At 58.5% G+C, this 164,057-nt stretch carries 135 protein-coding genes, 1 tRNA gene and 2 pseudogenes (1 of these 138 only partly in view); 72 read left to right on the top strand and 66 right to left on the bottom strand.

Annotation, left to right across the window (positions count from 1 at the left end; translation table 11 throughout):
* Positions 1–203: 203 nt before the first annotated feature.
* The 4 genes from EI290_RS15575 to polA form a co-directional block, all read right to left on the bottom strand.
* Complete coding sequence (locus EI290_RS15575; protein WP_125432265.1) at positions 204–1,220, bottom strand: YpdA family putative bacillithiol disulfide reductase; 1,017 nt, start codon at positions 1,218–1,220, stop codon at positions 204–206.
* 70 nt (positions 1,221–1,290) lie between these two features.
* Complete coding sequence (locus EI290_RS15570) at positions 1,291–1,710, bottom strand: DoxX family protein (RefSeq protein ID WP_125432263.1); 420 nt, start codon at positions 1,708–1,710, stop codon at positions 1,291–1,293.
* Between the two features lie 133 nt (positions 1,711–1,843).
* The gene (locus tag EI290_RS15565) at positions 1,844–2,326 is read right to left on the bottom strand and encodes a DinB family protein (protein WP_125432261.1); all 483 of its coding nucleotides are present in this window, start codon (positions 2,324–2,326) and stop codon (positions 1,844–1,846) included.
* 117 nt (positions 2,327–2,443) lie between these two features.
* The gene (polA, locus tag EI290_RS15560) at positions 2,444–5,332 is read right to left on the bottom strand and encodes a DNA polymerase I (RefSeq protein WP_125432259.1); all 2,889 of its coding nucleotides are present in this window, start codon (positions 5,330–5,332) and stop codon (positions 2,444–2,446) included.
* Between the two features lie 105 nt (positions 5,333–5,437).
* Between polA and EI290_RS15555 the strand changes: the two genes are divergently transcribed.
* Positions 5,438–6,073: a DUF1684 domain-containing protein gene (locus tag EI290_RS15555; protein ID WP_185817021.1), complete on the top strand. Its 636-nt coding sequence runs from the start codon at positions 5,438–5,440 to the stop codon at positions 6,071–6,073.
* 78 nt (positions 6,074–6,151) lie between these two features.
* Here EI290_RS15555 and EI290_RS15550 read toward each other — a convergent pair whose 3' ends face one another.
* From EI290_RS15550 to EI290_RS15530, 5 genes are all read right to left on the bottom strand, one after another.
* Positions 6,152–8,572: an MG2 domain-containing protein gene (locus tag EI290_RS15550; RefSeq protein WP_125432255.1), complete on the bottom strand. Its 2,421-nt coding sequence runs from the start codon at positions 8,570–8,572 to the stop codon at positions 6,152–6,154.
* A 46-nt stretch (positions 8,573–8,618) separates the two neighbouring features.
* On the bottom strand, positions 8,619–9,764 hold the full coding sequence (locus EI290_RS15545) for a DUF4249 domain-containing protein (protein WP_185817020.1): 1,146 nt from the start codon (positions 9,762–9,764) through the stop codon (positions 8,619–8,621).
* Between the two features lie 48 nt (positions 9,765–9,812).
* A complete protein-coding gene (locus EI290_RS15540) occupies positions 9,813–10,961 on the bottom strand; it encodes a DUF4249 domain-containing protein (RefSeq protein WP_185817019.1) in 1,149 nt (382 codons plus the stop codon).
* Between the two features lie 124 nt (positions 10,962–11,085).
* Entirely contained in the window at positions 11,086–13,854 is a 2,769-nt protein-coding gene (locus EI290_RS15535) for a TonB-dependent receptor (RefSeq protein ID WP_125432249.1), read from the bottom strand.
* A 14-nt stretch (positions 13,855–13,868) separates the two neighbouring features.
* Positions 13,869–14,645: a hypothetical protein gene (locus tag EI290_RS15530; RefSeq protein ID WP_125432247.1), complete on the bottom strand. Its 777-nt coding sequence runs from the start codon at positions 14,643–14,645 to the stop codon at positions 13,869–13,871.
* A gap of 209 nt (positions 14,646–14,854) precedes the next feature.
* Here EI290_RS15530 and EI290_RS15525 point away from each other — a divergent pair, with 209 nt between their 5' ends.
* A complete protein-coding gene (locus EI290_RS15525; protein WP_185817018.1) occupies positions 14,855–15,451 on the top strand; it encodes a 3'-5' exonuclease in 597 nt (198 codons plus the stop codon).
* Positions 15,452–15,674: 223 nt separating this feature from the next.
* On the opposite strand, the gene EI290_RS15520 is transcribed toward EI290_RS15525, so the two are convergent.
* The 3 genes from EI290_RS15520 to EI290_RS15510 all read right to left on the bottom strand — a co-directional run bounded on the left by EI290_RS15520 (position 15,675) and on the right by EI290_RS15510 (position 17,617).
* Positions 15,675–16,505, bottom strand: a complete 831-nt coding sequence (locus EI290_RS15520) for a TPM domain-containing protein (RefSeq protein ID WP_125432243.1) — start codon at positions 16,503–16,505, stop codon at positions 15,675–15,677.
* A complete protein-coding gene (locus EI290_RS15515) occupies positions 16,502–16,954 on the bottom strand; it encodes a TPM domain-containing protein (RefSeq protein WP_125432241.1) in 453 nt (150 codons plus the stop codon). Before EI290_RS15515 ends, EI290_RS15520 begins: the two co-directional genes overlap by 4 nt.
* An 84-nt stretch (positions 16,955–17,038) precedes the next feature.
* Complete coding sequence (locus tag EI290_RS15510) at positions 17,039–17,617, bottom strand: LemA family protein (protein WP_125432239.1); 579 nt, start codon at positions 17,615–17,617, stop codon at positions 17,039–17,041.
* A gap of 224 nt (positions 17,618–17,841) precedes the next feature.
* Between EI290_RS15510 and EI290_RS15505 the strand changes: the two genes are divergently transcribed.
* The 8 genes from EI290_RS15505 to EI290_RS15455 all read left to right on the top strand — a co-directional run bounded on the left by EI290_RS15505 (position 17,842) and on the right by EI290_RS15455 (position 30,759).
* Complete coding sequence (locus EI290_RS15505) at positions 17,842–18,843, top strand: sugar phosphate nucleotidyltransferase (protein WP_125432237.1); 1,002 nt, start codon at positions 17,842–17,844, stop codon at positions 18,841–18,843.
* A 138-nt stretch (positions 18,844–18,981) separates the two neighbouring features.
* Positions 18,982–20,355, top strand: coding sequence for a hypothetical protein (locus EI290_RS15500; protein WP_125432235.1), 1,374 nt, complete (start codon positions 18,982–18,984; stop codon positions 20,353–20,355).
* Between the two features lie 167 nt (positions 20,356–20,522).
* A complete protein-coding gene (locus tag EI290_RS15495; protein ID WP_125432233.1) occupies positions 20,523–20,915 on the top strand; it encodes a hypothetical protein in 393 nt (130 codons plus the stop codon).
* A gap of 192 nt (positions 20,916–21,107) precedes the next feature.
* Positions 21,108–22,556: a hypothetical protein gene (locus EI290_RS15490; RefSeq protein WP_125432231.1), complete on the top strand. Its 1,449-nt coding sequence runs from the start codon at positions 21,108–21,110 to the stop codon at positions 22,554–22,556.
* A 260-nt stretch (positions 22,557–22,816) separates the two neighbouring features.
* The gene (locus EI290_RS15485) at positions 22,817–26,284 is read left to right on the top strand and encodes an acetate and sugar kinases/Hsc70/actin family protein (protein ID WP_125432229.1); all 3,468 of its coding nucleotides are present in this window, start codon (positions 22,817–22,819) and stop codon (positions 26,282–26,284) included.
* Positions 26,285–26,737: 453 nt separating this feature from the next.
* Positions 26,738–28,168 carry a hypothetical protein gene (locus EI290_RS22475; protein ID WP_185817017.1) on the top strand — a complete coding sequence of 477 codons (1,431 nt, stop codon included), beginning with the start codon at positions 26,738–26,740 and terminating at the stop codon, positions 28,166–28,168.
* 178 nt (positions 28,169–28,346) lie between these two features.
* Positions 28,347–29,807 carry a hypothetical protein gene (locus EI290_RS15460; protein ID WP_125432222.1) on the top strand — a complete coding sequence of 487 codons (1,461 nt, stop codon included), beginning with the start codon at positions 28,347–28,349 and terminating at the stop codon, positions 29,805–29,807.
* A 268-nt stretch (positions 29,808–30,075) separates the two neighbouring features.
* Positions 30,076–30,759: a hypothetical protein gene (locus EI290_RS15455; protein ID WP_125432220.1), complete on the top strand. Its 684-nt coding sequence runs from the start codon at positions 30,076–30,078 to the stop codon at positions 30,757–30,759.
* Between the two features lie 156 nt (positions 30,760–30,915).
* Here the strand turns inward: EI290_RS15455 and EI290_RS15450 are convergent, their stop codons facing one another.
* Positions 30,916–32,055 (bottom strand): PepSY-associated TM helix domain-containing protein, encoded by a 1,140-nt coding sequence (locus EI290_RS15450; protein WP_185817016.1) that lies wholly within the window; start codon positions 32,053–32,055, stop codon positions 30,916–30,918.
* A gap of 135 nt (positions 32,056–32,190) precedes the next feature.
* Positions 32,191–34,605, bottom strand: coding sequence for a TonB-dependent receptor (locus tag EI290_RS15445; protein ID WP_125432216.1), 2,415 nt, complete (start codon positions 34,603–34,605; stop codon positions 32,191–32,193).
* 195 nt (positions 34,606–34,800) lie between these two features.
* Here EI290_RS15445 and EI290_RS15440 point away from each other — a divergent pair, with 195 nt between their 5' ends.
* The 3 genes from EI290_RS15440 to EI290_RS15430 all read left to right on the top strand — a co-directional run bounded on the left by EI290_RS15440 (position 34,801) and on the right by EI290_RS15430 (position 38,079).
* Complete coding sequence (locus tag EI290_RS15440; protein ID WP_125432214.1) at positions 34,801–36,978, top strand: prolyl oligopeptidase family serine peptidase; 2,178 nt, start codon at positions 34,801–34,803, stop codon at positions 36,976–36,978.
* Positions 36,979–37,138: 160 nt separating this feature from the next.
* Entirely contained in the window at positions 37,139–37,369 is a 231-nt protein-coding gene (locus tag EI290_RS15435; RefSeq protein ID WP_125432212.1) for a hypothetical protein, read from the top strand.
* Positions 37,370–37,578: 209 nt separating this feature from the next.
* Positions 37,579–38,079 (top strand): GNAT family N-acetyltransferase, encoded by a 501-nt coding sequence (locus tag EI290_RS15430; protein WP_125432279.1) that lies wholly within the window; start codon positions 37,579–37,581, stop codon positions 38,077–38,079.
* A gap of 120 nt (positions 38,080–38,199) precedes the next feature.
* On the opposite strand, the gene EI290_RS15425 is transcribed toward EI290_RS15430, so the two are convergent.
* From EI290_RS15425 to EI290_RS15380, 10 genes are all read right to left on the bottom strand, one after another.
* Positions 38,200–38,502, bottom strand: coding sequence for a DUF4286 family protein (locus tag EI290_RS15425; RefSeq protein WP_125432210.1), 303 nt, complete (start codon positions 38,500–38,502; stop codon positions 38,200–38,202).
* Between the two features lie 113 nt (positions 38,503–38,615).
* A complete protein-coding gene (locus EI290_RS15420; RefSeq protein WP_125432208.1) occupies positions 38,616–39,065 on the bottom strand; it encodes a DUF6526 family protein in 450 nt (149 codons plus the stop codon).
* Positions 39,066–39,165: 100 nt separating this feature from the next.
* Positions 39,166–39,543, bottom strand: coding sequence for a hypothetical protein (locus tag EI290_RS15415; RefSeq protein WP_125432206.1), 378 nt, complete (start codon positions 39,541–39,543; stop codon positions 39,166–39,168).
* Positions 39,544–39,617: 74 nt separating this feature from the next.
* The gene (locus EI290_RS15410; protein ID WP_125432204.1) at positions 39,618–40,883 is read right to left on the bottom strand and encodes an MFS transporter; all 1,266 of its coding nucleotides are present in this window, start codon (positions 40,881–40,883) and stop codon (positions 39,618–39,620) included.
* Between the two features lie 48 nt (positions 40,884–40,931).
* Complete coding sequence (locus EI290_RS15405; protein ID WP_125432202.1) at positions 40,932–41,249, bottom strand: hypothetical protein; 318 nt, start codon at positions 41,247–41,249, stop codon at positions 40,932–40,934.
* Positions 41,246–42,172: a cation diffusion facilitator family transporter gene (locus EI290_RS15400; protein ID WP_125432200.1), complete on the bottom strand. Its 927-nt coding sequence runs from the start codon at positions 42,170–42,172 to the stop codon at positions 41,246–41,248. The genes EI290_RS15405 and EI290_RS15400 overlap by 4 nt, the downstream gene beginning before the upstream one ends.
* A gap of 148 nt (positions 42,173–42,320) precedes the next feature.
* On the bottom strand, positions 42,321–44,780 hold the full coding sequence (locus tag EI290_RS15395) for a TonB-dependent receptor (protein ID WP_125432198.1): 2,460 nt from the start codon (positions 44,778–44,780) through the stop codon (positions 42,321–42,323).
* 275 nt (positions 44,781–45,055) lie between these two features.
* Positions 45,056–45,613: a hypothetical protein gene (locus EI290_RS15390; protein WP_125432196.1), complete on the bottom strand. Its 558-nt coding sequence runs from the start codon at positions 45,611–45,613 to the stop codon at positions 45,056–45,058.
* Between the two features lie 105 nt (positions 45,614–45,718).
* Positions 45,719–48,160: a TonB-dependent receptor gene (locus tag EI290_RS15385; RefSeq protein ID WP_125432194.1), complete on the bottom strand. Its 2,442-nt coding sequence runs from the start codon at positions 48,158–48,160 to the stop codon at positions 45,719–45,721.
* Between the two features lie 162 nt (positions 48,161–48,322).
* Positions 48,323–48,667: a hypothetical protein gene (locus EI290_RS15380; RefSeq protein WP_125432192.1), complete on the bottom strand. Its 345-nt coding sequence runs from the start codon at positions 48,665–48,667 to the stop codon at positions 48,323–48,325.
* Between the two features lie 584 nt (positions 48,668–49,251).
* On the opposite strand from EI290_RS15380, the gene EI290_RS15375 reads away from it, so the two are divergent.
* The 3 genes from EI290_RS15375 to EI290_RS15365 all read left to right on the top strand — a co-directional run bounded on the left by EI290_RS15375 (position 49,252) and on the right by EI290_RS15365 (position 52,892).
* Positions 49,252–49,674 (top strand): STAS/SEC14 domain-containing protein, encoded by a 423-nt coding sequence (locus EI290_RS15375; RefSeq protein WP_125432190.1) that lies wholly within the window; start codon positions 49,252–49,254, stop codon positions 49,672–49,674.
* 137 nt (positions 49,675–49,811) lie between these two features.
* Complete coding sequence (gene htpG, locus EI290_RS15370; RefSeq protein WP_125432188.1) at positions 49,812–51,644, top strand: molecular chaperone HtpG; 1,833 nt, start codon at positions 49,812–49,814, stop codon at positions 51,642–51,644.
* Positions 51,645–51,953: 309 nt separating this feature from the next.
* Entirely contained in the window at positions 51,954–52,892 is a 939-nt protein-coding gene (locus EI290_RS15365; protein ID WP_148103647.1) for a toxin-antitoxin system YwqK family antitoxin, read from the top strand.
* Positions 52,893–52,925: 33 nt separating this feature from the next.
* Here the strand turns inward: EI290_RS15365 and EI290_RS15360 are convergent, their stop codons facing one another.
* The gene (locus EI290_RS15360) at positions 52,926–53,285 is read right to left on the bottom strand and encodes a YraN family protein (RefSeq protein WP_125432184.1); all 360 of its coding nucleotides are present in this window, start codon (positions 53,283–53,285) and stop codon (positions 52,926–52,928) included.
* Positions 53,286–53,551: 266 nt separating this feature from the next.
* Here EI290_RS15360 and lipB point away from each other — a divergent pair, with 266 nt between their 5' ends.
* The 10 genes from lipB to porN all read left to right on the top strand — a co-directional run bounded on the left by lipB (position 53,552) and on the right by porN (position 63,891).
* A complete protein-coding gene (gene lipB, locus EI290_RS15355) occupies positions 53,552–54,358 on the top strand; it encodes a lipoyl(octanoyl) transferase LipB (protein ID WP_125432182.1) in 807 nt (268 codons plus the stop codon).
* Entirely contained in the window at positions 54,355–54,768 is a 414-nt protein-coding gene (locus EI290_RS15350; RefSeq protein WP_125432180.1) for a hypothetical protein, read from the top strand. Before lipB ends, EI290_RS15350 begins: the two co-directional genes overlap by 4 nt.
* Before the next feature lie 66 nt (positions 54,769–54,834).
* A complete protein-coding gene (locus EI290_RS15345; protein WP_246008969.1) occupies positions 54,835–55,902 on the top strand; it encodes an MraY family glycosyltransferase in 1,068 nt (355 codons plus the stop codon).
* Between the two features lie 17 nt (positions 55,903–55,919).
* Positions 55,920–57,098 (top strand): DUF4271 domain-containing protein, encoded by a 1,179-nt coding sequence (locus tag EI290_RS15340; RefSeq protein WP_185817015.1) that lies wholly within the window; start codon positions 55,920–55,922, stop codon positions 57,096–57,098.
* Positions 57,099–57,173: 75 nt separating this feature from the next.
* Positions 57,174–57,992 (top strand): uroporphyrinogen-III synthase, encoded by an 819-nt coding sequence (locus EI290_RS15335; RefSeq protein WP_125432176.1) that lies wholly within the window; start codon positions 57,174–57,176, stop codon positions 57,990–57,992.
* 147 nt (positions 57,993–58,139) lie between these two features.
* Positions 58,140–59,132 (top strand): PorP/SprF family type IX secretion system membrane protein, encoded by a 993-nt coding sequence (locus EI290_RS15330; RefSeq protein WP_125432174.1) that lies wholly within the window; start codon positions 58,140–58,142, stop codon positions 59,130–59,132.
* 234 nt (positions 59,133–59,366) lie between these two features.
* Positions 59,367–60,386 (top strand): T9SS ring complex lipoprotein PorK/GldK, encoded by a 1,020-nt coding sequence (gene porK, locus EI290_RS15325; protein WP_125432172.1) that lies wholly within the window; start codon positions 59,367–59,369, stop codon positions 60,384–60,386.
* Between the two features lie 110 nt (positions 60,387–60,496).
* On the top strand, positions 60,497–61,303 hold the full coding sequence (porL, locus tag EI290_RS15320; protein ID WP_125432170.1) for a type IX secretion system motor protein PorL/GldL: 807 nt from the start codon (positions 60,497–60,499) through the stop codon (positions 61,301–61,303).
* A 62-nt stretch (positions 61,304–61,365) separates the two neighbouring features.
* Positions 61,366–62,955: a type IX secretion system motor protein PorM/GldM gene (gene porM, locus EI290_RS15315; RefSeq protein WP_125432168.1), complete on the top strand. Its 1,590-nt coding sequence runs from the start codon at positions 61,366–61,368 to the stop codon at positions 62,953–62,955.
* Positions 62,956–63,003: 48 nt separating this feature from the next.
* Positions 63,004–63,891 (top strand): type IX secretion system ring subunit PorN/GldN, encoded by an 888-nt coding sequence (gene porN, locus EI290_RS15310; RefSeq protein WP_125432166.1) that lies wholly within the window; start codon positions 63,004–63,006, stop codon positions 63,889–63,891.
* Positions 63,892–64,060: 169 nt separating this feature from the next.
* Here the strand turns inward: porN and uvrC are convergent, their stop codons facing one another.
* The 3 genes from uvrC to porW form a co-directional block, all read right to left on the bottom strand.
* A complete protein-coding gene (gene uvrC, locus EI290_RS15305; RefSeq protein WP_125432164.1) occupies positions 64,061–65,878 on the bottom strand; it encodes an excinuclease ABC subunit UvrC in 1,818 nt (605 codons plus the stop codon).
* 315 nt (positions 65,879–66,193) lie between these two features.
* Positions 66,194–68,533, bottom strand: a complete 2,340-nt coding sequence (locus tag EI290_RS15300; protein WP_125432162.1) for a transglycosylase domain-containing protein — start codon at positions 68,531–68,533, stop codon at positions 66,194–66,196.
* 128 nt (positions 68,534–68,661) lie between these two features.
* Positions 68,662–71,802, bottom strand: coding sequence for a type IX secretion system periplasmic lipoprotein PorW/SprE (porW, locus tag EI290_RS15295; RefSeq protein ID WP_125432161.1), 3,141 nt, complete (start codon positions 71,800–71,802; stop codon positions 68,662–68,664).
* A 236-nt stretch (positions 71,803–72,038) separates the two neighbouring features.
* On the opposite strand from porW, the gene EI290_RS15290 reads away from it, so the two are divergent.
* From EI290_RS15290 to atpG, 8 genes are all read left to right on the top strand, one after another.
* Positions 72,039–72,290, top strand: coding sequence for an AtpZ/AtpI family protein (locus EI290_RS15290; protein WP_246008968.1), 252 nt, complete (start codon positions 72,039–72,041; stop codon positions 72,288–72,290).
* A gap of 103 nt (positions 72,291–72,393) precedes the next feature.
* Entirely contained in the window at positions 72,394–72,798 is a 405-nt protein-coding gene (locus tag EI290_RS15285; RefSeq protein ID WP_125432159.1) for a hypothetical protein, read from the top strand.
* Between the two features lie 37 nt (positions 72,799–72,835).
* Positions 72,836–73,900: a F0F1 ATP synthase subunit A gene (gene atpB / locus EI290_RS15280; RefSeq protein ID WP_125432157.1), complete on the top strand. Its 1,065-nt coding sequence runs from the start codon at positions 72,836–72,838 to the stop codon at positions 73,898–73,900.
* A gap of 53 nt (positions 73,901–73,953) precedes the next feature.
* A complete protein-coding gene (atpE, locus tag EI290_RS15275) occupies positions 73,954–74,211 on the top strand; it encodes an ATP synthase F0 subunit C (RefSeq protein WP_125432155.1) in 258 nt (85 codons plus the stop codon).
* Between the two features lie 170 nt (positions 74,212–74,381).
* The gene (locus tag EI290_RS15270; protein WP_125432153.1) at positions 74,382–74,876 is read left to right on the top strand and encodes a F0F1 ATP synthase subunit B; all 495 of its coding nucleotides are present in this window, start codon (positions 74,382–74,384) and stop codon (positions 74,874–74,876) included.
* 102 nt (positions 74,877–74,978) lie between these two features.
* Positions 74,979–75,539: an ATP synthase F1 subunit delta gene (gene atpH / locus EI290_RS15265; RefSeq protein WP_125432151.1), complete on the top strand. Its 561-nt coding sequence runs from the start codon at positions 74,979–74,981 to the stop codon at positions 75,537–75,539.
* Between the two features lie 6 nt (positions 75,540–75,545).
* Positions 75,546–77,129: a F0F1 ATP synthase subunit alpha gene (atpA, locus tag EI290_RS15260; protein ID WP_125432149.1), complete on the top strand. Its 1,584-nt coding sequence runs from the start codon at positions 75,546–75,548 to the stop codon at positions 77,127–77,129.
* Positions 77,130–77,228: 99 nt separating this feature from the next.
* Positions 77,229–78,119 carry an ATP synthase F1 subunit gamma gene (atpG, locus tag EI290_RS15255; RefSeq protein WP_125432147.1) on the top strand — a complete coding sequence of 297 codons (891 nt, stop codon included), beginning with the start codon at positions 77,229–77,231 and terminating at the stop codon, positions 78,117–78,119.
* 70 nt (positions 78,120–78,189) lie between these two features.
* Here atpG and EI290_RS15250 read toward each other — a convergent pair whose 3' ends face one another.
* Positions 78,190–78,915 carry an HAD family hydrolase gene (locus tag EI290_RS15250; RefSeq protein WP_125432145.1) on the bottom strand — a complete coding sequence of 242 codons (726 nt, stop codon included), beginning with the start codon at positions 78,913–78,915 and terminating at the stop codon, positions 78,190–78,192.
* 123 nt (positions 78,916–79,038) lie between these two features.
* Between EI290_RS15250 and pafA the strand changes: the two genes are divergently transcribed.
* The 4 genes and pseudogenes from pafA (at position 79,039) to EI290_RS15230 (ending at position 84,872) form a co-directional block, all read left to right on the top strand.
* Complete coding sequence (pafA, locus tag EI290_RS15245; RefSeq protein ID WP_125432143.1) at positions 79,039–80,751, top strand: alkaline phosphatase PafA; 1,713 nt, start codon at positions 79,039–79,041, stop codon at positions 80,749–80,751.
* 147 nt (positions 80,752–80,898) lie between these two features.
* Positions 80,899–81,480 (top strand): inorganic diphosphatase, encoded by a 582-nt coding sequence (locus EI290_RS15240; protein WP_125432141.1) that lies wholly within the window; start codon positions 80,899–80,901, stop codon positions 81,478–81,480.
* 142 nt (positions 81,481–81,622) lie between these two features.
* Entirely contained in the window at positions 81,623–82,510 is an 888-nt protein-coding gene (locus tag EI290_RS15235; RefSeq protein ID WP_125432139.1) for a UbiA prenyltransferase family protein, read from the top strand.
* A 119-nt stretch (positions 82,511–82,629) separates the two neighbouring features.
* Positions 82,630–84,872 (top strand): annotated as a pseudogene (locus tag EI290_RS15230) (GH92 family glycosyl hydrolase).
* Here EI290_RS15230 and EI290_RS15225 read toward each other — a convergent pair.
* Positions 84,855–86,378 (bottom strand): NAD(P)H-hydrate dehydratase, encoded by a 1,524-nt coding sequence (locus EI290_RS15225; protein ID WP_125432137.1) that lies wholly within the window; start codon positions 86,376–86,378, stop codon positions 84,855–84,857. The pseudogene EI290_RS15230 and the gene EI290_RS15225 overlap by 18 nt on opposite strands.
* 39 nt (positions 86,379–86,417) lie before the next feature.
* On the opposite strand from EI290_RS15225, the gene EI290_RS15220 reads away from it, so the two are divergent.
* The 3 genes from EI290_RS15220 to sdaAA all read left to right on the top strand — a co-directional run bounded on the left by EI290_RS15220 (position 86,418) and on the right by sdaAA (position 88,862).
* Positions 86,418–87,230, top strand: coding sequence for a M949_RS01915 family surface polysaccharide biosynthesis protein (locus EI290_RS15220; protein ID WP_125432135.1), 813 nt, complete (start codon positions 86,418–86,420; stop codon positions 87,228–87,230).
* A gap of 86 nt (positions 87,231–87,316) precedes the next feature.
* A complete protein-coding gene (msrB, locus tag EI290_RS15215; RefSeq protein WP_125432133.1) occupies positions 87,317–87,775 on the top strand; it encodes a peptide-methionine (R)-S-oxide reductase MsrB in 459 nt (152 codons plus the stop codon).
* A gap of 178 nt (positions 87,776–87,953) precedes the next feature.
* Complete coding sequence (gene sdaAA / locus EI290_RS15210) at positions 87,954–88,862, top strand: L-serine ammonia-lyase, iron-sulfur-dependent, subunit alpha (RefSeq protein WP_125432131.1); 909 nt, start codon at positions 87,954–87,956, stop codon at positions 88,860–88,862.
* A 90-nt stretch (positions 88,863–88,952) separates the two neighbouring features.
* On the opposite strand, the gene EI290_RS15205 is transcribed toward sdaAA, so the two are convergent.
* The 6 genes from EI290_RS15205 to ispF form a co-directional block, all read right to left on the bottom strand.
* Positions 88,953–95,396, bottom strand: coding sequence for an Ig-like domain-containing protein (locus tag EI290_RS15205; RefSeq protein WP_125432129.1), 6,444 nt, complete (start codon positions 95,394–95,396; stop codon positions 88,953–88,955).
* Positions 95,397–95,966: 570 nt separating this feature from the next.
* On the bottom strand, positions 95,967–97,010 hold the full coding sequence (locus EI290_RS15200; protein WP_125432127.1) for a hypothetical protein: 1,044 nt from the start codon (positions 97,008–97,010) through the stop codon (positions 95,967–95,969).
* 54 nt (positions 97,011–97,064) lie between these two features.
* Positions 97,065–97,514 (bottom strand): HipA domain-containing protein, encoded by a 450-nt coding sequence (locus EI290_RS15195; RefSeq protein ID WP_262706460.1) that lies wholly within the window; start codon positions 97,512–97,514, stop codon positions 97,065–97,067.
* A gap of 37 nt (positions 97,515–97,551) precedes the next feature.
* Positions 97,552–98,952 (bottom strand): LutB/LldF family L-lactate oxidation iron-sulfur protein, encoded by a 1,401-nt coding sequence (locus EI290_RS15190; RefSeq protein ID WP_125432123.1) that lies wholly within the window; start codon positions 98,950–98,952, stop codon positions 97,552–97,554.
* 210 nt (positions 98,953–99,162) lie between these two features.
* A complete protein-coding gene (locus EI290_RS15185; RefSeq protein ID WP_125432121.1) occupies positions 99,163–100,851 on the bottom strand; it encodes a M28 family peptidase in 1,689 nt (562 codons plus the stop codon).
* Positions 100,852–100,943: 92 nt separating this feature from the next.
* On the bottom strand, positions 100,944–101,420 hold the full coding sequence (ispF, locus tag EI290_RS15180; RefSeq protein ID WP_125432119.1) for a 2-C-methyl-D-erythritol 2,4-cyclodiphosphate synthase: 477 nt from the start codon (positions 101,418–101,420) through the stop codon (positions 100,944–100,946).
* 214 nt (positions 101,421–101,634) lie between these two features.
* Between ispF and EI290_RS15175 the strand changes: the two genes are divergently transcribed.
* The 5 genes from EI290_RS15175 to EI290_RS15155 all read left to right on the top strand — a co-directional run bounded on the left by EI290_RS15175 (position 101,635) and on the right by EI290_RS15155 (position 109,210).
* Complete coding sequence (locus tag EI290_RS15175; RefSeq protein WP_125432117.1) at positions 101,635–102,249, top strand: TetR/AcrR family transcriptional regulator; 615 nt, start codon at positions 101,635–101,637, stop codon at positions 102,247–102,249.
* Positions 102,250–102,273: 24 nt separating this feature from the next.
* On the top strand, positions 102,274–103,965 hold the full coding sequence (locus EI290_RS15170) for a TolC family protein (protein ID WP_125432115.1): 1,692 nt from the start codon (positions 102,274–102,276) through the stop codon (positions 103,963–103,965).
* A gap of 84 nt (positions 103,966–104,049) precedes the next feature.
* Positions 104,050–105,174: an efflux RND transporter periplasmic adaptor subunit gene (locus EI290_RS15165; protein ID WP_125432113.1), complete on the top strand. Its 1,125-nt coding sequence runs from the start codon at positions 104,050–104,052 to the stop codon at positions 105,172–105,174.
* Between the two features lie 121 nt (positions 105,175–105,295).
* Positions 105,296–108,769: an efflux RND transporter permease subunit gene (locus EI290_RS15160; RefSeq protein WP_125432111.1), complete on the top strand. Its 3,474-nt coding sequence runs from the start codon at positions 105,296–105,298 to the stop codon at positions 108,767–108,769.
* Positions 108,770–108,937: 168 nt separating this feature from the next.
* Positions 108,938–109,210 (top strand): acyl carrier protein, encoded by a 273-nt coding sequence (locus EI290_RS15155; RefSeq protein ID WP_125432109.1) that lies wholly within the window; start codon positions 108,938–108,940, stop codon positions 109,208–109,210.
* Positions 109,211–109,612: 402 nt separating this feature from the next.
* Here the strand turns inward: EI290_RS15155 and EI290_RS23095 are convergent.
* A pseudogene (locus EI290_RS23095) lies at positions 109,613–109,774 on the bottom strand (YkvA family protein); the annotation flags it as partial.
* 349 nt (positions 109,775–110,123) lie between these two features.
* Complete coding sequence (locus EI290_RS15145; RefSeq protein ID WP_125432107.1) at positions 110,124–110,723, bottom strand: C40 family peptidase; 600 nt, start codon at positions 110,721–110,723, stop codon at positions 110,124–110,126.
* On the opposite strand from EI290_RS15145, the gene EI290_RS22605 reads away from it, so the two are divergent.
* Positions 110,710–110,958 (top strand): hypothetical protein, encoded by a 249-nt coding sequence (locus EI290_RS22605; RefSeq protein WP_125432105.1) that lies wholly within the window; start codon positions 110,710–110,712, stop codon positions 110,956–110,958. The genes EI290_RS15145 and EI290_RS22605 overlap by 14 nt on opposite strands.
* Positions 110,959–111,036: 78 nt before the next feature.
* Complete coding sequence (locus tag EI290_RS15135; protein ID WP_125432103.1) at positions 111,037–111,399, top strand: hypothetical protein; 363 nt, start codon at positions 111,037–111,039, stop codon at positions 111,397–111,399.
* 234 nt (positions 111,400–111,633) lie between these two features.
* Here the strand turns inward: EI290_RS15135 and EI290_RS15130 are convergent, their stop codons facing one another.
* Positions 111,634–112,392, bottom strand: coding sequence for an SDR family NAD(P)-dependent oxidoreductase (locus EI290_RS15130; protein WP_125432101.1), 759 nt, complete (start codon positions 112,390–112,392; stop codon positions 111,634–111,636).
* Positions 112,393–112,615: 223 nt separating this feature from the next.
* Here EI290_RS15130 and EI290_RS15125 point away from each other — a divergent pair, with 223 nt between their 5' ends.
* Positions 112,616–113,095: a hypothetical protein gene (locus tag EI290_RS15125; protein WP_125432099.1), complete on the top strand. Its 480-nt coding sequence runs from the start codon at positions 112,616–112,618 to the stop codon at positions 113,093–113,095.
* Positions 113,096–113,222: 127 nt separating this feature from the next.
* On the opposite strand, the gene EI290_RS15120 is transcribed toward EI290_RS15125, so the two are convergent.
* Positions 113,223–113,295 (bottom strand) — tRNA-Thr (locus EI290_RS15120).
* A 273-nt stretch (positions 113,296–113,568) separates the two neighbouring features.
* Here EI290_RS15120 and EI290_RS15115 point away from each other — a divergent pair.
* Both EI290_RS15115 and EI290_RS15110 read left to right on the top strand, forming a co-directional pair.
* Complete coding sequence (locus EI290_RS15115) at positions 113,569–114,321, top strand: FkbM family methyltransferase (RefSeq protein WP_125432097.1); 753 nt, start codon at positions 113,569–113,571, stop codon at positions 114,319–114,321.
* A 23-nt stretch (positions 114,322–114,344) separates the two neighbouring features.
* Positions 114,345–114,620, top strand: coding sequence for a DUF4834 family protein (locus EI290_RS15110; protein ID WP_125432095.1), 276 nt, complete (start codon positions 114,345–114,347; stop codon positions 114,618–114,620).
* A 231-nt stretch (positions 114,621–114,851) separates the two neighbouring features.
* Here the strand turns inward: EI290_RS15110 and EI290_RS15105 are convergent, their stop codons facing one another.
* Positions 114,852–117,482, bottom strand: a complete 2,631-nt coding sequence (locus EI290_RS15105) for a DUF5686 and carboxypeptidase regulatory-like domain-containing protein (RefSeq protein ID WP_185817014.1) — start codon at positions 117,480–117,482, stop codon at positions 114,852–114,854.
* Positions 117,483–117,689: 207 nt separating this feature from the next.
* Here EI290_RS15105 and EI290_RS15100 point away from each other — a divergent pair, with 207 nt between their 5' ends.
* Entirely contained in the window at positions 117,690–118,187 is a 498-nt protein-coding gene (locus EI290_RS15100; protein ID WP_125432091.1) for a regulatory protein RecX, read from the top strand.
* Positions 118,188–118,336: 149 nt separating this feature from the next.
* Here the strand turns inward: EI290_RS15100 and EI290_RS15095 are convergent, their stop codons facing one another.
* Positions 118,337–118,966 (bottom strand): DUF4230 domain-containing protein, encoded by a 630-nt coding sequence (locus EI290_RS15095; protein WP_125432089.1) that lies wholly within the window; start codon positions 118,964–118,966, stop codon positions 118,337–118,339.
* A gap of 174 nt (positions 118,967–119,140) precedes the next feature.
* Between EI290_RS15095 and EI290_RS15090 the strand changes: the two genes are divergently transcribed.
* A complete protein-coding gene (locus EI290_RS15090) occupies positions 119,141–120,340 on the top strand; it encodes a hypothetical protein (protein WP_125432087.1) in 1,200 nt (399 codons plus the stop codon).
* A 28-nt stretch (positions 120,341–120,368) separates the two neighbouring features.
* Here EI290_RS15090 and EI290_RS15085 read toward each other — a convergent pair whose 3' ends face one another.
* From EI290_RS15085 to EI290_RS15075, 3 genes are all read right to left on the bottom strand, one after another.
* Positions 120,369–121,262, bottom strand: a complete 894-nt coding sequence (locus EI290_RS15085) for a 1-aminocyclopropane-1-carboxylate deaminase/D-cysteine desulfhydrase (protein WP_125432085.1) — start codon at positions 121,260–121,262, stop codon at positions 120,369–120,371.
* 181 nt (positions 121,263–121,443) lie between these two features.
* Complete coding sequence (locus EI290_RS15080; protein WP_125432083.1) at positions 121,444–124,005, bottom strand: YfhO family protein; 2,562 nt, start codon at positions 124,003–124,005, stop codon at positions 121,444–121,446.
* 142 nt (positions 124,006–124,147) lie between these two features.
* Positions 124,148–125,044, bottom strand: a complete 897-nt coding sequence (locus tag EI290_RS15075) for an EamA family transporter (protein WP_125432081.1) — start codon at positions 125,042–125,044, stop codon at positions 124,148–124,150.
* A 119-nt stretch (positions 125,045–125,163) separates the two neighbouring features.
* On the opposite strand from EI290_RS15075, the gene EI290_RS15070 reads away from it, so the two are divergent.
* Positions 125,164–127,665, top strand: a complete 2,502-nt coding sequence (locus EI290_RS15070; protein WP_125432079.1) for a bifunctional UDP-N-acetylmuramoyl-tripeptide:D-alanyl-D-alanine ligase/alanine racemase — start codon at positions 125,164–125,166, stop codon at positions 127,663–127,665.
* A gap of 79 nt (positions 127,666–127,744) precedes the next feature.
* Positions 127,745–128,395, top strand: coding sequence for an OmpA family protein (locus EI290_RS15065; protein WP_125432077.1), 651 nt, complete (start codon positions 127,745–127,747; stop codon positions 128,393–128,395).
* A 104-nt stretch (positions 128,396–128,499) separates the two neighbouring features.
* On the opposite strand, the gene EI290_RS15060 is transcribed toward EI290_RS15065, so the two are convergent.
* The 4 genes from EI290_RS15060 to EI290_RS15045 all read right to left on the bottom strand — a co-directional run bounded on the left by EI290_RS15060 (position 128,500) and on the right by EI290_RS15045 (position 130,382).
* A complete protein-coding gene (locus tag EI290_RS15060) occupies positions 128,500–128,658 on the bottom strand; it encodes a GxxExxY protein (RefSeq protein ID WP_125432075.1) in 159 nt (52 codons plus the stop codon).
* Between the two features lie 103 nt (positions 128,659–128,761).
* A complete protein-coding gene (locus EI290_RS15055; RefSeq protein ID WP_125432073.1) occupies positions 128,762–129,106 on the bottom strand; it encodes a hypothetical protein in 345 nt (114 codons plus the stop codon).
* An 80-nt stretch (positions 129,107–129,186) separates the two neighbouring features.
* Positions 129,187–129,318 (bottom strand): GxxExxY protein, encoded by a 132-nt coding sequence (locus EI290_RS23040; RefSeq protein WP_185817013.1) that lies wholly within the window; start codon positions 129,316–129,318, stop codon positions 129,187–129,189.
* A gap of 164 nt (positions 129,319–129,482) precedes the next feature.
* Positions 129,483–130,382 (bottom strand): carboxypeptidase-like regulatory domain-containing protein, encoded by a 900-nt coding sequence (locus EI290_RS15045; protein WP_185817012.1) that lies wholly within the window; start codon positions 130,380–130,382, stop codon positions 129,483–129,485.
* Between the two features lie 266 nt (positions 130,383–130,648).
* On the opposite strand from EI290_RS15045, the gene EI290_RS15040 reads away from it, so the two are divergent.
* Together EI290_RS15040 and feoB are read left to right on the top strand one after the other, a co-directional pair.
* Positions 130,649–130,867 (top strand): FeoA family protein, encoded by a 219-nt coding sequence (locus EI290_RS15040; protein ID WP_246008967.1) that lies wholly within the window; start codon positions 130,649–130,651, stop codon positions 130,865–130,867.
* A gap of 11 nt (positions 130,868–130,878) precedes the next feature.
* On the top strand, positions 130,879–133,062 hold the full coding sequence (gene feoB, locus EI290_RS15035; protein WP_125432065.1) for a ferrous iron transport protein B: 2,184 nt from the start codon (positions 130,879–130,881) through the stop codon (positions 133,060–133,062).
* Between the two features lie 94 nt (positions 133,063–133,156).
* Here the strand turns inward: feoB and EI290_RS15030 are convergent, their stop codons facing one another.
* The 8 genes from EI290_RS15030 to EI290_RS14995 form a co-directional block, all read right to left on the bottom strand.
* On the bottom strand, positions 133,157–133,864 hold the full coding sequence (locus tag EI290_RS15030) for an SAM-dependent methyltransferase (RefSeq protein WP_125432063.1): 708 nt from the start codon (positions 133,862–133,864) through the stop codon (positions 133,157–133,159).
* 192 nt (positions 133,865–134,056) lie between these two features.
* The gene (locus EI290_RS15025) at positions 134,057–134,833 is read right to left on the bottom strand and encodes an alpha/beta fold hydrolase (RefSeq protein ID WP_125432061.1); all 777 of its coding nucleotides are present in this window, start codon (positions 134,831–134,833) and stop codon (positions 134,057–134,059) included.
* A 95-nt stretch (positions 134,834–134,928) separates the two neighbouring features.
* A complete protein-coding gene (locus EI290_RS15020) occupies positions 134,929–136,836 on the bottom strand; it encodes a sensor histidine kinase (RefSeq protein ID WP_125432059.1) in 1,908 nt (635 codons plus the stop codon).
* Between the two features lie 168 nt (positions 136,837–137,004).
* The gene (locus tag EI290_RS15015; protein WP_125432057.1) at positions 137,005–137,598 is read right to left on the bottom strand and encodes a hypothetical protein; all 594 of its coding nucleotides are present in this window, start codon (positions 137,596–137,598) and stop codon (positions 137,005–137,007) included.
* A 72-nt stretch (positions 137,599–137,670) separates the two neighbouring features.
* Positions 137,671–138,729 carry a selenide, water dikinase SelD gene (selD, locus tag EI290_RS15010; RefSeq protein WP_125432055.1) on the bottom strand — a complete coding sequence of 353 codons (1,059 nt, stop codon included), beginning with the start codon at positions 138,727–138,729 and terminating at the stop codon, positions 137,671–137,673.
* A gap of 41 nt (positions 138,730–138,770) precedes the next feature.
* The gene (locus EI290_RS15005) at positions 138,771–139,163 is read right to left on the bottom strand and encodes a VOC family protein (protein WP_125432053.1); all 393 of its coding nucleotides are present in this window, start codon (positions 139,161–139,163) and stop codon (positions 138,771–138,773) included.
* An 11-nt stretch (positions 139,164–139,174) separates the two neighbouring features.
* Positions 139,175–140,191 (bottom strand): tRNA 2-selenouridine(34) synthase MnmH, encoded by a 1,017-nt coding sequence (gene mnmH, locus EI290_RS15000; RefSeq protein ID WP_125432051.1) that lies wholly within the window; start codon positions 140,189–140,191, stop codon positions 139,175–139,177.
* Between the two features lie 120 nt (positions 140,192–140,311).
* Positions 140,312–141,034: a pyridoxine 5'-phosphate synthase gene (locus EI290_RS14995; protein WP_125432049.1), complete on the bottom strand. Its 723-nt coding sequence runs from the start codon at positions 141,032–141,034 to the stop codon at positions 140,312–140,314.
* A 173-nt stretch (positions 141,035–141,207) separates the two neighbouring features.
* On the opposite strand from EI290_RS14995, the gene EI290_RS14990 reads away from it, so the two are divergent.
* The 14 genes from EI290_RS14990 (at position 141,208) to EI290_RS14925 (ending at position 154,939) form a co-directional block, all read left to right on the top strand.
* Positions 141,208–141,672 carry a GatB/YqeY domain-containing protein gene (locus EI290_RS14990; RefSeq protein WP_125432047.1) on the top strand — a complete coding sequence of 155 codons (465 nt, stop codon included), beginning with the start codon at positions 141,208–141,210 and terminating at the stop codon, positions 141,670–141,672.
* 145 nt (positions 141,673–141,817) lie between these two features.
* Positions 141,818–142,339, top strand: coding sequence for a CvpA family protein (locus tag EI290_RS14985; protein WP_125432045.1), 522 nt, complete (start codon positions 141,818–141,820; stop codon positions 142,337–142,339).
* Between the two features lie 83 nt (positions 142,340–142,422).
* Complete coding sequence (locus EI290_RS14980) at positions 142,423–143,040, top strand: anthranilate synthase component II (RefSeq protein ID WP_125432043.1); 618 nt, start codon at positions 142,423–142,425, stop codon at positions 143,038–143,040.
* A 5-nt stretch (positions 143,041–143,045) separates the two neighbouring features.
* A complete protein-coding gene (locus EI290_RS14975) occupies positions 143,046–143,822 on the top strand; it encodes an alpha/beta fold hydrolase (protein ID WP_125432041.1) in 777 nt (258 codons plus the stop codon).
* Between the two features lie 160 nt (positions 143,823–143,982).
* The gene (locus EI290_RS14970; protein ID WP_125432039.1) at positions 143,983–144,660 is read left to right on the top strand and encodes a CBS domain-containing protein; all 678 of its coding nucleotides are present in this window, start codon (positions 143,983–143,985) and stop codon (positions 144,658–144,660) included.
* Positions 144,661–144,736: 76 nt separating this feature from the next.
* On the top strand, positions 144,737–146,134 hold the full coding sequence (locus EI290_RS14965) for a BamA/TamA family outer membrane protein (RefSeq protein WP_185817010.1): 1,398 nt from the start codon (positions 144,737–144,739) through the stop codon (positions 146,132–146,134).
* 40 nt (positions 146,135–146,174) lie between these two features.
* Complete coding sequence (locus EI290_RS14960; protein WP_125432035.1) at positions 146,175–147,068, top strand: NAD kinase; 894 nt, start codon at positions 146,175–146,177, stop codon at positions 147,066–147,068.
* Between the two features lie 125 nt (positions 147,069–147,193).
* Positions 147,194–148,075 carry a DUF6089 family protein gene (locus tag EI290_RS14955; protein ID WP_125432033.1) on the top strand — a complete coding sequence of 294 codons (882 nt, stop codon included), beginning with the start codon at positions 147,194–147,196 and terminating at the stop codon, positions 148,073–148,075.
* A gap of 42 nt (positions 148,076–148,117) precedes the next feature.
* Positions 148,118–148,879: a type IX secretion system protein PorG gene (gene porG / locus EI290_RS14950; RefSeq protein ID WP_125432031.1), complete on the top strand. Its 762-nt coding sequence runs from the start codon at positions 148,118–148,120 to the stop codon at positions 148,877–148,879.
* A gap of 143 nt (positions 148,880–149,022) precedes the next feature.
* Complete coding sequence (locus tag EI290_RS14945; protein ID WP_125432029.1) at positions 149,023–149,769, top strand: isoprenyl transferase; 747 nt, start codon at positions 149,023–149,025, stop codon at positions 149,767–149,769.
* 9 nt (positions 149,770–149,778) lie between these two features.
* Positions 149,779–152,307, top strand: a complete 2,529-nt coding sequence (gene bamA / locus EI290_RS14940; RefSeq protein WP_125432027.1) for an outer membrane protein assembly factor BamA — start codon at positions 149,779–149,781, stop codon at positions 152,305–152,307.
* A gap of 43 nt (positions 152,308–152,350) precedes the next feature.
* Positions 152,351–153,031 (top strand): OmpH family outer membrane protein, encoded by a 681-nt coding sequence (locus EI290_RS14935; RefSeq protein ID WP_125432025.1) that lies wholly within the window; start codon positions 152,351–152,353, stop codon positions 153,029–153,031.
* 45 nt (positions 153,032–153,076) lie between these two features.
* Positions 153,077–153,709 (top strand): OmpH family outer membrane protein, encoded by a 633-nt coding sequence (locus tag EI290_RS14930; RefSeq protein WP_246008966.1) that lies wholly within the window; start codon positions 153,077–153,079, stop codon positions 153,707–153,709.
* Between the two features lie 111 nt (positions 153,710–153,820).
* The gene (locus tag EI290_RS14925) at positions 153,821–154,939 is read left to right on the top strand and encodes an RluA family pseudouridine synthase (RefSeq protein WP_246008965.1); all 1,119 of its coding nucleotides are present in this window, start codon (positions 153,821–153,823) and stop codon (positions 154,937–154,939) included.
* 77 nt (positions 154,940–155,016) lie between these two features.
* Here EI290_RS14925 and EI290_RS14920 read toward each other — a convergent pair whose 3' ends face one another.
* The 9 genes from EI290_RS14920 to mazG all read right to left on the bottom strand — a co-directional run bounded on the left by EI290_RS14920 (position 155,017) and on the right by mazG (position 163,205).
* Positions 155,017–156,648, bottom strand: coding sequence for a tetratricopeptide repeat protein (locus tag EI290_RS14920; protein ID WP_125432021.1), 1,632 nt, complete (start codon positions 156,646–156,648; stop codon positions 155,017–155,019).
* A 47-nt stretch (positions 156,649–156,695) separates the two neighbouring features.
* Positions 156,696–157,658, bottom strand: a complete 963-nt coding sequence (locus tag EI290_RS14915) for a PstS family phosphate ABC transporter substrate-binding protein (protein WP_125432019.1) — start codon at positions 157,656–157,658, stop codon at positions 156,696–156,698.
* Positions 157,645–157,899: a hypothetical protein gene (locus EI290_RS14910; RefSeq protein ID WP_125432017.1), complete on the bottom strand. Its 255-nt coding sequence runs from the start codon at positions 157,897–157,899 to the stop codon at positions 157,645–157,647. Before EI290_RS14910 ends, EI290_RS14915 begins: the two co-directional genes overlap by 14 nt.
* A gap of 197 nt (positions 157,900–158,096) precedes the next feature.
* A complete protein-coding gene (locus EI290_RS14905) occupies positions 158,097–158,921 on the bottom strand; it encodes an energy transducer TonB (RefSeq protein WP_125432015.1) in 825 nt (274 codons plus the stop codon).
* 240 nt (positions 158,922–159,161) lie between these two features.
* Entirely contained in the window at positions 159,162–159,992 is an 831-nt protein-coding gene (locus EI290_RS14900; RefSeq protein WP_240635422.1) for an energy transducer TonB, read from the bottom strand.
* Positions 159,989–160,507 (bottom strand): ExbD/TolR family protein, encoded by a 519-nt coding sequence (locus tag EI290_RS14895; protein WP_125432013.1) that lies wholly within the window; start codon positions 160,505–160,507, stop codon positions 159,989–159,991. The genes EI290_RS14900 and EI290_RS14895 overlap by 4 nt, the downstream gene beginning before the upstream one ends.
* An 11-nt stretch (positions 160,508–160,518) precedes the next feature.
* Positions 160,519–161,148: an ExbD/TolR family protein gene (locus EI290_RS14890; RefSeq protein ID WP_125432011.1), complete on the bottom strand. Its 630-nt coding sequence runs from the start codon at positions 161,146–161,148 to the stop codon at positions 160,519–160,521.
* A 71-nt stretch (positions 161,149–161,219) separates the two neighbouring features.
* Positions 161,220–162,083, bottom strand: a complete 864-nt coding sequence (locus EI290_RS14885; RefSeq protein WP_185817022.1) for a MotA/TolQ/ExbB proton channel family protein — start codon at positions 162,081–162,083, stop codon at positions 161,220–161,222.
* Positions 162,084–162,365: 282 nt separating this feature from the next.
* The gene (mazG, locus tag EI290_RS14880) at positions 162,366–163,205 is read right to left on the bottom strand and encodes a nucleoside triphosphate pyrophosphohydrolase (protein WP_125432007.1); all 840 of its coding nucleotides are present in this window, start codon (positions 163,203–163,205) and stop codon (positions 162,366–162,368) included.
* A 167-nt stretch (positions 163,206–163,372) separates the two neighbouring features.
* Between mazG and glmM the strand changes: the two genes are divergently transcribed.
* Positions 163,373–164,057: the 5' end (the start) of a phosphoglucosamine mutase gene (gene glmM / locus EI290_RS14875; RefSeq protein ID WP_125432005.1), read on the top strand. Its footprint extends 704 nt past the window's final position; the window shows 685 of its 1,389 coding nt (coding positions 1–685); it begins with the start codon at positions 163,373–163,375; its stop codon lies off the right edge, out of view.

The following is a 164,057-nucleotide window of genomic DNA, read 5'->3' as shown; positions in this document are numbered from 1 at the left end:
ACCGCTGCAAGCACTACTGGCTCACCCCGGACGACTATCGCACCGAGCAAACCCTACGCGACAAGCTCGACTACCTCATGCCCAGAGTCGGAACTGAGTATACGGTTACTTTTAGCTGACCACTTAATAGCTTGCAGAAATACTATCAAAAAAGCCCTTCTACCGCGGTAGAAGGGCTTTTTTGATGTGGTTTTGTATGATCATCAGGAGAGCTGCACGGGTTGAAGCACCTCCGGCAGCTGCGGGGCCGCCTCGCCGGCCAGGCGGGCGGCAATCAGCTGGGCATGGTAGCGGCCGTTTTCAATAAACCAGCGGCTGGTATTCAGGCCTCCGCACACGGTACCGGCCAGGTAGAGGCCGGGGCGGTTGGTTTCCAGGGTCTCGGCGTGGTGGGTGGGCGTTTGAGCGGCATCGGCCTCGCAGGTGATGCCCAGGGTAGCCAGGAACGTGAAGTCGGGGTGGTAGCCGGTGAGGGCGTAGACGTGCTGGGCGGGCAGGGTGTGCGGGCCGTCGGGCGTGTTCAGCTCCACGGTGGTTTCGGTGATGCGGGCCACAGTGCTGTTGAAGTGGCACCCGATGCGGCCTTCCTTGATGCGGTTTATTAGGTCGGGCCGAATCCAGTATTTCACCGACTGACTGATTTCATCGCCGCGCACGACCATGGTGGGCCGGGCCCCGGCCCGCAGCAGTTGCAGGGCTGCTTTGGCCGCCGAGTTCTTGCCCCCGATTATCACCACGTCCTGGTCGGCGTGGGCGTAGGGCTCTTTGTAGTAGTGCGTCACGTGGGGCTGGTTTTCGCCGGGTACGCGCAGGTAGTTGGGCACATCGTAGAAGCCGGTGGCCACAATAACATAGCGGGTCCGGATGCGGCCCTTGTCGGTGAGAAGTGTGTAGTTTTCCTGTTCACCTTCCAGCCCGGTTACCCGCTCAAACAGGCGAAGCGGCAGCTTTTCGGTAAAGGCCACGCGGCGGTAGTAGTCGAGGGCATCTTCACGCAGAGGCTTGTAGTGCAGGGTGGTCATGGGATACCCTCCGATTTCGAGCAGCTCGGGAGTGGAGAAGAATTCCATGTTGGTGGGGTAGCCAATGATGGAGTTTACCAGAGCGCCCTTATCTACCACACACACCGAGAGGCCCCGCCGCTGCACTTCCAGTCCGCAGGCCAGCCCCACCGGCCCGGCTCCTACCACTACTACATCAAAAGAAACGTCGGTTGTCATATGCTGTAATACCAACTCAGCGGGCCGGGAGTTTACAACTGGCCTGATTAGACCAGGGCCGGCAGCCATGCTACTTGCGTTTCAATGTAGCCAGCGCGCCCGTGCTCCACAGGGCCCAGCCCATGAGTACGGGCTGGAAAAACAGCCGTCCGAACCGTTTGGCATCGGTATTGAGGCCAAACGCGGAAATATGATGAGTGTACTGGTGAACGTTGCCGGGAAAAACGGCCGCGTAAAATACTGCCAGCCCAATACCTATCCGTACCCGGTTACTTCCTTTCAACGCCAATAGCGCCAGTCCCAGCCCGATTTCAACTACCCCCGAAGCTAGTACAGTAGTGTCTTTGCTGAACGGCACAAAATCGGGTACCTGAGCCTGAAACTCCTGGCGCTGAAACGTGAGGTGGCCGGTGCCGGCCGCCACCATAAAGGTGCCCAGCAGGCCGCGGGCTACGTTTTGCAGGGTGGTGGTATGCACGTTCTGTTGCATAAAGGGTATGCCAGGATTAGCCTGGCTGCTCCTGCTATACGCGCCCCAGCCTCCTGGGGTGTTCTATTGCCGCCACCTGCTCAGGCAATACGCCAGCCCGGAGAGCCCGCCCCTTGCTCACCAGCCCCATGCGCTACTTCCAGGCCCGCAGTAGCCGCCGAAGAAGCACGATTTCGCCAGTGTGGTAAGCATTATGGTCTGCAATGAGCATGGCCTCGCGCAACATGGTTTGGCCGTCGCCGTGCGGAATAGGAGCCAGCAGGTCGGTAGCGGGGTGATGCAGCAGGCCGATGAACCGTTGGCGGTCGGCCTGAATCTGGTGGTGCGTGTGCTGCCAGGTTGCTTCGTTGGCGGTGGCGGTAGTAGCAGGCCAGTAGCCGGAGGGCCAATCCGGGGAAACGTGCCCGACACCACGGGAAAACTCCAGAATATCCCACTGCGCAATACGCAGGTGTTCTACCACCTGCCAGATGGTGTGAGACGCTTCTGGTACGGGCTGGTTCCACTGTGCCGGCGTAAGGCCCGCGCAGGCTTCCTCAAACGTGACGTGGGCATTGCCCTGAGTAAGTAGGCTAATTAGCTCATTAATAACGCCTTGCTTGGTGGTTTGGTCCATGCGGAATATCGGGAAAGTAGAAGAGGGTAGTGTAAACTTTGTAGCTCGCGTAGGCCAGAATTCGTTGGGCCGGATCGGGAAGACGGGAACCACAAAGTTTGCGCTACAGCGTGCTGTTTAATGGGCCTGCAGCCAGTTGCGGCCGGTGCCGACTTCCACCTCCAGCGGCACGCCGTGGGGCAGCAGCAGGGCCGTGGCCATCAGCTCCTTGATTTTGGGGGTGATGTACTCAACCTCTTCCTGCACGGCATCGAACACCAGCTCGTCGTGCACCTGCAGAATCATCTTGGTGCCGAGCTTTTCCTGAATCAGCCACTCATGGATGTTGATCATGGCCTTTTTGATGATGTCGGCGGCGGTGCCCTGGATGGGGGCATTAATGGCGTTGCGCTCCGTGTAGCCGCGCAGGGTGGCGTTGCGGGAGTTGATGTCGCGCAGGTAGCGGCGGCGGCCTAGCAGGGTAGTGGCGTACTCCAGCTCCCGGGCCCGGTTGATGCTTTCGTCCATGAACTGCTTCACCGAGGCAAACTCTTCAAAGTAAGTCTCAATGATTTCGGTGGCTTCTTTGCGGCTTATGCCAATGCGCTGGGCCAGCCCGAAGGCCGAAATGCCGTAGATGATACCAAAATTGACGGTTTTGGCCTTGCGGCGCATTTCCCCATCCACTTGGTCGAGGGGCACATGGAACACCTTGCTGGCGGTGCTGGTATGAATATCCAGTCCCTGGCGGAAGGCTTCAATCATGGTTTTGTCGCCCGAGAAGTCAGCCATGATGCGCAGCTCCACCTGAGAGTAGTCGGCGGCCAGCAGCAGGTGGTCGGCGTCGCGGGGCACGAAGGCCTTGCGGATTTCGCGGCCTTTCTCAGTGCGGATGGGAATGTTCTGGAGGTTGGGGTTGGTACTGCTGAGGCGGCCGGTAGCCGTTACGGCCTGGTTGAAGGAAGTGTGTACGCGGCCGTCCAGCTCGCACACCAGCTGGGGCAGGGCCTCTACGTAGGTACTGCGCAGCTTGGTAAGCTGGCGGTGCTCCAGAATGAGGCCGGCAATGGGGGCATCGGCGGCCAGCTGGCTGAGCACTTCCTCGCCGGTAGCGTACTGGCCGGTTTTGGTTTTCTTGATTTTGCCCCGGCCCAGGTCCATCTTGTCGAACAGCACTTCGCCCAGCTGCTTGGGCGAGCCAATGTTGAATTCCTGGCCGGCCTCCGAGAAAATCTGCTTCTCAATATCCACAATGTAGCCCTGCAGCTCGGCCGAGTACTCGCCCATGGCGGAGGAGTCGATTTTTACACCTTCGTACTCAATATCAGCCAGCACCGGCACCAGCGGGTTTTCCACCTCGTTCAGCAAATCCAGCAGGCCCACCTCCTTCAGCATGGGCTCGAATACGTGCTTGAGCTGCAGGGTCACGTCGGCGTCCTCACAGGCGTAGTCCTTTACCTCGGCCGGGGGCAAGTCGGCCATGGTTTTCTGGTTTTTGCCCTTGGGGCCGATGAGGTCAGTGATGGGCACCGGGGTATAGTGCAGGTAGGTTTCGGCCAGCACGTCCATATTGTGGCGCATGTCGGGTTCCAGCAGGTAGTGAGCCAGCATGGTATCAAATAGCGGCCCGCTTACCTGCACCTTGTAATGCTTGAGAATGGTGAGGTCGTACTTGATGTTCTGGCCTACTTTGGTGATGTGCGCAGCTGCAAAAAACGGTTGGAACTCGTCGATGAGCGCCTGGGCAGCAGCGTGGTCATCAGAGGGGACGGGTACATAGTAGGCCTCGCCGGGTAGCCAGCAGAACGAAAGGCCCACCAGCCGGGCCGTCATGGTATCCAGGCCGGTAGTTTCGGTGTCGAAGCTGACCTCGGTTTGCTGCAGAAGGAACTCCAGCAGGCTCCGGCGCAGCTCTGGCGTGTCTATCAGGTGGTAGCGCACATCCATATCCGGTAGGGTGCGACGGGGGCCGGCCGGGGACCCAAAGGAGCCGGTTTCACCTTCCTCGGCCGCAATACCCACGGCCGCATCGGCGGAGGAGCCAAACAGGCTGCCCTGGCCCTCAGCCACTTTAGGGCGGCGGGCCCCGCGCGGGGTGGGGGCCGTACTGCTGGCCCCCGCCGCACTGCCGCCGCCCAGCAGGCGGGTAGCCAACTTGCGGAACTCCAGCTCCTCGAACAGCTGCTGCAGGGCTTCCGCGTTGGGCGCTTCCATGCGCAGGCCTTCCTCGTGGAACTCAATGGGCACATCCAGATGAATGGTGGCCAGCTCCTTACTCATCAGCCCCTGCTCGGCGAAGTTGCGCACGTTTTCCTGCTGCTTGCCCTTGAGCTCGTCCACGTTGGCAATCAGGTTTTCTACCGAGCCGTACTTCTGAATTAGGGTTTTGGCGGTTTTCTCTCCAATGCCCGGAATGCCCGGAATGTTATCGGAGGCGTCGCCCTGCAACCCCAGGATATCAATTACCTGCTCGGGTCGCTCAATTTCGAAGCGCTGCAGTACGTGGGCCACATCCAGCACCTCGGCGGCGTTGCCCATAAAGGCGGGACGGTAAATCTTGATGCAGTCGGTTACCAGCTGGCAGTAGTCCTTGTCGGGCGTCATCATGAACACCTCCCCGAAGCCCTGGGCCTCGGCTCGGCGGGCCAGGGTGCCAATCACGTCGTCGGCCTCGTAGCCATCCACCAGCAGAATGGGAATGTTGAAGGCCTGGATGATTTTCTTGATGTAGGGAATAGCCAGGCCGATATCCTCGGGCATGGCCTGGCGCTGGGCTTTGTACTCGGCGTACTGCTCGTGACGGAAGGTTTTCTTGGCCGCATCAAACGCCACCCCAATGTGAGTGGGCTTCTCTTTCTGCAGCACCTCTACCAGGGTGTTGGTAAAGCCCAGAATAGCCCCGGTATTAAGGCCCTTGGAGTTCACGCGCGGGTTTTTGCTGAAAGCAAAATGGGCCCGATAAATCAGGGCGAAGGCGTCGAGCAGGAAAAGCTTGTGGGGCTGGGGGGCGGCAGTGTCGGGAGTCATAGGGGGCGAAGGTACGGAAGGCATTGGGGCTGCCTGCTGGCAGCCTACACTGCTTACGTGCAACAGGTATGGCAAGGTAACGGCCCGGTCAGTAACTTAACGCTCATGTATCGTTTTTACATTGCCCTTGTGGCCGCAGCGGCGTTAACCGGCAGCACTGCCCAGGCCCAGGCCACCCTGCCCCGTCCTGTGCCTACGGCCCATGCGCAGGCCGTCACTGCTTTTCAGCAGGAGCTGAACGCGGAGTATCGGGACTCAACCCGTACGCCGCTGCCCAGGGCCACGCGCCGCAGGTTTGCCGGTTTGCCATTTTACCCCATTAATTATGCGGCCTGCGTGGTGGCGCGCTTCGTACCCGACTCCCTGGGCGCCCCTTTTCAGATGCAGACCAGCACCGCCCGGCGGCCCCTGTACCGCAAGTACGGGGAGCTACACTTTACCCTGGAAGGCAAGCCGCAGAGGCTCCATGTATACCAGAGTCTGGAACTGCTGCAGACCAAAGAGTACCGCGACTATTTGTTTGTGCCCTTCACCGACCGTACCAATGGCCACGGAAGTTATGGTGGTGGACGCTACCTGGACCTGCGCCGGGGGCAAATCCAAAACCAGCAGGTGGTGCTCGACTTCAACCGGGCCTACAACCCTTACTGCGCCTATGCTACCGGCTACGCCTGCCCGGTTCCGCCCCCCGAAAACCGACTGGCGGTAGAAGTGAAGGCGGGCGTGCAGAGCGACCATTAAGCGGCCCACCGTAGCGGAGCGCTCCTGCCAGCTGGCCCAAGGCAAAAAGCAGGCAGGAGCCGGACCACTGTAGATCCATTACTGAGCCGGAGTGATGTCGAAGCGGATGCTGGTGCTGCCGGCTGCGCCCGTAGTGGCCAGGCCCTGTACTACCACGCGGTACTGACCCGGCTGATCGGGGGTGAAGAACTCCAGCGAAGTTGCCCGCCCGGAAACGGTATTTACCTGCGGGTTCCAGTACACCAGGTTGCGCAAATCGGGCAGGGGGCTTTGCTGCTGCTCCGGGGTATCATAGCGGGGGGCATAAAATTCGCGCTGCCGCTGCAATCCATCGTACTCCTGCACCAGGGCGCGGGCATCCAACGGAAACCCTTCCAGATTACCCTTGTACGTGCTAAAGCTGATGATGCCGTTGTACAACGCCCGTCCCTGAAAGTAACGGCTATCCAGCACCTCCAGCTTCCTGATTTTGGCCGGGTCGAAGGCCATCAGCTTATTGGTGTTGAATACGGGCATTCCATCCAGCAATACCAACGGCTCATCCGTGAACATGGTCCGGTTGGGGTTGTCGAGCACATTGAAGTGGTAGCCATCCTTGCGAAGACGCACCTTCACGCCCGGTACATATTCCCGCAGCACTTCTTCCAGCGTTTTAAACCGGGTGTAGTCATCGAGCCAGTATTTCTCGTCGGGCTTGCCGAAGAAGGCCAGGGTGTCGGTGGAAGGCTGGGCGAAGATGCTGTTGTACTTGCGGGAATACGTGGTTTGAACCTGATTTTGCAGGTGGCGCAACGTAAACTCGTCACGGAAGCGAGGGTAGGGCGTGAATGGCCGCGTGAACACGCTGCTGGCAAAGGTTTGGGAATAGGGCGAGTCCAGCTCTATCCGGTAGGTACTGTCGCGCTGAGTGTTGGTTTGTACCACTAGGTCGCGGGGCCCGTAAAAGTCGGCCGTTTCAAACAACACCGTGCCATCAGCGGTGCTGGTCGCATTGCTCAGCCGCGCCGGGCGGCCGGGAGACGTGAGGTAGGCCGTTATATCGGGGGCGGGCTGGTTGTTCTGGCGCTGTGTCAGGTGCCCCCGAATCAGATGCCCATTCAGCTCAGGCAGGTAGCGGAAGGAGGGCAGTGAAGTGCGCAACACATCTTCCCACCGAAACCGGCTCCAGCCATGGGTAAGCATCAGGTTGTCGGTAGCGGCGGCGGCCTCGGGTCCGGCACTGTCGAAGTAGTACGCCGGATCCTCAATAGCACCTACCAGGTCCGACGTTAGCCAGAGGTAGCTGCGGATGTCAGCCCCGGTTTCTGCCACCAGCGAGTCGGTGCGGTACACGGCCACCGAAAGGTTGGCGGGCAGGGCCTGGCCGGTGGCCGTGGCGGTAGTCAGTTGCAGGCTCACCTTGCTGCGGGCCGCATACTGGCGTTTGTCGGGGCGGGCCTGCAGGGCCAGCTGCGTGGTGGGGCGCCGGAAATATAGCCGCTCACACACGGGCTGGCGGCGGCCATTGAACAGCGTAAAATGCGAAATGCCCTCGGCCAGAGCCTGTTTATCTACCACAAACTCGGCTTGTCCGTTGCGCAGAGGGGCAGTGGTAGCCAGGGCCAGCCGCTGCCGGGCGTGGCCCAGCAGGTACACCGTTTCGGCGTTGTGGCCCGGCGCCTGCACCGTAAGGCGTAGGTGCTGCGCATCGGCCTCCGTTAGGCGGAGCACATACCCATCGGCAAAGGCGGCGGGCAGCTGGCGCGTGAGCAGACGGCCGTTGGGCAGTTTTAGCACGGCCGTATAGGGAGCAGTGGTAGCGGGAGTGAGGTTAAACGAACCCATGCCGAACTTCAGCGTCCGGAAGCTGGCCTGCGTCTGGCCCTGACCATCAAGCACCGTGCCCTCTACTGCAACGCTCTGGCCGGTACGGCTGCTCACCTTGAAGGCCACTTTGCTGGGCACGCCCCGCACCAGGTTGCCGCCTTCCGGGAAAAACTGCACGTCGTAGGCCGTGGTATCCAGCGTCGAAACGACCCCGGAAGCCTGGAGGGTATTCACAAAGGTAACCGGCGCATGGAAGTAAAATTCCGGGCTGAAATTCTTCATCCAGTTGGTGTAGGCCCGCACCGTATAACTGCCCGAGCTTAGGGCCGCCGGTAGCTGAAAGGAGCCTTGTCCGGTGGCATTCCGCAGCGGCACCTTGGCCTGCAGTACTGGCTGCCGGTTTCTGTCCAGTACTTCCACGTACACTATTTTGCTCATGGCCAGCGGCTTGCCGGAGGTGCCATCGGTCACGTAGGCCTTAAACCACAGCACCTCCCCACTCAGGTACAGCGGGCGGTCCAGGTGCAGGTACACCTTTTCCTGCAGAGCCTGCTGCTGGTAAGTAGTAAAGCGCTGAGTAAGCGTGCGGAGCGAATCGGACTGCGCCTGGGCCGGAATGGCTGCTGCCAGGCAGAGCAGCAGAGCCCAACCGCGGGTACCAGGTGAGCCGGTAGCAAATGAAACTGATAGCATACGGACGAAAGAAAGGAAGAGTAGACCAGGTGAGGCCACAAAGCAGCTAAGGCCAGAAGCTGGGCTTGGTAGGAGTACCCCGCAGCCGGCAGTCCACGCACTCGGGACTCTGGGAGGTATAGAAGTTGCCGTTTTTACTCACCGGAATCCGTTCAGTAGGGTTGCTGAAGTACTCCTGCAGGGTAAGTCCCTTCCACCGGTCACTGGGGAAGGAGTCCAGCCCCACGCAGGTTTCGTAGCCATCCAGGTTGGTGGGCCACTCGTTGGGCAGGTCGGTGCGTTTGATAAAAATGCGTTTCTCAACCACCGTGGCCGCGCCCACAAAGCCGAGCACAGGCTCCTGGGCATCGGTGAGCGAGTGTACATTGCCCTGAATCTGGCTGGGCAGCGGGTCGAAGAGGGTGCCGATATTTTCCGTGTTCTTCTTCACGGCCTCCCAGTAGTCGAACTCCGCCTGCGACAGGGCGTACTGCCGCACCAGTACGCTGTAAGTGTAGTGCAGGCGGCCCGAGGTAGCCGGAATAAACAGCAGACGGTAGTCGCGCACGGCATCCTGACTCAGGCGCACGGTGCTGGTGGTGTTCAGCGAAGTCGACTTTTCGGTGCGCCAGCAGTTATAGATGTTCTCAGTGCGGGGTACCACCTGGTTGTTCACGTAGTTGATGGTGCTGCGGAAGGCCGAGGTGAACTCCCAGGTTTCCTCGTACTGCCAGCGGTAGTACTGGGTCAGGTTCCGGTCGTCGTGGGCGCTGATGTAGAGCTGCAGGCCGCCCGCCTGGGGGCGGCCACCCAGGGCATCAATGGCCGGGGTAGTTTTCAGCAAAGTAAAATCGGAGGCGTACTCACGCCCCGTGGCCGTGCGGATGTACAGGCGGTAGTTCTGGTTGGCGGGCAGCTGCTGCGCGGGCGAGGCGTATACGCCGGGCGTAGCTTCCATCAGGGCGTAGCGCTGGCCGCCGGCACTCTCAACAAACACCGTGGCCCGGGTTTCGGGCGGGTACGGGCCCTTGGCGGAAAGCTGCAAGGAGCGGGTCAGCGAAATGCTGGTTATTCCGTTACCGTTGATGAAGCCATCTACCACCAGGTAGTTTTTTTCCTCGCTGATAACTGTGGGCAGGTATTCCTGCACGCAGCTGCTTAGCCCCAGGGCCAGCCATAGACTCAGCAGAGAAATGCGTAAAAAAGAAGGCATGAGCGTAGAAGAAAGTACGGCTGCACCCATTCCGGTGCAGGGCGTGGTTTAGGGCCAGTAACTTGGTTTGTGGTTGGTGCCCCGCAGTCGGCAATCCACGCAAGCCATCGTTTGCATGGTATACACTGTACCCTGCCGGGCTACGGGCGTCCGGTACACCGAGTCGCCGAACATATCATCCATGGTGTAGTCTTTGTACTTAATACTGTTGGGCCAGTAGTCAAGTCCGGTGCACAGCTCGTAGCCTTCATGCTGCGGTATCCAGTCGCGGGGCAAATCGGCCCGGGTAATGAAGATACGTTTTCCAACCACCGTGGCTGCGCCCACAAAGCCGAGTACGGGCTCCTGGGCATCGGTGAGCGAGTGTACATTGCCCTGGATCTGGCTGGGCAGCGGGTCGAAGAGGGTGCCGATATTTTCCGTGTTCTTCTTCACGGCCTCCCAGTAGTCGAACTCCGCCTGCGACAGGGCGTACTGCCGCACCAGTACGCTGTAGCGGGAAAGCAGGCGCTCCGAAGCCAGGGGAATAAACAGCAGGCGGTAGTCGCGCACGGCATCCTGCGCCAGGCGCACGGTGCTGGTGGTAACAATGGTGGTGGAAGGAATAAAACGCCAGCAGTGGTAAATATCTTCTTTACGCTGCACCATGCGGTTGTTGCCTGCATACCGGTACAGGCTCTCATAGGCCGAGGTGAATTCCCAGGTTTCCTCGTACTCCCAGCGGTAGTACTGGGTCAGGTTCTGGTCGTCGTGAGTGGAGAGGTACAGCTGCACGCCGTTGGATTGCACCCGGCCCTGCAGCTGGTCGATGGCGGGCGTAAGCTTCAGCGGGGCATAATCGGAGGCATACTCCCGGCCCGATGTAGTGCGGATGTACAGGCGGTAGCTCTGGTTGGCGGGTAGCGTAAGCTGCTTGGAGGTATATAGCCCCGCCGTATCGGTTTCGGTGAGTGGGTAGCGCTGGCCGCTCAAACTCTGAATGGCTACGCTAGCCCGCCGCTCGGCCGGAAACACGGATGGTGAGGAAATCTGCACACTCCGGGACAGGCGGATGCGGGTAGTGCCGTTACCGTTGATGAAGCCATTAACTACCAGGTAATTACTGGGTGCTGTAACTGCCTCAGGAGTATAAGGCTCCACGCAGCCGGAGAGCACCAGCAGCCAACACCCCATCAGCAGGCGGGTAAGGGCCGACATACACAGCGTACTATGAGGTAACCGCATCTATATCAATACATAAAGTTAGGAAATTGACCAGACGTCGGCGGCCGGCTCAACCCGGCAGCAGGTAGCTGTGCTCCTGCTGCACCAGGGGCCACGACTAAAACTTGAAATTGTAGGTAATGGTAGGAATAGGCTGCCCGAAGATGGACAGCTGGTACCCCCGAATCTGCCCGCCCACCGACTTGAAGTATACGGAGTAGGGATTTTTGCGGCCCGTGAGGTTGTACACCCCAAACGTCCAGGAGCTGTGGAAGGGCTTCTTCACCTTGTGGTTACCTTCCAGGTTCAGGGCCAGGTCGGCGCGGTAGTAGTCGGGCACCCGGTAGGCATTGCGCTCCGAGTAGTACACCCGCGTGGCGTTGCTGATGTAATACTTGGCCAGGGGTAGCGTAATGGGTCGGCCGGTGCTGTAGGTGTAGTTGAGCGAGGCGCTGATGCGGCGGCTGAACCGGTAGTTGCCAATCAGGGTAAAATCGTGGGGCTTGTCGAAGTTGCTGGGGTAGTAGCGGCCCCCGTTAATCATTTCTGAGGTAGTGCCCTGATTTACCTGTACCAGGGAGCGGGAATAGGTGTAGCTCACCCAGCCGTTGATTTTGCCCGTCAGCTTACGTAGCATCACCTCCACCCCGTAGGCCTTGCCCACGGCATTTACAATATCCGTTTCGATGTGATGGTTGAGAATGAGAGTGGCCCCGCCCTTGTAATCCACAAAATCCTTGGTGGATTTGTAGTACGTTTCCACCGAGGCCTCAATGGTATTTGCCCGGAAGTTGCGGTAGTAGCCCAGGGAATACTGGTCGCCCACCTGGGGACGGATGTTGGAGTCGCTCAGCTTCCAGATGTCCGTTGGCGACATGGCCGTGGTGTTGGACAGCATGTGAATGTACTGGCGGGTGCGGTTGAAGCTCAGCTTCACCGAGGAGTTGTGGGTGAGCGAGTAGCGGGCCGACAACCGGTACTCTGGTCCGTGGTAGGTGGCCAGCACCTTGCCCGCCGCGAAGTACGAGGTATCGACGATGGTATTGAGCGTTTTGGCCAGGCCCGGCGCGTAATTGTACACCTCCCGCGGCCCCAGGGCATTGTAGAGCGAGTAGCGCAGCCCAACGGATACCGAGAGGCGGGGGGAAACGTCGATGCGGTCCGAAAAGTAAAGGGCGCTTTCCAGGCCCTGCTCCCGGGCCAGCACGTCGGGCGTTATCAACGACTCCGACCCTGAAGGCCGCAGCCCGCCCGGCGACACGTGGTAGAGCACCGAGCTGCCCCCAAAATCGATGGTATGCTTGGAGTTGGGGGCGTAGGTAAAGTCCAGCTGGGCCTGGTACTGCTTGATGTTGTACGTCAGCTGCGAAGCCGTAGCCGCGTCCCGCTGACTGGTAATGTCATACTCGTAGTGGCTGGTGGCCCCCGTCAGCACTCCATACAGCTTGTTGTTGATGGTATGCCGCCATTTCACGCTGGCATTGCGGTTCAGGTAGCGGTAGGTGGTGTCGCTGGCCAGCCGGAACCTGTCGGTGCTCAGGTAACCGGTGGCGTACACCGTGTTCTTGTCGTTGAACTCGTGGCTGAGGTGGGCGCTGATGTCGTTAAAGGAGGCCGAGCTTTGCTTAAAGCTCTCATTGGGCAGCAGGTGCAGAATCCAGTCGGAGTAGCTGGAGCGCGCCCCGATAATAAAAGAGCTTTTATCCTTCAGGATGGGGCCTTCCAGCGTGAGGCGGCTGGTAAGCGGCCCGATGCCGCCCGCGCCGGACAGCTTCTTCTTATTGCCTTCCCGGGTAGTAATATCCAGCACCGACGAAAGCCTCCCCCCGTACTTGGCCGGAATAGCGCTTTTGTACAGCTCCACTGACTTGATAACATCGGGATTGAAGGCCGAGAAAAAGCCGAACAAGTGGGACGGGTTGTAAATGGTGGCGTCGTTGAACAGAATCAGGTTCTGGTCGGTGGCGCCGCCGCGCACGTTCAGGCCAGTGTTGCCTTCCCCTACTGATTTTACCCCGGGCAGCGTCAGCACAACCCGCAGAATGTCGGTTTCGCCGAAGGCCGTGGGTACCTGCCGCATCGTTTTGATATCGAGCTTTTCTACGCCCATTTGCAGGCTGGCCACGTTCCGGTCCTTCTCGGCCTCAATTACCACCTCCCGTAGGGTCGTCACGTCATCTTCCGTTTCCAGGTCCAGCCGCCCGTCGCCGCGCAGCTGCACTAGGCGGTGGGTGTTCTTGATACCAATACCCCGGATTTTCACGTCGTGCCGACCCACGGGCAGCGTGAGGGTGTAGGAGCCAAACTGGTCGGTGCTGGTGCCAATGCTCGGCGACTCAATGTATACGGTGGCTCCCACCACCGGCTCGCCCGTTTTGGCCTCCCGGATGCGCCCACTCAGCGTGGCCTTGCCCGTGGCCGAACTCGTGCCAATCTCATACAGCTTGCTGGCCGCCGCACTCACCGACCGGATGCGGGTGCTGCCGGGGTCCTGGTCGTTGGGGTCTGGCTGGGGCAGCAGGGCATTGCGTTGTTCCGGCTGAAAAAAGCTGTCAGCCAGCTCCGGCGTAATCGTAACTCCCCGGGTCACGAACACCCGGTTATGAGCGTCCACTGCAAAGCGCAGTGGCGTGTTCCGCAGAGCTTGCTCCAGTACCGCGCGTAACGGCTTCTGCTCCGCCTGTACCGTAATGGTCACGCTATCCACGGCCGCCGGGTTAAAGTAAAACCGGAAGCGCGTCTGCGCCTCAACGGCCCGGGCAAACTCCTCAAACGGTACCTGTTGCACCTGCAGGGTAATGGGCTGTTGCGCGGCCTCCTGGGCGTGTGCTGGGCCACCGGCACCAAGTAGCAACAGCAGCAGAACGACAGTAAAAAGGTGTTTCATAGAGTCCGTGCTGCTTAGTAGCTGCCCCCGCCGGCCTGAGATGCTTCGGGTAAGCTGGTATAAAAATCGGCTAGCCTGATAATGTCCTGCTCCCGCGTTTCCTTGCTGAAGGTCAGGTGGTTGTCGTGGGCGTAGCGCTGCAACTCCTTGCGCCGCGCCGGAAACAGCGAAACAACCGAGCCCTTGCCCTTCACCGCGTGCAGGGAGTGGTTGGTCTGGATATAATACTGAGTGAAAGCATAAAACTCAGCCTTCGTCACGTTTTGGCTGGGCTGGGTTTGCATTTGCTTGGTACGGCGGGCAAATACCTTCACCTGCTTATCCAGCAGCACATCATAAAAGCCCGGACGCACGCTTTGAGTGCTACTGTCGCCTTCCAGCCGCACAAACCGGTGCCCATGCACCGTAAACTGCTTTACCCGCTCCGGCACCAGCTGCACGTAGAACGAGCTGGTCGGCTGTTTGATAATGACCTGATCCAGGCGCAAATCGTAGCGCAGTGGCACGTTCTGGTACCAGTTGCCATCATACTCCACCGCCCCCAGGGCTTCCTGCTCCGACACAAAGAACTGGTTGCCTACGCTGGCCTGGTAATAGCGGGCATAATTGACGTATTCCGTACCATTGTACAGCCTCGACTGGTCCTGAATAGCCTGGGCGTAGCGCTGCTCGGTAAGGGCACGGGACTGGCTTAGAAAAGCGGAGTCCGGGGTGGCGGTTTGGGCAGCTGCGGCATGCACCAGCAATACGCTCAGTACTGCTGAGCAGGAGATAGGAGGGGACCAGAACATAATGGAAAGGATAGAGCGCGGCAACAGACTGACAGCCATTCTGGATAGAAGGCTGCATGCATCCCAAAATAAGCCTACTAAGCAGGGTGGGCTACCAGCGCAAGTACAGCACAACCAGTCCGAAAAAAAAGCCTGAGCTCCCCAAAACCGGAAATACCGCCCCGGCTGTGGCCCAAACCTCCCCGCTCATGGCGCGTAGATGCTGCTCTATGCGCTATGTTTCCCTCGACCTCGAAACCACCGGTGGCAACCCCCGCCGTCACCAGATTCTGGAGCTGGCTGCCGTGGTGGAGGATACCCGGCACCCGCTGCCTTTACCAGAACTGCCTGCGTTCCGGCGCGTAGTGCGCCATTCTGAGCTGGTAGGCACCGCCGGGGCGCTGGCTCTGAATGCAGGCCTACTGCAGGAGCTGGCTCGTAAAGAGCCCAACCCCCAACTCTGCAGCCCCGAGGACCTGCTGCCCCAGCTCCGGGAGTTTCTGCTGGCCCAGGGCTTCAAAACCGATAAAAACGACTGTGTAACCGTGACGATGGCCGGCAAGAACATTGCCGTCTTCGACCTGGGGTTTCTGCGCGAGCTACCGGGCTACGGCACCCTGGTGCGCGCCGAGCCCGCCATGCTCGACCCGGCCGCCTTCTATCTGAACTGGCGCAAGGATACCCGCCTGCCCACCATGCAAATCTGTAAAGCCCGCGCCGGCTTCGAGGACGATACCGTGGCCCACCAGGCCTTAGCCGACGCCCTGGACGTGGTGCAGCTGCTGCGCCCGTTTTATGAGCGCCCGAGCTATAAAATGCATGAATGAGGTGCTGTTTCGAGCGGGAAGCGCGCCTCCAAAATACAGCGTAGCAATTCCTGCTCTTTCGCAGGTAATACCCTAGAGACATGAAAAGCCCCTGACGTCCGAGCTGGCGTCAGGGGCTTTTGCTTGGGTTGAAAATTAGGTGACTCGTGAAGGGTAGATTAGCGGTGCTGTCTTGCTGGTACACGCGCCTTCTGCTCGTAATGGCACCTCACTTCCTCACCATCTACCAATCCCCGGAAGCGCCGCCGCCGCCGGAGCTGCCACCGCCGAAGCCCCCGAAACCACCCGAGTCGCCGCCGCCGCCCCAGCTGCCCCCGCCGCCACCGAACACGCCGCGGCCGCCGCTAAAGTCGCCGAAGATGATGGGCGGAATCATGGCGCCGCCAAAGCCCCGGTTGCGCCGGCCGCCCCCACCGCCGCCCCGATTCCGGAACAGGATGAAGAGAATAAGCACGGCAATAATCAGCCAGAAGCTGATGCCGGAGCCACTGGAATCTTCGCGGCTGCGTGGGGCCCGGGGTTGCGTGGCGGGGTCGGCCTTGTACTCGCCCTTGGCCAGAGCAATCAGCTGGTCGGTGGCCCGGTCCAGGCCTTCGTAGTACTTTTCCTCCTTAAAGGCCGGCACTATTGTGTTGGAGATGATGCGCTTGGCCAGGGCGTCCGGAATGGCACCCTCCAGCCCGTAGCCGGTATGAATGCGGGCCTTGTGCTCCTGCTGGGCAATGAGTACCAGCACGCCATTGTTGTTGTTCTTCTGCCCGATTCCCCAGGTCTGGTACAGCTGCTGCGCATACCCCACTATGTCGTAGTCGCCGAGAGTGGGCACTGTTACCACGGCAATCTGCGAGGAGGTGGAATCGTTGTAGGCTACTAGCTTGCGCTCCAACTGCTGCACCTGCTGGGGCTGCAGCATTCCGGCCAGGTCGTTCACGAGGCGGGGTGGGGAGGGACGGGGCGGCACGTTCTGGGCTCCCGCGGCCAGTTGCAGCAGCAGGAGTACCAGCGCCAGCCACCAGCCGCCCGGCAGCCGCCTAAATAAAGGGAGCTGCCTCATGAGCGGATGGGCGTGTCGCCGAAGGAGATAGAGTCATCCAGCTCGTTCTGGTCGGTGGCGGCATCGTAGGGGAAGTAGCGCCGCAGCTGTTCGCCCACCAGCCGGATACCTTGTTCCAGCCCGTTCACGTACTTCTCAGCCCGAAAATGCTCCAGTACATTTTCCTTGGCCATTTCCCAGAAGTCGTCGGGTACTACGGAGTTGATACCCGCGTCGCCGATAACGGCGAACTGCCGGCTCTGCCAGGCCAGGTAAAACAGTACACCATTGCGCTGAGCAGTACGGTGCATACCCAGCTCCGCAAATACCTGCGCGGCGCGGTCCAGGGGCTCGGGCGTCGGACAGGTGTCTTCCAGGTGTACCCGGATTTCGCCGGAGGTGCGCAGCTCCGCCTGCCGGATGGCCGCCACCAGGGCTGCTTCCTGCTCAGGAGTAAGAGGGTTGGTCATAAGTTAGGTGCTAGTAAGCAGTTGTCAGTTGTCAGCAACCAGAACCGTTCTGACAACTGACAACTGACAACCAACAACCCAAGATTAGAACTGTACAGTAGGCGCTTTCTGCGCGGCGGCGTCGGCCTCGAAATAAGGCTTCTCCTTAAAGCCGAACATGCCGGCAAACAGGTTGTTGGGGAAGCTCTTAATGTAGCCGTTGTAGTCGTTGGTTACCACATTCAGCTTATTACGCTCCACATTGATGCGGTTTTCGGTGCCTTCAATCTGCGCCTGCAGCTCCTGGAAGTTAGCGTTGGCCTTCAGCTCGGGGTAGTTTTCCGATACGGCCAGCAGGCGGCCCAGGCCCGCGCTTACCTGCGACTGAGCTTCCTGAAACTGCTTCAGGTTTTCGGGGGTCAGGTCGTTGGCATTCAGCTGCACGCTGGTAGCCTTGGCGCGGGCATTGATAACGTCCGTCAGGGTCGACTTCTCAAAGTTGGCGGCCCCTTTCACCGTGTTTACCAGATTCGGAATCAGGTCGGAGCGGCGCTGGTAGGCGCTCTGCACGTTGCCCACTTGGGCTTTCACGGCCTGGTCTTTGGTTACCATGGAGTTGTAGCCGCACGAGGACTGGGTAAGCAGCAGCACGAGGCCGGCGAAATAGAGCAAAAAGCGTTTCATAGGGTTGGGGAGAGTGAAAAAATGGAAGAGAGAATCGGAAACATGCCGGGCCAAACAAGCGGCCCCTGTCGTTGTTGAGGTCGGGCCCTGCGCCTTGGCTCAGGAGCCGGCTCCCGGACCACAGTGCTGCAAAGTACGAATTCAGACCCGAGCGGTTGTGTGTACGGTTGCTCCGGCGGCTTTGTGTATTTTGCGCTTCGGTGCTCCCCGATTTTTCCCCTCGCATGAAAGCTGTAATTCCCGTAGCCGGTATCGGCTCCCGCTTGCGCCCGCACACGCATACCCAGCCCAAAACGTTGGTTCCCGTAGCGGGCAATACTATCCTGGGCCATATCATCGACCGGCTGGTGGATGCTGGGGTGCAGGAGTTCGTCTTTATTATCGGCTACCTGGGCGAAAAGGTGGAAAGCTACGTGCGCAAGCAATACCCCCAGCTGCAAAGCTCATTTGTGGTGCAGGAGCCCCGCGAAGGCATTGCCCACGCCCTCTGGCTGGCCCGGGAGCATTTTCGCCACGAGCAGGACGGTATTTTGATTTTGCTCGGGGATACCATCGTGGATGTGGACCTGTCGGCCATGATGGCCACGCCCGGTAATGTGTTGGCCGTGAAGGAAGTAAAAACGCCTTCGTTGTTTGGGCTGGTAGAAACCGGGGCCGGCGGCCGCGTGACCAAAGTGGTGGAGAAGCCTCGCATTCCGAAGTCGAACTATGCCTTGGTGGGCCTATATAAGCTGGCCAACCCCGATTGGCTGGCTTCGGCCCTGGAGCGCATCGTGGAGCAAAACCAGCGCACCCACGGCGAGTTTCAGCTCACCGATGCCCTCATGCTCATGATTCAGGACGGGGCCGATATGGTGACGACGCCCGTAGATAACTGGTTTGACTGCGGCCGGAAAGAGAGCCTGCTGGAAGCCAACGCCCGCCTGCTCAACCGCCCCGAGTTTCTGAAGCGCCGCGAGTACCCTGAGTTCCCCGATACCATCATCATCCCGCCCGTCAGCATCGGCCACGACTGCCAGATTTCCGGCTCCATTATCGGCCCTAACGTGGCCATCGGCGACCGGACCATCGTCAGGAACACCATCCTGAGCGAATCCATCATCGGCTCGTACTCCGAACTGCGCTCCGCCGTGATGCACGACTGCATCGTGGGCTCCGACGCCCTGTTCAAAGGCACCCGCCACAGCCTCAACATTGGTGACAACACGGAAATTGATTACAGCTAAGGGATGGTGAAGTTGTGAAATGGTGAAGTTGTGAAATGTTCTGACCACACCAGTAGACAGAACATTTCACAACTTCACCATTTCACAACTTCACCGTTTATGTATCCGCTGCGGGCAGATTGTCGTTACTTTAGCCCGATGCGCTACCTGACCTCTTTTCCCCGCCTGCTGCCCGCCCTGGGCTTGTCATTGTTCCTGTCCGGCTGCTACTCCCGCTCCGATATGAAATCGGAGGAAGGAGCTGCTGCTGCTGAAAAACCCTGGGCCGAAATGCCCGATAACGTGCGTCCGGCGGAAGCGCCCGGTGTGGAGGCCCCGGAGGAAGCGTCGGACGTGGTGAGTGGTGCCGCGGCCCAGCCGTTGCAGGCCGTGAATGTGTTTCTGGAAGTATCAGGCTCCATGGAAGGCTTCATGCCCAAAACCGGCACCAGCGGCGAAAATACCAAGTTTCAGCAGCACGTGGCGCAGTTGCTTTCGGATATCAACCGAACCACCGCCGCGAAGCAGAAGTCGTTTTTCCGCATCAAGGAGAAGCCCTATGCCGACACGTACCCAGGCATTTCTGCCACGGTACGGAGTGGCATTCAGCAGCCGGCCAAGAGCACCGAGCTGCCCGCCGTGCTCGATACGCTGATGACGCGCTACTACCAGCCCGGCACCGTGAGCGTGCTGATTTCGGATTTTATCTACTCGCCCAAGAACGCCGGGGCCATTCCCTACATCAAAACCGATATTACCGACGCCCTGCAGCGCAACGGCGCGCAGCCGGATCTGGCCGTGTCGGTGTACGGCTACCTGTCGGATTTCCGGGGCACGTACTACCCCGCGTTGAAAGCCGCCGGCAAGAAAACCAACTGCTGCAACACCGAAATACCCTATTACATCTGGGTGCTGGGCCCCGCCGATGCCGTGCGCCGCTTCGATGCCGCCCTGCTGGAGCAGCAGCCGGCCAAGCAGGCCCACTTCGGCGTCACGTATCCGCGTCCGGCTTACTCGGTGCTCGATAAATTTCAGAACAAAGGGGCCTGGTACTACGGCGACGCCGGAGCCAGCAAGCGCATGGCCGGCACCTACCGCGTGGTAGCCGTATCGGAGGCCTCGGCCCAGCAGCCGGTGGAGTTTGTGGTAGGCCTGAACCTGGTCCAGCTGCCAGGCCAGTACAAGGATGTGGCCTACCTGAAGCAAAACCTGAAGCTGGAAGGCGTAGACACCGATGCCAAGCTGCTGGACGTAACGCCTGCCACCGACCAGACCAAGGCCAGCAGCGGCCCCCAGAGCAAGTACACGCATTTTGTCAAGGTGCGCCTCACGCAGCAGCCCAAGGCCGCGCGCCCGCTGGTGCTGCGCCTCCAGGACCAGCGCCCGGCCTGGGTAGCCCAGTGGACCACCCGCAACGACGGCACCCCCGCGCCCAAAACTTTTGCGCTCAGCTCCTTGCTGGATGGGCTGGCACCCACTGACGCCACGCGCCCGATTTTTGAGCTGCCACTCACCTTACAGCCAGCCGAATAGCCCGCCTGCTGCCCCCGCTTCTGCCTGTGGCATAGCCTTGGCCAGACGGTTTGGAACGGTTTTCGTTCCTTAGGTCAGTCTGGCAGCAATGACCCCGGCCTCACAATTTCGTTTCCCTCTCATCGTTCCACGGGTTGCCGGCCCGGAGCCCGGCCTCACCTCTTTCCATGAAAGCATTCTTCCGCTTCCTCTACGAACTCATCGGCAACCCCCAGCCCCCGGCGGATACGCCCGTGTACCGCGACGTTATCTTCCCCAACCTGGGGCTGCTGAATCTGGGCATTTCTGCCGGGCTGGCGCTGGTTTTCTATTTGCTCATTAACCGGGCCATGGGCGTGGCTACCTTCAACAAGGGTCGGCACTGGAGTATTTTTCTGGTGCTGAATGCGCTGATTGCCTTCTTTGTCACCATCTGGCAAACCAACGCCCAGCAGGTCACCGACCACAGCTATATCTACTGGCTGGCTACCTGGAACGCTATTCTGGGTCTGGCATGGTTCTTCATCTTTTCGTTGCTGTTCAAGCGCGCTTCTACCAACGCCAGCACGACGCCTTTCTAGAGCTAGTGCTAGAAAGCTAGTTCCCCTCCTTGGAAAGGAGGGGCTAGGGGTGGTTGATAATCGTTGGACGATACAGAGCGAAATCGTTCCGCTAAACAACATCAGCAACGAGCCAACCACCCCAGTTCAGCCGCAAGGCTGAACATCCCCTCCTCAGCTGAGGAGGGGAGTTTCGTTCAACATCAGCAACTCATGGCTAAACTCTTTTTATTCGGTATTGGCGGCACGGGCTCCCGTGTCATTCGCTCGCTCACGATGCTGCTGGCGGCGGGCGTGGACCTGCCCAACTGCGACCGGGTGGTGCCCATCATCATCGACCCCGACGCGCACAACGGCGACATGAACCGCACGGTGCAGCTGCTGCAGAGCTACCAGCAGATCTACAAGCGCCTCGGTCCCCGCGAGGAAGGCTTCTTCAAGACTGATATCAGCACGCTGAGCGGCATTTCGCAGGACGTGAACGGCTCGGTAAAGGACACCTTCATCTTCGATTTCGGCGGCATCAACCAGAGCTTCCGGCAATACCTGAGCTACGACGGTCTGTCGGTGGACTCGAAGGGGCTGGTGGATTTGCTGTTCACGCAGGACAACCTGGAAAGCCCGCTGACCATTGGTTTCCGCGGCTCGCCCAACGTGGGCAGCATTGTGCTCAACAAGCTGGTGGAAAGCCCCGAAATGCGGTTTTTTGCCGACAACTTCCAGGACGGCGACCGGGTGTTCTTTGTGTCGAGCATCTTCGGCGGCACGGGCGCGGCGGGCTTCCCGCTGATGCTCAAGAACCTGAAGGACTCGAACACCCGCCTCAGCAACGCCCGCTACCTGCGCGACGCGCCCACCGGCGCCGTGACGGTGATGCCCTACTTCGCCCTGCAGAGCGAAGACAATGCCGTCATCGACTCCAACAATTTCCTGACCAAGACCAAGGCGGCGCTCAGCTACTACGAGCACAACCTGCAGGGCCTCGACGCGCTGTACTACCTCGCCGACACGCCCGACACGCCCTACGAAAACCAGCCCGGCGGCACCCAGCAGAAGAACAAGGCCCACGTAATTGAACTGCTGGCGGCTTTAAGCATCGTGGATTTCATGCGCTACTCGCCCGCCGAGCTACGCACCGGCGGCCCGCACTTCCACGAGTACGGCCTGGGCCAAGACGCGCCAGAGCTGCAGTTCAGCCACCTGCCCGATGAGTCGCGCGAAATAATGGCCAAGCAGCTCACGCAGTTCCTGTACTTCACGCGCTACCACAAGCAGCACCTGCCCACCGACAAAGCGCCCTACGCCGACAACCTGAAGCTGGACTACGCCATGCGCAATGAGCCCATCTTCCGGGAGCTGAACACCTTCCTGCACGGCCAGGACCTGGGCGCCGACCAGTGGCTGCAGGAGCTGGCCCAGAACCGCCGTTCCTTTCGCCCCTTCGACCTGCAGACCGACGACTTCAACGCCATGATCCTGGGCAAGCCGGTGGAAAAGAAGTGGAACGACTTCTTCAACAAAGGCCTCAGCCACAACTACCTCCTCGATAACCTCAACAAAACCGAGAAGTCCCTCCAGGAACCCGACAACTTCCGCAAGCTGCTGGAGCTGTTCTATGACGTGACGGACAAGGCGTTTGAGGAGAAGGTGAAGGTGGTGTAGAACGAAAACTCCCCTCCTTGGAAAGGAGGGGACGCCGTGCCGCAGGCGCGGCTGGGGTGGTTGCCCCGCGTACTGATGTTGTTTACCTGAACGACCCAAGCCGCACCGTTCAACGATTGTCAACCACCCCTAGCCCCTCCTTTCCAAGGAGGGGAACTAGCTTTCTAGTTGTAGTTTCTAGCAGTAAAAAATCACCCCGAGCAACCTTCGTCAGGCTCCCCCTCTCCCGGAGGGGAGGGGGCCGGGGGGGGGGTCCCGATATGGCCAAAGTCCTTCGCTTACATAACAACGGCTCCCAGCAAGTGCAGGGCTGGCAGAAAACCGCCCCCGTCACCAGCACCGAAATCAACACCGTAACGGACCCCGCGGGGGGCAAATCGCGCAACCTGGCCGTGAGCATCCCGACGCCGTTTGCGCGGATGCACCTGTTTGAAACGGCTTTTGATTTCCTGGCCCGGGAGGGGCAGCGCAACCCCGGCTCGGTGTACCACGAGCTGACTACCCACTTCTGGGATTTGCTGGAGCTGCTCTACAACTACCACCTCTACACCCAGGCCGGCCGCAAAATCACGCTACGCCGCTGGAATGCCGAGGCCGAAATCCGCCGGATGCGGCAGGACGAGGGCACGCGCCTACTGGGCGAAACCCTGCAGCTGTACATGCAGGACGAGCGGTTCCGCGACTTCTCCGACATGTATCTGGTGTACTATGAGTCGCCGGAGTTGGCGGGGGGCACGCGCCTGCTGGGCGGCACCTCGCCGCTGACAATCCTGTTCACTGGCCCCGCCGTGAAGCCCCTGGACCTGGAGCGGCCCCAGGCCCGCGGCCACTACTTCGACCAGCAGACTGTGCTGCTCGAAGACCGCGACCCGCAGTTCCGGGAGTTTGTGTACGAGCTGTTTTTGGCGTATCCGCAGCTGCAGCGCCGCGAGTTTGCCGGTAGCGTGTACGCCGGCCTCGACCGCTCGAAAATCAACCAGCTCCAGATGCAGGGCGACCGGAGCGCCCAGCAGTTTGCCGCCCGCTACCCGGCCCTGGCCGATGTGCAGGGCAACCTGGTGAGCGTGAAAGGCGTGCCCTTGCCCGGCCGCGCCGACCAGTCGGCCGTGACCAGCTCCGACCTGTTCATCCAGCCCACCCGCGAATCGACGACGGGCCGGCCGCGCCCGTTGGTGTTGCGCCCGAACCTGACGATGCCCGGCGCCAACTACCTCAACGGTCAGCCCTGGGACGACCGCACGCCGGTTCCGTATTACGATGAAGTAGCGCTGGAAAGCCGCGTGCTGCCCGGCAAAGGCTTCAAGTACCCCTACCTCACGGTGGGCGACCTGCTGGAAGACTCCCTGGTAGAGCTGCCCTACGAGCTGAACACCCAGCGCTTCCACACCGGCAAAGTTACGTTCCAGTACGGGGCCGATGGCCAGGGCCGGGCGCGCTTCCCCTACCTGCTGCCGCTGAAACAGGCGTTTTTCGAGTATTTCACCGAAAACGAGCTGGCCGAGCTGCTCACCTTCACCATCGACCTGAGCCACGTGCGCGTGCAACTGCGGGTGCCGGTGCAGGCGGGCCGCTTTATCACCTTCGAGCGTAACTACTACCACAATCCGCAGAACCCCAAGGATGCCCAGGGGCGCGAGATTCTGGAGAAGGGCCGCATTGTGAAGGCCGCCGTGGGCGTGGGCGTGTTCCCGTTCTACAAGGTGCGCTACCAGCCCGAGTTCAACGACCTCTACAAGGTGATGCTGGTGGATGCCGACAACGCGCCCACTATGCTCAACCGCCGCTACGACCTCACGTTCTTCGTGAACGGGGAGCGAATCACGGAGCAGGGCGCCGCCCGCCGCGCCACCCGCTACGAGCGCACCCAAAAGAGCATGGCCACCGCCGGCAGCACCTACTACGAAGTCACCGGCACCCACTTCGACCTTGCGGAACTGACCTGCCCGCCCGCCACCATCGGGGCGGAGCCGGCCCGGGGCCTGTTCGTGCCGCGCTGGCGCGAGCTGGACCGCGGCACCCGCCGCTTCACCTTCGCCGTGGACTTCGGCACCACCAACACCCACATTGCCTACGCCGACTCGCCCACCGCGCACCCGCGCCCGCTCACCATTGGGGAAGCCGACGTGCAGGTGGAGTGGCTGCACGCGCCCGTGGCCGATGCCGGCCTCTCGGCGGCCCAGCGCTACCGTACCGGCGCCGGCCAGATCTGGACGTACATTGCTACCCTGCAAAACCGGGAGTTCGTGCCCTCGTTTGTGGGTGAAGGCGGCTCGGTGTATGAGTTTCCGATCCGGACGGCGGTGTGCGAAACCACTTCGTTTGCCAACGAGCCCGCCAAGGTGCTCAGCAACATCAACATTGGTTTCAGCATCAACACTGAAAACGCCTCGGAGCTGCCCCAGAACCGCTTCATCACCAACCTGAAATGGTCGGCGGAGCTGGACCCGCAGGGCGTGTCTCGCATTGAGGCGTTCTTCCGGGAAATTCTGCTGCTGCTGCGCCATAAGGCGGCGTTGCACGGCGGTATTCTGGAAGACACCCGCGTGGTGTGGTTTGCCCCGCTGAGCTTTGATGGGTTCCTGCGCAACCAGTTCCAGCAGGTGTGGGACGAGTCGTTCCAGCAGGTGTTCAAGGCCCGCCGTCCCACCATCTGCCTCACCGAATCGGTAGCGCCGTACTACTACCTCACCGCCACCAACCAGGTAGTGCCCAACCGCGACGAAAACGTGGTGAACATCGACATCGGTGGCGGCACCACCGATTTGCTGCTGTTCGCTGACCAGAAACCGGCCTACAGTACCTCTTTCCGCTTCGCCGGCGACGACCTGTGGGGCGACGGCTACGCCCGCGTACAGGGCGCACCCAAGCAGAATGGCCTGCTGCGCCTCGGCGTAGGCCACGTGGAAAGCCTGCCCGACTCCGAGCAAAACCAGGAGTACAAAGGCTACCTGCGCGCCGCCCTCAGCAATACCGATTTCGGCTCCGCCGACGTGACCAGCCTGCTATTTAAGTACGATGATGCGTTGCGGTTCACCCAAGCTCTGGGCTTGGGCAAGGGCCGGCAGCTGCGGGTGCTGTTCTATCTGCACTACACCAGCATCATCTACCACACGGCGCAGCTCACCAAGCACCTCGGCCTGAAAACGCCGCGCTACCTCTGCTTCTCCGGCAAAGGCAGCCTCTACCTGCGCCTGCTGGCCGGGGGCAGCTCCCTGGTGGCTATCGAGAAGATTACGAAGGCCATCTTCCACGCCGTCACGGGCGTAGAGCCGCCCCACAACTTCCGCGTCATCCTGGCCGACAACCCCAAGGAAGCCACCACCAACGGCGGCGTACTGTTTGAGGAAAAAACGAACACTTCAGACTACGACAACATCAAGCCCGTGAAGTACAGCGGCGCGGTAGACGGCACCGAGCTCAATCAGCAGCGCCTGAAACTGAACCAGGTGGATGCCGAGCTGAAAAACACGGTGCTCGACAACGTGCGCAACTACCTCACCCTAGTGCTGGAAGGCGACGACGTAGCCCCCTACCTGCGCGAAGTAGGCGTGGACGTGGACCGTCAGCGCGTAAAAGACATCCTGCTCCGCGAAATCGAAGACAGCCTGAGCCTGGGTCTGCACCAGTTCCAGCGCCAGCTTTCTAGCGACGAAACTCTGCCCGAAACTCTGTTCTTCCTGCCGCTGAAGCAGGCTCTGTACAACCTGAGCCGCGAGCTGCAGGCGTAGCTAAATGGGTAAAAGATCAGTAAAGCAACTAGTATTCTTTACAGCCTTCGGGGTGTTTGTATACTTCCTGCAATACGTTGGCAAAGAAGGTGATATAGAAGCATGTGTAAAAAATATAAGAGGTGAATACAAGGGGGTAATAATTGAAAAGTACCGTCGAAAAATAGACTACATTAAAATTCGTACGGAGGATTCAATTATCGATATTCCTCTGCTGAGTATTGCACTAAAAGATAATGCGCAAGTAGGAGATTCAATAAAAAAGATTGCCTTAAAGAATGAATGTATACTCACGAAAAATGGGCAAGTTATGCACATGGAGTATGTCTTCATTTCAGAATCAATAAGGAATGATAGTCGTTGGCCCAGAGACTTGTCACATATAGTTGCCTCTGACGAATAGTACATTCATTGATTCCAATAAAAAAGCCCGCTTCCTACCCCAAACACCCTATGACCCTTTCCCGCCGCGTTGCTTCTTTGCTTACCGGCCTGCTGCTGCTCGCGGCGGGCGGCCATGCCCAAACGCCCCTCGGCCAGCCCACGCTGGAGGAGCGCAAAGTGCAGATTTGGTGCGCTACGGCCAAGTTCGTGTTTGAAGACACGGGCCACCCGGAGCTAAAAAGCCAACTGAAGTGCGGTGGTCCGCTGAAGGACTTTGCCGGCAGCATCAAGGCCGATGAACAGCGCGTATACTCGGCGCTGTACCAGCCGCTGGAAGTGCAGGGCGTGATGTACAAGGGCCTGGGCTCCGACAACTCCCGCCTGCAGACGCTGGTGCGCGAAATCATCAACCGGCTGCGCACCTCGCCCGCCCGCAAGGGCAACGCTGCCCGGCTGGCCGGCGTGACGAAGCTGGAAACGGCCCTGAAAAACTACCTCGACCAAGGCACGCCCATCGGCGACCTGCCCGCCGCCGAAGCCGCCGCCGAAACCGAAACCGTGGATACTACCGCCACCACCGACGAGGCCACGGCTGCCGCCCCCGTCGACGCTGGCCTGGATGAGGCGGGCGTGGCTACCCCCACGCCAGTTGCCGCATCCGGAGCCGGGGAAAGCCTGATGAACAAGTTTTTTGGCCCCCTGGCCCTGATTCTGGCGCTGCTGAGCCTGGTGCTGTACGCGCTGCTGAAGCGCAGCATCGGGGCTTCCTGGAAGGAAATCAACGCCCGCATCGACAAGCGCCGCGACGATATTGCGGCGCTGCAAACCAATCCTGGTAGCGGCAGCGGGAAGTCCGCCGAGCGTTTCTCTCCGGCCCAGTTGCGCGAACTGGAGCAGCTAATTCAGCAACGGGTAGAGCAGGAGCTGCAGAAGCGCCAGGCCACGCCGAAAGCCAATGTAGCTGCTGCCACTCCCGCTCCGGCTCCGCAACCCGTAGCGCCTACTCCGGCTCCGGTAGTACCACCCGTGCCAGCCGAAGCACCCGCGCCGGCTCCGATGCCGCCAGCGGCCGCCCCGGTAACCAGCTCCACCGCCCCGCATGAGGAGTTCGACAACTTGATATCGCCCGTGCAGCTGCCAACCGCGTCCGCCGCTACAACGGCCGCATCCGCCACCGACCAGCCCCGCACCCGCTACGTGAAGGTGCCCGTAAACGGCGTGTTCAACGAGTACGATTTCTCCGATGAGCCCCAGCACGACAGCATCTACGAGATTCACCTGGACCCGCAGTGGCCCGAGCTTGCCACGTTCAGCGTGACGCAGAACCCCGCCGTGCACGCCTACGCCATCCAGAGCGCCCAGTACTCCCTGCGGGAGGCCTGCAAGTACCAGCAGCCCACCGGCCCGGTTACGCGCATCGTGACGGAGGAAGAAGGCGTGCTGCGCAAAGCCGCCGGCGCCTGGCAGATCGAGCAGAAAGCCGCCATCCGGTTTGAGTAACTAAACAGCTAAAAGCTAGTTCCCCTCCTTGGAAAGGAGGGGTTAGGGGTGGTTGATCTTGCGTATGAACGTCGGCTAGAAGTTAGCCCTAAATACCGTTCTGACGTAAAGTCAACCACCCCTAACCCCTCCTTTCCAAGGAGGGGAACTAGCTTTTAGCGCGTAGCTTCGTAGCCTTATGCTTGAAATCATTCTCGAACTTTTGGTGGTGGCTGTTGTGGTGGGGCTGCAGATTCGCACGTTCCTGCGGACGCGGGCTAATGCGCACCGGCTGGCCGTGTTGTATCCGCCCAAGGAAAGCCTGCGCGTGGAGCACCGCATTGTGCTGCCCGACGGCCGCGACCTGCCCGACTATGCTGCCGACGCCCCGCCCGAATTCTTCGCCTCCAACCTCATTAAGGCCGAAAACGCTTCCCCGGAGTTTCAGGCCATCCTGCTCGATACCAACGACTACCTGCGCCACAACAAAGGCGCGGCGGCCGATTTTGGCATTCTGAAGGACATATCGGAGCGCCAGAGCGAGGTGCTCGACAATGAGGTGCAGGCCAACGTGGCCACTCCCCTTTATCTGGGCTTACTGGGCACGTTTCTGGGCGTGATTCTGGGCCTGGTGGGCATTGCCCGCAATGGCGTGTCGGATGAAAACGCCTTGACGCCCTTCCTCACCGGCGTGCTCATTGCCATGACGGGCTCCTTCGTGGGGCTGCTGCTCACGCTGCTCGGCAACGGCGTACTGCGTCAGGCCCGCCACCAGCTCGACCGGCTCCAGAACCAGTACTATACTTTCCTGCAGGCCCGCTTGCTGCCAGTGCTGCACGCCGACATGGCCAGCTCGCTCACCAACCTCAAGTCGGTGCTCGATGCGTTCAACCAGCAGTTTGTGGGCCAGATTGAGCTATTCAACCCGCTGCTGGAGAAGGTGACGCAGAACATCCGGGTGCAGAGCGACTTCCTGGAGCGCCTCGATACCATCGGTTACGACAAGATGGCGGCGGCCAATATTCTGGTGTTCGAGAAGGTGCGCGAATCGGCGGAACTATTCAGCGCCTTCACCGGCTACCAGCAAAAGCTGAACGAGATGCTGCAGAACGGCTACCATTCGGCTGAGGCTGTGAACAGCATTCTGGACCGGCTGCGGGGCTTCGAGAAGGGCATCAACGACCTGGGCCAGTACATCGGCGGCAACAACAACTCGGTGCAGCTGATGCTGGATTTCTTCCAGAAGCACCAGGTGGAGCTACGCAACCTCAAGGACCGCGCCGAGCAGCACATCGACCAAGCCGGCGTGGGCCTAGCCGATGTGATGAACAAGCGCCTGGCCTACAACGAGCGGCAGGCCCAGCTGGCCTACGAGAAGTGGCAGCAGTATTTCGAGCAGCTCAACGCCGACAACGTCTTCGAGAAGCTGCTGAAACAGCTGGAACCCTTTCAGAACCTCAACACCCAGCAAGCCGACCTCAGCCGCGACGTAACCGCCACCCAGCGCGAGCTGCTGCGCAAAGTGGAAGTCGACTCCCAGATTCAGGCCAAGCTGCTCGCAGAGCTGTCCAACCTGAACACGGTACTGGTGAAAGCCACATCCAAGAACCGTTTCCAGCGGTTTATGGACAAGCTGTTTGGCGGGGTGAAGCCGCAGTAGCTTTTGAAACGCTGAATGCCCGAGTATATGGTCGAGTCAGAAGTTTTGTTCTACACTGCAGCCACGCTGCTGTATGCTATTGTATTAGGTCTCGGCTTCTTTTTCCTCGTTCAGAAACCAAGACCGGAGCACTCGCTGAAACTGTTTCTAAGAATAATAGTCTCAATCTTCTGGCTAGGATTTATCATCATCTGGCCATTCTTGATTGTAGCGGCGCCAACTCTTTCGGCAGACTGAGGATACATCTGATTTTCAGATTCAGTATACTATGAACAACACCACCCCGAACAAACGCCAAAGCAACGACTTCTTCTGGCCCAGCTACGTGGACCTGATGACGTCCTTGTTCGTGGTGATGCTGGTGCTGTTCGTGTACAGCTTCAAGCTGTTCAAGGACCGGGAGGGGGAACTGAAGCAAGCCAACGGCGAGCTGAAAGCCAAGGCCATCGAGCTGGAGCAGATTACCCGCATCCGGGAGTCGCTGCGGCGGCTGGAGGGGCGCTACTTCCGCTACGACCCCCAGAACGAGCGGTACGAACTGAAGCTGAACGTGCAGTTCAAAGCCGGCCGCGACGAAATTCAGGACAGCTATAAACCGGCGCTGCTGCAGGCCGGCCAGCTGCTGCGGGAGCGGCTGCGCAGCCTCAGCGCCACCAACCAGGGCCAGAACGTGCGCTATCTGGTGATTGTGGAGGGCATGGCCGCCCGCTACCCCCAGGGCGACCCGCGCAACCAGCGCGAGGAGCAGGCCACCTACCAGCTCAGCTACCGCCGGGCCCTCAACCTGCTCAACCTCTGGAAGCAGAACAACCTCAACTTCAGCCAGGACCGCAGCCTGGAGCTCATCATCGGCGGCAGCGGCTTCTACGGTACCGGCCGCTACACCGGCCGCCGCGAAGGCGACAACAAACGCTTCCTGATTCAGGTGATTCCGAAAGTGGGGCGGATGTAGGAGAGAGTAAAGGAAAGGCCAAAAGGCCGTCATGCTGAGCTTGTCGAAGCATCTCTACCGCTTCGTTGTAACGAGTGAGTTACTACCGGTAGAGATGCTTCGACAAGCTCAGCATGACGGCCTGATGTATACCTGACAAGTCCGGCTGAATCAAAATCACACCGCCTGCAGCTTCGGCTTTTTCTTCTTGGTTTTATTGCGCCGGCCCCACCAGATGATGGTACCGGTGACGGGCAGGCTGGCGCAAATCAGGCTGGTCAGGAACGCCACCAGCTTGCCGCCGAAACCCAGAATCTGGCCCACGTGCAGGTCGTAGTTCATATCCGAGAACTTGGTGCCGGCACTTTTGGTGGCGTGGAAGCGGGAGTCCAGCACCTGGCCCGACACGGGATGGAAGGCGTACTCGTCGCGGCGGTAGTAGTGCAGCGCCTTTTTGTAGGTCCAGCAGAAGACCGGAGCCTTGCCCGCGCCGGTGGGGCCAATGAGTACCATTTCGTTGGCCGGCGAGAGGCGGCGTGCGGTGCGGTACACTACATCGGTTAGGGGCTGAGCAGCAATGGGTGCGGGTTGGCGCGTGTCGAGCTTGGTTTCCATGAGCTCCCGCGGGGCCGGCCGGCCGCCGTCCACCACGTACACAATGGACTGCAGTATGCCGGGGAAAATCATGAATAGGCCCGATAAGGCCAGCACCAGCCCGATGCTGGCTGCGTAGAAGCCCAGCACGTTGTGCAAATCGTAGTTCACGCGCCGCCAGCGGGCCCCCCACTTGATGGTGAAACGCTGTTTGCGTTCCTGTTTGCGCTTCGGCCACCACAGCACCAGGCCGGTCAACAGCATCATCACAAAGATGGAAATGCTGATACCTACCACCCACTTGGCTACCGGTTCCGGTAGCAGCAGGTGCATGTGTATTTCCTGGATGATGGTGAAGAAGTGCGTGCGCAAATCCTGCTCATGCAGCACCCGGCCCGTGTAGGGGTTCAACGACACCATAATGGGCGCGCCGGCCTTGTCAGTGAAGTACACCGTAGCCGAGCGCGCCGGCCCGAAATAAGTCGTCCAGCAGTCCTCGGCCTTCACGCCGGGGTGGGCAGCCAGTGCGGCTGTCTGCAGCTGCGAGGGCAGCACCATAGCCGACTGTTGTGCCTCCACCTTGCGCCAGGGCTCCGTCAGGTCCCGGATGTCGTCCTGAAACACGAAGATGGCCCCCGTCAGGCTCACGATGAACACGACCAGCCCCGAGGCCAGCCCCAGCCACAAATGCAGCTTCCCGACGGTTTTCTTGAACGTGCTCATAGGAGGCGGAAGGAGGAAAAATGGCTCTGTCATCCTGAGCTGGCGAAGGACCTTACCCTGCTGGAACGAGTTGTTACAAGAACTGCCCAAGCGTAATAAGGTCCTTCGCCAGCTCAGGATGACAGCCGGTAAAGACTAAAACTTGTAGGCTACACTACCCACAATGCTGCGCAGCCTCTGGGGGTTCATGGTGGTGTAGCCGGTCCAGTACTGCTTATCGGTGAGGTTATCCACTTTGGCCGAAATCCGGTACTTGGGCTGGTCGTAGAACAGGGAAGCGTTGAGGATGGTGTAGCTGGGCAGGGTAAACACGTTGGTGGCGGTGTTCTGAATGCGGTTTTCGTTGGCGTAGTTGCCCCCGAAACCAGCGCCTAAGCCCTTCAAAATGCCTTCCGGCTGGCGGTAGCTCAGCCAGGCATTGGCCACAATGGGGGAGGAGGCGGTGTTGGGCCGGCGGCCATTCACGTCCTCGGCCGTATTCTCAAACTTCGAGTCGTTGTAGGAGAAGCCGCCCACCACGTTGAAGCCCCGCAGCGGATTGGCAATAACGCTTACCTCCACGCCCTTGCTGCGCTGGGTGGCGTCCTGGGCACTGATGGCCACAAATTGCGGGGTGTAACCTAGTACGCGGAGCCGGTCCTTCACCCGGATATCATAGTAGCTTACCGTGGCGCTGAGGCGGCCATTGGCAGCATCCAGCTTCACCCCGCCTTCCCACTGGTTAGCGCGCTCGGGCCGGGCAATAGGGTTGTTGCCGTCGGCGGTGAGGTACACGCCCAGGTTGGTGAAGCTGTTCTGGTAGTTGGCAAACACGCTCACCCGCTCCGGCACCGGCTGGTACACCAGGCCAAATTTGGGCGAGAGAGTAGTTTGCGAGTATGCCTGCACCGGCGAGTAGTACAACCCGCCTTTGTTGTCGAAGTGGTCCAGGCGCAGGGCGGCCAGCACGCTCAGCTGGTCGGTCAGGTTCAGCACATCCGATGCGAAGGCGCTGTACGTGTTGGTTTTGGTGGTAACCAGGTAGTTGCCCGGGGCCGTGGCGGCATACTTAGCCGCCACGCTGGCACCGTTGAAGCCCCGGATGGTGGCCCGGGAAGCGTCTAGCGAAATAGTATCGAAGGTGCCACCCAGGAAGTTCACGTCTGAGTTTACCCGCAGAAAGTCCAGGCCCACCACCACGCGGTTGCGCAGGCTGCCCAGCTGGAAGTCGCCGTTGAACAGCTGCTGAGCCTCAAACACGGTGCGCTGGCTGTTGTCCGTCGATTGGTCGGCCCGGATGAGGCGGTTGTTGGGCTGCAGGTAGAAATAGGGCCCGAAGCCGTTGGAGAAGCTGTGGCTGCTGGTGAGGTACGTGGTGGAGGTGATGCTGGGCGAAATCCGGTACTGCACCTGCCCGAACAGATTGGTGCTGCGCGAATCCTGGGTCAGGCCCTCACCCTGGTACGACTGCCGGTAGTTCAGCGGCGTTTTATCGGCTCGGTCGTAGCCCAGCGCGGCGGAAGTGCTGTTGAAAAAGATGATCTGCTTGCCTACGTTGGTGCCTTTATAGATTTCGGCGTCCACGTTCACCGTCAGCCGGTCGGAGGGGCGGAACTGCAGGCTCGGAGCCACGGCCAGGTTGCGGGTGAAGCCGGGGTAGTCCAGGTTCTGGAAGCTGTCTTCGTAGGTGTAGGCCGTGTTCAGACGGAAGGCCAGGGTTTTGGGCTGCTCGGCGGGCGTGTTGCCGTCCACCAGGTTCACATCGGCCGATACCCGGTGGAAGCCGTAGCTGCCCGCTGCCACGTTCAGCTCGCCCCCAAACGTGTCGAGCGGCTTCTTGGTCACGCGGTTTACCAACCCTCCGTAGGAGGTAAGGGAGCTGCCGAACAGCGTCGCCGAAGGGCCTTTGATGACCTCCAGCTTCTCCAGGTTGATGGCGTCAATGTCGCTGGTTACGTTGCCGGCTACCCCGTTGCGCAGCTGACTGGATACAATAAACCCCCGGCTGGCGTAGAACGCGCCCCCGTCGCCGCCGCGGCCGGTGGCATCCCACATCTTCTGCAGGCCCGGGGCGTTGCGGGTGGCGTCATCCACAGTGAAAACTACCTGCTCCGTGAGCAGCTCCTTGCCCACGGTGGCGTATACCTGCGGGTTTTCCAGGTTGCTGAGCGGCATTTTGCCCACATCGGTGCTGGCGGAGCGGTTGAACTTGTTGGTGCGGTTGCCGCTGATAACCACTTCCCGAAGCTGCTGGGCATTCTCCGTCAAGGCAAAATCTACTGAAGCACTCTGGCCGGCTTCAACCGTTACGGCCTTCTCCTCACTCTTTAACCCTACCGCCGAAATCACCAGCGTATACTGCCCGGGTCGTACTCGCTCAATAACGTATTCGCCCTGGCTGTTGGTAATGGCTCCCTGGCTCCGTCCCTTTATTCCTACGGTTACGGCCTCGGCCGGGCTGCCATCGGAGGTAGTAACGCGGCCCCGAATGGCGGTGGTTTGCTGGGCCTGCACCGTGAGGGCGCACGCCAGAATGGTAGAAGTCAGGCCCAGGGAACGAAGAGTCAACATGGTGTGGTAGTTGTTTAGAATCTGTCTAAAGTGCTGCAAAGGAACAGCAGAAAATCTGTTTAGAAAAATTCTTAATAAAAATATGTTGGTACAGGGGAGTTAACCGGATTGTTGTTATTTGAAAGAATCTGCAGCATCCGGTCAATCTGCAACGTCTGTGATTTATCTTCGGCGCTTCTCCCGCTACTCCCACCCATGCAAAAAATCACTTTCTCCGTACTGGCCCTGGCGGCGCTGGCCTCGTGCCGCTCCACCCAGTCGCAGGCTCCGGCTGCGGCAGTTGCAGCCGTGGCCTCTTCTACCTCTGCTTCCGTGCAATACCCCCAAACCAAGAAAGTCGACCACAAGGACGATTACTTCGGCACTTCCGTAGCCGACCCCTACCGCTGGCTGGAAGACCTGGACTCGCCCGAAACCAGCGCCTGGGTGACGGCCGAAAACAAGGTCACCTTTGGGTACCTCCAGCAGATTCCGTTCCGGGACAAGATCCGGGAGCGGCTCACCAAAATGTGGAATTACGAGCGGTTTGGAATTCCGCAGCAGGAAGGCAATCAGCTGTATTTCAGCAAAAATGATGGCCTGCAGAACCAGGCTGTGCTGTATGTCCAGCAGAATGGCCAGGAGGGTCAGCCCGATGTGCTGCTCGACCCCAACAAGTTCTCGCAGGATGGCACCACGGCTCTGGCCGGTACGTATTTCTCCAACGACCACCGCTACCTGGCCTACGCCACCAGCGGCGGGGGCTCCGACTGGCAAAAGCTGAAAGTGCTGGACCTGAAAACCCGCCAGCCCCTGCCCGATGAGCTGCAGTGGGTGAAGGTGTCGGGCGCGGCCTGGTATAAGGATGGTTTCTTTTACAGCCGCTACGATGCGCCCAAGGCCGGCGAAAACCAGCTTTCCGGCAAAAACGAGTACCACAAGGTGTACTACCACCAGCTGGGCAAGCCCCAGAGTGCCGATAAGCTGGTGTACGAAAACGCTAAGATGGCCCTGGGCTTCCGCACCGTGGGTACAACCGAGGATGAGCGGTTTCTGGTGCTTTACCTCACCGATGGCAAAGCCGACGGCAACCGCCTGCTGGTGCGCGACCTGACCGACCCCAAGCAAGCCAGCAGTTTCACCACCATCATCGACAGTTACGAGCAGAACAACTCCGTAATTGGCAACGTGGGCGGGCAGCTGCTGGTGCAAACCAACTACAAGGCCCCGCGCTACCGCGTGGTGCTCATCGACCCGAAGAAACCGCAGGAAGCGAACTGGAAGGAGGTGCTGCCCGAAACCGAGCAGAAGCTGGAGGGCGTTGACCACGTGGGCGGCTACCTGGTAGCGTCTTACCTCAAAGATGCCAGCAGCAACATCAAAGTGTACACGGAGAAGGGCGAGTTCAAGCACGATGTGGCCCTGCCCGCTATTGGCACGGCCTCGGGCTTTGGGGGCAAGCGGGATTCCAAGGAGGTGTACTACGCCTTCACTTCGTTTACCTACCCTACCACCATCTATAAGTACAACCTGGCCACCAACACCAGCACCGTATTCCGGGCTCCGCAGGTAGATGTGAAACCTGCCGACTACGTGACCACCCAGGTGTTTTACGCTAGCAAGGACGGCACCAAAATCCCGATGTTCATCACCCACAAAAAGGGGGTGAAGCTGGACGGCCAGAACCCTACCTACCTGTACGCCTACGGGGGATTTAACATTTCGCTCACGCCGGGCTTCTCGGTGGCGCGTATGCTGTGGCTGGAAAACGGTGGCGTACTGGCTATTCCGAACCTGCGGGGTGGGGGCGAGTACGGGGAGGCATGGCACCAAGCCGGCATGACGCCCAACAAGCAAAACGTGTTCGACGACTTTATTGCCGCCGCCGAGTACCTGAAGGTGCAGGGCTATACCAGCACCGAGAAGCTTGCTATGGCCGGCGGCTCCAACGGCGGCCTGCTGGTGGGCGCCACCATGACCCAGCGCCCCGACCTCTGCGGCGTAGCTTTCCCGGCCGTGGGTGTGATGGACATGCTGCGCTACCAGAAATTTACCATCGGCTGGAACTGGGCCCCGGAGTACGGCACCTCCGATACCTACGAGCAGTTCCAGAACCTATACCGCTTCTCGCCGCTGCACAACCTGCGGCCGGCGGCCTACCCGGCCACTATGATTACCACCGCCGACCACGACGACCGGGTGGTGCCGGCGCACTCCTTCAAGTTTGCCGCCGCCCTCCAGGAAGCCAACAACGGCCCCAAGCCTCAGCTGATTCGGGTAGACGTAAACGCGGGCCACGGCGCGGGCAAAAGCACCAAGCTCCAGATTGAGGAGTGGGCCGATATCTGGTCCTTCGCCTTCTATAACATGGGCGTGAACCCGTACGGCAAGTAAGAGTTGAGTTAGGAGAGTTGAATTATGAATTGTTGCACAGGACTGAAGATGCCCTGCTATACTTCATAATTCAGCTCTCATAATTCAGCTCTCATCATTCCCTTGCCGTATCTTCGCGGCCGCAACTTCCGTAATTGCCTCTGGCTTTTCGCTTTCTGATATGAAAAAAATACTCCTGTTCGGTCTGCTGGCCGTTTCCTCGCTGTCGGCCACTTCGTGCAAAAACCCCGATGTTCGTTCGGATGAAGATATTACGGCCAAGCCTCTGCCCGAAATTCCGGCTGCTCCCGATACCACCGGCGGTAAAACGGCTCCTGCTAACCCCGCTACCCGCGAAATCAACGCGGTAAACGCCACCGAAGACATCAAAAAGATGCAGCCGGTAATGTAATTGCAGTCGGGTAGGACTAGTGAAAAATGAGCAGTAGCCCAGGGCTGGTGCTCATTTTTCTTTTCCAGAAATCAGCTCCAGGGTGCCTGCCCAGCCGTACCTTCACTACTCACTACTCACTACTCACTACTCACTACTCACTACTCACTACTCACTACTCACTACTCACTACTCACTACTCACTACTCACTACTCACTACTCACTACATATGCACATTCGTCGGGGCCGGGAGGCCGATTTGCCGCAGGTACTGAGCCTGATTCAGGAGTTGGCGGAGTATGAGAAAGCTCCCCAGGAAGTCACCAATACGCTGGCCGATATGCAGCGCGACGGATTTGGACCGGAGCCGATTTTCGGCTTCTTCGTAGCCGAAGATACCACCAGCCATATTGTAGGCATTGCGCTGTACTACACGGCCTACTCCACCTGGAAGGGCCGTATGCTGTACCTGGAGGACCTGGTAGTAACCGAGGCCCTGCGCGGCACCGGCTTGGGTAAGCGCCTGTTTGATACCGTGGTAGCCGAGGCCCGGCACACCGGGGCCAAGCGCCTGAAGTGGCAAGTGCTGGAGTGGAATGAGCCAGCCATCGGCTTCTACAAAAAGCTGGGAGCCCACCTCGACCCCGAATGGCACAACGGCAACCTTACGGCCGAGCAGCTGCTGGCTTATTCCTGCGACCCCGCTGCCGAAGCAGCCGTACACGGGTAATACGTGCAGTGCAGAGCTAAAATCCAGCTACCAGTTTCCAACCCGGAGCAGCCTCTAAAAAATGTCCACTAAAAAGGCCGCCCGATGGGGCGGCCTTTTTAGTGGACAGGCAAAATAGAACTATTCTACTACCTCCAGCATGGTGCGGAAGGAGGCATAACGGCCGGCAAAATGCTTTTCTACCTCGGCACGCAGGGCCGGGGCAGCCACTTCCTGGTACTCGTCTAGCTGGTCGAGGCTGACGCAGTAATACTGGGCTGCATAGGTAATGCCATTGTCTTCCTCGTTGAGCAGGCGGCACAGCTGGCTTTTGATGAAGAAGCCGGTGGCCATTACTTCCGGAATGTGGGTGTCGCGCATGAAGCTTACCCATTGCTCTTCAATTTCCGGGTCGAGGCTGGTGGTGACGTTGTATAGAATCATGAGAAAGGGGCCGAAGCAGTTCAGGTAGGAGGGTTTCTGCTCAGTGCAGAGTAGAGGAACACAAAAGTCGGCCAAAAAATTTAACGGAGTTTCAGCCGGTTTCTAGCTAAGCCTCACACCCGCATGGTATCGAACTGAAACTGCTGAATACGGGCCTGAATACCCTTGGAGGCAAGCTTTTCACGGATGGCAACCTGCACCAGGCCGGGCAGTTCCTCGTCGCCGGCAAAGCGCAGGGCCAGGATCTGGCTGAGCTGGAGCTGGGCTTCCAGGGGGCGGAAGCTCTGGCCGGTAACCTCAAAGTAGCGCTGCCGCACTTCCAGCCGAATCAGGCGGTCCTGCAAGGTAAGAGCGTAGTGCTGGCGCAGCATTACGAGGGCTCCCAGTCCTATCACGGCCAGCAGCATAACGGTAAACCACAATCGGGAAACTTCGTCGTTGTTGCCGGCCACACCCAGGTAGCGCCGGATAGCATAAGCGGCCACAACAAGAGCCGCGGGTAACAGCACAAAATGATGCCAGGGATACAGCATGGGGGTGTTCTTGGTTGGCTGATTGGCCATGAGAAAGAGGGATAAATGAATGAATGAATGATAATGGGATTAGTGCGAAAAACTCCGACCATCTGGCCGGAGTTTTGGAGCCGTGTGCTGGAAGGATACGCTAGGGGCGGGAGGCTTTCTGAGCCTCCCGGGCTTTGTGTTTCTCGTCGCGGGCGGCCTGCTTGGCGGCTGCTTCCTGTCGGCTGGCTTCCCGGGCCGCGTTGCGCTGGCGCTTAAGCTCGGTCTTTTGCTCTTTCATCTGGCGCTTCTGCTCCCGCATAGCATTTTCCTGCTCTTTGAGCTGAGCCTTGGTTTGGTTGACGCTGCTACGGGAGGCGGCCGTTTCCTGCTTGCGGGCATCGAGAGCGGCTTTGGCTTCGGCCGCCCGTTGCTGTTGCATCTGGATGCGGGCCTGGGTGGTATCAGCTACCTGAGCATGAGCCTGACGGCCGCTCAGGGCAAGGGCAGCAAGGGCTGCTACAACTAGTATCTTTTTCATAGGAGGGGATAAAGCGCAGAGTGAACTTCGCCCCTAGTACGTAGCCGCCCCGCTACAGTTAAGCCCGGCGGCGCTTATTCTTCTACGTAGTCAAGGTCTTTGCCGAAGCTCTCCGGCAGGGTGCTCACCGCCCAAAACGCAATCAGCAGAGAAACGCCCCCCACTATGGCCCCGGCCAGCACACGGTTGGGGGTACCGGGCTGACCCAGCGCGGCCGCCGTGTACTGAAAGATGGGCACCAGCAGCACTACCGAGCCCCGGGCAAAGTTGGGGGCGGTGGTAGCCACCGTGGCCCGCAGGTTGGTGCCAAACTGCTCAGCCGCCACCGTCACGAACAGCGCCCAGAACCCCACCGAAATGCCCAGCACGAAGCACACGGCGTAAAACACGGTAGGCGAGGCCCCCCGGATGGCAAACAGGTATACGCCCACCATTAGGCCACAAAACACCAGGAACAGTTGCAGCGCCCGGTTGCGGCTACGGAGCAGCTGGCTAAGCGTGCCGCTGGCAAAATCACCGAATACCAGCCCGAAGTAGCACCAGAACACGCCCAGCCCCGCCGTAACGGGCCCAGTCAGGCCCAGGTCTTTGCCAAACTCAGGCGAGAGGGTAATCAGAATGCCCACCACAAACCATAGCGGCACGCCAATGAGCAGGCACTTGAGGTAGCGGGCCAGGCGCGGGCCGTTGGTAAACAGGGCGAAGAAGTTACCACGCTGCACCTCACTTTTCTTGGTTTGCTCGAACAGGCCCGATTCGTATACGCCCACGCGCAGGGCCAGCAGCGCCAGGCCCAGTCCGCCGCCCACAAAGTAGGCGTTGCGCCAGTCGAAGGCCTCGTTCACCCAGTAGGCCAGCATGGCCCCGGATACGCCCACGGTGGCCACAATCATGGTGCCGTAGCCGCGCTTTTCCTTGGGCAGGGTTTCGGAAACCAGCGTGATGCCCGCCCCCAGCTCCCCGGCCAGCCCAATGCCCGCAATCAGGCGCAGCCAAGCGTACTGCTCAATGGTTTGCACAAAGCCGTTGGCAATGTTGGCCAGGGAGTAAATCAGGATGGAGCCGAACAGCACCGACAGCCGCCCCTTTTTATCTCCCAGAATACCCCACAGAATACCACCGAGCAGCATGCCGCCCATCTGCATGTTGATGAGGTAGAGGCCCTGGTTGGTTACGGCATCGGCGGCCGTGATGCCCAAGTCGTTCAGGCTTTCCACGCGCACGATGCTGAACAGAATCAGGTCGTAGATATCCACGAAGTAGCCGAGGGCGGCCACCACCACAATGGCACTGAGCAGGCCGGTAGTTTTGGGGGGAGAAGTGGGTGTAGCAGTATTCATGCGGGAAGGGAATTTGGGACCCGCAGATTACGAAGATTTACTTGCTCTTCAACTCCAGATACTGCCTGCTACACTGTTTGATGATTCTTTCCGCTTGATCAAACTCCATCCAGCCCGCATCATAGGTTTCTGCTGTTGTTCAGTTACCTGAAACCCGAATGTTTCCGCTTGCAGCATTGACGACATATCAACAGCACTTACTCCCGTTGTTTCGGCAACAGAGAAGCTCCATTCGTGCCAGCGGGCGTGGAAATAGAAGGGGTGGGAGGCAACGGTGCCTTCTGCCTGAACAGGGCAATATCCCTCCAGAATACCCATCAAATGGAGGCTTTCGTCGGCCAGAATGCGTCTATATTCTCGGTTCATGACTTCAAGGCCACCTGCTCGTCGCAGCAGCCGTGGGCGCCCATCAACGGGAATTCGTCTTCCAGCTGCACGGTACAGTGACGGATGTTGAACTCGTGGAGCAACTCGTGCTGCAACTCGCGCAGGAACTGGTTGCCATTGTCGCCGTTGGGGCGCACCAGATGCACCGTCAGGGCGGTGTCCTGGGTGCTGAGGGGCCAGATGTGCAGGTCGTGGAGGCCGGTGACGCCGGGGCGGGCTAGCAACCAGCGGCGCACGGCGGCTACCTCAATGCCGGCCGGGGCCGCCTGCAGGCCCAGCCGCACGGTTTCGCGCAGCAGCCCCCAGGAGCTATAGCCCACTACGGCCAGAATGATGAAGCTGATGGCCGGATCGAGCCAGAGCCAGCCGGTGAAGTACACTAGTGCCCCGCCTACCACCACGCCCACCGATACCAGCATATCAGTAAGCATATGCAGATACGCGCCGCGCACGTTCACGTCGCCCTGCTGCCCGCGCCGGAACAGCCAGGCCGTGAAGCCGTTGATGAGGATGCCCAGGCCCGCCAGCCCCATCACCACCGGCCCGTTTACCGGGGCCGGGTGGCGCAAGTGGTCAATAGTATCCCACAGAATAAAGCCCAGCGCCAGGTACAGCAGCGCCGCGTTCAGCAAGGCGGCCTGAATGGTAGCGCCCCGGTAGCCGTAGGTATACTGCTCGGAGGCGCGGCGCTTGGCCAGTAGGGTAGCGCCCCAGGCCAGCGCCAAGCTCAGCACGTCGCTCAGGTTATGGCCGGCGTCGGAGAGCAGGGCGGAGGAATTGGCCCACAGGCCCCCGGCCGCTTCACCGGCCACAAACAGCAAATTCAGGGCAATGCCCCAGCCAAATGCCCGGCTGAAGTTGCCATCGGCGGGCGGGCCGTGGTGATGGTGGGCGTGGGACATAGTAGGTAGTAGGATGAGGGATTAAGGATGAAGGTAGTAGGATGAGAGAAGTTGGTGGGAAAATGAAAACAACAGCCTCTCGCCCTATGTCCAAAGCCCTTTATTCACTAGGAAAGCAACAGTCCTTTATCCCACTACCTTCATCCAACTACTTAAACGACAACGGCACAATCAGTTTCACGCTCAGGGTGCGGCCCATGTTGAACACACCCGCCCGGCCCGTTGCATAGTTTACAGCGGTATACTTCAGCCGGCTCAGATGGTTTTGGTAGGCCACATCAAACAGGTTGTTGGCCGCCAGAAACACCGAGAACAGCGTGCGGTCTTTGGCCGATACCACGTCGGTGCCCAGGCCGGCGTGCACCAGCGTATAGCCGGGCGTGGCCGTTTCGGTATCGAAGGCCGAGAAGATGCGGTTCTGGCGGAAGTTGTGCTCCAGCGTGGTGCGCGCGTACAGGTTGCGCAGTCGGGAGGTGCCCACTTTCCGGAAGTTCACCCGCAGCTCCGACTGCAGCCGGTCGGCGGGGATGAAGGGCAGGTGGCGCTGCCCGGCCGGCTGCTCCAGCTGCACGGCCCGTACCATGGAAAACGAATTTTCAAAGTGCAGCCAGTCCAGGGGGTGAGGATGAATATCCAGGCTGACTTCGCCCCCAGCCAGGCGTGCATCGCCCTGCCCGTAGCGGAACACCCGGTCCCCCTCCGCCGATACCGAATCCTGGCCGGTGGGCGTGGTGAGGGCCCGGGGGAAGATGTAGTTGTTGATGCGGTTGCGGAACACATCGGCCGAGAGGCTTACGTGGTCCGAAATGAAGCTCAGGCCCCCGTCCAGCTGGAAGCTGGTTTCGGCCTTCAGGCCTGGTTCCCCGATTTCGTAGCGCACGGTGCCCTCGTGAATACCGTTGGAACCCAGCTCGGCAATGTTAGGGGCCCGAAAACCCCGGGCCGCATTGGCCTTTATCAGCCACTGCTCGCTCAGGTTGTATGCCCCGCCCACGCTCCCGCTCACGTTGCGGAACGTGCTCCGGAAGCCCGGAAATTTCTCCTCACCCTGGCCGGTGGGTACGGGCTGCTCCTCGTCGTTCAGGTAAAGCGCGTCGGCCGTAATGCGGCGCAAATCATAGCGCAGGCCTCCGCTCACATCCAGCTTGCCGAAGCTTTTGCGCGTAACGCCGAACAGGCCCCCGTCCCAGAGGCGGTAGGCCGGAATCAGGAACTCCACGCCCTTGTTCTGGTTTTCCTGCACCATACCGCTGGCGCCCACGGTGGTGTTCCAGCCCTGGATTTCGGGCAGGTACCAGCGCAGGGCGTAATCCACGGTGCGCAGCTGAAAGAACAGGGACTTCTCGTAGTAATCCGCGGGGTTGCCGAACTCCCGGCGCAGGTTCTGCTGCCAGTTCACGTTGAGCGTAACCCGGTGCTGGCCCAGCACAAAGTTGTTATCGGTACCAACGCGCAGGTGGTTAATTCGCTGGCGAGGCACATCCAGGCCGTAGCCCGAAAAGCCGCTGCCCGTGACCAACTGCGTTTCGCCCAGGCCGCTTACCCGCGTAAACCGGCCCGAGGTGGAGTCCCGCTCGCCCTCAATCAGGCCCAGAATCTGGTTGAAGGAGCTGACGGTGAGGTGGGAGTAGCCCCAGCTTTTGTTGAGGCCCACGTAGCCGCTGCCGTTCAGCTCCCGGAAACCCGAGTTGTACACCCGCCCATCGTAGGGGTTGCGGTAGTCGGCGGCTACTTTGCCCGAGCCCCGCACCTGCCAGTTGAAGCCGCCTAGGTTGCCCGCATTCCACAGGGAATAGCCCTGCTGGTAGTTGTTGGTTTGGTAGTTGGCCGTTACGGAGCCCAGCACCCGGCCGTCCTCCACCGGGTCGGGGGCCAGAAAGTTGATGACGCCGGCCAACCCATCGGAGCCATATAATAAGGAGCCGGGCCCTTTGATGATTTCGGCCCTGTCAATGCTGTACTCGTCGATTTCGATGCCGTGCTCGTCGCCCCACTGTTGGCCCTCCTGCTTACTGCCGTTGTTGAGCGTAATCACGCGGTTGGCGCCCAGCCCCCGGATAACCGGCTTGCTGATGGCCGCGCCGGTGGTAATCTGGTTGAGGCCGGGCGTGTGGGCCAGGGCATCCACGGCGTTGGTGGCCGCTGCCTGGCGCAGGCGGGTCTGGTCTACCACGGAGGTAGGCACCGGGGAGCGGCGCATCTCTGTACTAGCTGATACGCCCGTTACCACCACCTGCCCAATTTCGGTTTCCGCCGGCGTAAGGGCAGCTTCCAGGGCCGCGCCCGCGCTGGTATCCACGGTGCGCACCACGGTGGTGTAGCCCACAAAGCGCACCTGCATCAGGAAGCGCCCCCGCGGCAGGTTGGCAAACCGAAAATTGCCCTCGGCATCGGTGGCGGTGGCTTGCTTGAGGTCGGGAAACACCACGGTGGCGCCGGGCAGGGCCTGGCCGGTAGTGGCATCAGTAACGCGGCCAGTAACGGGAGTGGCGGCGCGGGTGGAACGGGCCGGAACCGCCGCAGCCGGAGCCGGCACAACCGGCGCGGTCTGGGCCAGGGCGTGGGCAGCCAGGAGCAGCAGGCCGGTAGTAAGTAGGGGTCGGGACATAGAAACGCAAATTACACGCTGGCAATGAACGGAAAACGCGGCCTGAAAGCTGCATTCAGCTGAAAACGAAAGAAAACACCGACCAAAAGCCGGTGTCTTCCTGAAAATTCTCCACAACCAAAACGGGAGAAAAAGGGTGGAGAAGCCGTTTGCAGCCAGCCCCTCCTGGTGATATAGAGAATTGGTGAGTTGGTGAGTTTGACCTACCGCTTGCGCCACTGCGCCGTACGACGCGAGTATCACCCAAACATCAAACTCACCATCTCACCAGTTCACTATTTCACCACAACCGGGAAATCAACTTCCACGTCCGTGTCGCCGGGGGTAGCGGTGCCGTTTTTGGTGCCGGGCTGGTGGCGCAGGGCTACGCGCAAGGTGCCCGCCGTGGCGGAGGCCGCAGCCGTTTGCAGGCGCGTTTCCAGGCCTACTTCCAAGTTGTTCTTGTCTTTGTCGGTGCGGGTTACGGTTAGGTTCACGCCCGTGGGCGTAAACACCAGCAGGTGCTCATCGGCCTCCTGCTTTACCTCCGCCGATATGTCCTCAGCCGGCGTCTTGGTTTCATCGAGCAGCACGATTTTGCCAGTGTACGTGGTGTTGGCTGCCAGCGTCAGGCCGCTGATAACCGGGGCGGCTCCCCCGTCCCCATCCACGTCGCGGTACTGGGCCGTGAGGGTGCTGCCGCCATTCACGGGCGTCAGCTCGTAGCGCACCGTGGTAATTTGCTCATTGTCATCGTCGGGCGTGGGCGTGTCGTTGTCGTCGGAGCAGCTGGTAAACACCGGGGCAGCAGCCAGCGCGGCCAGGAAAGCGGAACGGAAAAGCAGGTTTTTCATGCTGTCAAAAGAAGATGAATGATGAAATGAAGGGGAATCAGAAAGGAGAAAGACTACTGGTAATTTGAAAAAGGGAAAGCGCCGGAAAAGCTGGCCGCTGATGCGCTAGGGCGTGGTAGTTGGCCGGGCGTGGCTGAGTTCCAGCGGCAGGCGCAGGCGCAGGCGCAGCGTCAGGTTGCGCCCCATTTCATCGGCGAAGTAGCGGTAACGGTTCAGGTAGTCACGGTAGCGCTGGTTGAGCAGGTTGCTGCCCGCCACGCTCAGCTCCAGCGGCAGGCGGCCCCAGTACAGCGTGGTACCCGCTTCCAGACTGAGCAGCCCGTAGCCGGCCGGGGGCTCCCGGTAATCTCGCGCGGCGTAATTGCGCGGCACCCGGGTCTGGCGGGCCACGCCGGTGCCCAGGGCCTGCACGTAACTGTTCTGGAGGCGGCGGCCGGCGCGGTTCATCAGGTTGTAGCGCAGGCTTAGCTCGGCCCGGTCGGCGGGCATAAAGATGAGCCACTCGTCCTGGCTGGTGTCGAGGCCCCGCACCACGGCCACTTTACCGCCCAGCTGCCACTGCGGGCCCAGCACGTAGGACCCACTCACATCCAGGCCGCGTAGGGTAGCGTTGGTCTGCCGGAACTGCCAACTCGCCAGCACCCCCCGAATGCTCACCACCGGCGGCAAAATGGGCGACTGGTACAGAAAGTTGAGGATGCGCGTCTGGTACACGGTCAGCTCCCCATTCAGGCGGGGGTTGTCGTGGAAGGTGGCGGTCAGGCCCAGGTTGAGGGCGGTTTCGGGTACGGCCGGGTCGTTGCCGGGCACCAGGTCGTAGCCCAGCTCATACTGCGCGTTGTGCACTCCGTCGCTGAACCGCTCATTGGCGGCTGGGGCCCGCCGCGTCAGGCCCGAGGCCAGTCGTAGCGTCAGGTGGGCAGTGGCATCGTACACAGCTCCCAGCGAGGCCGCCGGGGTAGTGTACTGAAACCGGGATGCTGCCACGCCAAACACGCCGCCCGTGCGGGTCGCGCGCTTTACCTGCAGGTCGCGCCGGTCCAGGCGCAGGCCGCCTTCCAGCAGCCACTTGCCCTGCTGCCACTGCTCCAGCCAGAACATCCCGCCGGTGTAGTTGGTGTAGAAGGGGATGAACTGCCGGCTGCCATCGGGGTAGCGGTTGAACTGATAAGTGCCGGCCACGCCCACACTGCCCGTAAAGCGGTGCCAGGGCCGGTGTTCCCACAGTAGCTCGGCGGTGGTCGTGCGGTTGGTGTAGCTCAGCTCGGGCCGATTAAGGGCGGCGCGGTTGTCGTTGCGGGGGCGGTACTTGTCGTATTCGTCGCGCCCGTCCAGCTGCTGGGCCACGGTGGTGCTGAGGCGGCCCGCATTGCCGGTTTTCACAAAGCCGCTCACCTTGAACACCTGGTGCTGCACTTGCTGGTAGGCCCGCTCAATAGTGTAAGTAAAGCCGCTGGTTTCCAGGGGCCGGTTCCGGGCCACGGCCAGCAGAAAATCCTGCTGGTTGCCCACGTGCGCCGCCGGCAGAATACCGATGCGGGTGTTGAACTGACTGTAGAAAACCTCCACCCCGTACGTGGGCTGGCGCCAGCCCAGGCTACCCGAGAAGTTGCCCTCCTCAAACCCCGAGTTTCTCAGGTAATAGCCCGGGGCGCGCATGGTGCCGGCCTTGCGCACGGTGCCCTGGGCCCGCCAGCTCAGGGCCGGCAGGCGGCGCAGGTTGCCCTCCACCAGGCCCGAGGCCGCGCCCAGTCCGTTGTTGCTCATGCCTACCAGGTTCAATTCTGCCCCCGTGCCCACCGAGTCGCGGAGGGGACGGGGCTGCACCAGCACCACGCCCCCAATGGCATCGGAGCCGTAGCGCACACTGGCCGCGCCCTTCACCACCGTCAGCTGGGAGGCCAGAAACGGGTCGATTTCCGGCCCGTGCTCCTGGCCCCACTGCTGGCCTTCCTGGCGCACTCCGTTGTTGAGAATGGTCACGCGGTTGGAGTGCAGGCCATGAATCATGGGCTTGAAGATGCCGGGCCCGGTTTGCAGGGCCGTTACGCCGTTTACCTTCTGCAGCGCCTCGCCCAGCGTTTGCCCCCGGGTTTGCTGCAAGTCCTTTTCGGTGAGCGTGGCCGTGGCCTGGGTAGTGGGCGCGGCCGCCCGCTGCCCGTTTACCACGGCTCCTTTCAGAGCTACGGCATCGGGGTGCAGGCGGAAGTCCCGGTACGCGGCAGCCGTCAGGCGCACTTCTACCACTTCGGCCGCAAACCCCACAAAGCTTACCTGCACATGGTAAGTGCCGGGGCAGAGGTGGTCGAGGTGGTAGTGGCCGTCGGGTTCGGTTTGGGTGGCCTGCCGGGTTTCCAGCACCACCACCGTAGCACCCGCCAACGCGCCGCGCGACTCATGGTCCTGCACGCGGCCACTCAGGAGCAGGGCGCAAGCCGGAGCCGGAGCCTGGGCCCACAGTAACCGGGGCAGCACGCTGAGCAGCGCCGCCACCAGCCCCAGGCCAGCGCAACGGCCCCGGGAATGGCCCGGAGCACAAAAAAACATAGGAAAGAGAGGAACTGCCCGTGGTCAGGTAAACCAACCCATGTGCTCATAAGCTGCCGGGAGCGGGCAGGGCTCCGGCAGCGGGTACGCTCTCATCCAACTTCACAGGCAGGCGCCGCCCCGGTAAGGGTGGCCCGCAGCAGCACACAGGGTTATCCGCGTTTAGCCCAGACTGGGCGGACCGCGCAGGTCGGCCGTAAGCCGGGGCAGGCAATGCCAGGCAAGCGGCAGGCTGTGGGGAGCGGGCTGGGCAAAAACGGCCGCTGCCAGAACCCCCAAAGGCAGGGTGGTAGTGGGTTCGAAGGCCGACTTAAAAAACTGATCTGCTTCGCAGTGCTGGTGCTTGGCCGAAACCAGCGCTTTTCCCTTGGGCCAGCCTACCGCCTGGGTTGGTTCCTCGGTGGTGTGCTCATGTTGGTGCAAGGCTAGTACCCACGCATCCGGCAGCAGCACCCGCACAAAGCACAGGAGCAGCACCAAAGCCAGCCGGGAACGAAGAGCACGCATTTGCAACAATGTGTCGAAGACGGGCAAAGGTAACCGGAAAACTGAATGTTGATTTTTATTGATTCAAAAAAATTCTGGCATCACGAAACCATAACCGCCTCGCAACCCTCAGGCAACAACCACTGCCGAATTTTGCGGCGGATCATTTTTTGCATACTCGTATGAAGAAGCTAACCATGAGGGTGCTACGGCAGGTAGCCCAGCTTATTCGCCCGGCGGCCCATAAAGCTGTGCCTGGCACCTCAGAGCAGTTGTTTGTATGACCAGCAGTGCCAAGCCATCCTTCGGGTACCGCCCAGGGCGTTTTGCTTATCGCCGGGAGAGCATTCGGTCCTGCAAAACGTTATCCGGGGCGTATCTGGCTGCCAATGAGTGGGTTTTGCCGGTAAAAGCAGCCGCCTGATACTCAGCCCAGCAAATACCTGGGTTGGGCGAGGAAATACTCCGGACGAGCGAATTGCCCATCCCAGCCGGGAGGACATCAGTAGTTTCGTAGCCCGGTCAGCCGCTACTGGCGGGTCGAGGCTGCTATGGTGCGTGCGTTCAACTCTCTCTTAACTCAATGGGAGCCTTCCCTGCAGATTTTGCGCTGGGATTGGCAGGGCTCCATCACAAACAGCAGCTTCCGGGCAGCCTTCGAACACCTGGTTCACTATTCCCGGCAGCAGCACGTAAAGCGCTGGCTGGCCGATGTATCCAATCTGCCACTGGTAGGCATTGATGAGCAGGGTTGGCTAAGTGAGCACTGGCTACCGCGCTTCGCCACATTGCACATTCGGGAGGTGGCCTTGGTGCTGCCCGTTAGCCTGCATAACCAGTTGGTGGTTGAAAGTATTCTGGCCGATGGCCGCCGCCATAGCCGGGCCGACATTCAGTTTTTCTCGGATGTGCCCGCCGCGCTGGATTGGCTCACCAATGCCAATGAGACCTTGGTTGAGCACCTGCAACAGGAGTGGCAACGCCGCTTGCAAACGGTTCAGCTTAACCAGGCAGACCAGCCTGCTTAAGTAGGCTAAGCGCTGTCAAACTGACAGCCGTAGGCAGGTTGGAACGGGGTTTGAAACCGCCGAAACGCACGGTTAACCGGCTGCTTGGCTGGCATATCGTCCGATGTCGTTTTCATCCACCCCCTTCTTACTTCGTTATGCAAGAGAAAGGTAGCATCTCAATTCACACGGAGAATATCTTCCCCATCATCAAGAAATTTCTGTATTCTGACCATGAAATTTTCCTGCGGGAACTGGTCAGCAATGCCGTGGACGCCACCCAGAAACTAAAGAGCCTGGGCCAGTTGGGAGAGTTCAAGGGCGAGCTGGGCGAGCTGAAGGTGAAAGTAAGCGTAGATAAGGAAGCCCGCACTATCACCATATCGGACCGGGGCCTGGGCATGACGGCCGAGGAAATCAAGAAGTACATCAATCAGATTGCCTTCTCCGGAGCCACCGAGTTTGTGGAGAAGTACAAGGAGAAGGACGCCGCCGCCAAGGACCAGATCATCGGGCAGTTCGGGTTGGGTTTCTACTCCGCTTTTATGGTGGCCAAGGAAGTCGAAATTTTCTCCAGGAGCTACAAAGAGGATACTGAGGCCGCCCACTGGGTGTGCGATGGTAGCACGGAGTTCAGCCTGGAAACCACCGAGAAGGCCGACCGGGGCACCGATGTGGTACTGCACGTAGCTGAGGACTCCGATGAGTTTCTGGAGTCGCAGCGCTTGAAGGGCATCCTGACGAAATACTGCAAGTTCCTGCCCATCGAAATTGAGTTTGAGGGGGAGGTTATCAACCAAACTCAGCCTATCTGGACCAAACAGCCCTCGGAGCTGACGGATGAGGACTATACCAAATTCTACCAGGAGCTGTATCCCTTCTCGGAGCCCCCGCTGTTCTGGATTCACCTGAACGTGGATTATCCTTTTAACCTGACGGGTATTCTGTATTTCCCCAAGGTGAAGGATGAACTTCAGTTCCAGCGCAATAAAATTCAGCTGTATTCCCGCCAGGTGTTTATTACGGATGAGGTGAAGGATGTGGTGCCCGAGTTCCTGATGCTGCTGCACGGCGTGATTGACTCACCCGATATTCCGCTGAACGTGTCGCGCAGCTTCCTGCAGGCCGATGCAGCGGTGCGCAAAATCAACCAATACATCACCAAAAAGGTGGCCGACAAGCTCAGCGAGCTGTTCCGCAAGGACCGCACCGGCTACGAGCAGAAGTGGTCTGACATCGGCCTGTTCGTGAAGTACGGGATGCTGTCGGATGAGAAGTTCTACGACAAAGCCAAAGACTTTGCTTTGGTACAAAACGTGGCCGGCAAGCTATTCACACTGCCCGAGTATCAGGAGTTTGTGCAGGCCAATCAGCAGGACAAAAACGGCCAGACCGTTATTCTCTACACTACCGATGCTGAGGCCCAGCACGGCTTCGTGCAGGCCGCCCAGGACCGGGGCTACGATGTGCTGGAATTGAACGGCCCACTCGACGCCCACTTTATTGGGCAGTTGGAGCAGAAGCTGGAAAAAACCACCTTTAAGCGCGTAGACGCCGATACCGTCAGCAAACTCATTGAAAAGGAAGAGGCGACGGAAAGCATGCTGAGCGAGGAGGACAAAACCAAACTGGGGGAGGTGTTCAAACAGGCCATCAGCAACGAGCATATGCACGTGCAGGTAGATGCTCTTTCGCCCCAGGATGCCCCGGTTATCATTACCTTGCCCGAGTTCATGCGTCGCATGAAGGATATGCAGCGGGCCGGTGGCGGAGGAGGTATGCAGATGTTCGGCAATTTCCCCGATACTTACACCGTTAGCGTGAATGCCAATCATCCGGTGGCTCAGCGTGTGCTGAATGCCGAAAGTGATGCGGGCAGCAAGCTGGCCCGGCAGGCTTTCGACTTGGCACTGCTGGCTCAGGGCTTGTTGAAAGGCGAGGCATTAACGGCGTTTGTGAAGCGTAGTGCCGATTTGCTGGCCGCCGAATAGTCCTAGAAAGTTTGTAGAGTTTTAAGCAGTACAAAACCCTGGCCGCTCTGGTTGCCAGGGTTTTGTTTTAGATGCGTGGTACAGCAGGCGTATTCCATAGTTTAGTTGTTCCATGGACCGTATCGTAAGCTGCCTTGCCTCATGGGTGAGTACCTTCGGATGGTGAGTCGGAGCATAGCTCCAAGGCACAAAATCTAGCAGATGGCTGTATACCCACCAACCGACCACCTTCCCGCCGCAGCAGGGCACCAAATCCCCGTATCTTTACGTTCGATGCTCCGAATCCTGCCTGATACTTTGATGCGTCTGTTGCGTTTATTTCTTCTGTTGCCGGGGCTGTGGCTGGCCGGGGCCTGTTCGCACAAAACCGTTTCCTTTAACAGCCGCCCCGACGAGGCTGCCGCCATGGCTGCCCCCGATACCCTGGCCACTGCCGCCGACACAACCAAAGCGCCCTCTTTGGTTGCCAAGCGAGTGAACATGACCAAGGAGCAGGAAAGAGCGGCTAAGGAGAAGGAAAAAGCGGCCCAGCGCAAGCCGAAAAAGAAGAAGAATATTTTCCTGGGCGAGCGGATAAAGAAGGGTTATGTAAAATCAGGGCCCAAGGGGAAAAATCAGGTGATAGAAATATTCTACTACCTGCGCGCCTTCCAGCAACCCAATCCGTTTGCTCCGGCCCGCTACTATTTCAACCCCCGCAAACGCAAGATATTCAAGGCCAGTACGGAGCTTAATCCGGCCACCGATAAGGTGCTGCATGGGCCGTACAAAAAGCTACAGGGCGGCAAAGTGGTCGAAACTGGCTACTTCGCGCTGGGTACGCGCCATTTGCGCTGGGAGCGGTTCAACAAGGATAATATCCTGCTGTCCAAAACTCATTACGAAATGGGTTTCCCCCGGGATGCCAACATTACGTATTACGATGCCGGCCAGAAACAAGTAAAAGAGGTGATTCCCTACCTCAATGGCAAGTTGGAAGGTGATTACGTGCGCTATCTGGAAAATGGCCAGCGCGACTGGGAGGGACAGTTTGAAAACGGCAAGCGGGTTGGCGACTGGACCAAATACTGGGGCTTCCGCAACCGCCGCCATTACGAGTACCAGTACGGCGAGTCGGGCTTCGACCCGGAAGTAACCGAGCCGGTACTGGTAAAGGAGTACAACCGCAACGGGGTGCTCATTTACGAAAAGGATAAGCTCGACAACCGGGATAAGCCGGATAATTCGCGTCCGGGCAGCCGACGGTAACCCGATAACTTTACCGGCCGGTCAGCCCACTGCTTACCAGAATGCATCCTGAAAATGCTCCAGCTGTAAACCGTTGGAAACGGGAGCCAGGGCAATAACATCAAACCGAAGGTCGCCGGTCCAGTGCAGCTCCTCCTGCAGCTGTTCCGCCGCCAGCCGCAGCAACTGGCGCTTCCGTTCCGTCACGAATTCTTCAGGGTATCCATACTGGGAAGAGGAACGCGCTTTTACTTCCACAATCACCAATAGTTCCTGCCCTAGGCGCATTACTAGGTCCACTTCGGCCCGGCGGTATCGGTAGTTGCGGTGCACCAGCTCGTAGCCATTAGCCAGCAAGTGACGTAAGGCGGCCTCCTCACCGGCATGGCCAAGCTCATGGGCTGGAATGGACATCAGAAAATCTCAGTAAAGCAGAAGGTAAGCGGGATGAACTCTCTGGTACCGGATACGGTTGGCGCTAAAACTAGTACCTTTGTGCGCTTTTGCACCGCTGGCAACTAGCTTTTTGGTAATAGTTTGTTGAGTTTGAGTGAGCCTGGTATTACGGGCCTGATCCGAACTTTCCTGCGTGAGGTATAGGAGGGCTTAGGTGATATCCGGCCGCCTGTCCAGGCAGTCAGCTAATCGGAGCAGAAGCAGGGCTTTTTCGACCTGAACCTATGGATATATATTCTGCCTGCGTAAGTCCAGCTCCAGCGGCTCTTGCTCCGGAGCCAGGCGCATCCCCTGCTCCGGAGCAAAACCGTGCGATACTGGTACGCCCGCTGGGCCTGGTAGCATATCAGCCGGCCTGGGACCTGCAGGAGCAGCTGCTGGCCGATACACTGGCTCTCAAAACCCGTAATCGGGCAGCGCAGGAGGCGGGGCAGCCTCTGGAGCCAACGCCCAACTACCTGCTGCTGTGTGAGCATCCGCATGTGTACACCCTGGGTAAAAGCGGTAAACCTGAACATTTGCTGCTGGACGAAGCGGGCCTGGCTCAGCATGCGGCTACCTTCCACCGCATCAACCGCGGCGGCGACATTACCTACCATGGCCCCGGCCAGTTGGTGGGCTACCCCATCTTCGACCTCGACAACTTCTTCACCGATATTCACCGCTACCTGCGGCTGTTGGAGGAAGTCGTTATTCTGACCCTGGCCGACTATGGCGTGGTGGCCGGACGTATTGCGGGCCTGACCGGTGTATGGCTTGATTTTGCAGAAGGCGCACCCAACCCCCGGAAGATTTGCGCCATGGGCGTGAAGTGCAGCCGCTGGGTTACCATGCACGGTTTTGCCCTCAATGTAAACACCGACTTGTCTTATTTCGGCCACATTGTGCCTTGTGGCATTACCGATAAAGCGGTTACCTCTCTGGCGCAGGAGCTGGGTTACCAGGTGCCCCTTGCGGAAGTGCAGGCGCGTCTGGTGCCGCATATAGCCCAGTTGTTTGGAGCCCGCACAACTTCTGACTCTGCTGCATGAAAAAGGATATTGTATTCGACCCGGTAGAAGGTGTTTCTATTGCGGTAGTACCCGATGAAAACGTTGCCCTGGAAGGCCAGCCTGGCTGGCAGGTATACCTGCTCAACCACAACGACCATGAGCTGGAAAACGTCATCGTCAGCTCCAACGGCTACGGCACGGCTCCGGATGGCCAGCCCGTGCGTACCTCCACGCTGCGCCATTCCCTGCTCACCGTACCGGAACAGGCCGCTGTGGCCGTCGAGCCTATTGACCCTGGCCTGTTTCACCTTAACAACCAATATTGGGTGAGCTATTACGTGGGGCGGCAGGTGTTTGATAAGAAGTTCATCTTCGTGCCCGACTCCATCACCCCCGACAACCTCACGCACATTGCCTTACTTGCGCGGCCTGGGGTACTGCATAGCTAGTCGTATCTTTGCATTTCATCTGTCTCCGCCAGGTCGGAACACATTTCCAAAAACAGCCGAACCGCAATGAATGCACTCGGAATTCAGTTGGGTTTGTCCTCCCTATGGGCGTTTCTGGTGGCGCTGTTTGCCGTCCCGTCCATTATTTATATCGCCCACCTGAAGAACATGCTCGATACGCCTAATGTGCGTACCGTGCACGAGTCCCTGACGCCCCGCCTGGGCGGAGTGGCCGTTTTTGCCGGCTTCATGTCAGCCCTTACCATCTTTGCGCCTCTCAACAACGGGGTGCAGCAGCTGTTGGCCGGGTGCATCGTCTTGTTTTTTGTGGGGCTGAAAGATGACTTGGTAAGTATTTCGGTAGCCAAGAAATTTGTAGGTCAGTTATTAGCTACGGGAGTGGTCATGATTATGGCCGACGTGCGTATTACCAGCTTTCAGGGTATTCTGGGTATTCAGGAGCTGCCCATTGGTATCAGCTACGCCTTCACATTTTTCGCCATTGTGGGCATTACTAATGCCATCAACCTCATCGACGGCTTGGACGGGCTGGCGGGCTCTATCGTGCTGATTATCGTCAGTACGTTTGGCTATTATTTCTACCGCTACGGCGGCGACGCCTTCCAGAACTACGTGTTCGTGTCCGTGTGTGTAGTGGGTGGTATTCTGGGATTTTTGCGCTATAACTTCCACAAAGCCAGTATCTTCATGGGGGATACTGGCTCTTTGGTGTGCGGTTTTATCGTATCCATCCTCACCATTCAGTTCATTGAGATGGGGTTGAAAGTGGGGCAGCCGTTCGGGTCTTCGGCGCCCTCGGTGGCCGTAGGCATTCTGTTTGTACCGCTGTTTGATACGCTCCGCGTGTTTATTGTCCGGATGATGGCGGGCCGCTCGCCTTTTTCTCCCGACAAAAACCACGTGCATCACCGCATCCTGGCTATGGGCTTCCAACAGATTGGAACGGTTATTCTGCTGGGGCTACTGAATATTGTGGTCATTCTTTTTGTCATCAACTTCGCCTACCTCGGCAATACGCTGCTTATTGTCATGCTGATAGCCTTTTCCTTGCTGCTGAGCGTGTTCCTGGGCGTATACCACAGCCGGGCCGAGCGGCAGCGGGTGGCCTCCTAACTTCTCTTCCTGGCAAAGTGCGTAGCAGCTGGCGTTTCTGGGTTTGGGTGCTGGGCCTGTTGTTCCTGAGCCTGCGGCCGGCCGCATACGCGGCCGAGTACCGCCCGCTACCTCCCGCCCCCCGCGCGGGCCTCACCCCCGACTGGCTGATCTTCGATGAGGCCCGGAACCGCCTGGTTCTCTACCTACCCGACTACCACGCCCCCGCCCACGCCTATTACCAGTGGTTGTCAATTCGGCCGAATAAGCCTCTGCGCATTAGCTTCACGGCCCGGGAGAAACTAAGTCTGTTCCTGGACAACCGGCTTGTATTTAGTGCCCGTACGCCCGCTTCCTACACCATCGACCTGGCCGCTCTGCTGCCGCCTGGCACTCAGCCCGGCTCCCACCTGTTGTGCGTCTGGCAACCCGATGCTATTCCCAACCTGGCTACTTTCACCAACGCCGTTCCGTTGGTCAAGGCCAAATCCGGTACTTCAGTAGCACCGGTGCCTACTGCCCAGCCCCGCCCGCGTGGCCACCAGGGGCAAAACGTATTTGTGGGTTTCCTGCTGCTGCTGGGGCTTTGCTACGGAGGCCTGCGGGCCACGTACCAACCTGGGTTTGCCCGTATTTACCAGTTGGAAGGACTATGGGGTAAAGGAGCCGCTGAGCAGGATTTTCTCATCAAGCCCACTCTCACCTGGCTCAACCTGGTGTTAGTCGTGCTGTTTTCTCTGTCTTTTGCTCTGTTGCTGGTGGCCATTCACACCAATATTCAGAGCATCGTTATTCTGCGCCGCCTCTTCGACGTCGCCGAGTCGGCTATTGTGGTACGGGTGCTGCTCTACACAGCTCTGGTAACGGGCTTTGTGCTGGGCAAGTATTTGTTCCTGGAGCTGATGGGCTACATTTTCGATGTTACCGAATTAGTAACTATTCAGTACCGGGAATTTATTCGAACCAGCCTGTTTATGGGCCTGTTTCTGCCGGTCGTGATGCTCCTGTATCTGGGCCTTAACCAACGCCTGCCAGAAACGGTGCTGTGGGTATCCAACGGGGTGGTTTCCTTGCTGTTGATTGGTACGGTACTGCGAGTAGGCCGTACGCTCAACCGGAAAGCATCCCTGCTAAATCTGCATTTGTTTTCGTACCTTTGCGCCACAGAAGTGATTCCCCTAATCATTCTGCTCAAACTGATTGTTTTTACCTACTGACACGCCTCTGCCGGTTTGCGCCGGTAGCTCCTGCAACGCCCCCTTATTGCCTTAGACTTACCCTTTTTCTTACCTATGGCCGAGAGCAAAGACCAACCGGGGACGGGCCGTCACGCTAAGCGTATCTCCAGCATCCTGGTCACCCAGCCTAAACCTGCTAACGATGTCTCGCCGTATTTCTCTATTGCAGATAAGTACGGGATAAAAGTAGATTTTCGGGAATTTATTGAGGTGCAGCCGGTTTCCTATAAGGATTTCCGGAAAGAGAAAGTCAACATTCAAGAGCACACGGCTATTATCTTCACTAGCCGGAATGCAGTTGACCATTTCTTCCGCATCTGTCAGGAAGCGAAGATTGAGATGCCTGCCGAAATGAAATACTTCTGTATTTCTGAGCAGACGGCTAACTACCTGCAGAAATACATTGTTCTGCGTAAGCGTAAGCTGTTTGTGGGGCAACGTACTGCTGCCGACTTGTTCGATGTCATTAAGAAACACAAAGGCGAGAAATTCCTCTATCCCTGCTCCGACATTCGTAAAGATGATATTCCGGAGTTCATGCGGGCTAATGGCTTTAAGTTCACCGAAGCCGTTATTTACCGCACCGTAGCCAGCGACCTGTCGGATCTATCGGACGTAAAATACGACTGCATAGCCTTTTTCAGCCCCTCCGGCATTAGCTCTCTGTTCATCAACTTCCCCGATTTCGAACAGAACGGGACCCGCATTGCTGCCTTCGGGCCTACTACCGCCAAAGCCGTGCTGGATGCCGGCTTAGATCTTGATATTGAGGCACCTCAGCCCAATGCTCCTTCCATGACGGGAGCTATTGAAGCCTACATCCGCCTCCACCATGGGGCCGAAATGGCTAAAGAGAAGAAGAATAGCAAATAGTAGCTTCATAAGTAGAGCACGAGGGACTGGCTTGGCTATTCCCTCGTGTTTTTTTTGCTGGATTTGTTGTAGAGGGTTTTTTGCATACATTTGGAAACGACATGCCTTCCTTTTTCCAAACGTAACTTGCCCTAAATCAGTCCTTTTATGAAGAGAACTTTACTCGTTTCCCTCTTCTCCTCCGTTGCTTTTAGCACCGCGCTGGCGCAGCAGCAGCCCCAGTTTAGCCACTACGGCTTTAATGGGATGTTCCTGAATCCTGCGTATGCTGGCATCAAGGGGCAGGGAGAAATTACCGCTTTAGGTCGTTCTCAATACTTTGGCTATGATGCCACCTTCGATACGGGTGGCTCCCCCCAAACGTACATGCTCACGGCTTCACTGCCTGTAGCAGCCATTGGTGGCGGCTTAGGCATTGGTGTTTATCGTGACAGAATTGCTCAACTCACTACTACCAACGTTCAACTGTCGTATTCGAAGCACCTGAAGGTAGGAGAAGGGCGGCTGGGTATCGGAATTCAAGGCGTTTTCAACAACATTTATCAAGGGACCTACCGTCCCATCGATAAGGACGATGTAAAGGTTCCGCAGGAGGGAGCCGACCGTAAGCTGGATGCCGGTGTTGGCGTGTGGTACGAGTCAGATAAACTGTACGCTGGTCTGAGTGTCAATAACTTACTGCGTTCAGACTACCAGTTCAACAGCCAGGTAGCCGGCGGTAAAACAGCAGAGTATATCAACGAAAATCACGCCTACCTGACGGCTGGGTACAATATCGAGGCGTCGTCATCCGTTGTAGTTACGCCCACCGTGCTGATGAAGATGGTGCTGCCCGGCAAGTTTGGCGACAACAACAAGTTCAACTTCAAAAACAATTCCTACGAAGCCGGCGTACGCGCTACTTTCAACGACCGTTTTTGGGGAGGTATTGGGTATCGGTACGATGAGTCATTTACTGCTCTCGGGGGGCTGAGTTTTTCAAAAGACAATGCCATGCGTGTGGGATTAGCTTACGACTTGATTGCATTTAATCAAGATGCTCGGGCACTTAGCTCTTTCGAAATTATGCTCTCCTATCGTCTGCCAAAACCCGGTCTGGCAGTCCGCCCAGCAATTCGTACACCGCGTTACAGCTTCTAAAAAGAGGCCAGCGTCGCAGGAAATCATCCTTACCGTTTTATTGCCTCAACACAACTGACGAGCTTGTATTAACTCACTGCTAGCCATTGTTTAACCGGCTGAAAGGCCCGTTCGCAGACAATTGGAATGCATTGAGCGATAGGCTTGCGTACGAACGTACGATTCGTTAGATTTGCCAGCTCAAAAATTGTAATCTTTGGATATCGCCGCCTCGACCGTCTTTTTCTTTCTCACATGAACAAGTTTCTCGTATTGCCTCTCGTCGCTATTTCGACGCTACTCCTGGGAGGCTGTGGTTTCGGCAAAGGACCGCAAGGCGACCTGGTTGGGGCGGAGGATCGTCCGGAGTTTAACCCTCAGGAAGTACCTTATGGTATGGTGCCCTGCCCCGGTGGAACGTTCCACATGGGCCAGACGGACCAGGATATATCGGCCTCTATGGTGAACATGAATAAGCAGGTAACTATTGCCGGCTTCTACATGGATGAAACCGAAATTACCAACAACGAATACCGTCAGTTCATGAATGCCATCCGGCAGGACTCAATTGACGTGCTGGGCGAAGAGTACGTAATGACGGAACTCTACCCCGATACCACCGTGTGGGTGCGCGACTTTACCTATCACATGGGTGACCCGCTGATGGAATACTATTACACGCACCCGGCCTTCGACGACTACCCGGTAGTTGGGGTTGACTGGTTTGCCGCTAAGTATTTCTGCAACTGGCGCACCAAAAACAAGAACGCCGCCAACGCCGAAGCGGGTCTGGCCCCGACGCCTAACTTCCGCTTGCCTTCAGAGGCTGAGTGGGAATACGCTGCCCGTGGTGGCCGTGACCTGGCTACCTACCCTTGGGGTGGCCCATACCTGCGCAACTCCAAAGGCTGCATGCTGGCTAACTTCAAACCCGGCCGCGGCGACTACGCTTCGGATGGCTATGCCTACACCTCGCCGGTGGGTGCGTTCTTCCCCAACGACTTCGGCCTGTACGACATGTCGGGTAACGTAGCAGAGTGGTGCGATGATGCGTACATGGAGGCTTCGGTGCCGGTGGTATGGGACATGAACCCCACTAACCCCGACGATAACGAGCCCCGCAAAGTAGTACGTGGCGGATCGTGGAAAGACATTGCGTATTTCCTCGAAACCGGCACCCGTAACTTCGAATACCAGGATTCGGCCCGCTCATACATCGGTTTCCGCACGGCCATGATTCAGATTGGCATGGGCACCAACCAGAGCCTGAACTAACTGCCAGTACGAGAAATGCATGTGGAGTCGAGAGCTCCAGCCACGTGTATTTCTCGCTCATTTCTGTAAAATCATTACCTCAACAAACTTCTTTTTCAACATCCATTCACATGGCAGCTAAAGGCGGTAACTTTTTCTTCGATTCGGTAATGCCGAAAATTTACGGCATCGGTGCAGCCGTCGTAATCATCGGAGCTCTGTTCAAAATTCTTCACTTACCAGGTGCCGACCTCATGCTGATTATCGGTCTTGGTACGGAAGCAGTTATTTTCTTCCTTAGCGCATTCCAGCCCAATCCGAAAGAGGTTGACTGGGCGCTGGTTTACCCAGAATTGAGCGAGGGATACGATCCTTCTACCAATAGCAACAAGTTTGTTGAGCAAAACAACGGTACTGGCCTGACCCGCAAGTTGGATGACATGCTGAAAGATGCCAACGTGACGCCTGAGGCTATTGCTTCATTGGGCCAAGGCCTGAATCGTCTGAGCACTACTACCCAACAGCTGTCTACTCTCAGTGATGCTACCAGCGCTACCGATGAGTACACGACTAAAGTGCGCAACGCTGCTCAGTCGCTGGAGCGCATTAATGAGTCGTACTCAGCTACGGCCCAAGCTATGACGGCTATGGCTGACGCCACCAACGATGCCCGTGAATACCACGTGCAGGTGCAGAATGTGACCAAGAATCTGGGTGCTCTGAACGCAGTATATGAGATGGAACTGCAGGATGCCAACACGCACCTCAAGTCCATGAACAAGTTCTACGGCACTCTAGCGCAGGCTATGGAGAACCTGACCGAAGCTGGCAAAGAAACCGACCAGTTCAAGCAGGAAGTAACCAGCCTGACCACCAACCTCAGCTCGCTGAACCGTGTGTATGGTAACATGCTAAACGCTATGCGCGCTACCAACTAAGGTAGCCGCACTGCATAACGTTTCAGATAGTAGTTCCACTAGTACTAGAATAGGCAGATACGATGGCGGGAGGTAAGGAAACTCCACGGCAGAAGATGATTGGCATGATGTACTTGGTACTGACTGCACTTCTGGCCCTAAATGTGAACTCAGCTATTCTGCTGAAATTTAAATTTCTGGATGATGCTCTGTTTGGGGTGAACCAGAAAACTGATAAGAGCAACCAAGATGCCGTTAAAGGCATTGAAAAGGCAGTAGCGGATAACCGCAATCAGGCGAAAGATCGGGCCGTACTGGCAGCTAGTCAGAAAGTACGGGAGCGTACTGCTCAAATGATCAGCTCCCTGCGCGACATGCGGGACCAGCTCATGAAGGCCTCTAAAAACACACCAGAAAAATTTGAAAATCTGGAGGCAACGGAGGCTGTAGCTAACCTTATGTTGGGAAGTGCAGGCAACAAAAAAGGGTTGGGGTACAAGCTCAAGAATGACCTGAACCAGTACGCAACTGATTTGCAAACGTTGGTGCCCGGTGTAACGGTGCCGAAACTAGCACTTGATGCGAAAGAAGACCCTGCTGTAACGGCTGAACAGAAAACCAAAGACTTTGCTCAGTTGAATTTTGAGCAGACCCCGGTTGCCGCTGCTCTAGCAGTTCTTTCACAAAAGGAAACAGAGGTTCTTAAATACGAGTCAGACGCTCTAAACCGGCTGGCCCAGCAAGTAGGGGCATCGAATATCGTTTTCGATAAGATTGGTGCTTTTGCTAGTGCCGAGTCGAATACGGTAGCTGCTGGCACCAAGTACAAAGCTGAGCTGTTCCTGACGGCTTCGGCTTCAGGCCTGAATCCAAGCATGACGCTGAACGGTTCGCCTCTGAAAGTTGATCCTGCTACTGGCAAAGGCAAAATTGAGTTTACGGCTCGTCCGGGTTCTTTTGACCAAGCTGGTAACGCCAAGGCTTCCTGGAAAGGCACGATCCGCTTCAAGCAGAACGGCCGCGACACGACCTTCAACGTGACGGTGCCTTACACCATTACCAAGCCGGTCATGCAGATTCAGTCGGCTTCGGTGCAGGCTCTGTACTTCAAGTGCGGCAACAAGCTGAGTGTACAGGTACCGGCTTTGGGTGCCCAGTACGACCCCAGCTTCTCGGCTTCCGGTGCTTCTACCATCAAAGGCTCGGCCAAGGGTGAAGTAACCCTGATTCCGAATTCGAAAGAGGTAACCTTGAGCGTAAGCAGCGGCGGCAACCCCATTGGTTCGCAAACCTTCCAGGTTCGTCCGATTCCTAAGCCGGAGATTCAGTGCTGGGTAGGTGGCCGTCCCGCCAACGAAAAGCAGGGTACGCCCATTACGGCCGTGCGCAACATGAACCTGAAGGCTGTAGCTGATGCTGGCTTTGCTACCTTCTTGCCTGATGATGCCCGTTTCCGGGTGTCGCGCTACGAGGTAACACTGGTGCGCGGTAAGCGTCCGGCTATGCAAACCATCACCGTAAACGGGCCTACCGTTGACCTGAGCAGCGTGGTAAACACGGCTCGTGAAGGTGACCGTCTGTACATCGAAGTGAAGGGTGTGCAGCGTCAGAACTTCCAGGGCAATGTGGAAGACGTAAATGTTTCCAAGCAGTTCAATATTCCGCTGCTGTAAACGTTACTGGCTCTGAACTATCCGCCGCGCTTTTTTGATTACCCAGGTATGAACAAATTCCTCTCCTTCGCCGCTCTGACGGCCGGCCTGATGCTGTCGGTGGCAGCTTCGGCTCAGGAACAAGCTACCACCGCAAGCAGCAACGGCTCGTACCGCCCGATTCCGAATTCGGACATTATGTTCCGGAAGACCATCTGGCGTGCTATCGACCTGCGTGAGAAGCAGAACAAGCCCATGTTCGCGGAACAGAAGGAAATCAGCCGCGTAATCATCGACGCCGTGAAGCGCGGTGAATTGCAGGCCTACCGCAGCGACTCCCTGACCACTACGCTTTCTTCGAAAGAGTTTCTGGGCAACATGTCGTATGCGGAAGCCAGCGCCGGCCTGAGCGACGAAGAAAAAGCAGCTGGATTCACCGAAGACACCGGTGACGACTGGGGTACTCCTGCTCCGCGCGGTCGTAATGGCCGGGCAGCTGCGGCAGCTCCCAAAAAGCCCGTTGCTCCGCCGAGCTACGAGTATCGTCCTAAAGACATCTATCAGCTGGAAATGAAGGAGGATATGATTTTCGACAAAAAACGGTCGAGAATGTATCACGACATCAAATCCTTGGGTTTGCTGGTGCCTTCTACGTTGGGCTCCAACACCTCGGGTATTGAAAAGCCGATTGGTTATTTCAAGTATAGCGACTTAGTGCGGATGTTCCGGGCTAACCCTGACAAGGCTATCTGGTTTAACCCCCAGAACGATGCCCAGCACAAGAATCTGGCGGATGCGTTTGAGCTGTGGCTGTTCAACTCCTACATCGTGAAGGTGTCGAACCCCAACGATTCGCGCCTTGACGAAATCTACGGCGGGCAGCAGCAAGGCATTCTGGCCTCGCAGCAGGCGGCAGCCGACCTGATTGAGTACGAATACAACCTGTGGTCCTTCTAGACCACTGATTACGCGGTTTTCACGAATTTTGTGGACGATTCACTTTGGGGTCGTCGGCAAGCAAAAGCCCCAACCGGTTGCGGTTGGGGCTTTTTGTTGTTTGTGTCCATCTGGTGTGTCATTCCGACGGCAGGGGTAACCCCGTATGCTGGCACTGTAATGACATTGCTCAGACAATGGGTGCATCTTCCTGCTGGCTGAAGTAGTTGAGGAGGATGCGGGCTTTGGCCTTGCCGACTTCGGTAGTGAGTTCCTGCTCGGTTAGCTCCCGAATTTTCTTAACCGATTTGAACTTGGTCAGGAGCTTGTCGGCGGTGACGGGGCCGAGGCCTTTAACTTCGGTAAGCTCGGTTTTGAGGGTGGCGGCGTCGCGGCGGGAGCGGTGGAAGGTGATGCCGAAGCGGTGCACTTCGTCGCGCATGCGCTGAATTAGCCGTAATGTTTCGCTTTTCTTGTCGATGTATAGCGGAAGCGGATCATTCGGCACGTAGATTTCTTCGAGGCGCTTAGCAATGCCGATAACCGGAATCTGGCCCCAGAGGTTGAGGTCCTTGAGAGCCTTCACCGCCATGCTAAGCTGGCCTTTGCCGCCATCCACAATAACCAGCTGAGGCAGGCTGGCACCCTCGTCTACCAGGCGGCGGTAGCGGCGCGTCACGACTTCGTACATCGAGTCAAAGTCGTTGGGGCCGACCACGGTTTTGATATGATAGTGGCGGTAGTCCTTTTTGCTGGGACGCGCATTGCGAAAGCACACCATAGCGGCCACCGGATTGTCGCCCTGGAAGTTGGAGTTGTCAAAGCATTCAATGTGCTTGGGCAGCTCCGTCAGGCGCAAATCTTTCTTCATGGTTTCCATGATGCGCACCTCGTTCAGGTCCTTGCTCCGGTCGTTCATGCTTTCCTTCTCCTTGCGCAGATAGAGCACGTTTTTCAGGCCCAGCTCAATCAGCTTGCGCTTGTCGCCAATCTGAGGCTGGGTGATGGTAACCCCAGGCAAGGGCAGGTTAGCCACGGGCACATTGGTCAGAACTTCCTTTGACTCGCTCTCAAACTCCTGGCGCATCTGCATAATGAGCGGAGCCAGGATTTCCTCGTCGGGCTCATCGAGCTTCTTCTGCACCTCCACCGACTGGGTTAGCACAATGCTGCCATTCATCACCTTCAGGTAGCTGATAAAGGCCGACTTTTCGTTGGAAGCAATGCTGAACACGTCGATATTCGACAGGGAGGCATTGACGATGGTGCTTTTACTCTGGAACTCATCCAGCTTATCCAGCTTAAGCTTGAACTGGTGGGCCAGTTCATATTGCTGCTCCTGGGCTGCCTGCGTCATTCGCTCCCGGAAGTACTGCTTGGGCAGGCGCAGGTCGCCGTTGAGAATCTGCCGGATCTGCTGAATGTACTGGTTGTAGGTTTCCTCGTCCTGATGGCCTTCACAGGGTCCTTTGCAGTTGCCCAAGTGGTACTCCAGACACACCTTAAATTTGCCGGCCTCAATGTTCTGGGGCGAGAGGTTGTAGGTACAAGTACGCAGCGGATATAAAGCCCGAATCAACTCCAGCAGCAGGTTCATACCGGTTACGTTGGCGTAGGGGCCATAGTAGCGACCTTGGCCGGGTATCTTGTTGCGGGTTGGGATAAGGCGCGGAAACCGCTCATTGGTCAGCAGCAGGTAAGGATACGTCTTGCCGTCCTTGAGCAGAATGTTGTATTTGGGCTGGTGCTGCTTGATGAGGTTGTTTTCCAGCAGAAATGCATCCGATTCCGAATCGACGATGGTAAACTCGATGCGGCGGATATTCTTGACCAGCTGTTGGGTTTTCTTGTTGTGGTCCTGCTTGGTGAAGTAGCTGCTCACGCGCTTACGCAGGTCAATGGCCTTGCCCACGTAGATAATCGTATCCTCCTCGCCGAAGTACTTGTACACACCCGGGCGGTGGGGCAATTGGCGAATTTGGTCTTGTAGCTCAGGACGGGCGGCCATAAATCACAGATGATGCAGATGCAGCCGCCGATGCCGCAGATTTGTTCTGCCGGGCAAGGCTACAGCTGTGGGTTCAACGGGAGTACGCAGCCGGCCGGTGCTGAGGTTCAGCATACTGGCTGGGCGCTGATGATACAACAAAAAAGGTGGCCGGGACGTCCCGGCCACCTGGCGTAAAAATCGGTTAAATCAGCGAAAAACTACAAACGGTCATGCTTCGACTTCGCCTCCGGCTTCGCTCAGCATGACGTTCATTCTCGCTCCTACGCCGTTGCAATCTGCGCAATCAGCCGAAAAATCAGCGTAAATCTGTGATTAAATGTCCTCTTCGTTGAGGTCGTCCAGATCCACTTGGTTCAGCTTCTGCTCGTACGGGATAGTGTCGCGGGCTCCGGCTCCACCGTAGTAGCGGGAGCAGTCTATTTCTATGCTTAAAGGCTGCGTTGGTTTGGGGAAAGGACCAGTGTTGATGTCAATGCTCTTATCCTTGTACACCTTCTTCATGAAGATGCCATAGAGCGGCAGCGCCAGGCGGGAACCCTGGCCGTAGGCGCCGGTACGAAAGTGAATGCTCCGGTCTTCGCCGCCCACCCACATGCCGCACACCAAGTCGGGTGTGAGGCCCATAAACCAACCGTCGGAGTAGTTGGACGTGGTGCCGGTTTTGGCTCCGATTTCATTGTTGAATTTGAAGCCACCTTTCAGAATGATACTAGTGCCGCCCTGCTCTTCTGTTGCCCCGCGCAGCATATAGGTCATCAGGTAGGCTGTTTCCTCGCTCAATGCCTCTCGCGTTTGGGGCACAAATTCGCGGAGCACGTTGCCGTTCTTATCCTCAATGCGTGTCACCATCATGGGGGCCGTCCAGATGCCTTTGTTCACGAAGGTGCTGTAGGCTCCGGCCAGCTCGTAGATGCTCACGTCGGAAGAACCGAAGCCCACGGCGGGTACGGCCTCAATGGGGGAGGTGATGCCCAGGCGCTTGGCGTAGCTCACCACCGTTTCGGGGCCCAGCTTCTGCACCAGCCAGGCCGTAATGGAGTTCATGGAGCGGGCCAGGGCCTGCCGTAGCGTGAAGGTGCGGCCCGAGTAGCTGCCCTCGAAGTTCTTGGGTGTGTAAGCCGGGCGGCCCCGCTCGGCGGGGAAGGTGGTAGGTACGTCGGGGCGCTGGTAGCAGGGCGAGTAGCCCTGGTCAATGGCAGCTACGTACACGAAGGGCTTAAATGTGGAGCCTGGCTGGCGCTTGCCCTGTTTTACGTGGTCGTACTTGATGTACTTGAAGTTGATACCTCCCACCCAGGCCTTTACCTGCCCGTTCAAGGGGTTCATGGCCATAAAGCCAGAGTGCAACAGCCGCTTGTAGTAAGCCAGGGAGTCCATGGGCGACATCAGCACTTCCTTCTCGCCTGCATTCCAGGTGAACACCTTCATCCGGTACTTCTTGTTGAGGTAGTACTTGATGGAGTCTTTACGGCCCTCAAACCGGTTGCTTAGGGAGCGGTACCGCTCGGTGCGCTGGATGGAGGTGGTAAGGAAGTTGGGAATTACCCGGCCGTTTTCGTCGCGCCAGGGTTGCTGGCCGCGCCACTGCTGGTCGAACCACTTCTGCTGCAGCTTCATATGCTCGGCCACGGCCGCCTCGGCGTACTTCTGCATACGCGAGTCGATGGTAGTATAAATCTTGAGGCCGTCGGCATACAGGTCGTGGTCAGTTTCCTTGGCCCATTGCTTCAGCATCTTGCTCACCTCCACCCGGAAATAGGGCGCAATGCCTTCATTCTGGTTTTCCACGCTGTAGCGTAGCACAATGGGCTGTAGGGTATCGGCCCGAAGCTGCTGGGCGTCGATGTAGCCGTACTTATTCATCTGGCGCAATACCCAGTTGCGGCGTATCCGGGAGCGTTGGGGATTAAACTTAGGACTGAACCGCGTAGGGGCATTCAGGACGCCTACCAGCGTAGCCGCCTCGGGGCGGGTCAACTCCCGGGGCTTCTTGCTGAAAAAGGTTTTGGCGGCTGTGTTTATACCAAAGGCATTGGAGCCATAATCGTTGGTATTCAAGTACATGCGCAGAATTTCGCGCTTGGTGTAGCTGCGCTCCAGGCGAGTAGCCAGAATCCACTCCTTGGTTTTGGTAATGAGCATCCGTACGCCGGGCACATCGTTCAGCGTTCCATCGTTCAGGTCCTCGCGGGTACGGAACAGCACTTTGGCCAGTTGCTGGGTGAGGGTGGAGCCCCCGCCACCGCTGCCGCCCGTAAGCAGGCCCGCGGCTACTCGGCCGGTAGCCTTGGGGTCGATACCGGAATGTTCCTCAAAACGGGCATCTTCGGTGGCAATGAGGGCGTCAACCAGGTGCTGGGGCAGATCTTCGTATTCGGCCGGGGTGCGGTTTTCACGGAAGTACTTGCCCATGAGCACATTATCGGCCGAATATATTTCCGATGCCAACTCACTACGCGGATTTTCCAGCGTTTTGAGGTTAGGCATACGTCCGAACAGATTCAGGAAGTTGACGCTAACGGCCAGCACATACAGCACCATTCCTGCAACACCAATTCCAAATAGTGCCCACAGGCTGCGGGCCCAACCAGTAAAGCGGCCGGGGGAGGTAGGTTTACGGGAAGATGCTTTGCTTTTGGCGGGGTAAGCCATTGAAGAAACGAGAAATTAGAGAGTAAGAGATAAAAATCAGGAGGTGTAAAAGCAGTAACTGGAGTGGGGCCGCACAAGCTGCGCCAGCCAACCCCATAACTACTTCCTTCTACCAATTTTCACTCGAATCAACGGTATGTCTGCTGGTAAAAACGCTGATATTCTTCCAGATTCTGCGTCTGGAGTAGCACCGGCAGGTTATCAATACTGATTACTACGGTTTGGTAACCCGCGCCCCGCAGCTTGCTAAGCGGCGACTGAGGCCCCCGAAGCTTGAGCGCATAGCTCTGGGCCAGCTTTGCTCCGGGTAGTGCCTCCACTACCAGTAATTGCTGCGTAGTACCCAATGGCTGCTGCCGCACCAACAAACTGCTGGATTTGAAGTAGCGGGTGTTGTATGCGCCCAGTTGCGCAGCCATATCCTTCAGGGCTGGGGCATCCGTGGCAAATACCAGCACCACTACGTGCGAAGCAGCAAGATCTGCCTTGAATGGCGACGCAGCCGGCGCCGGTGGAGTGGTGCCCGAAACAGCCGGTGAGGTAGTGGGCGGAGTGGTAGGTGGGGCCACCACCGGACTTGTAACCGGCGCGTTGACGGCAGGAGTTTCCGGCACGGCCGGAGTGCCGGGAGTAAGGGCAGGCGGGGTTTTAGCAGGAGTTTTTTTACCCCGGGCCCGGGCCTGGGCGGCCGCCTGGCGAGCTAGTTTGGCCGACTCCTCGGGCGTGGGTTCCGGAGCGGGGGCAGGCGTCGTAGCCGGAGGAGCCGGCTGTTTGGAGCCCGGCACCGTGGTAGTGGCCGAAGGAATGGTGGTAGCCGCCTGCGTGGAGGAAGGAGCTGCCGGAACCGAGGGCGAAGCAGCCGCAGCCGCGGGGGGCGTTACGGTGGACTTCTGTGGCAGAGGCACTACCGGCGACTCATTTTCCTGGTAGTAAATACGCATACGGTTTTCTACTTCGCCGGGCCGGAAAACGGATATCGGAGGTTTATCGGTAGAAACCAGTGCGCCGGTAATCTGGCCGGCATCGTATTTCTTGTAGGTAGTCAGGATGGCCACGGCCTGGTTGGCCAGGGGGCTTTCCGGATAGTCCTTATAAAATTTTTCCACGGCGGCTTTAGCCGTCAGCGGGGGCTGGGTCCGGATGGTAAGCAGGGTACCCAGAAAGTCAACCTTGTCGTTGAGGTCGTTTTGGGGATATTGCTTGCGGGTGCGGGCCAGCACAGCCGATGCTTTCTTGAACTCCTGCTTTTTGTAGAACGTGAAGGCCGAATCGACCAGGAGAGCCACCTGCGCATTGGCTACGGATGTACGGCGCAAATATTCCGGGTCGGCTACCAGGCGGGCATAGGACGAGTTGGGGTAGGCTTCCCGCAAGCGAGCCGCATAGCTTTCGGCCTTACCTGCCTCGTTCTGGTTTTTGTACTGCAGGTACAGGATGTACAGGGTTTCCGGCGTGTGAGGGCCTTTGGGGTAGCGCGTGAGTAACCTTTCGTACGTTTCGGTAGCGCGGGCCGGTTCTTTGAGCTGTTGATTGTAGATGCCACCCAGCGCATAAAGTGCTTCTTCCGTTTGGGCATCGGATTGCTGCAGCTGCGGAGCCGTGAGAGGCAAATTCTGACGGTAGCGGGCTACCAGGTCACGAAGCTGTACGGCAGGATCCACGGCTACAGTGGGCTGGGCAGTACCATTTACCACGGTATTGCTGTTGCCCGCCACACTTACCGGTACATTGCCGCCGCGCGTGGTTACCGGCGAATTTCTGGTTTGGTTTACTGTTCGCCAGTTATCCTGCAGCGGCCGGTCGCCCCATTTCCGGATAAAGTCGTTGCGGGCCGTGCTCAGAGCCGTAGGGTTATCGAAATACCACTTAGGACCCGTATTGCCGGCCAGAAAATCATCGGCACTCACATCGGGTTGCAGGTCGCGGCCGGTACTGAGGCCAGTGGCGGTCTGCTGCTGGCTCCGTTGCTCGTCGCGGGCCTGCTTAGCCGCCAACGCTTCGGCTTCTCGTTGCTGCTTATCTAGTTCCGCCTGGGCATAAGTGGTCAGGCGGGAGCGGAGGGTGGCCGTATCCAGCCGGGCCAGGGCCTGCAGGCTGTCCTGGGTTTCGATGATAGTGAGTTGCTGTGCAAAATCCCGCAGAATGCCGGCACGTTCTGCTATGGCCTCATAATCGGAGGCTTCGCGGGGTAGGTTTTGTACGGTGCTGTCGTAGTACGCGGCCGCCAAGCGGTACTTCTGTAGGTTCTCGTAATAGATGCGTCCTCCCAGCAGGTAGGTGTAGGACTTTTGAGCACGGTTGGTGGTGGGAGTCCGGGCCGACTTCTGCAGTAGCGCCAGCGCCTCGGGGTAACGTTGCTGCCGGTATTCCAGCCGCGCCATCTCATAATAGATTTTGTCGCGGTACTCTTTGTTTTTGGTATCCTTCAGCAGCTTGGCAAAATACTTATCCAGCCGGGCCCGGTCGTTCTGATTCAGGTCGGATACCTGACCCAGCATCAGCTTACTATAGAAATCCAACTCGTAGGGCGGGTTCTTCTTAAGGATCTGGTTGAGCTGAGCGTACGCCTTTTTATCCTCACCCTGGTTTTGGTACAGCTGCGCCAGAATGTAACGGGTGCGGGACTGCTCATTTTTGGGCTCAATGTAGGGAATAGCTTTTTCCAGGTTCTCAATGGCCTTGGCCGGCTCATTAATCCTTAAAAAAAACTCCGCCCGCGTCAGAAACAGTGCCCGGGCATTCAGTTCCGAGCCCTGCTCCTTGTCCAGAATATCCGACACTGCCGCGGCATTGTCCAGCTCTTTCAGCGCCAGAAACGTCCGCATCAGCCAAATAAGGGACTCATGGCGGGCGTTGGGGTCCTTGCTGGTGGTATTAACGTACTTAAAGGTTTTGGCCGCATCTTCCAGCTCCCGCTTATAATAGCGGGCCTTCCCGATAAGCAGGTAGCTGTCATCGGTCCAGTCGGAGCCAGGGCGGTGCTGTACCGGCAAGGAAGCCTTTTTGATGATATCCTCAAGGTCGGCCGTCACCCGGGCCACCGTGGCGTCGTCCAGGGTCGGAAAGATGGGCAGCACCCGGTTATAGTCGTTTACCCGCGCCTCATTCAGGGTATTTTCCACGGCCCGCATTTTCTCATGCGCCAGAAAATAGGCGTTGTCACGGGCTACCACGTTATCATAGGCGTGGCCCAGCAGCGAGGGGCGCTCAGAAGCACAGCCCGCTATGCCTGCCGCCAGCAACACGGCCGCGGAGGAGGCGGAAAGCACACGCAAAAGCAGAGAAGTTGTCGTCGTCAAAGCGGCAGAGAAGCTCAGGACAGGAGAGGATGTTGAACTGAAAACGTGGTACTACGTCGAAATCGTTCGGCGGCTCCCATTTCCACAACGAAGCCAAGTAGGTAAAAGTACAGGTTTCCCCGGTACCCGTTGGTCAATTCAGGGTGAGGGGGGTACTAACGGGCTACCGTGTAATTTTGCTTTTCTCACCGCCTCAGCTTCTTTCCATGACCGAGTCCCCAGCCCAGCCGCCTCGCCCACCCGATTCTGATAGCAACGCCGACCGAATGCGGGCTGTAGCCAAGTACTCCGGCATCGGCGCCCAGATGCTGGCCACCATCGGCCTCAGCACCTGGGCCGGCTACTGGCTAGATGAGCACTTCCAGAACAAAACGCCCTGGTTCACGCTGAGCCTGATGTTGCTGGGTTTGTTTGCGGCCTTATATAACGTAATTCGCTCCGTCTCGAAGCAGGAATAACGAGCGGCCAGCTGCACCAGCCGGAATGTCATTCCGCGTATACGGCGTATCAGGCCATTTGCCCGCACTCAGGGTCGTTTACCTCACCACTTCATCGTATACTTTGAAAGACTTTCTCCGCGCCTACCTGCTCTTCAGCCTGCTGCTCGGTTTCGTGCTCTACGCCCTGTACAGTCAGTTTGGGCCGCGCATCATCCACCCGTTCACACCTTATACCTTCGGTTTCTTCTTTCTGCTGACGTTGCTCACGTACTGGGTAACGGCCCGACTGGTGCGCGCCAACGCCGAAAACTTTATGGCGGCCTATTTCGGGAGCATGGTAGTGCGGCTGCTTTTGTCGCTTACGCTGGTGCTGGTATATCTTTTTACGGGGGGAGGCCGGGAAGGCAAGGGGCAGTGGGCGTTTCTGGGTGGCTTCTTTCTGCTGTATTTTCTCTTTGCCGGGTTTGAAGTCTGGAGCGTTCTGAGTAACTTGCGCCCGTTTTCAAAACCGGGTGAAAAGCCTTAGATGAAGGTTTTGTGAAACCCACCCCAACCCCCTCTGAATGAAGCGCTTACTGTTAGCTCTCCTTTGCTTCCTTTCGTTTTCCGTGTACGCCAACGAGCCGACGGCCACAACCGAAGAAGCCACCGATAAGAAGGCTTTCAGCCCTGGGGAGATGATTCTGCACCATATCGGTGACTCCCATGAGTGGCACTTTGCCACGCTCGGCGACGAAGAGCACGGTACCCATTTCACCATCCCGCTCCCGGTTATTGCTTATCGCTCAGCCCAGGGCTTGCAGGTATTTTCGTCCTCTAAGCTGGCCGAAGGCAAGGTATATGAGGGCCTGAAGCTGGAGCACGAGCACTTGGTGTCAGAGGATGGCAGCAAGGTGTACGACTTCTCCATTACCAAGAACGTAGCCTCCTTGCTCTTGAGCGCCGCGCTACTCCTCATCGTGTTTACGGCCGTGGCCCGGGGGTACGCCAAGCGCGGCAGCGGGGCTCCCAAAGGCATCCAGTCGTTCTTTGAGCCCATCATCGTCTTCATCCGCGACGAGGTAGCCAAAAAGTCCATCGGCCCGAAGTACGAGCGGTATATGCCGTATCTGCTGACGGTATTCTTCTTCATCTGGTTCAACAATCTGATGGGGCTGATGCCCGGCGGGGCCAACCTTACCGGCAACATTGCCGTGACGCTCACGCTGGCGGTACTCACGCTGCTCATTACCCTGTTCAGCTCCAATAAGAACTACTGGCACCACATCTTCGCTACGCCCGGTGTTCCGAAGCCCCTGCTGCCCATCATGATTCCGGTGGAACTCATCGGCATCGTGGTAAAGCCCTTCTCCCTGATGGTGCGTCTGTTCGCCAACATCACGGCCGGCCACATTGTAACGCTGAGCTTTATCTCGCTCATATTCATTTTTCAAAGCATTTACGTAAGTCCGGTTTCGGTTGCTTTCGGCCTGTTCATTAACGTGCTGGAACTGATGGTTGCCATTCTGCAAGCCTACATCTTCACCCTGCTCACGGCCATGTATATTGGCGGCGCGGTAGAAGAGCACCACGACGCCGACTACCAGATGGGTGGCGGTGATGGTGCCGAGCCGGCTCACGCGCACTAAGCTTTCACCACCCCTGATTTTTTTGTTTTTCACTCCCCACAAACCATTTTTTTATGCTTCTTTCTCTGTTGCTGCAACTCGCTAACTCCGTTGGTCTGGCTGTATTTGGTGCCGCTATCGGTGCCGGTCTGGTTGCTCTGGGCGCCGGTCTGGGTATCGGTCGTATTGGTGGTCAGGCTATGGAGGCCATCGGTCGCCAGCCTGAGGCTTCGGGCAAAATCCAAACTGCCATGCTGATCGTAGCCGCCCTGATTGAAGGTCTGGCTCTGTTCGCAGTAGTAGTCTGCCTGCTGATTTCGTTCAACCTGTAGGGTTTGAGATAGTACAAGAGCAGCCCGCTGCGCGCGTCGCTTCAGCGCACGGCGTAGCGGGCTGTCTTGGCTTTTCTGGTACCCGGGCGGCCCCCGGGCAAGGGGCGGAACTTCCGCCCCGGCCGTAGCCGTTCCGGGCACCTATCACTCACTACCTACTAGTTTTCCAGATGTCAATTGTAACGCCCGAATTAGGCCTTATTTTCTGGCAAATCTTCATCTTCGGCATCGTTCTGTTGCTGTTGCGTGCATTTGCCTGGAAGCCCATCCTGGCCTCGCTGAAAGAGCGGGAAAGCTCCATTGAAGGCGCTCTGCGCATGGCCGATCAGGCCAAGCTGGAGATGCAGGAGCTAAAAGCCGGTAACGAAAAGCTGCTGGCCGAAGCCCGCATGGAGCGTGACCGTATTCTGAAGGAAGCCACCGATGTTTCAAACCAGCTCATTGAGCAGGCTAAGAACAAGGCAACCGAAGAAGGCAGCCGCATGATTATGCAGGCCCGCGAAGCCATCCAGAATGAGAAAAACTCGGCGCTGGCAGAGGTGAAAAACACTGCTGCCAAGCTCTCCATTGATATTGCTGAGCGCATCCTGCGCCGCGAGCTGGCCGACCAGCCCGCCCAGCAGCAACTCGTGGACTCGTATCTGCAAGAAGTAAAATTGAACTAGTCCGTTGGGGGTTGTCAGTTTTCAGTTGTCAGTTGTCAGTAACTCGCTGGCATCAACAGCTAAAAACTGACAACTGACAACTAACAACTGACAACTACATCAATGTCTGAACTACGAGTTGCCTCCCGTTACGCGAAGTCGTTGCTGGACTTGGCCGAGGAACGTGGGACGTTGGAGCAGGTAAAGCAAGACATGGACTTGTTCACGAAAGTGCTGGACGAGAACCGTGAGCTGCGCCTGTTGCTGCGCAACCCTATTGTGAAGCACGATAAGAAGCTGGCTATTCTGAACGCAGTGTTCACCGGCAAGGTATCGGACCTCACCAGCAAGTTCTTTACCATCATCACGCAGAAGAACCGGGAAAGCGCCCTGGAATTTATTGGCAGCGAGTTTCAGCGCCAGTACAACCAGCTGCGCGGTGTACAGCTAGCCGAGGTAACCACGGCTTCCCCGCTGGATGCACCCACGCGCCTGCAAGTGGTCCAGCTGGTACGCCAGCAAACGGGCCAGGAGCAGGTGACCCTTACTGAGAAAGTTGACCCGGCGCTGATTGGCGGCTTCGTGCTGCGCATTGGCGACAAGCTGATTGACGACTCGGTAAGCTACCGGTTGCGCAAGCTGCGCACCGAATTCTCTAAGAACCCCTACCACTCTTTAGTATAACCCACCATGGCAGAAGTACGTCCGGATGAAGTATCCGCCATTCTGCGGGAACAACTTTCCAACTTCAAAACCGAAGCCGAACTCGAAGAGGTAGGCACGGTACTGCAAGTTGGCGATGGTGTAGCCCGTATCTACGGTCTGGGCAAAGCCCAGTCGGGGGAGTTGCTCGAATTTGAAAACGGCCTGCAGGCCCTGGTGCTCAACCTGGAAGAAGACAACGTAGGTGCCGTAATGCTCGGCGACTACTCTGGTATCCGGGAGGGCGCTACGGTGCGCCGAACCAATAAAATTGCCTCTATTCAGGTTGGTGACGGCATTATTGGCCGCGTGGTGAACACGCTGGGCCAGCCCATCGACGGCCGTGGCCCCATCCAGGGCGACACCTACGATATGCCCCTGGAGCGTAAGGCGCCCGGTGTAATCTACCGTCAGCCGGTAGCTGAGCCCATGCAGACGGGTATCAAGGCTATTGACGCCATGATTCCGATTGGCCGGGGCCAGCGTGAGCTGATCATTGGTGACCGGCAGACGGGTAAGTCGACGGTAGCCCTTGACGCCATCCTGAACCAGCGCGAGTTCTTCGAGCGGGGTGAGCCGGTTTTCTGCATCTACGTAGCCGTGGGCCAGAAGGCTTCGACGGTAGCCCAGGTAGTAAACGCCCTGACCAAGGGTGGTGCTATGGACTATACCGTAGTTGTGTCAGCTTCGGCTTCGGACCCGGCCCCCATGCAGTTCTTTGCGCCTTTCACCGGTGCCGCCATCGGTGAGTTCTTCCGCGACACCGGCCGTCCGGCCCTAGTAGTCTACGATGACCTCTCCAAGCAGGCCGTAGCTTACCGCGAAGTGTCGCTGCTGCTGCGTCGTCCTCCCGGACGCGAAGCTTACCCCGGCGACGTATTCTACCTGCACAGCCGCCTGCTGGAGCGTGCCGCGAAGATCAACGCTTCTGACGCCATTGCCCAGGACATGAACGACCTGCCCCCCAGCATCAAGCATTTGGTGAAAGGTGGTGGCTCGCTGACGGCACTGCCCATCATCGAAACCCAGGCTGGTGACGTTTCGGCGTATATCCCGACCAACGTAATTTCGATTACGGACGGGCAGATCTTCCTCGAAACCAACCTCTTCAACTCCGGGGTGCGTCCTGCAATCAACGTAGGTATCTCGGTGTCGCGCGTGGGTGGTAACGCCCAGATCAAGTCGATGAAGAAGGTAGCCGGTACGCTGAAGCTGGATCAGGCTCAGTTCCGCGAGCTGGAGGCCTTTGCCAAATTCGGCTCTGACCTGGACGCCTCAACGAAGCTCACCATCGAGCGGGGCCGTCGGAACCTCGAAATCCTGAAGCAGCCCCAGTTCTCGCCCCAGAAGGTGGAGGATCAGGTGGCCATCATCTACGCTGCTACCAACGGCTTGCTGGACCAGGTACCCGTAAACAAGGTGCGCGAGTTCGAGCGTGAATTCACGCAGGTGATGAACAGCCGCCACCCTGAGGTGCTGAAAGGCCTGAAGGCAGGCAAGCTGGACGACGAAACGACCGGTGCTATCCGTCAGGTAGCCAAAGACCTCTCGTCGGTATACGCTTCTAAATAATTATGAATGATGAGGTATGAATGATGAGTTGCGTATCGTCCGGCCGGATGATACGCTCTCCATTCATAACTCATCACTTATAATTCATAACTCAAACGAATGGCTAGCTTAAAAGAAGTCCGGAGCCGCATTACGTCGGTGCAGAGCACGCAGCAGATTACCAAAGCCATGAAAATGGTGGCGGCGGCTAAGCTGCGGCGGGCCCAGGATAACATTCTGCGCATGCGCCCTTACGCACAGCGGCTCAACAGCATTCTGGGTAACCTGACGGCGTTGGCTGGGGAGGATACGGTAAGCGAGTACGCGGAGCAGCGCGAGGTGCGCCGGGTGCTGGTTATTGCCATTACTTCCGACCGGGGCCTGGCAGGCGCTTTCAATAGCAACGTCTTCAAGGGCGTAAATGCATTGCTGCAGGAGCGGTATGCAGCTCAGGCGGCTGCCGGCAACATAACGGTACTAGCCATTGGCCGCAAAGCACACGAGTATTTCGGGAAGCGGCTGCCGCTGCTGGGTAACTACCAGCACGTGTTCGGCAAGCTTTCCTTCGATACTGTGCGGGAAGCGGCTGAAGAAGCCATGGACGGTTTCCGCGCTGGTCAGTACGATGAAGTGGTGATGGTGTACAACGAGTTCAAAAACGTGGCTACCCAAATCATCCGGACTGAGCAGCTGCTGCCGCTGGTGCCCGGTGAGCTACCCGCTGGGGCCCAGCCTGCTTCAAATGTAGATTACATCTTCGAGCCTTCGAAGGAGGAAATCGTGCGCACCCTGATTCCGCAGTCGTTGAAGGTGCAGCTGTACAAGGCCGTGCTGGAAAGCAACGCCTCGGAGCACGGGGCCCGCATGACGGCTATGGACAAGGCTACGGATAACGCCGGCGAGCTGCTGAAGCAGTTGAAGCTGACGTATAACCGGACCCGCCAGGCTGCCATTACTACCGAGATTCTCGAAATCGTGGGTGGTGCTGAGGCGCTGGCTGCCAGCCGGTAAAATTTCTACCCGGCAAGAGTATCAATGGCCCGCTTCCGGAAGGAGGCGGGCCGTTTTGCTGGTGCGCACCTTATTGCTGTGCGTATTGCCGTTTGGCAAGCTCCCGGCTGGGCTTGGGTGATTTCGGGTGGTGGTCCAGCAACTCCAGAATTCGCTGCGGGGTTAGCTCCGTGAAATCTGAGACAGTAAGGAGCGGGGCCTGAAAATCAGCAGCTTTCAGGGTGGTAGTGATACCAATGCAGTGCATACCGGCCCGATAGGCTGCTTGTTCGCCCAAAATGGCATCCTCAACTACTACGCACCGCCCGGGCGAAATGCCCAGCCGGCGGGCCGTAACGGTGTAGGTATCGGCGTGGGGCTTGCCGTTGCGCACGTCGTCCTTGCCCACTATTACGTCGAAATACCGGCGCAGACCCAGGTGGTCGATTATATACGCAATGGTATCGGTAGCGGAACCGGTACCCAGACCAATGCGGAAGCCGGCCGCACGAGCAGCTTGCAGAAACGCGCTGAGGCCGGCTACCTCGCGGCGCTTGTTCCAGTACAGCACCCGGTACAGAAGCTCGCGCTGGGCAGCATACTCAGTAAGCTGTTTGGCAGATACCGGACTGGTAAAAACGGTTTTGAGGATGGCGCTGGCCGGCATTCCGTTGAGGCGCCTGAGCAGACGGCGGGCGTTGGTCGTCAGGCCCAGGTCGCGGAACAGGAGCTGAAAGGCTTTGGCCTGCTCAGGCGTGTTGTCGATGAGTACGCCATCCATGTCGAAAATGAGGCCGTAGGGCGGAGAAACAGGCATACCAAAAGGATAACATGGCGGAAGAGACGATGGTAGTACGTAACTCCAGTGAGGCAGGACTATCTTTGGGACTCCGAACCCTTCAGCAGCTCCCCAAGAGCTGCTTCTTACTTTCCTACTGTTTTGAAAACACCCTTGAGCCTGTTGCTGGCCGCCACCCTGGCGGTACCTGCCTTCGCGCAAAAAGCTGGTAAACCTCTGGAACGCCCCAAATTAGTAGTGGGGATTGTGGTAGACCAGATGCGCTACGATTACCTGTACCGCTACTGGAATAAGTACGGCAGCGGTGGTTTTCGCCGCCTGCTGGGGGAGGGGTTCAGCTACGAAAACGCCCACTACAACTACGTGCCTACCTACACCGGGCCGGGCCATGCCAGCATCTACACGGGCACAACGCCTTCGGTGCACGGCATCATCGGCAACAACTGGCTGGTGCGGGAGGAAGGCAAAGGCACGTATGTAACCGAGGATAAAACGGTGCAGGCCGTAGGCGGCTCGGCGGCAGCGGGGCAACAGTCGCCGCGCCATATGCTCACGACTACCATCACCGACGAGCTGCGGCTGGCTACCAACTTCCAGAGCAAGGTAATTGGGGTGTGTATCAAGGACCGGGGCTCCATTCTGCCGGCCGGGCACGCTGCTAATGCAGCCTACTGGTACGACGGTGGCAACGGGGCCTTTATTACCAGTACCTTTTACACCCAGCAACTGCCGGAGTGGGTGGTAAAATTCAACGCCGAAAACCGGGCCGCCAACTACCTCGACCAGGCCTGGAACACGCTGCTGCCCATTGCGCAGTACACGGAAAGCTCGCCCGATGATGTTGCCTGGGAAGGAGCGTTCAAGGGGGAGGCCAAACCAGTATTTCCGCACGATTTGCCGGCTTTGAGTGCCGCCCCCAGCTCTGCCGTAAAGGGCAATATAGAAGCTGCCGGCGAAAAAGCACCGGTAGCCTCGGCCCGTAACCTCGACCTGATTCGCTCCACCCCGTTTGGCAACTCGCTTACCCTCGATTTTGCCCTGGAAGCCATGCGGGCCGAGCAGCTCGGCCAGCGCGGGCAAACGGACTGTCTGGCCCTGAGCTTCAGCAGCACCGATTACGTGGGGCATCAGTTCGGGCCCAACTCCATTGAAGCGGAGGATACCTACCTGCGCCTGGACCAGGACCTGGCGCGGCTGTTTGCCTACCTGGATAAGGCCGTTGGCAAAAAGCAGGTATTGGTATTTCTGAGTGCCGACCACGGTGCCGCCCACTCCCCCAATTTTCTTCTCGACAAGAAGATACCGGCCGGCTCCGTGGGCCCGGGCCTCATGCGTGACTCCCTGCAGCAGCGCTTGGTGCGCTTGCACGGCCCTGGGCAGTGGGTAATGAGCTACGAAAACCAGCAGGTGTACCTGAACCGTCCGCTCATCACGCAGAAAAAGCTGGACCTGTACCAGGTACAACGCGAAGCCGCCGCCCTAATGCTGCAGTTTGCAGGTGTAACGCGGGCCCTGGCCGCCGAGGACGTGCAGAAGTCGCATTGGGAGAGTGGAATGCTGATGTATCTGGAAAACGGCTATTTCCCTAAGCGTTCCGGCGACGTGCTGGTGGTGCTGGAGCCGGGCTGGCTGGAGTCCTATCAATATCCGGTCAACAAGGGTACCACCCACGGCTCCTCGGGCAATTACGATACGCACGTACCGGTGGTATTCTGGGGCTGGGGCGTAAAGCACGGACACTCATCAGCTCCGGCAAAGATTACCGATATTGCGCCGACGTTGGCCCGCTGGCTCCACATTCAGGAGCCCGACGGCTGTACCGGGCAGCCCCTGCCGGAAGTGCTGGGCTGGTAGAAAAGAGTTGTTTGTTGCTGGTTGTCAGTTGTCAGTGGAAAACTGCCTGCCGCTTCCGTATGGTATTCAGGTATTTACAACCTGATAACAAGCCACAAACAACGAGTAACTAACAACTGACAACCAAAAACTGACAACTAAATAAGAATGGCTCATTTTAACCCCTGGCACGACGTGGCGCGCGGCGAAGACGCTCCGAAAGTTGTGAATGGCATCATTGAAATTCCGAAAGGCTCGAAAGGCAAATATGAGCTGGACAAAGACAGCGGCCTGCTGAAACTGGACCGGGTACTGTTTTCGGCCGTGCATTATCCGGCCGCTTATGGCTTCATTCCGAAAACCTACTGCGACGATAAAGACCCGCTGGATATTCTGGTGCTCTGCTCCGTGGATATTGTGCCCATGTGCCTGGTAGAAGCCAAGGTAATTGGCGTGATGCAGATGATAGACCAGGACGAAGAAGACGACAAAATTATTGCCGTGGCCGCCAACGACGTGTCGGTGAACCACTACAACGACATTGCCGACCTGCCCCCGCACACCCTGCTGGAGATGCAGCGCTTTTTTGAGGACTACAAGGCCCTGGAGCACAAGCAAGTAAGCGTAGAGCGGTTTATGGGCCGCGAGGATGCTTACCGTATAATTGAAGACAGCATCAAGCTGTATGAGGAAACCTTTCCCAAAGGCAACCCCCAAGATGCAGTAGACGTACAGGAGGCCCTGAGCTAATCCATCCTACTCCTTTCTACACACCGTGCAGCCCCCGGCCGTCAGTACTGGCGCCGGGGGCTGTTGCGTTGGTTGCCCCAGGCCGGTGGGCACCGGGGCAGCCGGGTTTCGGTGGTATCTTGCCCGCTCAACCCGTCTGCCTGTGTCCGCCTTGTTTCGCCTGCTTCGCCGCTGCCTCGATGCCGTGCTGTACAGCAGTACGTGGCTGTCGGGGGCGGCCCTGGGGCTGATGTGGGCCACGTTTCTGTTCTGGCGGGTACACATTCCGCTGCGCCTTGGTGGGTTGATTTTTGCCGCCACGCTCTTTCTCTATAACCTCGACAGCGTGCTGCCCTACAAACAGGGGCAGCAGCCCGGCCTCTCAAGGCGCAAGCAGTGGATACGGGGGCACCGCCGGCAGCTGGTAGTGGTTACGCTGTTGGCCGGAGCGGGGGCAGGGGGGCTGTTCCTGACCGATGACCGACTGCTACTCCTCACGCCGTTTTTGCTGCATCTGGCCCTGATTTCGGTGCTGTACTCCCTGCCTTTGCTCCGGCGCCACGGCCGCTGGTGGGCTCTGCGGGATGTACCTCTGCTGAAAGTATTTCTGATTGCCTACGTCTGGGCCGGGGTTACCGTGTGGGTGCCGGCCCTGTACCTGGGCCGGCAGTTGCTGGAGCCTGTGGTGGGCATACTGTTTCTGCGGCGCTTCCTGTTTATTCTGGCCCTGGCCTTGGTGTTTGATATCCGGGACTACAGCAAGGACCGAGCTACCGGCACCCGCACGTTTCCGGGCGTGTTTGGGGTGCTGGCCACCAAGCTGCTGGCCCTGGTGGCCCTGGGGGGGGCGGCGCTGCTGGTGCCGCCCGGGGCCCCGGCCGGGCAGGAGGCGGCCCTGCTGCTGCCCTTGCTGGTGGCCGCCGCCGTTATCTGGCTGGCCGAGGAAACCCGCCCTGACTACTACTTTGCCCTGCTCACGGATGGGGTAATGCTGCTGCTGTTTCTGGCGGTGTGGTGGGCCACCCGGGGGCAGGCCGTGGGTTTTTCCTGATCATATGCAGGTTCCTGCGCAAAATCGGCTATTCTTGCTTGGCCTGTACGGTGCAGGCTCCGCAATACTGCGCTATGCTGAAACGAGTGTGGGCTGCCTTGGCTCTGATGAGTTATCTGATGATGGGTATTGCCCAGGCCCAAACCCCCGACCCGGTGGAGCTGGTGAACCCCCTAATGGGTACCGACTCCAAGCCCAGCCTATCCAATGGCAACACCTACCCGGCCATTGCCCTGCCCTGGGGCATGAACTTCTGGCTACCCCAAACCGGCAAAATGGGCAGCGGCTGGGCCTACCAGTATTCGGCCGATAAGCTCAAAGGCTTCAAGCAGACGCACCAGCCCTCGCCCTGGATGAACGACTACGGGCAGTTTGCCCTCATGCCCATCACCGGCAAACTGCGTTTTGAGGAAGAGGAGCGGGCCAGCTGGTTTTCGCACAAGGCCGAGGTGGCTCAGCCGCACTACTACCGGGTGTACCTGGCCGACCACGACGTAACCGCCGAGCTGACGCCCACCGAGCGGGCCGCCCGCTTCCGCTTTACCTTCCCGCGCACCGACAGCGCCTACGTAATCCTCGACGCCCTCGATAAGGGCTCCCACGTCCGGATTTTGCCGGAGCAGCGCCGCATTGTTGGGTATACTACCCGCAACAGCGGGGGCGTACCGGCTAATTTCAAAAACTACTTTGTGCTGGAGTTCGACCATGCCTTCAGCAGTACCACCATCTACCAGGACAAGGTGCTGGATGGCAGGCTGCTGGAGGCTACGGCAGGCCACACTGGCGCCGTGGTAGGGTTCAAAACCCGCAAGGGGGAGCAGGTGCAGGTACGGGTGGCGTCGTCCTTTATCAGCCCGGAGCAGGCCCTGCGCAACCTGGAGCAGGAAATAGGGGCCGCCGACTTTGAAACCGTGAAGCAGAAGGGCCACGCTGCCTGGGCCCGGCAGCTGGGCCGCATTCAGGTGGAAGGTGGCTCGGAGGCCCAGCAACGCACGTTTTACTCCTGCCTGTACCGCAGCCTGCTGTTTCCGCGCAAGTTTTACGAGCTGGATGCCCAGGGCCAGCCGGTGCACTACTCGCCCTACAACGGGCAGGTGCTACCCGGCTACCTCTACACCGATACCGGCTTCTGGGACACGTTTCGGGCCCTGTTTCCGTTTCTGAACCTGCTGTACCCCAGCGTGAACAGCCAGATTCAGGAGGGCTTGGTGAACACCTATAAGGAAGGCGGCTGGCTGCCGGAGTGGGCCAGCCCGGGCTACCGCAACATCATGGTGGGCAACAACTCGGCCTCCATTGTGGCCGATGCCTACTTGAAAGGCGTGCGGGGCTACGACATCAATGCCCTGTATGAAGCCGCCCTGAAAGGGGCCAACAACCAAGGGCCACTGGAAGCCGTGGGTCGGGCCGGTGCCAGCTACTATACCAGGCTCGGCTACGTGCCCTACGATGTCAAAATTAACGAAAGCGCGGCCCGCACCCTGGAATACGCTTACGACGACTTCGCCATTGCCCAGCTGGGTAAAGCCCTGGGCCGGCCCCGAAAGGAAGTGCAGCTCTACGAGAAGCGCAGCCAGAACTACCGTAACCTCTTCGATAAGCAAACCGGCCTGATGCGGGGCCGCAACCAGAACGGCACGTTCCAGGCGCCCTTCAACCCGTTTAAGTGGGGCGACGCCTTCACCGAGGGCAACAGCTGGCACTACACCTGGTCGGTTTTTCATGATGTGCAGGGGCTGATGAACCTGATGGGCGGCCCCAAGCCCTTTGTGGCGGCGCTGGATACCGTGTTTACCCTGGCTCCGGTGTTTGATGCCTCCTACTACGGCTCCGTTATCCATGAAATCCGGGAAATGCAGATTGCGGGCATGGGTAATTACGCCCACGGCAACCAGCCAATCCAGCACATGACCTACCTGTACAATTATGCCGGGCAGCCCTGGAAAACGCAGTACTGGGTGCGCGAAACCCTCAACCGCCTCTACCAGCCCACCCCGACGGCTACTGCGGCGACGAGGACAACGGTCAGACTTCGGCTTGGTACGTGTTTTCAGCCCTGGGCTTTTACCCGGTGTGCCCCGCCACCAACCAGTACGTGCTGGGTGCCCCGCTTTTCCCTAAAGTGACGCTGGCGTTGGAAAACGGCAAGCAGGTGACGCTGAATGCGCCCAACAACAGCGCCGCCAACCGCTACATCAACACGCTCACGCTGAACGGGCAGGCCTACAACCAGAACTGGCTCAGCCATGAAACCCTGCTGCAAGGTGCCACGCTGAACTTCGACATGACCCCGATACCCAACCGCAGCCGGGGCACTACCGGCCCGGCTGCTCCGTATTCCTTCTCAAAGCCCGGGCGCTGAGGCCGTCAGCTCCTGCAAAGCCGGCCCGATAAAACGCACCAGGTCGCTGGCAATCAGGCCCGCTTCGCCGGTTTCCTGGGCCGCCAGGTCGCCGGCCCGGCCGTGGGCATACACGCCCAAAAGGGCCGCGTCGAGGGCAGAGAGGCGCTTATCGGCGCGCAGGGCCAGGAGCAGGCCCGTTAGCACGTCGCCGCTGCCACCGGTGGCCATGCCGGGGTTACCGCTGCCGTTGAAGTAGAGAGTGCCATCGGGCGCGGCCACGGCGGTATAGGCATCTTTCAGCACGCAGTAGCAGCGGTGTTGGCGGACGAAGGCGCGCAATTGCTCCAGGCGGTGGTAATCGTGGCGGGCGGGAATTCCTACCAGGCGCTCAAACTCCTTGGGGTGGGGCGTCAGCAGGGTATCGGGTGGCAGCAGCTCCAGCAGCTCCCGGTTGGCGCCCAGCAGGTTCAGCGCATCGGCGTCGAGTACCAACGGCACGGTAGCCGTTTGCAGCAGCTGGCGCAGCACCTCCCGGCTGGCAGCCTGCTGGCCCAGCCCCGGCCCCATACCCACGGCGGCGTAGGGCGTCAGGTCGGGTAGTTCGGTGAGGATGTCTGGGGCCGAGTCGGGGAGGCACATGGCTTCGGGCACGGCGGTTTGCAGGATAGCATAGCCCACCTGCGGCACGCGCACCGTCAGCAGCCCCACTCCGCCGCGCAGGCAGGCCGTGGCGGCCAGCACGGCTGCCCCCACCTTGCCCTGGCTGCCGGCCAGCAGCAGGGCATGGCCAAACGTGCCTTTGTGGCTGAACCTAGGGCGCTTCGGCAAGCATCCTTTCAGGTAGTTATCCTCAATAAAGTAGTTATCCACAGCCATATTGTGGATAACCTCCTGTTCCAGCCCGATCTGGAGGGTGTGCCACTCTCCCACAAACGCCGCGTGACCAGGCAGCAGGAAAGCCAGTTTGGGCAGCTCAAAGCACAATGTATAGTGGGCCTGCACAAGGGGGCTGTCGGGTGGCTGGGGGGCATCCGCCAATAAGCCCGAGGGCAGGTCCACCGCAATCCGCAAAGCGGGGCTCCGGTTCAGATGCGCCACCACCTCGGCCGCCAGATCCGTTAGCGGCCGGCTCAGGCCCGTGCCGAACAGGGCATCTATCAGCACCGCGCTGGCGGGCAACTCCGGGAACCGGGCCGCTGCCAACTCCTGGCAGGGAACTTCAGCGGGCAGCCGCAGGCGGTTGGCCGTAAAATCGGCCGAGTACCTTTTGGCGGGCAGCAGCCAGACGTGCGCCGCGTAGCCGGCCTCGTGGAGCAGGCGGGCCAGGGCTAGTCCGTCGCCGCCATTGTTACCGGGGCCGCAGAACAGATGAATCGGAGTGGAGTAGGCCGGGCGCAGCTCCGTCAGTATCCAATCGAATAACGCCGTGGCAGCGCGCTCCATCAACTCTAGGGATGTAATGCCCTGCGCTTGGATAGTGGCTTGGTCGAGGGTGCGGGTTAGGGCGGCGGAGAGGAGTTTCATAAGTTGCTGGTTCTGGAATGCACTTAACTCCTACGTGAAATGCGTCAACTCTTATGCGCTTTACTATTGGCTGGGCTAGCCGCCTGCTCCGATAACGCCAGTAAACAGGTCCAAACCGGGCCGCCTGCTGTTGCTAAAACCTCAGTCGATTCGGTACCGGCCACCACGTCAATCACTCAGCTTACTCCGCAAGCCGTAAAGCTAGCCGACATTCCGGCTAAGCTGCGTTTGCCAGGGCAGTTGCTGGAAGCCTGGCGCTGGACCGATGCCAACGGGGAAAACCTGCTGGTGGTGTTTAAACAAGAGCAGGAACAAGCCAACACAGCTGGTCAGGCCGGAGAAGCTTACCAAGAACTACCTGACCAGAGTGTGGAATTGTTTGCGCGACAGTATGTGCAACGGGACGGTGACTACAAAGAACTATGGCGGCTCCAGGATGCCGTACGTCATTGCAATTTCGATATATGGCTGGGTCCGTTGTCAGGGGCCACATCGATTACCGACCTCGACCATGATGGGCAGTCAGAAACTACCCTTATCTACAAACTTACCTGTCGCAGCGACGTGAGTCCCTCAAATCTGAAGCTGGTTATGCGCGAAGGCCCGGCCAAGTACGCGCTGCGCGGTTACACCGTCGTGCAGTACGATTCGGTGCCGGCGGCCCAACGCATACCCGCCAGTTCCTGCTGCCTCGATACTATCCGCCCGGCCCGGCTGGAAAAGTATTATGGCCTTTTGCATGGTCGCTACGAAACAGAACAGGAGTTTCGTCAGGCCCCACCGGCTTTTCTGCGCTTTGCCCGGCAGCAGTGGCGGCACTGGTGCGTGGAGCGGGAATTTGAGCAGTTGTAAACAGCACGTCGCGTAGCTGCACAAAACTTCCGGCCTGGCCGCCGCGTTTGCATACCAATTACTGTACTGACCTTATTTTTCCTGTCATGCAAACCTGGAACGATGTTATCCGGCTGGCCAACCACGGCAGCCCGGCCCCCGATAAGCGCGTTGAAAAAACCGACGCCGAGTGGCGCGCCCAACTCACGCCCGAACAGTACCACGTTACCCGTCAGCACGGCACCGAGCGGGCCTTTACCGGCGAGTATTGTGAGGCCCACGAGGCCGGCCTCTACGCCTGCGTGTGCTGTGGTACGCCGCTCTACGACTCCCGCACCAAGTTCGAAAGCGGCACCGGCTGGCCCAGCTTCACGCAGCCGGTACAGGAAAACGCCGTCCGCTACAAGAAAGACACCAGCTACGGCATGACCCGCGTGGAAGTGCTCTGCAACGTCTGCGACGCCCACCAGGGCCACGTATTCCCCGATGGGCCACCGCCCTCCGGGCTGCGCCTGTGCATCAACTCGGCCGCCATTAAGCTGGTAAGCGAGAAGCAGCAAGCATAACATACCGCGGGTCTTTTTTGCGCGTACAACTCCACCTGTAGCCTTGGGCCGCGGGTGGAGTTTTTTTGTGCAGAGTTCCGCCAAATTTCTCCCGAATTTCGCACCCCTGTTTTCTCATCCTGGTTATGGATAGCAGGTACCACCCCACTACACTCCCACCTTCTCACGTTTCCCACCCATGTCGTTACTTTTCACTGATTTTGCCAGTTGGCAGGCGCATTGCGCTTCTACCGGTGAGCCGCTCTACCAGCCCGTGCTGGCCTACGAAATCGAGCAGAAAGGCCGTTCAGAGGAGGAAATCTGGACGGGCCTGCAGCGGGCTTACGACGTGATGCGCGAGGCCGTGCATACCGGCCTCACCCAGAACATGACGTCCCGCTCGGGCATGGTGAACAACGGGGCCAAAAAAATTGCTGCCTCCCCGGTTACGGTGCTTTCCCCGGAGTTTAAGCAGCTCATTACCCGGGCGCTGGGAGCCAAAGAGGTAAATTCCTGCATGGGCCGGGTAGTAGCCGCGCCTACGGCCGGAGCCTCGGGTATTCTGCCCGGCGTGCTCGTTACCTTGCAGGATCTGCACCAACTCCCGGACCACAAGATTCTGGAGGGTCTGCTGGTGGCGGCCGGGGTGGCCCTCATCATCGAGCAGAACGCCTCCCTGGCTGGGGCAGTAGGCGGCTGCCAGGCCGAAACCGGCTCGGCGGCGGCCATGGGTGCCGGAGCCATTGTATACTGCCTGGGCGGCTCCGTGGAGGAAACTTTTGCCGCCGTAGCCATTACCATTCAGTGCATGTTGGGCCTGGTCTGCGACCCGGTAGCGGGCCTGGTGGAGGTTCCCTGCGTGGTGCGTAACGCCTCCGCCTCGGCCATTGCCTTTAGCTCCGCCCAAATTGCCATTGCCGGCGTCGACCCCGTTATTCCCGTGGATCAGTGCGTGGCAGCTCTGGGTGAGGTGGGTCAGAGCATGGAAACCCGCTACAAGGAAACGGCCCTCGGCGGCCTGGCCAACACGCCCCGGGGCCGCGAAATCGAAAAAATGGTGCTGGTACAGGACGTCCAGATTCTGCCCGACGAAGACCCCGCCGCCTAACCGCCGCAGCGGCCTGCAAAGCGGTTTGAGCTCAATAAAAAAGGGCCTTCCCAACTGGGAAGGCCCTTTTTTATTGGGGTGTAAGCGAGGTTATTCCCGCACAATGCGCCGGATATCCGTGCCGCCCTCTGTACGGGCGCGCAGCATGTATACTCCCGTTGGCAAGGCGCTCAGGTTCAGCTGTATCTCGCGCGGGGCAGTGCTGCCGCCTACCGTTACAGTATGCACCAGCTTGCCTACGGCATCATATACCGTCAGCTCCGTAGTAGTAGCATACCCGGCCAGCTTCACTGTCATCAGCCCTGAGGTAGGGTTAGGGAAAATATCGAGTACCGAGCCGGCCAGGGGCTTCAGCGTGGTCGTGACGATCTGCAGGGCCGAAGGTAGGGAGGCGCAGCCGGCCGCGTTGGTCACAACCACCGAGTAGTTGCCGTACTGAGCCGCCGAATTCACCACGTAATCCTGGCCCGTGGCACCCGGAATCAGGGTGTTGTTCAGGTACCACTGGTTGCCGGTGGCCGCGCTGCTGGTAAGCGTGGTTACCGCCCCATTGTAGCGGATGGTGATGGTAGGCTGAGCCGGGCGGGCATTGATGGTCACGCTGAACATGGCCGAGGTAGCCGCGCAGCCCCCCGAAGCCGCCACCGTATTGGTTACGGTATAGGTGCCAGGCGTGCTGGTGGCCAGGTTGATGACACCCGTGCCGGCATTCAGGACCAGGCCGGTGCTGCTGCTGAACGTGCCCGCCGTAGCCCCTGCACCTAGTACCGGTGCGGCCGAGCCACTGGTTACCTGACAGTAGCTGGCGTTGGCATAGCTGAAGGATGCTACCGGGGCGCTACTAATAGTTACCTGGAAAGTAGCAGTTACAGCAGCACACCCACCGGAAGCGGCCACCGTGTTGGTGACGGTGTAGGTGCCGGGTGTAGAAGTGCTAGGTGTAATGGCCCCCGTGCTGGCATCAAGGGTGAGGCCGGTAGTGCTGCTGAACGTGCCGGCCGTAGCGCCGGTGGTCAGTACGGGAGCAACCGCGCCCGTAGCCGAAACACAGTATGCCGCAGCGGCGTAGCTGAAGCCGGCCGTAGCCGGGGCTGTAATGGTAACAGTTGCCGTGGCCGTAACGGCCGCGCAGCCACCGGAGGCGGCTACTGTGTTGGTTACCGTGTACGTACCGGGCGTAGAGGTGCCGGGGGTAATAGTACCCGTAGTGGCATCAATGGTCAGGCCGGCTGTTGAGCTGAAGGTACCGGCCGTAGCCCCGGAAGCCAGGGTGGCCGCAACCGGGCCCGTCGCCGAGGTGCAGTAGGAAGCATTGGCGTAGCCGAAGCCTGCCGTGGCTGGGGCCGTGATGGTTACCTGGAAAGTAGCAGTTACAGCGGCACACCCACCGGAAGCGGCCACCGTGTTGGTGACGGTGTAGGTGCCGGGCGTAGAGGTGCCGGGCGTGATGGCCCCCGTGCTGGCATCAAGAGTGAGGCCGGTAGTGCTGCTGAACGTGCCGGCCGTAGCGCCGGTGGTCAACGCTGCTGCCACAGTGCCGGGGGCACTGGTGCAGTAGCTGGCCGCCGCGTAGCTGAAGCCGGCCGTAGCCGGGGCTGTAATGGTAACAGTTGCCGTGGCCGTAACGGCCGCGCAGCCACCGGAGGCGGCTACTGTGTTGGTTACCGTGTACGTACCGGGCGTAGAGGTGCCGGGGGTAATAGTACCCGTAGTGGCATCAATGGTCAGGCCGGCTGTTGAGCTGAAGGTACCGGCCGTAGCCCCGGAAGCCAGGGTGGCCGCAACCGGGCCCGTCGCCGAGGTGCAGTAGGAAGCATTGGCGTAGCCGAAGCCTGCCGTGGCTGGGGCTGTTACGTTCACCTGAATGGCCGTACGGCCGCTCAGGCATTCCGAGGCAAAGGTGAGATTGAAGAAGCTGTTGTACGTTGTGTTGGAGTAGGAAGTAGATGTATAAGCAGTGTAGGAGCCTTTCACCGTCAACGCCCCATCTGAGAGAGGATAGGTACCGCTATACGAGCTGTAGCGGCCCAGTGCCCCCGCCAGATTCGACAGCTTATAGTCACCGGGGGCTAAGGCGTAGTTGAGCGGTACCGTTACCCGCGTACCTACCTGCGCCGCCGTTATGGTAACCGTAACGTCGCTGCCGGCTACGGCCGTGGGCGTACCACTGGGTTGGGTACCGGCTATGCTGTAGAGCCGGATGGTGAGCGTGCCGGCCGCCGTCGGGTACACATCCACTGAGGCCAGCGTGCCAGCCTGGGACACGGCAAAGCCCAAGGGATAATCAACGAGCGAGGACTGCACAAACGTACCGTAGGTGGCCGCGTTGCTGGGCAGGCCCGCTACGTTGGTAATCGGGGCAGCAGCTTCCACAAAGTACTGGCGCGAAGCCGTCAGGGCCGGGGTAGTGAAGGAGCCGCCAGTAGCCAGCGGTGCGCCCCCGGTAGCCGCCTCGTAAAACCGGATGGTGTTGCCGGTTGTTGCGGTGGCGGTGAGGGTTGCAGTAGTGCCTTCGCAAATAGTTACCGGCGTGTTAGTGGTCAGTACCTGCGCGTTGGTTACCGTAATGGTTACGGCATTGCTGGTGGCTGTGGTAGCGCACCGTACCTGAGCCCGGAAATACGTAGTCTGCGTGAGCACCGGGGTAGTGAAGGTAGCAGCAGTGGCACCGGCAATATCCGTAAAGGTGGTATTGTCGGTAGATTGCTGCCACTGAATGCTGCCGTTAGCGGCACCCGTAAGGGTAAGGGTGCTGGTACCGCTCTGGCACAGCTGCGAGGCACTGGCCGTGACGGTGCCAGCCACCGGAGCTACCACCGTACGGGTCACGGCGGGCGTCAGCGCATCGTTGCTCGTGTCCTGGTCGCCTTGTACGGTGGCCGTGAGGGCAAACGAATACGTGCCCGTGGCGCTCATATCCAGCGTTGGGGTGAGAGCTACTGCCTGCGTAGCCCCAGCCGCCAGCGTCCCCGAGTTTATGGTGCTGGTCAGGGTTTGCGAGCCACCGGGCGTCGTTACCACGGCCGTTACCGTGGCCGGATTCACGGCAAAATCAATTGTTTGGGTGCCTACGTTGCTTACCGTCACCGAAACGGTTTCGGCCGCCGAGTAGCAGCCCTGCGTGGCCGTAGGTGCAGCCAGGGCGGTAGCCGCCATGTCAAGCGCCTGCGGACTGTTTACCCGTACGTTGTCGATGTGAAAATCATAGTCCGGGGTATCATCCACGGTACCTTCCGAGGCAAAGAAGCCCACAATAACAGGCTGCCCGGCGTAGCTGCCCAGGTTGATGCTGTAGCTGGTCAGGCTGCCGTTGGAAGGCTGGTTGCCGGCATTGAACTGCGCAAAGGCCGGAATCCGGGTGAAGGTCACGCCGCAGTCCGTCGAAATCCGCACTTCCACAAAATCATCCGTGCCCGTCATGCCGACCGGGTCGGCACTGGTGCTGTTGTAATCCGACAAGCCGGCGCTGAACGTCAGCACGGTGGAGGCAGTAGGCAGAAACTTCGGCGATACTACCCAGTCGTTTTTACCGGTGCTGAACAGGTTCACCTTGGCTGTTGTGTTGCCAGCCGGGAAAGTTGCATTGGTCCAGGCCGAGGTGGTGCCGGCCGGAGCAGCCGCGCCCGTGGCCTCGTACCAGCCAGGGTATAGCGTGCTCAGGTTGGCCCCGGTGTAGCCCGTAAACGTGAGCGTCTGGCCCTGGGCGGCGGGGCCAACTACGGTGCGGGTAATCGTAATGCTGTTGTTGCTGGCATCGGCGTCGCCGGGCACGGTGGCCGTAATGGCAAACGAGTAGGTGCCTACGGCCAGCATGTTCAGTGTGCCCAGCGTAACGGTTTGCGCCGTGCCGGGAGCCAGCGTGCCGGTGTTAACCGTGGCGGTAAGCGTTTGAGTAGCGGCGCCACTCACGATTACCGTAATAGTAGCCGGCGTAGCGGCAAAATCCAGGGGCTGGGTTCCGCTGTTGCGGATGCTCACGGCTACGGTTTCCGAAGCGCCGTAGCAGCCCACTGCCAGCGGCGACGCAAGGCCGGCCGCCGATATATCGGTAGCCACGCCGCCCACCACAAAGGTGCCCTCATCAGCCCCAATATCGGGGGTGGAGGCGTTGCGGGTTTCCCCGTCAAAGTCGAGGGTGATGCCGCTGATGGGTTGGGCTTTGCTCTCCGCCAGATTCGGCACGGCGGGGTTGAGGTGCAGGAAGCCGGCATTGGTACCGGTAGTGCTCAGAAAAGTAGGATTCTCCGTTACGGAAGCTGTTTCGCGGCCCCCACCCACGTACGCGGCGTACGCCGTGACGGTAGGTTGGGCGTTGGCCAGGGTGGTGGTGCCTTCTACATAAATAACGCGGCTGGCCGAAGCAGCCCCCGCGTAGTACAGGTTGTTGTTAGAGGTAGCAGCCAGTTTAGCGCCCGGAGCGGCGCTAAAGCGCAGGGCCGCCGTGGCCCCACCCGTAGCACCCGGCACCGATAGGTTGGCCACCAGGTTGTTGCGCAGGTCAACAGTGGGGGTAGTGGAGCCTACATAAATGCCCGACGTGCCAAAGGTGGTAGTCGACGACGACGACGCATTCACGTACACCGTGTTGAAGTACAGATTCATGGTGGTACCCCCGGCCACGTACAGGCCGGTCACGGCGCTGGTGCCCGTAGCGGCCGGTGCCGTCAGGTCACCGATGAGGTTGTTGCTGGCCGTAACGGTAGCCCCCGAGCCGAGGTACAGCCCGTACACAATGCCATCGGCATTGGCCGCCGACAGCCCGTACAACTTATTGCGCGAAATGGCTACCGTAGCCCCCGATGAGCTGCTGATGCCGAACACCGTTCCCGTCACGCCCAGGGCCAGGCCTCCAACCGTATTCTGGCTGATGGTTTTGGTAGTGGTAGAGGTAGGAAAGGTCTGAATGCCGTAAATCGACGACGCTGTGGCCGTGGTAGAGCCCGAAATGCTTAGGTTGGTGAACGTGTTGCCGGTAATAATTTCCGAAGTCGGAGAGCTGAAGTCGTAATAGCCATTGATAATGGCGCTGCTCGAGCCCGCTGCCACAATGCTGTTGTTGCTCACGGTATTACCCGTAGCCGTAACGGCGGCGGTGCCGGCCTGAATGCCGTAAAGAGTGCCGCTGGTAGCCGTGCCGCCGGTTTTGGTGTTGCCGGTCAGCTGGTTATCGGTAATGTTCAGGGAGGTAGGGCTGCCCCCGAACAGCAGGTTCAGGGTGCTGGTGCCGGCCTGGGTATTGCCGGTTACCCGGTTGTTGCTCAGCGTTACCGTAGTACCCGCGCCCGAGTTGTAGAGCAGCTGGCAGGGCGCCGCCGCGCTGGCGCTGCCACCGTGCGCGTTGTTGCTGATGGTATTGCCCGCTATAGTTACGGTAGCGGCCGAAGCCAGATTATATATCCCGTAGAAGGTGGCGGTAGTGGCCGTAGCGTAGGAGCAGTTGGTTACGGTGTTGCCCGTAATGGTTACCGTGTTGGAAGCTGCCGTGGAACCAATGCCATTCTCAATACCCGACATCTGCGAGGTAGTAGCCCCGGAAGCCAGCGTAATGGTATTGTTTACAATATCAATGTTCGACGAGGTACCCGTGTTGCCGTAAATGCCCCGGATGGTGCTGGTTACGGTGGAGGCAGCTACCGGCGTCGAAGCCGTGGCGGAGGTATAGTTTAGGGTACTGTTGATAATGTTCCCCGAAATTTTCAGCCCGTTCTGGTAGTTGCCGCCCGCACCCCAGCCGGAAGCTGTGCCCCCGAAGTTACCAATGGTATTCGGGGCTGTTACCCCAATCTCATTGTTCTGGTCGTAGTTGGCCAGGGCGGTAGTTGAGGCCGCCGCGAAGTTGATGCCGGTCAGCGAGTTGGTAACTACGTTGCCGTACACCTTGTTGCCGGAGTTGGCCCCGGCGGTGCTGGTAGCTGCTACTGCCGTCGTGTTGGCGGTAGTGTACGACAGGCCCGCAATGCCAATGGTGGCCGTGTTGGTTTTGTTAAGCGTCACCACGCAGTTGCGGATGGTGTTGTTCTGGCAGCCATCCGTAGCCGAAGCCCGGTAGAGGGCATACCCGAACTCCATCTGGGTGGTGGCAGTGGTATTGGCGCTGCTTTCTGCAACGTCAATACCATTAAACGTCACGTAGTCGGACCCACTCAGGCGAATAACCGCATCCGTGGTGGCCGGCGAAACTGTGGTGCTGGTGCCCGTACCCGCCGTCAGTAAGGGGTTAGCGCCCGAGCCGCTTTTCTGGAACACAATAGGGCTGGTGCTGGTACCGGTGGCCGTGAGGGTCAGGTTGACTGCCGTTTCGGTGTAGCCGGCCGCAATGTTCAGGGTGAGGCCCCCGGCCGGTACGCCGTTCGTGTTCAGATCGGTAATGGCAGCGGCCAGGGTAGGATAGTCACCGGGCAGCGTTTTTACGGTCTGGGCCCAGGCACCGGAGGCGCTCAGGAGCAGGAGGCAGGCTGCCAGTGTGCGGCGCTGCCAAGCGCGGTTTCGCTCCCAGGCCCTGTGCCCCGAAGAAAAAAGTAAAGGTGTTGGCATGTACTGAAAAAATGAAGTGGAGGTAAACAAGGCACTTACTACCCCGGCCACTGGCCAGGGGCGCTGGAAAAGTACTATTCCGGCTACGCGGTAACGGCCGGTTGCCCAGCAGAGAGAAACGGGAGAAAGAAGATGGCCGCTTTCCGGCAGAAGCCGGTACTAGTTCTCCGGAAGCCGGGATAGGCGCATGGACGAAACCCGGCTTCGGGCCCGAAAACGTGCGGCTACCGCGGACTGTTGAGACATGGGGCCGGATAGAATGGAATGCAATAAAAGGCAGCCATGTACGCCCCAGGCGTACAAGCCAAACCAGGAAATGGAAATATACAGATGTGGCAGAGTGATACCAAAAAAATCCAACGAAATCAATTCAATACCCAGCCCGGTAAGGTGCTTACCCATCCCCGCCCCAGCTTTGGCCCCAGACGTACTGCTTCCATGGTCCGCCCCTTGTTCCGGAGCACGGGTTGGCTGCACCACTTGCCGGGCTTAGGGGTAAAGCCGCTGGCAGGCTGATGCCGGACTATACTGCTCGGGTACCGTACAGGCTACTGGTGTGGCACGGCTAGGTTAGATGGACTTAATTTCCGGAGCCATGGTAAGCCGGGCCAGATACGCAATGGCCCCGGCGTAGCGGCTGCGCAGCTCCATGTACTGCTCCCAGGCAGCCTGTTCCTCCCGAAGCACAATGCCTGCGGTCTGCAGCTGCTGGCAGGCCAACCCAAAATCGTGGCGCTGGGGCTCATCGGGGGCCACGCCGGATGTGTCAGTTACCTCCACGTCGGCCTCATACTGGAAGTAGCGGGCCACGCGGTTAATGGCCACGCACCCCGCCTTGAAACACAGCACCAAGTGCGGGTCGCGGGGTTGGGCCACGGTGCTGCTGATAAGGGCGGCCGCATCCAGAATTACATCGGCGGCCGTTACCCAGGAGCGGCCTGGCTGCGGGGAACGAAAAAATGCCAGAATAGCCAGAGAAGTGTGCGTTTCCTCTATTTCCACAAACCACTCTTCCCAGTCTTTCCACTGGTCACTGTCGTCCTGCAAGGAACCCGTGCGGTTGAGCCAGAGCAGGAGCTCCACGGCCGAGGCCTTGGCCCCAGCCCGCAGTTCCAGCCGCGCCACCGTCAGCTCCCGCCGCGAAAAGGCCTGGTACATCGTGGGCAGGTAGGAGATAAGCAGGGTAAGCAGCAGTAGCCCCAGCGTGGCCTCGGCGTACGACATGATACTGGCCACCAGCCCTTCGGTGGGCTCATCGGCGCCAATGGTGAGCAGGGAGCTGGCACTGATGCGGTAGCAGCGGACAAGGTCGCCCTCATCCAGTGCCCAGAAAATGGCCGTAAACCCCACGCTAACCACCGTAAGCCACACAATCGGGAGAGTTACCAGGCCCACCGGTGCGTACAGAGCCATTACTTTATCGCGCTGACTGTAAGTACGCCCCAGAGAGGCCATTGCCTCAAATGCCCACCGTACCGCCCGAAATACCCAGGTATTCAAACGGGCCGATTCGTTACGGGGCAGTACAAACGATTGAATAGCCGCCAGCACGGTGGTGGCAACCAGAAAAGCACCAGCCCCGAAGGCCAGCACCCGAAACACGAGCTCAGGCATACACAGAAACACGGGCGGCCGCGGTGCCGCCTGCTTTGTACTGCCAGGCAGCGGCTAGGGTTGAGTTGCGGCCGAGTAGCGCAGCCGCTGCCGCCGGTCGGCTACCACGGCGGCGTAGCGGAGTTTCAGCTCCTCAGGCAAAAATGACCGGTCAATCAGGCGCTGAATCTTGTCTTCGTGCCCCACACTATCGGCCAGCAGCTTCCGCACTCTGGAAAGTGGGAGCCCCAACCGCCGGCCCAACTCCAGAGAGTCGTCATAAGCCAGAAAAGCATTGGCCGTGAAGCTGGGCGTTTCGTAATCGTCGGCGAACAGATCGAGCGCCAGCCCATTATCGTCATTCACGTGCAAGGCAGTGTTGAGTAAGTCGTATGCCGGTGTGAGCTGGTAGTAGCCGGAGGGCAGCCGGTAGTAGGAAAAGTTTTTGAGGTGGGCATCCCCGTTCGACACCAGATAATTGAACAGCATCAGTCGGAAAAACTCATCATTAAGGGAAAGGTATATTATACTATACCATAACCCTTTACACCTGTGTCAGTAGCTACTTCCGCTCCTTCCACAGCTGCCGGAAGGTTTTGGGGGCTACCTGCACAGCGTCGCGGCGCTTACTCCAGCCTACTTCGCCCAGCAGGCGGCTGAGCACCCAGTTTTTGCCGGCGGCCGGGGCCAGGTCCCATACCCAACGGTGCTTCATGCCATACAGCCACAGCGTCACGGCCCGGCGCTCCTCTTTCTCGGTGAGGCCTTCCTGCACGCTCTGCTGGCGGTTTTTGAGCAGGATGTTGTGAATAGGAATGCGCACCGGGCACACCGAGGTGCAAGCCCCGCAGAGGCTGCTGGCGTAGCTTAAGTGTTTGTTTTCGGCCAAACCCGATAGGTGAGGCGTAATAACCGAGCCGATGGGGCCGGAGTAGGTAGCCTCGTAGGTATGGCCGCCGATGTTCTTGTACACCGGGCAAACGTTCAGGCAGGCTCCGCAACGGATGCAGTTCAGGGCCTCGCGCTTGTCGGGCTGGGCCAGCAGGTTGGTACGGCCGTTATCCAGCAGAATCACCACCATTTCCTCGGGGCCGTCCTTTTCCAGGGGCTGGCGCGGGCCGGTGTAAATGGTGTTGTACACCGTGACCTGCTGGCCGGTGCCGCTGGTGCTGAGCAAAGGCCAGAACAAATCCAGGTCCTGGAGGCGCGGAATCACCTTCTCGATGCCTACAATGGCAATGTGGGTTTTGGGAAACGTGGCCGAGAGGCGGGCGTTGCCCTCGTTTTCGGTTACGCACACTGCGCCCGTATCGGCAATGAGGAAGTTGCCGCCCGTCACGCCCACCTCGGCCGAGGTGTATTTGTTGCGTAGCAGCTGGCGGGCCGTGAGCACCAGTTTCTGGGCGTCGTCGGTGTACTCGATGCCGAGGTGCTTCACGAAGATATCGGCAATATCCAGCTTGCTCAAGTGCATGGCCGGCGTCACGATGTGGTAGGGCCGCTCCCCGTTCAGCTGCACAATGAACTCGCCCAAATCCGTTTCCACCGACTCAATACCGCGCTTTTCGAGGTACTTGTTCAGATGAATTTCCTCGGTGGTCATGCTTTTGGCCTTCACCACGGTACGGGCCTGGCGGCGCTCCATAATCTTGCCCACCTCAAACAGGGCTTCCTCCGCGTTCTGGGCCCAGATAACCTTGCCACCGCGGGCCGTAAAATTCTGCTCGAACTGCAGCAGGTACTCATCGAGCCGGTTTATCACCTGGGTTTTCAGGTAGGAGGCCCGGTCGCGGGCCAGCTCGTGGTCCTGGTAGAAGCCCAGGCCCGTCTGCACGGCCGCATTATACTTGCCAATGTTGAACCGGATTTTACGCCGGTGCTCCAGATCAAAGGCCTTGCGGTCGGAATCGACCAGAAACTGGGCCGATTTCTTGGGGGCGGGCGTGAGGGTCGTCGGGTTCATGGCAGCACGGAATACAACGGGTTCTTAGCAAAGATAAAAACCCGCCGGACCTTGAGAGGTTCGGCGGGTTTTCAGTGATAAAAGGATTCACTGTCATCATGAGCGCAGCGAAGGACCTTATCATGCTAGAACAATTCATTCAAGCAACGCTCGTGCTGACGTGATGAGGTCCTTCGCAAGCTCAGGATGACAGCTGTTGTTGCACCTGCCTTACTTCTTGTTCGAGTCTACCACGATGCGTTTGTCGCGGTTGGCCAGGTCCCAGGCGGTGTAAAACACCAGGCGGGCGCGTTTTTCCATCTTCGGAAACTCGATTTTCTCTACTTCATCTCCCGGGCCGTGGTAGTCGTCGTGCACGCCGTTGAAGAAGAAAGCCACCGGAATGCCGTGCTTGGCGAAGTTGTAGTGGTCGGAGCGGTAGTAGAAGCGGTTCGGGTCCTCGGGGTCGTTGAAGCGGAAGTCCAGATCCATCTTGGTGTACTTCTGATTCTGGGCCTGCAGAATGGTGTGCAGCTCCGAGCTAAGCTTGTCCGAACCGATGACGTACACGTAGTCGTCCTTGCCCTCGTGGTCCTTATCGGTGCGGCCCACCATGTCGGTGTTCAGGTCCACCATCGTCTTCTCCAGCGGGAAAATAGGATGGTCGGTGTAGTACTCGGAGCCCAGCAGGCCCTTTTCCTCGCCCGTCACGGTCAGGAACAGGATGCTGCGGCGGGGGCCGTGGCCCTCGGCCTTGGCCTTAACAAACGCCTGAGCCATTTCCAGCACCGTTACCGTGCCCGAGCCATCGTCGTCGGCCCCGTTGTGCACCTCGCCGCCAATAACGCCAATATGGTCGTAGTGGGCCGACAGCACCATCACCTCATCCTTCAGGTCGGTACCTTCCAGGTAGCCCAACACGTTTTCGGTGGTGAAGTCCTCGGTTTTCTTGGGCGCTTTCACCAGCACTTTAGTCGGCTTAAAGGGGCTGACCGTAGGCTTGGCGGCTTTGCTCACGGCAGCCGCGTACTTGGTAACGGCCGGGGCCGTGGTGCCCAGCAGCTTGTAGCCCACGGCCGGGCTCACGAAGTAAGCCGTGGGCCGTGTGGTTTGGGAGGCTTCCTTGAAGGCAATGCTGGGCCGGCTGATGTAGGGCGTCATGCGGGCGGCCAGCTTCTCGAAGTTGCTGTTGGGGTTGAAATCCACAAAAAACACCGAGCGGGCCCCTTTCTGGGCGGCCAGCGTAAGCTTGGCCCGAAAATCCTGGCCCCATTTGCTGTTCTGCCCGTCTTTGCCCAGTAAGGCCGCCCCTTTGTCGTTCTGGGGCTCACCCAGCAGAATCAGCAGGTCCTTGCCCTTCACGTCGCCCAGGGCGGCGTAGTCGGAGTAGCCATCCTGCTCAATGCCGTAGCCGGCAAATACGGGCTGTACGCTGGTTTCCTGAGCAAAGCCGTTGCCGCCCAGAGCGTAAAAATCCGTCAGCCACTTGTAGCTGTCCTTCCCGATTTTCAGCGTGGCACCATCGGCCCAGGTGCTGCGCACCATGGTGAAGTGCTGGAGGTAGGGGTTATCGGAGCCCTGCACCGGGCCCTGCAGGCCCAACTCGGCAAACTGCTTGGCAATGTACTCGGCGGCCATTTTCTGGCCCTTTTCACCCGTCTCGCGGCCTTCGTAGGCGTCAGAAGCCAGGATAGAGAGATGCTGACGCAAATCGGCCTGGGTAATGGTTTCGGCGTAGCTGAGGGGCAGGTCGGCGGTGGCGGGGGCCGGAGTAGCCGTTTCCAGCACCGGCGTGGCTGTTACCTCGGTTTTGGCTTTGCGCTTGGTTTTTACCTTGACTTTCTCGGGAGCTTGCTGCGCTACCGCCGAGGTGGCCACGCCGGCCGCCAGCAGCCAGGTGAGCAGGGAAGTTGTATTCATACAGTGTAAGGTGGTTAGGGGTGGAGTAGGGTAAAGACAAGGCAGCGGCAAAAAGCTGCATGGAGCGTGGTAGTGCGCAGCGGAACTGCGCGCTACTTGGTAATCAGCACCGAAGCATACGCGGCTACTCCTTCGCGACGCCCTACGAAGCCCAGCTTCTCGGTGGTGGTGGCTTTAATACTAATATCATCAGTGTCAAGGCCCATCACCTCGGCCAGCACGCGCTGCATTGCCGGAATGTGGGGGTTTACCTTGGGCGCTTCCAGGCAGATGGTGGAGTCGATGTTGCTGATGGCGTAACCCCGCTCCCGCAGCAGGCGCACCACCTCAGCCAGCAGCCGTTTGCTGTCGATGCCTTTGTACTGCGGGTCGGTATCGGGAAAATGGAAGCCGATGTCGCGGAGGTTGGCCGCGCCCAGCAGCGCGTCGCAGATAACGTGAATGAGCACGTCGGCATCGGAGTGGCCGAGGGCACCGTGGGTGTGGGGCACCTGAATACCGCCGAGCCAGAAGGGCAAGCCCTCCTGTAGTTGATGAACATCGTAGCCGAAGCCAGTCCGGATTTTCATAGGGTTCAGAAGGAAAGAAAACGGAATCGGGTGGCAAGGTACGGCACGCACGCCGTTGCCAGCCGGGAAAAAAATAAGGCCGGGGGTAAAGTAAAACCGTCCGATGCGCGTCGATAGAAAAGAAGCAGCATGTCGGTGTGAAAAAGGATAGCAAAAAATTAATGGAAACCGAGGAATCATTAAAAGTTTCCATTGTATCTTTGCTGCCGTAGTTATGGAAGTAAAGGACCGAATTCTGCAAGCCGCTGAGGTGCTGTTTATGCGCAACGGCATCCGTAGCATCTCCATGGATGACATTGCCACGCACCTGGCTATTTCGAAGAAGACCCTCTACAAGTGGTTCGAAAACAAAGACCAGATTGTATTAGGCGTCATGACCCAGCACCTGGCCATGGCGCAAAGTCAGTGTTCCAAGCTGGCCAGTCACGCAGGTAATGCCGTGGAGGAGATGCTGAACGTTTCGCAGTGGGCTGATCAGCAGTTTGGTGATATCCACCCGAGCATATTCCACGACCTGCGCAAGTACTATCCAACAACCTGGGCCTTGTTCGAGGCGCACAGAAACACGTTTATCCTCAACCAGATAACGCGGAACCTGCGCCGGGGCATTGCGGAGGGGCTGTTTCGCGCCGACCTGGATGTGGAAGTACTGGCCCGCCTGAACCTGGCACAGATTGAAATGGCTTTCGATCCGCAGTTATACCCGGCCGGGCAGTTTACCCCAATGCGTGTAAGTCGCGTGTTCGACGAGCATTTCCTGCTGGGTGTTGCCACGCTGAAAGGCCACAAACTAATAAACGAGTACCGTCATGTGACGGAAGAAGAATAAGCTTCATCACCTGCTTTCCTTGATATGAAAAACAACCTCCGCGTTATGTTGCTGGCTGCCGGGCCGGGCCTGCTGGCCCCTGCTGGCGCCGCCCTGGCGCAGACGGCCCCGGCCCAGCAGCCGGCGTTGGCCACCTCCGCTGCCGTTGGGCTCATGCCCTTAAGCCTGCAGCAGGCTATCGACTATGCCGTGAAAAACAAGGCGTCGTTGCTGAGTACGCGCCTGAATGAGCAGACCGCCCGGGCCAAAGTAGGCGAGATTAAAGCCGCTGGCTTACCGCAGGTGAACGTGGCGGCCAACGTAGCCGACAACTTCAAGCTGCAAAAGTCGCTGGTGGATTTCGGCGCCCTGGGTGGGGGCAGCTCAGCCACTACGCTTACCCAGGCCGACATTGCCGCGGCTCAAAGCGGCCGCACGGTAAATCTGGGCACGGTAACGCTGCCTTCGGAGCCAGTGCCGCCCCAGGCGTTTGCCTTTGGGCTGCAATGGGCCGGCAACACCAGCGCCTCGGTGTCGCAACTGTTGTTCGATGGTTCCTACCTCATTGGCCTGAAAGCGGCCAAGGTATACGAGGAGTTGGCCAAGAAACAAACCCAGCAGGCCGAAATTGACGTGGTGGAGCAAGTGAGCAAGGCCTATTACAGCACGCTCGTAGCTCGCGCCCGCTTGGCGCTGCTGGCCCGTAATGTGCAGCGCCTCGATACGGTCCTGTATCAAACCAACGAAACATTTAAGGCAGGCTTTGCCGAGAAGCTGGATGTGCAGCGCCTGCAGGTGCAGCGCAACAACCTGCTGGTGGAGCAACAAAAAGCCCAGCGCCTGACGGAGCTAAGTGTGGCGCTGCTCAAGTTTCAGATGGGCCTGCCCCAGAGTCAGACTGTGCAGCTCACCGATTCGTTGGGGGCGGCCGTGGTAGACGCCGGCGCTCTGCGCCAGCGCCTGGGTGTGGCTAGCGCCACCACCGGCGGAGGCGTAAGCGGGCTGGGCGGTGTGCCCACCGGTATGGTCCCCATCAGTACCAGCACCGACGCCCAGCGCCAGCAGGACCAGCAAACGGCCCTTAGCGGGGCCCGTACCGGGCAGCTGGCTGCCGCCTTCAACTATAATAACCGTATTGAGTTCAGTACGCTGGAAACCCAGCAGGCCCTGGCTGGCCTGGACCTGGCCAACCGTCGGGCCGGAGCTTACCCCCGCCTGCTGGCTACGGCGGCCTACGGTTTCTCGGGTTCGGCCAAAAATCCCGGCGACCTGTTTGCCTTCCGCGGACCCGACTCCCGGGCCGCCAACGGTTTCCCTAATCAGAACTGGTTCGGCTTCGGCAACGTGGGCCTGAGTCTGCAGATTCCGGTGTTTGACGGGTTCCGCCGCAAATACCAGGTACAACAGGCCCGCATTGCCCAGCAGAGCATCGAGAAAGGGTTTGAAACGCTGCGCCAAAGCATCGATTTGCAGGACGCTCAGAGCCGTACTACCCTTATCAATGCCCTGGACGTGCTGGATAATCAGAAGGCTAACCTCGATTTGGCCGCCGATGTAGCCCGCGTCTCGCGCATCAAGTTTCAGGAAGGTGTGGGCTCCAACCTGGAGGTAGTAACGGCCGAAACCAGCCTGCGCGAAGCCCAGACCAACTACTACGCCGCCATTTACGACGTGCTGGTAGCTAAAGTGGACCGTGACAAAGCTACCGGCGAGCTATACACGCAAGCCAAAAAATAAGAAGCTAGAAGTCAGAAGCTAGGAGCTAGAAGCTTCTGACCCAGCTCTTCATCAAGATGTTCTAGCTCCTACTTCCTTCTTCAAATGAAATACGCTACTTCTGCTTTTATACTGACGCTGGGCCTGTTAAGCGCCTGTGGTGGTTCCAAAGACCCCCAGGCCGAACTGGCTGCGCTGAAAAAAGAACAGGCTGCCAACCAGGCCAAAATTGCCGAGCTGGAAGCTAAAACCGGGGCCAAAGCCGAAGGCGCCGCCGCCCAAACCACGCCCGTGTCGGTAATTAAAGTAGCCCCCGAGAGCTTTAAGAGCTACCTGGAGCTACAGGGTCGCGTTGATTTCGACCAGAACGCCAACGTGGCCGCCCGCGCCGCCGGCACGCTCACCAGCCTGCGTGTGCAGCGCGGCGACCGGGTAAGCCGCGGTCAGACCCTGGCCACCGTGGATGCCAGCATCCTCGATGCCAGCATTGCCGAGCTGCGCACCCGCATGGATCTGGCCCGGGTGGTATACGAGAAGCAGGACCGCCTCTGGAAGCAGCAGATTGGCACCGAAATTCAGTACCTGCAAGCCAAAAACAACTACCAGGCCCTGCAGCGCAACCTCAGCACCCTCAATCAGCAGCGCGCCCTTTACACCGTGGTAGCCCCGTTCTCGGGTACCGTGGATGAGGTGCTGCCCAAGTTGGGCGAAACCGTAGCGCCCGGGGCTCCCGTGGTAAAGCTTATCAGCAACAGTGGCGCAGGCAAAATCCTGGCCGACGTATCGGAGGCCTATGCCTCCCGCATCAAAGCCGGCGACAAAGCCCTGGTTACTATTCCCGACCTGGGCGGGGAGGAGCTGCCCGCCACCGTGCGCGTGGTATCCAGCACTATCAACCCCACCAGCCGCACCTTCACCACTGAGCTGCGCCTGAGTGGCAGCAAGGCCGGCCAGCTGCGCCCCAATATGGTAGCCAACGTGCGCATCCAGAACTACGCCCGCCAAAGCGCCACCGTATTGCCCGTAGATTTGGTGCAGAAGGATGAGCAGAACAGCTACGTGCTGGTAGTGAGCAACAAAGGCGGCAAAAAAGTGGCCGCCAAGCGCGTTATCCAAACCGGCCAGACCTACAACGGCAAAGTGGAAGTAACCAGTGGCCTGCAATCCGGCGACCAGGTGATTTCCGCTGGCTACCAGACCCTGAACGAAGGCCAGGCAGTGACCCTGTAGGGAACTGCCTGATGTAGAGACGCGACACTTCGCGTCTCCGCGTTGAACGGCCCTAGTGGTCGTTCTAGCAATGAGACGCGAAGTGTCGCGTCTCTACATCTGCTCAAAGCTCAAGAAAGCCATGCAAGATCTAGAAAAAGAATTTGGACCCACCAGTTGGTCCATCAATAACAAAACCAGCATCTACATCATCACGGTGCTGCTGTGCGTGGCGGGAATTTTTGCCTACATCAAGCTGGGCAAGGAGAAATTCCCGGATATCGTTATTCCGCGCATCATCGTGGCCACCATCTACCCCGGTACCTCGCCGGCGGATATTGAAAACCTGGTGACGCGCCAGCTCGAAAAAGAGCTGAAAAGCATCAATGGGGTGAAGAAAATCAACTCCACCTCCAACCAGGACTACTGCATCGTCGACATCGAGTTCAACTCGGGCGTGGACGTGCAGTACGCCAAACAGCTGGTGAAGGACGCCGTGGACAAGGCCGCGCCCGAGCTGCCCAATGATTTGCCTTCCCCGCCCACGGTCAAGGAAATCAACATTTCCGAGCAGCCCATCATGTTCGTGAACCTGAGTGGTAACCTGCCCGCCGCCCAGCTGAAAAAGTACGCCGACGACTTCCAGGATAAGATTGAGGCCCTGCCCGAAATCACCCGCGTGGACATTGTGGGGGCCCTCGACCAGCAGGTGAACGTGGATGTGGATCTGAACAAGCTGCGGGCGTCGCGTCTGGGCTTCTCTGATATCAGCAACGCCATTGCCCGCGAAAACGTGACTATTTCGGGTGGCTCCGTGGACGTGGGCTCCCAGAAGCGGGCCGTGCGCGTGGCCGGCCAGTACGTGCGCGCCGAAGACATTGCCGACATTCAGGTAAAGAACCTCAACGGCGCGGCCGTGCGCCTCGGGGATATTGCCACCGTCACGGATGGCTTCAAGGACCGGGAATCCTACGCCCGCCTCGACGGCAAGCCCGCCATTACCCTGAACGTGGTGAAGCGCCAGGGCGAAAACCTGATTGACGCTTCCGACAAAATCAAGGCCCTGGTGAAAGAGGCCGAACTGACGCTGCCCAAGGAGCTGAAAGTCACCATTACCGGCGACACCTCCAACGACACCCGCGTTACGCTCCATGACCTGATCAACACCATCGTCATCGGCTTCCTGCTCGTGACGGCCATTCTGCTGTTCTTCATGGGCACCACCAACGCCATGTTCGTGGGCCTGTCCGTGCCGATTTCCATGTTCCTGGCCTTCCTCATTATCCCGGGCTTCGACTTCTCGCTGAACATGATTGTGCTCTTCGCCTTCCTGCTGGCGCTGGGTATTGTGGTGGACGACGCCATTGTAGTTATCGAAAACACCCACCGCCTCCTGCACGAGCACCCCGAGCTAAGCACCGAAAAAGCCGCCAAGTTTGCCGCCGGCGAGGTGTTCGTGCCGGTATTGGCTGGTACGCTCACTACGGTGGCACCCTTCGTGCCGCTTATGTTCTGGCCCGGCATTGTGGGCTCGTTCATGTACTACCTGCCCGTTACGCTCATCATCACCCTGATGTCGTCGCTGGTGGTGGCCTTCATTATGAACCCGGTGTTTGCCGTGAGCTTCATGGAGCGGGAGGAGCACTTTGAGGAAGATCTGCACAGCAAGCCCAAAATGAGCCGGGGCCTGGCCATTGCCGTGGGCGTACTGGTGGCGCTGGGCATTCTGTTCAACGTGCTGGCCCTGGGCGCTACACCTGAAGTAGACCCCGATGGCAAAACCAGCGGTTTGCTGGGCCACTTTATCGGCAACATCTGCCTGGCCCTGGCCGGCTTCATCCTGCTCGATAAGTTTGTGCTGGTGAAGATGATTGCCTGGTTCCAGACCCGCGCTTTGCCTAAGTTCCAGAACGGTTACGCCAACCTGGTGCGCTGGGCCATTGGCCACCCGGTGCTGGTAATGATTGGGGTGGTGGTGCTGTTCTTCGGCTCGTTCGTGGCCGTGGGCGTGCGTGGCCCCAAGGTGGACTTCTTCCCCAAAGGCGACCCGAAATTCATCTATACCTACCTGAAAATGCCGGTAGGTACCCGCGTAGAGCTAACGGACTCCATCACCAAAGTGCTGGAAAACCGCATCTACGGCGTCATCGGCCGCAACAACCCCGACGTGGAGTCGGTGATTACCAACGTGGCCATTGGAGCCGGCGACCCGGGCGACGCTTCCTCGTCGAGCGGTACGGCTCTGTCGAATATGGGTAAGGTGGCCGTGGCCTTCAAGGAGCTCAGCGACCGGACCGGACCCGCCACCGGCACCTACATGGATAAAATCCGGGAGGTGGTAAAAGGCATTCCCGGCGCCGAAATTTCGGTAGACCAGGAAGCCAGCGGCCCGCCCCAGCAGAAGCCCATTGCCATTGAGGTGATTGGCGACGACTACCCTACGCTGGCTAAGCTCAGCAAGAAAGTAACCCGCTACGTGGACTCGCTCAACATCGGCGGCATTGAGGCCCTGCGCTCCAACCTGGAGGACCGCAACCCCGAAATTGCCGTGAACATTGACCGCACCCGGGCCAACCGGGAAGGCATCAGCACCGGCCAGATTGGTCTGGAAGTGCGCACGGCCATCTACGGCTCGGAGGCCAGCAAATTCAAAACTTCCGATGATGAGTACCCCGTGCAGGTGCGCTACGCCAAGCCCTACCGCAACGACGTGGACGCCATCATCAACTCCCCGCTCACGTTCCGCGACGCCACCGGAGCCGTGCGGCAGGTGCCCATTTCGTCCATTGCCCAGGTAACCTACGGTAGCACTTACGGCGGTATCCGACGCAAAGACACCAAGCGCGTGATTACCATCAGCTCCAACGTGCTCAATGGCTACACCGGCCCCGATGTGGTAGCCAACATCCGCACGGCTCTGCAATCCTTCCCCACGCCGGCCGGTTACACCATTAAGATGGGCGGCGCCGAGGAAGACCAGAAGGAAACCACCGACTTCCTGCCGCTGGCTGGCATTGGGGCGTTGGGTCTGATCTTCCTCATCTTGGTCACGCAGTTCAACTCGTTCAGCAAGCCAATTATCATCCTCTCGGAAGTGCTGTTCTCTATTGCGGGTGTGTTCTGGGGGCTGGCCATCACAGGTCAGAACGTGAGCATCGTTATGACGGGCGTGGGCATTATTGCCCTAGCCGGTATCGTGGTGAAAAACGGGATTCTGCTGGTCGAATTCACTGACATTCTGCGCAGCCAGGGTATGCCCCTGCGCGAAGCCATTGTATTGGCCGGCCGCACTCGCCTCAACCCGGTTATCCTGACGGCCACGGCTGCCACCCTGGGCCTGATTCCGCTGGCCATAGGTCTGAACATCGACTTCTACGAGCTGTTCGCCTCCGGCAACCCGCACTTCTTTATCGGTGGTGAATCAGTGGTGTTCTGGGGGCCACTGGCCTGGACTATCATCTTCGGGCTGGTATTTGCTACCGGCATTACGCTGGTGGTAGTACCCGTAATGTACCTGCTGAGTGAAAGCCTGAAGCTACGCCTCAAAAAGACCCCCGAGCCCGTAGCCGACGCCGAAGAAGTGGAAGCGGCCCGCCCGCCGGTGCTCACCCACTAGGCGGCCCGTTCAACAGCCGGGTTAGTACCAGGTGGTGACCCGGCTGTTTTTTTTCTTGCCTGCTTGCAACCATTGCCAGCCCGCACATACTCCTCCGCCCGAATGGGCGGGCTATTGCTGGAGCCAGCCCAATTGCTTGCTTTTTCTCTCGTACCTGTCGTTCCTCACATGGTTATCTCAACGACTACCGCCCCCAAAACCATTCAGCAGCAAGTGCTGCGCATCATTAGCAAGCGCAAAGCCATCAAGGCCCGCCGCCTGCGCATCGGTACCGACCTGAGCCGCGAATTTGGCTTCGATACCGTAGATGTGGTTGACATTATTCTGGAGCTGGAGCGCAGCTTCCACATCACCATTCCCGACGAAGTTCCCCTGGCTACTGTGGGCGACTTTGTGAAGTATGTGGTGTCGCACACGCCGACTCAGCAGCAAGCGGCGTAACTCCGCTTTGCGGGTTTTTAGCGCCTTTTTCGCCTCTTATGTAATACACCAACAAGCCCCGTAGGGGCGGCGCACCACTGGTGCGGCCGCTCCCACGGGGCTTGTTTTTACTGGCTTAGCTAAAAATCAGCGCACGTTGCCGCCCGCATCACCGCCGCTGGGGCGGCTGTCGGTGGTGGCATTGGGCTCCCGGCTGCTGTCGGTAGTGGTGCTGGCTACATCGTGGTGCAAAGCGGCGGCGGGCTGGGCCGGGCTGGCAGCTGCATGGCCGGAAGCCGAGCGGGCCGCAGAAGCCTGGGGCTCATCTTCCACCACCGTAGCGTCCTCTACTACGCTGGGACGGGTTTTCTCCCATTCCAGAAACTTATCCATTTCTTCCTTGATGGTGGTGCTGAACCATGCCACCAGGGCCACGTCATCGAGCAGGCCCAGCACCGGAATAAAGTCCGGAATCAGGTCGATGGGGCTGAGGAAATAGATAGTAACGGCTACGGCCGCAATTACGGTGGAGGTAGGTAGGCCTGTGTACTCCCCCGAAACGGAGGTCCGGATCAGGCGCAGCATCGTTTGCAGCGTTTCCCAGGCCTCGTGGGCAATGGAGCCTACATCCTTTTTTTCGCTGGCTTTCTGGTACGCATCATTCAGCAGCTGCTTCATGCGCGTAGGTTTCTTCACATATTCCTCGGCCTTACCGACGAATTTTTTAAAAATAGGAGAGGAGGCTACGTCCTCGCCTTTGGGATTCTGTTTGTCCATGGCTGCGGAGGGAGAGAAAAGGTAGACGGATAGAGCATCCGGCGGTGTGCTATACCGCACTTGCCCCAAAATAGTTTTCCGGCCCGAAGGTCGCAGAAAAAACAAAAACGCTCCGTTCGGCGGAACGGAGCGTTTGGGAAATGTAGTGCAGAAAGGCTTAGCGCTCTACGCGGCCGGCAGCATAAAAATTGCGGCTGTAATAGGCCTGGTGCAGGGAGCTTACCATCACGCCACCACCACAGGCCGAATGAGCAAATTTGCCATCTTTCAGGTAGATGCCCACGTGGTAGATGGGCTGGCCCGGACCCCGACGAAAGAAAACCAGGTCACCGGTCTGCATTTCGTCCTTTTGCACATGCTTCACGCTGGTGAACATGGAGCGGGAGCTGCGCTGCAGAGTAATACCGTAAGCTTCTTTGAATACGCGGGTAACAAACCCGGAGCAGTCGGTGCCGCTTTTGCTGTTGCTGCCGTAGCGGTACGGAGTGCCCAACCATGATACCACCGTTTCCAGCAGGGTCTTATCGGCGTCGTAGCTGGCTTCGATGCCCAGGCGGTGGGCCACTTTATCGTAGGCTACCGAATCAGAAGCGGTAAGTATGCGGGTTTCTTCCTCACCCGAGAACAGGCTGCCGAGCAGCGAGGCTTCTTGCGTAACTGCCAGCGGCGAAGCGGCCGTAGCAGTAGGATTTTGTTCGAAGAAAAAAGACAGGACCATCGAGGCCGCGGCGAGGCAATACAGAATGCTGTTTTTCATTGTCCGTCGTGGGAGGAAGAAGGCCCGCTGGGGTCAGCCGAACGGGGGTAAGCGTGCTTTTTTACTTGTCGATAGGCAACCGGAAAGCCGGATGACAAAAGAGGAAAGAAAGACCTTTCTGGTCGCCGAAACCGGTAGATTTGACGACGGCCATTGGTTAAAGCTAAGCCCAAATTTTCAGACCCTACCTGTTTTTACCGGTTTTGCTGAAAAATTCTTCCAAAGGCACAACTAAATTTTAGAAAATTACAACCGGTACTGGCAACCTACCCTAAAACCCTTCCGTACATTCCGCCCGCTTTTTCCGTACTGTATGCAACTTCCTCGTATTGTTGAAAACTCGCCATTTGCCCGGGTAGCCCGCGCCAAGCTGGGAGCCACCAACGTGGCGATGGTACTGGGGAACAGTATTCATCTGAGCGGGGTAAGCCGGGAGCAGTTTCTGCTGGATCCGTTTTGGGTAGCTCACGAGATGGAGCACATTCGGCAGTTCCAGCAATATGGCCGCCTGGGTTTTCTGGTGCGCTACCTGCGCGACTGGCTGCGGCATGGGTACTACAACATCCCCTTCGAGGTAGAAGCCCGCAACGCAGCGGAGCTTAATGCCCACCTCTACGCCCAGGGCCGGCCCTTACCGGGCCCCGCCGAGCGACACCCCTCTCCGAAAGTGAAGTAATGCGGTAGTGAAGGAGGAAATTTGACTTTCTGAGTAAGCTGGGAATAGCCACACAACGAAAGCCCCGTTAAGACGACGCTAACCGTTTACAGCGGAGGGGCGTCGTCCCGGCGGGGCTTTGTGTAAGCGTGGGACTCACGCACTATGAGTGGTTAACTTACTGCTTCCCCGCTTCATCATCTCACTCTTTAACTTATACTATAATAGTGGTTTGGTGCGTCGTTCAGGAAGCCGCTATAGAGCGGCCAGCCGGCCGCCATCTACCACCAGGGTGGTACCGTTCATGAAGCTGGCCTCTGCGGAAGCCACGAAGCAGATAGCTGCGGCCAGCTCCTCGGGGGTGCCTACCTGGCCGGTAATCTTCTCTTTGCCGCTTTTCACGTTGGGGTTGCTCCAGAGCATGGGCGTATCCACAGCGCCGGGGGCCACGGCATTGATGCGGGCGTGGGTATGGGGGATTTCCTGGCTGAGGCCCCGCACAAAAGCCTCGATGGCACCTTTACTAGTGGCGTAAGGCACCACGTTGGCAGTAGTTTGCTGAGCGTGCACTGAGCTGACGGCCACAATGCTGCCCTGTTTCATGTGGGGGAGGCAAAGCTGGGAGAGGCGAAACAACGGCCGCAGGTTTACCTGCATCAGGTGGTCCCAGTCTTTGGGGTCGAGCTTGAGGATGGGTTCAAAAGTCATCATACCGGCGTTGTCTACCAGCACATCCACGCGGCCCCAGTCTTTGAGGGTGCGCTCCACAGCGTGTACGAGTTGGCTGTCCTTACTTACATCGGTGCGTATAAACAGCGCCTCGCCACCGGCCTGTCGGATAAGCTGCACGGTTTCCTTCCCCTCATCGGCGTCGCGGCCCAGTACCACTACCCGGCCTCCTTCCCGGCCCATACGAACGGCTACCGCTCTGCCAATGCCCGAGGTGCCGCCGGTAACCACGCAGACTTTATCCTGAAACCGTTTGGCAGCATTGAGAAGTGGGGTGAAGGGCATAGTGAAACCAGTAGAAAGGAAAAACAAGCTCAGCCTGAGTTAACGGGAAGTGGCAGCAGAGGTTGGAGCAACACCATAGTTTACCTTTTGCTGTCAGTCAAGCTTCGTGGCCGGGTAGAATACTGGTGCAAGCAGGTAACCTTCTGAAAGCTTTTCACGAATAGGGACAGAGAAATGACCTGATGGTCGTCTATCTCCCTCATTATCACGAAACCACTTTCCCATGAGCACGCAAAAATCACATCAGCCCGGCGCTCCTGCCCATAAGCACATCACCTTCACTCCTGCCAGCGAAGTAAACGGCTCTTCAGAGCAGTCGACGGCCTCGGATAACGCTGCCTCAGACCGCGCGTCGCGCCAAAATAACCAGCAGAAATCCTGGCTGGATCAGCAGCAGTGGCTGAAGAATATTGATGTAAATCAACTCTCCCAGCAAGTAAAAGATCTGAGTGCAAAGGCCAAGGATTTCAGCACGAAAGCAGTAGACCAGGTAAACAGCCTGACGCCGACGCAAAAAGTAATTGGCGGTGCTTTGCTGGTAGGTGGCCTGAGCTGGCTGGCACTGCGGGCCAAGAGCAGCCCCAAAGGAGAAACCTACCGCGGCAGCCGCGACGAAGATACTACCTGGAAAAGCTCCTCCGATTCCGTGTACCGGGGCGCTACCCGTAGCTTCGGCGAAGACGACTACGCCACCGACCTGTAGGCTACGCGCCACTAACTGGTTTGAATATTTCCACAACGGCCCGACTCAGTCGGGCCGTTGTGTTTGGTGGCTGTAGAGCGGATAGATAAAAAAAGCGCCGCCTCCATTGCTGAAGGCGGCGCCTGTGAGCCCCTTATTGGACTCGAACCAACGACCTGCTCATTACGAATGAGCTGCTCTACCAACTGAGCTAAAGAGGCATTTCCCGTGCGCGGCGAATCCGACCGGGGCCGCAAAGATAGAAAGGCTGAGGAACAACGCGCAAGCTCCGACCGTATTTTTTTGCAGCGGTGCCCACTCCGTCCGCGGGTTAGATCGGGCCTAAGCATCTATGAAAAAAAGTAGCTGAGGGGCTGCCTGGCAGCCAGTAACGTGGCCCATGGGTGGCGGAGCGGCCATAAACCAGATTACCTCTGAAACTTGCAGCAGTTCCCGGATTGGGTTTGCGGGGTTTCCGGCATCTTTGCAGCGCTATGATGAAACAACTGCGCAAGCTGCTGGTCCGCACGCTGGGTTTTGAGCGGTATATCCGACTGGTGAGCCGGGTATACCTGCGGCTGGTAGCCGCAGGCTGGGGCCGCCGCAAATATCCGGAGCTGTTTTTTTTGGAGAAGATTGTGCATCCGGGTTTTGTATGTCTGGATATTGGGGCCAACCTGGGCTACTACTCGGTGGCGCTTTCCCGGCTGGTGGGCCCACAAGGGCAGGTGCTGGCAGTGGAGCCCATTCCCGATTTTCAGGCCATCTGGAAAGATAATGTGCGGCTTAGCGGCCATTCCAACCTCACCCTGCTGCCGTACGCGCTGGGCGGCGAGGCCACTACCGTGCAGATGGGTACCCCGGAGCGGAACGGGCTGCTGCACCATGGCATGACCAAAGTGGCTGCCAGTAACCCCCATGAGCATTACGCCCGCACCTATCAGGTACCCATGCGCGTGCCCGACGAGCTCTTTGCCCACCTGCCGCGCCTCGATTTTGTGAAGTGCGACGTGGAAGGTTTCGAGTACGAGGTGTTCCGGCACATGCAGGAAACCCTGCGTCGGTTTCGGCCCCTGATTCAGACGGAGCTGAACGGGCTGGAAAACCGCCGGGCCGTGGCTGAGCTACTGGCCGGGCTGGGCTACAAACCATTTGTACTGTCGGCGCGTTCTGAGTTGGTGCCCTGCACCGAGGCCCAGCTGGCCAGTGCCGTTACGGCCGACTTTTATTTTCAACCTGTTTCCTAAGCTGCTCGGACTACCCTCTGCCCATGAAATTTTTGCTCGTTCTGCTGGTCCTGTGGCTATTTGGGCGGTATGTGGTGCCGCTGCTCATGCGCATTATTCTGCGTCACCTGCTGAAAAAGCAGGCCCAGCGGTTCGGGCAGCCGTTTGGCGGAAGTCCCTTTGCCGGCCAGCCCCACGCCCGCAACGGCCAGCCGCCCACCGGCGAGGTGCAGGTAGAGTACGTGCCGCCCCGCTCAACGCCCCGCAAACCCACCGAGTTTAAAGGCGGCGAGTACGTGGAGTTTGAGGAAGTGAAGTAATAAAGTGATGAGGTAGTGAGGTGTTATTGCGAGGAGGCACGACGACGCACCCGTCCTTTCCTCAACTCCTAATTCCGACCAAGAGAAAAGCCCCTGACATGTGCACGTCAGGGGCTTTTCTCTTCTCTAGGCTTCTGACCCTGAAAAGGAAGGATTAGCTCCGCTGTCCTACGGGTGCTTCGGCTCTGCCTCGCAATGACTCGCAATGACAGGGTTCTAATCATTCACCCATCAAAACCCAAACCCAACCCTAATGCCGGTGCCGGCGCGCTGCCCGGACTGCAGGCTGGTGTAGAAATCCACGCGCAGGAGCTTGAAAATGTGCTCGATGCCTACGCCTAATTCCAGGTAGTGGTTGGCGGTAGGGGTGGTAAGGTAGTTGAGCGAAGCCACCTCCTGCCAGTGCAGGCGGCGCAAGACGGGCAGCTTGTTCAGCAGAAACCCGTTAAAGTGGTGGTTGTAGTGCGCCTCCAGAAACTGGTCGGCCGTACTGAACCGGTAATAGTTCAGCAGCTGAAACTTGGCAAAATCCTCGGTCAGGTAGGTGCGGTTGCCGCTGAAATGGCGAAAATCCATGAAGGCCAGCCGGGTGCTGCTGCCCGGGAAAAAGCCGGCTGCCACCTGGTAGCTGCTTGTGCCCAATAAGCCCAGGCTCACCGAGTGCCGGATACCGGCTTCCAGCAGCGTATAGCGTACATCGGAGTTCAGTATGCCCCCAATGCCCTGCCGCCAGGTAAGCAGAAACGTAGGGTATTTGGAGCCCAGGTTGAACTTGCCGTTGGGCCGGGTAATGTAGCGCTGCCCGGGCCGGAACGAGGCCGTAAGTTCAGTGGTCAGGGCCTGGCTGCGGCCAAACTGAGTGCCGTCGGGCCGCTCGGCGCTTACCGGCACGTTGGGCGTGAAGGCGCGGCCGGGCTGGTCGGTAATGAGCTTGTAGGTGGTATTTTCAAGCTCCCGCCGCACAAAGTAGCTGCCGGTAGCCTGCACCGTAAGGCCGTTTAGGGGTTCCCACTGGTAGCCCAACTCCAGCCCGTCGCGGCGGTAGAGCTTGGCGTAGTTGCGGTTGTTGAACAGCGTGTAGTAGGAGTTAATGAAGGGCGTAAGCTGGGTACGTGGGTCGAAGTTTTCAATAGTGCGGCCCGCCTGCAGGCTCAGACGGGCGAGCTTCACGGCGTCCAGCTGCCAGGAGGCCGCCACGCTGGGGCTAACGAGCTGGTTGCTGAAGCCGTAGCGCAAAGCGGGCGTCACGGACCAGGTGCGCCGGTCGTCGGTGCGCTGGGTGTAGGTGGCCTGGGGGTTCACCACTACGCCCTCCACTGTGTTGTAATTGACGATGTTGAATACCGGCGCCACATACCATTGCCGCTTCCGGAAAGTGTTGTTGTAGCTGTAGCCCGTGAGTAGAAATTTGCTAATGCTCACCTCGTTGCGCTTCCGGTCCAGGGAGTCCTGGTAGGAGCGGGAGTTGCGAATGACTTCGGTGCTGTCCTTTACCTGGTAGTCCTTCTGCTCCTCCTGGGTCAGCGGCACCGGCCGGATGGTGGCCCAGTAGCTGGTGTCCCGCTCGTTCACGCCTTTTTCCACCAGCATCACCTCGCCCCGCTTCAGCCGGCCCAGGCCCAGCCCGGCCGTGTCGCGGGCGGCGGCTTCGCGGCTTTGGCGGCGCACGGTCCGGGTGAGGCCATCCAGCTTGGGTTTCTGCTTTTTCACCTGGGCCACCGTTTCGCGGGTAACGGGGGCGTCATCGGGCTCTTTGCCGGTGGCGGCCGGCGGGGCGGTAGGCGCCGGCCGGTTGGGGTAGGTGGGCGTTACCCGGTAGTTGGAGAGAATGGCCGTAATGTAGCCGTTGCCCTTGAAGCCGAAAGCCGTGAACCCCACCGTCACCTTCTGGCTCTGCATCACCCACACGTCGGAGGGGCCGGGAGCGGGGGCGAAAATCTGCTCAATGTGCAGGTTGTCCACGTAGTCGAGCTGGGCGTCTTTGCTCAGGTCGAGGCTCACGGAATGCAGCCGCCAGGTACCATCCACAATGTAGATGTGGCCCGCAAATACGGGGTCGGTGCGGCGGCGGGGTATCACTTTTATCTTGTGAATAAGCAAGCTGCCCTGCTGGGTGCTGCCTTCCAGCTCGAAGCGGTAGAACAGCGGCGCATTGGCCGCAATAGGCGACACGAAGCCCCGCTCCGAAAAGCCGCTTTTCAGCACGTTCTGGTAGAAGTTGAGGCCCCGGCCGGCGCTGGCCCGGTTAAAGCTGATGCCCTTGGTGTCGCCGCTTACCCGCGAGGAAATCATGCGCTCCTGCACCACGTTGGGCTGGCGGAAGCTCATTTCCGACACCGACTCGGAGAGGTAGAAAATGCCGGGCTTGAAATCGGGCCCCACCTTCACCAGCCCCAGAATTTTGCCCGGCACATCGGTAAAGCGGCCCAGAGTTTTGATGTAGGCCCGGGCCTTGAAGGCGGCCACCTCCCGCTGGTGGTAGCGCCGCCACTGCATAGCCTGCTGCACAATGCTGTAGGCAGGGTCTTTGTCGGTGGAGCGCACCACCACTTCACGCAGCTGGTAGTTTTCGGGCGTGAGACTGACGTTCAGTACCGTGGCCGTGTCGCCGCCGGCCACGCGCACGGTTTCCAGCCGCGGCTTAAAGCCCACGTACTGAAACACCAGCTCGTAGCTACCGGGCGTGAGGCGCAGCTGGTAGTTGCCCTGCTCGTTGGAGGCCGTGTTGAGGGTGGTGCCCTTCACGGCCACATTGGCAAAAGCCAGGGCTTCGCCCTTCACGCTCAGAATGCGGCCCCGCACAATGCCGGCCGCCGCCGGGCTTGCCAGCTGCACCAGGACTAGCAAGAAGAAAGCACGCAAGCACGTAGTAAAGAACCGCATAGAAGGAGAAATAGACGCACAGGTGAAAGGTAGAGGAAAACCCGGGGCCGATGGTTGCCTTGGCAAGCTATTTTTCCGGCCGGCCCGGGAGGTATGCTCTGCCTCAGCAGGCTACTGGAATTGAGCTATTTTCGCCGGGGCAGCGTTATAATCGACGTACCCGCCATCCGGTTTTCCCGTTTGCATATGATGCAGCCCGCCAAAAAGAAATTCTACACCCCCGCCGAAGCCCTCCAGAAAATAGCCGCCTTCTGCACCTACCAGGACCGCAACCAGAAGGAAGTAGAGGCCAAATTGCGCGAATATGGCCTGGATGAGGACGAAGCCGGCGAAATCATCATCCGGCTGAGCCGGGAGAAGTTTTTGGATGAGGAACGCTACGCCCAGACGTTCGTGCGGGGCCACATCCGCAAGAAATGGGGACGCCGCCGCATCATGCAGGAGCTAAAGCAAAAAGGATTGTCGGACTACTGCATTAAGGCCGGCATGAAGGAAATAGACGGCGACGAGTACTACCAAAACCTAGTAGAGCTGCTGGAGAAAAAGGACCGCCAGGAAAAGGAGCGCCACCCCGGCAAGCGCCGCCAGAAAATCCAGGTCTACCTCACCGGCAAAGGCTACGAGCAGGACCTCATCAAAATGGCCCTGGAAGACTTAGGAAAAGCTCCGGAAGAGGAGGCGTAACGTACGGAGCCACCTGAACGTGTACCCCGGAGCTGTGCTCCGGCTCGCACCTGAGGGTAATTACCTTCTTACGCGAGTCGAAGCACAGCTTCGGGGTACAGTTTCTAACGGAACAGCTCCGGAATACACATTCAGGTGGCCCCCGCGTGTTATTGTTTCCCCGGCAGTTGCGGGTTCTGCATTTGATGGGTGAGCACCACCCGGCGGCCGGTCATGGTTTCCAGCATGGGGCGCAGAATCAGCTCGGCGTTTTGGGTGGTCTGGGCCAGAATACCGGATTGCAGGGCGGCGGTGCGCACGTTGGCTTCGGCGTATTTGTAGCCGGCATCTACCAGCTCCGCATCCTGGAAAAACCCGTTTTCCACGCTATACACTTTGCTTTTAGAGTGGTCAACCTGCCAGACGCAGAGTTCCGGTTCGGGCAAAGCCAGCCGTAGTACGGAGTCGCCTTCCAGCACCACATCCTGGGCCCGCACCTTGCGCAAATCGAGGCAACCCACGGCGTGGCCGGCCACAATGAGGGCCACTTTGGCATCGGGCAGGAAGCGGTAGGTGCTTTTTTTGTACTCCACCACATCCTTGAACTGGTAGCGTACCAGCTCCAGGCGGCCAAGGGCTTCTACTTTTTCCAACACCGTGTTGTGAGTGACGGTAATGCGCGGCGCTGGGTTCAGGGGATTCTCGAAGCTAGTGAGAGCCGGGCGAACTTTCGTCCAGAGAAACCAACCCAGGCCTACCAGAAACAGCAGGGGCAACAGGCGGCGGAGCAGATTGGGCATGGGGTGAACAGGTGGAAGGGAGGAAATGCGCGGAATACGTAAGAATACGGATGAATCGGGTAGGAAGGGGGAAAGTTCCGGGCCGGCAAGGCTCTTTCCCGCATTCAGTACCTTCCATTCACTCTTCCTAATAGGCTGCTCCAGTCTGCGCATTCTTCCCGTCCTTTGTAGCCGATGCTATCTACCGAAACCGTGCTACCTGCTCCCGAAGCCGCCGTTGCGCCCGGTCCGGCGTGGCTGCGGCGCTGGCACGGGTGGCTGCTGCTGGGCGTATGGCTGCTGGTGCAGGCCTCGTTGCTGTGGCAGCACCACGGCCCGCGCTACGTGAACGACAGTGGCCGGTACCTGGCCTACGGTACGCGCATTGCCCAGGAGTGGCACTTCGAGCGGGACCATAACCTGCGCTACGTGGGCTATCCGCTGTTTATCAGTCTGTGGTTGAAGCTGGGAGCGGGCTGGTGGGGCATTGTGCTGGGGCAGATGGCCGTGAGCGGACTGGCCGCGCGGGCCTTCTACCGCACCCTGCGCCGCCTCACGCCCCACGCCCCCGACTGGCGGCCGGCCGCGCTGGCCACCGCCGCCCTGGTATGCTGGCGCGATGCGCAGCAATTCAATGTGTATATCCTCACGGAGTCGTTGTTTGCCAGCCTCACCGTGCTGGCGCTATGGGCGCTGGTGCGGGCCCGGCGGGGGCCGGCCGGCCGCTGGGTGGTGTTTGGCGTGCTGGTGCTGCTGGCGGGTATTGTGCGGCCCAATGGGTTTGTGGTAGCGGGGGCGGCGGTTCTGGCCGGGCTGGCCCGGTTGCGGCAGCTGCCGGGGCGGCAGGCCTACCGGCGGGCGTTGTTGGCCGGGACACTGCTGGCGCCGCTGTGGTGGTGGGTACTCAACAAGCTGCTGCTCACCTTTACCCTGGTCGAAACGTACCTGCGCGGCGAAATTATCTACGGCTATACGCCTTGGGTAGTGGAGCCCACCGAGCCGCTACAGCTCCCCCCGCCCGGACTGGCCCCAGTGCTGCGGCTGGGCTATTTCATCGTGGCCAACCCGGTATACTGGCTGAAACTGGCGGTGCTGAAAGGTCTGCTGTTTTTCAGCTACGTGAAAACCTACTACTCCTGGAGCCACATTCTACTCATTGTGCTATTCATCTACCCCTGCTACTGGCTGGCCGGACGGGGGCTGCGCACTGCCGGGGTCTGGCTGCCGGCGCGGGTGTTTCTGGGCGGCGTGGTGCTGCTGCAGGGCCTGGTGGTGATGCTGACGGTGGAGGATTGGGACGTACGGTTTCTGCTGCCGGTGCTGCCCTGCGTATTTGCCCTGGCCGGCGTAGCCATGGCCCATTGGCGTTCATCAGCACGGGGCACCCGAAGCTGAGTTCTGGCACAGCTCCTGAGTACACGTTCTATGGTTCGCCGCCGAAACCGGCCCAGGCCTGCAAGCCGCCGGTATGTACCGTTACCACCGTGCTGCCCCGTCGGAAATAGCCCCGCGCCAGCAAATCCAGGACTCCCAGCAGCATCTTGCTGGTATAGATGGGGTCCAGCAGAACCCCGTGCCGCACCCGAAACGCCCGGATAAACTGCCGCAGCTCCGGCGAGAGGCGGGCGTAGCCGCCGCCGTGGTAGGCCGTGTGCAGCGCCCAGTTCGGGTAGGTGTTGCTGGTGCCGGCCAAGGTTAGCCGGTTGATGTCGGTGCGGAGGAAGTCGGCTCCTTTGAGGGCGGCGAAACCCAGGGCCTGCTCCGGGCCTTGCAAACCCGTAACGAGTCCGGCCAGCGTGCCGCCCGTGCCGCAGGCCACGCACAGGTAATCGAAGGCGGTGAGCTGCCGCAGCTCCGTTACCAGCTCGGCGCAGCCGGGCAGGGCCAGGGCATTGGAGCCGCCTTCGGGCAATACGTAGGCCGGGCCGGTTCCGCGCAGCAGCTCGGCCAGTACCGCCGGCTCCTGCTTGCGGCGGTAGGTAGCGCGGTCCAGGAAGTGTAGCTGCATACCGTCGGCGCGGGCCTGAGCCAGGGTGGGGTTGAGGGGTTGATGGGCCAGCTCCTCGCCCCGTATTACGCCCACGGTGCGCAGACCCGTAAGGCGGCCGGCAGCGGCCACGGCCGCTACGTGGTTGGAGTATGCTCCTCCAAACGTGAGCAGGGTGTGGTGGCCCAGGCGACGAGCCTCCTGCAGGTTGTATTTAAGCTTCCGCCACTTATTACCGGGCAACTCGGGGTGCGTCAGGTCGTCGCGCAACAAAAGCAGCCGCACGCCGGCCTGCTCGGCGACTGGTTCGGGCAGGGGCTGAAGCAGCATGATTTCTCAGGTTTCTGGTTTTGGCGAAGAGGGTGCAAGCACTGCTAAAAAAGTAGCGGGGTGATACCAGCCATGCAACTGGCCGTATCACCCCGCTAGGCTTTCATCAAGTCGTTACTCTACATCTGGGGAGGCATTGTGGCAATCAGGAATCAGCAGCTACCAACCAGAAACGTAGGTTTTACGCCAGCAGCGTATCCGTCAGGCTGTGCGGCTCGGGGCGGTGCCGGATGGCATAGAACAAGGCCACCAGCAGCCCGGCAATCAGCAGCACTGAGGAAACCAGGGACACCGTGTTGCCTAGGGCATATTCCGAGGGCTCAAACTTGAACTCGATGGTGTGGGTGCCGGCGGGCACCGGCAAGGCACGCAGCACGTAGTTGGCCCGCAGATGGGGCGCCTCTTTGCCATCAATAAATGCCTTCCAGCCATCCGCGTAATAAATTTCGGAGAAGACTACCAGGCCATCCTGCGGCGCGTTGGCGCGGTAGGTAAGGGCGTTGGGCGTGTACTTGGTGAGGGCAATGCTGGCGCCAGTGGTCGGATACGTTGTTTTGCTGAGCGGGAACTTGGAGGCATCCACCACGGCCGTGGTAGCCGGGTTGGCTGTCGTCAGGGCCTTGATTTCTTCGTCGGGACTCTGCACTTGCTGCACCTCCCTCACGAACCAGGCATTGCCCAGGGCGCCGGGGTTGCGCTGCACGGGCTGCTTCGGGTCGCCGGTAATAACGTAGCGCGTGTTCAGCATATTGAGCACGCCCGTGTTGTTACTGGAAATCTGCCGCTCAATTAAGTCCTGGTAGCGGCGCAGCTTGGCCCCGTGGTAGCCCCCGATGCTTTTGTGGAAGTAAGAGGTCTGGGCTTCGTTGAATGGGTTTTGCAGGTTCAGTACCCGGTAGCTCAGGTCCTTATCCTGCAGAATCTGCTGGTCGGCGGGCGAGGGCACAAACTGCTCAGCAATGGTTTCCTGCTGGAAGTTGCCGTCGTTGAGGTAGCGCTTATCCACGCCCCACAAATCTACCAGCGTGAGCAGCCCCACCAACGTAGCCGCCAGCCCCGCCGACAGCTTCCGCTGCAGAAAAAACCACAGTACCCCGCCAGCCGCCGCTACAAAGAACAACGACCGGAACACGTCGGTATTCAACAAGCTGTGCCGGTCGGCCCGGAGCGCGTCCAAGGGGAAGCCCTGCTGCTGGAGCTGGGCATCAATGGGTGCCGCAAAATCGGATACCAGTCCGGCCAGGAAGGCCAGCACGCACAAGCCGGCCGTAACGGCCAGGGCCCGCAGCACTTGTTTTTTCAGAAAAGCCGTATCGGCATCGTCGGCGGGCCTGCCTGCCAAAGCGGCCAGGGTGGGGTGGGTGCTGGCTGCTACCGGAGCCCCGGTAGCCCGGCCCCGCAGCACACGGGCCAGGGCCAGCACGGCCAGCAAAGGCATAGCCAGCTGGGCTATAGTGAGGGCCATACTCACCGCCCGGAACTTATTATAGCCCGGGAAGTAGTCGAACATCAGATAGTTGAAGGTTTCGAAGTTCTTGCCCCAGGCCAGCACGATGGACAGCAAAGTGCCTGCCAGCAGCCAGATGCGGGTGCGCCGGTCGGCCACCAGCAACCCCAGTACAAACAGCAGGAACACCACCGCGCCCACGTACACCGGGCCGCTGGTAATGGGCTGGTCGCCCCAGTAGGTGGGCATCTGGGCCAGGTAGTCGGAGAGCTGCACGGGGGGCACCCCGGCTGCGGCCAGGGCCTTGCCGGTTTCCGAGTTTTCGGAGAGCTTCATCTGCGAAGCTCCGCCGTAGAAATTCGGAATAAGCAGCGTGGCCGTTTCGCCAATGCCGTAGCTGTAGCTGAAGGCGTACTCCTTGCCCAGTCCTGAGCCGGCATCATCCTCGGCCGGAGCGGGCGTCTGGCCGGGGGCCACGGGCGGGGGCGTTTTCAGCTCCGACTTACCCCGAATGCTGTACTTGCTGTATTCCAGCGTGGTATAGAGGCGGCCGAAGCTCACGCCCACAGCCAGCAGGGCGGCCACCGCCAACAGGGCCGAGCGGGTCAGGAAATCGGGCAGGCGCTTCTCGCGGGCGGCAAATACCAGCTCCACCACCCCAAACACCAGCACCAGCAGCAGCAGGTAGTACGTTATCTGGAGGTGGTTGGAGCGCACGTTCATGGCCAGCCCTAGCGCAAATAAAGCCGTGCCCAGCCACTTGTTGCGCCGGAACGCCACCAGCAGGCCTGCCAGCACTAGCGGAGCATAGGCTAGGGCCAGGCTCTTGGTGTTGTGGCCGGCGGCCAGAATAATAAGGTTATAGCTCGTAAAACCCAGGGCCATGGCGCCCACCACGCTTACCAGCGGCGAGAGGCCCAGGGCCACGCACAGCGCGTAGCCGCACACCAGGGCCAGAAACAGGTTAGCCACTACCGCCGGCAGCCCCAGCGTGAACAGCTTATGCAGGTACTGGCTCAGGTCGCCGGGGAAGCGGGTGCTGATGAGGTAGGTGGGCATCCCCGAGAACATGGAGTTGGTCCAAAGGGCTTCTTCGCCAGTCTGCTCGCGAAACTGCGCCGCCTCGTGGGCCCCGCCGTTGAACTGCACAATATCGTGCTGGGCCAGGGTCTTGCCATCGAACAGGATGGGAGAGAAGTACACGGCGGCCAGCACCAGAAAAAACAACACGGCCAGCAGGTGCGGCAGCACCCGCCGCCACCACGGCGCAACGGCCTGACGGGGAGGAGTAGTCATTCGGCTTACTAAAAAGTCGGATAAGGGAATTGGCTGGCTCCAGGTGCCACCAAAGCAGCCCGAAGGTACGGGAATGTTGGCGGGTTGCGCAGGCCGGTTAGGGGAGCAGGCACTGGTATTGCCGGGGTATTAGGGGGGAGCACTACGTCGGGCGGGAACCACCGAGGCGAAAATTGTAGAGCACAACCGACCCCATAATGAGGCCATACGCCCCCAGCTTCAAAGCCGAAGCCTGCTCTCCGAAGTACAGAAAAGCCAACAGAAAGCTTAGCACCGGATTCAGATACATGAAGATACCCACCGTTCCCGAAGGCAGCTTGTTTAGCGCGTACAGGTTCAGAAACAGCGGAATAATGGTAAACAAGGTGCTCAGTAGCAGTGCTACCCGCAGCAGCCGGGCATCGTGCAGGCCCGCTAGCGGCTCGGCACCCAGCAGTGGGGCCAGCGGCAAAATCAGCAGGGCCGTGAGAGTAAGCTGCACAGTCAGTAACACCAGCCGGTCGTAGCCCTGCAAGCGCCGCTGACTGATCAGGTAAGCCGCATAGGTGAGGGCCACAACCAAGCTCATACCCAGTGTCCGAAGTTCGCCGGAGCCCAGCAGCACACAACTCAGCGCACTAAGCCCGATGGCCAGCCACTGCTGTAGCCGCAGCTTCTCGCGCAGTACCACAAACCCCAGCAACGAGGTAAGAATAGGGCAGATGAGGTAGGCAAACGAGCCCGCCTGTACGCTTACCTGATTGATGACATAAATAAACAGCAGCCAGTTGGACGTCAGCAGCACGCCGCCTACTACCGTGCTGCCAAGCACCTGGCGTTTCTCCGGCGCCGGGGCCGTCTGCCACTGCTGCCAGGTGCGCTGCACTACCGGCCGGCGGGTCAGCCCCTGAATCAGTAGCAGGAGCAGTAACGAAATCAGCACCCGAAAAAACAAAATCTGCCCACTGGGGTAGCCGGCCAGCCAGCGCAGCGGAATCGGGAAAAAGCCCCAGATAAAGAAAGCCGTGAAGGCGGCCAGGTGATGACGGGAGAGTTTCAAGAACGGAAGCAGCAAAGAGGGAAAACAAAGGTACGAGTGGGAAGAGGTTGCGAATGGGGTAGGGATACGCTGTTATTGCTTCCTTGCCAACCTCTTCTGGCTCGTACCTTTGCCAGGCCATGCTCCAGTTCTCCGATTTACCAGCTTCCCTGAGCGGCACGTTGCTGCAACTTCCCGCTGCGGCGGCCGCCATTCAACGCCTGCTGCTTGACAGCCGCCGCGTCGAAACCCCGGCCGACAGCCTGTTTTTCGCCCTGCGTGGCCCCCAACACGATGGGCACCGCTACCTGCCTGAACTGTATCAGGCTGGTGTACGACAGTTTGTGGTGCAGGAAGCCGTGGATCTGGCCGCCTACCCTGAGGCCGGTTTCGTGCTGGTACCCGATACGCTGGCGGCCCTGCAGCAGCTGGCTACCCACCACCGCCGCCATTTCTCCATCCCGGTGTTCGGCATTACAGGCTCCAACGGCAAAACCATCGTGAAAGAGTGGCTGGCCCAACTGTTAAGCCCCGACGAGCTGATTTGCAAAAGCCCCCGCTCCTATAACTCGCAGGTGGGTGTGCCCCTGAGCGTGTGGGAGCTGACGGCCAGCCACACGCTGGGCATTTTTGAGGCCGGTATTTCGGAATCCGGCGAAATGGAGCGGCTGGCCCGGGTTATTCAACCCACGCTGGGCATCTTCACCAACCTGGGCACCGCCCACGATGCGGGCTTTGCCTCCCACGCCGCAAAAGCCGCCGAGAAGATGCGCCTTTTTGCGGGCGTCGACACCCTGTTTTACTGCGCCGACCACGAGCTGGTACACGTCACTGCCCGCCGCCAGCTGGATGCCACCCGCACCCGGCTGGTGGCCTGGACGCGGCAGCGCCCCCTCTTCGACGCCCAGGAGGCCGACTTGCTGGTAACCGTACAGGACGCCGCCGCCAACCGCACCGTTGTGCGGGTGGAGCGTAAGCGGCCCCGCCCCCAGGAGCATACCTTCACGCTGCCCTTTGCCGATGAACCCTCGGTGGAAAATGCCCTCCACTGCCTGGCAGTGTTGCTGTGGCGACAGGTGCCCACTCCCGAAATTCAGCGCCGCCTCGACCGGCTGCAGTCCGTAGCCATGCGTCTCGAAATGAAGCAGGCCCTCAACGACTGTTACATTCTCGACGACACCTATAACAACGACCTGGCGGGCCTGCGCCTCGCCCTCGACGCCCTGGCCCGCCAGACACGCCGGGGCCGCCGCACGCTCATTTTGTCCGATGTGTTGGAGTCGGGCCTGGGCGGGGCCGAGCTTTACGCCCGGGTGGCAGCCCTGCTGCCCACGCATGGGGTGGACCGCCTGATTGGCATCGGCCCCGCTATTAGCCAGCACCAGGCCGCTTTCGGGAACCTGAGTAACGTCTTTTACCCGGATACCGAGTCGTTTTTAGCTGATTTTCGCCCTGAGCAATACCGCCAGGAGCTGTTGCTGGTGAAAGGAGCCCGCCGCTACGGGTTTGAGCGGATTGTGGCCGCATTTCAGCGCCAACTCCACGGCACGGTGCTGGAAGTAGATTTGGATGCGCTGGTGCACAATCTCAACTTTTACCGCCGCCGTCTGCAGCCCGGCGTAAAGCTCATGGTAATGGTGAAAGCCTTTGCCTACGGCAGCGGCTCGGCCGAAGTGGCTAACCTGCTCCAGTTTCACCGCGCCGACTATCTGGCCGTCGCCTACGCCGACGAGGGTGTAACTCTGCGCCAGCACGGTATCAGCCTACCCCTTATGGTGATGAATCCCGCGCCGGATGCTTTCCAGAAGTTGCGGCAGTATCATCTGGAACCCGAAATCTATTCTTTCGAGCTGCTCCGGGAGTACCTGCGGGCGGCCCAGGAAACTACCATGCCGGCCATTCACCTCAAGCTCGATACGGGAATGCGCCGCCTGGGCTTTGCTGAGGATGATTTACCGGAGCTTTGCCGGATACTCCGGCAGTATGCGGGGCACCTGCGTGTAGCCAGTGCCCTTACGCACCTGGCCGGCGCCGACGAAGCCCAGCACAACGAGTTTTCCCGGCGGCAGCTGGCGGCTTTCGGGCGCATGGCCCCACAGCTGGAAACTGCTCTGGGTTACCCTATTCTGAAGCACGCCCTGAACTCGGCCGGTATTGTGCGGTTCCCGGACGCGCAGTACGATATGGTCCGTCTGGGTATTGGGTTGTATGGGGTTGAGGCCACCGGGCAGGAGCAGGATGCGCTCCGCCCAGTTAGTACGCTGCGCACCACTATTTCCCAGATCAAAACCCTGCCGGCTGGCGAAACCGTGGGCTACAGCCGACGCGGCGAGGCTACCTCCCACGAGCGGCGCATTGCCACCCTGGCCATCGGCTACGCCGACGGCTATGACCGGCGCTTCGGCAACGGGGCCGGCGCGGTACTGATCCGCGGACAACGTGCTCCGCTGGTAGGCAACGTGTGCATGGATATGTGCATGGTGGATGTAACGCACATACCCGAGGCTCAGGCTGGTGATACGGCCACGGTGTTTGGACAAGGACTACCGCTTCGGGAGCTGGCCGCTCTAATCGGCACCATTCCGTACGAGTTGCTAACCAATGTGAGCGAGCGGGTAAAGCGCGTATTTGTAGCCGAATAGGGGTATGGCTATATGGATATGGGCCGAACATCCCGTAACATTGCTCGCGTAAGCCAAACCTCACCCAACTCTCCCCATCATGAAAAAGACAGTACTTTCCGCGCTGGCCGCTACGCTGTTGCTGGCTGCCTGCTCCGACCTCAAGAAACCCGAAGAAAAAGACCAGCTGTCGGAAGCCACGGCCGATACTGCCGTAGTAGCTCGTACCAGCGAAACTGTTGCTGAGGCAGCTGACAATGCCACAACCGCCGTTGGCAAGGCAGCCGACAAGGCCGGTAACACCGTTGAAAATGCCTGGGACCTGACAAAAGCCACTCTCGTTGATGAGAAGCTGGAGGAAATTGATCTGCCCGAAGTATCGGTGCGCAGCAATGAGCAGTATAACGTGTACGGTATCGACGAAAAAATCCTGTTCGATACCGATAAAGCTGACATTAAGCCCTCCGCTACCCGGGCGCTGTCCGAAATCAGTGCTTCGGTTGCCCGTCGCTACAAAGGCAAAGACGTACGCATTATGGGCTTTGCCGATTCGCGGGGGGATAAAAACTATAACCAGGAGTTGAGTGCCAAACGAGCCGCTACCGTGAAAAAATGGTTGGTCAGCAATGGCATGATGACTGACGCTCAGGTGACCCTGGAGCCTATGGGCGAAACCGCCCCCGCCGCCAGCAATGCTACCGCCGCCGGCCGCCAGCAAAACCGCCGCGTAGAAATTGCCGTGCGCAAATAAGGACCACTGATTGCGTGGATTGAGTGAACGGCTCCTGCTTCGCGGTAGGGGCCGTTCTTTTTTATTTTTTCTCAGCCGCCTATGTGGTTAGGAGTGTGCAAGAATCAGCGGACTTTCAGGCTAGTTTCGCCGAAATTCAACAGCAGGGCTACTGCAAGTCGGTAAGCTTTGAGGTAGTTTATTACGTGAGCAAAATGACTCTTACGGAGTTCACGCAACGTATTTGATTTCCAGCAAGGAAGCGCTTTAAGAAGGGCGGGCATTCATTGGTATGCAGCCTCACTTTGGCACTTCAGCTGGTGATTGTTTTGTTGTTGAAAGATAGCACTTCAGCCCGACTTTCTAAAAGCGCATGTTGTACGCATCTCAATGGTACGTTTCCAACAAAAGTACCCGCTCTTCTAATGTGTTATTCCAAAGGGAAGCCAAATAACACCAGTCATCTTCGTAGTCTTGCAGTACAAACCTGTCTGGATTGTTGACAATGTGACCCTTGATTTCTCTTTTGAACCTGGCAAGTGCTTCCAGTGGAGCTATCCAAGCAAGTTTTAGTCCGCAGCTTGCAAGCACGATTGGTACATTTCCATTTTTTAAAAGGTCCTGAACCTCTTGCTCATTTAAATACTCCTGCCGTTCATGTGGAAGGATTTCGGCTTCATTCCAAAGCTGTTCTAAAGGAATTGTTGTCACTATTCTCTGCTCTAACTTCATCGGGGTGGTTGAAAATTGCGTACAACAATATAATTGCCGAAACCAATAGATATACCCTTCGGGTACCTATGACAGCGCTTTTATGGATAAGCTGGTAATTGAACCTTACGCTGATGCGCGAAACCGGCTTGCATAAGCTCTACCAATAAGGCACGCTGATGGACAAGTGCAGGAAAACTATGACCTAATTTCTGGTGTACTGCCCATAGCACATCCAATTATAGGCTTGGCAGTGTCATTAAGGCGACTGTCTTCTCTCATAGAGAAAGATAATTTCAGTAAAAGGAATAATTGCACTAAGCCAAAAAAGGACGGCTCTTGCCGCGAAGCAGGAGCCGTCCACTCAATCTGTGTGATACGCTCAATATCCGCGTAATCAGTCTTTAATCTGGTCTACTTCGGCCCGGATCATGGCGTTGTAGCGGTTGCCTCCGCTGGAGAGAGTAATCAGGCTCCAGCCACGGCCAATAGTGTAGTTCCAGGTGCGGGCTTCCTTGAACTCAAACGTCGGGCGCAGAATCTGGCCGTAGGGCGTATAGTTGTCCATGAAGTTGGTGGTGTAGAAGTTGTCACCACTCACAATCCACTCCATGGCTACAAAGAAGCCTTCAACCGGTGCTTCAATATTGTACTGGGTCAGATCCACGGTGTACCACTCGCCGCCTTTCGGGGCCGAAACCACAATGTTTTCCGTTAGCAGGTCGGTGTTAGGCGAGTTATAGTTGCCGTCGGCTTTGTACAGCCGCACCCGGAACGGCTCCCGGGGAAAGCCATTCTCACCGATGTAAAAGGATACGGAGCGCACGTTGCCGAGCTTCTTGCCCTTGTCATTCTTCACGAAGAAGGCGTACTGGCTGCCAGGCATACCCTGAATCATGCCTTCGCCGGGCGTATTCGATTTAGAGCCCAGGGCCAGGTCTTTCACCTTGCCGCCGGTAACGGTTACGTTTTTCAGCTCAATAGCGCGCTTGGGCACCTCAATAATCATGTCCTGCACCTTGATGCCGGGCTTAATAAGTACTGCCTTGCGGAAGTAGCCCAGCGCCATGATAATCAGGGAGTCCTGCTGCGCCTTCTGTGGCATAGCCATCTGGAAGAAGCCATACTCGTTGGTCAGAGCGCCGGTTTGCTCTTCTTTCAACCCGATAGAGGCAAAGGGAATGGGCTCTTTCGTCTTATCATCGACGATACGGCCAGTCATTTTAGCGTCCTGAGCAAAGCTGAGAGCCGGAAGCAGCAAAGCCAGTGCAAAGAGAGAAAGTACGCGTTGGAGCATATGCGAGCAGACTAATGTATATCCCAAAATTACAATGAAAACTGGCATTGAAAGCAAGTCTTCCCTGAATATTTATAACGGTGCAATTCAATTTCGGAATAATTACAAATCAATGGGTTAGGGCGGGCCCGTTCCCTAAATCCAGCGGCGGCGAATTTTGGCTGAAACATAATTGGGTGGTACCTTTGTTTGAAGTAAGTCTAAATAATCCCCCGCCCGTGTCTGACCACCCACCGCTTGCCCCTGCCGCTCCCGCACCCCGCAGTGTGAAAGACCTTCAACTGGGGGAGAGTGGCACCATCTGCTGTCTGAAAGACCCGGAAATGGCGCTTAAGCTTCTGGAAATGGGGTGTATTCCGGGTACGCAGGTGCGGCTGAACAGCCGGGCTCCGCTGGGCTGCCCTATTACCGTGGTGGTAGGTGACATGGCCGATTATACGCTCTCGTTGCGCGTAAGTGAGGCAGCGACTATTTTTCTGAAATAAGGAGTTCGTACATGGCAGGCGGGCAATTACTTTCCGGCCGGGCCGGTGCCGGCGTTTCGGCTGCAGGGCTGGAAAACGCAGCGCTGCGCCACCCGGGGGCACTAACCCGTATTGCGCTGGTTGGCAACCCTAACTCCGGCAAATCCTCGCTGTTCAATCAGCTTACCGGGCTTAACCAGAAGGTAGGCAACTTCCCCGGCGTGACGGTAGACCGCAAAACCGGCATCAGCCAGCTGACCTCCCAGCACCGGGCTGAAATAATTGACCTGCCCGGTACTTACTCCCTCTATCCTAAAAGCCTCGACGAGAAGGTTATTACCGACTTGTTTTACGACAAGACGAGCAACCAGTACCCCGATTTTGTGGTGGTAACAGTGGATGCCAGTAACCTGCGCCGCAACCTGCTGCTGTTCACGCAGCTGGCCGACATGGGCCTGCCCACAGTGCTGGCCCTGAACATGATGGATGTGGCGGAGCAGCACGGGGTAAAAATTGACATTGCGGCTCTGCAGCAGGAGTTGGGGGTGCCTATCATTCCGATGAATGCCCGCAAGGGGGTAGGTATTGCCGCCCTGAAAATTGTAATGGCGCAGACCCTGGACGCGCCTACCGTACAGTTTTACTCCCCCGAGGAGAGCCTGCTGCCCATGATCCGGCAGATCCGCTACTACTTCAACCTGCACAACGACTACCTGGCGCTGCATTACGCGCATCAGTACCGTCACATAAATTTCCTGACGCCGGATGAGCGTGCTTATGTGCAGGAGCTAACGGAGCAATACCAGTTTAAGCCTCTGGAGCAGCAGGCTCAGGAAACCATCAGCCGCTACCAGCGCATCAATGAGGTGCTGCTGAACTGCGTATCGGTGACGCGCACGGAGCAGAACGAGCCCTACAGCAACCGCCTCGACCGGGTACTGACTCACAAAGTGTGGGGCTACCTGATTTTCTTTTCGGTCCTGTTTCTGATGTTTCAGGCAGTTTTTGCCTGGGCCAGCTACCCCATGGACCTCATCGACCAGGGCGTGGCCTGGATCAATGGGCTTATTCAGACCAACTTTGACGGGCCGTTGATTAACCTGCTCACGGAAGGCGTGCTGGCGGGCCTGGGGGGCGTACTCATCTTTATCCCGCAGATTGCGCTGTTGTTTGCCTTCATTGCGGTGTTGGAGGAAACCGGCTACATGGCCCGCGTAACCTTCATGATGGACCGGATTATGCGGCGCTTTGGGCTGAATGGTAAGAGCATTGTCCCCCTGATTTCGGGGGTGGCCTGCGCCGTGCCGGCCATTATGAGTGCCCGCACCATTGAAAACCGCAAAGACCGGCTCATCACCATCTTCGTAACCCCGCTGATGTCGTGCTCGGCCCGTATTCCGGTGTACACGGTGCTCATTGGGCTGGTGGTGCCCGATGCGCCCGTGCTGGGTGTATTCAACCTGCGCGGCATTGCCCTAATGGGCCTGTACCTGCTGGGCTTCTTTGCCGCTATTCTGTCGGCCTGGGCCATGAAGCTGCTGCTGAAAACCCAGGAGCGGAGCTACTTCATTATGGAGTTTCCGGTGTACCGCTGGCCCCGGTGGAAGAACGTGGGTATCACCATCGTGGAGAAAGTAAAGGCTTTTGTTTTTCAGGCCGGCAAGGTGATTCTGGCCATATCCATTCTGCTGTGGGTGCTGGCTACCTACGGGCCGCCCGGTCGGATAGAACAGGCCGAAACAGCGGCCCGCACCGAAGCCACCGCCCAACGCCTTTCCCCGGAAGAAACCGAAGCCCGCGTGGCCTCTGAGCGGTTGGAGAACTCCTACGCCGGGGTGTTCGGGCATGTGCTGGAACCAGCCATCCGGCCCCTGGGCTTCGACTGGAAGATTGGTATTTCGCTTATTACCTCGTTTGCAGCCCGGGAAGTGTTCGTCGGGACGATGAGTACCATTTACAGCGTGGGCCAGGAAGCGGATCAGCAGACGGTGCAGCAAAAGCTGGCCGCCGAAAAAGATGCTGACGGGCAGCCGTTTTTCACGCCGGCCCGTGCTTTCTCCCTGCTGGTATTTTACGTGTTTGCCATGCAGTGCATGAGCACCCTGGCGGCTACCTACCGCGAAACCAAGGGCTGGAAATGGCCCATTCTGCAGGCACTGTACATGACGGGACTGGCTTACGTATCATCATTGGTGGTGTACCAGCTGATGCAATAAGTAGGGATTTGTTGTTTGTTATTAGTTGTCAGTTGTTTGTTTTTTGAATTAGAACCGAACAACTGACAACCAATAACAAACAACAAATCCCTGCTTACTGCCCTAGCAGAAATACGGCGGGCTGCTTATGAATATCCGGCAGCTGGCCTTTGCGCCAGCCGGCAATGGTATCGGTGCGGATATATTCGTTGGGGGCCGTGAGGCTGGCTGCTACGCAAAGGCGGGTAGCGGGGTGCAGGGTGGCAAGCAGGTCTTCGAGCAGTGGCAGGTTACGATAGGGCGTCTCAATGAACAGTTGCGTCTGGTGCTGTTGCAGGGCCTGCTGCTCCAGCTTTTTAAGCATTGCCACTCGCTTACTCCGCTCAATGGGCAGGTAACCGTGGAACGCAAAACTCTGGCCGTTCATGCCCGAGGCCATCAGGGCCAGCAGCAGGGAAGAGGGCCCTACCAGCGGCACCACGCGCACTCCCAGCTGATGGGCCCGCCGGGCCAGCTCGGCGCCGGGGTCCGCAATGCCCGGGCATCCGGCCTCCGAAATTACCCCGGCATCCTGCCCAGCCACTACCGGCTGCAGGGCCGCCTGAATCTGGGCCTCGGTGCTGTCCTTGTCGATTACACTGATACGCAGCTCCTCTATCACCTGCTCAGGAGCAATACTCTTGATAAACCGACGGGCCGTGCGGGCATTTTCAACCAAGAAAACCTGCAGCCCACTTACCCGGCTGGCTACCTGGGGCGGCAGCACTTGTGCGGCCGTATCATCGGCCAGGATGGTAGGAATAAGATAAAGTGTGCCGGGCATGCGGGAAAGTGCTGAGGTGAAGAAATAGATAGGCCGATAGCCTGAGTGCGCGAAAGTCCTTTTACATCCGGAGGTTCTGGCGCTTATACTGGCAGCGGTACGCTGAGACTGTTTAACTGCCCTGAAGCCCTGCGCCAGCGGACGCCAGATGAAGGACTACAGCTTACTCACCACTCAAGTATTACTGCTCAACTATTGCATGAACGCCTGCACCAAGCCAAATACCTCCTCGGGCTTTTCGGCGTGCACCCAGTGGCCGGCGTCCACTACGGTTTCTACCTGGGAGTTTGGAAAAAGCGCCGGAATGCCATGCAGCTTATCATCGGCAGTGATATAATCGGACAAGCCTCCACGGATAAACAGGGCAGGCTTGAGGAAGGGCTGCGGGCTTGTAATGGCCTCACCCACCTGGGCCATGCCCGCCGTAAGTACGGCCAAGTTGGGCCGCCAGGCAAAGCTATTGTCTTCGCGGCGGTAGAGGTTCTTGAGCAGAAACTGGCGAGTGTCTACCTGCCGGATGTAACGGGCCAGGGCCTCGTCGGCCTGCTGGCGGTTTTCCAGGGTGGCCAGCGGCACGGCGTTCAGGCCGGTAATAACGCTGTCCTGGTGCTCCATATCAGAAAAACGCGGCGCAATATCCACCACAACCAGCTTGCCGAGGCGCTCCGGGTGGTCGAGGGCGAAGCGCATGGCTACTTTGCCGCCCATACTGTGGCCCAGTAGAACAGTGTCGGGGGCGAGCTGCAGCTGGTCGAACAAGCCCAGCACATCTTCCGCCATTAGTGAGTAGGTGTGCTCGGCCGCATGTGGGGAGCGGCCGTGGTTACGCAGGTCGGCCACCACTACCCGGTGGCCGGCTTCGGCCCAGCGCCGGGCCAGAGTTTGCCAGTTGTCCAGTGTGCCGAACAGGCCGTGCAAAATCACCAGTGGGGTACCCTGCCCCATTTCACGGAAGTGTAGTTGTAGCATAGTAGCACAAAGATGGGGCTTCCGGAATAGAAATGCTGGCTCAGGGCCCTGGCAGACCTGGGCGGTGAGCCCACGGAAGCACAAATCAAGTGCTGCTAACGGAGCTGGTCCAGTCGGGCTGCCGGCAGTAGTACGCACACCGTGGTGCCCTGTCCCGGGGTGCTCTCAATGGACAGGGAGCCTCCCTGCCGGTCAACAAATGCCCGGCACAGTAGCAACCCCAGCCCCGTGCCTGAGCGCCGCCCCCGCAGGGGCGAGGCCGAGCCCTCCGGGGAGAACAGCATGGCCACCTGAGCGGGGTCCATGCCCGTACCGGTGTCCTGCACGCACAAGGCAACTGTGCCGGCATCCCGCTGTTCGGCCAGCAGCGTGATGCGGCCGCCAGCGGGCGTAAACTTAAGAGCATTGCCGACGAGGTTGCGCAGAATAGTCTGCGTCATGTGCGCGTCGGCCCAAACGGCCAGCTGAGTGGGGCAGGTCGTGTGCAGTGTAATCTGCTTAGCCTCGGCGGCGTTGGCGTACAGGTGCATCGTTTCGTGGCAAAGCTCCTGCACCAAGCGCCGCTCCGGGCGAAATGCCAGCTCGCCGGTTTGGTTTACGGCCCAGTTCAGCAGGTTATCCAGCAGATGGTTGAGTTGATGGGCCGACTGCCGGACCAGGCTCGGAAGCCGACGCAGGCCTTCCTCATCCCCCTGCTTCAGATAAAAATCAATCAGCTCCGTAACGCCCGCGAAAGAAGTAACCGGGCCGCGCAAATCGTGGGCCACAATGGCATACAGCCGGTCTTTGGAAGAAGCCAACTGCCGCAGCTCCTTGGTTATTTCCTCCAGCGCCTGGTGGTTGGTGGCCAGCTCAGCGCGGCTGCGCCGGAGTTTGGTGTACAGGTAGCCCATGCCCCCCAGGCCCAGCAGCAGCGCCGCCACAGCTACCCATAGGGCCCGGTTGCGCTGCTGCATTACCAACTCCCGCTCCGTGAGGCGCCGAATCTGATGCTCCTTATCGGCGGTTTCGTAGCGGGTTTGCAGGGCCGTAAGGGTTTGTACACGGGAGCGGCTATTGAGTGAATCGTTCAGGTCGCGGTACCTGGTTTGCCAGGCATACGCCTGCTCAAAATCGTGGCGGCTCACGTGTATTTCAGCCAGCAGGCTGTAAGCGTCCAGTACCCGCTCCCGGTACTGAATACGGCGGGCCAGCTGCAGGGCCCGGCGGGTGAGGCTATCCGCTTCCGGAAGCTTATTCTGCAGGAGCAGCACGGTAGCCAGCAACTCCAGGTGCCCAGCCTTGAACCGGTTGTTGTGCAAGGGCTCGATGCTGGAAACAGCCTGCCGGAGTAAGCCTTCGGCAGTTTCCAACTGGTTCATCTGCATGTAAAAGGAACCCATATCGGCCAGGTACAATGACTCCCCGGCCCGGTCGCCGGTGCGGCGGGCCAGCTGCAACGCACGGCGGGTAAACAACAGTCCCTGCTGGCGGCGCTGCAAATAGAAATACAGGTTGCCCAGGTTGCCAAACAGCATTAACTGAGTGCGCGGCCGTACATCGGGCCGGTAGGCATACGCTAAGGCCCGCTGGTAATTGCGCAGCGCGGCCGCCGTATCGTTGCGCTCATGGTATACACCGCCCATGCCGGTGTAGCTGCGTACCAGCCCGTCGTTGGAGCGTAGTCGCCGGGCTAGGAGCAGGGCTTCCTGCTGTAGCTGCAAAGCATGGGGACCATCGGCCAGATTAGCGTAACAGCTGGCCAGATGCAGCAGCGCAACCAGCAAACCTGGCCGGTGGTTAAGGCGGCGGGCCAGGGCAACGCTTTCTTCGCCGTAGGTAAGGGCCCGGGTTGGCTCATTGTCGTGCAAGGCATAGCACACCTCGTTCAGAAGCCGGATTCGGGTGGTATCGGCGGGTTGGGTGCGCAATTGTTGCAGCAGCTCGGGCACCGAAGCCGCATGAGCTCCGGAGCTTGCGGGCAGGCAGCACAGCAGAAACGCAACCAGCAGGAACCGCCACATAGACAATAGGAGCACTAAGGAGGGCAGAGCCACTTACACCCCACCACGCGGAGACGTAAACGGGTGCGGGGAGTCGTTAACAAATATAGGTAGCTAGAGTACTTGTATAATCGGGCTGAAACCAGTCTTTAACGAGCGTAACTGGTAGTTTACCCATGTACTGTTCAGCTAAGGCCAGCACAGCCACCGCTGGCGGTGCTCCAAGGGAGTGTTGCGCAGAAACTCTGCCACTGGGGCCAGCTTAACTAACAAGGAAGTAAGCGTCAGAATTTCGCCGGAGCGCAGGTGTAGCCGCAGGTAAACGTACGGGCTCCAAAACAGTCTCTCCGACCGGCAGGTCACGTACTCAACCTGCCTGATATCACTCTTTCCAAACGGTATCCGCACCGAAGCCTCATACACTTCCAGCACGTTTTGCTTGGGGTCGAAAACAAGGGTAGTATGCTGGTTGATGAAATAGTAATACGTATGCAGCACGAAGGCCGGAACGGAAAAGCCCAACACCAGGGCGGCCAGTGCCAGCAGCAGCCCTAGCTCGTAAGCAGAAGTATATTCGGCCAGAAAGAAGCTAACCAGAAATGGCAGGCCCACTGCCAGGCAGAGCACCGGCCAGAACAGCAGCGTAAACTGCCGGAAGGCAGTAGGTTGATACACGTGGCTTTTGCGGCTGAATAACCCGCTAAGCAGCCGCAGAACAACTAGTACTACCCCAACTACCGCGGCTGCCTCCAACACTGGGCGCAAAAAGGAAAGAAGCTTCATGCAGCAGCTGCTAATACAATAATGTCGGCCGGCCACTAGTTCCGGAGGCCGGCCGGCCCAGGCCAGTATTTGTTAGGAATTGACCACAATCCAGGGTTCGGCAACGGCGTGAGCCCGCAAGTGGCCAAATGCCTCCAGCTGCAGGCCATGAGCCCCGAATACCGTCCGGACAGCCTCCCGGCTCCCGGGCTCCACGCACACCAGCAGCCCCCCGGAGGTTTGGGGGTCGCAGAGCCAGGCCCGCTGTTCCTCAGTAATGGCCCCTACCTTGTGGCCATAGGAGTCCCAGTTGCGCACCGTGCCGCCCGGAATGGCTTTCTGCAGGCGGTACTGCTCGGCTTCGGGCAGGCGCGGTACCTTCGCAAAGCTGATTTCGGCGGTAAGGTTACTGCCCTCACACACCTCGGCCAAATGGCCCAGGAGCCCGAAGCCGGTAACGTCGGTCATGGCGCGTACGCCGGGCAGCTGACCCAGCTCCGCCCCAATCTTGTTAAGCTGCATCATGCTCTGGGGAGCAATATGGGCGTGCTCAGGTTGCAAAATACCCCGCTTCTGGGCCGTGGTCAGCATTCCAACTCCCAGTGGTTTGGTAAGATACAGCTCGCAGCCGGCCGTGGCCGTATCGTTCTGCTTCAGGTTTTCGATGGCCAGCAGGCCCGTTACGGCCAGGCCAAAGATGGGTTCGGGCGAATCAATGCTGTGGCCACCCGCCAGGGGAATGCCAGCCTCCTGACAAATGCTGCGGCTACCTTCAATTACCCGCCGGGCTACTTCCGGGGCTAGCTTATCAATGGGCCAGCCCAGCACGGCAATGGCCATAACGGGACGCCCGCCCATGGCATACACATCCGAAATGGCATTGGCGGAAGCAATACGCCCAAAATCATAGGCATCATCCACGATAGGCATGAAAAAATCGGTGGTACTGATGATGGCCTGCCCGCCGCCAATGTCATACACAGCCGCGTCGTCGCGGGAAGCATTGCCCACCAGCAGCCGCTCGTACTGGGGCTGAGGCAGGCTGGTATGCAAAATCTGGTCGAGTACTTTGGGAGCAATTTTGCACCCGCAGCCCGCGCCGTGGCTGTACTGGGTCAGGCGGATGTCGGCGGAGGAGTCAGATGGGTTCATATACAAAGAGGAAGGCCGAAAAGTCGGGAGCAAGGTATACATTACAGGTGCCAGGCAGCGCACTGTAGCACCACATGGTAACCGTCGGGGTCCTGGAAGGTGCGGCCGTGCTGGTCCCAGTACGGATTGTAGGCAGGTACGGGCTCAAAGCCAGCAGTAATCATCCGGGCAATGGCGGCCTGCCACTGCACCGCATCGGGCAGATAAAATACGAGAAGGTGGTCGGCAGTAGGCGCCTGGCCCACGATGTGGCCGGGCTGGTGCGTGAACTCCAGGTGGTAAGGTGCCTGCGGGTGGCCCAGCATTACCCCATCAAAACCGGCATGTCCTCTGAAAGAAGCTAATTCCTGCAGACCCAGCCCGTCCCGGTAGAAATGCACCAGCTTGGGTAGGTTGTCGGTGGGGCGTGCCACGCGCAACGTCGGAAAAACCATGGCAACCGGCGTTAGGTAAGGGCGCGGGCTGCTGCCAGAACAAGACCAGCATTTTCGTCGGCATTGGCAGTAGGCGCGGGTACGCGCACCAAGGGCCGCCCGGTCAGGCCATGGGTGTAGGTTCGGTCGTAGTAATTCAGCACCAGGCTCACCATCTTTTCCATATCCTCTTCGCCAATGGCGGCCAGTGCCTCGCGGGTTACCAGGCCGCCCAGCCGCTTCCGGATGCGCAGAATGGAAGCAGCCAGGGCTGCCGGGTCGTGGCGGCCATATTCTTCGGCCAGCTTCCGTACCCGTACCGTCCGTGGCACTTCCAGCAAAATCAGGGGAGAGGTTTGCATGTGCCGGTAGAGAGCCGTAGGTAAGTGTACAGCGCCAATAGTGCGGCTTTCATCCTCGGTCCAGGCCCGCGCTTCGGCGGGCAGGGCCTGTAGTGCAGCGGCCAGGTTATTTTCAAACTGCTCCTGCGTGGGCTGCACCGGTTGCCCGATACTGCCAAAGGCCGAGCCTTTATGATGCGCCAGGCCCTCCAGGTCCAGTACCGGCTGCTGCCGGGCGGCCAGGGCCTGCAGCACGTCGGTTTTGCCCGAGCCCGTAAGGCCCCCGAGCACCCATAGCGGCCGGGGCTGGTCCAGGGCCGTCAGCACACCCCGGCGGTAGTCTTTATACCCCTTATCCAGCAGCTGTACCCGAAAACCCGCCAGCTCCAGCAGCCACAGTACCGCCCCCGAGCGCATACCACCCCGCCAGCAATGTACCCGTACCTGCTTATGTGGAGCCAGCTTTTGGGCCAGCTTCACCAGCTGGCTCATCTTCGGACCAAAAAAATCCAGCCCCAGCAGTACCGCCCGGTCTTGGCTGATTTGTTTGTAGGTGGTGCCAATGCGCGCCCGTTCCTCATCTGAGAACAGCGGAAAGCTTACGGCCCCCGGAATGTGGCCGTGTGCGTACTCAACGGGCGCCCGCACATCCAGAATGGGTACCTCGGTTGGCTGGTCCAAAAAATCGGTAAGAGGCAGACGAGGCACAGGGAGAAGTAAGAAAGGAGTAGCAAGTAAGAATTGGTCGATGAGTGCTCTTCCCGTTTCGCGAACAGCCTGGGCTCAAATGGCAGCACGTTACGAGAAAACATGGCTAACTCTCAAATTTTATTTAATTGGCTTCAACTGCCTTCTGTACAGCTGAATGGTGTTTTCCAGGCCTAGGTACAAGGCGTCGCAGATGAGGGCGTGGCCAATGCTTACTTCCTGCAAACCTGGCAGGTGCTGGTGCAGATAGGCCAGATTATCCAGGTCCAGGTCGTGGCCGGCATTCAGACCCAGGCCCAGGTCCTGGGCCAGTAAGGCAGCCTCGTGGTAGGGGCGCAGGGCCGCCTCGGGGCCGGCGTGATAGTAGCGGGCGTAGTCTTCGGTGTAGAGTTCAATCCGGTCGGTGCCGGTGGTAGCGGCGGCCCGTACCAGCTCCGCCACGGGGTCCAGGAAGATGCTCACCCGGCAGCCCATGCTTTTCAAATCAGCCACTACCTGCCGCAGGTAATCCTGGTGCTGCACGGTGTTCCAGCCAGCGTTGGAGGTAATGGCATCGGGCGCATCGGGCACCAGTGTCACCTGCTCGGGGCGTACCTCGTGCACCAAAGCCAGAAAGTCGGGCGTCGGATTGCCTTCCACGTTCAATTCGGTGGTTACCACGGCTTTCAGGTCGCGCACATCCTGGTAACGGATGTGGCGCTCATCGGGGCGAGGATGGACCGTAATGCCCTGCGCACCGAACCGCTCACAGTCGCGGGCAGCCTGCAGCAAATCGGGGCGGTTGTGGCCGCGGGCATTTCGCAGGGTGGCAATTTTGTTAATGTTTACGCTAAGCTTTGTCATATTCGGGGGCGGTGCTGCGGGGTGGCAGGTGGTCAAAGATACGTAGGCAAACCGGCGGCCGGGCTTTCTGGTTTACGCATATTGGCTTCGATAGTCCGGCACTGCACCGGGCCCTGCCCAACGGGTTGCGACAAAAAGCCGTAATCTTGTACTCTCATTATCCCCCCATTCCCATGGCTCTCAAAGAAATCATCGACGCCGATATCAAGAAGGCCATGCTGGCCAAGGACAAAGTACGTCTCACGGCCCTGCGCAGCATCAAATCCCAAATCATGCTGGCTGAAACGGCCGAAGGTCAGCACGGCGCGGCCCTCACTCCCGATGCTGAAATGAAGCTGCTGACCAAAGCCGCCAAACAGCGCCGCGAAGCCGCCGAGATGTACCAGAAGCAATTCCGCACCGACCTGGAAGAGGTAGAGTTGGCCGAGTTGGCCATCATTGAGGAATATTTGCCTCAGCAACTCTCAGAAGCTGATTTGGTGGAGAAGCTGGTAGATATTATTCAGCGGGTAGGGGCCACCGGCCCCTCGGATATGGGCAAGGTGATGGGTGTGGCCGCCCGGGAACTGGCCGGCCTGGCCGATGGCCGCCTGATTTCCCAGACCGTCAATAACCTGCTCAACAACACGAATCTATAAATGGGTAGAATGTGAGTGAATGGGTAGGATGTGAATAAATGTGCGAAACGCACGGCTCGATAGGCACTTGACTGACGACTGAAATTTGCGTTGCGCGCACTCCCGAAATCCATCCACATTCCCCACATTCACCACATTCTCTCCCGTGTCCACCTTCGATATCTTCCTGCTTATTCCACTGGGCATCGGGGCTGTACAGGGTTACCGGCGCGGGTTGGTGCTGGAAGTGGCTTCGCTGCTCGCCTTCGTGCTGGGCGTGGTGGGCGGGTTGGCTTTGCTGAATGATGCTATTCCGCTGGTCCGGCACTATGTGGGCGAAGCTTTTGGAATGCTGCCGCTGGTATCTTTTATTCTGGTGTTCGTGGCCATTGTCTGGGGTGTTCATCTGCTGAGTAAATTCATCAAGACGGCGGTGCACCTCACGCCGTTGGGTATTGTCGATAACCTGGGTGGGGCGGCCAGCGGAGTGCTGAAGTGGGTGTTGGGCATGAGCCTGCTGTTGCACGGCCTGGGCATGGCGGGGCTGCAGCTGATTTCGCCCCAGCTCGTGGCCAGCTCGCAGGTGCTCCCCATTGTGCGCGAAGCCACTCCGCTGGCCCTGAGTGTGGTGGCATTTGTGCTGCCCTTCGCCGGCACCTTGCTCGACCGGCTGCGGGGCGTGTTCTAACTCCCTGCTTCCGCTACCCCACCCGGACTTATTGCGTACTGCTACCAGTTTCCAGAGCCTGGTTGCTCCCGTTATTGCCGCGTATGCGCTTATTATTGCTCGATAATTTCGATTCGTTCACCTACAACCTGCTGGACTACCTGCGGCAGCTGGGGTGCGAGGTAGAAGTGCGCCGCAACAACGTGCCCCTGGCCGAACTGCGGCGGCTGTCCTTCGATGCGGTGGTGTTGTCGCCTGGGCCGGGCACGCCCGCCACCGCCGGTAATCTACTAGCTGTTATTGCCGAGTATCACGCCCATAAACCTATGTTGGGTGTATGCCTGGGCCATCAGGCCCTGGGCGAGTTTTTTGGGGCGCAGGTGCAGCGGGGACAACGGCCTATGCACGGTAAAGTGTCGGACATTGTCTGGACCCAGCCCAACGAAATCTGGCAGGGGCTGCCCGCGCGCATGGCGGTTACGCGCTACCACTCCCTGGTGCTGCACCACCTGCCGGCAGTGCTGGAGCCCCTGGCCTTTACCGCCGATGCGGACCGTGCGCTAATGGCTTTCCAGCACCGGACGCTACCCCTATGGGGCGTGCAGTTTCACCCGGAGGCTTTGCTCACCTCCCACGGACTGGCGCTTCTGGGCAATTGGGTCAAGAATTGTATCATTGCACAGCCCACCTCCGCCACCAGTGGCGGCGGGCTCATTTCCTAGCGACGATGGAGCTGCAGATCAAGGAGAAAAACGGTTTTCAATACGTAGACGAAGGTTCCGGTGAGGTGCTGCTGTTGCTGCACGGCTTGTTCGGAGCGCTCAGCAATTGGCAGGAAGTAGTGCAGGAATTCAGCCCCCAGCACCGCGTTATTATTCCCCTGCTGCCCATCTATGATATGCCGCTGTTGAAAGCCGGGGTACCGGGGCTGGTGAGTTTTGTCGAAGATTTTCTGGCCGAAATCAGCCTGACAGAGCCCTGCACCGTGCTCGGGAATTCACTTGGCGGTCATATTGCGTTGGTATATACTCTGCAGAATAGCGCCCGGGTGAAGCGGCTGGTCCTGACGGGCAGCAGCGGCCTGTTCGAGGATGGCATGGGCGGCTCCTTTCCCAAGCGTGGCAACTACGCCTACGTGCAGGAGCGAGTGGCCTACACGTTCTACGACCCCGCTGTGGCTACGCAGGAACTGGTTGATGAGGTATTCAGCGTGACCAACTCCAACGCCAAATGCCTGCGCATCATCAGCATTGCCCGCTCGGCCCAGCGGCATAATCTGGCCAAGGAGCTGCATAAAATCAACGTGCCTACCCTGCTGGTCTGGGGCCTGAACGATACAATCACCCCACCGGTGGTTGCTCACGAGTTCAATCGGCTGATTCGGGGCTCAGAGCTGCGTTTTCTCGACCACTGCGGCCACGCCCCCATGATGGAGCGGCCCCATCAGTTCAACCGGTTTCTGACAGCTTTTCTGGCGCGTACGGCGGCGGTTATATCTCAGTAGGCAGGTGGAAAGCGGCTGGTATGGTGCAACCTACAGGCTGGTTTTCCCGCTCTTATAGCCGATTAGCAGGTAGTTGCTCGTCCGAAAAACCTTCTGGCAGCGTTACCGCTTATATTGCCCCCGCACCTGCTGTTTTTCCCTGTTTTTTGCCCGTTCTCCGATGAATTCGATTCTCGCCGAAGATTTACTGAATCAGATGATTCCGCCACTTAAAGTGACGGATTCAACGGAGAAGGCGGCCCGCTGGCTGGAGGAGTTTCATGTGGGACAACTGCCCGTGCTCGACAACCGCCACTACCGGGGGCTTATAACCGAATCGGACCTGCTGGATCGGGAAGGAGTGGAGTGTTTGCTCGGCAGCCTCTCACTCAGCTACGCCGATGTGCACGTGCAGCATGATCAGCATTTCTATAATATTATTGAGTTAGCCGTTCAGAACAAAATCCAGCTGGTACCCGTGCTGGATGCGCAGCACGAGTACATGGGCGTAGTAACGGTAAGTGATACGCTGGCCGCTTTCGGTAAAGTGCCCGTCGCCACCAGCCAGCAGGGCATTATCGTGCTGGCCATGGAGGAGCGGGACTATTCTCTCACCCAGATCAGCCGGTACGTGGAGGAAAATAATGCCAAGATTATGAGTGCCCACGTGGCCCAGGATGAGCACGACCCTTATCGCATTCGGCTCACGCTTAAGCTCAATACGCCTAATATTACCCGTATTATTGCCACGCTGGAGCGGTTTGGCTACTCTATTACTGCCCAGTTTAGTGGCACTGGCGAGGTAACCGAGGATGAACAGGAGCGCTACAACGCCCTGTTGCGCTACCTCAGTATTTGAGCCGGTAGGGAAGGTGTTGCTATCCGTTTTGCTCCTGTGGCTAGGGGGGCTGTTTCATACTGCACCAGCTGCATCTGTGGGGCATACCCTTGCGCCTCCGCCCGATTCGTTGCGCCGCGCCGCACCCGACAGCTTGGTGCAGGTACCGTGCCCCGGCTATCCTACCCTGCGGGTGGGCCGTATTCTGTTCGTGGGCAACAACGTAACCCGGGAGGCAGTACTACGGGCCGAGCTGGATTTCCGGGAAAATGATACCCTGGCAGCAGCGGCTCTTGGCCGTCGGCTGGAAGCCAACCGCCGCCGGCTGTTTAACCTGCAGCTGTTTCATCAGGTGCTGGTGCAGTCGGTGTGCCGGGAGGGGGAGCTTACCGTGCTTTACAGCGTACAGGAGCGGTGGTACACGTTTCCCGTGCCTATTTTCTCCCTGGCCGACCGGAACTTCCGCTCCTGGCTGGACCGCCCCGACCGGTGGCAGCGGGTAGACTATGGCCTGCATCTGGTGCGGCGTAACTTTCGGGGCCGCAACGAACAGCTGCTGGCAAATCTGCAGCTGGGGTTCAACCGCAAATACGAGTTGTTTTATGAAGCTCCCGGCTACGGCCGCAAGCGGCGCGTGGGGTTTGGGGCCGGCTATTCCTACTACCGGAGCCATTCCCTGGATTATGCCACCGTTGCCGACCGGCTCCGTAATCTGCGGCAGGAGCGGGCCTTTCCCATCGAGCGGCAGTACGCCACCGTGGGCATCCGCTGGCGCCGAACAGTGCAGCATCTCACGGCCTTCGATGTCTCTTATCACCACGAGCAGGTTTCCGACTCAGTGCTGTACTACAACCCGCGGTACTTTCTGCACGGTCCGCGGCGCCAGTACCTGGAGTTTGGGCTGGTAAGCACCCTCAACCAGCGCAACACCTTCGCCTACCCGCTCACTGGCCAGTTTGCGCAGCTGAGTGCTACGTACCGCACTTTCCTTGATAGCTCTACCCCTTCCATTCTTACGCTGCGGGGCCGCTACGCACGCTATATAGCATTAGGTGGGCCGTTTTACTACAGTGCTGGAGCCACTGCCCAGCTCCGGTTCGCCCGCGCCCTGGCTTACCCCGACGACCGGGCTTTCGGCTACGATGTGCTGGTACGGGGCTATGATGCCTACGTGGTAGAAGGCCGCCAACTCGGCTTAATACAGCAAGGCCTCACCTTCCGCCTCCTGGATTTAGGCAAGCTGACAGTGGATGGGCTGCCCAGCTCCCGCTTCAACACCATACCGCTGGTATTTTATTTAAATACCTTTGTCGACGTCGGCTACGTACGTCAGCCCGCTGCACAGGCAGCTAATCGGTTACCCAATCAGATGTTGGCCTCGGCCGGCGTGGCCCTGCATTTGGTCACGTACTACGACTGGGTATTCACATTTGAATACACCCGCAACCGGGAGCAGCAAGGGGGCTTTTTCTTTCGTACCCAGTTTCCCATCTGACAACCGCCTCCTCCGCCGGTAGCCGGATTATGTTTTTGTTATGAAAATAGCCATTCTGGGAAAGCCGTTCGATGAAAATCAAACCGCTTTTATGCAGGAAATGATAGATGATCTGGTGCGGCGGCAGGCCGAGCTAAGTATCCTCGAGTCATTTTATGCCTACCTCAGTCAATACATCCAGCTTCCTGAAGGCATCACTACCTTCAGGCGCGGCGACTCCCTGCTGGGTACGCGCTTCGTGCTCAGTATCGGGGGCGATGGTACCCTGCTGGATACTGTTACCTACGTCGGGCCCCTGCAGATTCCTATTCTCGGTATCAACACCGGCCGGCTGGGCTTTCTGGCTACCATCTCTCCCGATAAAATTGCGCAAGCCATTGATGCCCTATTTAAAGGCCACTTCGTGCTGGAAGACCGTAGCCTGATCCGGGTGGATACGGATCCGGATACCTTCGGTGATATCAACTTCGGGCTCAACGAGTTCAGTATTCTGAAGCGGGATACATCCTCCATGATTGTAGTGCACACCTACATCGATGGGGAATACCTGAACTCCTACTGGGCGGATGGCCTGATTGTGTCAACGCCTACCGGATCCACCGGTTACTCGTTAAGTTGTGGGGGCCCGGTTATGCTTCCTCAGACGAACAATTTTATCATCGCTCCCGTATGCCCTCACAATCTGAATGTACGGCCCCTTATTGTGTCCGATCGGAGCGTAATTTCTTTTGAAATTGAAGGCAGAAGCAACAATTTTCTCCTCTCGCTCGACTCGCGTTCCAATACCGTGGAGGCTGGAATTCAGATTGCAGTTCGCCGAGAAAACTTTACTACTCGCCTGGTAAAGCTGAATCACGTTAACTTCCTGAGTACCTTGCGCAGTAAGCTCAACTGGGGCCTTGACCGCCGGAACCCCGCTGGAATACCGGTTTAAGCATAGAGTTTTTGCCGTAAATGTTTTTAAAGTTCACTGCATCTTCTACTTTTGTCGCTCACTGCGACCGTGTCCATACGATTTTTCGCACTTTTCCAGAACGATATTCTTAACCCTCGCTCAATATGAAGCAACTCTTGACCCACACTTTGGCCCTGTTGCTGGTCCTCGCGCTGGTAGCGTCGGAGGCGAGTGCGCAGCAGTTCAGTAAGCGGAAGCAGTACAACTCTGTTGGTCTTACCCTGAATGGTATGGCGTATTTTGGTGACATCACACCAAAACCCAGCATTCCTAGCTTCCGCCCGGGCGCCACTCGTCCTAACGTAGGGCTCAATATTACCCGTCGTTTTGCTCCGCGTATTTCTGGCCGTGCCTCTCTTTCGTACGGCCGTATCACCGGTGACGATGCCAAAGCTGCTGACCAGACAGATCCGGAAGCAAAATACCGCTACAACCGGAACATGAACTTCCGCAATGATATTCTGGAACTGGCGGCCACGGGTATTTTCGACCTGATTGAGAACCGTAATAACTATATCAAGCGTCCGGATTTTGTTCCTTACGTGTTTGCCGGGGTTGGTGTAATTCACCACAACCCGAAGGGGTTGGATGCTGATGGCAATATTGTAGCCCTGCAGCCGTTAAAGACTGAGGGCCAGTCCAGCGGCTATTCTCTCACCCAGTTTGTCATTCCTTTCGGTGCAGGTGCCCGTTACAAACTCAATAAAAGCTTCGATATTGGCATCGAACTAGGTTTCCGCAAAACATTCACGGACTACCTCGATGATGTAAGCACCAACTATGTCACCGACCGTAATCAGCTTCAGTCAGATGCTGCCAAATACTTCGGCTTCGACATTACCCGGGGTGTAGCAGGTACTTACTCCACTGCAAACCAGGCTGGTGGCCAGCGTGGCAAGAGCAATGAGAAGGACTGGTACTCAACTCTGGGCCTTTCGGTAAACTATATCCTCGCTCCGCGGGTACGCAACCCCAAATTCAGATAGTCAGTACTGCTGGCTGTCCTTTCTTCAACAGCCAGTCAGCGCATGATCAATTTGACCTCGCATACAGCACTCCTTATCGGCGCCATGTCGGTAGGGAGTGTTTTTTTTGTCCGCTCAGCAGCAGCCCAGAATACCAGTGAGCTGGGCGTTGGTATCGGGGGGCTTGTGTACAAGGGAGAACTTTCGCCCAATTACCAGTTTCGTAACAACCGCCCCGCGCTAACGGCGTTTTACCGCAAGGATATTTCGGCTCCGATAACACTGCGCGCCGGTTTGATGGGCGGTATGCTCCGTGCCGATGACCGCAACGTGACGGGGAGTAGTGGAAACGTAACGCCCCAGGCTGCTTACCGGGACGCCAACATGAAAGGCAGCTTGTTGGAGGCCGCGGGTGGTATGGAATACAATTTCTACGACTACCACAACCGTCGGGATAAGATCCATTTCACACCTTATGTCTTTATTGGTGTAGCTGGGTTTTATGCCAATACTACTACTGCCAGCACGGCACAGCCATTGCTAAATCAGAAAGCCGCCGTGTTCAGCGTAGCAGTTCCGGTTGGCCTAGGCTTTAAATATGCTGTATCGGAGCACTGGAACCTGGGACTGGAGGCCGGAGCCCGCAAAACCTTCACCGACAACCTCGACCACGTAGATGGTCAGTCGGGGGGGCAGAACGACTTGCTAGGTAACCCGCACGACCAGGACTGGTACTTCTACAACGGGCTGAGTATTTCCTACACGTTCTACAAAATCAGGTGTCCGGACAAAAGCCAGGAGAAAGGCAAGAAGGCTGATAAGTAGAGGCGCGCCTGCACCTGCACTGCCCCCGGTATACGAAATGCCGGGGGCAGTGCGTATTTTAGCCGGGTGCTGCAAGTGGTTATCGGGCAGAGGGGAATGCAACCATTTGCGTAACTTGCGGCCTCTTTACGCAAAAAGTACTAATGGCCGCTCGGTCCGAAATTGACTCCCAGAATATTCCCGCTCACGTAGCCGTCATCATGGATGGCAATGGCCGTTGGGCCAAGCAGAAGGGCGGCTTACGCATTTTCGGGCACCAAAGTGCTATTACGGCTGTGCGCGAAACGGTGGAAGCTGCGGCAGAAGCGGGTGTAAAGTACCTGACCTTGTATGCTTTTTCGACCGAAAACTGGTCGAGGCCGGCTCACGAGGTAATGGCGCTGATGCAGCTGCTGGTGCATACCATCCGGCAGGAGACATCCACCTTGCTGAAAAACAGCATCCGCCTGCAGGCTATTGGGCAGATTGAAAATCTACCGGCATCCTGCCAGAAAGAGCTGGCTGAAGCTATTGAGCTGACCAAGGATGGAACCCGCACGACGCTGCTGCTGGCCCTGAGCTACAGCGGCCGGTGGGACCTGACCCAGGCCAGCCGGCAAGTGGCAATGGAGGTGGCGGCGGGTCGCTTGCAGCCTGATCAGATTACGGAGGCTACTGTGGCCGGATTCCTTTCCACAGCCGGTATTCCGGACCCCGAACTGCTGATTCGCACGAGTGGCGAACAGCGAATTAGCAATTTTCTCCTGTGGCAGCTGGCCTATACAGAACTGTTTATTACCGATTTGCTCTGGCCGGATTTCCGGCGGGAGCATTTCTACGATGCCCTGCGCGCCTATCAGCAGCGGGAGCGTCGTTTCGGGAAGACCAGTGAGCAGCTAACCGTATCGTAATTCCCGAACATGAGTTCTTCTTACCATAAGCTAGTTCCTGCAGCCGTCCTGGCCCTGGCCCTGGGTGCTGCCCCTGCTACAACTGCCTTTGCGCAAACCCAGGCGGTGCCCGAAGGCGAACAGGCACAGCGCTATACGTTGGGTGGTATTACCATCAGCGGTGCCCGTTACCTCGACCCCAATACGCTGATCGGACTAACCGGCCTGAAAATCGGCGACCCAATTACGATTCCGGGGGAAGAAATAGGCCGGGCCATCCGGAAGCTCTGGGACCAGGGCATTCTGGGGGATGTAAGCGTAAGCATTACCCGCACCGAAGGCTCTCAGGTGTTTCTGGACTTCAACCTGAAGGAACGGCCCCGGCTTTCCAAGTTCGAATTTACCGGCATTGGGAAAAGCCAGGCGGATGAGCTGAAGAACAAGATCAAGCTGATCCGGGGCAAGGTGGTAACGGACGCCTTGCTGAGCAACACCCGCACTCAGGTACGGAAGTTCTACACCAACAAGGGCTTCCTTGACGCCAAGGTGAATATTACCCAGAAAGCCGATTCGGCCCTGTCGAATAGTGTGGTACTGTTCATTAACGTGGACAAGGGCTCGAAGGTGAAAATCAACGACATCGTGTTTGAAGGTAATACTGCCTTCAAGGACGGCAAGTTGAAGGGGAAGTTCAAAAAGACCAAGGAGAAGAAGTTTCCGAAGCTGTTCAACTCCGGGAAATACCAAGCCAAGGAGTTTGCCGACGATAAGGAGAAGCTGATAGAGTTCTATAATAGCCAGGGCTACCGCGACGCTGTAATTGTGTCCGATTCACTGGCGCGGGTAGGCGAGGGGCTACGCCTGACGGTGAAGGTGGATGAAGGCCCGAAGTACTACTTCCGCAACATCACCTGGAAGGGCAACTACCTCTACGACGACAAGACGCTGGCCTCCGTGCTGGGCATCAAGGAGGGCAGCGTATACAGCAAAGAAACGCTGGACAAGCGCCTGACTTACAACCCTACGGGTCAGGACGTGTCGTCGCTGTACATGAACGACGGCTACTTGTTCTTCCAGATTGATCCGGTGGAAACCAAGGTGGAAGGCGACTCCATTGATATTGAGATGCGCGTGTCGGAAGGCGTACAGGCCCGCATCAAAGACGTGAACATTGCCGGCAACACCAAAACCTCCGACCACGTGGTGCGGCGGGCTTTGTATACGCTGCCCGGCGACAAGTTCAGCCGGGAGCAGTTGATCCGGAGCCAGCGCGAAATTGCTACGCTGGGCTACTTCGACCCCGAGAAAATTGGCCTGAACCCGGTGCCCAACCAGGCCGACGGTACCGTGGACATCAACTACACCGTGGAAGAAAAGCCTTCCGACCAGATTACTCTGTCGGGTGGCTGGGGTGGCTATGCCGGCTTCATTGGCACGGTGGGGCTGGTGTTCAACAACTTCTCTTTGCGCAAAGCTGGTACCCTGCGCAACTGGACGCCCGTGCCGGCCGGCGACGGGCAGCGCCTGGCCCTGAACGTGCAAGCCAACGGCCTGCAATACCAGGCTTACTCGTTTTCCTTCACCGAGCCCTGGCTGGGTGGGCGCAAGCCTAACTCCCTGTCGTTCAGCTTAACCAAAACGATTTACCGTTTGGGCAGCAGCTTCGATGTTAATTCGGAACAGTCGCTGAAAACCAACGGGGCCAGCATTAGCCTGGGCCGCCGCCTGCGCTGGCCCGACGATTATTTCACGCTGAGCAACGCCTTATCGGTAACGCAGTACAAGCTGAAAAACTACCCCGGTTTGGGTGCCAACTTCTTTCCCACGGGCACCGGCAATGCCACCAACGTCACGTTCAACACCACCCTTTCGCGCAACAGCATTGATAATCCCACGTTCACGCGGCGCGGCTCTTCGCTGTCGTTGAGCGTGAACCTGACGCCGCCCTACTCCCTGTTCCCCGGCTCGCACCCCAGCGTGAACGAGTGGGTAGAGTTTCATAAGTGGATGTTCGATGCCTCGTGGTTCTCGCCGGTGGTGGGTAAGCTGGTGCTGAACACGCGGGCGCACTTCGGCTTCATTGGCAGCTACAACAGTGCCCGTCCTATTGGGCCGTTCGAACGGTTTAAGCTAGGTGGCTCGGGCTTGGGCTACGGGGGATCCAGCAACTTCATTGCCGGTACCGAATACGTAGGCCTGCGCGGTTACGCCGATCCGAATGACGTGAACTCCCTGCCTGCTTCTCAGCAGACGTCGGCTGGGGGCGTGGTGTACAATAAATTCGTGATGGAAATGCGTTATCCGGTCAGCCTCAATCCGGCAGCCACAGTGTACGTACTCAGCTTTGCCGAAGCCGGTAATTCCTTCGAGCAGTACACCAACTACAACCCCTACAAGCTGTACCGCTCGGCGGGGGTAGGAGCCCGCATTTTCATGTCGGCATTTGGTTTGCTAGGCTTCGATTATGGCTGGGGCTTCGACAAAGTGCCGGTTACTTCGGCCGGTCAGAAGCAGGACAAGGGCATATTCCACTTTATCATTGGTCAGCAGCTCCGTTAAGCCCGGCGGCGCGGCGGGCCGTTCATATTTCCTCTGTATCAGGATGCGTAAACTGTTGTTGTGGATGGCTGCCCTAAGCGTAGGGCTGATGGTTGGCCTGCTGCCCCGCGAAGCGCGGGCCCAGAAGTTCGGGTACGTGGATTCCGAGTTTATCATGAGCAAGATGCCGGCCTATACCCAGGCCCAGCAGGAGCTCAATACGCTGTCGGCCAACTGGCAGAAGGATATCGAAACCCAAAAAAAGGACCTCGATAAGCTCTACCGGAATTATCAGGCCGAAGAAGTGGTTCTGACGGAGGCTATGAAAAAAAAGCGCCAGGACGAGATTCTGAAGAAGGAACAGGACATCAAAGCCTACCAGAACCGGATTTTCGGCTTTGAAGGCCAACTCTTCAAGAAGCGCCAGGAGCTGACCAAGCCCGTGCAGGACAAAGTGTTCGAAGCCATTGAAAAAGTGGCCAAGAAAAAGCAGCTGGCCATCATATTCGATAAATCCGGCGACCTGACCATGCTTTACACCAATCCCGTGCACGACTACACGGAATTTGTACTGGAAGAACTTGGTTTAGCTTCCGAAGACCGAAACCAGCCGGCCCAGAAAGGCACCGTGAAAACGGTAGCTACCCCCCAAACTCCGGCCGGCGACGCGGCCGCCGAAGAGGAGCCCGTGCCCGGTAAGCAACCCACCCGAACCCCGGCGCGGCCATCTACCCGAAAAAAGTAACTTTGCGCATCTAACTCTCTGACTTTTCTCTTTTTGATGACCACTATGAACAAATTCCGCGTTGCGCTGGCTGTTGCCGCCCTCACCTTTACTACGGCTACGGCTTCGATGGCACAGACCGCCGCACCGCTGAAAATCGGCTATACCAGCGTGGAGTACGTGCTGAGCCAGATGCCCGAAAGCAAGCAGATTGAGTCGCAGCTGAAAGACTACAGCACCCAGCTCAAAAACCAGCTGGACGCTAAGTACACTGAATATCAAACCAAGGGACAGGCGTTCCAGAATGGTCAGGCTACTATGTCGGACCCAGTGCGTGCTGATAAGCAAAAAGAACTGCAGAACTTGCAGCAATCAATTCAGGAGTTTCAGCAGAATGCCGAAGTATCGTTGCAGCAGAAGCAGCAGGCGCTGCTGAAGCCCGCCTTGGACAAGCTGCAGAAGAACATTGACGCGGTAGCCGATGAAAACGGCTACACCTACATCCTGAACTCGGACGGAGCCAGCCCGGTGTTGCTGCACGGCCCCAAGGATGGCGACGTATCGGACCTGATTCTGAAAAAAATGGGTATCACGCCCGGTGCTGCTCCGGCTGCTGCGGCTCCTAAGGTAACCGCACCTGCTGCTACGCCTGCCACCGTACCCGCTGCCTCCAAAACCAAAACCAAGACGAAGAAATAAGTTGTAGGTCGTAGACCTGTTTCTGACCGGATTTCTGCACAGCCGGGGCGTTTGCTCCGGCTGTTGCTGTTTTATAGAGCCCGGCCCCGCCCTGCCACGCGGGGCCAGTAGATGTACTACCTGACCCAAGCCCATATGTCGGAGCTGGAAGAAGAACTGGAAAAACCTATACTCCCGGCCGGTACGTTGCTGGAAGGGGCAACTGGCGCCGAAGAAGACGAAGAAGGCGGGGACGAGCTGTATGAGCACCACCGCATCACGGCCGACCGGCGGCAGGAGCTGCTGCGGCTGGATAAATTTCTGCTGAACCGCCTGCCCAGCACCTCCCGCACCCGCATTCAGAATGCTATTAAGGCTGAGGCGGTGCAGGTGAACGACCGGGCCGTGAAATCAAACTACCGCGTCAAGCCCGGCGACACCATTACCATTACCCTGCCCGAGCCACCCCGCGAGTTTAAGGTGGTGCCCGAGCCGATGAACCTTGATATCCGCTACGAGGATGCTGAGCTACTCATCGTGAACAAGCCGGCCGGACTGGTGGTGCATCCGGCCTTCGGCAACTGGAACGGTACGCTGGTGAACGGGCTGGCCTATCACCTGCAAAACCTGCCCACCGGCCGCAACGGCGAAATCCGCCCTGGCTTAGTGCACCGCATTGATAAGGACACCTCGGGGCTGCTGGTAATCGGCAAAACTGAGTTTGCCATGACGCACTTGTCCAACCAGTTCTTTCATCATACCATTGAGCGGACCTACTTAGCTTTGGTGTGGGGCGTGCCAAAGGATGAAGCCGGTACCGTGCGGGGCCACATTGGCCGCAGCCTGAAGGACCGCAAGGTGCAGGCCGTGTATCCGGATGGGGAACAGGGTAAACACGCCGTAACCCATTACAAGGTGTTGCGTTCCTTCGGTAAGGTGGCCCTGCTGCAATGCAACCTGGAAACCGGCCGCACCCACCAGATTCGGGCCCACATGAAGCACATCGGCCACCCGCTGTTTGGCGACGCTACCTACGGGGGCGACAAGATTGTGTATGGGCAGCGCACGGGTGCATATAAGGCATTTGCCGAAAAAATGCTGGAGTTGATGCCCCGACAGGCACTACATGCCAAATCACTGGGCTTCGAACACCCGACTACCCGCGAACTGCTGCACTTCGAAGCTGAATTACCGGCTGATTTTGAAGCCGTGCTGGCAGAATGGGACAAGTATGCCACCGAGCATCCGTAAAGGGCGTAGCGGGCACTAAAAACGCAAAAAGGCCCGCTACTCAGTAGCGGGCCTTTTTACTATAAAGCGCCAAGTAGTTACTTTCGCTTCACCGGAGCCTTGGCCGGCGCCTTCTTGGCCGGAGCCGGCTTCGTAATTTCACTTACAGCCGTTTTGGCCTGCTGGTCGTTGGGGTCCAGGGCCAGGGCTTGCTGCCAGTAGGGTAAAGCCGTAGCCTTGTCGCCTTTCTGGTAGTAGTAGTAGCCCAAGTACTTGTTTGCCTCAATCAGGCCCGATTTGTACTTGCTCGCATCCTCAGCGGCACCGGCTACCTTGAGGTACTGCTCATAGTAGGGTTTTGCCAGACCCTGCTTGGAGTCTTTGTCGATGTTAGCATTGGCCCGGGCCCGCATCTGGTAGCCAGGAATGTAGTTCGGACGCTCCGTCAGTACTACCCCGTATAGGCTGTCGGCCTGTGCATACTGACCATTGAGCTCATAGGCCCGGCCCAGATATACTTTGTCCGTCAGCTCTCCACCCTTGTTAGCATTCATACGTGCCTTCAAGGTAGAAATGGCATTGGGATAGTCCTTCGCTGCTAAGTAAGCCTGCGCCAGCTCATTCTGCAGCTCAGCCGCTTTCTTGGGGTCGGCATCAATAGCCTTCTTGATGATGGCCGCACCTTCGGCAGTTTTGCCGCCCTTAATCAGCATCTTACCGTAGTACACGTTGTCTTCGGTAATTATTTTGTTTTCAGCCTGAGCAACTTGCAGGTACTTCTGCATAGCGGCCAAAGCCTCATCGTTTTTACCGGTTTCGTACAGGCTATAGGCCCGCAGACGGTTCATGGTGAGGTTGTTAGGCTCTTTAGCTAGTACCTTATCCACTTCCACCAGGGCTTCCGGGTACTTCTTGGTCAGGTACAGGAAGGAAGCATACTTGGCATCGGTAGTCGACGACTTCTCAGCCAGCGAGGAATACTTCTGGAACTGGGCCAGAGCGTCGTCGTAGCGGCCGGCAAAGTAGTAGGTTTCAGCCAGCGAGTTATACGCCGGGGCGTAGTTCGGGTCGATGCTGATGGCTTTGTCGAAGTTGGTTTTGGCTTCGTTATAAGTACGGGCCCGCATGTTCAGTTGGCCTTTCCGTACGTATGCCTGCACGTTGTTGGGGTCGGCCAGCGAAGCACGCTCGTAGCTGTTCATTGCTTCGCCACCACCCGTTTCCGACTTCAGGTAAATGTCGCCACGGGCAATCATCAAAGCCGGATCATCTTTGCCTTTGTTCAGCTTTTCGCCGGCAGCTACATACGACAAGGCCTTACCAGTGTCTTTCACGTCCGACTCGGCGTAGGCCTGAGCAATCATGGTGTACACCTTCTGGTCCTTGCCTTTCGAGGCTTTCACAGCGTTGTCGAACTGAATTTCAGCCTCGGCGGTCTTACCCTTGGCCAACGCAGCCCGGCCAGCGGCAATCATCGTCATGGGGTCTTTCTGGTTCAGAGAAACCCGGTTGAAGTAATACGCGGCCGAGTCGGGCATGTCCCGCATTTGATACAGGCGACCCAATTCGTACGAGGTTTCATTGGACTGCGGGGCACGCAGCAGGGCGGCACGGGCTTCACTGTAGCGCTCCAACTCAATGGCTTTCTGAGGGCTGGTTTGAGCAAGCGCGGCCGAACCGGTAACGGACAAAGCAGCGAGGAGCGTGAGCTTCCAGGGCTTGAGGTTCATGAGCAAAAGGTTTGGTGAAAAGACGTAGGAAAGGGAGATAAACAGGGTTAGAGCGCAGGCTTTACATCCATCATTCGAACTTGACCCTTGGCAGGCATCAACCCCGACTTCAGCATGATGAGCTGCCCCTTATTACCTGCCACAAAGGTTGCAAAACCGGTGCCAAGTCCGGTCCGGGCTTCGCGGCTGATAACATACAGGTTACGACGCAACGGATACAGCTTCTGCGCCAGATACGCCTGGTAAGGCTGAACGTAGTCTGCTGGAGCGGACCCCGCTGACTTGGGGCTTATACCCGCCACTCGTATCCGTTTCAGAAACTTCGGCACCTTAGGATCGTCCCGGTCACTGATCCAGTTGATGCCGATTACCCCAATAGCAGTGGGATGAGTAGCAACGTAATCAATAAGAGCTGGGTTCGATTTGGAGGCAAAAACCCCTTTGGCCAAGGCTGCCCCATTGTTCACCGAGTCCTGCACGTAGCGGGCGGTGCTGGAGTTATTATTATCGAATACAGCCGTAATAGCCCCCAGCTTATTACCTGGGCTGATCTGACTCCATTGTGTTAGCTGACCGGTAAAAATACCTTTCAGCTGAGCCGTGGTCAGCAGCGTATCCCGGTTGCTGGGGTGCATAATGATGGCTACTCCATCTACCCCGATCCGGACGGAATAGGGCTCCAGCTTAAGGCGCTGCAACGTAGCTTTCTCCTCCGCCGACAAATCCCGTGATACCACCGCCAGCCGGATGCTGTCGGCCATGAAGGCGCGCATCACATCCAACTCTGGCTGGTACGCAGCCTGAATATGGGCGCTGGTGTAGAGTTTCTGAAATGTATCAACCTGCGACTTCAGAATAGGAGCAAACGTCTCGTCTACGCCAATACGAATGGTCCCGCTGGTTGGAGTGTCGGTAGCGCCCGGCTGGGTAGAGGTGTTCCCGCCGCAGCTGGCCAGCCACGAGCAAGCCACTAAGCTGGCGCCAATACTCCATAAGTTAGCGTGCGTCATTCCGGTCTTTTTTGAAATGTTGCTGGTAGGTGCGGACAAATCTAACGATTCCGTAAAATACGAAGACGACAGCCAGTAGGCGGCGGGGTAGCTCGGGAAGGTTGAAGGTACCCGCCGGGGCAAACCACAGAAATACCCCGATACCCGCATAAAGCACCGACATAATGAGGGTAAAGTAGCGTACCAGAGTAGGTTGGCTACGCTGGCCCAACCGTTCGTTGGTAGTGGGGCGTTCAGACATTGGTAGAAAAGCTAGAAGCAGGGTGGTGTGTTTTAAACGCAAAATCCACCCGATTTTGTTCGTTCGCAACCTGCATGGCTACTGGTGGGTGAACAGCGGGCCGCAAAAAAAGCCAAAAAACGGCTGATTCTGAGCGAACCAGTCGTTTTTTGGCTTCCGGAAAAACAATTCAGTTTCTGCTATGTAACATCAGCCGCCTACTCATATTTGAAGGTAATGGGTAGCGTGTAGCGTACCGGCACAGCATGGTGATTCTGATACCCTGGCTTCCAGGCCGGCATCTGCCGAATGACGCGGCTGGCTTCTTCATCCGTCCCAAAGCCCAGCCCTTTCAACACAGAAACATCCTGGATGCTGCCATCCGCATTGACGGTGAAAGAGATGAATACCTTACCCTCTACACCATTGCGTAGGGCTTGGGAGGGATAATGCAGCTGCCGTTGCAGGTATTTCATAAGCGCGGCCTGACCACCCGCAAACTCAGGCATTTCCTCTACGTGGAGAAATGGCTCTACCACGGCCGGTGTTGCGGGTTGCGTAACTGTATCGGTGCCTTTACCGGCTCCGCCTGCAACCAGGCCCCCTTCGCCGGCCTGGGCTACCGGCCCAATCACTACCGGGCCATCAACTACAGGGGCAGTAATTATCTCGGTAGGCTCAGCTGTTACCTGTTCATTAGGCACTACTTTGGGCGGAAGCAAAGCAGGAGGGCGCACCACTACTGTGGCGGCTACTGGGGGGTGCGTGTGAGTAACCTGGTCGATGACTACATCCGCAAGCTCGTTGATCGGCTTTTCGGGTAATGCCTTGCCCATCGTTGTGCCTGTTGCATCAGGAAAAAAATGCTGTATGGCCAACGGCACAGCAATCAGCAGCACGGCCAAAGCAGTGGCAATACCAACAGCCTTGGTAACGTGCTGACCATACATCTGGCGGAGCACATAGGCACCGTAGGCTTTGTTGCGGCCCTCAAACACAATATCGTCGAGGGAAGGCAGAGGTGTGCGCGTGGCTGTGGTCATGGGATAGAAAAGTTAAGTGAACGATGAAAGAATACAGACCAATATTTCCAAGCCATTCTTCCCCGTATCACTTCGCTTATCCCTTGGCTTTCAACTAGTCAACGCCCACGGGAACGGCTGTAGTATGTTAGCCTACTATATTTTTTTATAGAACTATTCCTAACAAAAAAGCCCCAGACCGGACGGTGTCCAATCTGGGGCTTTGGGTGCTCAGCGGCGGGTGCCAATGAGCGAAGAAGCTTACTTAATGGCGAAGGTTACCGGAACCGTGTAGTATACCGATACCGCCCGACCATTCTGCTTACCAGGGGTAAAGCGAGGCAGGTTCTTGATAACCCGCAGCGACTCTTCGTCGCAACCGGCACCAATGCCTTTCTGCACTTCCGCATTCGTCACCGATCCGTCGGGACCAACTACGAACTTGATGAATACCCGGCCTTCCACCTGGTTACGCAGAGCCATTGCCGGATACTTGATGTTCTTGGCAATGTACTGCAGCAACGCTTCCTGTCCGCCGGGGAAAACCGGCATCTGCTCCACGTAGGTATAGGGCTTGGTTTCTACCACCTCCTCTACCGCTTTAGTGCCTTCACCGGGTTCCAAACCAGCCAGGTCGGCGGGGTTGTCAGTGTTGCCCTTCACGGTTTCGTTGGCTACCACCTTATCCTTTAGCTCTTCCTGATCCGGAATTTCTTCCTGCTTCTGTACCTCTTCGTCCTTTTTAACAACGGGGGGTACAAATTTGATGGTGGAGAGCTTCGGCGGCGGCGGTGGCGGCGCGTCTGGTGGCGGCGGGGGTGGGGGTGGCGGCTTCGTAGCGTCCAGGGGTGGGGCTTCGAGCACGTTCACCTTCAGCATCTTCTCATCTACTGCCACCTCGTCCTTCTTCAGCATGCGAGCCACCAGGGGAAACGCAATGAAGAGGGCGAACAGCGCAATAGCAATAAGAACTGCCCGGGTTACGTGCTTGCCATACACCCGCCGGATTACGTAGGCTCCATAGGCCTTATTGCGCCCCTCAAAGACGATGTCGTCGAGGGAGGCTTTGGCCAACTGTGCGTTGTCCATCATAATCCAGAAGATTTAATCAGTTCCTGGTCGGGCTTGGAAATGTCCACCAACGCATACTTTTTCGTTTCGGTGATGTTCATTTCGTCCAGAATGTCGACCATGTTCTTATAAGCGGCTTTGTCGTCCGGCTTAATCAGCACGACCAACTGCGGGTTGCTCTTGTGCTGAAGCAGCACTTTGCGAATCCCGTCAGCACCGTAGTTCGAGAGTTTCAGCTCGGGCTTCGTGGTGCCGTCCAACAGGCCGTCGTAGTAATACAGCTTGTTGTTTTCACCCAGCAGCAGCGTCAGGGCATTGGATGCCTTGATGGGCGGCTGCTCTTCACCCGGCTTGGGTTTTACCGGCATAGCAACCTCCATTACGGTCGGCTTGCTAAAGGTAGTCGTGAGCATGAAGAAGGTAAGCAGCAGGAAGGCCAGGTCCACCATCGGGGTCATGTCGATTTTGGTCGACATTTTTTTGGCCCGCTTCTTACCTCCTTTACCGGAGTCGGCTTGTTGTTGTATTTCTGCCATGTCTGTGCGGGTTAGTTACCGGCTACTGGTTTGGTTTCCAGGTCGGTAATCAGGTTGAACCGGTTAATGTTCTTATCCTGCATCAGCTTGATGACTCTCTTCACCGTTGGTACATCGGCGTTACCGTCGCCCTTGATGGCAACGTACGACGGCTTCCCGTAGGCTGATTTGCGGCTGAGCTGCTGCGCGGTCTGGACCCATTCGATGAACTGGTTGTTCACGGAGTCAGCCGGAATACCGGTCTGCTTCACGTTCTTCCGCTGTTCGCTGTCCAGGCTCAGGAGCGCGGGCAGCTGTTCGATAGGAGTACCAAAGCTCGAGGCAACACCTTTAAAGGCCTGGATCTGCGAAGGGGTGAAGCTCACCCCATACTTAGCTCCAACCTGCGTCAGCAAATCTGACTTGATGGCGTCATCATCCACCCCAAAAAACACGCGCTTGTCTTTGTCAACCGCAATGGTAATTACGTGCGACTCGGGCAGGCGAATTTCGGAGGTAGAAGAAGGCGTATCCACCACCACAGCCTCTTCCGGGGCAAACTTGGTGGTAAGCATGAAGAAAGTCACCAGCAGGAAGGCCAAGTCCACCATCGGCGTCATATCCAGCGACGGTGAGGTTCTATGAGGCTTTACTTTGGGCATTGCTGGTGTCGTTTAGGTAGCGTAATTCAGAAACGAAGTAGCCGGTAGTTTAGTGCGTTGCCGCCCTAAAATTACGCGGAGTGGTGTTCGGTTTCGCCGTGCTGAGCAGCGAAGGTCTGAATGATGCTGAAACCAGCTTCGTCGATGCTGTAAGTCAGCTCGTCAATTTTGCTGGTGAAGAAGTTGTAGGCTACGATGGCAATGGCCGAGGTACCGATACCCAGAGCCGTGTTGATCAGAGCTTCCGAAATACCGTTAGCCAGACCTACTGCGTCAGGAGCACCACCTTGTGCCAGAGCCGAGAAGGCCTTGATCATACCGAATACCGTACCCAGCAGACCTACCAGTGTGGCGATAGAAGCCAGGGTGGACAGGATAACCAGGTTTTTCTCCAGCATGGGCAGTTCCAGAGCCGTCGACTCTTCGATTTCCTTCTGGATAGCCAGAATTTTCTGGTCTTTCTCCATACCACGCTCACGAGCCATTTCCTGGTACTTGCCCAGGCCGGCCTTTACTACGTTGGCTACCGAGCCTTTCTGCTGGTCGCACACGGCAATAGCGCCGGTGATGTCGTTCACGTTCAGCTTCTGACGGATGGTGCGCACAAACGACTCGATGCTCTTGGTGCCTTTGGCACGACCGATAGTCAGAGCGCGCTCAATCGAGAAGATGATTACGCACAGGAACATGGTCATCAGCAGGGGTACGATAGGACCACCTTTGTACACTACGCCGAAATAGTCGCCCGAAACCGGGTTGTTTTCGTTGTTGCCGCCTTGGAAGTGGCTGCCGTCACCTAGCACAAATTTGTAGATGATAACGCTTACGATAAACGCCAATACGATGGCGAGAATGGCAAACAGGGACGAACCACCGCCCTTGGCTTCGCCCTTCGGCGCTGCAGCAGCGGCGGGCCGAGCCGCGGGCTTGTTCATGGCATTCTTTTGTTCCATTGTTCCGGAGAATTAGTGGGTTGTTGGTGAAAGGTTGACGTACGTGGTGAAAAAAAGAAAAAACGCTGGCTAGTCTGCGTTTACCAGCGGCCCCGCCCACCCGCATACTACCGGCCCGGAAGCCGGGAAAGCATGGGTCTGCTCGTGTGCGAAGCCTGCCGCGAAAACATGACTAGCCTTGGCAAACCTAAATAAAAAACCTGACTGCCGCCAAATGAAAAATGGGTTTAAACGCTTTAAAACCATGTGCGCCTCAAAAAAAGGCTATTTTAATGGTGCTTCTCCTGTATTAGGAGCAGCCAGTTTTTTCGCTTGTTCCCAATAAACGTCCATTTGAGCCAGCGTCAAGTCACGCAACTGTTGGCCTTCCTGCGCGGCCTGGGTTTCCAGGTAGCGGAAGCGCTGCATAAACTTCTGATTGGTACGTTCCAGGGCTTCTTCCGGGTTGATACCCGCGTGGCGGGCAAAGTTGATAAGGGAAAACAGCAGGTCGCCAAACTCAGCGGCGGCCCGTTCGGCATTAATTTTGGCAGGAGGCAGGTTAGAAAACTCATCACCGAATTCAGCTAGCTCTTCCTGTACTTTTTCCCACACCTGCTCCGGCTTCTCCCAGTCGAAGCCGGCTCCGCGCGCCTTTTCCTGAATGCGCATGGCCTTCACCAGCGCTGGTAACGACGTAGGTACGCCGCCCAGCACCGATGAGTTGCCTTTTTCCTGCAGCTTAAGCTGCTCCCAGTTGCGTTTCACGGTTTCTTCGTCGTCGGCCTGCACGTTGCCGTAAATGTGCGGATGCCGGAAGATGAGTTTTTCGCACTGGGCGTTCAGCACATCGGCAATGTCGAAGGCTCCCTGCTCACTGGCGATTTTGGCGTAAAACGTCAGGTGCAGCATCACGTCGCCCAACTCCTTTTGCAGATCCGGCAAATCGTGGCGGATAATGGCGTCGCTGAGCTCGTAGGTTTCCTCAATGGTGAGGTGACGCAAGCTCTCCAGGGTCTGCTTCCGGTCCCAGGGGCACTCCGCCCGCAGGCGCTCCAGCACGTCGAGCAGGCGGTTGAAGGCTTCTAGCTGCAAGGGGCGGCGGGCAGGGGTGTTGTAGTCCATTAAGCCAAATATACAACGGTTACCGGCTTTCCCTGTGCCTACATCTGTACTCCGGCGGGTGCGCTTCATCCGGAGGGCGTATTCTTTCGTAGGGAAAGCAGGTGTAGATGGCTACTTTTGCGGCCTGATTCCTTCTAACTCTCGCACTTCAACATAGCACACATACTGTGGCACTGATTAAATCTATTTCGGGCATCCGGGGAACCATCGGGGGCGCGGCCGGCGACGGACTAACGCCCATTGACGTGGTAAAATACGCGGCCGCCTTTGGGACTTGGGTTCTGCAGCAAACCGACAACAATACCATCGTTATTGGCCGCGACGCCCGCCTTTCCGGCGACATGGTGAGCCGCTTGGTGGCGGCTACGCTGCAGGGGTTGGGGATTCATGTTATCGACCTGGGCCTGAGCACCACGCCTACGGTAGAAATGGCTGTGCCGGCCAAAAACGCGGGCGGCGGCATCATCCTGACGGCTTCGCACAACCCCAAGCAGTGGAATGCGCTGAAGCTGCTCAACAGCAAAGGCGAGTTTATTTCGGACGCGGACGGCAAGCAGGTGCTGGCGTTGGGCGATTCGGAAGCCTTCGATTTCGCCCCCGTTACCAAGCTGGGCAGCTACTCCACCGATGATACTTTCCTGCAGGAGCATATCAACGCTATTCTGGCATTGCCATTGGTAGATAAAGCCGCCATCAAGGCCAAGAACTTCCGGGTAGTGGTGGATGCCGTAAACTCCTGCGGAGGCTTTGCCGTGCCCCTGCTGCTCGAGCAATTGGGCGTTGAGGTGATTGAGAAGCTATTCTGTGAGCCAACCGGCGACTTTGCCCATAACCCTGAACCGCTGCCCGAAA

The sequence above is a fragment of the Hymenobacter metallilatus genome (assembly GCF_003944705.1).
Taxonomy (GTDB): domain Bacteria; phylum Bacteroidota; class Bacteroidia; order Cytophagales; family Hymenobacteraceae; genus Hymenobacter; species Hymenobacter metallilatus.
The sequence above is the reverse complement of the archived record's forward strand: the minus strand, read 5'-3'. Positions and strand labels throughout refer to the sequence as shown.

Coding starts and splice junctions, on each gene's coding strand:
- EI290_RS15575 (WP_125432265.1), bottom strand. CDS start 1,220: ATGACAACCGACGTTTCTTTTGATGTAGTAGTGGTAGGAGCCGGGCCG.
- EI290_RS15570 (WP_125432263.1), bottom strand. CDS start 1,710: ATGCAACAGAACGTGCATACCACCACCCTGCAAAACGTAGCCCGCGGC.
- EI290_RS15565 (WP_125432261.1), bottom strand. CDS start 2,326: ATGGACCAAACCACCAAGCAAGGCGTTATTAATGAGCTAATTAGCCTA.
- polA (WP_125432259.1), bottom strand. CDS start 5,332: ATGACTCCCGACACTGCCGCCCCCCAGCCCCACAAGCTTTTCCTGCTC.
- EI290_RS15555 (WP_185817021.1), top strand. CDS start 5,438: ATGTATCGTTTTTACATTGCCCTTGTGGCCGCAGCGGCGTTAACCGGC.
- EI290_RS15550 (WP_125432255.1), bottom strand. CDS start 8,572: ATGCTATCAGTTTCATTTGCTACCGGCTCACCTGGTACCCGCGGTTGG.
- EI290_RS15545 (WP_185817020.1), bottom strand. CDS start 9,764: ATGCCTTCTTTTTTACGCATTTCTCTGCTGAGTCTATGGCTGGCCCTG.
- EI290_RS15540 (WP_185817019.1), bottom strand. CDS start 10,961: ATGTCGGCCCTTACCCGCCTGCTGATGGGGTGTTGGCTGCTGGTGCTC.
- EI290_RS15535 (WP_125432249.1), bottom strand. CDS start 13,854: ATGAAACACCTTTTTACTGTCGTTCTGCTGCTGTTGCTACTTGGTGCC.
- EI290_RS15530 (WP_125432247.1), bottom strand. CDS start 14,645: ATGTTCTGGTCCCCTCCTATCTCCTGCTCAGCAGTACTGAGCGTATTG.
- EI290_RS15525 (WP_185817018.1), top strand. CDS start 14,855: ATGCGCTATGTTTCCCTCGACCTCGAAACCACCGGTGGCAACCCCCGC.
- EI290_RS15520 (WP_125432243.1), bottom strand. CDS start 16,505: ATGAGGCAGCTCCCTTTATTTAGGCGGCTGCCGGGCGGCTGGTGGCTG.
- EI290_RS15515 (WP_125432241.1), bottom strand. CDS start 16,954: ATGACCAACCCTCTTACTCCTGAGCAGGAAGCAGCCCTGGTGGCGGCC.
- EI290_RS15510 (WP_125432239.1), bottom strand. CDS start 17,617: ATGAAACGCTTTTTGCTCTATTTCGCCGGCCTCGTGCTGCTGCTTACC.
- EI290_RS15505 (WP_125432237.1), top strand. CDS start 17,842: ATGAAAGCTGTAATTCCCGTAGCCGGTATCGGCTCCCGCTTGCGCCCG.
- EI290_RS15500 (WP_125432235.1), top strand. CDS start 18,982: ATGCGCTACCTGACCTCTTTTCCCCGCCTGCTGCCCGCCCTGGGCTTG.
- EI290_RS15495 (WP_125432233.1), top strand. CDS start 20,523: ATGAAAGCATTCTTCCGCTTCCTCTACGAACTCATCGGCAACCCCCAG.
- EI290_RS15490 (WP_125432231.1), top strand. CDS start 21,108: ATGGCTAAACTCTTTTTATTCGGTATTGGCGGCACGGGCTCCCGTGTC.
- EI290_RS15485 (WP_125432229.1), top strand. CDS start 22,817: ATGGCCAAAGTCCTTCGCTTACATAACAACGGCTCCCAGCAAGTGCAG.
- EI290_RS22475 (WP_185817017.1), top strand. CDS start 26,738: ATGACCCTTTCCCGCCGCGTTGCTTCTTTGCTTACCGGCCTGCTGCTG.
- EI290_RS15460 (WP_125432222.1), top strand. CDS start 28,347: ATGCTTGAAATCATTCTCGAACTTTTGGTGGTGGCTGTTGTGGTGGGG.
- EI290_RS15455 (WP_125432220.1), top strand. CDS start 30,076: ATGAACAACACCACCCCGAACAAACGCCAAAGCAACGACTTCTTCTGG.
- EI290_RS15450 (WP_185817016.1), bottom strand. CDS start 32,055: ATGAGCACGTTCAAGAAAACCGTCGGGAAGCTGCATTTGTGGCTGGGG.
- EI290_RS15445 (WP_125432216.1), bottom strand. CDS start 34,605: ATGTTGACTCTTCGTTCCCTGGGCCTGACTTCTACCATTCTGGCGTGC.
- EI290_RS15440 (WP_125432214.1), top strand. CDS start 34,801: ATGCAAAAAATCACTTTCTCCGTACTGGCCCTGGCGGCGCTGGCCTCG.
- EI290_RS15435 (WP_125432212.1), top strand. CDS start 37,139: ATGAAAAAAATACTCCTGTTCGGTCTGCTGGCCGTTTCCTCGCTGTCG.
- EI290_RS15430 (WP_125432279.1), top strand. CDS start 37,579: ATGCACATTCGTCGGGGCCGGGAGGCCGATTTGCCGCAGGTACTGAGC.
- EI290_RS15425 (WP_125432210.1), bottom strand. CDS start 38,502: ATGATTCTATACAACGTCACCACCAGCCTCGACCCGGAAATTGAAGAG.
- EI290_RS15420 (WP_125432208.1), bottom strand. CDS start 39,065: ATGGCCAATCAGCCAACCAAGAACACCCCCATGCTGTATCCCTGGCAT.
- EI290_RS15415 (WP_125432206.1), bottom strand. CDS start 39,543: ATGAAAAAGATACTAGTTGTAGCAGCCCTTGCTGCCCTTGCCCTGAGC.
- EI290_RS15410 (WP_125432204.1), bottom strand. CDS start 40,883: ATGAATACTGCTACACCCACTTCTCCCCCCAAAACTACCGGCCTGCTC.
- EI290_RS15405 (WP_125432202.1), bottom strand. CDS start 41,249: ATGAACCGAGAATATAGACGCATTCTGGCCGACGAAAGCCTCCATTTG.
- EI290_RS15400 (WP_125432200.1), bottom strand. CDS start 42,172: ATGTCCCACGCCCACCATCACCACGGCCCGCCCGCCGATGGCAACTTC.
- EI290_RS15395 (WP_125432198.1), bottom strand. CDS start 44,780: ATGTCCCGACCCCTACTTACTACCGGCCTGCTGCTCCTGGCTGCCCAC.
- EI290_RS15390 (WP_125432196.1), bottom strand. CDS start 45,613: ATGAAAAACCTGCTTTTCCGTTCCGCTTTCCTGGCCGCGCTGGCTGCT.
- EI290_RS15385 (WP_125432194.1), bottom strand. CDS start 48,160: ATGTTTTTTTGTGCTCCGGGCCATTCCCGGGGCCGTTGCGCTGGCCTG.
- EI290_RS15380 (WP_125432192.1), bottom strand. CDS start 48,667: ATGCGTGCTCTTCGTTCCCGGCTGGCTTTGGTGCTGCTCCTGTGCTTT.
- htpG (WP_125432188.1), top strand. CDS start 49,812: ATGCAAGAGAAAGGTAGCATCTCAATTCACACGGAGAATATCTTCCCC.
- EI290_RS15360 (WP_125432184.1), bottom strand. CDS start 53,285: ATGTCCATTCCAGCCCATGAGCTTGGCCATGCCGGTGAGGAGGCCGCC.
- lipB (WP_125432182.1), top strand. CDS start 53,552: ATGGATATATATTCTGCCTGCGTAAGTCCAGCTCCAGCGGCTCTTGCT.
- EI290_RS15350 (WP_125432180.1), top strand. CDS start 54,355: ATGAAAAAGGATATTGTATTCGACCCGGTAGAAGGTGTTTCTATTGCG.
- EI290_RS15345 (WP_246008969.1), top strand. CDS start 54,835: ATGAATGCACTCGGAATTCAGTTGGGTTTGTCCTCCCTATGGGCGTTT.
- EI290_RS15335 (WP_125432176.1), top strand. CDS start 57,174: ATGGCCGAGAGCAAAGACCAACCGGGGACGGGCCGTCACGCTAAGCGT.
- EI290_RS15330 (WP_125432174.1), top strand. CDS start 58,140: ATGAAGAGAACTTTACTCGTTTCCCTCTTCTCCTCCGTTGCTTTTAGC.
- porK (WP_125432172.1), top strand. CDS start 59,367: ATGAACAAGTTTCTCGTATTGCCTCTCGTCGCTATTTCGACGCTACTC.
- porL (WP_125432170.1), top strand. CDS start 60,497: ATGGCAGCTAAAGGCGGTAACTTTTTCTTCGATTCGGTAATGCCGAAA.
- porM (WP_125432168.1), top strand. CDS start 61,366: ATGGCGGGAGGTAAGGAAACTCCACGGCAGAAGATGATTGGCATGATG.
- porN (WP_125432166.1), top strand. CDS start 63,004: ATGAACAAATTCCTCTCCTTCGCCGCTCTGACGGCCGGCCTGATGCTG.
- uvrC (WP_125432164.1), bottom strand. CDS start 65,878: ATGGCCGCCCGTCCTGAGCTACAAGACCAAATTCGCCAATTGCCCCAC.
- EI290_RS15300 (WP_125432162.1), bottom strand. CDS start 68,533: ATGGCTTACCCCGCCAAAAGCAAAGCATCTTCCCGTAAACCTACCTCC.
- EI290_RS15290 (WP_246008968.1), top strand. CDS start 72,039: ATGACCGAGTCCCCAGCCCAGCCGCCTCGCCCACCCGATTCTGATAGC.
- atpB (WP_125432157.1), top strand. CDS start 72,836: ATGAAGCGCTTACTGTTAGCTCTCCTTTGCTTCCTTTCGTTTTCCGTG.
- atpE (WP_125432155.1), top strand. CDS start 73,954: ATGCTTCTTTCTCTGTTGCTGCAACTCGCTAACTCCGTTGGTCTGGCT.
- EI290_RS15270 (WP_125432153.1), top strand. CDS start 74,382: ATGTCAATTGTAACGCCCGAATTAGGCCTTATTTTCTGGCAAATCTTC.
- atpH (WP_125432151.1), top strand. CDS start 74,979: ATGTCTGAACTACGAGTTGCCTCCCGTTACGCGAAGTCGTTGCTGGAC.
- atpA (WP_125432149.1), top strand. CDS start 75,546: ATGGCAGAAGTACGTCCGGATGAAGTATCCGCCATTCTGCGGGAACAA.
- atpG (WP_125432147.1), top strand. CDS start 77,229: ATGGCTAGCTTAAAAGAAGTCCGGAGCCGCATTACGTCGGTGCAGAGC.
- EI290_RS15250 (WP_125432145.1), bottom strand. CDS start 78,915: ATGCCTGTTTCTCCGCCCTACGGCCTCATTTTCGACATGGATGGCGTA.
- EI290_RS15240 (WP_125432141.1), top strand. CDS start 80,899: ATGGCTCATTTTAACCCCTGGCACGACGTGGCGCGCGGCGAAGACGCT.
- EI290_RS15225 (WP_125432137.1), bottom strand. CDS start 86,378: ATGAAACTCCTCTCCGCCGCCCTAACCCGCACCCTCGACCAAGCCACT.
- EI290_RS15220 (WP_125432135.1), top strand. CDS start 86,418: ATGCGTCAACTCTTATGCGCTTTACTATTGGCTGGGCTAGCCGCCTGC.
- msrB (WP_125432133.1), top strand. CDS start 87,317: ATGCAAACCTGGAACGATGTTATCCGGCTGGCCAACCACGGCAGCCCG.
- sdaAA (WP_125432131.1), top strand. CDS start 87,954: ATGTCGTTACTTTTCACTGATTTTGCCAGTTGGCAGGCGCATTGCGCT.
- EI290_RS15205 (WP_125432129.1), bottom strand. CDS start 95,396: ATGCCAACACCTTTACTTTTTTCTTCGGGGCACAGGGCCTGGGAGCGA.
- EI290_RS15200 (WP_125432127.1), bottom strand. CDS start 97,010: ATGCCTGAGCTCGTGTTTCGGGTGCTGGCCTTCGGGGCTGGTGCTTTT.
- EI290_RS15190 (WP_125432123.1), bottom strand. CDS start 98,952: ATGAACCCGACGACCCTCACGCCCGCCCCCAAGAAATCGGCCCAGTTT.
- EI290_RS15185 (WP_125432121.1), bottom strand. CDS start 100,851: ATGAATACAACTTCCCTGCTCACCTGGCTGCTGGCGGCCGGCGTGGCC.
- ispF (WP_125432119.1), bottom strand. CDS start 101,420: ATGAAAATCCGGACTGGCTTCGGCTACGATGTTCATCAACTACAGGAG.
- EI290_RS15175 (WP_125432117.1), top strand. CDS start 101,635: ATGGAAGTAAAGGACCGAATTCTGCAAGCCGCTGAGGTGCTGTTTATG.
- EI290_RS15170 (WP_125432115.1), top strand. CDS start 102,274: ATGAAAAACAACCTCCGCGTTATGTTGCTGGCTGCCGGGCCGGGCCTG.
- EI290_RS15165 (WP_125432113.1), top strand. CDS start 104,050: ATGAAATACGCTACTTCTGCTTTTATACTGACGCTGGGCCTGTTAAGC.
- EI290_RS15160 (WP_125432111.1), top strand. CDS start 105,296: ATGCAAGATCTAGAAAAAGAATTTGGACCCACCAGTTGGTCCATCAAT.
- EI290_RS15155 (WP_125432109.1), top strand. CDS start 108,938: ATGGTTATCTCAACGACTACCGCCCCCAAAACCATTCAGCAGCAAGTG.
- EI290_RS22605 (WP_125432105.1), top strand. CDS start 110,710: ATGCTGTTTTTCATTGTCCGTCGTGGGAGGAAGAAGGCCCGCTGGGGT.
- EI290_RS15145 (WP_125432107.1), bottom strand. CDS start 110,723: ATGAAAAACAGCATTCTGTATTGCCTCGCCGCGGCCTCGATGGTCCTG.
- EI290_RS15135 (WP_125432103.1), top strand. CDS start 111,037: ATGCAACTTCCTCGTATTGTTGAAAACTCGCCATTTGCCCGGGTAGCC.
- EI290_RS15130 (WP_125432101.1), bottom strand. CDS start 112,392: ATGCCCTTCACCCCACTTCTCAATGCTGCCAAACGGTTTCAGGATAAA.
- EI290_RS15125 (WP_125432099.1), top strand. CDS start 112,616: ATGAGCACGCAAAAATCACATCAGCCCGGCGCTCCTGCCCATAAGCAC.
- EI290_RS15115 (WP_125432097.1), top strand. CDS start 113,569: ATGATGAAACAACTGCGCAAGCTGCTGGTCCGCACGCTGGGTTTTGAG.
- EI290_RS15110 (WP_125432095.1), top strand. CDS start 114,345: ATGAAATTTTTGCTCGTTCTGCTGGTCCTGTGGCTATTTGGGCGGTAT.
- EI290_RS15100 (WP_125432091.1), top strand. CDS start 117,690: ATGATGCAGCCCGCCAAAAAGAAATTCTACACCCCCGCCGAAGCCCTC.
- EI290_RS15095 (WP_125432089.1), bottom strand. CDS start 118,966: ATGCCCAATCTGCTCCGCCGCCTGTTGCCCCTGCTGTTTCTGGTAGGC.
- EI290_RS15090 (WP_125432087.1), top strand. CDS start 119,141: ATGCTATCTACCGAAACCGTGCTACCTGCTCCCGAAGCCGCCGTTGCG.
- EI290_RS15085 (WP_125432085.1), bottom strand. CDS start 121,262: ATGCTGCTTCAGCCCCTGCCCGAACCAGTCGCCGAGCAGGCCGGCGTG.
- EI290_RS15080 (WP_125432083.1), bottom strand. CDS start 124,005: ATGACTACTCCTCCCCGTCAGGCCGTTGCGCCGTGGTGGCGGCGGGTG.
- EI290_RS15070 (WP_125432079.1), top strand. CDS start 125,164: ATGCTCCAGTTCTCCGATTTACCAGCTTCCCTGAGCGGCACGTTGCTG.
- EI290_RS15065 (WP_125432077.1), top strand. CDS start 127,745: ATGAAAAAGACAGTACTTTCCGCGCTGGCCGCTACGCTGTTGCTGGCT.
- EI290_RS15060 (WP_125432075.1), bottom strand. CDS start 128,658: ATGCCCGCCCTTCTTAAAGCGCTTCCTTGCTGGAAATCAAATACGTTG.
- EI290_RS15055 (WP_125432073.1), bottom strand. CDS start 129,106: ATGAAGTTAGAGCAGAGAATAGTGACAACAATTCCTTTAGAACAGCTT.
- EI290_RS15045 (WP_185817012.1), bottom strand. CDS start 130,382: ATGCTCCAACGCGTACTTTCTCTCTTTGCACTGGCTTTGCTGCTTCCG.
- feoB (WP_125432065.1), top strand. CDS start 130,879: ATGGCAGGCGGGCAATTACTTTCCGGCCGGGCCGGTGCCGGCGTTTCG.
- EI290_RS15030 (WP_125432063.1), bottom strand. CDS start 133,864: ATGCCCGGCACACTTTATCTTATTCCTACCATCCTGGCCGATGATACG.
- EI290_RS15025 (WP_125432061.1), bottom strand. CDS start 134,833: ATGCTACAACTACACTTCCGTGAAATGGGGCAGGGTACCCCACTGGTG.
- EI290_RS15020 (WP_125432059.1), bottom strand. CDS start 136,836: ATGTGGCGGTTCCTGCTGGTTGCGTTTCTGCTGTGCTGCCTGCCCGCA.
- EI290_RS15015 (WP_125432057.1), bottom strand. CDS start 137,598: ATGAAGCTTCTTTCCTTTTTGCGCCCAGTGTTGGAGGCAGCCGCGGTA.
- selD (WP_125432055.1), bottom strand. CDS start 138,729: ATGAACCCATCTGACTCCTCCGCCGACATCCGCCTGACCCAGTACAGC.
- EI290_RS15005 (WP_125432053.1), bottom strand. CDS start 139,163: ATGGTTTTTCCGACGTTGCGCGTGGCACGCCCCACCGACAACCTACCC.
- EI290_RS14995 (WP_125432049.1), bottom strand. CDS start 141,034: ATGACAAAGCTTAGCGTAAACATTAACAAAATTGCCACCCTGCGAAAT.
- EI290_RS14990 (WP_125432047.1), top strand. CDS start 141,208: ATGGCTCTCAAAGAAATCATCGACGCCGATATCAAGAAGGCCATGCTG.
- EI290_RS14980 (WP_125432043.1), top strand. CDS start 142,423: ATGCGCTTATTATTGCTCGATAATTTCGATTCGTTCACCTACAACCTG.
- EI290_RS14975 (WP_125432041.1), top strand. CDS start 143,046: ATGGAGCTGCAGATCAAGGAGAAAAACGGTTTTCAATACGTAGACGAA.
- EI290_RS14970 (WP_125432039.1), top strand. CDS start 143,983: ATGAATTCGATTCTCGCCGAAGATTTACTGAATCAGATGATTCCGCCA.
- EI290_RS14960 (WP_125432035.1), top strand. CDS start 146,175: ATGAAAATAGCCATTCTGGGAAAGCCGTTCGATGAAAATCAAACCGCT.
- EI290_RS14955 (WP_125432033.1), top strand. CDS start 147,194: ATGAAGCAACTCTTGACCCACACTTTGGCCCTGTTGCTGGTCCTCGCG.
- porG (WP_125432031.1), top strand. CDS start 148,118: ATGATCAATTTGACCTCGCATACAGCACTCCTTATCGGCGCCATGTCG.
- EI290_RS14945 (WP_125432029.1), top strand. CDS start 149,023: ATGGCCGCTCGGTCCGAAATTGACTCCCAGAATATTCCCGCTCACGTA.
- bamA (WP_125432027.1), top strand. CDS start 149,779: ATGAGTTCTTCTTACCATAAGCTAGTTCCTGCAGCCGTCCTGGCCCTG.
- EI290_RS14935 (WP_125432025.1), top strand. CDS start 152,351: ATGCGTAAACTGTTGTTGTGGATGGCTGCCCTAAGCGTAGGGCTGATG.
- EI290_RS14930 (WP_246008966.1), top strand. CDS start 153,077: ATGAACAAATTCCGCGTTGCGCTGGCTGTTGCCGCCCTCACCTTTACT.
- EI290_RS14925 (WP_246008965.1), top strand. CDS start 153,821: ATGTACTACCTGACCCAAGCCCATATGTCGGAGCTGGAAGAAGAACTG.
- EI290_RS14920 (WP_125432021.1), bottom strand. CDS start 156,648: ATGAACCTCAAGCCCTGGAAGCTCACGCTCCTCGCTGCTTTGTCCGTT.
- EI290_RS14915 (WP_125432019.1), bottom strand. CDS start 157,658: ATGACGCACGCTAACTTATGGAGTATTGGCGCCAGCTTAGTGGCTTGC.
- EI290_RS14910 (WP_125432017.1), bottom strand. CDS start 157,899: ATGTCTGAACGCCCCACTACCAACGAACGGTTGGGCCAGCGTAGCCAA.
- EI290_RS14905 (WP_125432015.1), bottom strand. CDS start 158,921: ATGACCACAGCCACGCGCACACCTCTGCCTTCCCTCGACGATATTGTG.
- EI290_RS14900 (WP_240635422.1), bottom strand. CDS start 159,992: ATGATGGACAACGCACAGTTGGCCAAAGCCTCCCTCGACGACATCGTC.
- EI290_RS14895 (WP_125432013.1), bottom strand. CDS start 160,507: ATGGCAGAAATACAACAACAAGCCGACTCCGGTAAAGGAGGTAAGAAG.
- EI290_RS14890 (WP_125432011.1), bottom strand. CDS start 161,148: ATGCCCAAAGTAAAGCCTCATAGAACCTCACCGTCGCTGGATATGACG.
- EI290_RS14885 (WP_185817022.1), bottom strand. CDS start 162,083: ATGAACAAGCCCGCGGCTCGGCCCGCCGCTGCTGCAGCGCCGAAGGGC.
- mazG (WP_125432007.1), bottom strand. CDS start 163,205: ATGGACTACAACACCCCTGCCCGCCGCCCCTTGCAGCTAGAAGCCTTC.